The following is a 230,686-nucleotide window of genomic DNA, read 5'->3' as shown; positions in this document are numbered from 1 at the left end:
GAGGAGACGATCGCGTCGATCGAACAAGGGAGGCGACCACTGCTGCCGGACCTGGCGGAGACCTTGGACCAACTCCTCGACACGAAGGGGATGTTGCTCACGGGCGTGCGGAACATGCCGGAGATCGACCAGTTCCCGCTGTTCGCGGAGCAGTACATGGTGCACGAGCGTGAGGCGATCGCCTTGTCCTGGTACGACAACGCGGTCCTGCCGGGTCTGCTCCAGACCGAGGAATACGCGCGTGCGGTGCTCCGGGAGCGCGTTCCGGCGTTCGACGAGGACGAGATCGAGACAAAGACGGCGGCACGCGTCGAGCGTCAGGAGATCCTCCAGCGCAAGACCCCGCCGACGATGAGCTTCATCGTGTGGGAGTCGGTGCTCCATCTGGGCATCGGAGGGCCGAAGGTACGGCGAGAGCAGCTCCGGCGCCTGCACGAGTGCGCCGAACTTCCGGGCCTGGCACTCCAGTTCCTGCCGATGAACACCGCCGCGCACGCCGGTCTGGACGGCCCGTTCACCCTCCTGGAAACCCCCGATCACTTGCACCTCGCCTACACCGAGAGCCAGCGCGGCAGGCAGTGGGTCTCCGACCCGGAAGAGGTGTCCATCCTCGCGCGCAAGTATGCGATGCTGCGGTCTCAGGCCCTTTCTCCGCAGGAGTCCAAGGGGTTGCTCGACCGTCTGCTAGGAGAGAAATGAGCACCACGCTTAAGTGGTTCAAGTCGAGCTACAGCGGTAGCGAGGGCGGCCAGTGCCTTGAAGTCGCCCTCCAGTGGTTCAAGTCGAGCTACAGCGGTGACGAGGGCGGCGCCTGCCTGGAAGTCGCCCTCCACCCCCACACCATCCACGTCCGCGACTCCAAGAACCCGGAAGACGGCCCCACCCTCCAGCTCTCCCCCACCGCCTGGTCGGCCTTCACCACGCACGCGACGGAGCGCGGAGGCCCGCAGGGCCTGATCTTTTAGGGGCGCGAAGAACCGCGCGAGAAGCCCCACGCACCCGCACCCGCCCACGACCCCGCACCCCCGAGCCCGTAGGCACCAAACCACCCACCCCCACTGTCAGTGCCGCCCCCTACAGTCACCCCCATGGCGACACTTCCCAACCCGCTGCCCCGACTCGCGGCCGACCCGAGCGGGCGCGCGCTCGGGCTTGAACTCCCGCTTCCGCAGGGGAGGCTGATCGACACGACCGACGAGGGGCCGTGGCACGAACCACTGCTGTGGTACGCGGACGAACCGGCCGCACCCGGCGCCTGGGCGGCCGTAGAGCCCGCCCGCCGTACGGCCGGTCTCCTCCCGGTGCTGCTGGACGTCGGCGGCGGCCAGGGCGGCCCGGAGGGCTGGGAGCTGGCGCCCGGCGAGATGTCCTACCCCGGTGACCACGACGCCGAAGAGGTCCTCGCCGAGTCCTGGGACGCGTACGCCACCACCGAGGACGACGACTGGCCCGGCCTCACCGAAGCCCCCGCCCGAGCCCAGGCCCCTGATCCCGACACCCTCGCCGCCGACACCGCCGACGCCCTGGTGAAGGACCCCTCCCGGCTCAAGGACCCCCGCCTCGCCCTGGTCCCCGCCCGCCGCAGCGCGGACATCCCGGCGGCGATCGGCTGGACCGGCCCGGCCAACCACGAGAACGACGTGGCGAGGCTCTGCGCGGTCCTGCGCTCCTGGGAGGACCGCTTCGGCATACGCGTCGTCGCCCTGACCTTCGACCAGCTCGTCCTCTCGGTCGCCGCCCCGCCCACCACCGAGGCCGAGGCAGAGGCCGTGGCCGACGAACACTTCGCCTTCTGCCCCGACAACATCCGGCAGGGCACGGCCGACGGCACCCTGCCCTCCTACGCCCGCGCCCTCCTCAACGCACCCATCTGGTCCTTCTGGTGGGACTGAGACCCGGCCAGGAGCTGTAGGACCGTCCTCACCCCCGCAACCCCACCCCCAACCTCCGCAGCCCCTCCCCGATCTCCTCCGGTGTCTGGGTCACGAAGCACAGCCGCAGCGTCGACCGGTCGGGCTCCCCGGCGTAGAAGGGCGCCCCGGGGACGTACGCCACGTCCTGCTCGACGACGCGTGGGAGCAGGGCGGTGGTGTCGTAGGCGGAGGGGAGGCGGGCCCAGAGGAACATGCCGCCCTCGGGACGGTTCCAGGTCGAGCCCTCGGGGAGCGCGTCGGCGAGGCCGCCGAGCATGGCGTCCCGGCGCTCCCGGTACGCGGCGGCGACCCGGGCGACATGGGCGTCCAGGTCACGGTCGGCCAGATAGCGCGCGGCGGCGAGCTGGTTGACGGTCGGGGTGTGCAGATCCGCCGCCTGCTTGGCGACCGCGCACGCCCGGCGCAGCCCCGCCGGTCCACGCAGCCAGCCGAGCCGCATCCCGGGGGCCATCACCTTGGAGAGGGAACCCAGCAGCACCGTACGGTCCTCGGCGCCCGGGTGGGCGGCGATCCACGGCACGCGGTCGCCCTCGAAGCGGAGTTCGCCGTACGGGTCGCCCTCCACGATCCACAGTCCGCGCCGGGCGGCGACCGAGGCGACGGCCGCCCGCCGCCCGGCGGGGAGCGTGCGCCCGGTCGGGTTCGGGAAGGTGGGCACGGTGTAGAAGAGCTTGGGCCGGTGCCGTACCACCAGGCCCTCCAGCGCCGCCGGATCCACACCGTGCTCGTCGCCCGGCACGGCCACCACCCGCGCGCCCGCGAACCGGAACGCCTGGAGCGCCGCCAGATAGCAGGGGTCCTCGACCAGGACGACGTCCCCCGGCTCCAGCAGCGCGGTGGCGAGCAGCGACAGCGCCTGTTGCGACCCGGTGGTGACGAGCAGCTCGTCCGCGCCGGTCTCCAGCCCGCGCGCCCCGTACCGCGCCGCGAGCGCCACCCTGAGGACGGGCTCGCCCTCGGTCGTCGCGTACTGCAGGGCGCGCCCCGCGGACTCGGCGAGCACATCGCGGTAGGCGGCGGCTGTCCCTCCCCTCCGCGTCGAACAGCTCGGGAGCGGGCAATCCACCCGCGAAGTTGACGACTTCGGGACGTGAGGTGACGGCGAGGATGTCCCGTACGGGGGAACCTCCGACCGCCGCGACACGCGCGGCGAAACCGGGCACAGCCGCCCCGGCGCGCGCCCCGTCCGCGCGCCCCGAACCGCCCCCGTCCCCGGATTCCACGACAAACTGCACGTCATACGCGTCACGCACGGCGTCCACGGCACTCGTCCCACGGCTCCTTCGGCACTCCCGGACGGCACGGCCCCGCCCGCTGCCCGCACCCTGGCCAGGTACATGCCCCTTACATCCACCATTTCCGTCATGCGGACCGTGCCCCGCACCCCCTAGGCTGCGCCCCATGCTGCCCAGCGTGGACACGAACGACGAGTTGGAAGATGTCGTCAGTGACGAGGCGCTGCTGCGACCGGCTGCCCAGGATCTCTGTGGTCAACTCGGTCTCGCAGGTGCGCGAATCGTGCGATTTCCCGAGGGCTCGCTGCCGGTGTACGCCGTCGGCGACTCCCTCGTCCTCAAGCTCTATCCGGGTTTCGAAGCCGCGGAAGCCGTCCGCGAAGCCCGCCTGCTGTCGATCCTGTGGGGCAAGCTGCCCATCCCCACACCGAGGCTGCACTCCGCCGAGCAGTACAAGAACGGCTGGCGCTATGTGCTGATGTCCCGGCTGCCGGGCGAGGACCTCAGCGAGGTCTGGCCCCGGATCCCCCGGCCCGACCAGGAACGCATCGTCGCCGAGGCCGCCGAGGGCCTCGCCGCCCTGCACGCCCTGGACGCAACCCCGGTCATCCCCCTCACCGGGCCGCCGGACTGGGGCAGGTTCGTCGCCGCACAGCGCGTCGCGGCGGTCGAGCAACAGCAGCAGGGCGGTCTCACGGGCCCCTGGCTGGAACAGATCCCGGACTTCCTCCGCTCGGTCCCGCTGCCCGTCCCGCGCCGCCCGGTCCTGCTGCACACCGAGTTCATGCGCGAGCACCTCACGGTCGACCCGAGCGACGGCTGGCGCCTCACCGGCCTCTTCGACTTCGAGCCGGCCATGGTCGGCGACCCCGCCTACGACTTCGTCAGCGTCGGCCTCTTCCTCACCCGGGCCGACCCCACCCTCCTCAAACTCTTCTACGAGGCCTACGGCCACCCCCCGTTCGACCCCCGCGAACTCATGGCCTACACCCTTCTTCACGTCTACAGCGACCTGAACTGGTACCTACGCAGCCTCCCGACCCCACCCAGCCAGAACTTCGAGTCCCTGGCGGAGACATGGTTCGGAACGGGGGGATGACCGCGCCCCGCAGGGGCGCGGGGAACTGCGCGACCAGCCCCCACTCCCCCCGCACCCGACAACGAACCCCTACCGCTTACGCCCCACCGCCGCATACACATTGATGTCCTCGTCGGTCACATCATTGATGTCCCGATACCGCACCTTCTCGATGTCGTCCATCCCGGCCAACACATGCGGCTCGACCACCGGCGGCACCGGCGCACCACCCGAGAACCGCCAGTGGTGCGCCGGCACCACCCCGGGCTCGTCCACCACGAGCCCGCTCTGCTCGAAGAAGCGCGCGACCTCGTCCCTGGACCGCAGCACGAAGGTGAACCCCCGCTTGGTGTAGGTCTCCTGCACCGCGCGGATCTTCGCCGGATTGAGGTCCTCGGTCAGATGGCTGAGGACCAGCCGGCTCCCGGCGGGCAGCGCCTCCACCAGCTCCCGTACGACGGGGTAGGCCTCGTCGTCCTCCACGAAGTGCAGGATCGCCACCAGGCACAGCGCGATCGGCCGGTCGAAGTCGAGCGTCTTCGCGGCGGCTTCGAGGATCCGCTCCGGCGCCTTGAAGTCGGCGTCGACGTAGTCCGTGGCACCCTCGGGCCCGCTGGTGAGCAACGCGCGCGCGTGGGCGAGCACCACCGGGTCGTTGTCGACGTACACGACCCGTGAGTCGGGGACGATCCGCTGGGCGATCTGGTGGACGTTCTCGGCGGTCGGCAGCCCGGTGCCGATGTCGAGGAACTGGTGGATTCCCTCGTCCTCGGCGAGCGTGGTCACCGCGCGGCGCATGAAGTCCCGGTTGTGCCGGACGTCGAGATAGCCGCGCGGATTGGCCGCGAGCGCCGCGCCGGCCGCCTCCCGGTCCACGGGGTAGTTGTCCTTGCCGCCGAGGAAGACGTCGTAGACCCGTGCCGGGTGCGCCTTGGTGGTGTCGATCCTCTTCCGCAGTTCGGCGGGGTCCTGGCTGAGCGCGTCACCGGCCATAAAGCCTCTCCCTGGAGAGTCGCATCATTGAATGAACAACAACCTAACGCCCAGAGGGAGTTGATGGTGCCTCGGCGAGAACTCCGTACCGCGGCACCCGAAGTAACGGCAGGACCCGCAGGACCGACAGGACCGACAGGACCGAGGGGACCGTCAGGACCGGCCCGACCGACTACCCCTCGCCGCCGTCCCCCAGCGTCGTCCCCTCCGGGACCCACTTCGGCCCGCCGAGCGGATACTCGTACGCCGGACGCCCGTTGTTGCCACTGGTACGGAACGGCCGGCCGTCGTCGTTCACGATCAGCGTGCCGCCGCGATCGCCGCTGCTCCACTCCAGTTCCAGGTACCAACTGACGTAGTACGCCGAGGCGTCGGCGGTGATGTAGTAGACCTCCGGGTCGGACTCGCTGACGGAGTAGGGGAAGTCACGGCTGCCCGCCTTGGGCTGCACATCGGGGCGCGCGGCGTCGAGGGCGATGGTGAACGACCGGGTCGGGACACCGGCCCCGCAGCCGACCCCCGGGTACCCCATGGCGTAGTCGTTCCAGGCGAGCGGCGCCTGCCTGCCGGCCATGCGGACCTTGAGGCTCCGTACGACCACGGTCTCCTCCCCGGTGCCCTGCAAGGTGAGCGTCAGGAACTGCTTGCCCGACGACACGGCCCCCTCCGACGCCACCCAGCCCGCCGCGTCCTGCTCGGGCGGCGGGGGCGCGACCTCAGTCCGCGGCCGGTCGACCAGATACCGCTGGGAGCAGGGGCTCTCCCAGGTGTACGGGGACACCTTGACGGTCAGCGGCACCGGACGGGACGCGTCCGCACCGCCCCCGCCCGCCCCGCCGGGGCCGGTCGAGGTGGCCGAGGCCGAGGCCCCCACCCCCTTCTCGCCCTCGCCCTTGTCGTTGCCCTGCTCGTCACCCTTGCCCGCCGACTCGCTCGCGGAGACGGAGGCCGAGGCATCGGACGGCGACGGGGAGCCCTCGGCCGTCCCCTCCGCCCGGTCACCACCGGCGGACGCGGCCCCGGACGTACGCCCGGCCCCGTCCTCCGTCCCCCCGGACGGCAGACTCACGGCGAGCGTCACCGCGCCGAGTACGGCGGCCACGGCCACCCCGGCGACCAGCGCGACCCGCGTACGCCGCCGAGCGGGCACCCGCTCCCCCGCCCTACCGGAAGCCCCGCCCCCGATCACCGGCTCCGACTCCGACTCCGCCTGCGTCTCCGGAGCCGCGCTCTCCCCGGCCTCCGCGACCGAGCCCTCCTCCGGCATCCCGGCAGTGGCGCCCCCCTTGTCCGCGCTCCCCTTCCGCCGCCGCACCGCGTCCGCGAGCACCCACGTCCGGTGGAGCTCGACCAACTCCTCCGGGGTCGCCCCGCAGAGCCGGGCCAGCCGCTCGACGGGGGCGTAGTCCGTCGGTACGGCGTCCCCGTTGCAGTACCGGTGAAGCGTCGACGTACTCATATGGAGCCGCTTGGCGAGCACCCCGTAACTCAGCCCGGAGCGCTCCTTCAACTCCCGCAGCAGCTCGGCGAAATCGGCCCCCGGACCGTTCGCGGTACCGCTCCCCGACACGTCTTCCTCCGTCCCCTCAAGTCCCGCACGTCCCGTTCCGCGTTCCAGGGCAGGGATGTTCCCGCAGGTCAAAGCGGGTGTGGGCGTTCCAGCGTCCCTGATCGTCCCTCTGCTGTGGCGGCCGGGACGGATCACCCCACAAGCTTGGGTCATCCAAGCACGCCGCTCCCGGCAGACCGGTCGAGCGGCACGGCTTCGACCACTTGTTCTCAGCCTTCTCCACCGGCTTTGTCCGAAAGGGATTACTCATGCGCACGTTCCGTACCGCCCGCACCGCCCGCCCGGCCCGGCTGCTCGCGGCGACCGGAGTCGCCCTGGCCGCCCTCGCCCTCACCGCGTGCGCCAACGGGACGGGCACACGGGACGAGGGCGCGGCGGCGGGCAGCAGCACGACGACCGGCACCACCACGACGACCGGCGGCGGCGGCACCAGCGGCAGCACCGGTGGCGGGAGCACGACCGACCAGTCCTCCTCGAAGACGAGCGGTGGCGGCACGGGCGGCGGAACCGGCACCGGCACCGGCACCGGAACCGGCGGGGACGCCAACAAGACCTCCCCGAACGGCGGGACCAAGGACACCTCCGACCCCTGGGACCCCGCCAACCGCGTCACCTGCAAGGGCTCCAACACCACCGTCACCACGCAGTCGGTGTCCCGCCCGATCAACCACCTGCTGATCACCGTCAAGAACACCGGTTCGAAGTACTGCGACCTCTACTACAACCCCACGGTCCGCTTCGGCGAGGCGCAGTCGGCGCCGCGGGTGATCGAGGAGTCCCAGCCGCAGGCCGTGGTCACCCTGGCCCCCGGCGAGTCCGGCTACGCGGGTGTCCTGCTCTCCGCCGCCGACGGCAGCGGCGGCAAGGGCACCACGGAGCAGAAGGTCGTCGTCCACTTCCAGAACAGGCAGGGCGACGACACCGGCTCTCCCGCGTCCCCCGCCCTCCCGGCCAAGGGCGTCTACGTCGACAACTCCGTGGCCGTCACCTACTGGCAGTCGACCGCGGCGGACGCCCTCCAGTACTGAACCGGAACGTACTGAGCCGGACCGTACTGAACCGGAACGTACTGAACCGGAACGAGGACGTGCCGAGGGCCCCGGGGCACACACCCCGGGGCCCTCGGCACGGCATCATGCGGACCTCAGCGCAGCAGGCGGGCCGCCTCGACGGCCCAGTACGTGAGGATGTTCTGCGCGCCCGCCCGCTTGATCCCGGTCAGCGTCTCCAGGATGGCCCGCTCCCGGTCGATCCACCCCTTCTCGGCGGCGGCCTCGACCATCGAGTACTCCCCGGAGATCTGGTACGCGGCGACCGGCACGTCCACGGCGTCCGCGACCCGCGCGAGCACGTCCAGGTAGGGCCCGGCGGGCTTGACCATCACCATGTCGGCGCCCTCCTCCAGATCGAGGGCCAGCTCCCGCAGCGACTCCCGCACATTGGCGGGGTCCTGCTGGTACGTCTTCCGGTCCCCCTTCAGGGACGAGGCGACCGCCTCCCGGAAGGGCCCGTAGAAGGCGGACGCGTACTTGGCGGTGTACGCCAGCACGGCGACGTCCTCGCGCCCGATCTGGTCCAGGGCGTCCCGTACGACACCGATCTGGCCGTCCATCATCCCGCTGGGCCCGACCACGTGCGCACCGGCGTCGGCCTGCACCTGGGCCATCTCGGCGTACCGCTCAAGGGTCGCGTCGTTGTCGACGCGACCCTGATCGTCGAGCACCCCGCAATGCCCGTGATCGGTGGTCTCGTCGAGGCACAGATCGGACATCACGAGCAGTTCGTCGCCCACCTCGGCCCGCACATCCCGAAGGGCGACCTGAAGAATCCCGTCCGGATCGGTCCCCGGCGTCCCGAGCGCGTCCTTCTTCTCGTCCTCCGGCACCCCGAACAGCATGATCCCGGAGACCCCGGCCTCCACGGCCTCCACGGCGGCCTTCCTCAGACTGTCCCGGGTGTGCTGCACGACCCCCGGCATCGCCGCGATGGGCACCGGCGCGCTCACACCCTCCCGCACGAACGCGGGCAGAATGAAGTCGGCCGGATGCAGCCGCGTCTCGGCCACCATCCGCCGCATCACAGGCGTCGTACGAAGCCGGCGGGGCCGCGTACCGGGAAACGATCCGTACTTCGACATACACCTACGCTACGCCCGAGCCACGGCCCCCTTTGCCAACACCCCGTCGGCCATGGCCCCTCACCCACCTACTACCACTGACCACGGCTGACCACAGCTGACCACTACTGGCCATTGCCGACCACTGCTGAACCTTGCTCCGCCCAGGCCCCCCGGACAGCTTGTCGGCGCCCCGGCCCCCGCGCAGGGAGTCGTCGCCGGCGCCCCCGCGACACACGTAGGCACAGCCGCTGATCGTGTCGGCTCCGTCCCGGACGGTGACGTTGTGGATGGGCGAGTCGTCCGAGCCGAGCGGCGCCTCGACCGCGCACCGCACGACGGTCCGGTCCTTCGCCGAGGGATACCCGCACTCGTCCCACTCGGCGGCCCGCGCACGCGGCGCGGCCGACAACCCACCCCCCCAGAGCGAGTGCAGCGGCAACGCCGGCGCCCATCGCCCTCAACACGAACGTACGCATACGGAAGTAGTCCTCAGCTGCCCAAGTCCCCAGAGTCGCTTCGGTCACCCACCCAGACAGCACACCCGGCCCCGGGGCCGTACCCCCTCCCCCACCACCCCCGCCGGTCATCCAGGGGTGAGCTTTGGCCAGAAGTGCATGGGATCGCGATCGCAATTTTGGTACAAATGTTTGGTACAAATGATCGACAACGTATGCGCGAGGGCGTCCACGGGGGTAGACGTGAGCGAGGACAGGCCCGTTGTCTCGGCCGAGATACCGGAGTTCACGGGGAATCTGGAGCAACTGGAGACGGACGCCGGGGACATCGCGTTCGACGCGATGGCGGTCGGGGCAGCGGGTCTGCTGATCGACGCCAACTTCCAGCTGCTGGAACCTTTCTACAAGGCACCCGAGGCCGACCAGCTCTTCGCGACGACCGCCCCGGTAGCGGCGGCGGGCCAGGACCTGCAGACCGAACTGAACACCGTCTCCCGGGCCTTGCTCGACTACGCGGCCGAGATACGGCCCCTGGTCGACCGGCTCGACACGCTCCGCGCGGAGGCGGCGGCGTTCGAACGGCGCGTCGCGGACGACGAGGACTGGGTCGCGGACGGCGACCTCATCGAGGAGAACACAGCCCGCCGCAGCGCGGTGAACGCCGCCTGGACCGCCTTCCAGGCCGCCGAATCGGCCTGCCACAACAAGATCGTCGCACTGGTCGGCGGCGACCCGCTCGTCGTCAACGACGGCTCGAACAAAGACAACATGTACGGCTACCGCGCCGAGGACCTCGACGCGGCCGGCGGGCTGCCGTGGGGCGACCCGGTCGAGGAGTCCAACCCCTGGTACTACCTCCACGAACACGCCTGGGACTTCACGGTCGGCTTCGTCGTCGACGGCGTATGGGGCACCATCAAGGGCCTCGGCACCCTGGTCGGCTTCAACGGCTGGGACGCGGCCGGCCAGGCCTGGGTGGGCCTCGGCAAACTCGCGACCGGCATCCTCATCACCGCCGTCCCCGTCGTCGGCGCCGCCTACTGGCTGGCCCCCGACGACAAACTCCCCTCCTGGCTCCGCGACTCCCGCACCGCCGTCGTGGAAACCGGCAAGGCACTCATCGCCTACGACGAGTGGGGCAAGAACCCCTCCCGGGCGGCGGGGGCAGTGACGTTCAACGTCCTCACCACCATCTTCACCGGCGGCGCGGGCGGAGCGGTCGCGGCGACGGGCAAAGCCGGTGCGATCGCGAAGGCCCTCTCCTTCGCGGGCAAGGCGGGACGCATCGTCGACCCGATGACATACATCGCCAAGGGCATCGGCGGGACCGCCGTCAAGATCAGCGACGTCATGGCAAGCCTGCGCGGCATCACCGACGGCACCCACATCCGCCTCGGCGAGGGCACCTACCGCATAGCCGACGCACCCAGCCTCGCCGACGACCTCCCCACCGGCCTCACCCCCGACAACACCGTCCGCATGACCACCCCCGAGGGCGAGGTCGTCTACCTCGACACCAAGACCCTGATCATGCACAACGCCGACGGCACGGTCCGCGAGCCCCTCGACACCATCCGCCACGAGCCGACGGCCGAACAGCGGGCGGGGGAGACCGGGGCGCCCAGGGCTACTGGTGAGCGAGAGCTCGTGGGGGCCGGGGCCGGGGCCGGGACGCGGGTGGGGGACACCACGGCGGTGGGGGGCCGCGGGGGTGACAACCTCGGCGGATCCGGGGGCCGTACCGGCGGCGAGAGTCCGCCACCCGGGCACCGGGGCGACTCGGGTGGTTCTGAGAGGCCCGGTGGCGGAAGTACTGATGACTTCGGTCGCACCGGTGACGACGTGCCGGGTGCGGAGGGTCGGGCCGGGGAGGAGGCTGCCGGGGTCGGACACGCGGCGGACGGCGGGGCCGGGGCCGCGGACGAGGGTCCGCAGCCGCCGAAGCGGACCCCGGAAGAAGCGAAGAAGATCGTCGAGGAGCAGATCAGGAAGGCGAACGAACCCGACAAAGCCTGGTTCGACAAGTACTACCGCTCGGACGGCCACCGTTGGAGCACCAAGGCGACCGACGAGAACGGCGACCCGCTGCCCGTCCTGGCCAAGGACGAGCACGGCAACTGGATCGCAAAGGACTCCCTGCCGACCAGGACGGGCGCGACGGGTCGGCTCGACCCAGGCACCTTCGATCGTAAGTCGGTCCGGACCGAGCAGATCAATCACCTTGATGACGCTGCGATGGACCGGAAGGTGTCCAAGGACCTCACCAACGCGGAGCGTGCGTACGAGGCTGATCCCTCCGCCGAGAACCTGGCGAAGCTCAACAAAGCGCAGAAGGCGTTTGACCTGCAGCTCCCGGGGCGGCCCAACAACAGCTCGATTGCCGAGGCGCTCGGCGAGCAGGCCGCCATGCGGCATGTCATTCCGCAGAGATTCCCGGACGCCCAGTGGATCGACCTGCCGAAGACACCGAACGGCGCCAACATGTTCGATCAGCTCTATCGGCTCGACGACGGCACGCTCGTGATCGCGGAGGCGAAGGCGCCCCAGGCCAACCCGATGTGGCGCAAGGGCGCCGGAGAGGCCGAAGGCTGGATGGTGCAGCAGGGAACGCGGCCCTACATCGAGACGATCCTTTTCCAGATGGAGAAAAACTTCAAGCTCGAGGCGACGGACGGCACGGGCAACCGGGTGCTGGACGCCGAGGGGAAGCCGGTGACCAACGGCGACCTCGCTGAGCTGATATCCGACGCCCTGGAGAACGGCAAGCTGAAGTACGTCATGGTGAAGGCCGCCGAGAATCCGGGCACCTACGCTGGTGCGAAGCTGGAGCACTTCAATATTGACTGAATTGACCAATAGGAAGAGAGAACCCGTGGTCACGCGCATTCCTCGCCATGACAACCCGCCAAGTCTCGCTGCCCATGTCAACACGGCAGCCGGCCTCGAAGCGTTGGCGGGGTCCGTGGCGCGGGTGCTGGAGCGCCTCGAACAGTCGGACATGTCCCGGCGGCGTGCACTGGACACGGCACTGACCTATGCCATGGCCCGATGCGAGGTGGACCCGGGCGCCGAGGAGTTCGAGACCTGGGAGGCCTGGGTCACCGCGATGCAACTGGGCCACGCGCGGTTCGCTCTGGCCACCCGGCCCGAGGGACATACCCTGACCTGCCGGATCAAGGAGAAGGAGCGGAACCTTCCGACAACCGGGCCCCGGCCCAATGTGAACGCCGACAGCTGGGTCAAGGCCTTCTACCTCGCGCTGATCTGCCGCGAGAACGAGCGACTGGGCGGGCTGGCGCAGGTTCCCGTCTCGCTGCTGCGTGAATCGGGGGCGACGTTCGACGAGTACATCTACGCGTGGGTGGAGACCCTCCAACGCTTCTGGCTGGGCCAGGACGGTGTGGGCGATCCGCTGGTCGCCGCAGTCGACGGCACCGGGCCCGACTCGGCGCGTTGGGCGGATCAGGACTACATGTCCTCCATCCTTTATCCGCCGATCATGCTCTTCTACCGCTACCTGCGTGAGGACCACGAGAAGTTCAACGAGGCGTTGGCCGACGCGCTCCGCTGGCACAAGGAGTACTGGACCGCCGACGACGACCGGGCCATCAACAGCGACAGTCTCGTCGCTTTCGGCACGCTTGCCATCGCCTGCCTCGCCCACGACAAGGGTTTTCCCATCGAGGTCGAGTCGGAGTACCTGCCCAAGGCTCTGCTGACTTTCGCCTGGCGCGGCGAGATCGACACCTGAGCCGACCAGCTGACCCCCCGCTCCATCGGTTCGACATGCGTAAGGAGACTCGTCCGTGGCCGTGACTGTTGCCAGGCACGGTGCGCCCGGACCCGAAGGTGAGGCCTTCACACATGGGCTGGCAGAGGATGTCGCCAGGGGCGTCGCAAGGCTTGAGCGTTCGGTCGGAATGATCGACTTCACGTTCGGTACATTGCCCCTTCACCTTCAGGCACGCTGCGTGATCGATCCACAGGCCGCGGCGGTGGAGACCTGGGAGGCGGCTGTCTCCGCGATGCAGCTCGGCTCGGCGATGTTCGCCGTGACGGCGGCGACGGAAGGCCTGGTCGAATGCCGGATCGATCACGAGGTGCGGCATATCCCGGCGGCCGGACCGCAGGCGTACGCCGACGCGGGCAACTGGCTGACGGCGTTCTGGTCGGCCGTCGTCTGTCGCGAGCAGAAGCGGATGACTCAGCTGTGCGAGATTCCGCTCGACCGCCTGCGCTCTCCCGACGGGGCGTACGACGAGTATGTCTATTGCTGGGTCGACACTCTGCAGACGTACTGGCTACGGCGTCCGGGGCTGGTGGAGAAGTTGATCGCCACGCTCGAAGCCTCACACCCCGAAGCCATCTCGGTCGCTCCCCGGGATCTGGTGCAGCTCGTTCTCTATCCGCCGATCAACCTCCTCCACCGTTTCGTGCGACAGGACGAGGAAGGCTTCAACGAGGCCTTGGTGGAGGCCGTCGAACTACACAAGGAGTAATGGACGACAGATGAGGACCGCACCGATCGCACCGAGGGCTTTCTGGCCCTCGGCCCCCTCACCCTGGCCTGCCTCGCCCACGACGGCGGAATCCCCATCGACGTCGAGTCGGAATACCTTCCCAAGTTACTGCTGCAGCGGGGCTGGTTGGGGGAGTTCCCCACCTGAGGCGTTGTCGGCGGTAACGGCCGACAGCACCCTGATGTGCCACGCTCTACGGAACCCAAGCCCCCGGACGGGAATGGATCTCGTACGGGCAAGGGGACCCTTCCGACAACGCACCGCACCCACCCCCACCGCACCCACCCCCAACGCCAAGAGCGGTGGCCCCGCAGGACCACCGCTCCCGACGACAACCCTCGACATCCCTCAGGTCGTCACATCCCTCAGGTCGTCACAACCCTCAGGTCGTAGTCCGCCGCCTCCGCGCCCCCGGCCGTCGCTCGCTCGGTCGGGTGACGGGATCTCCCGCCTCCACGGCCGCGGCGCGCCGTCGCAGTCCGAACTCCGCCAGCGCCTCGGCCAGCTTGTGCACGGACGGCTCGGGGGCCATCACGTCCACGCGGAGCCCGTGCTCCTCGGCCGTCTTGGCCGTGGCGGGACCGATACAGGCGATCACGGTCACGTTGTGCGGCTTCCCGGCGATACCCACCAGGTTCCGCACGGTGGAGGACGAGGTGAAGAGAACGGCGTCGAACCCGCCCCCCTTGATCGCCTCCCGCGTCTCCGCCGGCGGCGGCGACGCCCGCACGGTCCGGTAGGCCGTGACGTCGTCGACCTCCCAGCCCAGCTCGATCAGCCCGGCGACCAGCGTCTCCGTGGCGATGTCGGCCCGCGGCAGGAACACCCGGTCGATCGGGTCGAAGACCGGGTCGTACGGCGGCCAGTCCTCCAGCAGCCCGGCGGCCGACTGCTCGCCGCTCGGCACCAGGTCCGGCTTCACACCGAACGCGATCAGCGCCCGAGCGGTCTGCTCGCCCACCGCCGCGACCTTGATCCCCGCGAAGGCGCGGGCATCGAGGCCGTACTCCTCGAACTTCTCCCGGACCGCCTTGACCGCGTTCACCGAGGTGAAGGCGATCCACTCGTAGCGGCCCGTCACGAGCCCCTTGACCGCCCGCTCCATCTGCTGCGGCGTCCGCGGCGGCTCCACCGCGATCGTCGGCACCTCGTGCGGTACGGCCCCGTACGAGCACAGTTGGTCGGAGAGCGACGCCGCCTGTTCCTTGGTGCGCGGCACGAGGACGCGCCACCCGAAGAGCGGCTTGTTCTCGAACCACGACAGCTGGTCGCGCTGGGCGGCGGCGGAACGCTCACCGACCACGGCTATCACCGGCCGGCCACCCTCGGGCGAGGGCAGCACCTTGGCCTGCTTCAGCGTCTGCGCGATCGTGCCGAGCGTCGCGGTCCAGGTCCGCTGCCGGGTCGTCGTACCGGCGACGGTCACGGTCATGGGTGTGTCCGGCTTGCGGCCGGAGGCGACCAGTTCGCCCGCCGCAGCGGCCACGGTCTCCAGCGTCGCCGAGACGACGACGGTCCCGTCGGACGCCCCGACCTCGGCCCAGCAGCGGTCGGACGCCGTGCGCGCGTCGACGAACCGTACGTCCGCGCCCTGCGCGTCCCGCAGCGGCACACCGGCGTACGCGGGCACGCCCACGGCCGCCGCCACACCGGGCACGACCTCGAAGGGCACCCCCGCGGCGGCGCACGCCAGCATCTCCTCGGTGGCGTAAGTGTCCAGGCCAGGGTCCCCGGACACCGCACGGACGACCCGCTTGCCGCCCCTCGCGGCCTCCATGACAAGATGTGCCGCATCCCGCACAGCGGGTGCACCAGCGGTTGTTGACGCGCCGTCAACAACCGTCAGCTGAGGCGTGCCTGTGCCCGAAAACGTATCCGCTGAAGTAGCCGCGGAAGAGGCAGAGGCAAGGGAAGCAGTCGGGGACGCCACGGTCGACGCAGTGGTCGACGCCGTCGGCGGGCTCGAATCGGTGTCCAGTAGGGCGACGCCGGCGCGGGCGTGCGTACGCACCACGTCGAGCACATCGTGCTCGGCGATGAGAACGTCCGCGTTCGCCAGCGCCTCGACGGCGCGCAATGTCAGCAGTCCCGGATCCCCGGGTCCGGCACCGAGGAAGGTGACGTGACCGTGGTCCGGACCGGCGGGAAGGGTGGTGGGGCTCAATGTGCTCGCTCCCCCATCAGACCGGCCGCGCCCTTAGCGAGCATCTCGGCGGCGAGTTCACGGCCGAGCGCCATTGCTTGGTCGTACGTCTCGGGCACGGGACCGGTGGTGGACAGCTGCACCAGCGTCGAGCCGTCGGTCGTGCCGACGACGCCGCGCAGGCGCATCTCCTTGACAATCTGCCCGTCGGCCAGAAGGTCGGCGAACGCACCCACAGGTGCGCTGCAACCGGCCTCCAGGGCGGCGAGCAGGGACCGCTCGGCGGTCACGGCGGCCCGAGTGCACGGGTCGTCGAGCCGGGCGAGCGAGGCGATCAGGTCCACCTTGTCGGCGGCGCATTCGATCGCCAGTGCCCCCTGGCCGGGGGCGGGCAAAACGGTGTCGACCGAAAGGAAATCGGTCACTTCATCACTACGTCCGATCCGGTTCAGTCCGGCGGCGGCCAGAACGACGGCGTCCAGCTCACCCTTCCGTACATATCCGATCCGGGTGTCTACGTTCCCGCGGATCGGCACCGTCTCGATCGTGAGCCCATGACCGCGCGCGTACGCGTTCAGCTGGGCCATCCGGCGCGGCGAACCGGTACCGACCCGGGCGCCCTCGGGCAGCCGCTCGAAGGTCAGTCCGTCCCGGGCGACCAGCACGTCCCGCGCGTCCTCGCGCACCGGTACGGCGGCCAGCGCCAGGCCGTCCGGGTGCGCGGTCGGCAGGTCCTTGAGCGAGTGCACCGCGAAGTCGACCTCGCCGCGCAGCAGCGCCTCGCGCAGCGCGGTGACGAACACGCCCGTGCCGCCGATCTGCGCCAGCTGCTCGCGGGAGACATCGCCGTACGTCGTGATCTCCACGAGTTCCACGGGCCGCCCGGTCAGCCGGCGGACCTGCTCCGCCACCTGCCCGGACTGGGCCATGGCGAGTCTGCTTCGCCTGGTCCCGAGCCTCAGGGCCCTGTCCGCCCTGTCCTGCGGGTCACTCATGATCGCCCTCGGTTCTCGGCGTTCGCCACGAAGTTCCTGTCGCCGCTCACGGACTCGGCGTCCATGTCGCCGCTCGCGGGTCGGTCGCGGTCCTCGGCCCGGGACACGGCGGCGACCGTCTCCTGGTCCAGGTCGAACAGGGTCCGCAGCGCGTCCGCGTACCCGGCGCCGCCGGGCTCGGCCGCGAGCTGCTTGACCCGTACGGTCGGCGCGTGCAGCAGCTTGTCGACGACGCGCCGCACGGTCTGGGTGATCTCGCCGCGGTGCTTGTCGTCGAGGCCCGGCAGTCGGCCCTCCAGGCGGGCGATCTCGCTCGCGACGACATCGGCGGCCATGGCGCGCAGCGCCACGACGGTGGGGGTGATGTGCGCGGCCCGCTGAGCGGCACCGAAGGCCGCCACCTCGTCCGAAACGATCCTCCGCACCATGTCGACGTCGGCGGCCATGGGCGCGTCGGCGGAGACCTCGGCGAGCGACTCGATGTCGACCAGCCGCACCCCGGCCAGCCGGTGCGCGGCGGCGTCGATGTCCCGGGGCATCGCCAGGTCCAGCAGCGCCAGCACCGGCGCGGGCCGGGGCACCTCGGCGACGGGTTCGGGCCGGCGCAGATCGGTGACGCGCCCGGTGACGGCGACGGTCGCGACGAGCGCGGCGATCAGCTCGGCGTCGGCGGCGGCCGTACGCGCGGTCTCACGCTCCGGCGCGCGCGAAGCCTCACGCAACCCCTCACGCTCCGGCGTACGACGACCCGTACGCCGGTCCACGGTCGCGTTGTCGACCCAGGCCGCGTGCTGCTCCAGCGTGGCCGCGTCCATCCCGGCGACCGCGGCCTCCCCGAGCACGGAGAAGCCGCCGCCCTGCACGGCGGGGAGGTCGAGGGGGCAGTCGTCGTCGCTGCCGATGGAGGTGGACGGCAGGACCGGCCGTACGTCCGTACGCGCCTCGGTGTCCGCCGCGAGGGCCACGTGAGCCGCGGGAGCCGTGGGGAGCGCGCCCTCGGGCACCCGTCCCTCGACCGCCGCCGCGACCGTCTCGGCGGTCAGGACCAGGCCCGTGGCGCCCGTACAGGAGACGGCGAGATCGGCACGTGTCAGCTCGGCCGGCACCGATTCCATCGGTACCACGCGGGCCAGCACGTCCGTTTCGCCCTGCTCCATCAGACTTTGTCCATACTGCTCTTCGAGCAGGTGGGCCAGCCGTTCGGCCCGGTCGGGCGTCCGGTTGGCGATCACGATCTCGCGTACGCCCGCGCGCGCGAGGGTCGCCGCGGCCAGCGAGGACATCGACCCGGCGCCGATCACGACGGCCCGCTTGCCCCGGGCCCAGTCCGTCACATCCTCACCGGCGGTGAACTGCTCCAGCCCGAAGGTCACCAGCGACTGCCCGGCCCGGTCGATCCCGGTCTCCGAGTGCGCCCGCTTGCCGACCCGCAGACTCTGCTGGAACAGGTCGTTCAACAGCCGCCCGGCGGTGTGCAGTTCCTGCGCGCGGGCCAGCGCGTCCTTGATCTGCCCGAGGATCTGCCCCTCGCCGACGACCATCGAGTCCAGCCCGCAGGCCACCGAGAACAGATGGTGGACGGCCCGGTCCTCGTAGTGCACGTACAGATAGGGGGTGATCTCGTCGAGCCCCACCCCGCTGTGCTGCGCGAGCAGCGTGGACAGCTCGGCGACGCCCGCGTGGAACTTGTCCACGTCCGCGTACAGCTCGATGCGGTTGCAGGTGGCGAGGACGGCGGCCTCGGCGGTCGGCTCGGCGGCGACCGTGTCCTGAAGCAACTTGATCTGCGCGTCCAGGGAGAGCGCGGCCCGCTCCAGCACGCTCACCGGAGCGCTGCGGTGGCTCAGTCCGACGACCAGAAGACTCATGCCGGCATCACGGCGGGGACATCCCCGTCGGGCCCTTTCCCGGACTCCTCGGGAGCCGGCGGTACGGCACCGGCCTCGGCCGCGGCCTCCTCGCCGGCCTTGCGCTGCTCGTGGAAGGCGAGGATCTGCAGCTCGATCGAGAGGTCCACCTTGCGGACGTCGACGCCGTCCGGCACGGTCAGCACGGTCGGCGCGAAGTTCAGGATCGAGGTGACCCCGGCGGCTACCAGCCGGTCGCACACGGGCTGGGCGGCACCGGCGGGAGTGGCGATCACCCCGATGGACACGCCGTTCTCCTCGATGATCTTTTCCAGCTCGTCCGAGTGCTGGACCGGAATACCCGCGACGGGCTTCCCGGCCATAGCCGGATCGGCGTCTATCAACGCGGCCACCCGGAATCCACGGGAGGCGAATCCACCGTAATTGGCCAGCGCGGCGCCGAGATTGCCGATTCCGACGATCACGACCGGCCAGTCCTGGGTGAGCCCCAGCTCACGCGAGATCTGGTAGACGAGATACTCGACGTCGTACCCCACACCCCGTGTTCCGTACGAGCCCAGGTAGGAGAAGTCCTTGCGCAGCTTCGCGGAGTTGACCCCCGCGGCGGCGGCCAGTTCCTCGGATGAAACGGTGGGTACCGAACGCTCGGACAGCGCGGTCAGGGCACGGAGGTACAGCGGAAGCCTGGCGACGGTGGCCTCGGGAATCCCTCGGCTACGGGTCGCCGGTCGGTGAGTTCGGCCAGTTGCCACGGTGCTCCTGCGGGTAGAGCGGGGCTGCGGGCGGTCATGCGTCCCCAGACCGCCCCGTCGACAGCAGGCTATGTCTTTGTGAACGCGTGCACAAAGATGGTGTCCGATTTGCCCGGCCAACGTGACCGGGGTCACGCACACACGACGCACATGTACGGAACCGGCACACGCGTGCCTTCGTTCCGCATCTGACGCCTTGCACAACGGGGGCAAAACCGCACACTCTCCTCACGAATCCCGCCCCCGAGACCAACCAGCCCATCGATCCTAAGCGACTTTTGGGACCACTTGGACTGGCCGGTCAGGTCACAACTCGGGTGACCACGACCCACCACTACGAGAGCGCTTTGCGAAGACGCTCCTCGTTCACCCGCCAGAACGTGTGCTGAGCGCCGTCCACCAGGACCACCGGAATCTGCTCCCAGTACCGCCGGTGCAGTTCCGCGTCCTCGGTGATGTCCTTCTTCTCCCAGGGAACGCCCAGCTCACCGCAGACCTTCCCGATCACCGCCTCCGCGTCGTCGCACAGATGGCACCCGGGTTTTCCGATCAGTGTGACGAGCCGCTCACCGGAATTCTTCGGCGTCCGCCGGAACATGGCACTCATGTCGGCCATTGTCGCTCCGCACCGGATCTCCACACCTCTTCCTCACCATGAAGCACACGACCTGCCCTTTTCCCCACCGGTTCGCCCCTCTTCGGCATCCGGACACGCCGCCCACATCGCTTCTTTAACGACACGGTCGCGGAGAGTTCACAGCCCGCAAACCTCTCGACTCCGGAACCACCGAACAGACTGGCTATGCTCACGACATGGCCGCTCTCGGATGGCTCACTCCCCGTAGGCGCTCCGCCACGGCGCGGAGCGTTTTGGCAGGCGAGGCCTCTGCGGAGGCAGCGCGCAAGTCCTCCCAGGAGTTGGAGGACATCTCCCCCGCGCCCGACACCGCCGCCCAGGAACCGGAATTCCCGGTCCTCGGCGACGACAGGGCCGCCGCGTTCTTCGATCTCGACAACACCGTCATGCAGGGCGCCTCGCTCTTCCACTTCGGCCGGGGCCTGTACAAGCGGAAGTTCTTCGAGACCCGCGACCTCGCCCGATTCGCCTGGCAGCAGGCCTGGTTCAGGCTGGCGGGGTCCGAGGACCCCGAGCACATGCAGGACGCCCAGAACTCCGCGCTCTCCATCGTCCAGGGCCATCGCGTCGCCGAACTGACGATCATCGGCGAGGAGATCTACGACGAGTACATGGCCGAGCGCATCTGGCCGGGCACCCGCGCCCTGGCCCAGGCCCACCTCGACGCCGGGCAGAAGGTCTGGCTGGTCACGGCCGCGCCCGTGGAGATCGCCCAGGTGATCGCCCGCCGCCTCGGCCTGACCGGCGCGCTCGGCACGGTCGCCGAGTCCGTCGACGGCGTCTACACCGGCAGGCTGGTCGGCGAGCCGCTGCACGGCCCCGCGAAGGCCGAGGCCGTCCGCGCCCTGGCCGCCGCCGAGGATCTCGACCTCTCCCGCTGCGCCGCGTACAGCGACTCCCACAACGACATCCCGATGCTGTCGCTGGTGGGCCATCCGTACGCCATCAACCCCGACAGCAAACTCCGCAGGCACGCCCGCGACATGGACTGGCGACTGCGCGACTACCGCACCGCCCGCAAGGCCGCGAAGGTCGGTCTGCCCGCCGCGGCGGGCGTCGGCGCGGTGGCCGGCGGCACGGCCGCCGCGATCGCGTTGCACCGTCGCCGCCGCTGAACGGCTGATCGTTTCTCGAACGCCGGAGGGGCCGGGTTTCCCGGCCCCTCCGGCGTTCCCGCGTCCGGCCCGCCACCCGGCATTCCAGCCGTCCTACCCCCACTCCACCCCTCTCAGTCCCGCCCTCCGCACCCGACCACAACACGCCCCGCACCCAGGCGGAAGACGAACCGGATCGATCAACAATCGATCACAGCACGGCACTTGAGCAGCCTCCAATACGTAACAGAAGCGACGTAATCGATGATTTGAGCAACTGGGTGTAGCAGTGCCTGCACGAAGCGTTATTCTCCTCAAACGCAAACCGGTACCCCTCCGTCGCTACGACGGGTGAAAGGTTCCGCACTGCACGTGATGGAAGCTCTGCCTCTGGGAGTCCCGTGTACCCACACGTCGGGGTTGACGCCTCGGGCCTGGCTACGCTGCGCGCGACGGTCAACCAACTGTTGCGCGGCTTCGTCCCCACCGCGTACGCCGTCCCCGCCCTCGCCACCTCCGCCGCGCCCGTCGGCCCGTGCTACGCACTGGCCGACGGCAGCGCGGCGGTGGGCAGACGAGGCCGTTCGGGATCCACCGCCACGACCACCCGCCGTCCCGCCGCGGACAGCGACAGCGCCCGCATGATGGACCTCGTCGAACGCGCCCAGTCCGGCGAGGCCGACGCCTTCGGTCGCCTGTACGACCAGTACAGCGACACCGTCTACCGCTACATCTACTACCGCGTCGGCGGCAAGGCGACCGCCGAGGACCTCACCAGCGAGACGTTCCTGCGCGCCCTGCGCCGCATCGGCACGTTCACCTGGCAGGGCCGTGACTTCGGCGCCTGGCTGGTGACGATCGCCCGCAACCTGGTGGCCGACCACTTCAAGTCCAGCCGTTTCCGTCTGGAGGTCACCACCGGCGAGATGCTCGACGCCAACGAGGTCGAGCGCTCTCCCGAGGACTCCGTCCTGGAGTCCCTCTCCAACGCCGCGCTCCTGGAGGCCGTACGCCGCCTCAATCCCCAGCAGCAGGAGTGCGTCACCCTCCGCTTCCTCCAGGGCCTCTCCGTCGCCGAGACCGCCCGTGTCATGGGGAAGAACGAGGGCGCGATCAAGACCCTCCAGTACCGCGCGGTCCGCACCCTCGCCCGTCTGCTCCCGGACGACGCCCGCTGAACCCCGCCGACCGGGACCACCACCGCTGAGCCGCCGGCCCGCCGAGCGCCTCGATCACCCATCGATCACCCATCGATCGCCCATCGATCGCCCATCGATCGCCCATCGATCGCCCATCGATCGCCCACGCTCCGCGATGCCCAACTCACCCTCTGTCGAAGTCCGTTGACTTCCTCGTCGGATCATCCGTCGTCCGTAACCCAAGTGCCGCGCCGCTCGTTGTGCGGGATACAGGCTCCCTGTGGTCGCGCCTGGCCGACACCGATCACTCGATCGTGTGACGGTCGGGGACGTGCAACCCTCAGGACCCCCTGGGGAGTCGACCGTCATGACGAGAGGAGGTGCCGCCAGTGATCGCGAACGTATCGGCGCACCGGCGGGCGAACGCCTTCGCCCAGGCCCTGGAGGAGCTGTCCGACCGGGGCACGGCGGCCGAGCAGCCCGAGGGATCGGCACCGGCTCCGGCAGCGCGAGGGACCGAGCAGGGCCGTCTGTTGGCCCTCACCACCGGTCTCGACGAGCTGCCCAAGCCAGTGCTCGACCCCGAGGTGAAGGTCGTCCATCGCGCCCAGTTGGTGGCCGCGATGGAGGCCATGCTGCGGGACGGCACACTGCCGGGGCGCGAGGCGTCGGACCCTTCGGTGCCCGAACAGCGTGCGGGCAGGGCGCGGGGCGCGCACCGGGCAAGCCCGCTGGGCAAATTGCGACCGCGGTCCCGGCTGACGAAGGGGCTCGCCGCGGGCGGGCTCAGCGTCGGGGTGGCCGCGAGCGCCTTCGGCGGGGTGGCCGCCGCCAGCTCGGACGCCCTGCCCGGTGACTCGCTCTACGGCCTCAAGCGCGGCATCGAGGACGTGAAGCTCACCCTGGCCGACGACAGCGACGACCGGGGCCGGCTCTATCTGGACCAGGCGTCCACCCGGCTCGGCGAGGCCCGCCGGCTCATGGAGCGCGGCCGGGGCGGACACCTCGACCACGAGTCCCTCGGCGAGATCCGCCGCGCCCTCAGCGGGATGCGGCACGACGCCTCCGAGGGCCACCGGCTGCTCCACGAGGCCTTCGAGCGAGATCCGGAGTCCCTGGGCCCCATCCAGGCCCTCTCGGCCTTCTCCCGGTCCCACCGCGAGACCTGGGGCGCGCTCCGCGACCGGCTGCCCGTGCAGCTCGGGGACGTGAGTCAGCAGGTCTCGTCGGTCTTCGACGCCATAGACGACGAGGTCGCCCCGCACTCGTCGCTCCTGCCGCAGCCCCCCGCCCAGGGCGGCGACGGCAAGCAGCGCTCCACGGGCTCCGGCACCCCCGGCACCACGGATCCCGGCCACCGCCCGGCCCCGAGCGCCACCGGCGGCTCCGCCACCGGCAGCCAGGACACCGGCGGCAAACCCAAGCCCTCCGCCTCGAACGCGGAGAGCGGCGGCGAGGGCCTCGTCGGCGGCACCGCCGGCGACCTCCTGAACCCGCCCCAGGACGACACCACCAGCTCCTCCCCGTCCACCGGCAAGTCCACCCCACCCGCGGACCCCGACGTCACCCTCCCACCCCTCCTCCCGGGCCTCCTCCCCGGCCTGGGCATCGACGGCGACACCGACAACTGACCTGATACGACGGTGGGGGCGCCCTTCTCGAAGAAGGGCGCCCCCACCGTCGTACGCGGTAACCGCTCGGCCGACCGCCAGCCGTCAGAAGAACACCGACCGCCGCTGCACCAACAACTTGTACAGCGTGTGCTGAATCTGCTCCCGTACCTGGTCCGTCAGGTTGAACATCAGCATCGGGTCCTCGGCGGCCTCGGGTGGATAGCCGTCGGTGGGAATCGGCTCACCGAACTGGATCGTCCACTTCGTCGGCAACGGCACCGCCCCGAGCGGCCCGAGCCACGGGAACGTCGGTGTGATCGGGAAGTACGGGAAGCCGAGGAGTCGGGCCAGCGTCTTGGAGTCGCCGATCATCGGATAGATCTCCTCCGCGCCCACGATCGAGCACGGAATGATCGGCGTACCGGCCCGCAGCGCGGTGGAGACGAAGCCTCCCCGCCCGAACCGCTGCAGCTTGTAGCGGTCCCCGAACGGCTTGCCGAGCCCCTTGAAGCCCTCCGGCATGACCCCGACCAGCTCACCCTGCTGCAACAGCCGAGAGGCGTCCTCCGCGCAGGCGAGGGTGTGACCGAGCTTGCGCGCCAGTTCGTTGACCACCGGCAGCATGAACACCAGGTCCGCCGCGAGCAGCCGCAGATGGCGCCCGGTGGGGTGGTTGTCGTGCACGGCGACCTGCATCATCAGGCCGTCCAACGGCAGTGTCCCCGAGTGGTTGGCGACGATCAGCGCGCCACCGTCCGTCGGGATGTTCTCGATGCCCTTCACCTCGACCCGGAAGTACTTCTCGTACACCGGCCGCAGCAGGGACATCAGCACCTGGTCGGTGAGTTCGGCGTCGTAGCCGAAGTCGTCGACCTCGTAGTCTCCGGTGAGCCGCTTGCGCAGGAACGCGAGCCCGCCCGCGATCCGTCGCTCCAGCGCGCCGCCGTCCTGTGCCTCGGCGGCCTCCTGGGGCGGCTCCGGCTTCTCCCGTGTCACAGGGACATCATCCGTGCTGGTCGGCAGTCCGGGGAGGGCCTGGACCTCACCGGCTTCCCGGACGACCGCGTTCTCGCCCTTGCGCCGGCTCCCCGTACTCCGGCGGCGCGGCGGGCGCTGCACGGCGCCCCCGCGCGTCCGGTCGTCGTCGAACGGAATGACCTTGGCATCCGCCATCGTCGATGCGCTCCTCGGTTAAAGCTGGTTGGCGCTCTGCGTCGGGGGGTGGCCGCCGCCCGGCGTCGGCACGGGCAGGGCGGCGATCCGGTCGATGGCCCCGGCGAGGGCCTCCGGGGGCAGGAGCCCGGGGCCCCTGCTGCGCGCGAAGTCCGCGAACGTCTCCGCGGTCGTGTACCGGGCCCGGTAGCCCAGGGTCTCGCGCATCTGGTTCGTCGACACGACCCGCCCGTGGGTCAGCAGCCGCAGCTGCTCCGGCGAGAAGTCGGTGACGCCGAGCGTGCGGACCATGGAGCCGACCCAGCTGACCGCGGGCATCAGCAGCGGCACCGTCGGCCGGCCGAGGCGCCGCGCGCACTGGGAGAGCAGCAGGACGCCGTCGCCCGCGATGTTGAACGTGCCGCTGTTGAGGGTGCCCCGCTCCGGATCGTGCGAGGCGATCCGCAGCACCTCGATCACATCGTCCTCGTGCACGAACTGCAGCCGCGGGTCGTAGCCCAGCACGGTCGGCAGCACCGGCAGCGAGAAGTACGAGGCGAGCGGTGAATCGGCGCTCGGCCCGAGGATGTTGGCGAACCGCAGCACGCACACGGCCACATCGGGCCGCCGCCGGGCGAAGCCGCGGACGTATCCCTCGACCTCGACGGTGTCCTTGGCGAAGCCGCCGCTGGGCAGCGACTTGGGCGGGGTGGTCTCGGTGAACACGGCCGGGTCGCGCGGCGCGGAGCCGTAGACGTTGGTGCTGGACTTGACCACGAGACGTTTGATCAGAGGTGACTTCTGACAGGCACCGAGCAGCTGCATGGTGCCGATGACATTGGTCTCCTTCAGCGTGGCCCGGCCCCCGCTGCCCAGCGGGGTGCCCGTGACATCCATGTGCACCACGGTGTCCACGTTGTACTCGGCCAGCAGTCGGGCTATGGCGGGCTGCCTGATGTCGGCCTGGACGAAGTCCGCGCCGCCCAGATGGTGTCCCGGCGGCACCGCGTCCACCGCGATGACCCGGTCGACCTGCGGGTCACGCTGGATCCGCCGCACGAACCGGCCTCCCAGCTGACGGGCCACACCGGTGACGAGCACGACCTTCCCCAAGATCAGCGCCTTCCTTCCAGACATCGGCTCACATAGGCGTAACTCTGCTCGTACCCTGCCGCGTCCCCCGTGTTCCCCGTGTGCGGCCACGTTAGCGGTTGGATGTTGCGCTGTGGTGACCGCGCCCCCGTGAATGACCGACGAATGCGCCGACCGGCGAAAACACCGCGACCCCCCACCGCATTCGGTGGGGGGTCGCAAAACGCGCTCTCAACAGCGCTCGCGCAAGAAAGCAAGGCGTTCGGCCCCCTTACGCGAGGGGGGCCGGCCAGGACCCCCGATTCGGGGGCCGGACCGCCTTACTTCTTGTTGCGACGCTGAACGCGGGTGCGCTTGAGCAGCTTGCGGTGCTTCTTCTTAGCCATCCGCTTGCGCCGCTTCTTGATAACAGAGCCCACGACTACCCTCGCTCACTTCTCATCACTCGGCGTTTGGGCGCCATGGGCCCATACGACCTACGAGGGGCTAGCCTACCCGTCCGAGCGCTGAGGTCGTAATCGAGGGGGAACCGGGGGTATCCCGGAAGTCCCGCAGGGCCTCCGGGAGCCCCTCGGCCCCGGTGGCCGTCAGGCCGTCTCCACCCCCACATAACTCTCGCGGAGGTACTCGTGTACCGCTTGCTCCGGCACCCGGAAGGACCTGCCCACCCGGATCGCCGGCAGATGACCGCTGTGCACCAAGCGGTACACGGTCATCTTGGACACTCGCATCACCGAGGCGACTTCCGCCACGGTCAGGAACTGAACCTCGTTCAGAGGCCTCTCGCCAGCTGCAGCCATGACACACCTGAACCTTCCGCACTCGACGGCCACCGGCTTCCCCTTCCGGTGACTCTTCGTCGTTGCGTGCTCACTCCCCAATGTAGGGGCGGGTGATGCGAGTGGGGAAGAGGGGATGCCATCGGCGGCCTACTGTGACAGACACGCCCGATTGAGTACGTAGCGGGTCAGCGGTCGGTAGTAATCAGACCGCACACCGTCATCAAGTGGAACGACGACGGACACCCGCCCCTCCGCCTCCCCCACGAAGAGCGCGGGATCGTCCGTATCGGCGAGCCCGATGGCCTCGAACCCCAGCTGACCTGCCCCGCAGACCCATCCGTGGTCTCCCACCACGAGTTCCGGGAGCGGCCCGCCGGCCTCCGCGGCAGCCGCCAGAACCGTCCGAACCGGCAGCGGTGAATGCGTGTGCACGCCGGTCGCACAACCGGAGCGCAGAGCGGTCGCCTCCCGGACGACGGCGACACCTCGTACGTAGTCGAGGTTGTACGTGCGTAGACCGAACCGGGTCGTTATGTCGACACGTCTACCCCTCGCGGGGGTGAGAACCTCACACCCCGCCGCCGACAAAGCGTCCGCCAACGCGCCGTAGAAGCCGATCAGACGATGCGGATGTCCGGTCCCGAGGAGCACCGGCCCGCCACGGTGAGCGACGGCCGCGACCCGATCCGCGAACCGGTCCAGCGCCCTCATCGTCAGCTCCGGATCAATCACATCCTGCCCTGACGCACAGAGCGGATCGGCCGAAACCCCACACTTCTCCGCCATCAATCCGAGCACATCGCGCTGCCGCCAAGTCATCTCCGGATCAATCCCGATCAAAAACCGAGGATCCCTAGCGGCGAACAACCGATAACTCCGCAGACTCGCTTCCCGGGCGGTGGCCACCCTCCCCGCCAACCCGAAAGCCACGAGCTGCTCCCGCAACACCCCACCACTCACCACCCCCCGATGCTGACGCAGCGCCTCTCCCACAACCCGCAGAACGCCGCCCCACCACACAGTTGGCCTAGTCATTCAGGGGCGCGGGGAACTGCGCGAACGGGGTCCGGGCCGGAGCACCGAATCCTTGACGGGAGTCGAGAACCCCCAGGGCCCCCTAGGCCAACAACCCCCGCAACGGAAACACGGCCTTCCGAGCAGCCAGCACCGCCTGATCCAACCGATCCGCGGGGTCGTACCCCGCGTCCCAGTCGGCCCAGGCCACGGGCCACCGCCCATCGGTCATCCGCGCCGGCCCCAACTGCCGCGTCAGAGCGAACACCCGCTGCCGCCACTCCTCGGGAATCACCGTCTCCGGCGCGATCTCCCGCCCCGCCGCGATCGCCACCAGATGCGTCCACGACCGGGGCACGACCTCGACCACCGCGTACCCGCCCCCACCGAGCGCGACCCACCGCCCGTCCGCGTGCTCATGGGCCAGCTCGTGCAGAGCCACCTGCACGGCCCGCTGCGCGTCCAGCGACACCGCGAGATGCGCCAACGGATCCTCGAAGTGCGTATCGGCCCCGTGCTGGGTCACCAGCACCTGCGGCCGGAAATCGGCGAGCAGTTCGGGCACCACCGCGTGGAACGCCCGCAGCCACCCGGCGTCCCCGGTGCCCGCCGGCAGCGCCACGTTCACGGCCGACCCCTCCGCACCGGACGGGGCTCCGGTCTCCTCCGGCCAACCGGTCTGCGGGAACAGGGTCCGGGGATGCTCGTGCAGCGAGATCGTCAGAACCCGCGGGTCCTCCCAGAACGCGGCCTGCACCCCGTCCCCGTGGTGCACGTCGACATCCACGTACGCGACCCGCTCGGCTCCCAGCTCCAGCAGCCGGGCGATGGCGATGGAGGCGTCGTTGTAGATGCAGAACCCCGAAGCGCCCCCGGGCATCGCGTGGTGCAGCCCGCCCGCGAAGTTCACCGCGTGCAGCGCGTCCCCCCGCCACACGGCCTCCGCCGCCGCCACCGACTGCCCCGCGATCAACGCGGACACCTCGTGCATCCCGGCGAACGCCGGATCGTCCACGGTCCCCAGCCCGTACGCCGTGTCCGCGCCCCGGGGGTCGGCCGAGGCGGCCTTGACCGCCGCCACATAGTCCTCGCGATGCACGAGCCGCAGGGTCGACTCCCCCGCGGGCTTGGCCGAGACGACGTCCATCTCCCGGTCGAGCCCGAAGGCACTCACGAGGCTCCGGGTCAGTGCCAGCCGGACCGGATCCATCGGATGGTCCGGCCCGAAGTCATAGCCCGTTACTGCCTCGTCCCACATCAGCTGTGCGCGGCCGCTCATGCCCGCCACCGTATCTGTCCGGTTGAGTCTCGAACGACCGGGCGTACACCAACGTCACCAGCACCAACACCATCGGTACGAGCATCGCCCCGCGGTAGCTCCACAGGTCCCCCAGCGCCCCGACCAACGGGGAACCGATCAAGAACCCGACATAGTTGAAGATGTTCAGCCGGGCGACGGCCGCGTCCGAAGCCCCCGGGAACAGCCTCCCGGCAGCCGCGAACGTCTGCGGCACCAGCACACACAGCCCGAGTCCCAGCAGCGTGAACCCGAGCATCCCGACCCAGGCCCCCGGCGCCCCCGCGACCACGGCGAACCCGACGGCCGCGACCACGGCACCGGCCCGTACGACGGCCACGGCCCCGAACCGCCGCACCCCGAAGTCCCCGAGGGACCGCCCGATCAACGTGGTGACCATATAGACGTTGTAGGGCACGGTCGCCAGCTGCTCACTGCTCCCGAGCACGTCCTGCAGATACTTGGCGCTCCAGTTGGAGACGGTCGAGTCCCCGATGTACGCGAAGCACATCACCAGACAGAGCGGCAGCAGCAACTTGAAGGCGACGGCTCCACCCGCGCCCGGCCCGGCCTGGAGGGTGTCCTCTTCCTTCCTCTCCTCGGTGGGCTCCGCGTCGACGTACCACCGGCTCCCGACCAGCACGGCCGGCAGGAGCACGACCACCACCGGTAGATACGACACCACCAGCGCCAGATCCCAGTGCGCCCCGACCCACGCCAGCGAGGCCCCGGCTATCCCGCCCAGGCTGTACACGGCGTGGAAGCCGAGCATGATGCTCCGCCCGTACGCCCGCTGCAGACTGACCCCGAGCATGTTCATCGACGCGTCGAGCGCCCCGACCGCCAGCCCGAAGGCGGCCAGCGCTGCCCCGAGCACGACCATCTGTTCACCGGCCCCCACCCCGAGCAGCGCCAGGAGCACCACGGGCTGGGACCACCGCAGCACCAGGCTCGGCGGCACCTTCTTCACGAGGTGCTCGGTGCAGACACTGCCGACCCCGGCGAGGATCGGCACGGCGGCGAGGAAGAGCGGGAGCAGCCCGTCGGAGACCCCGTACCGGTCCTGAATGGCCGGAATCCGCGTCACGAGCAGCGCGAAGGCGACGCCCTGAGCGAAGAAGCTGAACGCCAACGCGGCCCTACCGCGCCGCAGCACATCTGTCATGGCGGCACATTAGGGGGCACGACCTACCCATGGGTAGAGGAAGTTGAATACTGCTCAACTAAGCGGGTCGGGCAGCCTCAGGCGAGCAGGTCGAGCAGCTCCCCCATGTCCGAAAAGTACCCCCTGGCTCCGGACAGCTTCCCGGCGGGCGTCATCGCCGTGAACCCGTACACCTCCATCCCGGCGGCGAGCCCGGCCCGCACACCGAGGGGACTGTCCTCGACGACGACACACCTCTCCGGCGCGACCCCCATCCGCTCGGCCGCGTGCAGGAAGAGATCCGGCGCCGGCTTCCCCCGCCCCACATCCTGCGAACTGAACACGAGCCCGTCCCCGAACCACCGGTCGAGCCCGGTCTTCCGATGCCCCACCCGGATCCGCTCATGGCTCCCGGACGAGGCCACGCAGTACGGCACCTCGTCCGCGACGAGCTTCTCCAGCACCGGGACCACCCCCGGTACGGGCTCCAACTCCCGCTCGAACGCGGCGAAGACCCGCTGATGGAAGACCTCGTCGAAGTCCGCCGGCAGCGTCTCGCCGGTCCGCTCCAGGACGAGTTCGTGAATCCGGTGCATGGCCGACCCCATGTAGTCCCGGATGGATTCCTCGTACGAGGTCGGGTGACCGAGTTCGGTGAGGTACGCGGCGAGGTGGCGGTTGGATATCGGCTCGCTGTCGACGAGAACACCGTCATTGTCGAAGATCACGAGGTCATAGCGCATGACTCGACCCTAATCGACCCCGAAGGGCCTCAACGGCCCTCAACGGCCCTCAATCGGGTAGGAGGGACGGGTCGCCCGTCCCTCCTCCCACACCACCGGACATGCGGGTCACGCATCCGGCGGTTCACCAAGCTGGTCTCAACCGTTGCCAGGTCGGCTTGAGCATCTTCAGGCCCAGGTCGTCCCAGTAGGAGATGGGCAGTGCCCTGTCCAGAACAGGTGACTTCGCGACCCGCCAGTAGCCTTTGCTGCTGGCCGCCCATTCCCGAGCATCACGCTCACCGATCCCGAGCGCCCGCAGGTTACGACGTCTGGTCGCGTACCGTTTCCATTCCTTCCAGCGGATCTGCCGCATCCTGCGACGGAACCACTTGTCCAGCTCCTGGAACACCTTGGGAGTGTCCGCGAGCTGGAAGTAGCCCATCCAGCCTGTGGTGAAGCGGTTGATCTGCGCGATGCGGTCAGCCATCGCAACGCTCCACCGGCGCGAGGTCAGCTCCTTGAGCCGAACCTTCAGGCGTTCGACCGCCTTCGGGTCGACCCGGACCCTGACCTTCCCACCCCGGACAAAGTAGAAGCCGAACCCCAGCATCGTCATGACGGAAGCTGGGACCACCTTCGACTTCACCCGGTTGACCTTCAGTTTCAGCCGCTGCTCGACCACGGCCGTGACCGAGTCGAGCACCCTCTGAGCAGCCCGCCTGCTCCGCACGAAGATCCGCAGATCGTCGGCGTAACGTGCGAACCGGTGACCGCGCCTGAACAGTTCCCGGTCCAGGTCGTCGAGCATGATGTTCGACAGGACGGGCGAGAGCGGGGAGCCCTGCGGGGTCCCCTCCCTGCCCGGCGTCTTCACGCCGTCCACCATGACCCCGGCTTCCAGATACCTGCGAACCAGCTTCAGGACCCTGCGGTCAGTGACCTTGCGCGCGACCCGTGCCATCAGGACATCGTGCTGGACCCGGTCGAAGAACCGGTCCAGATCAAGGTCCACGACCCACCGGTTGCCGTCCTCGATGGCACGCCGCGCGACCCTGACCGCCTGATGGGCGGACCGGCCGGGACGGAACCCGAAGGACGACCCCGAAAAACCAGGGTCGAAAATGGGCACGAGCACCTGCGCGACGGCCTGCTGGATCAAGCGGTCCAGCACCCGCGGCACCCCCAGCATCCGCTCACCGCCGCCAGGCTTCGGGATGATCACCTGACGGACCGGCGCCGGCCGGTAGATGCCCGCATCGAGTTCGGCCCGGACCCCGGGCCAGTGCACCGCGATCCACGGCCTGAGTTCGGCCGTGGTCATACCGTCCACCCCGGGAGCACCCCGGTTCACCTCGACACGGTTGAGCGCCGCGAGCAGGTTCTCCTTCGAGAGCATCAACTCCCAAAGCGAGGAACGCTGTTCGCGGTGAACGTCCTCCGTGGAGTGCGCCGACCGGCCACTACGCTCCGCCGTGGGCTCCGCCGGATGCACCGGCTCCTCCCCCCGCGGCACCGCCGAAGCAGTGTTGCTGCGGTCCCTGTGACCAGCACGAGCAACCACCACATCACCCGTTCCACTCGATGTTCAGCCCTTCCCAGCCACCGTGCCCATCCCGGCTGGTACTACGGCCTCTGCTGACTTCTGCCCGGTCAGCCCGCACCTTCCAGCACGGACCGTCGGCGCGGCGACATCTTCAGCACAACCGACACCCGGACAGATCTCCCCAGGTAAGAACGATCACTGTCCCTGGATCCCCGCCGCGTCTACGCACTGGCCTTCTTGGCAGTGACGGGCTTCACCTTCGCGTGCAGGCTCACCCGACCAGTACGCCTCATACACGGTTCGTGTTCCTCGGTACCCAGGTCTCGCCTCGGGCTTCCTCCAGACCCCACCTCACGATGACGCCCTTGCCTCCGGCTCGGGGTTAGCACCACCTCTTCCCCCAGGGGACTTCCACCCCCAAGCAACCGCCCATGCTGGGCGCACACGCAAAAAAGGCCCACACCATAAGGTGTGGGCCTTTCGCAATATTTGTTCGGCGGCGTCCTACTCTCCCACAGGGTCCCCCCTGCAGTACCATCGGCGCTGTAAGGCTTAGCTTCCGGGTTCGGAATGTAACCGGGCGTTTCCCTCACGCTATGACCACCGAAACACTATGAAACACTCAACCGCACCACCCAGTGGCCCTGGGCGGGGTTGTTCGTGGTTTCAGAACCAACACAGTGGACGCGAGCAACTGAGGACAAGCCCTCGGCCTATTAGTACCAGTCAACTCCACCCGTTACCAGGCTTCCATATCTGGCCTATCAACCCAGTCGTCTACTGGGAGCCTTACCCCATCAAGTGGGTGGGAATACTCATCTCGAAGCAGGCTTCCCGCTTAGATGCTTTCAGCGGTTATCCCTCCCGAACGTAGCCAACCAGCCATGCCCTTGGCAGAACAACTGGCACACCAGAGGTTCGTCCGTCCCGGTCCTCTCGTACTAGGGACAGCCCTTCTCAATATTCCTGCGCGCGCAGCGGATAGGGACCGAACTGTCTCACGACGTTCTAAACCCAGCTCGCGTACCGCTTTAATGGGCGAACAGCCCAACCCTTGGGACCGACTCCAGCCCCAGGATGCGACGAGCCGACATCGAGGTGCCAAACCATCCCGTCGATATGGACTCTTGGGGAAGATCAGCCTGTTATCCCCGGGGTACCTTTTATCCGTTGAGCGACGGCGCTTCCACAAGCCACCGCCGGATCACTAGTCCCGACTTTCGTCCCTGCTCGACCCGTCGGTCTCACAGTCAAGCTCCCTTGTGCACTTACACTCACCACCTGATTGCCAACCAGGCTGAGGGAACCTTTGGGCGCCTCCGTTACCCTTTGGGAGGCAACCGCCCCAGTTAAACTACCCATCAGACACTGTCCCCGATCCGGATCACGGACCCGGGTTAGACATCCAGCACGACCAGACTGGTATTTCAACGACGACTCCACCCGAACTGGCGTCCGAGCTTCACAGTCTCCCAGCTATCCTACACAAGCCGAACCGAACACCAATATCAAACTGTAGTAAAGGTCCCGGGGTCTTTCCGTCCTGCTGCGCGAAACGAGCATCTTTACTCGTAGTGCAATTTCACCGGGCCTATGGTTGAGACAGTCGAGAAGTCGTTACGCCATTCGTGCAGGTCGGAACTTACCCGACAAGGAATTTCGCTACCTTAGGATGGTTATAGTTACCACCGCCGTTTACTGGCGCTTAAGTTCTCAGCTTCGCCAAGACGAATCCTGACTAACCGGTCCCCTTAACGTTCCAGCACCGGGCAGGCGTCAGTCCGTATACATCGCCTTACGGCTTCGCACGGACCTGTGTTTTTAGTAAACAGTCGCTTCTCGCTGGTCTCTGCGGCCACCCCCAGCTCAAGCAGAAAATGCTATCACCAGTGATGGCCCCCCTTCTCCCGAAGTTACGGGGGCATTTTGCCGAGTTCCTTAACCATAGTTCACCCGAACGCCTCGGTATTCTCTACCAGACCACCTGAGTCGGTTTAGGGTACGGGCCGCCATAAAACTCGCTAGAGGCTTTTCTCGACAGCATAGGATCATCCACTTCACCACAATCGGCTCGGCATCAGGTCTCAGCCTCCATGTACGACGGATTTACCTATCGCACGGCCTACACCCTTACCCCGGGACAACCACCGCCCGGGATGGACTACCTTCCTGCGTCACCCCATCACTCACCTACTGCAAGTCTGGTCCGTCGGCTCCACCACTCCCCTTTGCCCGAAGGCTCCGGGGCGGCTTCACGGACTTAGCATCGCCTGGTTCAGTGTTTGACGCTTCACAGCGGGTACCGGAATATCAACCGGTTATCCATCGACTACGCCTGTCGGCCTCGCCTTAGGTCCCGACTTACCCTGGGCAGATCAGCTTGACCCAGGAACCCTTGGTCAATCGGCGCAAACGTTTCTCACGTTTGTATCGCTACTCATGCCTGCATTCTCACTCGTGAACCGTCCACAACTCGCTTCCGCGGCTGCTTCACCCGGCACACGACGCTCCCCTACCCATCCCAGCCCCCGTTGGGGGTATCTGCTGGAATGACACGACTTCGGCGGTACGCTTGAGCCCCGCTACATTGTCGGCGCGGAATCACTAGACCAGTGAGCTATTACGCACTCTTTCAAGGGTGGCTGCTTCTAAGCCAACCTCCTGGTTGTCTCTGCGACTCCACATCCTTTCCCACTTAGCGTACGCTTAGGGGCCTTAGTCGATGCTCTGGGCTGTTTCCCTCTCGACCATGGAGCTTATCCCCCACAGTCTCACTGCCGCGCTCTCACTTACCGGCATTCGGAGTTTGGCTAAGGTCAGTAACCCGGTAGGGCCCATCGCCTATCCAGTGCTCTACCTCCGGCAAGAAACACACGACGCTGCACCTAAATGCATTTCGGGGAGAACCAGCTATCACGGAGTTTGATTGGCCTTTCACCCCTAACCACAGGTCATCCCCCAGGTTTTCAACCCTGGTGGGTTCGGTCCTCCACGAAGTCTTACCTCCGCTTCAACCTGCCCATGGCTAGATCACTCCGCTTCGGGTCTTGAGCGTGCTACTCAAACGCCCTGTTAGGACTCGCTTTCGCTACGGCTACCCCACCCGGGTTAACCTCGCAACACACCGCAAACTCGCAGGCTCATTCTTCAAAAGGCACGCAGTCACGACACAAGGACAAGTCCTTGTGCGACGCTCCCACGGCTTGTAGGCACACGGTTTCAGGTACTATTTCACTCCGCTCCCGCGGTACTTTTCACCATTCCCTCACGGTACTATCCGCTATCGGTCACCAGGGAATATTTAGGCTTAGCGGGTGGTCCCGCCAGATTCACACGGGATTTCTCGGGCCCCGTGCTACTTGGGTGTCTCTCAAACGAGCCGCTGATGTTTCAGCTACGGGGGTCTTACCCTCTACGCCGGACCTTTCGCATGTCCTTCGCCTACATCAACGGTTTCTGACTCGCCTCACAGCCGGCAGACTGTGAAAGAGAGATCCCACAACCCCGTATACGCAACCCCTGCCGGGTCTCACACGCATACGGTTTGGCCTCATCCGGTTTCGCTCGCCACTACTCCCGGAATCACGGTTGTTTTCTCTTCCTGCGGGTACTGAGATGTTTCACTTCCCCGCGTTCCCTCCACTTGCCCTATGTGTTCAGGCAAGGGTGACAGCCCATGACGACTGCCGGGTTTCCCCATTCGGACACCCCCGGATCAAAGCCTGGTTGACGACTCCCCGGGGCCTATCGTGGCCTCCCACGTCCTTCATCGGTTCCTGGTGCCAAGGCATCCACCGTGCGCCCTTAAAAACTTGGCCACAGATGCTCGCGTCCACTGTGCAGTTCTCAAACAACGACCAACCACCCACCACCCCGCCTTCACAGACGAGTTCACTGGGGTCGGCGTCGAGGGGATTCATTCCCTCAGACACCCAACAGCGTGCCCGGCACCCTCGCCACTCCGGTCAGCTTTCCACGCCCCGAAGGACAGTACTCACAGCCTGAGATGACTGACGATGCCGAATAATCAACGTTCCACCCATGAGCAACCAGCATCAGACGTTCGCTGATGAACTGGCCTCTGACCTCACCCCGGAGGGATCGGTGAGAAGTGCTCCTTAGAAAGGAGGTGATCCAGCCGCACCTTCCGGTACGGCTACCTTGTTACGACTTCGTCCCAATCGCCAGTCCCACCTTCGACAGCTCCCTCCCACAAGGGGTTGGGCCACCGGCTTCGGGTGTTACCGACTTTCGTGACGTGACGGGCGGTGTGTACAAGGCCCGGGAACGTATTCACCGCAGCAATGCTGATCTGCGATTACTAGCAACTCCGACTTCATGGGGTCGAGTTGCAGACCCCAATCCGAACTGAGACAGGCTTTTTGAGATTCGCTCCGCCTCACGGCTTCGCAGCTCATTGTACCTGCCATTGTAGCACGTGTGCAGCCCAAGACATAAGGGGCATGATGACTTGACGTCGTCCCCACCTTCCTCCGAGTTGACCCCGGCAGTCTCCTGTGAGTCCCCATCACCCCGAAGGGCATGCTGGCAACACAGAACAAGGGTTGCGCTCGTTGCGGGACTTAACCCAACATCTCACGACACGAGCTGACGACAGCCATGCACCACCTGTACACCGACCACAAGGGGGCGACCATCTCTGGCCGTTTCCGGTGTATGTCAAGCCTTGGTAAGGTTCTTCGCGTTGCGTCGAATTAAGCCACATGCTCCGCTGCTTGTGCGGGCCCCCGTCAATTCCTTTGAGTTTTAGCCTTGCGGCCGTACTCCCCAGGCGGGGAACTTAATGCGTTAGCTGCGGCACCGACGACGTGGAATGTCGCCAACACCTAGTTCCCACCGTTTACGGCGTGGACTACCAGGGTATCTAATCCTGTTCGCTCCCCACGCTTTCGCTCCTCAGCGTCAGTAATGGCCCAGAGATCCGCCTTCGCCACCGGTGTTCCTCCTGATATCTGCGCATTTCACCGCTACACCAGGAATTCCGATCTCCCCTACCACACTCTAGTCTGCCCGTATCGAATGCAGACCCGGGGTTAAGCCCCGGGCTTTCACATCCGACGCGACAGACCGCCTACGAGCTCTTTACGCCCAATAATTCCGGACAACGCTCGCGCCCTACGTATTACCGCGGCTGCTGGCACGTAGTTAGCCGGCGCTTCTTCTGCAGGTACCGTCACTTTCGCTTCTTCCCTGCTGAAAGAGGTTTACAACCCGAAGGCCGTCATCCCTCACGCGGCGTCGCTGCATCAGGCTTTCGCCCATTGTGCAATATTCCCCACTGCTGCCTCCCGTAGGAGTCTGGGCCGTGTCTCAGTCCCAGTGTGGCCGGTCGCCCTCTCAGGCCGGCTACCCGTCGTCGCCTTGGTGAGCCGTTACCTCACCAACAAGCTGATAGGCCGCGGGCTCATCCTTCACCGCCGGAGCTTTCAACTCCCTGCCAGGAGGCAGAAAGTATTATCCGGTATTAGACCCCGTTTCCAGGGCTTGTCCCAGAGTGAAGGGCAGATTGCCCACGTGTTACTCACCCGTTCGCCACTAATCCCCACCGAAGTGGTTCATCGTTCGACTTGCATGTGTTAAGCACGCCGCCAGCGTTCGTCCTGAGCCAGGATCAAACTCTCCGTGAATGTTTACCCGTAATCGGGTGCACACATACACGAGAGCGGAACCACCGGAGGAATGATCCGATGGTTCACAGCGTCCTCGCTGTGTTTTCTTCAAAGGAACCTCGTCCCAGCAGAAGCTGGAGACGGGGTATCAACATATCTGGCGTTGATTTTTGGCACGCTGTTGAGTTCTCAAGGAACGGACGCTTCCTTCGTACTCACCCAAGTTGCTACTCAGGCTTTCCTCCGGGCAGTTTCCCTTCGGTCCTGCTGTCTTGCCTGTCTTGCGTTTCCGACTCTATCAGATCGTTTTCCGGTCCGATTTCCTCGGTGCTTTCCAGGTTTCCGCTTCCGCGTTTCCCTTTCCGGCGGTTCCGACTCTATCAGATCCTTTCGGGCCTGATTCCCAGTCAGCGGGAGTTGCCTTCGCGGCTGTTGGGCCGTTCCGACGAGTGAGACTTTAGCGGATTCCCGGCTCCCGAGCTAATCGGGGGCCAGCGCCCTTTCGAACGCGGATTCCTCATTTCGCAAATACGCATGCCAATGACACGACGACGGGTCGTCGATTGTTGGTGGTTACCTGCGGAATGGCTGTCCGGGGACCGACCGAGGTCGGCGCTCACGTCGGACAACCCGGAGAACACTACGTATGGCCTCGGGGTGTGTCAACTCGCTGTCGGCCGGGCTCCCGGGGGCGTAGCCTGACGCCCATGACTACGCGTACGTGTCACCAGCAGTGGTGGGCCGCCTGACGGCGGCCGTGCTCACGTATGTACTCGACGGCCGCCGCCCTGGCGGCCGTTCTCGTTTCTCCCTTCTGAGGGGCGGCCGGCCGGTGGCGCGGCGGTCCTGATCAGGAGGTGGAGAGATGACACGGGTCTTCAGCGGGGTCAAACCGACGGGGCATCTGACGCTGGGGAACTACCTGGGGGCCGTACGGCGGTGGGCCGAGGTCGATCAGCACCGGACGGACGCCTTGTTCTGCGTCGTGGATCTGCACGCGCTGACCGTGGACCACGATCCGGCGCGGGTGCGCAGGCTCAGCAGGCAGGCGGCGACCCTGTTGCTGGCGTCGGGGCTGGATCCGGAGCTGTGCACCGTCTTCGTACAGAGTCATGTGGATGAGCACGCGCGGCTGTCGTATCTGCTGGAGTGCGTGGCCACGGACGGTGAGGCGCGGCGGATGATCCAGTACAAGGAGAAGGCGGCGCGGGAGCGGGAGCGCGGTGGGAGCGTTCGGCTGTCGCTGCTGACTTATCCGGTGCTCATGGCGGCGGACATCCTGGCGTACGGGGCCGACGAGGTGCCGGTCGGGGACGACCAGACGCAGCATGTGGAGCTGACGCGGGATCTGGCGGTGCGGTTCAACCAGCGGTACGGGCAGACGTTCGTGGTGCCGCGGGCCACTCCGCCGAAGGTCGGGGCGCGGGTGATGAATCTGCAGGACCCGACGTCGAAGATGGGGAAGACGGACGACGTCGGGCCGGGGATCGTCTATCTGCTGGACGAGCCGGATGTGGTGCGGAAGAAGGTCATGCGGGCCGTGACCGACAGCGGGCGGGACGTCGTCTACGACCGGGAGGAGCGGCCGGGGCTCGCGAATCTGCTGGAGATCCTCGCGGCCTGTACGGGTGGGGCCCCCGAGGACCTCAGCGGTGTGTACGAGTCGTACGGGGCGCTGAAGAAGGACACCGCCGAGGCCGTGGTCGAGGTGCTGAGGCCCGTGCAGGAGAAGCACAAGGAGTTGTGCGCGGATCCCTCGTATGTGGAGGGGGTGCTGCGGTTGGGTGCGGAGAAGGCCAGAGAGATGGCTCGGCCGAGGGTGGACGAGGCGTATCGGGCGATCGGTCTACTGGCCGGTTGACCGCGGGCGGCGTCAGCTGTTGCCGGAGGCCAGTTCGCGGCTGCGGTCGCGGGCGGCCTCCAGCGCGGCGATCAGTGCGGCGCGTACTCCGTGGTTCTCGAGTTCGCGGATGGCGCTGATCGTCGTGCCGGCGGGCGAGGTGACGTTCTCGCGGAGCTTGACGGGGTGTTCGCCGCTGTCGCGGAGCATCGTGGCCGCGCCGATGGCGGACTGGACGATGAGGTCGTGGGCCTTGTCGCGGGGCAGGCCGAGGAGGATGCCGGCGTCGGTCATGGCTTCGACCAGGTAGAAGAAGTACGCCGGGCCGGAGCCGGAGAGGGCGGTGCAGGCGTCCTGCTGGGACTCGGGGACGCGGAGCGTCTTGCCGACGGCGCCGAAGATCTCGTCGGCGTGCGCGAGATCGGCCTCGCTCGCGTGGCTGCCGGCGGAGATGACGGACATGGCCTCGTCGACGAGGGCGGGGGTGTTCGTCATGACCCGGACGACAGGGGTGCCCGCGGCGAGGCGCTCCTCGAAGAAGGAGGTGGGGATGCCCGCCGCGCCGCTGATGACCAGGCGGTCGGCGGGGGTGTGCGGGGCGAGTTCGTCGAGGAGGGTGCCCATGTCCTGGGGCTTGACCGTGAGGATCAGGGTGTCGGCGGTCTTCGCGGCCTCGGCGTTGGTGACCGGGGTGACGCCGTAGCGGGTGCGGAGCTCTTCGGCGCGTTCGGGGCGGCGGGCGGTGACCAGGAGGTCGGCGGGCGCCCAGCCGGCTCGGATCATGCCGCTGAGCAGGGCCTCGCCGATCTTGCCGGTGCCGAGAACTGCGACTTTCTGGCTCATGGTGCGGGTGCCCTCCGGGGGGGTGCGTCGTCCTGGGGCCATCCTCGCACCGGGGGCGGGCCTCCGGTCGGCGTGTCCGGTGGGCGGAACGCCGGTACGCGCGCGGTGGGCGCTATGTCGTCCGGCGCCTCAGGGTCGCCGCTCCCACGGTCAGGACCAGCAGGGCGCAGCCCGCGACGATCGCGATGTCGCGGACGAAGGTGGCGGTCATGTCGGTGTGGAGGAGGACCTCGTTCATGCCGTCGACGGCGTAGGACATGGGGAGGACGTTCGAGATCGCTTCCAGGGCGGGGTGCATCTCGGGGCGCGGGGTGAACAGGCCGCAGAGGAGGAGCTGAGGGAAGATCACGGCCGGCATGAACTGGACAGCCTGGTACTCGGAGGAGGCGAAGGCCGAGACGAACAGGCCGAGGGCGGTGCCCAGCAGGGCGTCCAGGAGGGCGACGATCAGCAGGAGCCAGGGGGAGCCGGTGACGTCCAGGTCAAGGAACCAGACGGCCAGCCCCGTGGCGAGGGCGGACTGGATGATCGCCAGGGTGCCGAAGGCCAGGGCGTAGCCGGCGATGAGGTCTCCCTTGCCGAGGGGCATGGAGAGGAGGCGTTCCAGGGTGCCCGAGGTGCGTTCGCGCAGGGTCGCGATCGAGGTGACCAAGAACATCGTGATCAGCGGGAAGATACCGAGGAGCGAGGCGCCGATGGAGTCGAAGACGCGTGGGTTTCCGTCGAAGACATAGCGCAGCAGGAACAGCATCACGCACGGGATGAGGATCAGCAGGGCGATCGTGCGGGGGTCGTGGCCGAGCTGGCGGAGGACCCGGGCGGCCGTGGCGGTCGTACGGGAGTGGCTGAGGGCCCTGGGGCGGGGGCCCGTGGGGCCGGTGGGGGCGGTGGGGGCGCTGGGCACGGTCGTATTCGTGCTCGTGCTCGTGCTCGTGCTCGTGCTCGTGCTCGTGCTCGGCTTCGCGTCGCTGTTCGTCGGGGTGGTCATCGCGCCGGCTCCTTGTGGTGTGCGTCGGTTCCCGTGGTGACCGTGGTCGTCGCCGTGGCCTCGTCGACCAGGCGGAGGAAGGCCTCTTCGACGGTGTCCGCATGGGTGCGGGTGCGGAGGGCCTCGGGGGTGTCGTCGGCGAGGATCTCGCCCTCGCGCATGAGGAGGAGGCGGTGGCAGCGTTCGGCCTCGTCCATGACATGGGAGGAGATGAGGAGGGTGGCCCGGCGCTCGGCGGCGATGGTGTGGAAGAGGGACCACAGTTCGCGGCGGAGGACGGGGTCGAGGCCGACGGTGGGTTCGTCGAGGACCAGGAGTTCGGGGGTGCCGAGGAGGGCCACGGCCAGGGAGACGCGGCTGCGCTGGCCGCCGGAGAGGTTGCCGGCGAGGGCGTCGGCGTGGGTGGTGAGGGCCACGTCGGTGATGGCCCGGGTGACGTTCGCCCGGCGGCGGTCGGCGGCGGCGCGGCCGGGGTCGAGGATCGCGGCGAAGTAGGCGAGGTTCTGGCGGACGGTCAGGTCGTCGTAGACCGACGGGGCCTGGGTGACGTAGCCGATGCGGGAGCGGAGGGTGGCGTCGCCCGCGGGGTGGCCGAGGACGTTCAGGGTGCCGGTGACCTTGGCCTGGGTTCCGACGATCGCTCGCATCAGGGTCGACTTGCCGCAGCCCGACGGGCCGAGCAGGCCGGTGATCTGGCCCTGGGGGACGGCGAAGTCGAGGGCGCGGAGGACCGTGCGGGGGCCTCGGGCGACGGAGAGGTCGTGGGCCTGGACGGCGGGGGGCGGAGGGGAGGCGGCCGGGGTGGCCGATGGGGGTGGAGGCTCACCGGGCGAGTAATTCATCATGTGATGAATATTGCGCAGGACGGGTGGGGCGTCAAGGGAGGGTGCGGGGCGGGGGCACGGACGGGGCGCGCAGGGGGCGCCGGCGCTCGGAGGGGTGATCGGAGGGTGGGGTTCCGGGGGGGGTGCGCTTCCGTTGCGGGGTGATGATCGCCGAGAGGGGGTGTGACGGTTGCTCGCTTTGGGTGACAATTGGTTGCGGAGCGTGGTCGGCCGTAGGGCTGGTCGTAGGGCTGGTCGTAAAGCTGTCGGTCGCGCGATGTCGCCCGGGTGATGTGTGTGCCGCTGTGTGGCGGTCTCCCGTTGCGAGTTCTCGTGATCACCGTCGGGTTCGTCCCCTGACTGGGGGCTGCGCATCTCGTGCCGGGCATTCCTGTCGAACGTCTCGGCTGCCGGAGGTGTGTCTCTCGTGCGTAACGCCCCAGACCGATGTCGATCGTGGGCCCGGTGGCGAAGGGAGTTGGCCGGCTCGGTCGGGGTGTTTCTCGTGGCGTTGCCGCTGTGCGTCGGGGTCGCGGTGGCCTCGGGGGTGCCGGCGGAGCTGGGGCTGGTCACCGGGATCGTCGGGGGGCTGGTGGCCGGGGCCCTGCCGGGGAGCGGCCTGCGGGTGAGCGGCCCGACGGCCGGGTTGATCGTGCTGGTGTACGAGGCCGTGCGGGCGTACGGGTTACCGGTGCTGGGGGTGGTGGTGCTCGGGGCCGGGGTGGTGCAGCTGGGGTTGGGGGCGTTGCGGCTGGGGCTGTGGTTCCGGGCCGTGTCGGTGGCCGTGGTGCAGGGGATGTTCGCCGGGATCGGGCTGCTGCTGGTGGCGGGGCAGTCGTACGCCCTGGGGGATGTGGGCGTGCCCGCTGGTGGGGGGATCGAGAGGTTCGCGGGGCTCGGTTCGCTGCCCGGTGCCGTCGATCCCGTGGCGCTCGCGATCGGGGGTGCCACCGTGGGCGTACTCGTGCTGTGGCCTCGGTGGCGGTGGGGGGCGTGTCGGGTTCCGGCGCCGTTGGTGGCCGTCGGGGGTGCGGCCCTGGTGACCGGGGTGTTCGATCTGGGGGTGCGGCGGGTCGAGGCGCGGGGGCTGTGGGAGGCGGTGCGGGTGCCGTCGGACGATGACCTGGGGCTACTGGTGGAGGTCGGGGTGGTCGGGACCGTGCTCGCCCTCGCGCTGATCGCTTCCGCCGAGTCGTTGTTCTGCGCGGCGGCCGTGGATCAGCGGCAGGACGGTCGGAAGACCGACTACGACCGGGAGTTGGTCGCCCAGGGCGCCGGGAACGTGGTGTGCGGGGCGCTCGGGGCGCTGCCCATGACGGCACTGATGGTGCGGAGCGCGGGCGGGGGCGCCCCCTCCGGGGACATGGGCGCTCCCTCCGGGGAGATTCGGGCAGGCGTGCGAGCCAAGGCCGCGCGGGTGTTGCCCGGCGTGTGGCTGTTGCTGTTCGCCGCCCTGCTGCCCGGGGCGGTCGGCGTGGTTCCGGTCGCGGCGTGGGCCGGGCTACTGGTGCACATGGGATGTCGGCTCGTGCCCGTACGGGAGGTGCGGGTGCTGTGGCGGGGGCGGGATCGCGGCGAGTTGGTGGTGCTGGGGGTGACCGCCCTGACGATCGTGGTGTGGAGCCTGTTCGCGGGGGTGCTGGTGGGGCTCGCGGTGGCGGTGGCCAAGACCGCGTGGGACATCAGCCAGGTGCGGGTGGAGGTCGAGGACCGGGGGGACGCGGGGGTGGTGGTGCGGGTGGCCGGGAACGCGACGTTCTTGCGGTTGCCGAAGCTGCTGGACGCGTTGGAGGGAGTGCCTCGGGGGCGGGGGGTGCGGCTGGAGCTGGGCGGGCTGTGGCATGTGGACCATGCGTGCGGGGCGGCTTTGGAGGCCTGGGGGGCGAGGTGGGCCGTGGGGCGGGAGGACGGGACGGAGGACGGGACGGAGGGCGAGGCGGAGGGGCGGGGGGACAGGGCTTCGATGGTGTCGAAGAGGGTGGGTGGGTAGGAGGGGCGGTTTGCCGCGTACTGGGCTGCGGCCGTGTTGAAGGAGTGGGCTCGGGTGGTGTGGGAGGGGTGAGCGTGGGGATGGGGGTGGGAGGGTGTCATGGGGGACATCGTGGCTTGGTTGAGGGGGAGTCGGGGAGGGGGTGTCGCCCCCGCCGCCCCTACCCGTCCCATCCTCAAGGGGCTGTGCCCCTTTGCCCCCCTTGGGCGCCTAAGGGGCAAGGCCGTGAAGTTATGGGCTGATCGTCGGCGTCAAGATGTTGATGCTGAGGGTGGCTGTGTAGGTGCGTCGGTCGATATTGAGGCTTTTGTAGGCGTATCGGGACAGGGGTCGTTTCACTGCGCGGGGGCTGATGCGGAGGCGGCGGGCGGGCATGAGGTGTTCCAGGACGGTTCGGCCGATCGTCCCGACGAGGTCGATCGTGGTGCCGGCGATGATGCCCGCGGCCTGGACGATCTGGTCGCGGGCGCATCGCAGGGCAACGCTGAAGCTGGCCCGGTCCGGGTCTGTTCCGGGTGTGGCCCCGGTGGCGTCGGCGATAGCGATCCGCAGGGCCTGGTAGGCGCTCAGCAGGGCGTAGACCTCCTGGGCGATGCCGGGCGGAGTGGTGGAGCGCAGGACCCGCCGGCCCAGCATCGTTTTCTTGATCGCGAAGTAGGCGGACTCCACTTCCCACCGCTCGTGATACAGACTGACCAGGTCGGATGCCGGGTAGCGGTGGTGGTCCAGGAGGTTGGTGGCCAGCCGGTAGAGCCCGGTGCGGCGGCCCTGGCTGGTGGTGACGGTGATCTCGCATTCGATGATGCGGACCTCGAGGGCGCCGAAGCGGGAGAGGTGGGAGCCGTCGCCGAAGCGGGCCAGGACGGGAGGTTTGCGGGTGGCAGTGATGCGTGCGAGGAAGGAGGCTTCGGTGGCGGCGACGGCTGTCAGGAACGCGTTGCCCGAAAAGCCCCGGTCCAGCAGGACGATCATTCCGGCGTGCAGGGAGCGCATGAGCCGCCTGCCGTGTCCGGTCTCTCCCTGGGAGCGCGGTCCGAAGGCGGCATCCAGGATCGCCCGGGTGCCACAGGCCACCAGCGCGGTCAGGCAGATCTGCGGGTAGCCGGCAGTTCCGAACCGGTTGGACCCCTTGCCCAGACGGGCCCGGTGCGGCGGGCTGTCGGGAACGTCGAGGTAGGTGCCGTCGATCGCAACGGCCAGCAGGCCCTTGAAGCGGGCGCCGCGGGTGCGGATCACCGTGGCCGGCCCGCGCAGCAGATCGAACAGGGCCCGCATGGGCCGCACGCCCAGACGCCTGCGGGCGTCCCAGAGCCCCGCGCCGGTGATCTTCACGACCGGTATCGTCTCCAGCGCGGCGGTGAGCCTGCGCCAGACGGCCAGGTAGCCGCAGTCCTCGAACAGGGCCGCGGCCAGCAGCAGGTAGACCACCACCCGGGCGGGAATCTTCCGCAGCCGTTGCTGGACAGCACCGGTCTCGGCAAGGACCGCATCGACCATCTCGAACGGGATGATCCGGGTGAGTTCCCCCAGATGCCCCGGGGCGAACACGCCCTTGGCTACCGTGATTTCCCGCGTGATGACACACTGATCGGACAGCGGAGCCTCCGGTCCTGTGAACGGCTGTCTTGGTCGACTGCCAGTTCTACCGGGGCTCCGCTTCCCACGTTCCAAGAAGCCATAGAACCAGAGCGCACTTGCCAACGCTCCCAAAGCCCTAACTTCACGGCCTTGGCCTAAGGGGTCGGGGGTAGGGATGGGGGGCGGGTGTGGGTTCGATTGGGCTGGTCGCGCAGTTCCCCGCGCCCCTGAAAAGCGCGCGGTTCCCCGGCGGCCCTGAAGGACGCGCGGTTCCCCGCGCCCCTGAAAAGCGCGCGGTTCCCCGGCGCCCCTGAAGGACGCGTGGTTCCCCTCACCCCTGAAAAGCGCGCGGTTCCCCGGCCGCCCTGAAGGACGCGCGGTTCCGAGGGTTCCTTACGGGGCGCTTCGGTGGCGTTTTGCCGGGTTTTTCGTGCGCTTGGCTGTGCGGCGGGCGTGCTGGTCTCGGGCCGTGGTGTATTCCGCGCGGTGGAGGGACTCGGCCGGGGCCTCCTTCAGGGAGCGGAGGAAGTAGGCGGTCAGGGAGCCGAGGAAGCCGATGGTGAGGAGGCCGCGCAGGGAGGACTGGCGGGCCGGATCCGGGCGCTTGGTGAAGGAGCCCCAGGTGTGGCCGAAGGCCAGGGCGCTGCAGGTGGCGAACATGATGACGACCAGGATGTTGACGAAGCCGCCGACCGCGGCCAGTTGCAGGCCCTCGTAGGCCAGGCGCAGCACCAGGCAGGAGACGACCAGCGCGGCGAGCGAGCCGACGGTGACGGCCGCGCGGCGCGGCGTGTAATTACCGTCGTGGTTGAGCCAGGTCGTCCCGAAGAAGCGGATGGGTTCGGGGCGGGGGCCCGTGGGGGTCGCCCGGGGTGCCGCCGGGACGGCGTCGGGTGCCTGCGGCTCCTGCGACTGGGGCTGGGGCTGGGGCTGGGGCTCCTGCGGCTGGATTTCCGGCTCCCGCTTGCGTTCCCGCTCTCGCTCCCGATCCCGCTCCGCCTGCGTGTTCCTCGGTTTCTTGCTCACGGGTCGATTATTACTCCGGCTGTTGCGCCGGGATCGCTCCGGTCGTCCGGTCGGTTCTGGTGCCGGGGTGGGCGCGGCCTCGGGTGATACCCGGTGGCCGCGCCCGGCGCGGGGTGCCGATCTTCGCCCCGCGCTCGCCCACGCTCCCCGTACCGGGTCAGCCGCAGCGGCCCGCCACATAGCCGTCGCTGCCGGTGTAGACGTACGCGTCGGAGATGTACTGGCCGTCGTCGATGTTGTCCCAGACGTTGGTGGTGCCGTAGGGGCCGGAGATGGTCTGGCCCGGGGTCTGGCAGTAGATCGGCACCCTGGCGCCCTCGGGGAGGACGCGGACGACGCCGTAGCTGGTGCTCGGGCCGCTGCGGACGTTGAGGCGGACGCCCGGCGCGACCGAGTAGTAGCGGACTGCTGCCGTGACCGCCGCCGCCGTGGCGGTCGGCTCCCCCTCGCCGTCTCCCGTGATCTCTTCGGCATGCTCGACAGACATGGCTGAACTCCCCCCGTTTGAAACCCCGTTTGGTCCCCATGCAAGCCATGGGGACCCTTTGATACCCCTGAATCAGGACACACACACCTGTGCGTTTTTCGCACGGGAAGGCTAGCAAGCCGCCTCTGGCCCGTACGTGTCATCGACTAGGCTCCGAACGTCGCGCGAGCGGCCGAAACAGCACGGGGGTGGACCCATGGCACCGCAGCGGGGCACCGGGTCGGGAGCGGAAGCGGAACTTCCCGAGTACTCCGGTCAGTACCGTCTGGAGTCGTGTCTGGGTTCCGGTGGCATGGGTGTCGTGCATCTGGCCACCTCGACCTCGGGGCTGCGGCTCGCGGTGAAGGTCGTGCACGCCGAGTTCGCGAAGGACCCCGAGTTCAGAGGCCGTTTCCGGCAGGAGGTGGCCGCCGCCCGGCGGGTCAGCGGTGCCTTCACCGCGCCCGTGGTCGACGCCGACACCGACAGCCCCCGGCCCTGGATGGCCACCCTCTTCATTCCCGGCCCGACCCTCGCCGAGCACGTCAAGCGGAACGGGCCGATGCCACCGGCGCAGTTGCGGCGGCTCATGGCCGGACTCGCGGAGGCCCTGCGGGACATCCATCGCGCCGGTGTGGTGCACCGGGATCTCAAGCCCAGCAACGTGCTCCTCGCCGAGGACGGGCCCAAGGTCATCGACTTCGGGATCTCCCGGCCCAAGGACAGTGAACTGCGCACCGAGACGGGGAAGTTGATCGGCACACCGCCGTTCATGGCCCCCGAGCAGTTCCGGCGGCCGAGGGAGGTCGGGCCCGCCGCCGACATCTTCGCCCTCGGCTCGGTGACCGTGCACGCGGCCACCGGGCGCGGGCCCTTCGACTCCGACAGCCCCTACGTCGTCGCCTACCAGGTCGTCCACGACGAGCCGGACCTCACCGACGTACCCGCGAACCTCGCGCCGCTCGTGCGCGCCTGCCTCGCCAAGGAGCCCGAGGACCGGCCCACGGCGGACGAGCTGATGCGCGAACTCCGGTCCGTGGCCGCCTCGTACGACACCCAGAGCTTCGTACCGTCCCAGCGGGAGCGGGAGAGAGCGCGGGAGAAGGAGAAGGAGCGGGAAGGCGCGGGCTGGACGGCTTCCCCGGGGCGGGGTCAGACCGGCGTCGCCTTTCCCTCCGCCCCTGCCGCCTCCGCCCGTTCCACTGCCGCCGCCTCCGACGCGGGTACGGACACCGGAGCCGGAGCCGGGGGCGGAAACGGAAACGGCAGCGGAGACGGGAGCGCACACGGCGAAGGCACCGGCAGTGGCTCGGGGGTCGGTGGCGGCCGGGGCGGTGGGTGGCGGCGCAAGCGGGTCGTTCTGGCCGCCGCCTCGCTGGTGCTCGTCGCGGGTGGGGGGTTCGCCTCGGTGCGGGTGCTGGGGGGTGACGGTGGACAGGCGGACGGTGCTACGGCCACCCCGCGGGCCAGTGGTGCCGCGGTCGCCGCGCCCGCGCTCAAGGCCTGGGCCACCAGACCGGCGGCGAAGAAGAAGGGCGCGCCGCAGTGTTCGTACGGGGCGGGGAAGCTGTTGTGCCGGCAGCCGGGGCTGGTGTCCGCGCTGGATCCGGCGGACGGCACGGTGCTGTGGCGGCACACGGTCGACGGGGCCGGCGCGGTGGGCACGGGTGCCCCGCCCGTCGAGTCGGGTGGGCTGGTGCATGTGCTGACCGACCAGGACCGCCGGGTGCAGGCGCTCGACCCCGACACCGGCGAGGTGCGGTGGGAGCGGGACATCTCGGCGTACGGCAGCAGACGGTTCGTGGGCGGCACGCTGCTGCTGACCGCCGCCGACGGGACGGTCACCGGGCTGGACAGCGCCACCGGCGACCCGAAGTGGAGCCGGCGGATCCCGGGGCAGCCGCAGGCGTACTTCACGTCGTTCGACGGGGACCGGTCGGCGTATCTGGCGAACGTCACCGGCGAGGGGGCCGCGGCGCGGACCCGGATCACCGCGGTGGACCCGGAGACGGGGGACGTGCGGTGGGACGCCCGGCTGGACGGTCGGCTGGAGCCGGTGGGCGCCCAGGACAGTGCCCTGTACTTCGCGGAGATCGGCGGCGCCTACTCCGACACGGTCGCCGTGGTCCGTTACGCCCCCGGTACGGGCGGCGGGACCGGGAAGACGGTCCGGGTCGCGCTGCCCGTGCGGCTCGAACACATCCGCGCGGTGGTGCGGGGTGACGTCGTGTATCTGCTGAGCGGCGCGGGAGGTTCGCTGGCGGCCGTCGACATGGCGGCGCGCAAGCAGCTGTGGCGGACCGAGACGGGGGTCGCGCGGAGTTCGGCGCCGGTCGCCGACGACCAGCAGGTGTACTTCACCTCGTCCGACGGACGGCTGCTCGCGGTGGACGTACGGAAGGGCCGGATCAGCGGGGACACCCCGTCGCGGCTCGGGGACTCGGACCGGATCACGGCCTCGCTGCCCGAGCCCGTCCTCATCGACGGCCGCGTCTGCGCGGGCGCACTCGACGGAAGCGTCCTCGGACTGGACGGAAACGATCCGGCGGGCTGGTGACCCGCCGGATCGGAAACGCGTACGACCGCAGCCACGTGTACGACCTCGGCCACGACCTCGGCCACGGTGCTGCTGTGAGTGCTGTGGTGCGGTGCGGTGCGGTGACCCTCAGCCCAGCTTGCTGACGTCCCGCACCGCGCCCTTGTCGGCGCTGGTGGCCATCGCGGCGTAGGCGCGCAGCGCGGCCGACACCTTGCGCTCGCGGTTCTTCGGGGCGTAGACGCCGTTCAGGGCGGCCTCGCGGCGGGCCAGTTCGGCGTCGTCGACCAGCAGCTCGATCGAACGGTTCGGGATGTCGATACGGATGCGGTCGCCGTCCTCGACGAGCGCGATCGTGCCGCCGCCGGCCGCCTCGGGCGAGGCGTGGCCGATGGAGAGGCCGGAGGTGCCGCCGGAGAAGCGGCCGTCGGTGATCAGCGCGCAGACCTTGCCCAGGCCGCGGCCCTTGAGGTACGAGGTCGGGTAGAGCATCTCCTGCATGCCGGGGCCGCCCTTGGGGCCCTCATAGCGGATGACGACGACATCGCCCGCCTTGACCTGCTGGGTGAGGATCTTCTGCACGGCCTCCTCCTGCGACTCGCAGACGACCGCCGGACCCTCGAACTGCCAGATCGACTCGTCGACGCCGGCCGTCTTCACCACACAGCCGTCGACGGCGAGGTTCCCCTTCAGTACGGCGAGGCCGCCGTCCTTGGAGTAGGCGTGCTCGGCGGAGCGGATGCAGCCGCCCTCGGCGTCCTCGTCCAGGGTGTCCCAGCGCTCGGAGGTGGAGAAGGCCTCGGCGGAGCGGACGCAGCCGGGGGCCGCGTGCCACAGCTCGACGGCCTTCGGGGACGGGGAGCCGCCGCGCACGTCCCAGGTCTTCAGCCAGTCGGCGAGGGAGGCGCTGTGGACGGAGTACACGTCCTCGTTGAGCAGGCCCGCGCGGTGCAGTTCGCCCAGCAGGGCGGGGATGCCGCCGGCGCGGTGCACGTCCTCCATGTAGTACGTGCGGTCCTTGGCGACGTTCGGCGCGACCTTCGCGAGGCACGGGACGCGGCGCGAGACCGCGTTGATCTCGTCGAGGCCGAAGGGGACGCCCGCCTCCTGGGCGGCGGCCAGCAGGTGCAGGATCGTGTTGGTGGAGCCGCCCATGGCGATGTCGAGGGCCATGGCGTTCTCGAAGGCCGCGATCGAGGCGATGGCGCGCGGCAGAACCGTCTCGTCGTCCTGCTCGTAGTAGCGGCGGGTGATGTCCATGACCGTGTGGGCCGCGTCGATGTACAGCTGCTTACGGGCCGTGTGCGTGGCCAGGACCGAGCCGTTGCCCGGGAGGGAGAGGCCGATGGCCTCGGTCAGGCAGTTCATCGAGTTGGCGGTGAACATGCCGGAGCAGGAGCCGCAGGTCGGACAGGCGTTCTCCTCGATACGGAGGATGTCCTCGTCCGAGATCTTGTCGTTCACCGCGTCGGAGATCGCGTCGACCAGGTCGAGGGTGCGGACCGTGCCGTCGACGAGGGTGGCGCGGCCGGACTCCATGGGGCCGCCGGAGACGAAGACGGTCGGGATGTTGAGGCGGAGAGCCGCGTTCAGCATGCCCGGGGTGATCTTGTCGCAGTTGGAGATGCAGATCAGGGCGTCGGCGCAGTGGGCCTCGACCATGTACTCGACCGAGTCCGCGATGAGGTCGCGGGAGGGGAGGCTGTACAGCATCCCCCCGTGTCCCATCGCGATGCCGTCGTCGACGGCGATCGTGTTGAACTCCCGGGGGATGCCGCCGGCCTCGCGGATCGCCTCGCTGACGATGCGGCCCACCGGCTGGAGGTGGGTGTGGCCGGGCACGAACTCGGTGAAGGAGTTCGCGACCGCGATGATCGGCTTGCGGCCGATGTCCGCGCCCGGTACACCGGAGGCGCGCATAAGGGCGCGTGCGCCCGCCATGTTGCGGCCGTGGGTGACTGTGCGGGACCTCAGCTCGGGCATCGCGGGCGCTCCTTCAGAGACTGCGATCAGAGACTTGTGACTGAGTCGAGCGTACGCCCGTTGCGCCAAGGGTTGGACAGGTTGTCCGGAATGCGGGATGACTGTCTCGGTTTCCGGCTGCGGGTCGGTGGGGCTTCTCGCGCCCACGCGGCGGAGCCGCACATCGGTACAGCCCCGCGCCCCTAAAGACCGGGCCCGGTGAGGTGGGCCTGTACTACAGGCGCCACCCTTTTGATGATCTGCTCCGGGTCCGCCGATGCCAAGGGCTCGACCTTGATGACGTAGCGCAGCATCGCGATGCCCACCAGTTGCGCGGCGGCCAGCTCGGCCCTCAGCTCCGCGTCGGGGACGTCCAGCCGGTCGGCGATACGGCGCAGCACCTGGGTGACGATGATGCGGCGGAAGACGGCGGCGGCGGCCTCGTTGTTCACGGCGGAGCGGACGATCGCGAGCAGGGGCTTACGGGTCGCCGGGTTCTCCCAGACGCCGAAGATGAACCGGGTGAGCCGCTCCCCGACGCCGTCGAGGGGGCCCTCCTCGACCGTCCGGGGGGCCTCCATCGCCGGGGCGAAGGAGAGCGTGATCGCCGCCTCGAACACCTGTTCCTTGGTGCCGAAGTAGTGGTGCACCAGCGCCGAGTCCACCCCGGCGGCCTTGGCGATGCCGCGTACGGACGTCTTGTCATAGCCCCGCTCGGAGAACTCCTCGCGGGCCGCGGCGAGGATGCGGTCACGCGCGGCCGGGGTGTCGGCCGATTCCGTCCGGGAGGGCCGGCCCCGGCGGCGGGGGGTGGCCGGGGTCACGGCCGGGGCACCCGCACGGCGGAGGCGAGGTGCAGCCGGGTGAAGGCGAGGGCCTCCGCCAGGTCGGCCTCGCGCTCGGCGGCGGACATGGCGCGGCGGGTGTTGACCTCGATCACGACGTGACCGTCGAAACCGGTCCGGGCGAGACGTTCCAGCAGCTCGGCGCAGGGCTGGCTGCCGCGGCCCGGCACGAGGTGCTCGTCCTTGGCCGACCCCTTGCCGTCGGCCATGTGCACATGGCCGAGCCGGTCGCCCATGCGGTCGACCATCTCCAGGGCGTCGGTGCGGGAGGTCGCGGAGTGGCTGAGGTCGATCGTGAAGTGCCGGTAGTCGTCCTTCGTCACGTCCCAGTCGGGAGCGTAGGCGAGCATCTCGCGGTCGCGGTAGCGCCAGGGGAACATGTTCTCCACGGCGAACCGGACGTCCGTCTCGTTCGCCATCCGCCAGATCCCGGTGACGAAGTCGCGCGCGTACTGGCGCTGCCAGCGGAACGGGGGGTGCACGACGACCGTGCTCGCGCCGAGCTTCTCGGCGGCGGCCTGGGCGCGCTGGAGCTTGACCCACGGGTCGGTGGACCACACCCGCTGGGTGATCAGCAGACAGGGGGCGTGTACGGCGAGGATGGGGATCTGGTGGTAGTCGGAGAGCCGGCGCAAGGCTTCCAGGTCCTGGCTGACCGGGTCGGTCCAGACCATGACCTCCACGCCGTCGTACCCCAGACGCGCGGCGATCTCGAAGGCCGTGGCCGTCGACTCCGGATACACCGAGGCCGTGGACAGGGCGACCTTCGCATCCGGGATCCGTACGGGTTCTGCCACGCGGGACAGCCTAACGGGGTGGGCCGGGTGAGGTGGGTCCCGGGGGCCGTTGGCACGGGCGCCGTGGGGGTGCGGGCGCGTCGGCGACCGCGGGCCCGGTGGGACTTCTCGCGCGGTTCCCCGCGCCCCTGAAAGAGGCCTACGGCCCTTTCGGGACGAAAAGCACGGGGCGCAGCCCTGCTTTTCAGGGGCGCGGGGAACCGCGCGACCAGCCCCCACCCCACCCCACCCCACCCACCCGCACCCGCACCCGCACCCGACAACGCACCCCACGAACCGCACCCCTACGCCGTCCCCATGTGATCCAACCGCCGCAGAATCACACCCTCCCGCAACGCCCACGGGCAGATCTCCAGCGTCTCCACCTGGAACAGATCCATCGCCGCCTCAGCCACCAACGCCCCGGCGAGAAGCTGGTTGGCGCGGCCCTCGGAGACGCCGGGGAGCGCGGCGCGCTGTGCCGTGGTCATGCCGGCGAGCTTGGGCACCCAGGTCTCCAGCGCGTCGCGCTTGAGGTCGCGCTGGACGTAGAGCCCCTCGGTGGAGCGGGCGGCACCACCGATCCGGGCGAGCTGCTTGAACGTCTTGGACGTGGCGACGACATGGTCGGGGGCGCCGAACCGGCTGAACTCGCCGACCGTACGGGCGATCTGGGCCCGCACATGACGGCGCAGCGCCCGGACGTCGTCGGGGGTGGCGGGGTCGCCGGGGAGCCAGCCCGCGGTGAGGCGGCCGGCACCGAGCGGCAGCGAGACCGCCGCGTCGGGCTCCTCGTCGATGCCGTAGGCGATCTCCAGGGAGCCGCCGCCGATGTCGAGGACGAGGAGCTTGCCGGCCGACCAGCCGAACCAGCGGCGGACGGCGAGGAAGGTCAGCCGGGCCTCCTCCGCGCCGGTGAGGACCTGCAGCTCGACGCCGGTCTCGTCCTTGACGCGGGCGAGGACGTCATCGGCGTTGCTGGCCTCGCGCACGGCGGAGGTGGCGAACGGGAGGAGTTCCTCGACGCCCTTGTCCTCGGCGGCCTGGAGCGCCTCGTGGACGACGCCTATGAGTTTGTCGACCCCTTCGGGGCCGATGGCCCCGGCCTCGTCGAGGAGTTGGGCAAGGCGTAGTTCCACCTTGTGCGAGTGCGCGGGCAGGGGGCGCGCGCCGGGATGTGCGTCCACCACCAGCAGATGCACCGTGTTCGATCCCACGTCGAGGACACCGAGTCTCATGGGCGGAACGCTACTGCCAGCGGAGCCGGGCACCGTCCTCGATGTGGTCTCGGGCGCCGTACCCTGGTCTGGTGCCAAAGACGAAAAAGGCAAAGGCCGACAAGTCGGCAGCGGGAGCGACCGCTGCCGGTGGCTCTTCGCGGGCGAGGGCGGCGACCAAACCGTCCAAGTCGAGGACGAAGGACTCGGCGGAGTCCGCCGTGCCGGACGAGAAGGGGCTCGATTTCGCGCGCGCGTGGGTGGAGTTCCCCGATCCCGCGGACGACGAGCAGATCTTCCGCTGCGATCTGACCTGGCTGACCTCCCGCTGGAACTGCGTCTTCGGCAGCGGCTGCCAGGGCATCCAGCCGGGCCGCGCGGCCGACGGGTGCTGCAGTCTGGGCGCCCACTTCTCCGACGAGGACGACGAGAAACGCGTCGCCGGGCATGTGGCGAGGCTCACGCCGGAGATCTGGCAGTTCCACGACGTGGGCACGGAGACCGGCTGGGTCTCCAAGGACGAGGACGGCGACCGCCAGACCCGGCCGTACAAGGGGTCGTGCATCTTCCAGAACCGGCCCGGTTTCGCGGGGGGCGCCGGCTGTTCGCTGCACATCCTGGCGCTGAAGGAGGGCCGCGAGCCGCTGGAGACCAAGCCGGACGTCTGCTGGCAGCTGCCGATCCGCCGTACGTACGACTGGATCGACCGGCCCGACGACACGCGCGTGCTCCAGGTGTCGATCGGCGAGTACGACCGCCGCGGCTGGGGTCCGGGCGGCCACGATCTGCACTGGTGGTGCACCTCGGCGACGTCGGCGCACGGCGCGGGCGACCCGGTGTACGTCTCCTACCGCCCGGAGCTGACCGAGCTGATGGGCAAGGCCGGCTACGACCGCCTGGTCGAACTCTGCGAACAGCGACTGGCGTCCCGCTTGCCGCTGGTGGCACCGCATCCGGCGGATCCGGCGGATCCGGCGGATCCGACGGAATCGACGGAATCGACGGAATCGACGGAATCGACGGAATCGACGGAACAGTAAACCGCCTGGGGTCACCGCCCGCCCGACGACGACCCGCCCGGTCACCGGTCAGCCGGTCAGCCGGTCAGCCGGTCAGGAAGGCACGGAATCCGATCGGGCGGACCGTCTGTCCCCCTTCCCCACTCCCTCCCTCCCCCTGACTCCCCACTCACGCCCCTACGGGGCCGGTGGCGGGTCCCCTCCCCCGTCGCTCGGTGGGGGTGTCGGGCCCTGTGGGTCCGTGGGGGGCGGGTCGGTGGGGGGTGGGGTCGGGTCGGGCTGGGGTGGGGTCGTGGGGGTGGGGTCGGGGGCCGGGGGTGGGGCGGTGGGGTCCGGGTCGGGGGCCGGGGCCGGTGGGGTCGGGTCGGTGCCGGGCGGAGGCTGCGGTACCGGACCGGTGCCCTCGATCGTCACCACCGCGCCCGACGGGGCCAGCGACACCTGCGCCGTCCAGTACCCGGAGGGCTCGCTCAGCTGGTCGACGTACACCTTGATCGTCACCGACTCGCCGGGTTCCAGCGTGCCCGAGGACCGGCTGAGGTAGAGCCAGCCGGCGCCGGTGCGGGCGGACCAGCTCACCGGTGAGTCGCCGGTCGCCTTCAGGGTGATGAGGGTGGTGTCGCCGTCGTTCGCGGCGGCGACGGCGAGCGCGCCCCGACCCTTGCCCTGGGTGACCTCCACGGACACGTCGTCCGCCGCGTGCCTGCCCTTGCGGTGGCGGGCGCCGGGTTTGGTGCGGGCGTTCCCGGCGTTCTCGTACGCGTCGCCGCCGCTGCCGTCGCCGACGGTCCCGTCGCCGTCGCCCTGCTCCTCGCCCGCGCTGACCGAACGGCCGTCGCCGCCCTCGCCGATGAGGGGAGCACCCCGGTAGGCGGCCCAGAGGGCGAAGACGGGTGCGGCGACGACGGTGGCGACGACGGTCGTGGTGACGGCACGCGCGCGCAGCCGGTCGCGGCGGGCCGCGCGGTCCCTCGGGTCCATGGGGAAGCCGCGCCGGTCGAAGCGCGGGGCGCCGCCACGCGCGCGTGTGAGACGCGCGCGTGTGAGGTGCGCCATCGCCGGACCCAGGGCCGCGCGCGGGGCTTCGAGCACGGGCAGCGCGGCGGGGGTGACGGTGGTGCCGGGCCAGCGGCCGGGGACGGCGCGCTCGGCGGCGCGGCGGCAGACGGGGCAGTCGTCGACGTGCCGGACGAGTTCGCGGCGGAGGGTGGCGCTCAGGACGAGCTGGTGATCACCGGTGAGGAGGGCGACGCTCGGGCAGGCGCCGCTCTCGACGACAGCGAGGGCCGCCCGGGTGCGCTCCACCTCGCAGGCGGCGGAGGCGAGCAGTTCCCGTGCGGCGGCCTGGTCCATCCCCAGGACGTCGGCGACCTCGTGGGCGCCGAGCTGATGCCGGACGGCCAGCTCCAGCGCCTCGCGCTGCTCGGGTGTGGTGCCGGCGGCCTCCGGCCAGGCCAGCAGCGCGAGTTCACCTCCGCGCCGCTGTTCCTCGTCCTCGGCAAGGGCGGGGGCCCTGACGGCGTGCGCCCCCGGGCGTTTCTGCCGCGCCTCGGCGAGCTTGCGCAGACAGGCCCACCGGGCCAGCGCGTACAGCCAGGCCCGGCCGTCGCCGGCGTCGTCCGGGCCCCGCCGGCGCTCGGCGAGCGCGAGCACGTCCGCGAGCGCGGCGACCGCCGTGTCGTGGTCGCAGAGCACGGACATGCAGTAGGTGAACAGGCCGTCCAGGTACGGCTCGTAGCGAGCCGGCGTGCGTTGTGCCACCGCGCGCGCCGCCGCCCGATCGCGCGCCTCGCGGTGCGCCCGGTGTGCGCCGGTGGTGCGGGTCGAGGTTTCCGGACTGATGCTCATCATTCATGGACGGTAGGCGCCCGGAAGCAGCGCCTTCTCGCCCCTTCAGCACATTTACTCCGTACGGGTGAAACGATCCCTCATAAGGGGACAGGAACCCCGTGTTCCGCCGCGACCGCATCCAATGTTGTGCACTTTATTGACCGCAGCCATGGATAAGCCTACATTCCCAGGGTCCAAGTTACCTCCAGGTACGCCGAGTCAGGAGCCCCCCTTCCATGACCGCACGCACCCGCCGCCCCTCCGCCGCCCGCGCCCTCGCCGCCCTGGCCACGGCCGTGGTCCTCTCGCTGACCGGCGCCTCGGTGTCGACCGCCACCCCACTGGCGACCGCGCCCACCGTCGAGCGGCTCGACGGCACCCTCCCCGACGGCGCCACATGGATAGCGGACGTCCCCGAGAACTGGAACGGCACCCTCGTCGTCTTCAGCCACGGATTCGGTGTCAGGACGCCCCAGAACGCCCCCCGGGAGGCCGTACGCCTGCGCCTCCTCGAAGAGGGCTACGCGCTCACCGGCTCCTCCTACGACGTCAGCGAGACCCTCTGGGGCCTGGAGAGCGCGGAGCGCGACCAGGTCGCCACCATCGCGGCGGTCACCGAGAAGATCGGCGAACCCACCCGCACCCTCGCCATCGGCCAGTCCATGGGCGGGCTGGTCAACGCGCAGCTCGCCCGGTCCGGGGCCGGCGGGATCGACGGCGCCCTGGGCCTGTGCGGCCTCGTCGCCGGCGCCAACGACCTGCACGCCTACCAGCTCGACGCCGAGTACACGATCGCCCGGCTCCTGCTCCCCGACACCCCCGTGAAACTGGTGGACTTCGACTCCGAGGCCGAGAGTCTCACCACGGGTCAGCAGCTCACCGACGCCGTGGTCGCCGCGCAGCGGACCCCCGAGGGCCGCGCCCGTGTCGCCCTCGCCGCCGCCTACCTCAATCTGCCCGCCTGGGCCGTCGGCAAGGAGCGCCCCGCCGCGGACGACTGGGCGGAGCAGCAGGCCCAGCAGGCCTCCTGGCTGGTCCAAGGCATGCTCAACCGTGTCGAGCCCGCCCGCTACCACGTCGAGAAGGCCCTGGGCGGCAACAACTCCGGGAACAAGGGCATCGACTACGCCCGCCTGCTGTCCACGTCCCAGCACGCGCCCCTGGTCAAGGCCCTGTACCGGGAGGCGGGCCTCGACCTCCGGGCCGACCTGGGGAACCTGACCGCCCACGCGAAGATCGAGGCTGACCCGGCCGCGGTCGCCGCCGGGGAACGCACGTCCTCCGCCGGCCAGGGCCTCGCCGTCCCCCTCCTCGACATCCACACCACCGCCGACGACCTCGTCCCCGTCGAACAGGAGAACCGCTTCGCCGACCGCGTCCGCGCCTCCGGCGACGGCCACCTGTTGCGCCAGGCGTACGTCGAGCGGCAGGGCCACTGCGCCTTCACCACCGCCGAGACTGTCGCCGCCCTGCACGCCCTGGAATCCCGCCTGGACACGGGCCGCTGGGGCGCCTCCGCGACCCCGGCCGCCCTCCAGTCCGCCGCCGTCGCCCTCGGCCTCGACGGCGCGGCGTACATCCCGTACCACCCGGCGGAACTGACGATCGGGCGCCGGAAGTAGGGGACGAGGCAAAGGCAGACAGCGACGCCCGCGCCCCGTCAGGGGCGCGGGGCCGTATCGATGTGCGGCTCCGCCGCGTGGGCGCGAGCAACCACGACGGGCAGCACCCCGCCCACGGCGCAACACCCCTACGGCGAACAGGCGCTCACCTCCGCTCACCTCCCCCGAAGCCCCCGGCCGAGCACACGAAACCGGCCGACCGCCGGAGGCTGTCGGTGCGCCGCGCTACGGTTCGTGCATGGCCACCCGTACGAAGACCGCGAAGGACCGCCCGTCCTACCGCTGCACAGAGTGCGGCTGGCAGACGGCGAAGTGGCTCGGCCGCTGCCCCGAATGCCAGGCGTGGGGCACGGTCGAGGAGTACGGCACGCCCGCCGTCCGTACGACGGCCCCCGGCCGGGTCACCACCTCCGCCGTCCCCATCGGCCAGGTCGACGGCCGCCAGGCCACCGCCCGCTCCACCGGCGTCCCCGAGCTGGACCGGGTCCTCGGCGGCGGCCTGGTCCCCGGCGCCGTCGTCCTCCTCGCGGGCGAGCCGGGCGTGGGCAAGTCCACGCTCCTCCTCGACGCCGCCGCCAAGTCCGCGAGCGCCGAGCACCCGACCCTCTATGTCACCGGCGAGGAGTCCGCGAGCCAGGTCCGGCTGCGCGCCGACCGCATCAACGCCCTGCACGACCACCTCTACCTGGCCGCCGAGACCGACCTCGCCGCCGTCCTCGGCCACTTGGACGCGGTCAAACCGGGCCTCCTGATCCTCGACTCGGTCCAGACCGTCGCCTCCCCGGAGATCGACGGCGCCCCCGGCGGCATGGCCCAGGTCCGCGAGGTCGCCGGCGCCCTGATCCGCGCCTCCAAGGAACGCGGCATGTCCACGCTGCTCGTGGGCCATGTCACCAAGGACGGCGCGATCGCGGGCCCCCGCCTCCTGGAACACCTCGTCGACGTCGTCCTGCACTTCGAGGGCGACCGGCACGCCCGGCTCCGCCTGGTCCGCGGCGTCAAGAACCGCTACGGCGCCACCGACGAGGTCGGCTGCTTCGAGCTGCACGACGAGGGCATCACCGGCCTCACCGACCCCAGCGGCCTCTTCCTCACCCGCCGCGACGAACCCGTCCCCGGCACCTGCCTCACCGTCACCCTGGAGGGCCGCCGCCCGCTGGTCGCGGAAGTGCAGTCGCTCACAGTCGACTCGCAGCTCCCCTCCCCCCGCCGCACCACGTCCGGCCTGGAGACCTCCCGCGTCTCGATGATGCTCGCCGTCCTGGAGCAGCGCGGCCGGATCAGCGCCCTCGGCAAGCGGGACATCTACTCGGCGACGGTCGGCGGCGTGAAGCTCTCGGAGCCCGCCGCGGACCTCGCGATCGCGCTGGCCCTGGCGTCCGCGGCGACCGACACCCCGCTGCCCAAGAACCTCGTGGCGATCGGTGAAGTGGGCCTCGCGGGCGAGGTCAGAAGGGTCACCGGGGTCCAGCGCCGCCTCTCCGAGGCACACCGTCTCGGCTTCACGCACGCCCTCGTCCCGACCGATCCCGGCAAGGTTCCGCCGGGCATGAAGGTCCTGGAAGTGGCCGACATGGGAGACGCTCTGCGGGTACTGCCCCGATCGCGTCGGCGAGAGGCCCCACGGGACGAGGAGGACCGCCGGTAGACTTTGCCCAGGTCTCGCCCGTCCGTACGAACCACGTGTGCGAAACGGGAGCGCCCACAGAACCTGCGACCGGAGGAGTGCAGTGGCAGCCAACGACCGGGCAGCAGCTCCCGGAAAGTCCGGTGGGAGCTCCGGTGCCGATGGCCTGATGCGCGCCTCACTGAGCGCCGTGGCCCCAGGCACGGCCCTGCGCGACGGGCTTGAACGAATTCTCCGCGGCAACACCGGCGGACTCATCGTGCTGGGCTCCGACAAGACCGTCGAAGCCATGTGTACGGGCGGTTTCGTCCTGGATGTCGAGTTCACGGACACGCGACTGCGTGAACTGTGCAAGCTGGACGGCGGCATCGTGCTGTCCTCGGACCTGTCCAAGATCCTCCGGGCGGGCGTCCAGCTGGTCCCCGACCCGACGATCCCCACCGAGGAGACCGGCACCCGGCACCGCACGGCCGACCGCGTCAGTAAACAGGTCGGCTTCCCGGTCGTCTCCGTCTCCCAGTCGATGCGCCTGATCGCGCTCTACGTCGACGGACACCGGCGCGTCCTGGAGGACTCGGCGGCGATCCTGTCCCGCGCGAACCAGGCCCTGGCGACCCTGGAGCGGTACAAGCTCCGTCTGGACGAGGTGGCGGGCACCCTGTCCGCGCTGGAGATCGAGGACCTGGTGACGGTCCGGGACGTCTCGGCGGTCGCCCAGCGACTGGAGATGGTCCGCCGCATCGCCACCGAAATCGCCGAATACGTGGTCGAACTGGGCACGGACGGCCGCCTGCTGGCCCTCCAGCTCGACGAGCTGATCGCGGGCGTCGAACCGGAACGCGAACTGGTGGTCCGCGACTACGTCCCGGAACCCACGGCCAAGCGCTCCCGCACGGTCGACGAGGCCCTCCACGAACTCGACGCCCTGACCCACGCGGAGCTCCTCGAACTCCCCACGGTCGCCCGCGCCCTCGGCTACACCGGTTCCCCCGAGGGCATGGACTCCGCGGTCTCCCCCCGGGGCTTCCGCCTCCTCGCCAAGGTCCCCCGCCTCCCGGGCGCCATCATCGACCGCCTCGTCGAACACTTCGGCGGCCTCCAGAAGCTCCTCGCCGCCAGCGTCGACGACCTCCAGACCGTCGACGGAGTGGGCGAGGCCCGCGCCCGCAGCGTCCGCGAGGGCCTGTCCCGCCTGGCGGAGTCGTCGATCCTGGAGAGGTACGTCTGAACCGCCACCCCTGCTGAAAGCCTGAAGGAGGGCCGCAGGCCCGTTCTTTCAGGCTTTCAGGGGCGCGGCCCTCCTCCGGCCTTCAGGGGCGCGGCCCTACCCCGTCAGTCCTTCTCCAGCACGAACGACGTCCGGGCCGTCGCCAGCCCCGGCGCCTTCGCCTCCACGAGATACGTCCCCGCGACGGCCGAACCCGCCGACGGAGTGGCACAGTTGGGCGCGCTCGCGTCCCGGTTCCACTCCACGGTGTAGGTGACCCGATCCCCGGCCGGCACCCTGAACAGCAGACTCCCCGCAGTCTCATGGCAGTCGTCCGACGCCCAGAACGCGTCGTCCCCGTCGGCCGCCGTGATCGTCACCACCGTGTTGTCCGGCCCGAGATCGAGCTTGCAGTCCCCGCCGGAGGAGTTCCGCGCGATGAGTTCGAACGTGGGGTTCACCCCGGGCTCATAGGCGTTCCGCACACTGCGCACGGTCAACTTCACAGCCCCGGCGGCGCAGTTGGGCAGACTGGACCCCGCCGGCACCTGCTCACCGGAACTGCTCCCGTTCTTGCCCCCGTCGTCCGACGTACCACCACCCGCGGCCCCGGGCGCACCACCGGCCCCCTCGGACCCGCCACCCGAACCCGAGCCGGAACCCGACCCCGAACCGGACCCGTCGCCGTCACCGCCCGCACTCGACTCGTCGCCCGACTCGTCCCGCCCGCCCGGCGCTTCACTGATCGCGGGCCCGGAACCGGACGGCCCGGGAGTGATCGAGGGCGCGGGATTCTTTCCGTCGGACCCGCCCGCGTTGTTGTCACCGTTCCCACCGCCGCCGGCGACGACCCACACGATCAGGATCGCGAGCAGACCGAGAACGGTCAGCAGAATGGCCCTCCGTCGCCAGTAGATGGTGGAGGGAAGCGGCCCGATCGGATTGCGCAGAGATCCCACGGCGCAAACTGTACGAGAGATCCGGCCCTTCCCAGGCCCCACCCGCCGCCCGAAACCCCAACTTTTCCGGATCATCATTCCGGTCGTTCCCGACACCGCCCCGACCGGGCGCCCCATGATCGCGGTACGTGATCGTAGCGGCCGTACGAGCACGTTCCGTGACCGGAACAGGACGACGCGGACAGCACCAACTCCCGGGCACCGCGCACCCGTTCAGAAAACACATTCACGGAACCCCCCTACAGGGACCCTCCACCCCTCCACGGTCGGCAGCCACCGACCACCCTCGTCGTCCCCCGGCCCCACCTGCCACAATCGTCCTCACCACCGAAGCGCGTCGGAGGACTTGGAGAAGACGATGGACGGATCCGTGGAGGCCGGCACCGCCGCACCCGCGTCGAGGCCCTTGCGGAGGCTGGGGTTTCTGACCATCGGGCTGTTCGACGAGGCCGACCCGCGCCGGGGCCACGAGTCGACGCTGGAGATCATCGAACTCGGCGAACGGCTCGGCTTCGACAGCGCGTGGCTGCGCCACCGTCATCTCCAGTACGGCATCTCCTCGCCCGTCGCGGTCCTGGCGGCGGCCTCGCAGCGCACCAGCCGTATCGAACTGGGCACCGCCGTCATCCCGTTGGGCTGGGAGAACCCGCTGCGGCTCGCCGAGGACCTGGCCACGGTCGACCTCCTGTCCGGAGGCCGGATCAACCCGGGGGTCAGCGTCGGACCACCGATGCACTACGACACCGTCAAGTCGGCGCTCTACCCGGACACCGCCGACGCGGAGGACTTCGGCTTCGCACGCGTCCGGCGGCTCCTCGGCTTCGTCCGGGGCGAGGCGGCCACCGACTTCAGCGGCACCGAGGGTTTCGAGGTGTTCTCCGACCGGGTCCAGCCGCACTCCCCCGGGCTGGGCGGCCGTATGTGGTACGGCGGCGGCAGCCTGCGCTCGGCGCGCTGGGCCGGGGAGAACGGTATGAACTTCCTGACCAGCAGCGTGGTGAAGGCGGAGGGACCGGAGGCGGTGGACGGCGCCGCCGAGGCCGTGGACTTCGCCGGGGTCCAGCTCGCCCACGTCCGGGAGTTCCGGGCGCACCACCCCGACGGGGAGCGGGCCCGGGTCTCGCAGGGGCTGGTCGTCATCCCCACGGACTCGGCGACGCCGGAGCAGCGCGCCAAGTACGAGGCGTACGCGGCGAAGCGGCTGCCGCGGACGGCCGCGCCGCAGGGGCCGGGGCGGCTTCTCTTCGCGCCCGATCTGGTGGGGACGTCCGCGGAGATCGCCGAGCGGTTGCGCGCGCATGTCGCGTTCCGCGAGATCGACGAGGTCGCGTTCGCGCTGCCGTTCACCTTCGAACACGAGGACTATGTCCAGATCCTGACGGACATCGCGACGAAGCTGGGGCCGGAGCTGGGGTGGTCCCCGGCCGGCGGTGGTTGAGCGCGGATGAACTCGGGGGTGCGGCTTTCGTCGGCGGGTGCGGGTGCGTGGGGCTTCTCGCGCAGTTCCCCGCGCCCCTAAAGGACCAGGCCCCTGCGGGCCTGAAAAGCCAGGGGCGCAGCCCCGGCTTTTCAGGGGCGCGGGGAACTGCGCGAGAAGCTTCACCGGACCCGCACCCGGCAGACGAACCCCAGACACCCCCCACCAGAAGCCGCCCCCACCAGAACCCGCATGGCAGGATCGACCGTGCCATGACTGCACCCACGAAACCCCAGAGCAGCCCAGCCACCGCAACCCCCACTCCCGCCCCCACGCCCACCGCCACCGCCCTGCACACCCCGGTGATCTCCTGGTTCGAGACGCACGCCCGTGATCTGCCCTGGCGGCGCCCGGAGGCCGGCCCCTGGGGGGTGATGGTCAGCGAGTTCATGCTCCAGCAGACCCCGGTCAACCGCGTACTCCCCGTCTACGAACAGTGGTTGGCGCGCTGGCCCCGCCCCGCGGACCTCGCGAAGGAACCACCGGGCGAGGCCGTCCGCGCCTGGGGCCGCCTCGGCTACCCGCGTCGCGCGCTACGGCTGCACGGCGCGGCGGTCGCCATAACGGAACGGCACGGCGGGGACGTACCCCGGGAGCACGCGCAGCTGCTCGCACTGCCGGGCATCGGCGAGTACACGGCCGCGGCGGTGGCGTCGTTCGCGTACGGGCAACGGCACGCCGTGCTCGACACGAACGTGCGCCGGGTGTTCGCCCGCGCGGTCAGCGGTACGCAGTACCCGCCGAACGCGACCACGGCCGCCGAGCGGAAGCTCGCCCGCGCCCTGCTGCCCGAGGACGAGGGGACGGCGTCCCGCTGGGCCGCCGCGTCGATGGAGCTGGGCGCACTGGTGTGCACGGCGAAGAACGAGACGTGCGGGCACTGTCCGATCGCCGGGCAGTGCGCGTGGCGGCTGGCCGGGAAGCCCGCGCACGAGGGTCCGGCGCGGCGCGCCCAGACGTACGCCGGTACCGACCGTCAGGTCCGCGGCAAGCTCCTCGCCGTCCTGCGGGAGGCGATCGCGCCCGTGCCGCAGGCGGTTCTGGACCGGGTGTGGGACGAGCCGGTGCAACGCGCCCGCGCCCTCGACGGGCTGGTCTCCGACGGGCTGGTGGAGCCCCTCCCGGGCGGTCTCTACCGCCTCCCTCTCACCTGACGGCAATCACGGCCCCCTCATCGCCGAGCCATCACCGCAACACAAGTCCCCGTGCCACCCGGCGGGGTAAATCGCCTCATACCCACCCCAAAGCAGGGCCTGCTTTACCCCGTCCCTACTTCCGTTACACAACCGACGGACAGCCGAGCGTTCTCCGCAGGCTGCCTCGGACGTCCCCGTGACAACCCCTCCGTAACTTCATGGACGTACCGCAGGAACCCGCGAAACGAACCAGCGGATCCGGCGGGACGAGCGACATGAAGCGATACGAAGCGGCGGACAACCGGCGGAGCGCGCGGGGAGCGCGGGCGCCGGAAACGGGGAACGGAGGCGGTTGATCATGGCGCACGGCGAGGTGCTCGAATTCGAGGAGTACGTCCGTACCCGGCAGGACGCGCTGCTGCGCAGCGCCCGCCGGCTCGTCCCGGATCCGGTGGACGCCCAGGATCTGCTGCAGACGGCGCTGGCCCGGACGTACGGCCGCTGGGACGGCATCGCGGACAAGCGGCTCGCGGACGCCTATCTGCGCCGGGTCATGATCAACACGCGTACGGAGTGGTGGCGGGCCCGGAAGCTGGAGGAGGTCCCGACCGAGCAGCTGCCGGACGCCTGCGTCGACGACTCCACCGAGCAGCACGCGGACCGCGCCCTCCTGATGGACATCATGAAGGTGCTGGCTCCCAAGCAGCGCAGTGTCGTGGTGCTGCGACACTGGGAGCAGATGTCCACGGAGGAGACGGCCGCCGCCCTCGGCATGTCGGCCGGCACGGTCAAGAGCACGCTGCACCGCGCGCTGGCCCGGCTCCGTGAGGAGCTGGAGTCACGGGACATCGATGAGCGCGCCGCCCGTGCGCTCGAAGCGAGCGAGGAGCAGGAGCGTTGCGCGGCCTGAGCACAGCGGCCGGTCCGGGCCCAGGGGCCGGGCAGGTCACGAAGGCGGTGATCACGGCGGTGGCCGTGCTCGCCGCCCTCGGTCTTTCCGTCTCCGCCTGCGGCACCGGCGGTACCGGCGCCCGCGACGAGGGGCCGGCCGACAGCGACTCCCTGGCGGCGGGCGCGGCCTCGCCGTCCGCCTCCGCGTCGGCCGACGGCGCCCGTGACGGCGATCACCCTAGCGTCGACGACATCGTCCGGATGGTCCGCGCGGACCCGGAGGTCAGCAAGACGGTCAAGAGCGACCTCAAGCCGTGTGTGGCCGACGAGTACCCGGTGGACGTGACGTACGGGGATCTGACCGGTGGTTCGTCCGACGACCTCGTGGTCAATGTGATGACCTGCGCGGACGCCGTCGGTGTGGCCTCGTACGTGTACCGCGCGGAGAAGGGCGGCTACCGGAGCGTGTTCCTGTCCGAACAGCCGCCGGTCTACGCGGAGATCGACCGGGGCGACCTCCTGGTCACCCGGCAGCTGTACGAGAATGGCGACCCGTCCTCGTATCCGTCCAGCGAGGAAGTCACCACCTACCGCTGGATCAAGGACGCCTTCGTCCAGCGGTCCAGCACCCGTACCGAGTACAGCACGGCCGCGGGCGGCGCGGAGTCGGCGACGCCCGAGCAGAGCTGACGCCCACGCGCACCACCCCCGTACCGGCCCCGTACCGGCCCACCCGACCGAGAGCGAGCGAGATCACCGGATGGCAGAGCAGACCCATGTCCTGTTCGTCGAGGACGACGACGTCATCCGCGAGGCCACCCAACTCGCCCTGGAGCGGGACGGTTTCGCGGTCACGGCGATGCCCGACGGACTCTCGGGGCTGGAGGCGTTCCGCGCGGACCGGCCCGACATCGCGCTCCTCGACGTCATGGTTCCGGGCCTGGACGGGGTCTCCCTGTGCCGCCGTATCCGTGACGAGTCGACCGTCCCCGTGATCATGCTCTCCGCGCGCGCCGACTCCATCGACGTGGTGCTGGGCCTGGAGGCGGGCGCCGACGACTACGTGACCAAGCCGTTCGACGGTGCCGTCCTGGTCGCCCGGATCCGCGCGGTGCTGCGCCGCTTCGGACACGCGAGCGGCGACACCAAGGCCGAGGAGGCCGGGGCCGCGAGCACCGGCGGGGTGCTCACCTTCGGCGAGTTCGGCGAACTGGTGATCGACACCGTGGGCATGGAGGTACGGAAGTCCGGGGAGCCGGTGGCGCTGACGCCGACCGAGATGCGGCTGCTGCTGGAGTTCTCCTCCGCGCCCGGTACGGTCCTCTCCCGCGACAAGCTGCTCGAACGCGTCTGGGACTACGGCTGGGGCGGCGACACCCGGGTCGTGGACGTCCATGTCCAGCGGCTGCGCGCGAAGATCGGCCAGGACCGGATCGAGACGGTCCGCGGCTTCGGCTACAAGCTCAAGGCCTGAGCGGGCGGGGCGACGACATGAACATGAGCATGAGGGGGATACGGGGGCGGCGGGAGCCGGAGCGTCCGGGCGCCGCGGGCGCCACGGGCCTCGGTGCGGCCACCGGCACCGGTACGACCACCGGCACCGGCCCAGGTACGGCCGACGGCACGGGAACCGCCGCCGGCCGGCGGTCCGGCGCGGGGCCCGCCTCGGGCATCCGTACCGGTCTGCGCTGGCAGTTGAGCGCGGCGATCGCCCTGGTCGGCGCGCTGGTGGCGCTCGCACTGAGCCTGGTCGTGCACAACGCGGCCCGTGTGTCGATGCTCGACAACTCGCGCGACCTCGCCGACGAGCGCATCCAGGTCGCCCAGCGCATGTACGAGTCGGGCCGCCCCCTGAAGTCCGGCGCCTTCGGGGTGAAGATCGACGACCCCGAGATCCCGAGCGACCTGCTGACCAAGGTCAGGGAGGGCCGCAGGGCCACCTATGTGTCCGAGGGCGAGAACGGGGTGCCCGACATCTGGGCGGCGGTCCCGCTGAAGGACAAGCGCGTCCTGTCCCTGCACACCGACTTCACCGACCACAGCTCCGCGGTGATGCGGGACCTCGACCAGGCCCTGCTGATCGGCTCGATCGCGGTGGTCTTCGGCGGCTCGGCCCTCGGGGTGCTCATCGGCGGCCAGATGTCCCGCCGGCTGCGCAAGGCGGCGGCTGCCGCGCACGAAGTGGCCAAGGGCGAGTCCGACGTACGGGTGCAGGACGCGATCGGCGGTGTCGTCCACGACGAGACGGCCGAACTGGCGCGGGCCGTGGACGCCATGGCCGACACCCTGCGGCAGCGCATCGAGGCGGAGCGCCGGGTGACGGCGGACATCGCGCACGAGCTGCGCACCCCGGTGACGGGCCTGCTGACGGCGGCGGAGCTGCTGCCGCCGGGCCGCCCCTCCGAACTGGTCCGCGACCGGGCCCAGGCGATGCGCACGCTCGTCGAGGACGTCCTGGAGGTGGCCCGGCTCGACGGGGCGTCCGAGCGGGCCGAGTTGCAGGACATCATGCTGGGCGAGTTCGTGGCCCGGCGGGTGGCGGCGAAGGACGCGGACGCGCGCGTGCAGATCGTGCACGAGTCGGCGGTCACCACGGACCCCCGCCGCCTCGAACGCGTCCTGCTGAACCTGCTGGCCAACGCGGCGAAGCACGGCAGACCGCCGATCGAGGTGTCCGTCGAGGGCCGGGTGATCCGGGTCCGCGACCATGGTCCCGGGTTCCCGGAGGATCTGCTCGCGGACGGGCCCCGCCGCTTCCGGACGGGCGCGTCCGACCGGGCCGGCCAGGGGCACGGCCTCGGGCTCACCATCGCCGCCGGGCAGGCGCGTGTCCTGGGCGCCCGCCTCACGTTCCGCAACGTCCGCCCGCCAGGCTCGCCGGACGACGTCCCCGCCGAGGGCGCGGTGGCCGTCCTCTGGCTCCCGGAACACGCCCCCACGAACACGGGCAGCTACCCGATGCTGCCGCTGACCAACGAGGCGTGAGGGTAGCCGGGGGGCCGGTTGTTCGGCTGCGGGTGCGTGGGACTTCTCGCGCAGTTCCCCGTGCCCCTGAAAGACCAGGCCCCGTGCCCCTGAAAGACCGAGCCCCGCAGGCCTGAAAGACCGAGCCCTGCGGGCCTGAAAGACGGCGGGGCCGCAGGCCTGGGGCCGACGGGGCTGCGGGCCTGAGAAGCGCGGGGCGCAGCCCGTGCTTTTCAGGGGCGCGGGGAACTGCGCGAGAAGCCCCACCGGACCCGCACCCGCCGACACCCCGACACCCCCACCCCCTCACGCACGCACCATCTCCTCCGCCGACGCCTTACCGGAGGCATCCCCCACAGAAGACCCCCCGGCCCCCCGCAACGGCACCTCCTTCACAAACACCGCAGCCACCAACGCCACCACGGAAACAACCGCCCCCAACAAGAACGCCGAGTGCGTCCCGGAAGCCACCGCGTACTGATACGCCTCCCGAGCCGCCGCAGGCAACTTCGCCAGACTCGCCGCGTCCAGCTGCGCCGACCGCTCGGTCACGGCGGAGCCCAACGCCCCGGCCCGCTCGGCCATCACATCCTGGACGCGGCTGTTGAACAGCGCCCCCATGATCGCGACCCCGAACGACGACCCCAGCGTCCGCGCCAGCGTGGTCGTGGACGACGCGACCCCCATGTCCTTCATCTCGACGCTGTTCTGCGCCACCAGCATGGTGATCTGCATCAGACACCCCATACCGGCACCCAGCACCGCCATGAACACCCCGGACGTCACCCGGCTCGTCCCGGTGTCCATCTGCGCCAGCAGGAACAGCCCCACGATCATCAGGACACTGCCGACGATCGGGAAGGCCTTGTAACGGCCGCTCCCCGTGGTCACCCGCCCGGCCACCATCGACACCGCGAGCATCGCCCCCAGCATCGGCAGCAGCAACAGCCCGGAGTTGGTCGCGGACGCGCCCTGCACGGACTGCTGGTACAGCGGCAGGAACAGCACCGCGCCGAACATCACGAACCCGGTGAAGAACCCGATCACGGACATCAGCGTGAAGTTCCGGCTGCGGAAGATGTGCAGCGGGATCACCGGCTCCGCCACCCGCTTCTGCACGAACAGGAATCCGACCAGCGAGGCCACCCCGAGCGCGATCAGCTCCATGACGACGGCCGACCCCCAGGCGTACTCGGTCCCGCCCCACGTCGTGACCAGCACGATCGCCGTGATGCCGACGGTGAGGAGCGCCGCGCCCAGATAGTCGATGTCCCGCGCCGACCGCCCGTCCCGCGACGGCTTCGGCAGATGCAGTACGGCACTGACTGCGAGCAGCGCCACGACCCCGAGCGGCAGGTTGATGTAGAAGGACCAGCGCCAGCCCCAGTGGTCGGTGATGGATCCGCCCACCAGCGGCCCGGCGATCATCGCGAGGGCCATCACACCGGCCATCAGCCCCTGGTACTTGCCGCGCTCGCGCGGCGGTATCAGGTCGCCGATGATCGCCATGACGCCGACCATCAGCCCGCCGGCGCCGAGCCCCTGCACCGCGCGGAACCCGATGAGCTGGCCCATGTCCTGGGCCATCCCGCTCAGCGCCGACCCGATCAGGAAGATCACGATCGAGGTCATGAAGACCCGCTTGCGGCCGTAGAGGTCGCCGAGCTTGCCCCAGATCGGAGTGGAGGCGGCGGTCGCGAGGGTGTACGCGGTGACGACCCACGACAGGTGTTCGAGCCCGCCCAGCTCGCCCACGATCGTCGGCATCGCGGTACCGATGATCATGTTGTCGAGCATCGCCAGCAGCATGGCGATCATGAGCGCGAGCAGCACCACCCGCACACTGCGCGGCTTCGGCCCGTCCGTCTCGGCCCCACCACTCACCGCTCCCGCTTCGCCCACTTCGCTCACTTCGTTCTTGTTCTCCGCATCCATCGCGGCCCTCCACTCCCCCCGGAGCTTCCGTGCACTTACTTGCCGACCGGCTAGTTGTCTACACTCAGGGAAGCTAGGTCCCTAACTAGCCGGGCGTCAAGTAGGTTCAACGGGCTTGGCCGAGCCTTGACCGACCCGGGCCATCCGTGACGGCGAGGAGTACGAGGATGAGCGGCACGACAGAGGGCACGACGCCGAAGCGGCGGCGCCGCGGCGACACCCGTCAGCGCATCCAGGACGTCGCCCTCGAACTCTTCGCCGAACAGGGATACGAGAAGACCTCACTGCGGGAGATCGCCGAACGCCTGGAAGTGACGAAGGCGGCGCTCTACTACCACTTCAAGACCAAGGAAGACATCCTCATCGGGCTCTTCCAGGACCTGCAGCGCCCGATCGACGAGCTGATCGAATGGGCCGGCGCCCAGCCCCGCACACTCGACACCAAGCGGGAGATCCTGCGTCGCTACAGCGTGGCCCTGGCGGACGTGGCCCCCCTCTTCCGCTTCATGCAGGAGAACCAGGCGACGGTCCGCGAGCTGAGCGTCGGCGAGACCTTCAAGGACCGCATGATCCGCATGATCGACACGATCAAGGAGCCGGAGGCCGCCCTGACCGACCAGGTCCGCTGCATGAGCGCGCTGTTCACCATGCACGCCGGGATGTTCGTCCTCAGGGACGTCGAAGGCGACCCCGAGGAGAAGCGCTTGGCCGTCCTGGAGGTCGCGATCGACCTGGTGACCCAGGCACACACAGGCGCCCAGAGCTCTTGAAAGCTGTCGTATCCGGGTAAAACCTCAAAGCTTTCGGGGACCTCCCGAGCACGCGCACGAGGAGGCCCGGACCGGATGAACGCCGACGACTACGCCCGGATGACCGACGAGGAACGCGCCGCGTTCCTCCGCAGACGCCATGTCGTCGCCCTCGCCGGCACCGCGGCGGTCGGGGTACTGATGATCATCTTGATGATCGTCCTCAACGACTACTACGCCGACACCCCGATGTGCGGCACGGGCCAGGACTACGGCCCGTGCTGACCTCGCAGGGTCCGACTCAGACCGTGATGCCCTTGGTCCGCAGGAAGGCGACCGGGTCGACGGCGGAGCCGTAGTTGGCGGTCGTACGGATCTCGAAGTGCAGGTGCGGCCCGCTGGAGTTACCGGTGTTGCCGGAGAAGGCTATGCGCTGCCCGGTCTTCACGACCTGCCCGGCCTTCACGTTCACCTTCGAGAGGTGGGCGTACTGCGAGAAGGTGCCGTTGCCGTGCTTGATGACGACCGCGTTGCCGTACGCGGGACCGTCACCAGCGCCGTTGCCGCCGGCCTTCACGACGGTGCCGCCGTGCGCGGCGACGACGGCCGTACCGCTCTTGACGGCGAAGTCCTGCCCGCTGTGCTTGGCGGACCACATGTTGCCGGCCTGCGCGAAGCTGGCGCTCAGCTTGTAGCCCTTCACCGGGCTGACCCAGGAGGTGGCCTTCTTGGCCTTCTTCTTGGCGGCGACGGTCTGGACGGAGGTGGCGGTATCGGCGCTCACGGCCTGAGGACCACCGGCGGCGGCCGCGACCCCGGCTCCCAGCACACCCGAGACCCCCACCCCGGCGGCCATCAGGGCGGCCCGGACACGGAGCTGGGACATACGGGTGCGGGGAGTGCGAACACGCTGCGACATGGAGAACCTCACGGGGAACGGAGACAAGGACTGTGCCTCGACGGACACGAATCCCACCCGGCGCACATCAGCTGCCGCCGAATGGGACAACCCTTGGTACCCCCCGGCCCCGAATCGCCTCAAATGTGTGACCTACGAAGAAACCTCGTATCTCATCCGAAACACATCCCTTCCTTGACACTCACCCCCAAACCTTCCCCCACCTGCACACCACCCCCCGAATCCCCCAACCCAAGCCCTAAAAGTCCGTTTTGCCCGCCACCCCTCACCCACTATTCCACCTAGTACCGGACAAATGACCTGTGCGGCACGTCACCGGCCCCCTGTAAAGAAGAACTCCGCATGTGACGCCGACAACGAGGCCCGCGTCACTCGGAACACACAGAAAAAAGAGAGCTGCCCCGGGACCGAAGTCCCGGGGCAGCCCCTTCGTGTGCTCAGGTCGAGCGCGGTGGTTACGCGTCCTTGCTCAGGTTCGGACCCGCGCCGCCGGCCGCCTGCTCGATCGGCGGGACGTCCGGCAGCGCCGACTTCTCCTCACCCCGGAAGGTGAAGATGGCCGCGTCGCCCTCGCCCTCGGTGTCCACGACCACGATGTGGCCGGGGCGCAGCTCGCCGAAGAGGATCTTCTCGGAGAGGGTGTCCTCCACCTCGCGCTGGATGGTCCGGCGCAGCGGCCGGGCGCCCAGGACGGGGTCGTAACCCTTCTTGGACAGCAGCTCCTTCGCGGACTGGGAGAGCTCGATGCCCATGTCCCGGTCCTTGAGGCGCTCGTCGACCTTGCCGATCATCAGGTCGACGATCCGCAGGATGTCCTCCTGCGTGAGCTGCGGGAAGACGACGACGTCGTCGACACGGTTGAGGAACTCGGGCCGGAAGTGCTGCTTGAGCTCGTCCGAGACCTTGTTCTTCATGCGCTCGTAGTTGGTCTTCTTGTCGCCCGAGGCCGCGAAGCCCAGGTTGAAGCCCTTGGAGATGTCCCGGGTGCCGAGGTTGGTCGTCATGATGATGACCGTGTTCTTGAAGTCCACGACCCGGCCCTGGGAGTCGGTCAGCCGACCGTCCTCCAGGATCTGCAGAAGGCTGTTGAAGATGTCCGGGTGGGCCTTCTCGACCTCGTCGAAGAGGACGACGGAGAACGGCTTGCGGCGGACCTTCTCGGTCAGCTGGCCGCCCTCTTCGTAGCCCACGTAACCGGGGGGCGAACCGAAGAGACGCGAGACCGTGTGCTTCTCGCTGAACTCCGACATGTCGAGGGAGATCAGCGCGTCCTCGTCACCGAAGAGGAACTCGGCGAGGGCCTTGGACAGCTCGGTCTTACCGACACCGGACGGGCCCGCGAAGATGAACGAACCACCGGGACGCTTCGGGTCCTTCAGACCGGCGCGCGTACGGCGGATCGCCTTCGACAGCGCCTTGACGGCGTCGACCTGGCCGATGACCCGCTTGTGGAGCTCGTCCTCCATGCGCAGCAGACGCGAGGACTCCTCCTCGGTCAGCTTGAAGACCGGGATGCCGGTGGCGGTCGCGAGGACCTCGGCGATCAGCTCGCCGTCCACCTCGGCGACGACGTCCATGTCGCCGGCCTTCCACTCCTTCTCCCGCTTGGCCTTCGCGGCGAGCAGCTGCTTCTCCTTGTCACGGAGGGAAGCCGCCTTCTCGAAGTCCTGGGAGTCGATGGCCGACTCCTTGTCCCTGCGCACGCCGGCGATCTTCTCGTCGAACTCGCGGAGGTCCGGCGGCGCGGTCATCCGGCGGATACGCATCCGGGAACCGGCCTCGTCGATCAGGTCGATCGCCTTGTCCGGCAGGAAGCGGTCCGAGATGTACCGGTCGGCGAGCGTCGCCGCCTGCACCAGGGCCTCGTCCGTGATCGAGACGCGGTGGTGCGCCTCGTACCGGTCACGCAGACCCTTGAGGATCTCGATGGTGTGCGGGAGCGAGGGCTCGGCGACCTGGATGGGCTGGAAGCGGCGCTCCAGCGCGGCGTCCTTCTCCAGGTGCTTGCGGTACTCGTCCAGCGTGGTGGCGCCGATGGTCTGCAGCTCACCGCGGGCCAGCATCGGCTTCAGGATCGAGGCGGCGTCGATGGCGCCCTCGGCGGCACCCGCACCGACCAGCGTGTGCAGCTCGTCGATGAACAGGATGATGTCGCCGCGGGTGCGGATCTCCTTGAGGACCTTCTTCAGGCGCTCCTCGAAGTCACCGCGGTAGCGGGAGCCGGCGACCAGCGCGCCGAGGTCGAGGGTGTAGAGGTGCTTGTCCTTGAGGGTCTCGGGCACCTCGCCCTTGACGATGGCCTGCGCGAGGCCTTCGACGACGGCCGTCTTGCCGACGCCGGGCTCACCGATCAGGACCGGGTTGTTCTTGGTACGGCGGGACAGCACCTGCATGACCCGCTCGATCTCCTTCTCGCGCCCGATGACCGGGTCGAGCTTGGACTCACGAGCGGCCTGGGTGAGGTTCCGGCCGAACTGGTCGAGGACCAGGGACGTCGAGGGGGTGCCCTCGGCGGGCCCGCCGGCGGTGGCGGTCTCCTTGCCCTGGTAACCGGAGAGCAGCTGGATGACCTGCTGCCGCACCCGGTTGAGATCTGCGCCCAGCTTGACCAGGACCTGGGCGGCGACGCCCTCGCCCTCACGGATCAGGCCGAGCAGGATGTGCTCCGTGCCGATGTAGTTGTGGCCCAGCTGAAGGGCCTCGCGGAGCGACAGCTCCAGGACCTTCTTGGCACGGGGGGTGAAGGGGATGTGCCCGGACGGGGCCTGCTGCCCCTGCCCGATGATCTCCTCCACCTGCTGACGGACCGCCTCGAGCGAAATCCCGAGGCTCTCCAGGGCCTTAGCGGCGACACCCTCACCCTCGTGGATCAGGCCCAGGAGGATGTGCTCGGTGCCGATGTAGTTGTGGTTGAGCATCCGGGCTTCTTCCTGAGCCAGGACGACAACCCGCCGCGCGCGGTCGGTGAACCTCTCGAACATCGTTAATCGCTCCTCAGAGCGGTCAGGCAGTGAGGGGACGCTCCCCTCGCTGTCCTTCCGCAGCTTAGTCCCGCAAGCGGGGACCGCTCATTCCAACTGCCGACACCGTCCTTGGCCTCCTGACCCCGAACGCCGACATCTGCTCCAACCCGATGGTGCGAGACGATGTTCCCGCAGGCCAGGCAGTTACCCCCACCATCAGTACGCCGATGGCGAACGCGAGACGGCCTTTTCTGCGTGTCGCCCCCTCCCACTAGGGATGTCTTACCCGTAGGCACTGACACTCCATGCCGGATGCACCGGTTCCCTCCGCTAAGGGCGAACATCCTTGCGTCGCCGCACATCGCCGAACGCCCCCTTTCCCGATACACCTCGCATCCGAGCCGATACCCAGCGTAACTCCGGGCTTCTTCGCACGGTTGCTCCTGACATGGCCATCGTCCCCCTTCCCCGCCGACCGCTCGACCCGAGCGGGACCCCGGGCGACTTCGCGTGTGACGCGGTGCGGCAGTGGTACGAGAACGATCTCGGCTGGGCGACCGTGCCCGGGACGCCCGTACATCTCCTTACGGGCCTGCGCTTCGATGTGCTCGACGTACCGGCGGAAGCGGGGGTCGCGGCGCTGCGGCATCTGGGCCCGGTACCCGGTCCGGGCTCACCGGTGGCGCTGCGCGGCGGGCGGATGCTGCTGCTGGTCGCGGCGGGGAGCGCGGAGGAGCTGCCGGGGCTGCTGGAGTGGCTGGACTGGGGCGGCCTCGCCCTGGACCTCACTGCCGTCGGAACGGGCGGTCACCTGGAGGCGCCGGCACCTCCGGGCGGGGCCGGAAGGCTCGGGGACGTGCGCGGGGAGGCCGGTTCACAGGGGGCCGCCGACTGGCTGCGGCCCCCCGAGCCGGGGTGCGAGGTGGAACCCTCGCTGCCGAGCATGTCGGCGTTGGGGGGCGGTGGGGGCGCCCCCGACCTCGTGCGAGTGGTGGACACGGTGGCGACGCACTGCCACCGCGTCCGGCTGCGGCGCGTGAGCACCGGGCCGTCGGAATCTCAGCCGTTGGCCTTCTCGTAGGCCTCGCGGATGGAGGCGGGGACGCGACCGCGGTCGTTGACCTCGTAGCCGTTCTCCTTCGCCCAGGCGCGGATGGCCGCGGTGTCCTGGCTGCCACCGGAAGCGGCACGGGCCTTGCCGCGCCCGCCCGCGGCACGGCCTCCGGTACGTCGACCACCCTTGACATAGGGGTCGAGAAGGCCGCGAAGCTTGTCGGCGTTGGCGGTCGTGAGGTCGATCTCGTACGTCTTGCCGTCCAGCGCGAACGTCACGGTCTCGTCCGCCTCGCCGCCGTCGAGGTCGTCGACAAGAAGGACCTGAACCTTCTGTGCCACCGGATTTCCTTTCATCGATAACTTCAGGGCCGAGGGCCTGCGGCGAGCGCCGCTGTTTCACGTCCCCTGTTATATGCAGTACTGCAGTACGTCGGAAAGCAAACCGCTTTTCCAGGAAAAACACAAACCCCTGGGAGAGACCGGGGAGAGGACGCGGAGAGAGCGAGGAGCCCGGGGAAGACCGGAAACATCGCGTTTCGGACAAAGGGTCTCCGGCGACGATCACAGATGCAGAAGCATCCGGCTGTTGCCCAAGGTGTTCGGTTTCACTCGTTCGAGACCGAGGAACTCCGCGACGCCCTCGTCATAGGAACGCAGCAGCTCCGCGTACACATCGGTGTCGACCGGAGTCTCACCGATCTCCACGAAGCCGTGCTTCGCGAAGAACTCGACTTCGAAGGTCAGGCAGAAAACCCGGCGAACACCGAGCCAGCGAGCGGTGTGGAGCAACTTCTCCAACAACTGGTGGCCGACGCCGAGACCCTTGGCGTCCGGGTTCACCGCGAGAGTGCGGACTTCCGCGAGGTCTTCCCACATGACGTGCAGTGCCCCGCAGCCGACGACCTCGGCGTTGTCGTCCCGTTCCGCCACCCAGAACTCCTGGATGTCCTCGTAAAGCGTGACCGTCGCTTTGTCGAGCAGGATGCGGCGCTGGACGAACGAGTCGAGGAGGCGGCGCACGTGCGGGACATCGCTGGTCCGAGCCCGCCTGACGGTGATGGCTTTTGCGGGTACTTCGGGACTCGTTGCTGGCATGAGCGGACGCTATCGCCCGGGGAGATCCGGTGATTCGCCGGGGGTCCCCTGTGTTTCGCCGGACGATTCGGCGGATTCGCCGGCGGTTTCGGCAGGGGTTTCGGCGACCGGGGCCGCGGGCGGTGCCGGTTCGGGTTTGACGGGGTCAGGGCCCTGCACCATGCGTACGGCGTCGGTGAGCGCCTGGCGTTGTTCCTCGCTCATCATCCCGAAGAAGGCGACGAGAGCGGCGGCGGGGTTGTCGCTCTGCGACCAGGCTTCGTTCATCAGTGCGGCCGAGTAGGCGGCGCGGGTGGAGACCGCCTCATATCGATAGGCCCGGCCTTCCGCCTCCCGGCGCACCCAGCCCTTCTGATGGAGATTGTCCAGAACGGTCATCACCGTGGTGTACGCGATGGACCGTTCCCGCTGAAGGTCTTCCAGGACTTCCCGAACGGTCACCGGGCGGTTCCACTTCCACACCCGCGTCATGACCGCGTCTTCGAGTTCTCCCAAGGGGCGAGGCACAGTTCCGCACGATATCCGAAGAAACCCCAAGAAACAGAACAAAAAGGGCGTACGACTCGAAGAACATACGAGTCGTACGCCGATGGGGCGGGGTGCGTCAGACGCCGGTGCCCCGGGAGTCGGCGCCGTCGGCCTGGCGGGCGTTCTCCGCGCGGGCGAGGGCCGCGTCGACGACCGCGTCCTCCTTGGCCTTGTTGGGGCCGCCCTGGGTCTTCACGATCACCCTGATGACGCCGATGAACAGCACGGCCATCACGAAGGGGGGCAGCAGCGCGGAGACGTAGTCCATGCGTCCAGGGTAGCCAGCGCTAGACGGCGGCCAGTTGTTGGGGCGGGTTCGCGGGCGGGGTGGCCGGTTTCCGCTTGGGCGGGAAGACCTCGCCTGGGGTGGGGATGGGGCGGCGGGCCGGGCTCGGGGCGGCTGGGCGCGGCACCGGGCCGGGCTTCTCGGCGGGCTCGGCGGGGCGGGACGGCCGGGCCGGCTTCGGCTCGTCGGCGGCACCGCGCGCGTGGACGTCGCGTTCCGCGAGGCCGCCGGGCAGGGCGGTGAGGCGGAGCCGGGCACGACCCGAGCCGGAGCGGGAGGCGGGAACGACCACGGCCGAGGTGGCCGCGCACCCCGCGAAGCGGGCGCGCACGTCCTGTTCGACGAGGGGGCGGCAGCGCTCCAGGAGGGTCGCGGCGGTGGGGTTGCCGCGCAGTGCGCGCAGGGCGGCGAGGTCGTCCGGGTGGGGGCGGTACCCGGCGTCCAGGGCCTGGGCGAGGAGCGCCGCGTAGCCCGTGACCGTGCCGGGGAGGGCGGCGCGGTAGCGGGCGAGGTCGGCCAGCAGGAAGGCCCTCAGACGGGCTTCCTCGCGGGTCGCCTCGTCGACGGACTCGGCGAGCCGAAGGCAGTCCTGCACCTCCTCCGCCGAGGCGGGACTGGGGTTGAGGGCGAGGGCGAGGGCACGACGGAGCACACGCAGCTCCTCGGCGCCGAACGCCATGCCGCCGCGGGTTCCGTGAGGCGTGGGCATGTCGCGACGATACGCGCTAATCAGACAAAAGAGATCACACGAAGAGGGCGTGGCGCGACGGGACCACCCACGTGGGGGGGGGCGACTGACCGTCCGGTAGGGCTTCTCGCGCCGTTCCCCGCGCCCCTGAAAAAGCAGGGGCTGCGCCCCTCGCTTTTCGCCCCTGAAGGGGCGCAGGCCCTTGAGGGGCGCAGGCCCTTGAGGGGCGCAGGCCCTTGAGGGGCGCAGGCCCTTGAGGGGCGCGGGGAACGGCGCGAGAAGCCCCACCGACCCGCAGACGGACGACGCAGACTCTGCTGCGCAATTCCAGGGAGCCTCCGCCGCCCGGACCGCGACCTGCGATGACGCGGTGGCCGGTGCGGCTTTCCCAGCGGGTCCCTGCTGCTCAGCCGAATTGCGCAGCAGAGTCGACACACCCCTCAAAGACGCGAGACGTTCCGCTCGTACACCAGCCGCAGTCCGATCAGCGTCAGCCACGGCTCGTGCTCGTCGATCACCGAGGACTCCCCGAGCACCATCGGCGCCAGCCCACCCGTGGCGATCACCGTCACCTCCTCGGGATCGTCGGCCAGCTCACGCACCATCCGCCCCACCACACCGTCCACCTGCCCGGCGAACCCGTACACGATGCCGGACTGCATGGCCTCGACGGTGTTCTTCCCGATCACACTCCGCGGCCGGGCCACCTCGATCTTCCGCAGCTGCGCGCCCTTGACCCCGAGCGCCTCGACGGAGATCTCGATCCCGGGGGCGATGACACCGCCGACGTACTCCCCGCGCGCGCTGACCGCGTCGAACGTCGTCGCCGTACCGAAGTCCACGACGACCGCGGGCCCGCCGTACAGCTCGACCGCCGCGACCGCGTTGATGATGCGGTCCGCGCCGACCTCCTTGGGGTTGTCGGTGAGGATCGGCACGCCCGTCTTCACCCCCGGCTCGACGAGGACCGCGGGCACGTCGCCGTAGTAGCGGCGGGTCACCTCGCGGAGTTCGTGCAGGACGGACGGCACGGTCGCGCAGATCGCGATGCCGTCGATGCCGTCGCCCAGTTCCTCGCCGAGCAGCGGGTGCATGCCCATGAGGCCCTGGAGGAGGACCGCCAGTTCGTCGGCGGTGCGGCGCGCGTCCGTGGAGATGCGCCAGTGTTCGACGATGTCCTCGCCGTCGAACAGACCGAGGACGGTGTGGGTGTTGCCCACGTCGATCGTCAGCAGCATGGCCCGTCCCCGTCCCTACTCGGCCGCGCGCAGGTCGAGGCCGATGTCGAGGATGGGAGACGAGTGCGTCAGGGCTCCCACCGCCAGGAAGTCGACGCCCGTGTCCGCGTACGCCTTCGCGTTGCCGAGGGTCAGCCGGCCCGAGGCCTCCAGCAGGGCGCGGCCGTCGACGATCGCCACGGCCTCCTCGCACTCGACCGGGGTGAAGTTGTCCAGGAGGATCAGGTCGGCGCCCGCGTCGATGACCTCGCGGAGCTGGTGGAGGGTGTCGACCTCGACCTCGATGGGCACCTCGGGGAACATCTCGCGCACCGCCTTGAAGGCCTGCGCGACACCGCCCGCCGCGACCACGTGGTTGTCCTTGACGAGGGCCGCGTCGGACAGCGACATCCGGTGGTTCAGGCCGCCACCGCAGCGGACCGCGAACTTCTCCAGGGACCGCAGCCCCGGCGTCGTCTTCCGGGTGTCGCGGACCTTCGCCTTCGTGCCCTCCAGGGCGTCCGCCCACGCGCGCGTGGCGGTCGCGATGCCGGAGAGGCGGCACAGCAGGTTCAGGGCGCTGCGCTCGGCGGTGAGGAGGTCACGGGTGGCTCCGGTGACGCTGAGGAGCTTCTGTCCCTCCACCACGCGGTCGCCGTCGTCGACGTGCCGCTCGACCTCGAACTCGTCGGAGCAGGCCACCGAGAGGACCGCCTCGGCGACCCTGAGGCCCGCCACGACGCCGTCCTCACGGGCGGTGAAGTCGGCGGTGGCGCGGGCGTCCTCGGGGATCGTGGCGACCGTGGTGACGTCCACGCCGTGGTCCAGGTCCTCCTGGATGGCGACGTTGGCGATGTCCTCGACCTCCACGGGGTCGAGTCCGGCATCGGCCAGGAGCTGGGCGAGCGCGGGGTCGAGCCCGCACTCCAGATACTCCTCGTCGGTCAGCCCGTCGTCGGCGCCGCAGGCGCAGCCGTCGCCGCAGCCGCCGCCGGAGGCGAGGGGAAGTTCGGGGGTGCTCACGTCTGTCACTGCTCCTGGTGATGCGGCCGGGTCGGGGGGAAGTCTGCGGTATCCGTGGTGTGTACGGCGAGCGTCCGGTCCGGATTCAGCCGTACGACGATGTGGCGGCGCCAGGCGGCGTCGTCGCGGTCGGGCTCGTCCTCGCGCCAGTGGCAGCCGCGGGTCTCCTCGCGCAGCCGGGCGGCGGCGACCAGGACCCGGGCCACACACAGGAGGTTGGTGGTCTCCCAGGTGTCCACGCCGGGCTCGGCGGTCTTGCCGTTCTCGGCAAGGGCGTCGCGGGCCGCCGCATGCAGCCGGTCCAGGGACCCGGCGGCGGTCGCCAGGGAGGCCTCGGAGCGCAGGACACCGGCGCCCTCGGTCATGGTCCGCTGGATCGCGAACCGTATCTCCGGCGCGAGCAGCGGGTGCGCGGGCTTCCCGTCGTACGGGACGGGCTGCGGCACGCGCGCGTGGAGGCCGTCGCCGGCGTGGGCCGCGGCGATGTCGGCGGCGATGCGCTCGGCGTAGACCAAACCCTCCAGGAGGGAGTTGGAGGCGAGCCGGTTGGCGCCGTGGACGCCGGTGCAGGCGACCTCGCCGCAGGCGTAGAGGCCGGGGACGGTGGTCCGGCCGTGGGAGTCGGTGCGGACGCCGCCGGAGGCGTAGTGGGCGGCCGGGGCGACCGGGATGGGCTCGGTGACCGGGTCGAGGCCGTGGGCGCGGCAGGCGGCGAGGATCGTCGGGAAGCGGTGCTCCCACATGGTGGCGCCGAAGTGCCGGGCGTCCAGGTACATGTGCTCGGCGCCCTGTTCCAGCATGCGGCGTGTGATGCCCTTGGCGACGATGTCGCGGGGTGCCAGCTCGGCGAGTTCGTGCTGTCCGAGCATGAAGCGGGTGCCGTCGGCGTCGACCAGGTGGGCGCCCTCGCCGCGCACGGCCTCGGAGACCAGGGGCTGCTGGCCCTCCGCGTCCGCGCCGAGGAACAGCACGGTCGGGTGGAACTGCACGAATTCGAGGTCGGAGACCTCCGCGCCCGCGCGCAGGGCGAGGGCCACGCCGTCGCCCGTCGACACCGACGGGTTGGTGGTCGCCGAGAAGACCTGGCCCATGCCGCCCGTCGCGAGGACGACGGCGGGCGCGTGGACGGCGCCCACGCCGTCGTGCTGGCCCTCGCCCATGACGTGCAGGGTGACACCGGCGGTGCGGCCGTCGGCGTCGGTCAGGAGGTCCAGGACGAGCGCGTTCTCGACCGTGCGCAGGCCCCGCGCGCGTACGGCCTCGACGAGGGCCCGGGAGATCTCGGCGCCGGTGGCGTCGCCGCCCGCGTGGGCGATCCGGCGGCGGTGGTGGCCGCCCTCGCGGGTCAGCTCCAGGCCGCCCTCCTCCGACTCGTCGAAGTGGGCGCCGGTCTCGATCAGCCGGCGCACCGCGTCGGGCCCCTCGGTGACGAGCAGCCGTACGGCCTCCTCGTCGCACAGGCCCGCGCCGGCCACCAGGGTGTCGTCCTGGTGCTGTTCGGGGGTGTCGCCCTCGCCGAGGGCGGCGGCGATGCCGCCCTGGGCCCAGCGGGTGGAGCCGTCGTCCAGTCGGGCCTTGGTGACGACGACCGTGCGCAGGCCGGCGGCCTCGCAGCGCAGCGCGGCGGTGAGACCGGCGACGCCGGAGCCGACGACCACGACGTCGGCGGAGACGGACCAGCCGGGAGCTGGGGCGTGCAGTCGTATGCCTGTGCTCGTCACGAGGCGGCTCCGAAGGTTCCGAAGGTGAGGGGGATGTTGTCGATCAGCCGGGTCGTCCCCACCCGGGCGGCGACGGCGAGGACGGCTTCGCCGGTGAAGCCGTCGGGGATGTCGGTGAAGTCGGACGGGTCGACCAGGGCCAGGTAGTCCAGGGCGAGCGGCGGCTTCATGCGCAGGGCCTCGTCGAGGACCAGCCGGGCGGCGGCGCGGACGGCGGCGGGACCGCCGGGGGTGGCCTTGGCCATGGCGTGCGCGTCGGCGGCGGCACGGGACTCGCCGATCGCACTCAGCGCCTCGGCACGCGCGCGCGTGGCGGGCACCTCGCGGGCACGCGCGCGCAGCGCCTCCTGCGCGGCGTGCCGGTCGCGGCCCGCGAACAGCGCCTGGGAGAGCGCCAGGGCCGTACGGCGCTCCTCGGCGGACAGATAGCGGTTGCGGCTGGACAGGGCCAGGCCGTCGGCCTCGCGGACGGTCGGGACGCCCACGATCTCCATGCCGAAGTTCAGGTCGCGGACCATGCGGCGGATCAGGGCGAGCTGCTGGGCGTCCTTCTGTCCGTAGAGCGCCACGTCGGGGCGGGTGAGGTGGAGGAGCTTGGCGACGACGGTGAGCATGCCGTCGAAGTGCCCGGGGCGGGCTGCGCCCTCCAGCCGCTCCCCCATGGGACCGGCGGTGATCCGGACCTGGGGTTCGCCGCCCGGGTAGACCTCGTCCACGGCCGGGGCGAACACCACGTCGGCGCCCGAGGCCTCGGCGAGCTTGACATCGGCGTCCAGGGTGCGCGGGTAGCGGTCGAGGTCCTCGCCCGCGCCGAACTGGAGGGGGTTCACGAAGACGGTGACGACGACCTCGCCGGCGGGGCCGGCGATCTCGCGCGCGGTGCGGATCAGGGTGGCGTGGCCCTCGTGCAGGGCGCCCATCGTCATCACGACGGCCCGGCGGCCCGTACGCGCGCGTGCGTGCAGTTCGTCGGCGGTGCGCAGCACGGTGGTGGTCATCGGGCGTTCCCTTCGGTGCCGTCGCTGCCGCCCGCTCCGGTGGCGCCGTCCGCGTGGCCCGCGAGGACGTCGAGGAGGTCCTCGGCCAGCTCCGGCTTGAGCAGGCCGTGGGCGAGGGCCCGGTCGGCGGTCGCGCGGGCCATCGCCAGATAGCCGGCGACGGTCGCCGGGGCGTGCGCGCGCAGCTCGGCGACGTGCGCGGCGACCGTGCCCGCGTCCCCGCGCGCGACGGGGCCGGTGAGGGCCGCGTCGCCCGACCTGAGGGCGTTGTCCAGGGCGGCGCCGAGCAGCGGGCCGAGCATGCGGTCGGGGGCGGTGACACCGGCCGTGCGCAGCAGCTCCATGGACTGGGCGACCAGGGTCACCAGGTGGTTGGCGCCCAGGGCGAGGGCCGCGTGGTAGAGCGGCCGGTTCTCCTCGGCGATCCACTCGGGCTCGCCGCCCATCTCGATGACGAGCGCCTCGGCGGCCATCCGCAGTTCGTCCGGGGCCGTGACGCCGAAGGAGCACCCGGCGAGCCGCTGCACGTCCACCGGGGTCCCGGTGAACGTCATCGCGGGGTGCAGTGCCAGCGGCAGCGCCCCGGCCCTGAGCGCGGGGTCCAGCACGCGCGCGCCGTACCGCCCGGAGGTGTGCACGAGGAGCTGTCCGGGCCGGACGGAACCGGTCTCGGCGAGGCCCTCGACCAGTCCCGGCAGGGCGTCGTCCGGGACGGTCAGCAGGACCAGGTCGGCGTGGCGCAGCACGTCGGCGGGGGGCATCAGCGGCACCTCGGGCAGCAGTTCGGCGGCGCGTCGCCGGGAGGCGTCGGAGACCCCCGAGACGGCCACCGGGCGGTGCCCGGCCAGTCGCAGTGACGCCGCCAGCGCGGGACCGACGCGGCCGGCGCCGACCACGCCGACGGTGAGCCGCGCGGGGCGGTCCTTCGGCTCCGGTTGCTGGAATGTACTCACTCGGTGGTGGCCTTCCCGTTCCAGTCCGCTCTGGGTACCGGACGATTTCTCGTCATGTTAACGCGATTGGTTCGAGGGGCGTCCGGTTGTCCACAGGCTGTGGGTGGCCGAGGGCCGTTTCCGCAGGTCGCCTACGTGAGTCCGGGCGCGACCGGTATCCGGCCGGAAATCCGGGTGCCGGGCGGCAGGGGGCCGGGGCATGATCCCGGGATGAGCGAAACGGCGGAGACGTCCGAGGAATCCCCGGTGGCGCTGCGGTACAGGCGGCGGCAGGCCGCCCACCGGGCGGCCGGGCGGGTGCTGGCGCGGCCGAGCGCGCTGGCGACGGTCCGGGAGCGGCTGGCGCTGCTGGAGACGGCCGGGGACGTCTACGACCTGGACCGGACGGCCGACATGTACGGCAACGGCGTCGTCGAGACCCTGGAGGAGCGGACCGCCGCGCTGCTCGGCACGGAGGCCGCCGCGTTCTTCCCCACCGGCACGATGGCCCAGCAGGTGGCCCTGCGCTGCTGGGCGGCCCGCACCGGGAACCCGGCCGTCGCCCTGCACCCGCTGGCCCACCCCGAGGTGCATGAGCGGCACGCGTTCAGCCAGGTCAGCGGGTTGCGTCCGGTCCGGCTGACGAGCGAGCCACGGCTGCCGACCGCCGCCGACGTACGCGGACTCGACGAGCCCTTCGGGGCGCTGATGCTCGAACTGCCGCTCAGGGAGACCGGTTTCGAGCTGCCCTCCTGGGAGGAGCTGACCGAGATCACCGAGGCGGCCCGCGAGCGGGACGCGGTGGTCCACTTCGACGGGGCCCGCCTGTGGGAGTCCGCCACCCACTTCGGCCGTCCCGTGCACGAGATCGCGGCGCTCGCCGACAGCGTCTATGTGTCGTTCTACAAGTCCCTCGGCGCCTACGGCGGTGCCGCGCTCGCCGGTCCCGGGACGCTGATCGAGGAGGCGAAGGCCTGGCGGCACCGGTACGGCGGGCAGCTCTTCCAGCAGTTCCCCACCGCGCTGTCGGCCCTCGTCGGCCTGGAGCGCGAGCTGCCCCGGCTGCCGGAGTACGTCCGCCACGCGCGCGTGGTGGCCGCCGGGCTGCGCGAGGGGTTCGCGGCGGCGGGGCTGCCGTGGGCGCGCGTGCACCCCGGCGAGCCGCACACCAACGAGTTCCAGGTCTGGCTGCCGTACGAGGTCGACGTCGTCGCGGAGGCCGCCGTCCGGCAGGGCGAGCGGACGGGCACGCTGCTCTTCGCCCGCCCCTGGGACCGCGGCGGGCCGGGCATGGCCGTCACGGAGATCGAGGTACGGTCCGCCGCGCTGGAGTGGACGGCGGACGACGTGCGGAAGGCGGCGGCGGACTTCGTGGCGCTGGCGGAGCGGGTGGCCGGGGAGTAGGCGACCCGGGAGCGGGTGGCCCGAGGAGCGGGCGGCCGGGGGCGTTGTCAGTGGTCGGGTGCACCATGTGGGCATGAGCGTGCGCATCGACATCGGCGGGCTGCGGCGGGAGCGGGTGGCCGTCGTGCCCTCGCCGCTGGCCGAGTTGGGCATGGCGCTGCATGTGCTGTCCGAGCCCGGCCATCATCCGGGGCTCCAGGGCTGGGTGACGGGGGTGACCGCCCGCCTCGACCCGCATCTCGCCGACCGGATGTGCGAGGCCGACTTCCTGTGGCGTTCGACGTTCTCGGACCTGTTCATGCCGTACGCCGGGATCCCGGGCCGGAGCACGCTCCCGGGCGGGACGCTCGCCGACGACCTGGATCTGCTGGACAAGCTGACGGACGACCAGTTCGTGGACGCCGGGCTGGAGTTCGTCTGCACCCCCGGGTACGACACACGCGAGCGGAACGCGCTGTCCGATCCGGAGACCCGCCGACTGGCCCTGGAGCCGGCCGCCGCGCGCGGGCCCCGGCAGGCGCGGTTCACCCGGCGGCTGCTGGAGGACCCGCCCGCGGTGCGGGCCTGGCTGCGGCAGTTCCTGGAGGACTGCGGCGAGGCCTTCTTCGCCGAGACCTGGTCCCGGCTCAGCCACCCGCTCGCGGCGGACGCCCGCCACAAGACCGAGGTGCTGCGGCACAAGGGCCTGGCCGGGGCGCTGACCGCGATGTCCCCCTCGATCGCCCTCGACGAGCGCGCGGCGCGGATCACCGTGGACAAGCTGCTCGAAAGCCGCACCGACACCGGCGACGGCGGCCTGCTGTTCGTGCCGACCAGCCTCGGCCGGCCCCATCTCACGGTCCTGCACCGGTTCGGCTGGCAGCCGGTGATCCAGTACCCGGTGAGCGCGGCCGAGCCCGCCGCCCCGCCCTCCGTCGAACAGCTCGCCCTGCGGATGACCGCGCCCTCCCACCCCGCCCGTATGCGCCTGTGCCGCAATCTCGCCCGCAGCGCGTACACCACGGGCGAGCTGGCCCAGACGCACGGGGTGACCCCGCCGGAGATATCCCGCCATCTGGCCGTCCTCAGGAAGGCGGGCCTCCTGAGGACCCGTCGGCGCGGGCGGTACGTACTGCACCAGCTGGACGTGACGGTCGTGGCCCGCCTGGGGAGCGACTTCCTGGAGGGGTTGCTGAGGTAGCGGCAGCGGTGGCGGGAAGGGCCGCCGAGGAGGCTGAACGGGCTGCCCAGCAGTGGGCGAGTCGCTCGGCGGCCCGACTCTCGCGGCTCGGCGGGGCGTTCCGCCAGGCGGTACGTCGCCGGATCTCCTGCGCGCCGACCACACCCGGGGCACGCGCTCCCGATGGCGTGGCTCAGCCGTGTCCGCCGGCCCGTACCAACCCCGTCTCGTAGGCCAGGACGACGACCTGGACGCGGTCGCGGAGGCCCAGCTTGGTGAGGATGCGGCCGACGTGGGTCTTGACCGTGGCCTCGGAGAGGACGAGACGGGCGGCGATCTCGCCGTTGGACAGGCCCTGGGCGACCAGGATCATGACCTCGCGCTCGCGTTCCGTGAGGCGCTCCAGCTCCTTGTGCTTGGGTTCCGTGCCGGTGCTCGGGAGCATCGGCGCGAACCGGTCGAGCAGCCGCCGCGTGGTGGAGGGCGCGACCACGGCGTCACCGCTGTGCACGGCACGGATCGCGGCCAGCAGCTCACCGGGCGGTACGTCCTTGAGCATGAAGCCGGAGGCACCCGCCTTCAGCCCGGAGAAGGCGTACTCGTCGAGGTCGAAGGTGGTCAGGATGAGGACCTTCGGCGGGTTCGGGTCGGCGCAGATGCGCCGGGTGGCCTCGACGCCGTCCAGCTTCGGCATCCGGACGTCCATGAGGACCACGTCCACCTCGGTCGCCCGGACGACCTGGAGCGCCTCGACGCCGTCGCCCGCCTCCGCCACGACCTCCATGTCCGGCTGGGCCGCCAGCACCATCCGGAACCCGGTGCGCAGCAGCACCTGGTCGTCGACGAGCATTACGCGGATCGCCATCGGGTCCTCTTCCGTCTACGGATACGTACGGATACAGATGTCGGCTGTCACGCCCGCTGCCGTCACGCCCTCGATGTCACGCCCGCGAGTGTCATGTCTGCGAGTGTCATGTCTGCGAGTGTCATGTCTGCGGGTGTCAGCGGGTGGCATGACCGTGTCAGTGCGCGGGCTTCAGGGGCAGCAGGGCGCTGATCCGGAAACCGCCGCCGGGGCGGGGGCCCGCGTCCAGCGTGCCGCCGACCATACCGACGCGCTCGCGCATCCCGATGAGCCCGTGCCCCTGACCGTCGATGCCGCCCTCCTCGTACAGCTCGTGGGGCGCGCCCTTGCCGTCGTCCTCGACGAGCAGACCGAGGCCGTCGTCGAAGTAGACCAGCCGGACGCTCGCACCGGTGTTCGGGCCGCCGTGCTTGCGGGTGTTGGTGAGGGCCTCCTGCACGATGCGGTACGCCGTCAGCTCCACCCCGCTGGGCAGCGGGCGCGGGGTGCCCTCGATCGTGAAGTCCACGGGCAGCCCGGCGACCCGGCACTGCTCGACGAGGTCGTCGATCTGCTCGACATCGGGCTGCGGGACGTACTCGCCGACCTCCTTGTGCTCCCCGGTGCGCAGCACGCCCAGCAGACGGCGCATCTCGGCGAGGGCCTGGCGGCCGGTGGAGGAGATCGTCTCCAGGGCCTTCTTCGCCTGGTCGGGGGCGGCGTCGAGGACGTACGCGGCACCGTCGGCCTGGACGACCATCACGGAGACGTTGTGCGCGACGACGTCGTGCAGCTCACGGGCGATGCGGGCGCGCTCGGCGGCGACGGCGACCTTGGCCTGCGCCTCGCGCTCCTTCTCCAGCCGGGCGGCGCGCTCCTCCAGCTGCGCGAAGTACGCGCGGCGGGTGCGCAGGGAGTCGCCGAGCACCCAGGCCAGAGCGAAGGGCACGGTCAGGAACAACGCGAGCACCGCGTTGCCCATCGAGCCGGTGTCGTCCTCGGTCCAGCGCAGCTGTCCCAGCGACGCCGCGCAGAGGCCGCCGCCGAGGGCGAACCAGGAGGCCCAGCGGGCGCCGTTCGCCGCGACCGTGTAGATGACCACGAACATCGCGAAGTCGGCAGGGATTCTCGGCACGTCGAGGATCAGTTGCGCGATGCCCGCAGCGGCGGCCAGCATCAGCATCTTCTCGGGCATGCGGCGCCGGAGGGCGATCGACAGGCAGAGGGCGAGCGTGATCACCACGAACGCGGTCTCGTTCATGTCGTTCGCGTAGTCGGGGTCGATCGCTCCGCCCGCCAGGGTCACCCCGAGCAGGACGACGGCCCAGAAGCTGTCGACCCATGTCGGATGCCGGCGGAGGAAGTCATAGAGGCGCTGCACGTAACCCAGCGTAGGGAAGGGGGCGGTGCGCCGGGGTCAACCGGAGGGTCGATCCATGACGGGGGCATGTACTCCCCAAGGTGGAGGCGGCGTTAGCCGTTCCGCTTAGCCTGACCCTGCTACGGATCGCCTACGAGCTCGGGAGGACGCGTTGGTCTGCGGCTGCGGGTCGTGTGGGGTTGATCCCGCCCACGCGGCGGAGACGCGTATGTCAGGGCCCCGCGCCCCTGACGGGGCGCGGCCCTGGCGGGTGGCGGCCGAGGAGGCGCTGTACGGGGCCGGGGGCTTCTACCTGCGGGCGGGCGGGCCCGCCGCGCACTTTCGGACGTCCGTGCACGCCTCTCCGCTCTTCGCCGCCGCCGTGGCCCGGCTGCTGTGCCGGGTCGACGAGGCGTTGGGGAGGCCCGGGGAGCTGGCCTTCGTGGACATGGGGGCCGGGCACGGGGAGCTGGTGGGCGGCGTGCTGGACGCGCTGCCCGCCGAGGTCGCGGCCCGCACGCGCGCGTACGCCGTCGAACTGGCCGCCCGGCCCTCCGGTCTCGATCACCGCATCGAGTGGCTCACCGAACCGCCGCGGGGGATCACGGGGCTGCTGTTCGCCAACGAGTGGCTGGACAACGTACCCGTGGAGGTCGTCGAGGTGGACGCGGCGGGCGTGGTCCGGCTGGTTCTCGTACGGGAGGACGGGAGCGAGCTGCTCGGGGCGGCCGTCGGCGGGGAGGAGGCGGAGTGGCTGGGCCGGTGGTGGCCGCTCGACCCGGAGGAGGGGCTGCGGGCCGAGATCGGGCTGCCGAGGGACCGCGCGTGGGCGGCGGCCGTGGCGGGGGTCGAGCGAGGGCTCGCCGTCGCGGTCGACTACGCGCACCTAGTCGGCTCCCGGCCGCCCTTCGGGACGCTCACGGGGTTCCGGGAGGGGCGGGAGGCCGCGCCGGTGCCGGACGGGTCGTGCGACATCACCGCGCATGTGGCGCTGGACGCGTGCGCGCTGCCGGGGGCCCGGCTGCTCACCCAGCGGGAGGCCCTGCGCGCCCTGGGGGTCACCGCCGGCCGTCCGCCGCTCTCCCTGGCGACCACCGACCCCGCCGCGTACGTACGGGCCCTGGCGGGCGCGGGCGAGGCCGCCGAACTGACCGCGCCGGGCGGACTGGGCGACTTCGGCTGGCTGCTCCAGCCGGTAGGAATTCCGGACCCGCTCCCGCACGACTCGGTTTGACTTCCGGACCTGCTCGCCCGCGACTGGGTTTGAATTCCGGACCTTCCCCGTGGGTTGGTTCGACTTCCGGACCTTCCCCGTGGGTTGGTTCGACTTCCGGACCCTCTCCCTCAGGATCAGTCTGAACTCCGAACCCTCCCCCTCCCCGCCCGCCTACTTGTCGATGTCCCCCACCACGAAGAACAGCGAGCCCAGGATCGCCACCATGTCGGCCACCAGGGTTCCCGGCAGCAGTTCGGCGAGGGCCTGGATGTTGTTGTACGAGGCGGAGCGGAGCTTCAGCCGGTACGGGGTCTTCTCGCCCTTGCTGACCAGGTAGTAGCCGTTGATGCCGAGGGGGTTCTCGGTCCAGGCGTAGGTGTGGCCCTCGGGGGCCTTGAGGACCTTCGGCAGGCGCTGGTTGATCGGGCCGGGCGGCAGGTCGGTGAGCCGGTCGAGGCAGGCGTCGGCGAGCGCGAGGGCGTTCTGGGTCTGTTCCAGGAGGCACTCGAAGCGGGCGAGGCAGTCGCCCTCCTCGCGCGTGACGACCTTCAGGACGTCCTGGAGTTCGCCGTAGGCGAGGTACGGCTCGTCGCGCCGCAGATCGAAGTCGACGCCGGAGGCGCGGGCGATGGGGCCGCTGACGCCGTACGCGTGCACGGCCTGCGGGGAGAGGACGCCCACGTCGCGGGTGCGGCCCCGGAAGATCTCGTTGCCGAGGACCAGGTCGTCGAAGACGCCCATACGGGAGCGGACGTCCGCGACAGCGGCACGCGCGCGTGCGGTCCAGCCCGCCGGAAGGTCCTCCTTGAGGCCGCCGACCCGGTTGAACATGTAGTGCATCCGCCCGCCGGAGACCTCCTCCATGACGTTCTGGAGCTCCTCGCGCTCCCGGAAGGCGTAGAAGACGGGGGTGATGCCGCCCAGCTCCAGCGGGTACGAGCCGAGGAACATCAGGTGGTTCAGGACCCGGTTCAGCTCGGCGAGGAGCGTACGCGTCCAGACGGCGCGCTCGGGGACCTCCATGCCGAGCATGCGTTCGACACCGAGGACGACGCCCAGCTCGTTGGAGAAGGCGGAGAGCCAGTCGTGGCGGTTGGCGAGCATGATGATCTGGCGGTAGTCGCGGGCCTCGAAGAGCTTCTCCGCGCCCCGGTGCATATAGCCGATGACCGGTTCCGCGTGCTGGATGCGCTCGCCGTCGAGGACGAGCCGCAGCCGCAGCACACCATGGGTGGACGGATGCTGCGGGCCGATGTTGAGCACCATGTCCGTGCTCTCGGCGGCACCGCCGATACCGACCGTCGTCTCGCGGGTCTGCCCGGTCTCCGTCGGGGGAGTCATGGACACAGTCTGTCGTACGTACGCTGGCGGAATGGAGACGGGGAGCTTGGGGAGCGTGGAGACCGTGGAAGACGGCGGCGGGCGCGCGGAGGGTGAGCCGGTCTGGACGGGGCTGCCACACGGGCTGTTGCGGATGAGGCGGCTGCTGCTGGTGGTGTGGCTGGGGCCGATCACGATCGCCACGGCCGTGCTGCCGGGCTGGCTCGCGGGCCCGCCGTGGGCGGCGTTCGCGCTGCTGCCGCTGGCTCTGCTGCTATGGGGTTGGCCGATGCTGGGCCGCAACTGGCGGTCGTGGCGGTACGCCGAACGGGCCGACGACCTGCTGATCAGCCGGGGTGTGCTCTGGCGCGAGGAGACCGTGGTGCCGTACGGGCGGATGCAGCTGGTGGAGGTGACCTCCGGGCCCGTCGAGCGGCACTTCGACCTGGCGAGCGTGCAGCTCCACACGGCAGCGGCGGCCACGGACGCCCGTATCCCGGGCCTCGACCCGGCCGAGGCCGAACGCCTGCGCGACCGCCTCACCCAGCTGGGCGAGGCCCGATCGGCGGGGCTGTGACGGTGCCGGCACGGGACGCGGACGACACGGTACGGGCGGAGCCGCCGGGCGGCGCGGCCGTCGACGCCGTCGATGCGGTTGATGCCGTCGATGTGGTTGATGCGGTTGATGCGGTTGATGCAGTCGATGCGGTTGATGCGGTTGAGCCAGGGGCCGAGGGCGAGGCCGGGGCGGGGGAGAGGCCGGTCGTCGAGCATCGGCTGCATCCGGTGACGCCGCTGCGGCGGGCCTGGGCGCCGGTGGCGGTGCTGATCGGCTGGGGCGTGCACGATCCGGACGGGGCGCAGCGGCAGCTGATGCGGCTCGACACGACGACCCTGCTGATCGCGCTCGCGGTGTTCGTCCCGGCCGCCGCCCTGTACGGCTTCCTGACCTGGTGGTTCACCCACTTCGCGGTGACCGACAGCGAACTGCGCATCCGTACCGGCCTGTTGTTCCGCCGCACCGCCCACATCCGCCTGGAACGCATTCAGGCCATCGACGTCACCCGCCCGCTGCTCGCCCGGATCGCGGGCGTCGCCAAACTCAAACTCGACGTCGTCGGCACCGACAAGAAGGACGAGCTGGCCTACCTGGGCGAGGCGCACGCCGGCGCGCTACGGGCCGAACTCCTGGCCCGCGCGGCCGGTTTCGCGCCGGAGACCGCGCACGAGGTCGGCGAGGCGCCCGTACGGCAGCTGCTGAAGGTCCCGGCGGGCGTGCTGGCCATGTCCCTCGTCCTGACCGGCGCGACCTGGGCGACCCTGGTCGGCGCGGTCGTGGTGCCGTCCGCGCTGTGGTTCGCCACGGAGAGCGTGTGGACCGTCCTCGCGACCGCGCTGCCGCTGCTCGGCGCGGCCGGGGCGAGCAGTGTGGGGCGGTTCGTCACGGAGTACGACTGGACCGTCGGCGACTCCCCCGACGGGCTCCGCATCGACCACGGGCTCCTCGACCGGGCCCACGAGACGGTCCCGCCCGGCCGGGTGCAGACCGTACGCGTCGTCGAACCGCTGCTGTGGCGGCGCCGGGGGTGGGTCCGGGTCGAGCTGGACGTGGCCGGCTCCTCGAACTCCGTCCTCGTACCGGTCGCGCCGCGCGAGGTGGCCGAGGCGGTGATCGCGCGGGTGCTGCCGGGGGTGACCGTGCCGGACGCGACGGCGCTCGTACGGCCGCCGGGGCGTGCGCGGTGGTGCGTGCCGGTGTGGTGGCGGGGGTACGGGCTGGCCGTCAGCGACCACGTGTTCGCGGCGCGGCACGGGCTGCTGCGGCGGCGGCTCGACCTCGTGCCGCACGCGAAGGTGCAGAGCGTACGGCTGTCCCAGGGGCCCTGGAAGCGGTACAAGGGGCTCGCCGATGTGCGTGTCGACACCGGGGCCAACAAGACGGTGACCGCGCGGTTGCGGGACGGCGGGGAGGCGGCGGAGCTGCTGCGGGCGCAGGCGGAGCGGTCGCGGACGGGGCGGCGGGAGGCTCTGCCGGATCGGTGGATGGTGTAGCGGGTAGCGGGTGGTGGTGGGTGGTGGGGGTGTGTCGGGGTCCGGTGGCTGTGGGGCGCCCGGCGACTTCGGCTCGGCTCGGCTCGGGCGGGGTTTCGCTCACCGGCGCTTGCCGGGTGCCGCTGCGCCCACCCGTGCCGCCCCTAGCGGCACGACTGCCCGCAGTAGGAGGCGGGGGTGGGGGCGGGGAAGCGGGGCAGGGGTGGCGGCCAGCCCCCGGTGGTGGTGGCCCAACGAGTCTCACGGTCGGGCCACTCCGTGCCGTGGGGTCAGGACGCCGCCGTGCGCAGGCCCTGTACGTCGATCTGTTCCGTTTCGTCGTGGACCGTGAGGTCGATGACCTGGCCGACGCCTCGGGAGGCCTCGTCGGCGTGCTTGAACCGGGCCTCGGACTCGGCCTTGTGGAGCGCGAGGGCCTCCTGGCCGACCACGTCGGCGAGGTCCTCGTTCTGCACGGCCTCCAGCGCCTCCGCGTCCTTCTGCGTACCGAAGAAGTCGAACCCGCCCTCGACGGCCGCCCGTCGCTGCGGCGCGGCCGGAACCACGGCCACGGCGGTGGGCACCGTGAAGTGACCGGCCGGCGGCAGCGCGGGCACCACGGGCGGCTCCACGCGCGTCAGTTCGGCCACGCCGTTCGACCGTGCCGGGGCGGACACCGCCGGTGCGGGCTCGGCGGCGGCGCGCTCATGCCCGCGTACCGCCACGGACTTCCCCGCCGCGTCGTCCTCCTCGGCGGTGAGCACCGGAACCGGCTCCTCCGCCGCCTCGGCGGAACGTCCCTGCCGGGTGCCGCCATCGGTCGGCCCGTCCGGATCACCCTTGGGAGAAGGCCCGCCCCCGCCGTCCTTCGGCGAATCCCCCTTCGGCGACTCCCCCTTCGGCGACTGCTCGTCGGCCTCCGCCTCGCCGGAGGTCGACTCGGCAGCGGGGTCTACGACCGGCTCGTCGTCCGGTACGTCAACGGCGTCGTCGGCATCGGCATCGACGTCGGCATCGACGTCGGCAGCGTCGTCGGCGCCTTCAGCGAACTCGGCCTCGTCCACAGCGGTCTCGGCGTCGCCGTGGGCGTCCGCCTCGACCTCGGTCTCCGCCGCCGCCTCGACCTCCGCTTCGATCTCAGCTTCCGCCTCGACCTCAGCCTCGGCCTCGTTCTCCTCCTTCGCCGCCCCCCGCTGCGTGATGATCCGGTCCAACGCCGAGTTCGCGCGCAGGAAGAGCGAGGAACCGGCCGGCGAGAACACGGAGATCGGGGCAGCCACAGCCCCGTCCTCCGAAGTCTGCGTGGCCTTCGATGCCTTCGCCGCGTTGGCCGCCGCTGCCTTGGACGCCGTCTCCCACGAAGCCCAGGGCGCCCCCGCCGCGGGAACCCCCTGCGGCGGCACCGGCGATGCCTGATCCGCGGCCGTGGTCGTGGTCGTGGTCGTGGTCGTAGCCGTGGCCTCCGCACCCTCGCTCGAACTCGAAGCGGCATCCGCATCCGTGTCCACATCCGCGTCGGCCGCCGGCAGCGCCCGCGCGTCCTCCGGAGCCGTCGCCTCGATCTCCAGCAGGCGGCGGCCCTCCAGGGCGCTGGCCCGCTCGGTCTCGGCGGTGGCGTACCGGCGCAGCAGCGCGGCGTGCTCGTTGCGGAGGCCCGCGAGTTCGGTGCGCTTGGCGCGGAGCTTGTGCTCCAGCTTGGTGCGCAGCTCGCGCGATTCGTCGAGGTCGGTCTCGAGTTCGGCGACCTTCTCCTCGTGCCGCCACTCGTCGCTCGCCCGCGCGCGCGTGAGGTCGGCGACGCGTTTGCCCGCCTCGACGTCCCAGCGGCGCATGACCGCCGCGCCCACGGCAGCGGTCGCCGCCGCGACGGCCGCGGTGACCCGTAGCACCGACGGTTCGGAGAACACCCAGGGCCCGAGGGCGCAGACGAGCGAGACGCCCGCGATAGCCGTGGGGGGCAGCAGCCTGTGCAGAGGAGGTGAATGGCGGTGACGTCCACGTGGCATGGCCAGAAACTTACCGCGCGTAGGCGAATGATGGTGCCCCGGGCCGCAAAAACTCAGCCGCCACCCAAGCCCTCACAAGCCCTCACAAGCTCCCTCACCGCCGGTGCACCAATGCGCCCACCGGCGACTCCTCTACTGGATCAACCCGGTTGAATCCAGAACGGCCTTGGCCACATCTGCTTCCTCCCCCGCTTCCTCCCCCGCTTCCTCCTCCGCCCCCTCTTCCGCTCGGCCCTCCGCTTCATCCCCACCCGGGGATTCCGGTGAATTACCGATCACTCAGCCGGCCGCTGATCCACTGCAGCGCCGCCGGGATCTCCCGTCGCCACGTGTTGAAGTTGTGCCCGCCGCTGTCGAGGATGATCGACGAGATCCGCGTCGGCTCTTTCTCCTTCACCCGCTCGATGAACTCCAGCGTGGCCCGGTAGTTGGTCTCCCCCTGTTTGCTGCTGGTGACCAGCAGAGAGGTGTCCGGCGCGGGGCGGTGTTCGAGATACCAGAACAGGTCCGCCTCGTTCCGCAAGGTCTTGTTCCCCTGGAAGAGATCTCCGGTCGTCGCGTCGATCGGCGCCTTGTAGTACGGCGAGAGGCCCGCCCCGGCGGCGTACACCCGGGGGTGGTGCATGGCGAGTTTCAGCGCGCGGTAGCCGCCGGTCGAGTCGCCGATGATCCCCCAACTCCCGGGCTTCTTGCCGACCCTGTAGTGGTGGCCCACGGCGTCCGGTAGATCCCGGGCGAAGAAGGTCTCGGTGCGCGGCCCGCCGGGGACGTCCACGCACTCGGTGTCGCGCGGCGGCGCCACGGTCGGCCGCAGCATCACCAGGATCATCGGCTGTGCCTCGCCGTTCCGGGCCAACTTGTGGGCCGTCCGCGGAAAGTGGAGGCCCTTGACGAGCGCCTCGGCGGTCCCGGGACAGCCGGTGAGGACGACGGCGGCCGGGAAGGTGCGGGTGCGGTACCGGGGCTGGAAGTACTCCGGCGGCAGATACACGTACGCCGGGCTCGCGATCCGGCTCGTACGGCCGACGATCTCGATCTTCTGGATCTGGCTGCCGGCCTCGGGCCGCGCGCCGCCGGCCACGTCGACCCGCTGGGTGTCGACGACCCGCAACGGCCCACCGGTGTCGGCCCCGTCGTGGTCGACGACCACGCCCTGGCCGGTCTCCCGGCCGAGGAGGTCGGCCCAGCTGGCGTAGAACCCGAAGGCCTGGTTGGCGGCGAGGCCGACCGACGCGAAGACGGCGACCTGGGTGGCCAGCAGGACGACGATCCGGCCGCCGACCGCCCGCCAGCCGCGACGGGCCAGCCGGGGCCACAGCCACACCGTGCCGATGAACAGCAGCACGGCCGACAACACCGCCAGCACCAGCACCTTGTCGCTCGTAAGACCCATCGGGTTGTCCCCCGCCGCCCTTCCATTCCTTGTCTTTCCTTGTCCTTTGGTTCAGCTTTCCGATGGAGAGTGAACCTCCCTCGCCAAGGCGCCGTCCTAGAGGGCGCAATGTCGCCGGATGCCGGAAAAGGCACCGGATCCAAGCTCACTCGCGGAACTACGGGATGCGATGTCTGTCAGGACAGATGGGGAAATGTCGGGTGGGGTTCCGGTCCGGTCGGACCGATCGAACCGCCTCCCGGCGAGCGCCGTCCGGCGCGGCTACGGCGCCGTGCGCGGCGCACTGAACGGCCCGCGCCCCGAGGCCGTGCCCGCCCTGGTCGCCAGGGCCTGCACGCTCGTCGGACTCGTGGACATCGCCGCGGGGGTGTTCCCCCGCTTCCGGAACAGCCGTATGCACACCCTGGCCGAGGTGCTCCCGGGGGCGCTCGGCCCGTTCGCCGCGGCCCTCTCGCTGAGCACGGGGGTTCTGCTGCTCCTGCTCGCGCACGGTCTGCGCCGACGCAAGCGGCGGGCCTGGCGCGCGGCCGTGATCCTGCTCCCGGCCGGGGCGATCGCCCAGTTCACCTACCGGCACTCGCTCGTCGGTGTCCTCGTCTCGCTCGCGCTGCTGATCCCGCTGGTGCGCCACCGCGACGAGTTCCGCGCCCTGCCCGACCCGACCAGCCGCTGGCGGGCGCTCGCCAACTTCGTGCTGATGGGCGCCGGTTCGATCGTGCTCGGTCTGCTGGTGGTCAGCGCGCATCCCGGCCGGATGGTCGGCGACCCGAGCCTCGCCGACCGGCTCGAACACGTCATCTACGGCCTGTTCGGCTTCGAGGGGCCGGTGGACTACGCCGGCACCACGTCCTGGACGGTCGCCTTCTCCCTCGGCGCCCTCGGTCTGCTGACCGCCCTCACGACCGTCTATCTGGCCTTCCGCCCCGAACACCCGGCGGCCCGGCTCACCGACGACGACGAGGTACGGCTGCGGGCCCTGCTCGACCGGCACGGCGGCCGGGACTCCCTCGGCCACTTCGCGCTCCGCCGCGACAAGGCGGTCGTCTTCTCCCCCAGCGGCAAGGCGGCGGTGACGTACCGGGTCGTCTCCGGTGTGATGCTGGCCAGCGGCGACCCGATCGGCGACGTCGAGGCCTGGCCCGGCGCGATCGAACGCTTCATGGACGAGGCGAAGGCGCACTCCTGGACCCCGGCCGTGATGGGCTGTTCGGAGACCGGTGCGGAGGTCTGGACCCGGGAGACCGGCCTGGACGCCCTCGAACTGGGGGACGAGGCGGTGGTGGACGTCGCGGATTTCTCCCTCGCCGGACGCGCGATGCGCAACGTGCGTCAAATGGTGAAGCGCATCGAGCGGCTCGGCTACGAGACCCGGGTCCGGCGCGTCCGTGACCTCGGCGAGGCGGAGCTGGAGCGGATCCGCCGCGCCGCCGAGGACTGGCGCGGCACCGACACCGAGCGCGGCTTCTCCATGGCGCTCGGCCGCATCGGCGACCCGGCCGACGGCGACTGCCTCATCGCCACGGCGCACAGAATCGAAGGGGTGGCGCGGAGCGCCTCAGGCAGGGTGGTGGTGGGAGACGGGTGGGCGGACGAGGTCCCGGGTGCGTACGGCGATCTGAAGGCCGTGCTCCACTTCGTGCCCTGGGGCCCGGACGGCGCCTCCCTGGACCTGATGCGCCGCGACCGCTCCGCCGACCCCGGGATGAACGAACTCCTCATCGTCGCGGCCCTCCAGGCGGCCCCCCGGCTGGGCGTCGCGCACGTCTCCCTGAACTTCGCGATGTTCCGCGCGGCCCTGGCGCGCGGCGAGAAGATCGGCGCGGGACCGGTCCTGCGCGCCTGGCGCGGGCTGCTGGTCTTCCTCTCCCGCTGGTTCCAGATCGAGTCGCTGTACAAGTTCAACGCGAAGTTCCGCCCGCGGTGGGAGCCCCGCTTCGTCGTCTACGCCACCTCACGCGACCTGCCCCGCATCAGCCTCGCGGCGATGCGGGCCGAGGGCTTCGTGAGCCTCGCCCTGCCCCGCGCACTGCGCCGCCGCGCGAAGCCCCCGGCGCCGTGCGCGCATACGGTGCGCTCCGCGAGCAACGCCGTTTGAGCGAGGAAACCGTGGGGGCGGTGCGGGCCCGACGTCACGTCGCCCGCGCCGCCCCGCCACCGCCCGTGTCGTCGTCCTCCGGGAGCTTGCACACCCGCTCCAGGAAGAAGGCGGCCACTATGACGCCGATGGCGGCGAGGACGGAGAACCCGGCGTAGATGGCCTGGTCGCGGCGGGCCGGGACGTCCAGGTACTCCAGGAGGAAGACACCGACGCCGCCGTACATCCCGGCGACGAGCGCGGCGACCAGGGCGCTGGCCTGGCCGAAGACGACCGCGCGGGCGGCCATCAGCGGCTCCACGCCCTTGGCGTCGGGCCGGCGCTCCCGCTGGGCCTTGAGCCGGTTCCGCAGGGACAGCGCGGTGGCCGTCAGGACGGCGGCGATCAGGGCGAGCACGATGGGGGCGGCCAGCGGGACGCTCGGCAGCGTGCCCACCGAGTTCCACAGCCTGGCCCCGGCCCAGGACAGCACCCCCGCCACGACGAACACCGCGGCCAGCGTCCTGATGCGCAGCTCTTTCACGATGCCCCTTCGACGAGCCCGATGGTCCACGGAAGCCGGGATCCCCGGGCGCCGGGTGGTCCGCCCGGCCGGTGATCCCGACGGCGTCGGGGATGATCCCGACCCGGTAGACCTTAACGACTACTCGGGCAGGTGGAGTTCCAGGTCGGCGCGGGGAGCCACACCCTCGCCGGTGACGTCGTCCAGCAGCGCGGCGACCGGGCCCCGGCCGGCGAGCTGGGCCGCCGGCTCGACGTCGTACCAGGGGGCGAGGACGAAGGCCCGCTCGTGCGCGCGCGGGTGCGGCAGGGTCAGCTCCGGATCGTCGGAGACGACGTCCGCGTACGCCACGATGTCGACGTCCAGCGTGCGCGGCCCCCAGCGCTCGTCCCGCACCCGGTGGAAGGCCTCCTCGACGGCCTGGGCCCGCTCCAGCAGCGAGGACGGCGGCAGGGTGGTCTTCAGGACGACCACCGCGTTGAAGTACGAGGGCTGGCTGCCCGGCGCCACCCCCCACGGCTCGGTCTCGTACACCGGCGACACGGCCTTGACGCGGACGCCGGGGGTGTCCTCCAGCGCGTCGATGGCGCCCTGGAGGTTCTCCAGCCGGTTGCCCAGGTTGGAGCCGAGGGAGAGCACGGCCCGGCGCGGGTTCTGCAGGGTCGTGTCCGCCTCGTCCACCTTCCGCACGACGGAGGCGGGCACCGGCTGTACGGTCGGGTCGCTCTGACCCTCGGTGAAGAACGCGGTCATACTCGGCTCCGGGTGATGGTGACGGTCACGTCGTCGAAGGGGACGGTGATCGGCGCGTTCGGCTTGTGGACGCCGACCTCGACCTCCTGGACCCCGTCGTACTTCAGGCAGGCCTGGGCGATGCGCTCGGCGAGCGTCTCGATGAGGTTCACCGGCTCGCCCTCGACGATGGCGACGACCTCCTCCGCCACGATCCCGTAGTGCACGGTCTTCGCCAGATCGTCGTCGGCCGCGGCCGGGCGCGTGTCCAGCCCGAGGGTGAGGTCCACGACGAACGTCTGGCCCTCCGCCCGCTCGTGCGGGAACACCCCGTGGTACCCGCGGGCCCTGAGGCCGCGCAGCGCGACACGATCCACGCGAATCACTCCTGCAATCGTCGACGACGGTTTCGAATCTACCTGCGAGCACCGACAGAGCTCACCCACGGCGGCTCGCGTCCCCCCACGTACCGGCAGGGTTCACCGGGCGTTTCCGTCGCCTACCCACTCAGGTGGGCGAGTCGTCCCCCTCGTCCTCGTCGGATTCGGTCAGCACCGGGGAACCGTGGTGCGACCAGAGCTTCCAGCCGTCGGATGTGCGGCGGAACACATTCGTGGCGACCACCAGCTGTCCCACGAGCGGCCCCAGCTCGTCGCCGTCCGGCGCGGGACCCCCGCTGAGGATGTTCTCGGTGCAGGTGACGAGCGCCGTGTCGCCGGTGACCGACACATGCACATCGGTGAGGAAGAACTGGATGTACTCCGTGTTCGCCATGATCAGCGCGTACGACCGCAGCACCTCGCCGCGCCCCGTGAGGACCGGCCAGCCGGGGTGGACGCAGGAGATCACACCGGTCTCGGCGGGGTCGTGGAACTCCTCGTCCACACCCACGTCGGCCGGGGTCAGCCAGAGCCCGGAGAGCGTCTCGAAGTCGCCCTGCTCCATGGCCTCGTAGAAGGCGCGGTTGGCGAGCTCGACCTGTTCGACGTCGAGGTGGGGAGCGCTCACCGCTCCCGGGCCCCTTCGATCGCGCGGGTCACCCGGACCGCGTCGGCGGTGGCGCGGACCTCGTGCACCCGGACCGCCCAGGCGCCCTGCTGGGCGGCGAGGGCCGACACGGCGGCCGTGGCGGCGTCCCGTTCCCGCGCGGGCGGCGGGGCGCCCTCCGGGCCCGCCAGCACCCGGCCGAGGAACCGTTTGCGGGAGGCTGCGACCAGCAGCGGGTGGCCGAGGCCGTGCAGCCGGTCGAGATGGGCGAGGAGGGTGAGGTCGTGCTCGGCGTTCTTGGAGAAGCCGAGGCCCGGGTCGACGATGACGCGGTCCGCCGCGACACCGCCCTCCAGAACGGCCGCCACGCGCGCGTGCAGCTCCTCCAGCACCTCGGTGACGACGTCCTCGTAGAGGCCCTCGACGTTGGCGCCGCCCTGCATGAAGCCCCGCCAGTGCATCACGACGAAGGGGGCGCCCGCGTCGGCGACCACCGGGATCATCGCGGGGTCGGCGAGGCCGCCGCTGACGTCGTTGACGAGGGTCGCGCCGGCCGCGAGCGCCCGCTCGGCGACGGCGGCGCGCACGGTGTCCACGGAGACGGTGACACCCTCGGAGGCCAGTCCTCGTACGACGGGGACGACCCGCCGGAGTTCCTCGGCCTCGTCGACACGGGTGGCACCGGGACGGGTCGACTCCCCGCCCACGTCCACCAGGTCCGCGCCCTCCGCGACCATGTCCAGGCCGTGCTTGACCGCGGCCGTGGTGTCGAACCAGCGGCCACCGTCGGAGAAGGAGTCCGGGGTGACATTGACGACACCCATCACCGCACAACGGTCCCACCGGGGCATTCCGGCCACCTGCCCACGCCGGTTCTGCTTACTCATGCGTCAAGCCTAGGCCCACGGCGGCGGGAGGGATGAGCCGCTCCCGGGCAACGGGTGGGGCAAGGGGGCGGTCAGCGGGCCATGATGAGGCTCATCGCCTCGTTGCGGGTGGCGGCGTCCCTCAGCTGGCCGCGGACCGCCGACGTGATGGTCTTCGCGCCGGGCTTGCGGATGCCCCGCATCGACATGCACATGTGCTCGCACTCCACGACCACGATCACCCCGCGCGGCTCCAGGATCTCCATCAGCGAGTCGGCTATCTGCGTCGTCATCCGCTCCTGCACCTGCGGGCGCCGGGCGTAGACGTCCACGAGCCGCGCCAGCTTCGACAGACCGGTGATCTTGCCGCTGGTCGACGGGATGTACCCGACATGGGCGACGCCCCGGAACGGCACCAGATGGTGTTCGCAGGTGCTGTACACCTCGATGTCCTTCACCAGCACCATCTCGTCGTGCCCGAGGTCGAACGTCGTGGTCAGCACGTCCTCCGGCCGCTGCCACAGCCCCGCGAAGATCTCCTTGTACGCCCGCGCCACCCGCGCCGGCGTCTCCTTGAGCCCCTCCCGGTCGGGATCCTCACCGACCGCGATCAACAGCTCCCGTACGGCGTTCTCGGCCCGCTTCTCGTCGAACTCGCCGATGCTGCCGTCGCCGTCCAGCGTCACGGGGTCGGTCATGTCGTGCCTCGCTCCTGAGCCTGCGACGCGTACGGACTACACGTCTCAACTTTCGGCCATGTTCCGGCCATATGAAAATGCCGCGCCCCCCAGGCTAAATCCAGGGGGGCGCGGCATCCATTCCGGGACCGATGAGGCAGCCGGGGCCGGGAGCCGGGGCTCCCGATGGCCGGTTCTCTGCGGTCTGGCGTCAGCTCTCCGGGCTTTCCTCCGGGGTCGCGTCGACGGGCGCCTTGGTGGTGATCGCCGGCGTCGCGCCGTTGGCGCCGTTCGTCAGTGCGAGCTCCCGGGGGGAGAGCACCGGCGGACGGGTGGAGGGGGTGCGGCGGGAGGAGCCGGTCCAGGCGGGCCGGGCCGGGCGCTTGACGATGGAGGCGAAGATCTCGGCGATCTGCTCCTTGCCCAGCGTCTCCTTCTCCAACAGCTGAAGCACCAGGTTGTCGAGGACGTCGCGGTTCTCGACCAGGATCTCCCAGGCCTCGTTGTGCGCGTTCTCGATGAGCTTCTTGACTTCCTCGTCCACCAGCGCGGCGACCTCTTCCGAGTAGTCGCGCTGGTGAGCCATCTCACGTCCGAGGAACGGCTCGGTGTTGTCGCCGCCGAACTTGATGGCGCCGAGACGCTCGGTCATGCCGTACTGCGTGACCATCGCGCGGGCCAGACCGGTGGCCTTCTCGATGTCGTTCGCGGCGCCGGTGGTCGGGTCGTGGAAGACCAGTTCCTCGGCGGCGCGGCCACCCATCATGTAGCCGAGCTGGTCGAGCATCTCGTTACGGGTGGTCGAGTACTTGTCCTCGTCCGGCAGGACCATCGTGTACCCGAGGGCACGGCCTCTCGACAGGATCGTGATCTTGTGGACCGGGTCGGAGTTCGGCGAGGCCGCCGCGACCAGGGCGTGTCCGCCCTCGTGGTACGCGGTGATCTTCTTCTCCTTGTCCGACATGATCCGGGTCCGCTTCTGCGGGCCCGCGATCACGCGGTCGATCGCCTCGTCCAGCATGTGGTTGTCGATCAGCTTCTTGTCGCTGCGGGCCGTCAGGAGCGCGGCCTCGTTCAGGACGTTGGAGAGATCGGCACCCGTCATACCGGGGGTGCGGCGGGCGACGGCGCCGAGGTCGACGTCGGGCGCGACCGGCTTGCCCTTCTGGTGGACCTTCAGGATCTCCAGACGGCCCTGCATGTCCGGGCGGTCGACGGCGATCTGACGGTCGAAACGGCCCGGACGCAGCAGCGCCGGGTCGAGGATGTCCGGCCGGTTCGTCGCGGCGATGAGGATCACGCCGCCCTTGACGTCGAAGCCGTCCATCTCGACGAGCAGCTGGTTCAGCGTCTGCTCGCGCTCGTCGTGACCACCGCCGAGGCCGGCGCCGCGGTGGCGGCCGACCGCGTCGATCTCGTCGACGAAGACGATCGCCGGGGCGTTCGCCTTGGCCTGCTCGAAGAGGTCACGGACCCGGGAGGCACCGACACCGACGAACATCTCGACGAAGTCGGAACCGGAGATCGAGTAGAAGGGGACGCCCGCCTCGCCGGCGACGGCGCGCGCCAGCAGCGTCTTGCCCGTACCGGGCGGGCCGTACAGCAGCACACCCTTCGGGATCTTGGCGCCGACGGCCTGGAACTTGGCGGGCTCCTGGAGGAACTCCTTGATCTCGTGGAGTTCCTCGACCGCCTCGTCCGCGCCGGCGACGTCCGAGAACGTCGTCTTCGGGGTGTCCTTGGTGATGAGCTTGGCCTTGGACTTCCCGAAGTTCATGACCCGGGAGCCGCCGCCCTGCATCTGGTTCATCAGGAACAGGAAGACGACCACGATCAGGACGAAGGGGAGCAGGGACAGCAGGATGCCGACGAAAGCGTTCTGCTTGGTCGGGGAGACCGTGTAGCCGTCGGGGATCTGCTTGTTCTGGAACTTGTCCTGAAGGGTGTTGGCGAGGGTGACGCCCTGGTCGCCGATGTAGCTCGCCTGGATCTTCGAGCTGTCCTCGATCTTCTGGCCGTCCTTGAGCTGCACCTTGAGGAGCTGCTCCTCGCCGGTGGTCAGCTTGGCCTCTTTGACCTTGTTGTCATTGATCGCCTGGACCACCTGGCCGGTGTCCACCGTCTTGTAGCCGCCGGACGAGCCGACGACCTGCATCAACACGACCACGGCAAGGACGGCCAGCACGATCCACATGACTGGCCCACGGAAGTATCGCTTCACGTCCATCCATACGGAGCGGTGCCGCCCCGTCCCTCCTGCCATAGTGAGTTTGATAAAGGACTGTTCTTCGGACGGTACCCCAGCTTTGTCACCCGAAGCCGCAGGGGACTGTCGGCAATCCCGTCCTCGCATGCTCCAACGGCGCGAAACCCGCTGGGGTTCCCGAGCGTCTTACGGGGGTCGGCCGGAACCGGTTCAACCGCCGTAGACGTGGGGCGCGAGCGTACCGACGAACGGGAGGTTGCGGTACTTCTCGGCGAAGTCGAGGCCGTAGCCCACGACGAACTCGTTGGGGATGTCGAAGCCGACCCACTCCACGTCGATGGCGACCTTGGCGGCGTCGGGCTTGCGCAGCAGGGTGCAGATCTTCAGGGACTCGGGCTCGCGGGAGCCGAGGTTGGAGATCAGCCACGACAGCGTCAGCCCCGAGTCGATGATGTCCTCGACGATCAGGACGTGCTTGCCCTTGATGTCGGTGTCGAGGTCCTTGAGGATCCGCACCACACCCGAGGACTGGGTGCCCGCGCCGTAGGAGGACACGGCCATCCAGTCCATGGTGACCGGGGTGGACAGCGCACGGGCGAGGTCCGCCATGACCATCACCGCGCCCTTGAGGACTCCGACGATCAGCAGGTCCTTGCCCGCGTACTCCGCGTCGATCTTCGCGGCCAGCTCGACCAGCTTCGCGTCGATCTCTTCCTTGGTGATGAGCACCTCTTTGAGGTCGGCACCCATGTCTTTCGCGTCCACCCGCATCACTTTCGGTCGGTCGTCCCAGGGCCGCTCCCGGACGCCCGCGTCCCGTGCGGGGGTTCGGGGCCCTTGTGAGGGCCCCTTTCGGCGTCCGGATTCAGCCTTGCCGAATCACCAGTCTGCCACCCTGGCGCTGGGCGACGACCCGGCCGGGGAGATTGATGGCCCCCTGGCCGCGCCAGCCGGTGATGAGGCGGTCGACCTCCTCGATGTGCCGGGCGAAGAGCGAACCGGCCGGGGCACCGGCCTCGATGGCGGCCCGGCGCAGGATCCGGCGGCGTACGGCGGGCGGCAGGGCGTAGAGCTTCGCGCACTCCAGCAGGCCCGCGGCGTCGCGCACGGACGCCTCGGCCTGGCGGGCCCAGGTGTCGAGGGCGTCGGCGTCGTCCCGGGAGAGCTGGGCCGTACGGGCGAGTGCCTCGACGACGCCCTTGCCGAGCGCCTTCTCCAGGGCGGGCAGGCCCTCGTGCCGGAGCCGGGACCGGGTGTAGGCGGGATCGGCGTTGTGCGGGTCGTCCCACACGGGCAGCGACTGGACCATGCAGGCCTTGCGGGCGGTCTGCCGGTCGAGCCCGAGGAAGGGGCGGCGGTAACGGCCGTCGGCCCCCGAGACCGCGGCCATACCGGACAGGGAGCGGATGCCGGAGCCGCGGGCGAGACCGAGCAGGACGGTTTCGGCTTGGTCGTCGCGGGTGTGGCCGAGCAGGACGGCGGTGCCGCCGTGGCGTTGCAGCGCGTCGTCCAGGGCGCCGTAGCGGGCGTCCCGGGCGGCGGCCTCGGGGCCGCCGTCGCGGCCGACGGTCACGGCGACGGACTCGACCGGGTCGAGGCCGAGTTCCCTCAGGCGCAGGGCGACTTCCTCGGCGCGCAGATCGGAGCCGGGCTGCAGTCCGTGGTCGACGGTGATGCCGCCGGCCCGGACGCCGAGCTTGGGCGCCTCGAAGGCGAGGGCGGAGGCGAGCGCCATGGAGTCGGCGCCGCCGGAGCACGCCACGAGCACGAGGGGCCGCTCGTGCGCGGCGGACCCGGGGTGCGCGACACCCGCGCGCGCGGACACGCCGAGCCTGACATCGACGGACACGGCCGCGGGGGGTACGGCCGTGGGGGGCGTGGGCACCAGTTGTGCGCCCGCGACCGAGGGCGCGCCGGACGGCGTGCCAGAGGTCGCGCGGGCGGGCGCGTGAGGGGTGGTGTTCGTGTGGTGTTCGGTGAGGAGGTCGTGGAGTACGCGGCGGACCGCCAGGCGTATCGCCGCGACCGCGGGGTGGGGACCCATGTCCGGTTCCCTTCATGAAATTGTCGGGGGGTGAGCCCGAGTTCGGTCACGCAGAGTGTGTAGATGGTGACAGAACCGGGCCGTTCCCCGAGCATTGCACGCCTACCCCTCGCTCACGGTCCCTCGGACGGGTGATTGGAGGAGCGTTTGCCTGCCGTCGGCCGGATTCGTTCACCACGCTCACGCGCGGCTCACGACTCCGCCTTGCGATGCACCCGCGCGACCCAGTCCGCCGGTTTGGCGATCTCCGCCTTGGTCGGCAGGGTGTTCGGGGAGGTCCACACCCGGTTGAAACCGTCCATGCCGACCTGTTCGACGACCGCCCGTACGAACCGCTCACCGTCCCTGTACTGCCTGAGCTTGGCGTCCAGGCCCAGCAGTTTGCGCAGCGCAAGGTCCAGCCTTGAGGCGCCCTTCGCCCGGCGCTGCTGGAACTTCTCCCGGATCTCGGCGACCGAGGGCACGACGGCCGGGCCGACGCCGTCCATCACGAAGTCGGCGTGACCCTCCAGGAGGGACATGACGGCGGTCAGCCGGCCGAGGATCTCGCGCTGGGCGGGGGTCTGCACCAACTCCACGATCGAGTGACCGTCGTCGCCCACCTCTCCCTCGGGCCTGCCACCCGCGAGTGACTGGGCGGCCTCCCGGATGCGCTCCAGGAAGGTCGTGGGGTCGACCTCGGTCTCCCCCAGGAACGACTGGATCTCGCCCTCCAGGTGGTCCCGCAGCCAGGGGACCGCCGTGAACTGCGTGCGGTGCGTCTCCTCGTGCAGACAGACCCAGAGGCGGAAGTCGTGGGGCTGTACGTCGAGTTCGCGCTCCACGTGCACGATGTTCGGCGCGACGAGGAGGAGTCGGCCGCCGCCGTTCTCGCCCGCCGGGAGTTCACGGGTCGCCGGGGCGAACGTCTCGTACTGGCCCAGCACCCGGGAGGACAGGAACGACAGGAGCATGCCCAGTTCGACGCCGGTGACCTTGCCGCCGACCGCGCCGAGGACGGCCCCGCCCGGGGTGTTGCCGCGACGTTCCTGCATCTTGTCCAGCAGCGGCTTCAGCAACTCCCGGAAACCGGCGACGTTGGCCCGGACCCAGCCGGGCCGGTCCACGACCAGCACGGGGGTGTCGTCACCGGTGTCGGGCAGCATCCGGGTGAAGGCGCGGACGTGTTCCTCCGACGCCTTCGCGTGCCGGCGGAGCTCGGCGACGATGGCCCTGGCCTCGTCGCGGCTCACCTCGGGGCCCGGCCGCACGAGCCGGGTCGCGGTCGCCACCGCGAGATTCCAGTCGACCATCTCGGCACCACCGATACGAGTCATGTTGTCAACCGTACGGGAGCGCTGCCGCTTGGGGCAGGCCGTGACAGGTGGGGGGCGCCTTGGGGCCGGTGGGTACGTGCGGGTGGGTGGGGCTTCTCGCGCAGTTCCCCGCGCCCCTGAAGGCTTGGGGCTGCGCCCCTGTCTTCCCCTCAGCGGCAGCCGCATGTAGCCAGGGTCGAGGTGGCGTCTGTCAGGGCCTTCTTTGCCGGGTCCGTGTTGGCGGTGTCCGTCTCCGTGGCGAGGAAGGCGAAGGCGAGGAGGCGGCCGTCGGCGTCTACGACCGTGCCGGCGAGGGTGTTCACGTTGCTCAGGGTGCCGGTCTTGGCGCGGACGAGGCCGGTGCCGGTGGCGTCGTCGGCGTAGCGGGTGCGGAGGGTGCCGGTGAAGCCGGCCACGGGGAGGCCGGTGAGGACGGGGCGGAGTTCGGGGTGGGAGGGGGCGGCGGACTTGGCCAGGAGGGTGGTGAGCAGGGCGGGGGTGAGGCGGTTGCCCCGGCTGAGGCCGCTGCCGTCCGCGAACTCGACGCCGTCGAGGGGGACTTCGAGCTTCCTGAGTTCTTTCCTGATGGCCGCCGCGCCGCCCTCGAAGCTCGGCGCCTCCCCCGTCGCGAGCGCGATCTGCCGGGCGAGGGCCTCGGCGATGTCGTTGTCGCTCTCGGTGAGCATGCGCTCCACCAGGGTGGAGAGGGGCGGGGAGGAGACGGCGGCGAGTTCCTTGGCGTTCTTGGCGGCCTCTGCGGAGCCCCCGGTCCTCGCCTTGATGCCCCGGTCCTCCAGGAGGTCCGCGAACTTCGCGGTCGCCGCCGCAGCCGGATCCGGGTCGCGGTCCGCGCTGCCGCTGGACGAGTCGTCGAGGCGGCCCTCGTCGGCCATGAGGGGGACGACCAGGGCGAGGTTGGGGTTCACGCCGATGGTGTGCTGCTCGGGGCCCTCGTACAGGGAGGTGTCGTAGGTGAGGGTGATCTCGTTCAGGTGACGCTTGTCGAGGGCGGCGGCCGTCCGGTCGGCGAGAGTGCGCAGGCTCGCGTACCCGCCGGTGTCCTTGTGGGCGGTGAGGGTCGGGTCGCCGCCGCCGACGAGGACGACCTCGGCGGAGTCGGGGTCCAGGACCGCGCGGGTCTCGACGCGGTGGTCGGGGCCGAGCGCCGAGAGCGCCGCGACGGCCGTGGCGATCTTGGTGGTGGAGGCGGGGGTCAGGGCCTCGTCCGCGTTCTGGGAGTACAGCCGCTCGCCGGTCTCGACGTCCACGACGGCGGCGGCGCGGCGGGGGCCCAGGACGGGTGAGTTCAGATACGGGTCGAGGGCCGCCGCGAGGGCGGCGGACTCGGGCGTGGTGTCCGCGCCCGCGGTTGCGCCGAGGCCGGCGAGCACCGAGGGGGCGCTCGGCGCGGGTTTGAGCGCCCCCGCCGTGCCGGACGACGTACCGGAATTACGTCCGTGATCTGCGCCACCTCGGCCGTCGCGCGATGCCGCCCAGTCGCGCTCGGCCGTACGCTGACCGGAGGAGTCCCAGGGTCCGGCGGCGGCCACCGCCCCGGCCGAGAACACCAGCCCCAGGGTGGCCGCGCCGGCGGTGAACTGGAGGGTCGTGAGCTTCTTCGTGCTCCTCGCGAGCTGCGAAGAGCGTGCCGTGACGGCGCTCGTGACGCGTACGACGCCGGGTTTCACGACCTGCGCGGCGCGCGCGGCACCGGGCTTCACGGCGCGCGTGACGCGCGCGATCCCCGGTTTCACGCCGTGCACCACCCGCGCCACACGCGGTCTCGCGGCCCGCCAGACCTTCGGCTCCCGCACGACCACCAGCCCCTTTCGCGATCACACACCTGCGTGAGGGACACTTAACCACCAGAACTATGTGTTGATCATGGAGGAGTCACCGGTGGAGTTCGACGTCACGATCGAGATTCCGAAGGGTTCACGGAACAAGTACGAGGTGGACCACGAGACCGGTCGGATCCGCCTGGACCGTCGCCTCTTCACCTCGACCGCCTACCCGACCGACTACGGCTTCGTCGAGAACACCCTCGGCGAGGACGGCGACCCGTTGGACGCGCTGGTCATCCTGGACGAGCCGACCTTCCCGGGCTGCCTCATCAAGTGCCGTGCGATCGGTATGTTCCGGATGACGGACGAGGCCGGCGGCGACGACAAGCTGCTCTGCGTGCCGGCGACGGATCCGCGCCAGGAGCACCTGCGTGACATCCACCACGTCTCGGAGTTCGACCGCCTGGAGATCCAGCACTTCTTCGAGGTCTACAAGGACCTGGAGCCCGGCAAGTCCGTCGAGGGCGCCGACTGGGTCGGCCGTTCCGAGGCGGAGGCCGAGGTCGAGAAGTCGTACAAGCGCTTCAAGGAGCAGGGCGGCCACTGAGCCGCGTCCGGCTCCGGCCGGGTCTGTCTCCGCCCACGGGCCGCGCGACCCCTTGAGGGTTGCGCGGCCCGTTCGCGTACCAGTGCGTGCCGGTGCGCATACTGAGGCGTACCGAGGTGTCGTACAGGGAGCGCGGCGGAGTGGGAGTGACGGAGTCCGAGAACGCCCTGGGCGTCGACGGTGACGGGTCGGTGACGTCGGAGTTCGCGATCCCGGCCGGGCTGGACATGCCCGCCGCGCCGACGGAGACCGAGGCGCAGACGACCTCCGAGTTCGCGCTGCCCGAGGGGCTGGCGCCGCCCGAGCCGGTGGTGACGGAGCAGGAGGGGTCCGCGTTCAGCGTGCCGCGGACCTACAGCGCGCGGCACGCGCCGGTGGCGTTCACGCCGCCCAGCGGGATCCCGGTCGTCAGTCTGACCAAGGACGTGCCCTGGCAGGACCGGATGCGCACGATGCTGCGGATGCCGGTGGCGGAGCGGCCCGCGCCGGAGCCGCCGGCGCGCGCGGAGGGCGATACGGGGCCCGCCGTGCCGCGTGTGCTCGACCTCACCCTGCGGATCGGCGAACTGCTGCTCGCGGGCGGCGAGGGCGCGGAGGACGTGGAGGCGGCGATGTTCGCCGTGTGCCGGTCCTACGGCCTCGACCGCTGCGAGCCGACGGTGACCTTCACCCAGTTGTCGGTCACCTATCAGCCCTCGCTGGTGGACGACCCGGTCACGGCGTCCCGGATCGTCCGGCGCCGGGTCACCGACTACACCCGGCTCGCGGCCGTCTTCCATCTGGTGGACGACCTCAGCGACCCGGAGAGCGCGATCTCGCTGGAGGAGGCCTATCGGCGGCTCGCGGAGATGCGGCGCAACCGGCACCCGTACCCCGGCTGGGCGCTGACCGTGGCCAGCGGGCTGCTGGCGGGCGCGGCGTCCGTGCTGGTCGGCGGTGGGGTCGTCGTCTTCGTCGCCGCCGCGCTGGGCGCGATGCTCGGCGACCGGCTGGCGTGGCTCTGCTCGGGGCGGGGGCTGCCGGAGTTCTACCAGTTCCTGGTGGCGGCGATGCCGCCGGCGGCGATCGGGGTGGCGCTGACCGTGACGCACGTGGACGTGGAGGCGTCCGCCGTGATCACCGGTGGGCTTTTCGCGCTGCTGCCGGGGCGGGCGCTGGTGGCCGGGGTGCAGGACGGGCTGACCGGCTTCTACATCACCGCCTCCGCCCGGCTCCTGGAGGTCATGTACCTCTTCGTGGGCATCGTGGTGGGGGTGCTGCTGGTCCTGTACTTCGGCGTGAAGCTGGGCGCCGAGCTGAACCCGGACGCGGCGCTCGGCAGCGCGGACCGGCCGCTGCTGCAGCTCGGGGCGTCGATGCTGCTGGCGCTGACCTTCGCGGTACTGCTTCAGCAGGAACGATCCACCGTGCTCGCGGTGACCCTCAACGGGGGTGTGGCGTGGGCCGTCTACGGGGCGATGCACGAGGTGGGCGAGATCTCGCCGGTGGCCTCCACGGCGGTGGCGGCGGGCCTGGTGGGGCTGTTCGGGCAGCTGCTGTCGCGGTACCGGTTCGCCTCCGCGCTGCCGTACACGACGGCGGCGATCGGTCCCCTGTTGCCGGGGTCGGCCACGTATTTCGGGCTGTTGGGGTTCGCGCAGAACGATGTGGACGCGGGGTTGGTGTCGCTGACGAAGGCGGCGGCGCTTGCGATGGCCATCGCGATCGGGGTGAACCTGGGGTCGGAGCTGTTCCGGTTGTTCCTGCCGGGGGCTGCGCGGGCGGGGCGTAAGTCGGCGAAGAGGACTCGGGGCTTCTGAGCGCCTGATAGCTCGGGGCTGCCGGCTTGTTGGCCGGTGCGGGCCCGGTGGGGCTTCTCGCGCAGTTCCCCGCGCCCCTCAAAAGCAAAAGCACCCGCGCCCCCGGTGACAGGAGCGCGGGTGAGTCGGGCTGGGCGGTCAGTACTGCGGGTAGTCCTGGCCCTGGTAGCCCTGTTGGTTGGTGTTCTGGGGGTACTGGTCGGGCTGGGGGTACTGCTGGGCGTACGGCTGCTGCTGTTGGTGGTGAGGCTGCTGGTAGCCGTAGGTGTCCTGGTAGCCCTGCTGCTGGTTGCCGTAACCCTGGTTGTCGTAGCCCTGGTTGTCGTAGCCCTGGTTGTCGTAGCCCTGGTTGTCGTAGCCCTGGTTGTCGTAGCCCTGGTTGTCGTAGCCCTGGTTCGGGTCGTACGGCTGCTGCTGGGGGTCGGTCGGGGGGATGCGGCGGAGCTGGGTGGTGGCGTCGTCCATGACCGGGGGGGTCGCGGCCGGGGTCTGCTGCTGGGGCTGGTTCTCCTTCGCCTTCCTCGCCTTGAGGAGTTCGACGATGATCGGCAGCACCGAGATGAAGACGATCAGGAGCAGCATCGCCTCGATGTTGGTCCTGACGAACTCGATCTGCCCGAGCCAGGAGCCGAGGAGGGTGACGCCCGCGCCCCAGAGGATGCCGCCGACGACGTTGAAGATGAGGAAGGTGCGGTACCGCATGCCGCTGACGCCCGCGATGATCGGCGTGAACGTCCGCACGATGGGCACGAAGCGGGCCAGGACCAGGGACTTCGGGCCGTGCTTCTCGAAGAACTCGTGGGCCTTGGTGACGTTCTCCTGCTTGAACAGGCGGGAGTCGGGCCGCTTGAAGAGCGAGGGGCCGACCTTCTTGCCGAACATGTAGCCCGCCTGGTCGCCCAGGATCGCGGAGACGCAGATCAGGACGATGGCCGCCCAGAGCGGGAAGTCCAGCACATCGGTGGCGATCAGCATGCCCGCCGTGAACAGCAGCGAGTCACCCGGCAGGAAGAAGCCGATGAGCAGGCCGGACTCGGCGAAAACGATCAGGAGCAGGCCCCAGATACCGAACGAGTTGAGCAGATAGTCCGGATCCAGCCAACTCGGTCCGAGGGCGATCGTCTGCACGGTTCCGGGCTCCTGGGGGGTGAGAGAAAGTGAGGGCCTGTGGGTGAGGACCCATAGGGGTGACCAAAGCTATCAACGCACGGTCACCCCACTAGGTTCCACCGGCTCCTCCAGAGTGCCCTGTGGCCGCACTGAGACCAAGCTGTGTGGTCAGCGGGGCCGTCGGCCGTGGGGCGGCGGTGGGGTCAGGGGCGCCGCCGGTCCGCGTTCGCGTTGATCGCGTCCCGCAGATGCTCGGCGAGTCCGGGGCGCGTGGCGTCGTAGAAAGCCTTGAAGCGCTCGTCGGAGACGTACATCTCGCCGAGGCCCTGGTGCATCTCGTACGGGCAGTCGTAGAACCAGGTGTTGATGTGCTGCCGGTGCTCCTCGGCCATGTTCATGGCCGCCTCGCCGGTCGGCTCCTCTCCGGCGGCCATCAGGGCGGCGTAGCGCGCGCCCCAGTCGGCCACCTCGTCCTGCATGCGCTTCCAGTCGTCCTTGGTGTACGTGGCGGTGCGGCGCCGCGACTCGGCGTACGCCTCCGTGCCGCCCCAGCGCTGTTCCGCCTCCTCCGCGTACTGCTCGGGGTCCTTGTCACCGAAGACCTCGAACCGTTCCTCGGGGGTGAGGTTGATGCCCATCTTCCTTGCCTCCATGGCGTGTTCCACGGCCGCGGCCATCTTCCGCAGCTTCTCGATCCGGGCGGTCAGCAGTTCGTGCTGGCGGCGCAGATGCGCCCGCGGGTCCGCTTCCGGGTCGTCGAGCAGGGTCGCGACCTCGTCGAGGGGAAAGCCGAGTTCCCGGTAGAACAGGACCTGCTGGAGCCGGTCGAGGTCGCCGTCGCCGTAGCGGCGGTGACCCGCGTGGGTGCGCTCGCTCGGTACGAGCAGGCCGATCTCGTCGTAGTGGTGCAGTGTGCGCACCGTGATGCCGGCGAAGCCCGCGACCTGTCCCACGGTGTGGCCCATGCTTCGGCTCCCTTTCCCTTGCGTGTCCCTTTCTCGGTACGTGTTCCAGGCTGGGGCCTCACGTGGCGTGAGGTGCAAGTCCTCGCCTCCGGCCGGTCGCACGCGTCCCACTGTGCACAACGCGAAGCCGTGGCGCGTGGACTGTGCATTTGTGCGATGGCCCGCCGCCGGGGATCTCCCTACGGTGGCTCCGTGGACGAGACGCTCGGCCCGGCACGGGGGTGCGGGCCAGGCGTTTTGTCGACGGTCCGGCGAGGGCGCTCAGCCCGTGCGGTGGCGGGGCGGCTGGGTCAGGGCCGGGCGGCCCAGCAGGACGTGCAGGGCGAGGGCGATGTCGGCGACGGTCACCACGTCGGTGTCGGTGATGCCGACCATCTTGGTGGAGAAGTCCATGCCGAGCAGGGCGGCGGCGTCCCGGGTGTGGTTGCGGACGGTGGCCTCGGACAGGCCCAGGGTGCGGGCGGTCTCCCTGGTGCTCAGGTCGTTCTCCAGCCAGACGCAGAGCGTCTCGACGAGGTCGCGTTGATCGGCCCGTACGGGGCGCAGCCGCTCCTCCGCCCAGGCCGTGGGGCCGCCGTCGGCGGCTCCGGCGGCGATCAGCGCGGCGAAGTCGGTGGGCGGGGAGGCCTCGGCGGGCTCAGCGGGCTCAGCGGGCTCAGCGGACCGTGCGGGCTCGGGGGCTTCGGTGGGTGGGTTCGGCAGGGCCAGGATGTCGAGGGCGAGGAGGGTCAGGACGCGGTCGTTGGCCGAGCCGCGCAGATCGAGGGTGAGGATCCGGCTCGCTCGGTCGAGGCGCTGGGTGATGGTGTTGCGATGGACGCCGAGGCCGCCGGCGGCTTCCGTGTGCTTGAAGCTGAGGGCGGTCGGGAGGGTCTCCAGCAGCAGTTTCCGCTCGTCGCCCCGGCCCGGGAAGTCGTCGAGGAGCGGGGACATCAGGGCGGCGGCCCAGGCCTTCGCCTGCCGTCTGGGGAGCAGGGGCGCGAACTTGGCCCTGGCGCCGCCCAGCCCGATGCGGTGCGGGGTCCCGGCCGCGTCGCCCACCGCCGTCAGCGCCTCCAGATAGCCGACGGCCGTCTCGGCGAGCGGGTGCGGGCGGCTCTGGCCCAGCAGATGACCCCGGCGGGCGGCGATCATCTCCTTGAGGACCGCCTCCACCCGGTCGCTCTCCCGGGCGGGGTCGAGGATCAGGATGTGCTTCGGCTTGCCCGGACAGGCGGACACGATGGCCCGGTCGGCCAGGGCCCGCTCGCACCAGCCGAGGGTGGCCTCGCGCTCCTCGGGGCCCGTGTCGACGACGTAGACCCGGGCCGTGTCGGTGTCCAGCAGGGCCTGGGCGGCGCCCGTGTAGACCACCTGCGCCAGCACCGTCTCGCCCCGCATGAGCAACTGGAACGCGGCGTGCCGGACCGCCCGCGGTGTCTCCGTCCGCACCTGGTGCTCCCGGCGGGCCTGGTCGCACAGCCCGAGAAGCTTCGCCGCGTGCTGGATCAGGGTCGCGCCGGCGCTGTCGAAGGGCGCACGGGAGACGACGGCGAGCCGGGCCTCGGCGCCCGCGCCCGGGTGCCCCCGGCCGCCCGGGGCCTCCGGTGCTCCCGAGGCGATGGCGACGATCCGGGTGTGCGCGGGGGCGTCCGGGCGGGTGGTGCGGGACGGGTCCGTGGGGGTGTTGTCGGGGGCGGTGGCGAGAGTGCCGTGGTGCGGGGAGGTGACGGTGACCTCGGCGTCCAGGGCCCTGGAGAGCCAGTCGGCGATGCGGTGGGCCGCCGTGGGGTCGGCGAGGCGGGTCGGGAGGCGGTTGAGGAGGCCTTCGAGGTGTTCGACCTGGCGTTCGGCGTACTGGGCGCGGCGCAGGCGGAGGTCCTCGTTGACGTCGTCCCAGGCGGTGGGCTCGGCGGAGGTCGTCAGGAGGGGGAGTTCCAGGCGGTTCGCGGTGGTGAGGGGGCCGTCGGGGAGGGTGTGGAGGTCGTGGCCGGGGGTGGCGAGGACCAGGCCGGCCGCCTTGTGCCTGGCCAGGAGGCGGATCAGGTGGTCGAGGGCCCGGATGTCGAGGGCCCGGATGTCGGGGGCCCGGATGTCGGGGGGTGACGGAAGGGGCGCGTCCGGGGTGGGCAGGACGGCCAGGTACAGCGTCCCGTTTTCGAACGGGGTGTCGAGCGTGGGGGGCGGCTCGGCCAGGGGCCGGGTGACGACCTCGGTGACCCGGGTCGCGCCGTGCCGGGAGACATGGCCCGGCTGCAGGAATCGCAGGCCCAGCGCCGGCCGGTCGTTGATCAGGTAGTCAAGGGTGGGCACTTTCGCCATCCCTCCCCGGTCACCGCGCGCGGGTCCACCGGTCGCTCAACTCCACCTGCCGTGTTCGCTCTTGTCGCACCTGGTGCGCCTTCGGCAGGGTAGTGGACCGATGACGTGAACAGCACATCATCCTCATGAGCCCCTCGCGCTCCTCGCGCACACGTGCGAGGTGCGAGTCCCCGGCGGCGGACCTACCGTCGAAGACATGCCACTGCACCGATGGGACAGCGACGCCCCGCAGGACGCCGGGCGTGACCGGAACGGCGGGCACCGGCTCGCCGTGAACCCCTTCTACGGCCAGGCCAACCCGGTCGGCGACATGACCGAGGCCCCGCCCAAGCACCGGCTCCCGAACGCGCCGCTGGCCCCTTCCACGGCGTACCAGGTCGTGCACGACGAACTGATGCTGGACGGCAACTCGCGGCTGAACCTGGCCACCTTCGTCACCACCTGGATGGAGCCCGAGGCCGGGGTCCTGATGGGCGAGTGCCGTGACAAGAACATGATCGACAAGGACGAGTACCCGCGGACCGCCGAGTTGGAGCGGCGCTGTGTGGCGATCCTCGCCGATCTGTGGAACGCCCCGGACCCGGCCGCCGCCGTCGGCTGCTCGACCACCGGGTCCAGCGAGGCCTGCATGCTCGCCGGGATGGCCCTCAAGCGGCGGTGGGCGAAGCGGAACGCCGACCGGTATCCCTCGCCGGGCGCCCGGCCCAATCTGGTCATGGGGGTCAACGTCCAGGTCTGCTGGGAGAAGTTCTGCAACTTCTGGGAGGTGGAGGCCCGGCAGGTGCCCATGGAGGGCGACCGGTTCCATCTCGACCCGGCGGCGGCAGCGGCGCTGTGCGACGAGAACACCATCGGGGTCGTGGGGGTGCTCGGGTCGACCTTCGACGGGTCGTACGAGCCGATCGCGGAGTTGTGCGCGGCGCTCGACGAGCTTCAGGGGCGTACGGGTCTCGATGTGCCCGTGCACGTGGACGGCGCGTCCGGCGCCATGGTCGCGCCGTTCCTCGACGAGGAGCTGGTGTGGGACTTCCGGCTGCCCCGGGTGGCGTCCATCAACACCTCCGGGCACAAGTACGGGCTGGTGTATCCGGGGGTGGGCTGGGCGCTGTGGCGGTCCGCCGCGGAGCTGCCGGAGGAGCTGGTGTTCCGGGTGAACTATCTGGGCGGGGACATGCCCACCTTCGCGCTGAACTTCTCCCGGCCCGGGGCGCAGGTCGTGGCGCAGTACTACACGTTCCTGCGGCTCGGGCGGGAGGGGTATCGGGCGGTGCAGCAGTCGACGCGGGACGTGGCGATCGGGCTCGCGGAGGAGGTCGGGAAGTTCGGGGACTTCCGGATGCTCACGCGCGGGGACGAGTTGCCGGTGTTCGCGTTCACCACGGAGGAGGGGGTGACCGCGTACGACGTGTTCGATGTGGCGCGGCGGATGCGGGAGAAGGGGTGGCTGGTGCCCGCGTACACCTTCCCGGAGAACCGGGAGGACCTGTCCGTGATCCGGGTGGTGTGCCGGAACGGGTTCACGTCCGATCTCGCGGAACTCTTCCTGGAGGATCTCGGGCTGCTGCTGCCCGAACTCCGGCGGCAGTCGGGGCCGGCGGTTCGGGACAAAGGGGCGGCCACCGGGTTTCATCACTAGGGTCCTTCTGATGGACCCTAGGCGGCCGGGGGTCACTTGCTCAGGCGGGCGAATCTGCGGATCGCCAGTGGGAAGAAGACCGCCAGCAGGGCCAGGGGCCAGGCGATCGCCGTCCAGAGGTGGTCCGTTTCGGCGCCCGGGGTGCCGAAGAGGTCGCGTACGGCCGTGGCCGTGTGGGACATCGGGTTCCATTCGACGACCGTGCCGAGCCAGGCCGGCATGGAGTCGGGGGTGGCCAGGGCGTTGGAGAGGAAACCGACCGGCCAGACCAGGATCTGTACGGCGGTGAGGAGTTCGGGTCTGCCCGCCACCATCGCGAGGTGGATGCCGATCCACAGCATGGCGAAGCGGAAGAGGAGCAGCAGGCCGACCGCGCCCAGGAAGGCGGCCGGGCCGTCGTGCGCGCGCCAGCCGAGCGCGAACGCGACGGCGAGGAGGACCGCCAGGCCCACCGCCGACTGGAGCATGTCCGCGACCGAACGGCCCACCAGGACCGCCCCGTTGGTCATCGGCATCGAGCGATGGGGGTCCCCCCGGTCGAGCGAAGTCGAGAGTGGGGGAGGTCGATCACCCCTTTGTTGAGGTCCTGGGTGACGGCGAGCATCGTGCCCTCCAGGCCGAAGGCCATGGTGAGCGCGAGCATGCCGGGGACCAGGTAGTCGAGATAGTCGCCGGTCACCCCGCGACCGCCGCCGATCAGATAGCCGAACATCAGCAGCAGCATCACGGGGAAGACCAGCCCCACGAGCAGTTGCACCGGTTGCCTTGCCCAGTGGGCGAGTTCGCGGCGGGTCATGGTCCAGGAGTCGGTGAGGGCGTGCGCGCCCGCGGCGGTGCGCGGGGGCGTCGTCGAGGTCGTGGACGAGGTCGCGGTCGTGGTCGTGGTCGTCATGCTCGTACGGCCTCCTTCGTACGGTCGTCCCCGGGTGTCCTGTCGTCGCCGGTGAGGTGCAGGAACACCTCGTCCAGGGTCGGGCGGCGCAGGGCTATGTCCTCGGCCTCGATGCCGGCGTCCGCGAGGGTGCGGACGACCGCGGTGAGGGCCGTCATGCGGTCGGTGACCGGGGCGCTGAGGCGGCGGCGGTCCGTGTCGACCGTGATGTCGTCCTTGGGGACGGGCAACAGGGCCACGGCCGAGCCCAGTTGGCCCGCGTCGCGCAGGACGACGTCGATACGGTCGCCGCCGGTCCGCCGCTTCAGCTCGTCCGCCGTGCCGTCGGCGACGACCCGGCCGCCGTCGACGACCGAGATACGGTCGGCGAGTTGGTCGGCCTCCTCCAGGTACTGGGTGGTGAGCAGGACCGTCGTACCGCCGCCGACCAGGGAGCGGACGGAGTCCCAGACCTCGGTGCGGCCACGGGGGTCGAGGCCGGTCGTCGGCTCGTCCAGGAACAGCACCTCAGGTTCGGTGATGAGCGACGCGGCGAGGTCCAGGCGGCGCCGCATACCGCCGCTGTACTGCTTGACGGCCTTGCGGCCGGTGTCGGCGAGGCCGAACCGGGCCAGGAGTTCGCCGGCCCGCACGCGCGCGGGGCGGGCGCCCAGGTGGTAGAGGCGGCCGAACATCTCCAGGTTCTGCCGGCCGCCGAGCTCCTCGTCGAGCGCGGCGTGCTGGCCGAGGAGGCCGATCCGGAACCGCACCTCACGCGCGCGTGCCACCACGTCGTGCCCCGCCACCTCGACCCGGCCCGCGTCCGGCCGCAGCAGCGTGGCCAGAATCCTGACCAGGGTCGTCTTGCCCGCGCCGTTGGGCCCGAGCACCCCGTGCACGGTGCCGCGCGCCACCTGGAGGTCGAGCCCGTCGAGGGCTACTTTGCCGCCCTTCCCGCCCTTCCCGACCTTGCCGCCCTTCCCGACCTTGCCGCCGTATTTCTTGCGGACCCCTTCGACAGTGATCGCCTGATCGGCCATGGAGATCTCCCTCGCCAGCACATCACATTAGTCAAACTTGACTACCTTGCCTCGAATGAAAGTAACCCCTCCCAGCCGGATGGTCAAACTTGATTAGCGGCTAGCGGTCGTCTCCCGGGTGCCGCTCCCCCGTCGCGTACGGGTTCTTCTGGCCCTGCCCGAGGACGCCGACGAAGGGTTCGCCCTCCCCCGCGAAGGTGTAGGCGCCGCCGCGGATGCGCTCGACGAGGCCGCGGGTCCACTCGGCGCCGGAGTCCGCGGAGTGGACCCAGAAGTTCATGATCTCGCCGATGTGACCGAGTTGGCCGGGGCCGTCCTCGGGGATGTAGTAGTCGGTGACGGCCCTGCGCCACTGCTCGATGGACCGCACGCGCTCCTCCAGCAGCCCGAGGACCTCCTCCCGGCCGAGGTCGACCATGCAGCCGAGCCCGGCGGAGAGGATGTCCGGCTTCTGGTCGTAGTCCGTGAGGGACTCGCGCACCAGCCTGAGGTACTCCTCGGTGCCCTTCTCCGTGATCTCGTACTCCGTGCGGGGCGGCCCGCCGGCCGTGGAGGGGGCGATCTCGTGCGCGAGCAGCAGCCCCTGTTTCGCCATCTGCTTCAGGGCGTGGTAGATCGAGCCGGGCTTGGCGTTGGACCACTCGTGCGCGCCCCAGTACTCCAGGTCGTTGCGCACCTGGTAGCCGTGGGCCCGCCCGTGCTGGCGCACCGCGCCCAGCACGAGAAGACGGATCGCTGACATGGGGCCAGCGTAGGACCCTTGACGTCAGCCCCCGCTCGTGCCCTGCTCCTTGGCCACCAGTTCGAAGGCGGTGGCGCCGTCCAGGGACTCGCGGATGACGTCGGCGTGGCCCGCGTGCCGGGCGGTCTCGCGGATGAGGTGGAGGCCCAGCCAGCGCAGGGAGACCCGCTCGTTCGGGGGGAACCACGGCATGTCCGGCAGCCCGAAGGTGTCGTCGAGGCTGGGCGCCGTGCGGAGGAAGGCCTCCGTCTCGGCGGCGACCTTCTCCCAGTACGCGAGCTGGGACTCCACGGTCTCGTCGCCGACCAGGACGAAACACTCGTGCCAGTTCGACGGGTCCCGGCGTACGGCCGGTTCCTCGCCCTTGGCCATGGCCACCCACCACTGCTCGGTCTCGGCCACGTGCTTGACGAGTCCGGCGAGGGAGAGGTCACTGGCGCTGGGCTTGCCCGACGCCTGCTCGTCGGTGAGGCCGAGCACCGAACGGCGCAGACCGCCGCGCTGCTCCGCCAGGAAGGCGAGGAGCGCTCCGCGCTCGTCGACGGTGTCCTCCGCGCGCACGTGCATGACCATGGCCGGCTGCCTCTCGTCGGGTCGGGGGCTCCGGGCGAGTCCCTCTGACACCGACGAAGCTACTGGCCCTTGCGGTCAGGTTCTGTCCGCAAGAGTGCCTCGTGGCTCGGGGGTGGGGGTTCGTTGGCGGGTGCGGGTCCGGTGGGGCTTCTCGCGCAGTTCCCCGCGCCCCTTAAGGGCCTACGGCCCTTTCGGGCCGAAAGAGCAGGGGCGCAGCCCCGCTTTTTCAGGGGCGCGGGGAACTGCGCGAGCAACCACGACGCACCCGCACCCGCACCCGCACCCGCACCCGCACCCGCCAAATAACCCCCACCCCCGAGCTACGACGCGCCCGGCGGCCCTAGAACGGGAAGAAGCTCCGCCCGTGCTGGACCGAGATCCACTTCTGGGTGGTGAAGGCGTCCACCGTGGTCTCGCCGTTGAGGCGGCCGATGCCGGAGTGCTTCTCGCCGCCGAAGGGGACGAGCGGCTCGTCGTGGACCGTGCCGTCGTTGACGTGGAACATGCCGGTGTCGATCTGCTTGGCGAACGCGACGCCCCGCTCGATGTCGCCCGTGTGCACGGCGCCGCTGAGGCCGTACGGGGTGTCGTTGACGAGGCGGACGGCCTCCTCCTCGCCGTCGAAGGGGATGAGGAAGGCGACGGGACCGAAGACCTCCTGCCGGAGGAGGGCGGAGCCGGCGGGGACGTCGGTGAGGACGGACGGCGAGACCAGGTTGTCGGTCGTGGTGCCGTGCACGAGCGCGGTGGCGCCCTCGGCGAGGGCCTGCTCGACGACGGCCTTGAGGGAGTCCGCCTGGGAGGAGTTGATGACCGGACCGATGACCGTCTGCGGGTCGCTCGGGTCGCCGACCTTCAGGGACTTCACCTTGGCGACGAACTTCTCGGTGAACTCGGCCTGGATCGAGCGGTCCACCAGCACACGGTTGGCGGCCATGCAGACCTGGCCCTGGTGGACGTAGCGGGAGAAGACGGCCGCGTCGACGGCGTAGTCGATGTCCGCGTCGTCCAGGACCACGAGGGCGCTGTTGCCGCCCAGTTCGAGGATGGTGCGCTTGAAGGTCGAGGCGGCGACGGTGGCGACATGGCGGCCGACCTTGTCGGAGCCGGTGAAGGAGATCAGCTTGGGGATGGGGTGCGCGATGAAGGCGTCGCCGATCTCGGCGATGTCGGTGACGACGACGTTCAGCAGCCCGCCGGGCAGGCCGGCCTCCTCGAAGATCTTCGCGACCAGGGTGCCACCGGCGATCGGGGTGTTCTGGTGCGGCTTCAGCACCACGCCGTTGCCGAGGGCGAGGGCCGGGGCGACCGACTTGAGGGAGAGCAGGAAGGGGAAGTTGAAGGGGCTGATGACGCCCACGACACCGACCGGTACGCGGTAGAGGCGGTTCTCCTTGCCGTCGGTCGGCGACGGGAGGATCCGGCCCTCGGGGCGCAGCGCGAGCTGAATCGATTCGCGCAGGAACTCCTTGGCGAGGTGCAGTTCGAACCCGGCCTTCAGGTGCGTGCCGCCCAGCTCGGCGATGATCACCTCGGTGATCTCCTGCTCGCGCTCCTCGATGACCTTGAGGGCCTTCTCGAAGACCGCGCGCCGCGCGTAGGCGTTGACCTCGGCCCATGCCTTCTGGGCCGTCTGCGCGGCCTTGTAGGCCTCGTCCACCTCATCGACCGTGGCGATGGTGATCGACGCGAGCTTCGCGTCGTCGTACGGGTTGAAGTCGATGATGTCCCAGGAGCCCGAGCCCGGGCGCCACTCGCCGCCGATGTACTGCTGGGCCAGGTCGGTGAAGTAGGACGAGTTGGACGACATGTGATCCTCAATCAGTCGGCGTCGATCAAGATTGATCACTCGTCATCGTACTGGTGGGTAAAGGGAGTTGGAGAGCGACTCGGGAGACTCTGTGAAGACTCTCAGGGAAGCCGGTGAGCGTCAGGAGAGCTGGAGCAGGCCCCGCAACAGGTCGCGGCTCTCGGACGGGGACGGGCTGTCGTCCTGGAGCTGCCGGATCGCCCGCTCGTACTGGGCGATGTCCTCGCGCTTGTCCAGATAGAGCGCGCTGGTGAGCTGTTCGAGATAGACGACGTCGGTGAGGTCGGACTCGGCGAAGCTCAGCACCGTGAAGGCGCCGCTCTCGCCGGAGTGGCCGCCGAAGCTGAACGGCATGACCTGGAGCCGGACGTTCGGGCGCTCCGAGATCTCGATCAGATGCTGGAGCTGACCGCGCATCACCTCACGGTCGCCGTACGGCCGGCGCAGCGCGGCCTCGTCGAGGACGCAGTGGAACTCCGGGGCGCTCTCGGCCACCAGATACTTCTGGCGCTCCATGCGCAGCGCCACCCGCTTGTCGATCTCGGCCTCGCTCGCGCCCTTCATGCCCCGGGAGACCACCGCGTGGGCGTACGCCTCGGTCTGCAACAGGCCGTGCACGAACTGGACTTCGTAGCTGCGGATGAGATGGGCCGCCGCTTCGAGGCCGACATAGGTGGGGAACCAGCTCGGCAGCACGTCCGAGTAGCTGTGCCACCAGCCGGCGACATTGGCCTCCTTGGCCAGGGAGAGCAGCGAGGTGCGCTCGGTGTCGCCGGTGACGCCGTAGAGGGTCAACAGGTCCTCCACGTCACGGGTCTTGAAGCTGACCCGGCCGAGTTCCATCCGACTGATCTTCGACTCCGAGGAGCGGATCGAGTACCCGGCCTTCTCACGGGTGATCCCCTGCGACTCGCGCAGCCGCCTGAGATGCGAGCCCAGCAGCATCCGCCTCACCACCGACCCACTCGATTCACCGGCGCCCACGTTCGTCCAGCCTCCCCGACTTCTTCAAGGGCCGCAGTCTGCCACTAAACCACTCCGATCCGCACTCGCCCGGTTACAGAAATGGAAAGTCTTCAACATCTGAGACGTATGAGGCGAGGGAGTACCCGGTGCGGGGCGAGAGAAGAAATGTTGAGCAAGCGGTATGGGGAGGTCCATTTCGGGCGCGTGCACGTGCATCTGCCCTTGCATCTGCTGTACGCATCAGAAACCATGGTCCCGCGCCACCGCTGCATCGCAACGACCGCGAACTCTCGGGAGTGCCTCGCATGGGGACGAATGGATCGACCATGCTCGAACCCTTACGGCAGGGACTTCCGCCACTTGATCCCGCGACCGTGTCCGACTCCGCGTCCTGCGCGCTGCCACCCCGCTACGAAGCGGTGCGCGAGGCGCGGCAGTTCACCCGAGGCACGCTCGACCAGTGGCAGCTGGCGGACCGCTTCGACGACGTCTGTCTCGTGGTCTCGGAACTCGTCACCAACGCCCTGCGGCACGGCCTGCCCACCTCGAACGGGCTCCGCCCGGCCCAGGACCCGCCGGTACGGCTGCACTTGATGCGCTGGACCGAGCGGCTGGTGTGCGCGGTGCGCGACCCCAGTCACGACAGTCCGGTCGCCGGCGGCTCCGAGGACTTCTCGGCGGAGTCCGGGCGCGGGCTGTTCCTGGTCGACTCGTTCACGGACAGCTGGGGCTGGCATCCGCTGGGCGGCTCGCTCAGCGGCAAGGTGGTGTGGGCACTGTTCCAGGTGCCCGCGGGACCGGGCCTGTCGTCCGCCCACTGATGAACCGCGGCGCTTTTCGGCGCCGCGGTTCTACGCGTGTCACATCATCAGGCCCACCGACTCCCCGCCGCCGGGCGGGGGTTGGCGGGTGTCATCCGACCAGATGGTCGAACTCGCCGTCCTTGACGCCCAGGAGCATCGCCTCGATCTCGGCGCGGGTGTAGACGAGCGCCGGACCGTCCGGGAAGCGGGAGTTGCGCACCGCCACCTCACCGCCGGGCAGCCGGGCGAACTCCACGCAGTTGCCCTGCGAGTTGCTGTGCCGGCTCTTCTGCCAGGCCACCGCGTGGAGCCGGGTCAGCTCCGTCGCGGCCATGCCGTTGTACACGTCATCCACGCCGTACACGTCGTGGTCCACAGGTCGCTCCCCGGGGTGGTGCAGTGATGCGCTTGGTGCGCATGGGCACTGGTGTGGCCAGTGATGCCAGTGATGCCAGTGATGCCAGTGATGCCAGTGATGCCAGTGATGCCAGTGATGCAGTAGTCAACTGCCCCGGATCATAGCTTTGTTCATGTGCTGATGCATGAGCGGATGCACGTGCACGCGGGGTATCGCCGTGGTTACAGCACCGGTGAGACGTACGACAGGCCGATCCTGTTCCGTCCGGGGCCCCTGTCTCTCCGTACGGGGTGGGGATCCGGGTGGTTCAGGGCCGGGAGTCCGGTGTGCGCGGAATGGCGGAAAACGACCGGCCCCGGGGGGCGGTGGAGCCTCCCCGGGGCCGGGTGGGGGGTGTCAGCGGGTGGCGTAGGGCAGGAGGGCCATCTCGCGGGCGTTCTTGACGGCGCGGGCGAGCTGCCGCTGCTGCCGGGCGGTGACCCGGGTGACGCGGCGGCTGCGGATCTTGCCCCGGTCGGAGATGAACCGGCGCAGCAGGTCGGTGTCCTTGTAGTCGATGTAGGTGATCTTCGCCTGGTCCAGCGGGTTGGGGCGGGACTTGGCGGGCTTGCGCTCCGGCTTGCGGGGCATGGCGGTTCAGACCTCCAGGAAGGTGTCGAAGGGGCGCGGCAGCCGTTCCCAGGCGGCGCGTCCGGCGGCGTACTCGGCGTCGGTGAGCAGGCAGGACTCCAGGAGCCGTTCGAGTCCGTCGCGGTCCAGGCCCGGGGAGGTGAAGACGAGGTGCTGGCAGCGGTCGCCGTGCTCCGGGTGCCAGTCGAGGGCGGCGGCGGCCCGGCGGACCGGGGGGACCAGGTCCCAGGCGGCGTCCGGGAGCGAGGCGAGCCAGGGGCCGACCGACTCCACGCACAGGGCGCCGCCGGCCGCGTCCCAGTGCAGCAGGGTGTCGGGACGCTCGGCCAGCCAGAACCTGCCGCGGCTGCGGGCCGCCGCACAGCAGAGGTCTTCGAGGGCGGCGTAGAGGCGTTCCGGGTGGAAGGGGCGGTGGCGGTGCCAGACGAGGGTGGTGACGCCGTGTTCGTCGGCGTCGGTGGGGAGGAGGGCGGACGCCGGGTGCTGGGCTGCCGCGGCGGCTTCCACGTCGAAGCCGGCGAACGCTGCCGTGAGCAGAGAACCGGGATGCGCCATGGAGGTGGTGGTGCGTTGCGGAGTGCGGGTGCGTCGTGGCTGGTCGCGCAGTTCCCCGCGCCCCTCAGGAACTGGGGGCGCCCCCTGGCTCTCGATGGGCACCCGCTGGGCCGTCGGGTGGAGTTGGGCCAACAGGGCTCGGTCCTCGTCGTCCGCCTCCGCCGAGTCGAGTACGGCCAGGATCGGGGCGTATTCGAGTTGGCGGGCGAAGGTGTCGGCGACCGTGCGCTGGTCGGTGGAGGCGGCGGCGAGGCCGCGGTCGGCGAGGTCGTCGCCGTTGCCGAGGCAGGGCAGGAGGAGGGCCGGGTCGACGGCCGTGATCACCGAGGTGAGGCGGAGGCCGCTCGCGGCGACCACCTCGGCCATCGCCTTCGGTTCGACCGAGTCCCAGAGTTCGACGACGGCGAGGCGGGTCAGGCCCGCGTCGGCGAAGCGCTCCAGTTCGGGGACGAGGTCCTCGCGCAGGGCGCAGCAGGCGCAGTCGTTGACGAGCGGGGTCTCACCGGTGGAGATGAGCCCCGCGGCGTCCCGGACGGTCCGGACGACCTTGGCGTCCGGACCGTCGACGGCGGTGGAGAGGTCGTGGTGCAGCGCGACGCTGCCCGGGACCCCGGCGAGCAGCGCCTCGACGGCGGCCCGCCGGGCGTCGGCGTGCAGCCCGCCGACGATCGCGACAGACAGCTGGGTCACGTCGGTCAGCCCCGCTTCTTTCCGGTCGATGCGGTCGCTTCGGTCGGCCGGGCCGCTCCGGCCGCTCCGGCGCTCTTGGCGCCGTACCGCTTCTCGAACTTCTCGACGCGGCCCGCCGTGTCCAGGACGCGGGCGGTGCCGGTGTAGAAGGGGTGGCTGACGTTCGAGATCTCGACGTCGACCACGGGGTAGGTGTTGCCGTCCTCCCACTCGATCGTCTTCCCGTTCGCCATCTCGCTCGTCATCGTCGAGCGGGTGAGGAAGGTGTGGTTCGCGGCGCGGTCCCGGAAGACGACGGGGCCGTACGACGGGTGGATGTCCTTCTTCATCGCGGTCAGCGCTCCTCTCGGAAGTCGACGTGGCGGCCGACCCTCGGGTCGAACTTGCGCAGCGTCAGCCGGTCCGGGTCGTTCCGGCGGTTCTTGCGGGTGACGTAGGTGTAACCGGTGCCGGCCGTGGACCGGAGTTTGACGACCGGGCGGAGTTCGTTGCGTGCCATGCTGATACCTTACTGAAAACGACTTCCATTTGCATCACCAGATCGAGAGAGGTGCATCACCTTGTCCGCCCACTGCATGCTGACCGGCGCCCGGCCCGGCTTCGGCAACCGCATCTCGCACTCCCACCGGCGCACGTCCCGGCGCTTCGACCCGAACATCCAGTCCAAGCGCTACTGGCTGGCCGCCGAGAACCGCCATGTGCGGCTCCGGCTGAGCACGAAGGGGATCAAGACCGTGGACGTCATCGGCGTCGAGGCCGCGGTCGCGCGGATCCGCGCCCGGGGGGTGCGGGTCTGATGGCGAAGAAGAGCAAGATCGCGAAGAACGAGAGGCGGCGGGTGATCGTCGCGCGGTACGCCGAGCGGCGGGCCGAGCTGAAGGAGATCATCCGGCGGCCGTCCGCGACGGAGGCCGAACGCGAGGCCGCCGAGCGGGAGTTGCGCGCCCAGCCGCGCGACGCCAGCGCGACCCGGGTCCGCAACCGGGACCAGGTGGACGGGCGGCCCCGGGGGTACTTCCGGACGTTCGGGCTGTCCCGGGTGAGTCTGCGGGAGCAGGCGCACGCGGGGTTCCTGCCGGGGGTGCGCAAGTCGTCCTGGTAGGGGGTGGACCGGGGTGGGGCTTCCCCGTCGTCCCCCCTCGTCCCCCCCTCGTCCCCCCCTCGTCCCCGTTGTCCTCGGGGTTCTCACAGTTCCCGGCCGTCTTCCGCAGGGCCGTGGCTGGTAGCTTGCCGCTGTCGCCGCGGCGACCTGATCCGGCCACAGCTTTGGGAGACCTCCAGTGACTACGGCGACTACGGCGACTACGGCGAGCACGTCGATGACGGAGACTGCGGCGGTGCCGACGAAGGCCGTGGGCGGGGCGTTCTCCGTGCGCCGGCGCATACGCGTCGCGGCCGGGGTGGCCGGGCTCACGGCCGCGCTCATGCTGACCGGGTGCAGCGGTGACGGCGGAGACGGCGACTCCGCGACGAAGGACTCGTCGGCCGCGCCGTCGGACAGCGCGGACGGCGGCGGCTCCGGGGACTCCTCCGGCGCCGAGACCGAACTGCAGGGCAACTGGCTGGCCACGACCGGTGGCAAGCCGGTCGCCCTGTTCGTCAACGGGGCCGAGGTCGCCGTCTTCGTGGGCACCTCGGTGTGCAGCGGCAAGGTCTCCGACGCGGCGAACATGCAGATGATCGCCCTCAAGTGCCAGGACGGCAGCGACGACCGCACCGAGGGCATGGTGGACAAGGTCAGCGCCAAGTCCCTCACGATCACCTGGGAGGGCGGCGTCGGCGAGGAGACGTTCCAGAAGGCCGAGGGATCGCTGCCGTCCGGGCTCCCGACGGACCTGCCGACGGCCGGCGCCGGGTCGTAGGCGCCCGTGTTCGAGTCGTAGGCCCGTGTGTGCGGGGTCGTGGGCCCGTGTGTGCCGGGTCGTAGGCCCGTGTGTGCGGGGTCGTAGGCCCGTGTGTGCGGGGTCGTGGACCCGTGTTCGGGTGGTGGGCGGGGAACCGGTCCCGCTCGGGGCCCGGGTCGTGGATCATGTGTGGGGCGGGTCGCGGAACCTCCGGGTTTCGTGGCCCGTTCGTACTTCACACCGCCCTCGGCTGTGCTCTGGCAGCCACGAAATCCACCGGGAACTCCATGCGCACCGCTCCGACCGCCATCGCCGCCGCCCTCCTCGCGGCCCTCACCCTGACCGCCTGTGGCGGGAGCGACGGGGGTGACGGGGGTGACGACGGCAAGACCGGCGCGGCCACCGCCGACAGCGGGAAGGGCGGCGCCTGTACGGCCGCGCAGGCCGGCTTCGAGGTGGGGCCCAGCAGCGCCGCGCCGGCCGCCGGTGACGAGGGGGCCGTACCGGTCACCGTCGTCAACAAGGGCGACACCGCCTGCGCGCTGAAGGGACTCGCCGGGGTCGATCTGTTCGCGGGCGACAAGTCCTGGGCGCTGCGGCCCCAGGAGGGCGCGTCCCAGGACACCGAGGTGACGCTGGCGGGCGGTCAGTCGGTGACCTTCACCATCGCGTATGTGCGCGGGGCCGAGGGCGACACGGAGAAGAGCGCCGCGGTGGACGAGCTGAAGTTCACCCTGCCCGGAGACAGCGAGGTCAACAGCTTCAAGTGGCCGGACCCCGAGGTCGCGGTCAAGTCCGAGAGCACGCTGGACGCGACGGTGGGGCCGTTCCTGCCCGCGGGCGACTGAGCCACGGCGGCACGACGGGGTCGCGCCCGCGTCAGGACAGCGGACCGGTGCCGGGCCCCGTTCAGGACGGCAGTCGGGGCCGGGCCCGGACCTGGGCGCGGTCCGCGGCCTCGGCTCCCTGCTGCCAGCCCGCCAGGTCGCTGACGCCCCGGACGCGGGTGGTGACCGTGTCCGGGAACATCCGGGTGAACTGCTCACGGACGGCGACACCGCGGGCGGCGAGAACCGGCAGCAGATCCGGCTCCGGGGCGCCCGCCCCGCGCGTACCCGTGCCTCTCGCCTCCGCCTCCGCCTCGGCGATCTGGGCCTCCGCGACCTCGGCCAGCCGATCCCCTATGCGATGGGCGTAGGCGGCCAGGAAGGACTGCCGGAAGGTCTTGGTCCGCTTGCGGCCGCCCTTGCGCTGGGCCGCCTCCGCCTTGGTCATGGCGGTGGTGGCCTGCACGAGCAGCGAGGTGTACAGCAGCTCGACCACCTCCAGATCGGCCTCGAAACCGACGACCGTCGAGAAGCCGAGGGCCTCGCTCCAGACGGCCTCGCACCGGTTGGCCCGTGCCACGGCGTCCAGGAGCACCGCCTTGGCCGTCTCGTACGGCGCGTCCACGCCGATCCGGCACGCGCCGGGCGTGTGCGCGTCGTGCGTACGGGCCGCGAGCAGCGCCTCGTCGATGCTGTACCGCGCCATCAGCTCCTGCGCCTTCGCGCTGAGCGCCTCCGCCTCCTCCGGGAACCCGGTCGCCTCCGCCTTGGCGAGGAGCCCGCGGATCCGGCCGAGCATGCGGGACTCGGGGTGGGGCGCGTTCTTCGCGCCGCCGGGCGTCTGTGGGCGGTCCAGGGGTTCGAGGCTCGGCAGGCTCAGGAGGAGGCGGTACAGCTCCAGGGCGGTGGTGGCGTGCGTGAAACGGTCCGCGCGGGTGGGGTGTGCGGCGAGTTCCGCGATCTCGTCGAGCTGGGCGGCCCAGCGGGGGCCGGGGGCCGCCTGCCGACGGGCATCCGCCCGCTCGTCCTCGTGCTCCTCGACGACGAGCCGGGCGAGGAGGCGTACGTGCTCGTCCGCCAGCTCGCGCCGCGTGAACCGTACGACGTCGGCGGGCTGCCAGTGCCGCCGCCAGGCCCCGGCGACGAACTCCCGCCCGCGCCGGGCGAGTTCCGCGTCGGCCGCCGGGTCGGCGGCGAGCAGGGAGGCGCCGGTGTCGAGGGCGGCGTCGGTGTCGGCGTAGAGGGCGGCCTCGAAGGCGCGGTCCACCGTGCTGGTCGTACTCACGTGTTCGATCGTGTCATGGGGCGGCGGGGGGTAGGGCCGGCCCTACCCCCGGGACGCCCTCCAGTGGTCGTGTGCGGGCGGGGCGCGGACGGTTCGCTTGGGGCATGACCAGGACAGCGGTGACAGAGGCACAGGGGACGGGGCTCGCGGCCGTACGCGTACGGGGCCTGCGGCGGTCGTACGGGGAGGTCGTCGCCCTCGACGGGGTGGATCTCGACTTCGGGGCGGGGACCTTCACGGCGGTGATGGGGCCGTCGGGATCGGGGAAGTCGACGCTGCTGCAGTGCGCGGCGGGGCTGGACCGGCCGTCGGGCGGGGCGGTGCGGGTCGACGGGGTGGAGCTGGCGGGGCTGAGCGAGCGGCGGCTGACACTGCTGCGGCGGGAGCGGATCGGGTTCGTGTTCCAGGCGTTCAATCTGCTCCCCTCCCTCACCGCCGCGCAGAACGTCGCCCTGCCGCTGCGGCTCGCCGGGCGGCGGCCCTCGCACCGGGCGGTGCGCGAGGCCCTGGCCCGGGTGGGGCTGGCCGAGCGGACCGGACACCGGCCGGCCCAGCTGTCCGGCGGACAGCAGCAGCGGGTCGCGCTCGCACGGGCGCTGTTCACCCGCCCGGCGGTCCTCTTCGGCGACGAGCCGACCGGGGCGCTGGACACCACGACCAGCCGTGAAGTGCTGTGCCTGCTCCGGGAGTTGGTGGACCGGGAGGGCCAGACCACGGTAATGGTCACGCACGATCCGGTGGCCGCGTCGTACGCGGACCGGGTGGTGTTCCTGGTCGACGGACGGGTGAGCGGGGAGCTGGTCCGGCCCTCGGTGGAGGGGGTGGCGGCACGGATGGCGGGGCTGGAGCGGGATGCCGGGGCGGACGGCAGAGCCGAGGGAACAGCCGAGGGAACAGCCGAGGGAACAGCCGACGAGGCCGGTGCGGTCGGCGCGGCCGGTGTGGCTGGTGTGGCCGGTGTGGCGGGGAGCGGGATCGTCGGGGGTGTGACGTGCTGACGCTGTCGTCGTTGCGTACGCGGTGGGCCGCGTTGCTCGGGTCGTTCGTCGCGGTGGCGTTGGGGGTCGGGGTGATGACGGCCATGGGGCTCGGGCTCGCGGCGACGCTCGACCCGCCCGCGCGTGCGCCGGAGCGTTTCGGCTCCTCCCCCGTCGTGGTGGCGGGCCAGGACCGGCTGACGGTGGAGGTGCGCCGGGGGCCGAGGACGGCCCGGGTGTCACAGCGGCTGGCGTATCCACACCCTGTGGACGAAGAACTGCCGGCCGAGCTGCGGAAGCTGGGACCGGTGACGACGGACGGGACGGGCGGAGCGGGAAGTGCCGGCGGGGCGGGCGGTGCGGGGGGCCCGGACGCGGTCGGGGTGGACGCTTCCGTCGCCGATGTCCGCGCGGTGGTCGGGGACCGGGCGCGGGTGCTGACCGGTGACGCGCGTCGGCGGGTGGACCCGGCGTACGAGCGGGACGCGGAGGCGCTGGTCGCCGTGAACTCGCTGCTGGGGACGGCGGGCGGGGTCACCACGTTCGTGTCGGTGTTCGTGACGGCGTCGACGTTCGCCTTCGTGGTGGCGCTGCGCAGGCGGGAGTTCGGGCTGCTGCGGATGGCGGGCGCGACTCCGGGCCAGGTGCGGCGGATGCTGCTCGGGGAGGCCCTGGCGGTCGGGGTCGTGGCGTCCGCCGCCGGGTGTGCGCTGGGGGCGTGGGGGGCGCCTCTGCTCGTACGGGAGTTGGTGGACGGCGGGGTCGCGCCGACGTGGTTCGCGGTGCCGGACACGGTGAAGTGGCCGTATCACGTGGCCTGTTGGACGGGTGTGTCGGTGGCGCTCGCGGGGGCGTGGGCCGCCGCCCGGCGGGCCGGGCGGATCGGGCCCGTGGCGGCGTTGCGCGAGGCGTCCGTGGACACGGGGGTGCTGCCACGGTCGCGCCGGGTGATCGGCTTCGCCCTGCTGGCGGGCGGACTCGGGCTGCTGGCCTGGAAGTTGGGGACCGGACCCGCCGAACTGCTGAAGCGGAAGACGTACACCACCCAGCCCATGGTCCTGATCACGGCGGTGGCCGCGCTGGCACCGCTGCTCGTGCGTCCCCTCGTACGGCTGGTGGGCGCGGTGCTGCCCGGGGCCACCGGACTGCTGATCCGGGAGAACGCGGCCACGTCCGTACGCCGTACCGCCGCCGTCGCCGCGCCGGTGCTGGTGACCGTCGCGCTGGCCGGGTCGCTGCTGGGGGCCTCGGGGACGATCGCGGCGGCGAAGGGCGCCGAGGCGGAGGCGCGGACCCGGGCGGACTTCGTGGTCACGGGTGAGGTGGGGGAAGGGTTCCGGTCGACCGCGCCGGCTGCGGCCGGGGCGACGGTGGCCCGGTCCGCCGCCACCGCCGTGTACACCGTGGAGGAGGAGAGCGCGCTGGTGCGGTCCGAGGCGCGGGCGGTGACGGATGTGGCGGCCTTCGCGGCGGTGTCGCGGCTGCCGGTGGTCGCCGGTGACGTGCGGGATCTCGACGACCGGTCGATCGTCGTGAACGAGGAGTGGGAGCGGCACGAGGTCGGGCGGAGCGTGCGGGTGTGGCTCGGGGACGGGCGGTCGGTACGGCTGCGGATCGTGGCGGTGCTCGCGCGGGGGACCGGGGACAACGGGGCGTATGTGACGGCCGCGAACGCCGGGGGCGCGGCCGTGGACCGGGTCGACGTGCGGGTCGGGCGCGGGGTGGACCGGGCGGGGGTCGCGGCGGCGCTGGAGCGGGCGGCGGGGCGCGGGGGGACGGTGCGGTCGGTGGAGGAGTGGCTCGCGGCGAACCGGCCCGGCACCAAGGCGCACACCCGGCTCGGGTTCCTCGTGGTGCTGGGGATCGCCCTCGTGTACGCGGGGATCTCGCTGGCCGGGACGCTGTTGATGGCCACGTCGGCGCGGGGCGCGGAGCTGCGGGCGTTGCGGCTGGCCGGGGCTACGCGGGGGCAGGTGCGGGGGGTTCTGGTGGGGGAGGCCGTGGTCGCGGGTGTGGTGGGGGTGCTGTTGGGGGTGGGGGTCGCTGTGGTGAACCTCGCGGGGGTGGTGGGGGCGTTGGAGGTGTTGGGCGGGTGGGGGTGAGGTGGGGGCGCCTTTCCCGGCGCCCCCGACGGGGGCCCGAGCACCCGGAGTGTCAACTTCGGGTTGACACTCTCCCACTGTCAACCTAAGGTTGACACATGACGACGAATCCGCGAGTCAGTGCCTCCATCCGTCTCGACGAGCTGATCGAGGCCATCAAGAAGGTTCATCCGGAACCGCTCGACCAGTTGCAGGACGCGGTGATCGCCGCGGATCATCTCGGCGAGGTGGCCGATCATCTGATCGGACACTTCGTGGACCAGGCACGGCGTTCGGGCGCGTCCTGGACGGAGATCGGGAAGAGCATGGGGGTGACACGGCAGGCCGCGCAGAAGCGGTTCGTGCCGAAGGGCGAGAACGATCTCGACGCCAGCCAGGGGTTCAGCCGGTTCACCCCCCGCGCCCGGAACGTGGTCGCCGCCGCCCACAACGAGGGCAAGGCGGCCGGCGCCGTCGAGGGCGTCCCCGCCCACCTCGTCCTCGGTCTCCTCGCCGAGCCGGAGGGCCTCGCGGCCAAGGCGCTCGCGGCCCAGGGCGTCTCCCCCGAGGCCGTACGGGAGGCCGCCACCGCCGTGCTGCCCCCGGCCGCCGCCGAGGTCCCCGAGCTGATCCCCTACAACCCCGAGGCCAAGAAGGTCCTCGAACTCACCTTCCGCGAGGCCCTCCGCCTCGGCCACAACCACATCGGCACGGAACACATCCTGCTCGCCCTGCTGGAGTTCGAGAACGGGGAGGGCGTGCTGTCGGGCCTCGGTGTCGGCAAGTCCGCGGTGGAGGAGAACATCACCACGATGCTCGCCGAGATCGCAGTGACAAAAGAGTGAACCGCCCTTTTCCCCAAAGGAGTTGAGGCATTTCGGCAGCCGGGAACGGCAGGTCCGGAACGCTCGCCTCCCCGGTGCCCGCCTCCTACCCTGGAAGGGCCGAGAGGGGGACGTCTTCGGCGGCTGACCGTGGTGTGCCGCAGTTGCGTTGGCGATCTCCGGACCTGTCCATCCGAGAGGACGCCATGGCCTGGATCGACAATCCGCACTCGGAACCCCCGCCGACCCACTTCGTCGGCCTCGGCGTCATCTTCGTCCAGGCCCGGCTCACGGCGGGCGCCATGGCTTCCGTGACGGCCCTCTACTTCCTGGGATCGATCTGGATCGACCAGCCGTTCGGGTTCTGGGAGGTGTGGCGGATACCCAACGACGTCCTGGGTGGGATCGCCGGCACGTGGTACCTCCTCGTCTGGGGCTTGGCTGTCACGTTGCTGTTCAGCGTCATCGCGATCGTGCAGGGCATACCCCGCCTCCTCCCACCCGGCACCGCCGTGGGCCTGGGACTCTGGGACAGCGTGAACGCGGGATTCTTCGAGGAACTCCGGTTCCGGTGGCTCTTCCTGCTGAGCGCGCCACCGGGTCTCGCGCTCCTGAACCTGATCACGTTCGGGCTGGTGGAGTGGTTGTACACGGTCGTGCTCGTGCCACTGGCCGACACGGTCACGCTCGGAATCCTCGCCCCCCAGCTCACCGGCAGCGAGTGGCTGGTCGGCGCGGCGATCGTCTCGGTGAACGGCGGCTTCCGCGCCTCGCACAACGACCAGAGAGGCCTTGCGGGCATCTTTCGCCTGGTGAACTCATGGTTCATCGGGATGCTGCTTTTCTACCTGTTGTTCAACTACGGGCTGTGGGCGGCGATCACCGTTCACATCCTCTACGACATCGTCGTCTTCACCACCGCCGCCCTGATGTCCGTGTTCCGCCACCCCTTGTACGGAATGGTGGGGTCATGGTGACCGATCCGGCCCTCGCCGTCGGGCGGCCGGTTCGACGCGGCCCCGCCGGCGCCCTCAATGTCAGACCCCCCTGCCACACTCGCACCCATGGTCGACCGGTGGGCGCTCGCGATGGCCGAGGACGGGGGTGTGGAGGTTGCCCCGCTCGGGGGTGACGGGCTGCTCGCGGGGCAGGTGGTGCGGGAGCCGGATGTCGCGGAAGCCGTGCGGCGGCGGCCCGAGGTGGGGCGTTGGGTGTGGCGGGCCACCGGGGAGGTGTATCCGCGGCTGCTCGCCTCGGGGGTGCGGGTCGAGCGGTGCTACGACATCGAGGACGCCGAGAGTCTGCTGCTGGGGTACGAGGGGCGCCTCGGGGAACCCCGCTCCGCCGCCGCGGCCCTCGCCCGGCTCCGCCGCGCCCCCGTGCCGCCGGACCCGCCCCTCCGCGCGGCCGACCCCGGCGCCCAGCCGTCCCTGTTCGAGCCCCGCCCCATGCACGTACCGCTCACCGACCTCGTCGAGGTGTACGCGGACCAGCGGCGGCGGCACGACAGCACCGCCCACCCGGACCGGATGCGGCTGCTCACCGCCGCCGAGTCGGCCGGGATGCTCGTCGCCGCCGAGATGAACCGGGCGGGGCTGCCCTGGCGGGCCGACACCCACCGGGAGGTACTGCGCGAACTGCTCGGCGAGAGATACGCGGGCGGGGGCGAGCCGCGCCGGCTCGCCGAACTCGCCGACGACGTGTCGCGGGCCTTCGGGCGGCGCGTGCGGCCCGATCTGCCCGCCGATGTCGTCAAGGCCTTCGCGCAGGCGGGGGTGCGGGTGCGCTCCACCCGCCGGTGGGAGATCGAGAGTGTCGACCATCCCGCCGTGAAGCCCCTCCTCGAATACAAGCGGCTGTACCGCATCTGGGTCGCCCACGGCTGGTCCTGGCTGCAGGACTGGGTCCGGGACGGCCGCTTCCGGCCCGAGTTCCTCGCGCACGGCACCGTCACCGGGCGCTGGGTCACCAACGGCGGGGGCGCGCTCCAGATCCCCAAGGTGATCCGCCGCGCCTGTGTCGCCGACCCGGGCTGGCGGCTCGTCGTCGCCGACGCCGACCAGATGGAACCGAGGGTGCTGGCCGCCGTCTCCCGCGATCCCGGGCTCATGGAGGTCGCGGGACGCCCCGGCGACCTCTACCAGTCCGTCTCCGACCGCGCCTTCGCCGGAAACCGCGAGCACGCCAAACTCGCCGTGCTGGGCGCGGTGTACGGACAGACCTCCGGGGACGGCCTCAAGAACCTCGCCGCGCTGCGCCGACGCTTCCCGCGTGCCGTCCAGTACGTCGACGACGCGGCCCGCGCGGGCGAGGAGGGCCGGCTCGTACGGACCTGGCTCGGGCGTACGTGCCCACCGGCGGCCGGGGCGTCGGAAGCGGCGGGCGAGGAGGCGGGCATCCCCCAGGGCGACGCCGACCTCGACCCCCGGAGGCGGGGGTCTGGGCAGAGACAGGGACAGGGACAGGGACAGGGACAGGAGCAGGGTGACGAGTGGGTGCCTGGGTACGCCTCCACCGACTCCCGGGCCCGGGGCCGGTTCGCCCGTAACTTCGTCGTCCAGGGCAGCGCCGCCGACTGGACGCTGCTGCTGCTCGCCGCGCTCCGCCGTGCGCTCGACGGGATGGCCGCGGAGCTGGTCTTCTTCCAGCACGACGAGGTGATCGTGCACTGTCCGGAGGCGGAGGCGGAGGCGGTGGTGGCGGCGATCCGGGAGGCGTCCGAGCTGTCGGGGCGGCTGACGTTCGGGGAGACGCCGGTGCGGTTTCCTTTTACTACGGCGGTGGTGGAGTGCTACGGCGATGCGAAGTAAAGGGGGCGGGGGGGGCGCCTTCTGGGTTGGGGGGTTCTGTGAGCTTGCGACCGCGGGATCGTCCTGGCTGGTCGCGCAGTTCCCCGCGCCCCTAGGGGGCGGCTGCGCCGCCATTCGGGGCGCGGTCCTTCAGTAGTTCTCTCAGGTCTATCGCCACCGTCGAGTCCGTGTCGTCCAGGATTTCCTGGGCGCGTTGCCATTCGCGGTGGGCCTCCTCCTCGTGGCCGTCGGCGCGCAGGAGCAGGCCCCGTTGGTGGCGGGCGAGGCCGATGGCGTACTGGTCGGCGCGGCGTTCGGCGAGGTCGAGGAGGACGGCGCACTCGTCGGAGGCCCGGTCCGTGCGGCCCAGTTCGCGCAGCGCCCGCACCAGGCCGAGCCGGGACTTGGACTCGCCCTGCCAGTCCTCGTCGGCGCCGAGTATCCGCAGGCTCTGCTCGAAGTGGCGTACGGCGGCGGCCGGTTCACCGAGGCGGAGGCGGGCGTAGCCGATGTTGCAGTGCGCGGTGTGGCGTACGACGAGGCTGTCGGCGATCTCGCCCAGCGCCAGGCTCCGTTCGTGGTGGGCGATGGCGGCCCGCGCGTCGGTGTGCTTGTACAGGTTGCCGAGGTGGCTGAAGGTCACCGCCTCGCCGTACGGGTCGCCGAGCTGCCGGGACAGTTCCAGGCTCTGCCGGAGTGTCTCCTCGCTCTCCTCGTAGCGGCCGAGGCTCTCCAGCACGAGCCCCCTGTTGTTCAGGCACCGCCGTACGCACGACACGACCCCGAGGCGCCGCCACAGGGTCAGGCCCTCGTCGTTGAGGGCGAGCGCCTCCGAGGCCCGGCCGGACATGAAGTGCAGCCCGGCCCGGTCGGTGAGCGCGAACGCCTCGGCCTCGTCGTCGCCGAGCGACCTCGCCACGTCCAGGGCGAGCCGCCCGAGCACGTCCAGCTCGGCGAGCCGGCCGCCCCGGTGGAGGTAGGGGAAGAGGTGGCGGACGAGGGTGGGGACGAGTGCGACCGCCGCCGGGCCGCCGCCACCGCCACCGTTCACACCGCCGGGGCCGCTCCCCGCGCCGCCCGTGTCTCCGTCGCCGTGTTCCCGGACGCAGCGTTCCACCAGGGCGACGATGTTGGGGAGTTCGCGGTCGCCCCAGGCGAAGGCCTTCTCGGCGGTGGTGAGTTCCGGGGGGTGTGGATCCGGGGTGAGCGCCGTCGTCCGCAGGCGTTCGTCGCGCTCGTAGCCGGGCGGGAGTATCACCAGCAGGCTCTGGCGGGCGCGTCCGGCGTACCAGCGCAGGGCCTGTCCGACTGCCTCGGTGGTGTCGGCCGGGCTCGCGAGTTCGCGGGCGAAGTGGCGTACCAGGTCGTGCGGGACGTATCGGCCGTACGTCGTCTCCTCCAGCAGGGCGACGTCGACGAGGCGGTCGAGGGCGGCCTCGGCGCGGAACTCGTCGGTGCCGGTGAGGCGGGCGAGGAGGGGGGCGCCGTACCCGGGCAGGTCCAGGGCGCCGATGCGGCGGAGGGTGTCGGCGGCGTCGCGGTCGGCGTCGCGGTCGGAGGCGCGCAGGGCCTCGTGGGCGACGCCGAGGGAGCGGCGGACACTCAGGTCGTCGTATTCGAGGTGGTGCAACCGCCCTTCCGTGGCGGCCAGTTGACCGGCCAGCGCGTCCGGGGTGAGTGCCCGGCGGGCGGCCAGGCGGGCCGCGACGACACGGAGGGCGAGCGGGAGGCGGCCGGTGAGCGCGACGAGGGGGTGCGCGGCGTCCAGGCCCGCCGCCCGGCCCGACGCGGCCCGCAGCAGCGCCGCGCTCTCGTCGTCCGAGAGGGGCGCGAGCGGGAAGCGGTGGGCGCCGTCCAGGGCGGTGAGCGGGGAACGGCTCGTCACGATGACCGCGCAGCCGGGGCCGGCCGGGAGCAGGGGGCGCACCTGGGCGGCGTTGGCGGCGTCGTCCAGGACCATCAGGGTGCGGGTCGGGGCGAGGGTCGAGCGGAGAAACGCGGCGGCGGCGTCGGGGTGTTCGGGGATGCGGCGGGGGGCGGTGCCGAGATCTCGCAGGAGCGAGGCCAGTGCCTGGGCGGGGGTGAGGGGGGTCATGCCCGGGGTGGCGCCGTGGAGGTTGATGTACAGCTGGCCGTCGGGGAAGTGGTCGGCGAGGTCGTGGGCGAGGTGGAGGGCCAGGGCGCTTTTGCCCACGCCGGCCATGCCGCTGATGACTGCGACGGCGGTCCCCTTTGGTGGCAGGGGGCGCCTAGTAGCTCGGGAGTTCGGGTGCGTGGGCGGGTGAGGGCTCGTCGTGGCCTGTCGCGCAGTTCCCCGCGCCCCTGGGTGGGTGGGGGTACGGGTTGCTTCGTACGTTCCCGCGTTCAGCGCTTGCCGCAGCTCCGCCAGTGCCTCTGCCCTGCCCGTGAAATGGGCCGGTGGTGGCGGAAGTTGGGCCGGGCGGAGGGGAGGGTCGGCGGGGGTGGCCTCGGGTGAGGTCCCCTGGGGGTGTTCGTCAGGCTCCCGCAGGATCTGTACGTGGGCCTCGCGTACCGCCGGGCCCGGTTCCACGCCGAGTTCGTCGAGGAGGCGGGCGCGGAGGTCGCGGTGGACGGCGAGGGCCTCTGCCTGGCGGCCGGTGCGGTGGAGGACGAGCATCAGGAGGCGGTGGAAGGCCTCGCGGAGCGGGTGTTCGGCGACCAGGGCCGCGAGTTCGGGGGCGAGTGCGCCCAGCGCGTGCGAGCCCATGGCATGCGGGCCCAGCGCGTGCGGGCCGTCGGTCTCGCCGCCCGCGCCGCCGGTCCCCTCCTCCTCCACCAGGCCCGCCGCGAGGTGGAGTTCGGCGTCGTACCGTCGCTCCAGGAGCAACAGCCGGGCCTCCTGCAGGCGTTGGACGAAGGCCTGGGCGCGGAACCCCTCGACCGCCAGGCCACCGAGCGGTGCCCCCCGCCACAGGGCGAGCGCGGCGGCGGACTCGCGCAGTGTGCGGGCCCAGTCCCGCGCGGCGTGCGCGGTGCGGGCGGCGCGGGCGTGCGCCTCGAAGACACGGACGTCCAACTCGCCCTCGTCGACCCGCAGCAGATAGCCCGGCGGGATCGCGCGCAGCCGCTCCGGGTCGTCCAGCAGCCTGCGCAGCCGGGTCACGTGGTTCTGCAGGGAGGCCTGTGCGGAGGGTGGTGGCGCCGCGTCCCACAGGACGTCCTTGAGGGTGTCGACGGAGACGACCCGCCCGGGTTCGAGCAGCAGTGCGACGAACAGGGCGCGCATCTTGCCGCTGCCGACGGACCGTGCGCCGCCGACAGAACTCACGATGTCGCCGGCCCCGTACAGAACCGGCGGACCGAGCAGTCCGAACCGCAGCCCGTCCCGCATAGAACCCGTCCGTTGCCTTCCCGCACCGTCGTTCCGGGCCCGCCCCGCGGCGACCTGACGCCGCCTCCCGTACGGCTCCCCGTGGAACCGTTGGGCTCATGTTAGCGATCCGTTGGCGGGACCTGATGTGATCACTTCATCGGATCCGGCGACGACGGCGCACGCGTGGTACGCGTAGCTCGGGGGAGTGACGCCGCCGCCGCCGGATCCGAGAACCGCGCAACGCGCTGTGCCCCGGTCCACGGGGGTGAACGACCGGGGCGCTCGCGTTGCGCGACTCCCGCCGGTGGGACGGACTCTCCCACCTGATTCCGACCGCCCGGCCACAGGATCGGCGCCCTGCCACAGGATCGGCGGCCGGCCACAGCATCGGCGGCCGACTACAGGATCGGCGGTCGTCCCAGGCGCGTCAGGCGCCACACCGTCCGCCAGCTCATGGGCCGACGCTCGCCGCCCGACTCGCGCCAGCCTTCCACGAAGCCGCTGAACCACGCCTTCAGGCCGCCCGCCGAGCGCGTTCGCAGCAGGGTGATGAGGACCCACACCCCCAGGTGGACGGGGACGAGCGCGAGCGGGAGGCGGCGGCGGGCGAGCCAGACGCGGTTGCGGGCGTTGACGCGGTAGTAGATCGCGTGCCGGGCGGGTGAGGTCTTCGGGTGCTGGAGGAGCAGTTCGGGGGCGTACAGCACGGTCCAGCCCGCGTCGAGCGCCCGCCAGGCGAGGTCCGTCTCCTCGTGCGCGAAGAAGAACTCGGCGGCCCAGTCGCCCGTCTCGCCGAGCATGGCCATGGAGAGGGCGTGTCCGCCGCCGAGGAACCCGGTGACCGGGCCGCCGCGCATCGGGTCCTTGGCCCCGACCCTCGGCACATGCCGCCGCTGGGTCTCGCCGTGCTCGTCGGCGATCCGGAAGCCGACGATGCCGAGGCGGGGGTCGGCGGCGTACAAGTCCCGTACGCGGCGCAGCACATCGGCGTCGACGAGCAGACCGTCGTCGTCCAACTCGACGACGACATCCACGTCCCCGAACTCCCGCAGCCGATCGATGGCCACGTTCCGGCCGCCGGGGCAGCCCAGGTTCTCGTCCACTTCGACGAGGGTGACCTCGCCGGGCAGACCGAGCCGTTCGGCGAACTCGGGGAGGGGGCAGCCGTTCCCGACGACGACGATCCGCTCGGGCGCGAGGTCCTGCTTGGCCACGGAGGCGAGCAGCGCGTCCACCTCGGTGGGCCGATTGCCCATCGTCACCACGGCGACAGCCACCCGAGGCCCGGCCTCCACCACGACACCAACCCCATCCCGTCCACGGACCGCCGACGACGTACGAGCGCCGTACCACCCAGGTACGGACGGTGTACGGACGACGTCCAGCAGAGCCGACGGCCGCCGGCCCTCATCCCATTTTCCACCGACTGTTTACGGCCGGGATGCTAGTCGTTCATTTCGGAGACTTCGCACCGCCTCCTCATGTACGCCGCCCAACCCCCCTTCCGTACGCCCTTGGATACGCACCCGGGCCCCCGCCCGGACCGGTCGTTCCCGGCCTTTCCCTCTACTCCCTCTGCTCGTACGGCGCAGGTCGTGGGAGTTGCGCGTGCCGGACATGACGCCGGAGGAGGTCGTCCGGTGGAACGCCGTCAAGCGGTACGTCCAGCCGCGCGCCTACCGGCGGGGCATCGGCCGGTACGGCAGTTGCGCAGCGGCCGGTTCCTGCGGTTCGAGGGAGCCACCCTCAGGCGCTTCCTGAACCCGCTCCTCGTCGACGCCGCGTCGATCACGGACGCCGAGCTCGACGCCCTGCTCTTCGAAGGCTGGCGCCAACGTCTCACGGCCTCATGGCTGATCGGCGTGTCCCGGCGGACCTCGTACCGGGCCCGCCTCGGCGCCCTGCCGCTGGAGAGCCGGACGATGTACGCGGGCATCGGCCACAGCTTCGCCCTGGCCCGCTTCGGCACCGACGAGGACGCCGCGATCCTCACCGCCCACCTCGACCGCTGTCTGCCCCGCACGGACCTCCGCCACGACCAACCCGTCGTCCTGGGCGCCCTCCTGTTACGTCGACAGCCGCCTCGGCTCGGCCCACGCGGCGCCGTACACCGCGCCCGGCGGCCCCTACCGGCGCTGGGTGGACGCCGTCATCCACGAGTCGGACCGCGACGCGTACGCCCCCGACCAGCGACTCGCCCTCATGAGCCGGCTCTGCGACTTCGCCGACGGCTGGTCGACCCCGGCCTGATCCGGACCGGGGTGCGCCCCGGCCTGATCCGGACCGGGGTGCGCTCTTCGGGTGCGGGTCCGGTGGGGGCTGGTCGCGCAGTTCCCCGCACCCCTAGGGCCTACGGCCCTTTCGGGCCGAAAGGCGAAGCGGGGCGCAGCCCCTGCTTCGCTTTTCAGGAGCGCGGGGAACTGCGCGAGAAGCCCCACCGGACCCGCACGGGGGACCTGGCCGGCCCTCGGCGTCAGGCCCGGAGCGGGTTCGCGCGCACCGCCGCCATCAGGTACCAGGCCGTGGCGCCCGTGTGGCGGTACGGGTAGTAGCCGAAGCCGAAGCCCGTGTCGAGGGGGCTGCTGGCCGAGACGACGCCGGAGCGGGCGGGGAGGGCCCGGCCGCCGACAGTCTGGTCGGCGCCGAGGAGGTCCTGGGCGCGTTCGAGGGAGGCGAGGAGCCGCCCGGCGCGCTTCTCATCGCCGCGTGCGCCCCGGTCGCGCAGGGCGAGCGCGAGGTGGGCGGTGCCCTCGAACCAGACGCCGTTGCGGTTCGGCTTCGGCTGGAACTCGGCGATGGGGGCGTCCTCGTTCGCCAGCAGACTGGCGGAGCTGAAGGTGACTCCCTCGTACGACTGCCCGGCGGGGACCGTGCTGTTGCGGCGCTCGGCGTGGTCGAGGACGGCCAGCTCCCGGGCCGCCCAGTCCAGGGAGCGGGAGTCGCGCGCGGAGTCGAGCGCGAGGTGGGTCCAGGTCTGGGTGTCCTCGGGGATGGGCGACTTGTTGACGGTCACACCGTCGTTGGTGCCGGTGTAGAAAAAGCCGCCGGACAGGCTCTGTCCCTGCCCCTGGGTCGGGGCCCACATCCGCTTCACGAAGGCCTCGGCCCGTGCCCGCCGCTCCGCCCACACCCGGTCGCCGGTGAGCCGGGCGAGGCGCCCGAACAGACAGATCAGGTCGGTGTTGTGCTCGGTCGAGGTGAACGGCAACCTCTCGTTCGCCCCGTTCACCCCGAACTTGTAGCCGCCGAGGGGCTCGTCCGTACGGCCGGTCCGCTCGATCCACTCCCCGATCCGCACGGCGGCGGCGAGGAACCGCCGGGCCCCGGTCCGCCGGGCCAGCGCGCTCAGCGCGATCCCCGCCCAGGCCATGTCGCCGACAGCCGTCCCCGTGAAGCCGAACTGGGTGCCGACGTTGGCCGTCCCGTCCGCCCGCACGAACCCGTCGGGCTGCGGTACGCCGTCGTAGTAGACGTACGGCCCGACGTTGTACGCCTGGCGCAGTCGGCCGTCGTCGTACGCCGGGTCGTGCTCCTGGGCGTAGATCAGCGCGTCCCCGAGCGCCACCGCCCTGGCCCGGCCGTCCGCCGTTCCCACGGCGAGGTGGGCGAGGACGGCGAGGGCGTTGTCGTAGGTGAAGGCCGTGCTGAACAGGCCCGCCTGGTCGGTGTAGCTCTGGGTCAGCCGGACGGCGCCATGGTCGGGGTAGGCGTCCATGGCGGCGGCGAGGAAGGCCTGTCCGCGCCGCCGGGCGGGGGTGCCGGAGGTCCGGGCCGCCGTCTCGGCCGCCGCGTGCGCCGGGCTCGCGCCGGCGACGGCGAGCGCCGCCGCGGCCCCGAGGCCGGTGCCGAGGAGGGTACGGCGGCCGAACGCCGGGCTGCTGCCTTGTCTGCCGGTCATGGGTCTCCTTGGGAGGTGCGGTGCGCGTACGGGACTGCCGGAGTGCCGGAATACCGGGGGCGCGCGCCGGAGCGGCGTTCTGAGAGCGCTCTCAAGCGCGATGCGCGCTCATTCTGCTGGTGCGCCCGGGGCGGGTCAACGCCCTTGCCGCCGCTGCCGATCGAAGAGTGAGGAGAGCGCCGGGGCGGGCGGAGAGCGTGGGCGTCCCGCGCGCCTCGTGGGTGCGCGGGACGCCGTGCGGGACCCGGGCCCCGGTACGCGGACTCCGCGACGCGGACCCCGGCCGGCCGGGCCGACCGGTGGTGGGGGTTCGGCGGTACCGCACCCCCACTGTTCGATCCGGTCGAACAACGCGGGGACAGGGGAGGGACAGCGGAGGGACAGCCTCGGTAAGAGCGCGTACAACTTTCGGTCCGCGTGCCCCCACCGAGCGGGGATCGGTCCGAGTTGTCCGTTTTTGACGCAGCGCGCAGGCTGAGGTCTATGAGTGACACGGCCGGCGCGCGGTGAGCGGGGACGGATCGGGGACGGACAGGGCCGGTCCGGCTTCCGTCCAGTCGTCCGCGCGGACATCGGCTCGGGCATCCGCCCAGACATCGGCCCAGACATCGGCCCGGACATCGGCCCGGACATCGGCTCGGACATCTGCTCGGACATCCGGTCGCTCCGCGGACACGGACGAGCCCGTCACGGCGACCGTCGACGCCGAGGGCCTCGTCACGGGCTGGAGCGAGGGCGCCCGGCGGCTGCTGGGCCACCGTGCCGCCGAGGTGGTGGGGCGGGCCGCGGCCGAGCTGGTGGCCGGGTACGACGGACCGGGGCTTCGCGCGGAGCGGGGCGGCGGCGGTACGGCGGTGCTCCGCCACCGGGACGGCCACCCCGTACGGCTCGCCCTGAGCTGGTCGCCCTCGCTGGGCGCCGACGGGAAGGCGCGGGGGTACGTCGTCACGGCGACCGCCCCGGACTCGCTGAGCGCCGCGACCGGGTCCACCGGGGCGGTTCGCCGCCGTCGAACGCTCGCGTGGTCGCAGACCCAGTCGCCGTTGCGCATGGCGATGTTCACCGAGGGGCCGGAGGGGTGGCGGAGGGACCCCGGGCTGTCCGGGGGACCCCCGGGCGACGCGGCCGAGGCGGGGTTCGCGGAGCTTGTGCGGCGGGTGGCCGAAGAGGCGCGGCCGATGCGTCATGAACACACCGCGCCCGGCCCGTTCTCCTCGCGTCAGCAGGCCTGGATCACCGAGATGTGGCCGGTCAGGGACCCCGTCACCGGCCAGGTGTGCGGGGTCGGCACGGCGACCTTCGACAACAGCGAGGAGCACTGGGCGAGACAGCGGCTGGCCCTGCTGAACGAGGCCGGCAGCCGGGTCGGCAGCACCCTGGACGTGATGCGCACGGCCCAGGAACTGGCGGATCTGGCGGTCCCCCGGCTCGCCGACTTCGTCAGTGTGGACCTCCTCGACTCGGTGCTGCGCGGCCGGGAACCGACGCCGGGCCCGCTCGACACCGCCGTCGCGCTGCGGCGGGCCGCCCACCAGTCGACGTACGAGAGCGTCCCGGAGGCCGCCGTACCGCTCGGCGGGCTCGACGCCTATCCGCCGTTCTCCCCGCCCGCCCGCGCCCTCATCACCGGGGAACCGCTGATCAGCGGCGTCGACGACCCCGACTACCAGCGGTGGGTCACCGAGGACGGGACGCGCCGGGACCATGTCCGGCGGTTCGGCTTCCACTCGGTCATGGCCACCCCGCTGCGGGCCCGGGGGATCACGCTCGGGGTGGCGTTCTTCGCCCGGCGCAGCGGCTCGAAGCCCTTCGAGCGGGACGATCTGGTGCTCGCCGAGGAACTCGCGGGCCGGGCTGCCGTGGGCGTGGACAACGCACGCCGGTACACCCGGGAACGCACCAACGCGCTCACCCTGCAACGCAGTCTGCTCCCCCGCGAGCTGCCGAAGCAGGCGGCGGTCGAGGTGGCGTACCGCTATCTGCCGGCCGGTTCGGGGGCGGGGGTCGGCGGCGACTGGTTCGACGTGGTGCCGCTCTCCGGCACCCGGGTCGCCCTGGTCGTCGGCGATGTCGTCGGACACGGTCTGCACGCCTCCGCGACCATGGGGCGGCTGCGTACGGCGGTCCGTACGCTCGCCGATGTCGACCTCCCGCCGGACGAGCTGCTCACCCACCTCGACGACCTGGTCACCCACCTCACCTACGACGACGAGAGCGTCCCCGAGGACCTGGAGATGCCGTCCGCCGCCGAGATCGGCGCGACCTGTCTGTACGCCGTCTACGACCCGGTCTCACGGATCTGCACCCTGGCCGGCGCGGGCCATCCGCCTCCGGCGGTGCTGTACCCGGACGGCACGGTCGAGGTGGTGAAGCTGTCGCCGGGGCCGCTGCTGGGGGTCGGTGGTCTGCCGTTCGAGTCGACCGAGGTGGAACTGCCCGAGGGCAGCCTGCTCGCGTTCTACACCGACGGGCTGGTCGGGGCCCGCGACCACGACATCGGGCTGGGCCAGCGGCGGCTGTGCGAGGCCCTCGCCTCCCCCGTGCCCTCCCTGGAGGCCGCCTGCGACACGGTGCTCGAAGCGCTGCTGCCCGACAGCCCGGCGGCCGACGACGTGGCGCTGCTGCTCGCCCGCACCCGCGCGCTGCACACGGACCAGGTCGCCGCGTGGTCGCTGCCGTCCGATCCGGCGATCGTCGCGGACGCCCGCGCGCAGGCCTCCCGCCAACTGGCCCTCTGGGGGCTGCAGGAGGCGGCGTTCGTCACGGAGTTGGTGGTGAGCGAGCTGGTCACCAACGCCATCCGGTACGGCGCCGTCCCCATCGGGCTCCGGCTGATCCGTGACCGCACCCTCATCTGCGAGGTGTCCGACGCCAGTTCCACCGCGCCCCATCTGCGCCGCGCCCGTGCCTACGACGAGGGCGGCCGGGGGCTGCACATGGTGGCCCGGCTCACCCAGGGCTGGGGCACCCGGCAGACGTCCACCGGCAAGACCATCTGGGCCGAACAGCCGCTTCCGGCGACCGCCCGATGACCGGCCGCACGCTCGGTCTCGTCTGCGCCCCGGCGGGCCGGAACCGCGTCTACACCGATACGCAACTGGCGTTCATCGGTGGGGTGGTGGAGGCGGCGACGGCGTACGACTGCGATGTGCGGGTGTCGCCGGCCGACCGGGCGGGCGACGGCTCGTTCCGGCGGATGGTGGAAGGAGGCGGACGTGGACGTGGACGTGGGGGTGGGAGTGGGGGTGGGGGCGGCAGCGGGGGGCGGCGGGTCGACGGGGTGATCGTGATGGAGGTCAGGCTGGAGGACGACCGGGTGGAGCGCCTCGCCGGGGCCGGGTTCCCGTTCGTGACGATCGGGCGGAACAGCAGGGCGGAGGAGACGAGCTGGGTCGACCTGGACTTCGCGGGGCTGGCCCGGGGGTGTGTGTACCACCTGGCCGACCTCGGCCATCGCAGGATCGCCTTCGTGAACAGGTCCGAGCAGCTCTTCCGGAGCGGGTACGGCTCCACCCATCTCGGGCTGGAGGGCTACACCAAGGCCATGGCGGAACAGACGCTCACCCCGCACGCGTACCTCTGCGACGACGAGGTGACCGCGGGCGAGGAGATCCTGGAGGGGATCCTCCGGGACGACCCGGCGACCACGTCCCTGGTCACCATGAACGAGGCCGCTCTGGAGGGCCTCTACCGCGGCCTCCTGCGGCGCGGTCTGAACGTCCCGCGCGACTTCTCGGTGGTCGGTGTCGCCGCCGGCCGCTGGGCGGAACACCTGACGCCACGGCTCACCGCCGCCGAGATCCCCGCCAAGGAGATGAGCCGGGTCGCCGTCGACCTCCTCCTCCGCCGCCTCACCGCACCGGCCGCCCCGCCCCGCCACATCCTTCTCAAACCCCTGATCGCCCTCCACGCCAGCACCGGCCCCCACCACCCACCCCCCGGCACCCTCCCCGAACGGGACTTCCCGGACCTGGACCACTTCCCGGACCTGCTGGAGCCCGACACGGCACGGCAGCACCCGGACCGGCCGCGTGCCGGAGGCTGAGCCCCGGGCGGCCCGGGGTTGGGGGGCGGGGCTTCCTCTTCTTCCTCATTCTTCTTGGCTACTCCGTCCTCAGGGCCGTCGTCGTGGTCGTGCGGGCCGCCCAGAGGGCGGGGAGGAGGGCGCCCGTGGTCGCGATGAGGAGGCCGCCGAGGGTGAGGGCGGTGAGTACGGGGACGTCGTACACGGCGAGGTCGGTGGTCGGGAGGGTCATGCCGAGCCCACGACGGTCGTCGCACCCGTGACCCCGGCCTGAGCAACACCGAACTGGCCGCCCACTTCCGCCTCAGCGAGGCCACGGTCAAGACCCATGTCGCCCGCATCCTCGCCAAACTCCGCCTCCGCGACCTTGCCCAGGCCGTCGTGGTCGCCTACGAGACGGGCCTGATCATCCCGGGGACCCCGGCCGGGCCCCCGGCACCGACACCGGCACCGGCACCGGCACCGGCACCGGAGAAGTAGTCCCCGCCTACGCGCTGCACACCGTCCGCAAGGCCGGCCCCCGGTCCGGCTGTGCCGCGGCCACGTTCTGTACGTCCGTCAGCAGTGCCGCCACGTCGAGGTCCTCCCCGGCCGCCGCGCGGGCGATGGTGAGGAGGACGGCCTCGTAGAAGGCGTCGCGGACGGCGGGGGGCATGACGTCGGAGGCGTCGAGGCAGCGGCGCCCCGTGCCGGTGAGTCGTCGGGCGATCTCCTGTTCGAGGGGGCTGTCCCCCGGTCGTACCCGGCGGTTCGCCGAGAAGACGTCCGCCGCGTCGGCCCACTTCTGCTGGCCCGCCCTGGAGGCCAGCCGTTCGATGAGGTCGCGGGCCCGGGGGCGGTCGCCGAACAGCGCGGCGAAGTCGCCGGTCACCTCGTGGGCCCGGACCCGGTAGCCGCCGCCCGGCAGCAGCGGGGCGGAGTCCATCAGGCCCGCCTGCCGCCGTTGTGTGCCGTAGAAGGAGCGGGCGAAGGAACCCTGGTGTTCCAGGGCGCAGCCGTCCGGCGCGTCGAAGAGGAGGCCGTGTCCGTCGGGTTCGCCGCGGTGGTCGGTGAGCAGGGCGCGCCGGGCCGACTTCCGGTCCTGCCTGAGCAGCCCGGCCCACGCCTCCCAGGCGCCGCGCACGGAGTCGCCGGTCCAGGGCACCTCGGCGTCGCCGCGTGCCCACCCCTCGTAGACGTCCGGGCCCTCCCGCTGCAGGACGAGGTCCTCGATCCAGTCGCTGCCGGGCCAGCCGGAGGCGCCGTCGTCCCCCATCCCGATGCACCAACTCTCCAACGGGGCAGGCGAGTTCGCCGGGCGCTCGCCCTCGCGATACCAGACGATGCTTTTCAGGTCCGCCTTGACCGGGACCCAGTACGCGTCCTCGTCGGCATTCCCGTCGGCGTTCCCGTCGGCGTTCCCGTCCGCGTCCTCGGAGGACTCGCTCACCGGGTTCCAGGGGGCGCCGTACTCCTCCCGCGCGTAGAGGTCGTTGAGCGGCTTGAGGCGGTTCTGGCCGGCGTACTCGGCGAGTTCGCCGACGCCCGGCATGATCGCGATGTCCGGGGGTTCCCCCGACTGCACCTTGGACAGCAGCACCTCGCGCTGGGCCGCGGTGCCCTGGTACTCGAAGGGGATGCCGAAGCCCCGCAGCACCTCCTCGAACTGCTCGCCCTGCTCGTCGGTCCACGGCCCGAGAATGGTCACCGGCGCGTCGTCCCGCTCCGACCAGACCGCCACCATGCTGCCGGCCGAGACCAGCACCAACGCCACCAGCAGCACCAGCACCTTGAACCGCCGGGTCATCGCCGCCTCCAGTAGTCGCTGTCGAGCCGGAGGCCGAGCCCCAGCGCGGGCAGGACGACGATCAGCAGGCCGCCGGTCAGGGTGCCCTGGTAGACCCGGTCGGTCCAGGTGTCGTCGGCCAGGACGCGCCGCACGTCCTCGGACCGCTCCGTGACGCTCTGCTGCGCGGCGGCCAGCCCCTCGTCGCAGCAGCGCTGCCGGGACGCCTCGGTGATCTCCCCCAGATCCGCGACCACCCTGTCCAGGTCGTCCTGCGCCGACGCCATCGTCAGCAGCGGGACGACGGCGAGCAGCACGGTCAGGGCGAAGGCCGCGAGCAGATACGGGTTCCAGTCGCGGCCACAGCGGTCGCGCAGCACGAACAGCGCGGAGAGCAGGGTCAACGCCAGCGCGGCCAGGGCGAGTTCCGCGAGCCACCAGCCGCTCCGCTGCAACCACCCCTCGGTGGCGGTGGCCTCGGCGTGCCTCAGCTGGACCCGCTGCATGTCGTGCAGCCGGGGCACCAGTCCCACACCCGGCCGGACGAGCAGCGAGCGCGCCTCGGCGAGCTTCTGCTTCCGCATGAGGGGCTGGTCCCGGTACATCGCCGTGCCGAGGTTGAGGGAGTTGCTGTAGGTGGCGAGCAGCCCGTTGACGGTGCCGAGGTCCTGGTCCGTACGGTCCGCGATCCTGGACAGCCCCTGGTCGGCCGCGGAGAGCTGGGCCCGGTAGGTCTCGCCGGAGCCCGCCACGTCGACCAGCTCCAACTTGCCGAGGACACGGGCCTCGTGGTCGGCGCGCAGCACCGCGAGCCGGGTGGCGGCGAGCCCCTGCACGGCCGGGGCCTCCTCGTCGGCGAGCGCCCCGGCGCCGCCCTGGATCTGCCGGCACGACACGAACAGGGCGCCGGCCGCCACGAGCGCGCACACCGTCAGGATCAGCAGATGCGCCTCCAGCAGCCGCCGGGTCCGCCACCCGCTCAGCCGCGCCCGCCAGAACGCGCCGAGACCGAGGGAGCGCGCGAGCCCGAGCCCACGCCCACGCCCGGGGGAGCGCGGGAGTCGGCGGCGTGACGTCGCACGTGGGGCCTCGCGTGGGGCCGGACGTGGGGCCGGACGTGGGGCCGTCACAGCAGCTTCTCCCCGCAGGCGATGCAGTAGCGCGCCTCGCCCCCGGCCGGGGTGGCGCAGCGGACGCAGCGCGGGCCCGGTCGCGGACCGCCGGTGTCGGTCAGGGGCACGGGCCGGGAGCCGGCCCGCAGGATCATCGGCCCGAGCGTGTCGGCGGCGACGGCGGACCGCAGCCGGACCCGCCCCGCGGGCGCGTCCTCGATGTCGGCGACCGCGCGGATCTCGTCCAGCACCCAGTCCGTGCCGAACCGGTCCGCCAGGCGCGCGGCGCGCCCCAAGTGCCCCTGGGCGGCGTCCCGTCGCTCCTCCCCGAGCGCCACGAGCCCCCGGCGCAGGGCCTCCCGCATCACGGTGGTGGACTTCTGGTCGCGCACGCTGGCGGCGCCCGCCGGCAGGTCGGGCGGCGGCAGCTCGGGGCGGTGCCAGCGGGCGGTGACGGCCGCGTGGACATCGCCGACGGAGACCATGGCGAACTGCAGATACGTCTCCAGCGGATCGTGGTCGGCGTCGGCGACGAGCGTGAGCAGATAGTCGCGCCCGCCCTCCTCCCACTGGTACGTCGGAAAGCTCCAGCGGTGCGGCCGGCCCGGCTGGGGCAGCCCGCCGAGCCGGTGCGGCCGGGGCGCCTTCTCGTTCAGCGCGACCTGCCGCACCGAGGGCCGGACGGTCACCTCGATCGGCAGCTGCGGGGCGTGCACGCGGCGCAGCCGCCGGATCGCGGCGGTGATCGCGGCGCCGAGGCCGTCGTCCACGAACTCGGCGGTGCCGTGCAGCCGTTCCGCGAGCGTCAGCAGCGGCTCCGGGGTCCAGTCCGCGCCCACGGCGAGCACATCGCAGGTGAAGTGCCCGGCGCAGAGGTCGAGTTCCTCGTCGAGCCGGGTCTCGCCGGGCGCGCTGCTGCCGTCGGTGATCAGCAGCAGATGCCGTACGGACAACGGGCGCGCGGCGAGCAGGGCGCGCGCTCCGGCGGCCCAGACGGCGTATCCGGCGGGGCGCGGACCGTCCCGGTGCAGCGGGAGCGCCCCGGCGGCGAAGGCGGCCCGCCGCTTCTCGCGCCCGTCGGCGACGGCCCACTCGGCGTCGTCCCCCGGATGGCAGCGGACGGGCTCGGGCCCGGCGCCGAGCACGGTGAAGGAGATGCCGTCGGGCAGCGCCCGCAACGCGGCCGGCAGCGCGTGCCGGACGGCCGCCCGCAGGGGCTCCGCCACATCGACCGCGATGATCACCGCGAGTTCGATCGCGGGCAGCTCGGCGGGCGCGCCCCCGGCGGTGACGTCCACCCGCAGATGCGCCTCGATCTTCGCACTGCGATGCGGCCGCAGATCACCCCCGAGATCGACCCGCAACCGAATCTCGGGCAGCACCGCCCGGCCCCGACCGCGCGCCCGGCTACCGACACGCCCACCCCCGTCCGCACCGAGCTGCCCACCGTCATGCCCGCTCATGTCGTCGGTCACGGTTCCTCCCGCGTCGGCTGAGAGGGCCGCAGGCCCTCAAGGGGCGCGGGGCTGTACCGATATGCGGCTCCGCCGCGTGGGCGCGAGAAGCCCCACCGAACCCGCACCCGACCCCCACCCACTCCCATCCGCACTCCCATCCGCACTCCCCCCCTCACACCACCGTCTGCGGACGCACCGCCAGCGAAAGATCCACGAGATGCTCATGCGCGGCGGCCGACTCCCCGTGCCGGGCGGCCAGTTGCCGGTAGTAGGACTCGATACGGGCACGCAGCCGCCGCTCCTGCGCACCGAGGCCACGCAGCGCACGGACATCGAGCCGCCCGGCACCGCCCCCGCCCCGGGGGCCGGGCCGGTCGTCGCGGCTGTACAGCGCGTCGAGCTTCCATTCGTGCAGCTCGGTACCGAGGCGCAGCGCCTCGTCCTCCGACAGGCTCGGCCCACCCGCCCCCGGCTCCCGGCGGACGAGGCCGCGCAGTTCGGCGAGGGCCGCGTCGACCTCGGCGGGCTCGGGCAGCGGATCGCCGTTCCGGGGCAGCCGGGCCGCGCGGATGCGCAGGGAGGCGATACGGGTGACGGTGTGGTCCAGGGTGCCGGGGCGCACCCGGCCGAGGACGTCGAGCGCGGCGCGCCGGTCGCCCGCGCGGAGCGCGAGCCGTGCGAGCCCGAGGGCGGCGCCGCCATGCGCGGGGTTGCGGGCGAACACGGCCTCGTACAGCTCCTTCGCGGTGGGCCCGGCACTGTCGTCGCCGAGCCGCTCCCCGCAGTAGGCGAGGGCCAGCTTGGGCGCGTACTCACCGGGCAGTTCGAGGCGGACCCGGGCGAAGTGGCCCCTGGCCTCGGCGACCCGCCGGGGGTCGTCGTCCAGGTCGGCCCGGCGCAGCGCGACCAGCGCGCGATGCCACTCCAGCCGCCATCGGCGCACGGCGGAGGGCCCGGGGATGGAGTCGGCGGTGTCGAGTTCCTCCTGCGCCCGCTCCAGGTCGTCCCGGATGTCCCGGGTGTCCCGTCCCAGCAGGACCCGTACGTTGTGCAGCCGGATCTCCACCGAGGGCGGTCTGCCGTCCTCCTGGTCGAGGAGCCGGTCCGGGTCGTAACCGCTGCTGACCTCGAACCGGGCGGTCTGCGGATCGCCCGGGTAGCGCCGGGGCACCGGCAGCCGACGGGCTATCTCGGTGAGGGTGGGGGCGCCGAGGTCGAGGGCGGGGGCGAGGGGCGGGTCGTAGCGGTCGCGGCGCGGGCGGTCGAGCCAGTGCTCGATGCCGGGGACCGTGCCGAGCCGGGCGCCGAGCAGTTGCGGGGACGGCCAGAAGTAGTCGGAGGGTTCGGGCGGGTCGCTCTTGCCGCGCAGGGCGCGGATCTCCCGCAGCGCGCCGCGCAGTTGGCCCGCCATCTCGCGGGCGTCGGCGAACCGCAGACCGGGATCGCCGCGCGTGGCCCGGTCGACGACGCCCCGGAAGGAGGCGGTGCCGAGGCCGGGGACCTCGTCGACGGCCCAGCCGGCGAGTTCCCGCAGGGTGACACCGACCGTGTGGAGGTCGTGGGCGGTGGTGGGCATGGCGGCGGACGCCGTCTCGGGCGCCATGTAGTCGGGCGTGACATGGGCGGGCGGCCGGCTCTGGCCCCGCTCCCGCATCCCGCCGAGATCGATGACCTTGACGCCGTCCCCGTGGTGCACGACGTTCGAGGGCTTCATGTCCCCGTACACGAAGCCCTTCTCGCCGCCCGCGTGCAGATGGACGAGCGCTTCGAGGATCTGGCAGCCGTACGCGGCCACGTGCTCGATGTCGAGGACGGACTCCCCGCGCCGGGTCTCCTTGACGACCTTCTCGAGGGTGCCGTCACCGACGTCGTCCATGACGATGTAGCCGCCGGTGACCTGCCCGTTTCCGTCGCGCCGGGCGACGAAGTCGCGGATCTGGACGATACGGGGGTGGCGGATGGCGACGAGGTTGCGGCGCTCGACGTCGGCGAGCCGGGCCCCGTCCCGCTCGTAGCGGTTGAGCATGCCCTTGACGGCGACCACGTCACCGAGATGCGTGTCCTCGGCGAGATAGACCCAGCCCTGCCCGCCGTGCGCGATGGGCCCCATGATCCGGTACTGGTCGCGCAGCACATCGCCCTCGGCGAGTTCGGGCCGGTACGAGTACGGCTCGCCGCAGGCCGGACAGTACCCCTCGACCGGCACCGGCCCCACGGTGTACGGCGGCGCGAAGGTGATCCCGCAGTCCGGGGACGAGCAGACCATGCGGACGCGCAGCGGGGCCTCGGGGTGGATGAGCCGCTCCTGCGCGGGACGCGGCGCCCGCTCGGGCAGCGCGAGCAGCACGGCGGGACCGAACTCACGGGCCTCCCGGGGCAGCGCGGGCAACCGGGGCCCGTCCTCCGCGCGACCGCACTCGGCACAGTGACCGGTGGGCAGCAGGACACCACCGCAGGGGGCACCGCTGAACCGCCGATGCGGACAGACGGCCGCCCGCCCGCCCTCCACCCGCTGCCGGTCCGCGTGCCCCTGCCCGTGGCGCCCGGCGGTGGAGTTCATCCCCGGTCCCCGGAGCGCCGCAGGTCGGCGCGCAGGGTTCTGATCAACTCACGTGAACGGGCGAGCCGTTGCTGCGGATCGATGGTCTCGTCGATGCGTCGGCGCTCGCTCCTGCGCCGGTCGGCGGTCTCGGTCAGCGAGCCGAGGGAGGCGCTGTCGACGACACCGTGCCGCACCGCGCGGCTGAACTCCGCCCGCTCCAGCCGTACCAGCAGCGCGTCGGCGTGGGCGAGGAGGGCGGGCCCGAGGAGTACGTCCCGGGCGGCGGTCCAGCCCGTACCGCCCTCGTGCCGGAAGACCAGCAGCGCCCGGAAGCCGAACGACCTCAATCGGGCGAGGAGTTCGATCAGCGGGCCGGGCTCGGGCTCTTCGTCGAGACCGTCGACGACGACCGTGACGCCGCGGCCGGAGACGGGGGCCGCGAAGGGGATGTGGTCGGCGGCGGAGGCGGGCGGGGGGCCGGGCGTCAGTTCGGGCCGGCCGGGCGTCCGATCGGGCCGGGGCCCGGTGCCGAGCAGCCAGTCCCAGTACGCCAGATACCGACCCGGCGGGAACGCGATATGCCCCAGGGCGTGGTCGGCGAGGTCCGGTCTGCTGGAGCCGCCGCCCCGGTAGACGAGGTCGGCGCGATGCAGCAGATGCCGCAGGGAGCGGCGCTTCCCGCTCCCGGGCGGCACCACGGTGATCTTCACCGGCTCCTCGTCAGGATCCCCGAACCACCGGCTCAACCGCTCCTCGAATCCATGGTCCCAGGCATCCGGCCCGCTCAACTCCTCAACCACCGGCGAGAGTTCGGCGATCCGCGCGACGGGAATCAGATAGGAGAAGGCCAGCCGGTTGTTCTCGGGCAGCAGTTCACCCATGTCACCGCGCCAGCTGACGACGAGCCCGACCACCCGGGCGGGCCGCCCCTCCCCCGGCCGGGTGCACACGGCGGCCCCGCTGAACCCCCGGCGCACCACCTCGGCCTTGGTGACGGCGTCGAGCTGCACCCGCTCACCGCTGACCCCGCCGATCCGCCCCCACAGGCTCATCCCGTCGTCGAAGCCCTCCGCGTACCCGGTGGCGGACACCTCCATCCCGCCCCACAGCGCGGTCTCCAGCCGGGCGGGACGCGCCTGGGGCCGAGGACTGTCGAGCCGCAGCACGGCGACGTCCTCACCACCCTCGCCCTCGCCATGGCCCTCGACGAGCCATCCGCCGGGCGGAACGCGCGCGGAGACCGCCTCGATCTCACTGTTCTCGGCGAACTCCACCCACATCACGGCGTCCGGGACGCGCACCACATGCGCACAGGTCAGTGCCGTGTCCTGATCGACGAGCACCCCGGCACCGCAGACGGGTCCCCGCGCGCCCCCGCGTCTCAGCCGGAGCCTCCAGTCCGCACGCAATTCCCCCATGCCACCTCACACTACGCGCGGGGCATGGTGGGTCCCTAGACTCGTGAACCAACTCGACTCGGCCGATCCACTCGATCCGAAGAGGTGTTGACATGGGCGATACCGAACCGGTGGGTCTCGCGGAGGCCATCGCCACGGTCCGGGCGGAACTGGCCCGAGCGCAGGCCGAGGGCGCCGCGAGCGACTGGCGTTTCACCGTGGAGCAGGTCAGCCTGGAGTTCGCGGTCCAGTTCCACCGCACCGGCGAGGCCGGAGCGGGCCTCCGCCTGGGCGTGGTCGAGGCACGCCTGGGCGGCTCGGTGAGCCACGACTCCACCCACCGCATCCAGGTAGACCTCAAACCCCTCCCGGGCCCGACCGGCCACCACCACGAGGTGAGCCGCGAAACCCCCGCCCCCACGCCGCCACCCCCACCCCGACCCGACGACCGCACAGCGCGTTGAGGGGGACCGGCACCACCTCGACCGACACCGGGACCGGGACCGCCTCGCCCGACACCTCGCCCGGAAATTTCCGCGACCGGTCCGGTGGGGCCCCGTACGATCAGCCGCGATCCCCCACCGGATACGGGTGATCCCCACCGACAACGGGTGCGTCAGCGCGGCCGTGACGACGACGCCAGGGAGCGAACCGGCATGACCCACCCCCCTGAGCAGCGCGTCGATCACCCCCAACGGCTCGACAAGGGCCACCCGTTCCGCCAGTGGAAGACCTGGCGGATACCCGGGACCGGCCTGACCCTGACCGGTTACTCCCGCGCGAACGACAAGACCTTCTTCCACATCCCCGAACTGCGATGCGCCCTCGACGCCGGCCTGCCCGAGGGACGGCAGCCGGAATCGGTGCTCCTGACCCACACCCACCTCGACCACTCCAAGGACCTCGACCATCTGGCCGCCAGGGACGCGGGAGTGGACATCTACCTACCGGCCGACGCGCGACCGTACGCCGAGGCCTATCTGCGGGCCACGAGCGAACTGAACCACGGCGCGGGGTTCGACCCGACCCTCTCCCCGGACTGCCGTCTGCACGGCGTACGCGCGGGGGCGGAATTCTCCGTGGGCCGCCGGGGCGAGTACGCGGTCCGAGTCGTCGAGTGCCTCCACAAGGTGCCGTGCGTGGGCTACTGCTTCGCGGAGAAGAAGACGGTCCTGAAGCCGGAGTACGAAGAACTGAAGGCATCGATGGTCGCGGCCGGCCGGGCCGGTGAGTTCGGCCGGATCATCGCCGAGCGGCGCAAGGACGGCCCCGGCACGGTCGACCAGGAGATCCACCGCCCCGCCTTCGCCTTCCTGGGCGACACCCACCCCGACGTGTTCACACGGAACCCATGGCTGTTCGACCACCCGGTCATCATCACCGAGTGCACCTACCTCGACGACGCCCGACTCCCCCGCGCACGGCAGGTCGGCCACACGGTATGGAGCGAACTCCGCCCGATCGTCGCGGCCCATCCGGAGACCCTGTTCGTCCTGACCCACTTCAGCCTGCGCCACTCCGACCGGGACGTCATCGACTTCTTCCGGCACGAGTTGGCGAGCGGAGCGGTCGAACACCTGGACAACGTCGTCCTGTGGGCCCACCCCGACAGCCACCTGCCCGAGCAACACCAGTAAAGGGATTGGCCGGTACGACGGAGACCCGCCCGAGATCTCCGACGTACCGGCCAATCCCCTTCCCGCAGACCGCAGACCGCAGACCGCAGGCCACGAGCCACAGACCTCCGGACCGCGGACCTCGGCTAGCGGCGGCGCCGCCCCCGGCCGTCCGCGAGCCGGTGGACCGCCGCGACCAGCGCGTCCACCTCCTCATGCGTGTTGTAGAAGGCGAACGACGGCCGAACGGTCGCCTCCAGCCCGTACCGCCGCAGGATCGGCTGCGCACAGTGGTGGCCCGAACGCACCGCGATCCCCTCCTCGTTGAGCGCGGTGCCCACCTCGCTCGGCTCATGGCCGTCCAGCACGAACGACACGATGCTCGCCTTGTGCGGAGCCGTGCCGACGAGCCGCAGCCCCGGCACCCCGCGCAGCCCTTCCGTGGCGTGCTCGACGAGCGTGTGCTCGTACGCACCGATGTTCGGCAGGCCGATGCGCTCGACGTAGTCGATGGCCGCGGCCAGCCCCACCGCGTCGGCGATGTTCCCGGTGCCGGCCTCGAAACGCCCCGGCGGCGGCTGATAGCTGGACTTCTCGAAGGTGACGTCGGTGATCATGTTGCCGCCGCCCTCCCACGGAGGCATGTCCTCCAGCACCTCCCGCTTGCCGTAGAGCACCCCGATCCCGGTGGGCCCGAACAGCTTGTGCCCGGAGAAGACCAGGAAGTCCGCGTCCAACGCCCGGACGTCGACCGGCAGATGCGGCACCGACTGCGCCGCGTCGACCAGGACACGCGCCCCGGCCCGGTGCCCGATCTCGATGACCTTCTCGACCGGTACGACGGTGCCGAGCGCGTTGGACATCTGGGTGACCGCGACCAGCTTGGTCCGGTCGGACAGCAGCGAGGTGTATCTGTCGAGCAGCAACTCCCCGTCGTCGTCGACCGGGATCACCTTGATCACCGCACCGGTCTGCTCCGCCAGCATCTGCCAGGGCACGATGTTGGCGTGGTGCTCCAGATGCGAGAGGACGATCTCGTCGCCCGCACCGATGTTCCGCGGCCCCCATGCCTTGGCCACCAGGTTGATCGCCTCGGTGGTCCCCCGGACGAACACGATCTCCTCGGCGGAGCCCGCCCCCACGAACCGGGCGACGGTCCTCCTGGCACCCTCGTACGCGTCCGTCGCCCGCGCGGCCAACTCGTGCGCCGCCCGGTGGATGTTGGAGTTCTCCCGCGAGTAGAACTCGACCAGCCGGTCGATCACCGCCCGCGGCTTCTGCGTGGTCGCCGCGTTGTCCAGCCAGATCAGCGGACGCCCGTTGACCAGCTCCGACAGAATCGGGAAGTCCCGCCGGACCGCGCGCGCGTCGAACGCCGGACGCGGGTCGAGCGGCAGCCCCGGGGAGGCCTCGGGTGCGGCCGGTACGCCGGGTTCCTCGACGAAGTAGTACGGCGAGGCCGTCGCCGTCGGCCCTTCGACCCCCGGAAGGGGCGGCAGCCCCAGATACCCGAACCCGGGAAGCTCCGGCACCGCGGCGGGATACCCGGGCGCCTCGTCGAGGAAGTAGTACGGCCCGGAACCGGCCGGCTGAGCCGCTACGGCCGTCGGTACGGCCGCCGGTGCAGCCGCCGGTACGGCCGCCGGCGCGGAGGCAGGTACCGGCGTCGCGGGCATGCCCGGCGGCTCCGGCGTCACCGGCAGGCTCGCCGACTCCGAGGTCGGGGTCACCCCGCCGACTCCGGGCGCACTCACCGCGTACGCGGCCGGAGCACTGGTCGGAGGCGGCCCGGCCGGCGTACCACCGGACCCCCCGCCGAGGCCCCGGGGCGGACCCGCGACCGACTCCCCCTGTCCCGGAAGCGCGCGAAAGAACTCCCCGGCGAGCCGATTCAACGTCTCCTCGTCCGGCAGCCACGCCGGACCGGCGTCGCTACCTGTAACTGGGGGCGTAGTCATGGAACTTGTCCACGTCGACGTCGTCGAGCACGGCGAGCGCGTCCTCGGTGAGCACCGCGAGCGAGCAGTACAGGGAGACCAGATAGGAGGCGATGGCGCTGCGGTCGATCTGCATGAAGCGCACCGACAGCCCCATCCCCTGCTCCCCGGCGAGCCCCGGCTGGAACAGTCCGACCACGCCCTGCCGCGACTCGCCCGTGCGCAGCAGCAGGAACTTGGTCTTCCCGTTCTCCAGCGGCACCTTGTCCGACGGAATGATCGGCAGACCGCGCCAGGTCAGGAACTGCGAGCCGAACATGCTCACCGTGGCCGGCGGAACCCCGCGCCGGGTGCACTCCCGGCCGAACGCGGCGATCCCTTCCGGGTGGGTGAGGAAGAAGGCGGGCTGCTTCCACACCTTGGTGATGAGGGCGTCCAGGTCGTCGGGTGTCGGCGGCCCCGTCATCGTGGAGATCCGCTGCGCGGGCACCGCGCTGCTCAGCATCCCGTACTCCGGACTGTTGATCAGCTCACCCTCCTGGTGCTCCTTCACCGCCTCGATGGTGAGCCGCAGCTGCTGCGCGGTCTGGTCGTGCGGGCTGGAGTACAGGTCGGCGATCCGGGTGTGCAGGTCCAGGACGGTCTGGACCGCCTTGAGCCGGTACTCCCGAGGCTCCTGCGAGTAGTCGACGAAGGTGTCGGGCAGCGGCGACTCGTCGTAGTTGTCGCACTCGATGTGCACGGACTCGGGGTGAACGACCTTGTTCACCCGGTAGATACCGGCCTCGACGGGCACCCAGGAGAGCAGATGCACCAGCCAGCGAGGCGTGATCGAGGCCATCTGCGGAACGGTCTTGGTGGCGTTCGCCAGGGTCCGCGCCGCGTTGTCGCTCACCGACATCGGTCGCGACGGTGGATGCACAACCGTGGTCATTCGACGTCTCCTTCCGCGCCCGGGGGACAGGCACGTATGAATCACGAATGGGAGGGGACCGAGATCATCGACGCGGGCGGCGCGAGATCTCTCACTCGCACGAACTTTCCCACTCACACTCCCAGCGGCCCCGGTAGCGGTCCAATGCGTGTTTTCGAGGCTGTCATCGAAGCTGGCTATGATTCACAAATGATCGACTTGAGTCGGTTGCGTGTATTGGTGGCCGTTGCCCGTGAAGGTTCGATCACGGCGGCGGCCGAGGCGCTGCACTACGCCCAGCCGTCGGTGAGCCATCACCTCGCCAAGCTCGAAACCGAGGTCGGCGTACCGCTGTTGCAGCGGATGGGGCGCGGTATCCGGCTCACCGAGGCCGGCCGACTGCTGGTGGACCGCGCCGAGTCGATCCTCGCGCAGGTCGAATCGGTGCACGCGGAGCTGGACGAGCTGGCCGGGCTGCGCACCGGCCGGGTCCGCCTGGCCGCGTTCCCGTCGGCGCTGGCCACGCTGGTGCCGCTGGCCGCCGCTCGTATCGCCGCCGAGCACCCCGGTATCGAACTCATCCTGCGCGAGGCCGAACCGCCGGACGCGCTGAGCGCCCTGCGCAACAACGACGTGGACGTGGCCCTGATCTTCGAACACGGCGACCCGCCCCAGGGCGACCGCCGCGACACCACGATGACCGCGCTCCTGGACGAACCGCTGTACGTGGTCACCCCGGTGGACCGCACCTGGGACGGCCCCCGCGAGGAACTGGCCACGTACGCCGGGACCCGCTGGATCGCGGGCTGCGAACGCTGCCGCGAACACCTCATCGCGGCCTGCGGCCGGTCGGGCTTCGCCCCGATCGTCGAGTTCGAGACCGACGACTACGTCGCCGTGCAAGCTCTCGTGGCCGCCGGCCTCGGCGTCAGCCTGCTCCCCGGCCTCACCCTCCTCGCCAACCGCCACCCCGGCGTCACCCTCACCCGCGTCCCCGGCATGCGCAGACAGGTAGTGGCCGCGGTCCACGGCAAACCCCCCGCCTCCCGCCCCGCCCAGGTACTCCTGGAAGCCCTCCACACCACCCACACCACCCCGGAATGGCCCCTCTGACCCGAACGCGGAGAGGCCCCCCGCCCCTTGGGACCTGGACCGCCCGGTCCCGTCAGGCCGCCTCCCGGCGACCGTCTCCCTCGACCACGTTGGTGCCCTCGGGGATCGGTACGCGGTACACGCCGGTGATCTCGTCCTGGTAGTCCCACTTGCTGAAGGACACCGTCTTGCCCGGACGCGGCGCATGGATGATCTGGTGTCCCTTCGGGTCCCAGACCAGGCCCACGTGTCCGGACGTCCCGTCGCCATTGGGCCGGAAGAAGATCACGTCTCCGGGCTGCGCCTTCGACAACGGCACCTCGTACGCCTTGAGATAGGGCTGCTGATCACGCGTCGTGCTCCCGATGTTGATCTTCCCGTCGCTGGCCATGTAGTACGCCCACTGCGTGAGGCTGGAGCAGTCGAAGCTCTTGGGATTCTCGCCCTGCAGACGCGGCGCGCCGTAGACGTACGGGGTCCCGAGGCCGCGCTGGGCCCAGCCCAGCACCGCCCGGATCACGGGGTCGTCGGAGTCGGGCAGCACCCCGGTGGCGCCCGCGCCGTCGGGAGCGACGGCCGCGCTGCCGTTCTCCTCCGCGCAGTCGGCGTACTGGGCGTCCTTCGCCGGCTCGTTGGAGCCGGGCACCGTCCCGTAGTCCGGGTTGGCGCTGAGCCGGCCCTCCACCCAGGCCTCGGGGTCCACCATGCCGGGTCCCGAGTCATGGCCGCCGACGAAGGGGTTGTCCACCCCCGGTACACGGACCTCCCAGTGCAGGTGCGGGCCGGTGACATTGCCTGTCGCACCGACCAGGCCGATCCGGTCGCCACGCTTGACCTTCTGGCCGCGCGTCACGTCGATACGGACCTGGTGCGCGTAGAGCGTGATCACACCGTCCTTGTGCTCGATCATCGTCATGTTGCCGTACGAGCCGCCGGGGCCGGCTGAAACGACGGTGCCGTCCGCCGGGGCGTAGATCGGGGTGCCGGTGGGGGCCACGAGGTCGAGTCCCGTGTGGTAGCCGAGGCTCCACATGCTGCCGGACTTGTGGTACGGCGTCCCCGCTATGTACGTGCCCTGCTTCATCGGCCACTGCCAGCCGTCGCGCCGCTCCTCGGGAGCGGCGAGGACGGTGGTGTCGTCCGCGGCGACCGTGTACCCGATCGGGCTCATCGCGGTGGTCACGGCATCGGTGGCGCTGCCCGCGTTGGCGGTGCCGTTCAGCGGCGGGGTCGACCAGTCCCGGGGGGACGAGGCGGCGATGCTGAGGGCCTTGCCCACCTGCGCGTCGTTGCCCACCGGCTCGGGAATGTCCGACTGCCGGCCCAGCGTGGGGAAGTCGGGGTTCTTCTCGACGGTCTCCTTCAGATGCGCGTACCAGCGCTCGATCAGGTCCTTGTCACCGGTGAGCTCGCCGCGGTAGCGGGCCGCCTGGGTCAGGACGACGCGCGGGTAGATCGTGTTGGAGGCGTTGGAGCCCGAGTAGCTCAGCAGGGCCTGCCAGGGGGCGCTCTCGACCTTCTTGGCGTGCAGGAAGTTGGCGGCGGCCCAGGAGGCGTCGTCGATGTTGTAGAGGTCCTTCCTGCCGTCGTCGTTGCCGTCGGCGCCGTAGTCCTGCCAGGCCGGGTTGCCGAACTGGAGGATGCCCATGTACCCGGCGGAGTTCTTGCCGCCGGGCGCCGCGGACTTGTCCTGGCCGAACTTGGTCTCCTGGTACATCTGCCCGGCGATGATCGTCCAGTCGAGGCCCTCGTAGTTGGCCGCGGCACGCATGGCCGCGAGGATCATCTTCGGGGGTATCTCGTTGCGCGCGGTCTCGCTCGGCATGTACATCTTGCCGGCCGGCATGATCGGGTTGGTGGCCGCCGCGGCGCCCGTGTTGCCCGCGTTCGCGTTGTCGGCGTAGTCGGCGCAGGAGGCGTTGCTGCTCCCCGCCCCCAGTCCGCCAACCATGTTCATGACCATGATGGCGGCGACGAAACACGCGCCGCCGCTCAGCAGGATGCCGACCGCCGCGCCCTTGGTCTTGCGGCTGGGCTTCTTCTTGCCCTTCTTGCCGCGCTGACCGTCCAGCAGTTGCTTGGCCTTCTGCGCGGTCTTGGCCGCCTTGGCCGCCTTCGCGGCGGCCGCCAGTACGGCGGGAGCCACCATCGCTACATCACTCCCCGGCCTGGTCGGAGGCGCCGACGTCCCCGAGGCCGAAGACATCGAACCCGGACACGACCCACTGGCCGCTCTTCTCCTCGACGCTCACCAGCCAGCGGTTGGTCTGGGTGGTGGTGTCGCCGGTCGCCGTGACCTCGGCCGTCACCTTCACCAGGCTGGAAACGCTCCGGCCGCTGTTCCGTGTCACGTCGGCGGAGATCACCGCGTCCCGTACGACTTCGGCATCGCCCTTCGAGGAGCACTTCTCGACGACGCAGGTGTCCCACGCCTTGCCGGTCGGCAGGGCGGTCACCTGCTTCATCCGTGTGTCGTCCGTGGTGAGTTCGAGCAGCGGGTCGCTCCAGACACGGCTGTCGCTGCGGTGGTCGTACGTGTTGATCCCGGCCATGTACCGGGCCATCACGGCGTGGGCCCGGGACAGTTCGGCGTCCGTGACGATCGGGGCGGGTCCGCCGCCGGACGGTTCGTCCGTGTCCGAGGAGTTCTGGCCCCCCGTGGCGGAGTCGGCCTGCCCGGTCGCCACGGCTGCCGAACCGTCCTCCTCGCCGCCTTCGTCGTCCCCGTCGAAGACGGTGAACATCACGAGCACAAGGACGAAGAGGATGCCGAGCACCCCCAGGGCCAGAAGCCCGGTGCGCTTGTCGTCCGCAGGCAGCTCCACGTTCCCGTGTCTCCTTCGTGTACTGGGCCGTGCGGCGGCATGGCCAGAGTGCTCGCCGACACGGTAGGGGGAGGCGCGCGAGAAGAGCCGGGTGTTTTCCTCGGCGGGAAAGGGGCGGGAGAGGAGAGGGAATGCGGCGCCTCCACCCGTGCCCCGTGATCGCCCCGATTCGCCGCGGCAGCCCTCCCGGGGCCCGGGTTCAGGAGACGAGAACGCCGATCAGCAGCACCACGACGACGATCGCTCCCATGACGATCCGTGCCGTCGGGTCCTCGCGCTGCCAGAGGTTGTGGACCGCGGACCAGCCGCTCAGCCGGGCGGCCCGACCACCCTGAACGCGCTGGCTCCAGCGCTCTTCGTCGGCCACGTCGTCGATGTCCTCGTCGACCGGCCCGGGGTCCTCATCGGTCTCGAAGCCCACAGGCATGCCCTGCTGTTCCTGCGCCACCAGCACCAGGGGCTCCAGCAGGTCGGGAATGGTGTTCGGGGTGAGCGGATGGACGAAGGTGCCGTACGGGGTCTCCATGCACAGCCTGGCCTGCCAGGGGTTTCCCGGCTCGTAGCCGTCGATCCAGGTCCGGGCGGCCTGGAACATCTGCGGAACCGGGGTGGGTTGCGCAACGTGCGAAGGAGCCGACGGGACCTGGGCAGGGACCGACGGAGCCGGCGAGGGAACCGAAGGGGCCGGCGAGGGGACCGACGGAGCCTGCCGCGCGGCCGTGTCCCAGACGCGCGGGTCGGGTATCTGCGGTTGCCCGTTCTGGTCGCTCAACTCTCGTCCTTCGCCTAAGGGGTGTTGCGAAAGTCCAGTGCGGTGCCCGCGGTGTCCGGTGCGTGCCCTCGGCGTGCCGGACGAAGGCCCTCGCAGCGGAGCTACTTGGGTCTTCGGCCGGTGCGGCGAGAGTGCGTGCCGGACACCGTGGGTGCTGTGCGGGACCTTCACAACACCCCCTGGGGCCTGTCGTTCGGGTGCGCCGAAACCGACATGATCCGCACGGCGGTCCCGGTCTGTCGGATCCGGGGGCACATGCGGGTACGCCGGACGGACGTGCCCCGCGCATTGTGATCCAGGACGGGCCGACCGCACAGGGCGTCTCCCCCACGGATTCCCGCCCCGATTCCTCAACTCCGCCCCCGGGGAATCCCTTCGGGAATCCGGCAAGTCCCACAGGGGCCCCGGCGGGAAAAGGAAAGCGGTTCGGCGACCGGTCTTTGTCACACTGCCAGCGCACCTGGCCGGACCAGGGCCCGTCGTACAGCCCGGTGATGCGGGCGCGACCGCTGACAGGGAATCAACTGGCTGGAGTTACCGACTCGATGACAGACCACAACAGCTCTGCTGGCGCGGTCGGCGGAGGCCAGCCCGCCGGGCAGCCCGGGTCCTTCGGTCCTTCCCAGCAGCCCTGGCAGGGACAGGAGCCCGCGCAGGGGCAGGGGCAGGGGCAGGGGCAGGGGTCCAACGACCAGCACACCGCCTACGCCCAGCAGGGCGGTCAGCCCCAGCAGCCGCAGCAGCCGCAGCAGTCGTGGCAACTGTCGCCCGAGGCGGCCCGCGCACAGGTCGCCGCGGCCTGGGTCCGGGGCGCGCCCCAGGCGGGTCAGGCCGCCGTGCCGGCGCTGCCGCCGCGCGAGGCCCGCCCGACGACGGAGTCCAAGAAGGAGAAGCGCGAACAGGCCCGCGCCGCCCGCAAGGCCGAGTACGAGGCCAAGAAAGCGGCGAAGGAACAGCGCCGGAAGGGCGTGACGGCCGCCGGGAACAGCGGCCGGGCCGGAAGGTCCGCGCAGACGGCGGCACCGGCGCACAGCCCCCTCCCCGCTCCCGCCCCGGCGTCCGTGACCACGGCCGCGGGACCTGCGACCAGCGCCTCGGGCCAGGGCGGGAAGACCGCCGCGCACAAGCCCTCGGGCGTCTTCGACGTGCCCAGGCCGGGCGGTCGGCTGCCGTCCCCCGGGTCCGGCGGGCGCCGCACCCACGTCGGCCTGCGCGCGACCCTGCTGATCACCACGGGCCTGATCGCACTGGGCTCGTGCGGTGTGACGGGACTTCTCGTCGGGAAGTCCTCGGGGGCGGGCACCGCCGGTCTGGACGCGGACGACGTGGCCCGTTACGGGCTCACCGAGTTCCCGACGCAGCAGGCGGCCGCGTTCGCCGAGCAGTACGCGACCATCTGCCTCACCTACTCCCCGGAAACCGCGTCCGACCGCCGTGCGGCGCTCGCCCGGTACACCTCCGCGGGCGTCGATCCCGAATGCGGCTGGAGCGGCGAGGGCACCCGCAAGGCCCTCACGGCGACCTGGGACGGCACCAGCGAGAACCTTCCCGAGTACGGCACCCACGGACGCTACCTGGGCATCCAGGTGCGTACGGACGACGGTGGGCTCACCACGCTGACCGTCCCCGTCTACGTGAAGAACCTGACGACCGGCGAAGGCATACGCGTCGCCGGCGACGTCGGTGAGATGCCCATGCCACCTCGCTCGGACGTACCGGAGGTCGACCGGGACAACGAGGCCGTCGACACCGCCCTCGGCCAGCAGCTGCAACAGACAGTGCTGCCGGGCTACTTCGAGGCGTGGGCCAAATCGGACCGGACCACCCTGGCCCGCTTCACCGCGCAGGGTGCCACGCTCACCGCGACCACGGGGCTGTCCGGCCGCCTGTCCGAACCACAGGTCAACGACGTGGTGGCGCTGGTGCCGAAGGGCGTCCAGGGCTCCGCTCCATACTCCTACAAGACCGGGCAGGCCGTACAGCTGCGGGTGGTCGTCGACTGGGCCGACCCGGAGGGCGACACCGCGCGGCGCGCGTACCGGATCACCGTGGTGAACACGGCCCAGGGCTGGTTCATCAAGGACATCCGGGGTGGCGTGCTCGACTCCCAGGGCGGCAGGGGCGACGACGAGCAGACCGAGGCGTCCGAGGACGAGGCGGACACCGGCGAGGCCACTCCCTCCACTCCGGCCGCCTCCACTTCGCCGAGCGACCGGTCCTCGCAGGACGAGCAGTCCGGCACGAACTGAGGCCAGGAGCCCCTCCTGTCCCCATCCACCCGTAAGACGACAGACGACATTCGAGCAATTCAGTGAGAGGAACCACCATGCAGCTGGCCGCCACCACCTTGGACGGCATGTTCACGGAGATCCAGGACATCCTCCGGACCGCGGGGGCGACGGTCGCCATCATCGCGCTCCTCATCCTCGGCATCCGGATGCTCATCTCCATGAAGCAGGGCGAGGGTCTGCGCGAGGCCTTCCAGGGCTTCGGCATGATCGCCCTGGCGGCGCTGATCATCGGCAGCGCGAGCGGTCTCGCCGGTGTGCTCATCTCCCTGGGCACCCAGATCGGTGGCGAAGGCTGATCCGGCTCAACCACCACTACTAGGGGAGTTCGGAGCGATGACGCAGGAAGCTCCCGCGCCACTGGTCGCATACGACCACACCGACCTGGTGAACCGCCCGAAGCGGATCTGGAACTGGGGCAACATCCCGCTTCCGGGTCTGCTGCTGCCCGCGCTGGGCGCGGCCTTCGGCTTCGGGCTGTTCTGGCTCGTGTTGTTGTTCACCACGTCCACCTTCCTCCCCTTCCTCAGGCTGTCGATGCTGACGGCGGTCTTCTACTTCGGGCCGCCGCTGGCCGTCTACTTCGTCTGGGGCAGACCGCTGCCCTCGGCACTCACGCTGAGCCACCAACTGGTCGTGTGGGCCGACTGGTGGTTGCAGCCCAAACGACTCCAGGGGCTCGCCGCGGACCAGGAGCCGGAGGAACTGCACTGGCAGGTCATTCTCTGGAAGCCCGGCGCACCGCGCTGGCACGCGCGGTACGACGCGGCGCGCCAGGCCGCCGCCGCACGTGGCTCGGCCTTCACCGCGAGGGACCGATGACCACCATCCGACGCCAACTACCGCCGACCGCAAGGTGACTTATCCATGTTCCTGTTGATCCTCCTCGGCGCGGCGGTCGCCTTCTTCGTGATCGCCCTGATCATGGCGGCCGGTTCGGGCAAGAAGGGCCAGGAGCAGGGCCGGGCCCCGAAGCGGCAGGGCACGTCCTCGTCCGGCGGCTCGGCCGCCGGACGCCGTGAGGACCTGCGCCTTCCCTACCGTTACGCCGACGACACGCTGTTCGTGCACGGCGACTCGGTGTGGACCGGCCTGGTGCTGCCCACCGCCATCGACGAGTATCTGAACGCCACCGAGCTGCAGGCCATGGCAGAGGCACCGGCACGCGGTCTGCTCAACCTCGCCCGCGGCGACCGCAACGTCGAGTGCCATTACCGCAAGGTCTACCAGCCGATCACGGCGGTGGGCTGGGCGGAGGACCTGAACGCGGTCGCCTGGGATCCGACGGAGAACTACAAGGCGTACAACCTGCGCAAGGCCGAGTACCAGGAGCGCATCGGCGCCCTGCGCGAGCGCAACATCCTGCTGGTGAAGCTGGGTTCGCTCAAGCGCAACGGCAAGAGCGGTGTGATGGCGGGCGACGACGAGCCGTACGACGAGCCGTCCCTGCTCCAGAGTGTGCACAACTCGGCGGACCGGGCGGCGGCGTCGGCCACCGGCGTCTCGGACGAGTATCTGTCCCCCTTCCTCCTCGCCGAGTGGACGCAGGTCGCCACTGAGGTGCACGAGAGCCTGGAGGGGCTCGGCGGCACCCCGCTGACCCGTCAGGAGCTCGTCTGGCTGATCCGCAAGCCCCTGCACGGCGACCTGCCGGTGCCGCCCGAGCCGGTGCTCGGCTCGCGCTCCTGGGGGCCGAACCAGTTCGACCTGGTCGTCGACTTCTCCGGCGAGAACCGCAAGACGCACATCGTCCTGCACCAGTACGACGAGATCTCCGGCGAACGGCAGACCAGTTACACGACGACGCTGGTCGCCGCCAACTGGCCCGCCGAGACCCGCTTCCGTCAGTCGACGGCATGGGCCCGTTACACCTCGCAGAACGTGGAGTTCCCGGTCGAGATCGACATGCGGTTCACGCTCATCCCGTATCTGAGGTTCAAGGACCGGGCCGACAAGATCCGGGGCAACCTCATGGACGAGATGAAGGACATGGCCACCTCGGGCCGCAGCCCGGACACCAAACTGGCCAGCCAGGTCGCCCGTTCCAAGGATCTCGTCGACGACATCGAAGAGCACAAGATGCCCGGTATGGAGGCGCAGATCCGGTTCACGATCTCCGCTCCCGACCTCAAGGAGCTGGAACGCCGGCGCCGGGTGCTGGAGATGCAGTTCAAGCAGGACCTGAAGGTCACCCTGCTGCGCCCGACGCGCCAGCAGTGGCGGCTGCTGCAGTCACAGCTTCCGGGGGACGCGCCCAAGCTGCCGATCGCCCCGTATCTCCGCCTGCAGGAGGTGGAGCAGCTGGGCGCCGGACTGCCCACCGCGGGAACGGAGTTGGGCGACAACCCCGAGACGCGTTCCGGACGGCGTCTGGGCTGGGTCGGCAGCCTGGTCGGCTGGGCCGGCAAGATGCCCGTGCACTACTCGCTCCACGTGGGTCCCGCCCGCAACGACGGCGGTGGCCTCGCCATCGTCGGCGCGTCCGGTGGTGGCAAGTCCTCCCTGGCGCTGCAGAAGTTCTACGAGGAGTCGGAGTCGGGCGTGCGCTGCCTGGTCATCGACCCCAAGACCGACTTCGCACAGTTGTGCTACTACCTGGGCTTCGGTTCCCAGGTCAACGACCCGGAGTTCGCCTCGGACGCCGAAGCAGGCATCCTCGGCACCTCCGGCAGCCGGTTCCAACCGATCAACCCGGAGTTCTGGGACGAGACCGAGGTGGTCGACCTTCTCAAGGGCCAGGCAGGCGTGCTCGACCCCTGGGTGATCGCCCGCGACGTACCGGCCGGCCGGCTGCTCGCCGAATCGATGCTCCGCGGCTTCCTCGGCGACGAGGACTACCAGCGCGTACGGCTGCCCGTCATCGAGGCGATGGCCACGGTCGTCAGCCGCTACAACTCCGCCATCCGTCAGGCCGTCGAGCACGGTATGGACGCACGGGACGCCGAACACCGCATCCTGCGCCCGACGTTGTGGCAAGTCGTCGACGAGGTCGTCGCGGCGTACGACGCGGCGGTGGCGGAGGGGGACCGTGAGGCCCAGAAGGAGCTGAAGCTGGCGCAGATGCTCCTCACCGAGCTGCGGACGCTGCCCTACGCGCGGCTCGCCTTCTCGGACCGGCCCAAGCCCCTGTCCAGCATGCGCAAGCGGCGCACGGTCATCACCCTGCGCGGCTTCCAGTCCCCCGCGGCCTCGGACCCGCGCAGCTGGAACCCGGCGGAGCGCCTGGCGGCGACGGCTCTGATGGCGGTCGTGGAACTGGGCAGCCAGATGCTCGACGTCGGTTACGAGAAGAACCCGGTGACAGGTGAGGTCGGTCTGCGGCCCAAGGCTCTCTTCGTCGACGAGGCCTATGTCGTCACGGCCACGGAGAGCGGCCGGGATCTGATGCGCCGCGCGCTGAAGCAGGGCCGCTCCTACATGGCGGTCACCGTCCTGATCACCCAGCAGGCGATCGACCTGGTCCAGATCGAGGACTCCGAGGCGCGCAGCGGTGGCGCCAACCAGATCCACACCGTCTTCGCCTTCAAGCAGAAGTCCGCCCAGGAGGCGTCACTGGTGGCCCCGCTGCTCGGGCGACCGGAGAACGACCCCAAGGTCATCGCGGCGCTCCAGGAGCTGCGCACCGGTGTGTGTCTGCAGCGCGACGCCGACAAGCGGGTCGGCACGGTCGCCGTCGACCTCGTCTTCCGGGAGATCCTCGCGGCCACGGACACCAACGGCACGAGCCGTCCGGCCCGGCAGGCGATCGACCCGCCGACGAGCGTCTGGGACTGGAAGTTCATGCAGGAGGCGGAGCACGCACCGGCGCGGCCGTCCGAGCAGGCCGAGGCCCAGCCGGCGTGATCCGCCGGGGCACCACCACCACTCATCAGCACGGAGAACGGAACGGACAGCATGCGAATCAAGCGAACGCTGGCGCTCGGCGCCGCCCTCGTCTCTCTGGCCGCGGTCGGAGCGTGCGGGAGCGACGAGGGGGCGTCGGACAGTGATCTGCCGAGCGCGTCGGACATGGCGTCCGTGGAGGACTACCTCGACACGTTCGTCCCCTGTGAGAACCTCACCACGGGCGACGAGTACGACGACTCCGAGCGCAGCACGGCGTGGGGCGAGGAGGAGGCCGCGGACGCCTCGTGGGCCATCGGGGAACGCGCCGTCTGCCAGGACGACAACGGCGCCCCCATCGCCCTGCTCACCATCAAGGACATGAAGAAGTTCCAGACCGCCGCCGACCGGGACGGTCACGCGAGCTTCCTGGTGGGACAGGACTTCGCGGTCGTTCCGGTGGGCGCCGACACGGTCGAGGGTCTCAAGGCCTCCCGCCTGAAGTATCTGACCTGTGATCCGGACTTCACTGTTCCGAGCGGCTTCGAGAAGGAGCAGGGGCTCGTCTCCGGCTGCCTGCTCACCGATCACTTCCCGACCGACTGACCGCCTCGTGCGCCGCCGGCTCTCGTCGTCCGCATTCGTCCAAGGAATCCAGATGTCCTCGCGCCACACGCTGCGCCGCGCGCTCGGCAGGACGGGCTCGGCCGTCCGCGCCGTCCTGTTCGTGGCGCTGACCCTGATATCCCTGACCCTCGCCGCGCCGTCCTCGGCCTACGCGGACTTCTCCTGCAACTTCACCGGCGACGACCAGTACCAGATGGACACGGCGGGCGACGCCGAGAGCGTGTTCCCCGCCTACAACCAGTGGGACAAGGGGGCGACGGACGAGAAGGAGAACCAGCAGGGTCTCAACATCAGGGGCAGCGTCACCGGGGCCGTGGAGATGTCCCGCTCCCCCGAGATGTACACGATGTACGAGCTGAACGGCTTGCGCGGGCTGAACTTCTCCCAGACCTTCAAGGGCAGGGGCGACGCCTCCGAGGACAACGGCGACATCGGGAGCGGAGCCGACAGCTGCGCCGTGATGGACCTGGTCTACAACGGCGCGGCCGACACCATCTTCACGTTCACGAAGTTCTTCACTCGGATGTCGATCTCCATCAAGGAGACCGCTTCCAACCCGAGCCCGATGGCGGGCCTGTACGAGGGCCGCGACAGCGTCGTGACGACGCTCAAGGACAACGTGCTGCAACCGGCCGTGGTCATCATGATCCTGCTCGTCGGCCTGTGGGTGTTCACCAAGTGGCGCGCCGGCGACACCCGTGAGGTGTGGGCCGGTGTCTCCTGGGCCGCGCTCAGCATCATCGGCGTCATGGCCTTCCTCACCGGCGGCAACTACGACAGGTTCGTGACGTGGTCCGACACCCATATCGGAGACGCCAACACGGCCTTGATGTCGACCGCCCTGGCCGGTGTGTCGGGCGAGATGCAGCCGCCCTGCGATCTGAAGGACGATTACAACAAGGGTCTGCGGCAGTCGAGTTGTGCCATGTACGACACGCTCATCTTCCGTCCCTGGGCCCTGGGGCAGTTCGGTGCGCCGGGCAAGAACTGCATCTTCAAGAAGGAGGGTGACGGGAAGGTCAGCGGGGGTGTGTGCGTCCCGGACGACAAGAACAGGACCTGCGACTACGGCAAGGGCGCCCGTTGCGAGGATCTCCGCGTCCGTCAGCTCGTGGCCCAGTCCGAGACCAACAAGGACCTCGGCAAGAATCTGAACAAGGAGGAGGACGAGTGGGTGCCCATCCGCAAGGACATCGCGGGTGGTGAGGACATCGACCCCGACGACACCGAGGACCAGAAGATCTACCCGGTGGCGTTCGACACCTGGGCGGGCAAGAACGCCGGGGCCCGGGTGGGTGTGGCGTTCTACTCCCTCCTCGCCTCCTTCGTCGTGGGCACGATGGTCATCATCCTCAGCGGACTCACCCTCCTCTGGCACGCCGTCACTCTGATCCTCATCGTGATGCTCCCCCTGGTCGCCGCCATCGGTATGCATCCCTCACAGCAGAAGCTGCTCAGGGGGTGGTTGGAGGCCTTCGTGCACAGTTTCGTGCTGCGGGCGGGCTTCAGCGTGGTCCTGACCCTGCTGCTGGTCCTGTATCAGATGATCTTCCCGGCGGACATCGCGCTGGGCAGCCAGCTGCTGCTGCTCATGCTGGTCAGCATCGCCGTGGTGATGATGATCCGGAAGCTCATCGAGAAGCTGACGAGCGGGGAGTTCTCCCCGGCGTTCGGGGGCGGTCAGATCGATCCGACTCCCAGGCCCATCGCCAGGGGAGGCCCGGACTGGCGGGTCGGCAGGCGAGACGGCGCCATGCAGCGTCCGGGCCAGGCGGCGGTGGGCGCCGCGGTGGGTACGGGCCGGGTGGCGGCCACCGGAGCGAAGAAGACAGCGGCCTGGACCGGGGAGCAGACGGTCGGACGCGCCTGGCGTGCGGGACGGAACGCCGTTCAACGCAGGCGCAACAGCGGCAACCCACCGCAGAACCCGAACCAGGGAGCGAACCAGGGCGCCAACCAACCCGGTTCGGGCGGCAGCGGCACCCCGGGCACGTCCGGCGGCTCCGGGTCCAACGGTGGCTCCGGCTCCAACGGTGGCTCCGGGTCCAACGGCGGATCGGGTTCCACCGGCACAGGGCGCGGCGGTCGTGTCAGCGGTTCGGGCAGCGGCGGCACCGGCTCCGGCGGAAGCGGGGGCTCCGGGGGCGCGTCCGGCAACACAGGCGGCTCCGGCGGGGGCACGGGTGGCTCCGGCGGAGGCACGGGTGGCTCCGGCGGAGGCACGGGTGGCTCCGGCGGAGGCACGGGTGGCTCCGGCGGCAACAGCGGCGGCGGCTCCGGCGGGAGTTCCGGGGGCTCCGGGGGCTCCGGGGGCAACAGCGGCGGCTCGGGCGGCGGCACCGGGTCCGGCGCCAACGGCGGAGGCTCCGGCGGCCGTGTGAGCAACTCGGGCAATCCGTAGCGGACGCGGGGGCGCCGCCGCCACCGCGGCGCCCCCGCCCCTTCCCCCACCGTCCGTCCCTCTCCACATCGAGGAGGCACCCGTGCCCGCACTGAACACCGGCCGTACATACAGCCGTCGGGCCGAGGCGACCGTGCGTATCGGCACGGGACGCCCGGCCACCGGTGAAATCTCATGAGAACGGGGACGCGGGAACCCCGCGCCGGAGAGAAGCCGACGACGAAACCGGGCCCGGCGGGACGGCAGCGCGGGGAGAGGGGGAGTGCCTCGGCCCTGCTCCGGCGCTTCGTCCGCCAGGACCGCAACGACGCGTGGGCCGTCAGACTCCTCCCCCGTATCGCCTTCGGGTTCGCCGCCGCCTACACCCTGTTCGCGCTCGCGTCGTCGAGCGGCTCGTCCTTCGTCGCGGTCTGCGGGCTGCTCACGCTGGGACTGGCCGTCTGGTCGCTGCGGCGGCGGCGACAACTGCTGCTGGCTCTCACGTCCACGCTGCTCACCGCCGGGATGACCAGCTACTTCGCCGCGGCCGGCGAAGCGGCTCGCTGGGGCACCTCGGCGATCGTCAGCGGAGAGGCGGTGTTCGGGTACTGGGCGCTCGCCGGCATGGCGCTCCTCGGCGCCTGGATCCCGAAGAACCACCCCGGAGGACGCGGCGTCACGGTCGTGGGCGCCGATCTGATCATCGCTGTCGCGTCGGGTGTGGGGATGGTCTGGCCGGAGGCCGGCGTCCCCATCGGATTCGTCGGGGTCAGCGTGGTCCTGACTTTGCGCGGCGGCGGCGCACAGGCCGTGCGCAACGGGACGCGGAAGGCTTCCGGCAGCTGGTCCGGCCGCAAGGGCCGTACAGGCAAGGACAGTTGACGCGGCCATGAATGTCTCGATTCGCCTATGCGTGAACGAACCGGATCATTTGCATGTGCGTTGCGCACGGTTGACAGATTGCTCTAGAGTTCCTTGTGATCATAGATCATCACGGGGGATTACACACATGCGTATGGCAAGCCATACGGCACTGTTCGCACCACCTGTACCGTCCTCGCGCAAGCCCATACGGTCTCGCGTCCCCGATGCCGCGGTGTCCTGCCAGCGGCGCCCTGACGTGTTCCAGCACCCACTGCTGGAGAACGCCCGGCCCATGCCCGAGGAATCAGCGAGTCAGCGCCGTCACCACCTGGTACTTCTGCACACCGCACGCGACTTGTGCGCGTCCTGTCCACTGTGGGCCGAGTGCCTCCAGGACGCGATCGCGCACGCCGAGCCGTACGGCTACACGGCCGCGACCACCGCCGAGGACCGTCGCTGGATCCGCCGCCGACTCGGCATCGGCGACGAGAACGGGGATCTTCCCCACCGTGACACGACCCGCTCCGGCTGCACGTCCGCACCCTGGCGGCTCGCTCGCCTGCGATCACGTGTCGGCGGTTCGGTTCCGTTTCGACCTCCCGGCGATCAAGGCATTCCCGAACTGGAACAGATCCTGGACGCTTTTGACATGCTTCAGGAGCAACAGGACCGACAGCAGGACCTGTTGAAGGAGGCACAGGCGGAGGCACAGGCAGAGGCATACGCGCCGGCACCGGCGCGACCGGACATCCCGTCGAGGACGGAAGCACCGTTGGAAGGCAGGGACGAAGATCCGATGGCAGGGGTCGACTCCGGACAACGGATCGCCTTCTCGCTGGAGGACCCGGCCGAGGCCGTGCGACAGGCCGTACTGGGCCCTCTGGTGCGGTCCGCGCTGCCCGCGGTGCTCAGCGTCGAGCAGGTCGCCGCCATGCTGACAAGGGTGCCCGGCGGCGATGTCGCGCCCGAGACGCTGAACAGCATCCGCGAGCTGCGGGCGGTCATGGTGTCCATGCTGCCGGCGGACGACGGTTCCTCGGTCGGCTCGGGCGAGACCGACGAGGCGAGCGCTCCGTCCGTCCTCACCGGTTCCGTGGGCGTCAAGCTCGCGATGACCGACCCCGTGGCCGCGCTGCGACGCGACTTCCTGCGACCGCTGCTGCGTGATCTGATCCTTCCCCTCTCCAACATAGAGAAGGTGGCCACCATGCTGACGGCCACGACCGACGGGGACCGCGATCCCCGGTTGGAGACGGTCCGGACGGCGCTGCACGAGCTTCGGGCCTTCCTGCCCCGCATCGACACGAACTGCGCGCCGGTCGGCAACGGTTCCCAGTCGCTCAGCTCGCGCGGTGACGGTTCCGCGGACGCCGGGCCGCGCGATCATCCGGCGGTCACATCCAGCGTCCGTGCCGCCGTGGTGCGGACCGTGGCGACCTTCCCCGGCGCGTTCTCGGCCGGCGACGTGCTGCACCTGATGCCGCCCAGCCGGTACGGTGCCACCTCGAAGACCATCAGCAACATACTGTCCACTCTGGTCAAGTCCGGTCAGCTGGAACGTGTCTCACGGGGCACGTACGTCCGTCTCCACAACCTGGTCGACGGAAAAGAGACCACGAGCGGCTGACCCGTGCCGGAGCGGCCCCGGCCGGGAGACCGGCCGAAAGGAAGAAACGATGACTGAAGCGCCCCACCCCTCAGGCACGCCCGATGTGCAGGGCGCCCAGATACGGGTCTTCTCGCCCAACGCCGGTCTGGTCGACGGCGTTCCGGTGACCGCCCCGCCCTACGGCGACATCCAGGACGTCGTCCTCTCGATCCTCCAGCAGCGCGCCCAGCAGCTGGGGGGTCCCGCTCTGGCGGCCATCACGGACGACCGCTTCGGCAGCACGATCCATCTTCTCGTCCACCCGGACGGATCGACGGAACAGCTCGCCTGACCCGGTTCGGCCGGGTCGGGCGGCACGCCGTTCAGGGGGCGATCGCGCTGTCGTGCAGCTCCCGGTACGCGGCCGAGACGTCCGCGAGGCGTACGGTGACGATCTCCTCCCGGGTGGGTGTGTCGGAACCCCCATAGAGGTCGTACAGGCGCAGATCGCGAAGTGCCGCGGACTTCCGGCACAGTTCACGAGCGAAACGGCCGTTGCCCAGCCGATCGACGAGACCGTCGTCCACGGCCCGCTCGCAGTGGCCCCGGAGTGCCATGGCGGCATCCTCGTCGAGGACATCGCCTTGGGAGTCGAAGAAACCGTGGGAGATCCGCACGAGCTCATCGGCGGAGTACGAGGGAAAGTTCACGCGGGTCGTGAACCGTGAGGCCAGTCCGGGATTGGTGGCCAGCAGCGCGTTGATCTCGTCCGGGTAGCCGGCCAGGATGACGACCAGTCGGTCCCGGTCGTCCTCGGCACGCTTGAGCAGAACCTGCAGCGCTTCGTCACCGAAGGCGTCGCCGCCGGAATAGCCACTGTTCGACAACGCGTATGCCTCGTCGATGAACAGCAGGCCGCCCAGCGCGGAATCGATCACTTTGCTCGTCTTGATGGCCGTCTCGCCGAGATGCCGGCCGACAAGGTCGACACGTTGTGTCTCCACCACGTGTCCGCGCTCCAGCAGTCCGAGGCCGGCGAACACCTTGCCGAGCACCCGGGCCACAGTGGTCTTGCCCGTGCCCGGCGGCCCGGCGAACACGAAGTGCTGCGGCCCCGAACTGGAGGGCAGACCCTGCTCCCGTCGTACGGCGGTCATGCGCAACTGAGCGACGAGTGTGCGCAGTTGACGCTTGACCGGCTCCAGGCCGACCATGCCGTCCAGCAGCTCCATCGCCTCGCTGAGCCACAACTCCCGGGTGACGACATCGGGGGTGGCCGAAGCGCCCTTCGTGGACACCGCCTTGGGCGGCGCCTCCTGGTCCGGGGTGTCGGTGGCCGGGACGGTGACGGCCTTGGCTCGGGTGGCGACATCGGCGAGGGTGGGAAAACAGCGGAACGCGTACTGGAAATGCCGCAGTGCCTCCTCCGGCCTGTCCAGCCCGTCGAGCGCGAGGCCCCGCACATAGGCGACCTCTCCCTCGAAACGGCTCTCCTTCTCCAGGGCCTGCGGAAGCGGAGCGAGGGTGCTGATCGCCTCATGGAAGACGTGCTGCTCCACCAGGGCTCTGGCCACATAGAGTTGAGCCTCGTCCCGGAGGAACGCGTCGGTGATGTTCCGCGAGAAATGCAGGACCAGCGGCCAGTCCTGCTTCAGGAAGGCGTATCTCGTACACACGAATCGCGTCTCGTCGCAGTCCAGTTGCGCCTCCGCGATGGACTGCCACGCCTCGCCCAGCCGCCGTTCGCCCAGAAGCCCCGCCATGGTGGCGAGCCAGAGGTCACGCGCGGTCTCCAGCCGGAACGTCACATAGAAACCGAGGTCGAATTGGGACTTCAACTGCATGCTGTGCTTGGTGCGCAGAGCACCGAAGGAACCCCTGTGCTGTGACATCGCCTCTACGGCCTCCGCCTGACGATGCCCGGCGGCATGCAGTCCCAGCCAGGCGTCGGCGGCGAACGGATCGTGCTGCAGCGCCAGTTCGAAGCGCTGCACGGCCAAGTCCGTCCGACCCTGCCGCAAGAACCCGACACCTTCGATCCAGGCCCGCTCGGACTTCCTCGTGGCATACCACGACGCCCCCAACTTCGCTTCCTTTCCTTGTGGAGCACTGATTCCGGCCCTCAGGGAGCGAGTATTCCACCTCACCGGATCACCGGCATATCCATCGATTCGAGCGCCCTTCCCCACCGCCCCAGCGCGGCGTGCTGAACGCCCCGCAACTGGACAAAAACGCGGAGTCCTGGTCGTACCGGGATGACCGCCTGGTGCGAAGCCCGCGTGAAGCCCTGTCTGGCGCTCACCCGGGGACCATGGGCATGGCCTTGGTGCCACTCCTCACGCCCAGAGTGATTACCCGTGCCCAACCGCGGAATCGGCCTCTGGCAGGGGTGACCGTACCGCCCGCGTTCGCCGTCCCTCTCCTCGCCGCAGACGCCTCACCACTCGTCCGGGCCCTGCAACACCGTCCACGGCGTCGGGCATCACGCTCCGGAGCCTGCCCACCGGCCCCCTTCTCGGCACCGTCCGTGGGGAGGGCGCTCTGGGGCTGTGCACGCTCGGCCCCGCTGGTACCGGGCCTGTACGCCCCGGCCTGCACCGTACCGACCGGCCGGCGCCGCCACCCGTAGTGCACAAGTCGGCCGGCACCCGCGACGACGGTCGCACGGCCCACGCAGAGCCCCTTCGCTGTGTCCCGGTTGCGGCAGGCGCGACAATGGCCCACATGCCCATACCCAGTGCCGTGCCCAGCCGTGCCGAGCTCATCGACCACCTCGTCCGAACCCGCACCGCGGGCAACGTCGCCACTCCTCGGGAGATCAACCTTTCCCACTACCGCAAACTCGCAAGCGGCGACCGGCACATGTGGCTCGGCCTGGACCTGGGCAACCGCTGGACCGACGAACGTGACGTGCTGGCCGTCATGGTGGAGCGGTGCGGGGTGAACAGCGATCCGCAGCACCGCTCGGGGCAGGACACCATCGCACCTGAGCTGACAGTCGATGGGTTGGAGCGGATGGCGGCGGTGCTGCGGACGGCGGCCGAAGCAAGGGCACGGGTGCTGTTCGCAACGGGCCACCCGGGCGCGCTGCTGGAGGTGCACAGCGCCACGGCTTCAGCGCTGCACGCGGCAGGGTGCGAGATCGTCGAGATTCCGGACGGTCTGCACGTGGACGACCAGACCGTCGTCCAGCTCTGCGATGTAGCCATGCTGGAGCGTGCCGCCAGGCTGCGGCACACCCACTCCCCCGCCCCCATGGCGGCGATCCTGGACGGCATGGTCCGGGAAGGGCGGCCACTACCGGACCTGGTGGTCGCCGATCACGGATGGACGGGGCACGCGGGGCAATGCGGCATCGAGACGGTGGGCTACGCGGACTGCAACGATCCGGCGCTGTTTCTGGGAGAGGTGGAGGGCACGATCAAGGCGGTGGTTCCGCTGGACGACCACATCACCAACCCGAGGTTCTACGCGCCGATGACAGCTTATCTACTGGCCGCGGCGGGGCTGACGGCACAGTTCTGACGCGGGAGAGCCTCACTTCGATCCGCCGAATGCGCGGTCGTACTTCTCACACATCTCGGGGCCGATACGCGCACGCATCTCCGGGTCTTTGAACCATGGTGTCGCCGTGACCCTGAGAGGCGGGAGATTGCCGGAGAGGACGATCGCGACGTCCTGCGGCAGAGTGCGCAGGTAGTCGATCGGAGCCAGCCTGATGTCCTCGGAACCCTCGTTGATCGATATGTTGTGCTGCTCTTGATGGTGCGTAAGCCTGTACTGCGTGACCGATTGGTCTCCGATGAGCCGGGAGAGCCGGTCCAGTGTCGTGTCGTCCGAGGAGCCGGGCAGGTAGAGCCGGGTCGTGTGGTTCCCCAGGACCGTGGGGGCGCGACTGCCATAGAGCGTCCCGACCTGCGCCTCGTCCTGCCAGATCGACATGATGACGATGCCGAATCCACGGTAGGTCGCAGCCATCTTGTCGAGGGCAGGCAGCGGGGCGACGTTGGCCGCCTCTTCCAACAGGAGCAGCGGGGGGTTCACCAGGGGCCCCGCGCCCTGTCGCTGCTGCCGCTTCCGGCAGGACCGAAGGTACGACTGCGCGACCGACTGGAAGACGGGGCGGAGCATCTCCTGCTCTTCCTCGTCGCTGATGGCGTAGATGGTGCCGCCCATGTCCAGGACGTGCTCGATGTCCAGAACCCGGAGCCCGTAAGGGCTGTAGGGCTTGCCGTCGTCGTCGAACCTGATGTCCGTTGTCGGCGCCATCTGCGCCGACATGAACGGCTTCAGGATGAAGTCCGCGTTGGCGAAGATACCGGCGCGGGTCATCTTGTCGCGCCGCTGCGTTGCCGACAGCCCGCGTCGGGCCATCGCCAGGTCTTCCTTCGCGGCGGCGTCTGAGACGTTGAGCTCATACTCGTCAAAAAGACGCTCGACTTCTTCGAATTTCTGGTAGCCGATCCAGTCGGCAATATCCTGCATCGTCTTGTTGGACTTTCTGGCAATCCACAGCATGGGCCCCAGGGCTATCTGCGTGAGATTGATCCAGAAGCGCGCTTTCGCATCCGCGCTGGCGTTCTCGACCGCCGCCTCGGCCAACCACTGAGCGACTTTGTCGGCGTCGGAGTAGGTGTGAATGGCCATGAGCGGTGACCATGCGCTGAGATACTTGCGCTGGTGCTCAGGCCACTCCCCGGTGGGATCGAAGATGTAGATCGGTCGACCGAGCGTCTCGCCACGGTAGTTCAGGGTCAAGTCCGCTATGTCGCTCTTCGTCGAAGTGACGAAGATGGCGTCGGGCCAGGTCAGTATGGTCGGCACGACGTACTTCACCGTCTTCGACGAACCTGTTGGCGCGATGACCGCGACCGAGGTGTACCGCGAAGTCGCGAGCCCGACCGACGAGTTGCCCGTCATCTCGCCCAGGTAGACGCGCCCGGAGAGAGTATCCCTGTCGGGGACCACCAGCGAGGCGACTTCTGCGGGCTGCGCCCAGATCACCGATTTATCCCGTTGCTCCTTACGGACCTTGACGTGTCGTGCACGACGGCTATGAGCCAGCAAGCGAGAAATCCAGGAGACCACGAACTTCACCGCGACCCCTACCGCGATGACCAGGACACAGAAAGTCGACCAGAAGAACCAGTCGGGTCCCAGCACCGGCCGATCCTCGGCCGGCCACGCGAGCGTGCGCTCGTCCCAGTGCATGGCCAGCTGAACGGACAGCGAGAAGGACGCGGAGAACGGCTGCTCGGGCCAGGAGCCATGAGTGACCAGCGCGACAAGTCCTCCCGACACCCACGCCAGTACGCCAAGCCCCCAGGTCAGGCCCAGTAGGCAGACCACGAGCGCGCCGATCACTTCTTCCGTCGACCACGCGCGACGGGGCCCGTCGGTAAAGGACTTGCTCGTCGACCACACATAACGGGGCCTGCCAGCAGAGGGCTCACTCTTCATACTCTTGGACACTCCATCGGTACCTCTCCGTTCCAGGTGAGATGTCCCCTTGGCAGCCGTGGACCGTTCACCGCGAGTCTAGTCGCGAAGCACGCCAACGCGCCCATTCCCAGGCTCCGTTGGCCGTCCGGATCTGGTTCGGCCACGGCCACTGCGCCGCCAGTTTCTGCCGCTTGTGGGCCTCGGCATCGGCAAAGACGTCCAGTGCCTCGGCCGTCGCGTGCCTCCAGGGGCGAAACCGCGCGGCCCATTCCTCCGCCTCGTGCGGACTGTGCCCCTGCCCTATCAACCGGGGTACGAGAAGGGCGAGTTCCACCCAGTCGGCTCCCCGGCACGGCGTTGCCCAGTCGACGACATAGGCCTGGCCCTCGCTGATGATGACATTACGAGGGTTCAAATCCTTATGGACCAACGCGCGGCCGGCCATGACCTGCGGCTGCTCCGTGAGCCCTGCCCAGCGCCGCTCGACCGGCCAGGAGACATGTTCCGGGCAGGTCAGGTCCTGGAGCGCCGCCACTGCCTCCGCCAGCATGCCCAGGTCCGGCGAGCCGGGCGAGTAGTCCGCATGCCTGCCCTGCACGTACGCGAACCCAAGCACGAGCCACCCTCCGGCCCGCACCTGCCACAGCAGCCGGGGGGCGAGCCGCGTCACATAGGGATTGATCCTGGCCTCGGCGTACAGTCGCGGGGCGAACCAGCCGTCGATCAGTGTGGCCTTGGCGAAGACCCTGCCGGTCGGGGTGTCCAGGACGGCCTTGAACTCGGACCCCTCCCCGAAGTCGAGGTTCTCCACCTCCGTAACCCGTCCGGCTCTGGCTTCGACCGCTTCACGCACCTCGCCGGGCAGATCGGCCCAGCCCACACGCGCCATGGACGACGTCACGATCCATCACCCGACGTCCCGTCAAGGGAAGACGGCAGCCGACGGAACACGTCCAGCACGAACTCCTCGTCCTCGTGGTGTACGAGTCTCTCCAACTCCACTCGCGCCTCGATCGAAGAGTGCACATTGAAACCGTCGTAACCATGGCGGCGATCGGTGGCTCGGCAGTGGACCGCCACCAGATCGCCCCCGGTTTCCATCCGGTCGACCAGGGCGTCCAGCATCCGATCGAGGTCTTCGCTGGACAGGTAGTACAGAAATTCGCTCACGAGGATGAGGTCGTAAGTGTCCCCGGGAAGTTGTTCGGGCAATGTCGCCTGTCTGACTTCGACATGCGCGAACTCGCGGACAGCCGCACGGGCCTGTTCCAGAGCGCTGTCCGCGAAGTCGACGGCCAGCAGACGCGTGCAACGTGGGGCGAGCAAGCGGGTGAGTTCGCCTATCGAGCAGCCAGGCTCGAAGCAATTCCTGTAGTGCGCTTTCGGCAGTGACGCGACGGTCAACGCGTACTTCCGGCGTTCATACCACTTGGTCGCCAGACCCCAGGGATCGGAGTCCCGGGTATAGCGGCGGTCGAAGTACTCCCTGGAGAACGTCACCGATGGAGCCTCGGCGTCATCGGGTGTGCGCGTTACCACTGAGGGACCTCCACAGGTCTACAAGAGAACGATGTCGTATATCTCAGGGCCGAATTCCTTCAGTGGGATGCGGGTGACAACGGCGCCCGAGTTCACATCCACGATCCACACGGCGCAGTCATCGGCCTCGTAGTGCCCCCTCCTGTCTGCGGCACGCCCGGCGCTGGTGCCGATGCATACCAGATCGTCCGAAAGCCAGCAGACTCCACGGACATAACCATCGAGGTTGATGATGCTGCCCTTCTCAGAGCAGAATCTGCCGCTTCCGGACTCGCAGTAGTACAGGAGGCCGCCTCGTTCCGTGACGGAATGAGGATGATGAATGCCGGTGGCCAAGGGACGGTTGCCGGTCACATCGAAGATGTAGCCGTCGTGGGCATCGGCCCTGGCCCCCGTAGGTGTTTCCCCGAAGGCGGACACCACCATGTGCCCGTTGTCCAACCGGAGAAGACTGTTCATGTGGTGTGTGTCGCGCCCCACGTCGCTCGCGCGCCATGCTGTCTGCCGCCCCGGTTGCGCGCGTCCGTCGGAGAGTGGGAACCGCACCAGTTCGTCCGTCCCCGATGAGACGGCGTAGAGCTCACCGTCGACGGCAAGCACGCTGTGTCCGTCCATGACCCCTGGCAGGGGCGAGAGTTCCACCTCGTCACTGGCCCTGTCGACGGTGACCAGCGAGGTCCGGTCGTCGAAAGTCACCGCGAGGATGTGTATCCGCCCACCGCTGGTACCCAGCCCCATGTATCGCTGGAATCCGGGCGGCAGCCAAAACGGGGCCTCACGGGCGGTGGCCGTGACCGTGTCGACGACCACCAGCCTGGGAGCGACGTCGAGGCTGTTGCCATGGACGGAGACGAGGATCTCCCTCATTCGCTGACTCTCCTGTTCCTGTGCATCGTCAAGTTCGTGGTGACAGTGGCGCTGCGGGATCGTCAGTTCCATCCCGTACGGGAGCGGATCCACGCGAGAGTGGCGTCTCTTTCAAGACGCTGGAAGTCACGCAAGGCGGGGAGTCCGGGCGGTGGGGGTGCGGCGACGGCTTCGGTCCACATCCCGCACAATCCGATGAGGAAGGCGGTGACGTGGTCCGAGGGCACGGACGCGAGGAACTGGTCGCCGCGGAGAAAGCGCTCGGCGTCGCCCCCGTATGTTGCGACATTCACGAGGAAGCAGACCTTGTCCAGCCATGACGCGCCGGATGAGGCCCAGGACCAGTCGACTATGTACGTGCCCCCGTCGTGGGCCAGAACGATGTTGTCCGCACGCAGATCGAGATGCACGAGGGAGTCGCCGGCCATGGGCTCCAGCGCCGACTCGGCCGCCGCGGCCAATCGGTCGATGTTCCCTCGTTCCCAGACGGTGAGGTTCTGCGGTGTGTTCGCCAGCCGGCGATAGGCGCCGAAGCTGTGTTGAAGACGATCCGGAACGGAGGGCAAACCGGTCAGCTCACCGGCGAGTGGAGTGGTGCTCAGGCTCTGAATCGTCTCCATGAGGCGCTGAACCTCCGCAGGTCTCCAAGGAAGTTCGGGCATCCTTCCGTTGATCGCGTCGAAGACGAGGGCGATCCAGTCGCCGTCGTCATAGACATGCCTCAGACGCGGTACGGGCATTCCGTTCGGCAGTGCGGCCGAAAACAGGGCCTCGTCCCGGTACAGCCGCGGCGATACGGGATTGAGGTCGGGGTTCACTGCTTTGATGAAGTACCGGGAACCGTCGGCACAGCGCACGATGGCGGCCATACCGGGCGAGAAACCGCCGCGCTGAGTCTCCGCGGCGACAACCGGTGATCCGAGTTGGTCCTCAATGGCGAGACGAGACTTGTGCGGCAGTGCCGTCCATTCCACCCGGTTGATTGCCATGGGCGCCTGCCGCGGTGGCGGTGGCGCACTCGGCACATTCATCGCTTCGCTACCTCCGACGCTTGCGCGCGCTACTCAGCGGACGGTGAGACGCCAGAGCGACGTCACTTCGACGGCGCGTGCCTCATGGAAGGGATCGGTGCTGTCGAAGGCACGGGGAATCTTCGGCCTGGCGTCCGTCCGCGCTACGACCTTCAACCCTGCGGCATCGAAGTTCGCCAGCAGTTCGGAGCGCGGTCGCAGCCCAACGTGCTCGGCGAAGTCCGAAATGACCAGCCAGCCCTCACCGCCCGGCTCCAGGTGCGCCGCCAGACCGCTGAGGAAGCCGCTTAGCATGCGGCCTTCGGGGTCATATGTCGCGCACTCTTCGGGAGAGCCGGGCTGCCCCGGAACCCATGGCGGATTACACACCACGAGCGCCGCTCGGCCAGGGGGAAAGAGGTCCGCTCGCAGGAGTTCGACCCGGTCGGCCAGCCCCAGTCGATCCAGGTTCTCCCTCGCACAAGCCAAGGCGCGCGGCTCCTGATCTGTGGCCACGATGCGCTTGACGCCCCGGCGGGCCAGGAGCGCGGAGAGCACGCCGGTTCCCGTGCCGATGTCGAACGCCGTCGTCCGTGAGGGCAACGGTGCCTCGGCCACCAAGTCCAGGTACTCGTCCCGCCGCACTGGAGTGAACACCCCGAAATGCGGATGTATGCGGTCTCCGAGCGACGGAACCTCGAAGCCTTTACGGCGTTGATCGTGCGCCCAGAGCGCCTGCAGCACATCGCGGAGTGAGGCCACGAACGGTTCGTCTCCCGGGCCGTACGCCTCCGTGCAGGCTTGCCGCACATCGGGCGCCCCTGGCAGGGGTATGACGCTGTTCCGCTCGAACGGGATCAGCAACATGCCGAGCACATGCGCGCGTTCGGACTTCGCCTGGCGATACTGGCGGAACGCCTCGGTCGACGACCTGCTCAGGCTCACGCGCCCCAACGCATGGTCCGCCCGCAGCTTCAACTCCCCAAACAACTGGCGAGCGTTCCGGAAATCTCCTCGCCACAGCATCGCGGTGCCCTCGTGGGCCAAACGGTAGGCGTTGTCAGGTGTCATGCGGTCATCCGCGATGACCACCCGCTGGGGTGGTTCTCCGCTCTCGGAAAACCACCGAGCGGAACACTCTTCACCGGCCTCGGTCCAGCGAACGACGTGCCGCGTTGTCACCAGGGTCACTCCCTCTGACGAAGGGTGGGCGGGCTAAGGAAGAAACATGCCATACCGCGCCGGACGATACTCATGGCGTTGGTACAGGCGATATGTCGTGCGCCAGTTCATCAACCGGCCAGCGCACCGAGCGCCTCGGCCGAGGCCGACACCGCGTCATCGATCTGAGCCGAAGTATGGGTGGCGGAGATGAAGTTGACGTCACGTCGCAGCAGGAAGCCCCGACGCGCCATCTCCGCCAGGAACTGCCGGGCGATTCGATTGTGTACCGCGGAGTCGTTGTCGAAGCGCAAGCACGGCATCGGGTCGTAGCCGGTCATGATGTCGCCGAATCCCAGCCGCACCGCATGCCCGTTGACGCCCTCCCGCAACTGTCGCCCGAGCGCCGCGATGTGCCGGTAGTAGTCGGTCCGCGCATACTCCCGCAGTGCCACCTTCATGACTTCCAGGGAAAGAAGTTCACCGCCGAAGGTCGTGGAGACCCTGAGCTCGGCGAACTTGTCCATGAGATGCCGTGGACCGGCAACCGCCGCCAAGGGCATCCCGCCCGCGATCCCCTTGGAAAAGCAGAGAATATCTGCGCGTACGCCGCGGAACTGGCCGAACCCCCCAGGAGCGAGTCGAAATCCGGTGACGATCTCGTCAAGCACCAGCAGGCAACCCAACTCATCGCAGGCTGCGCGGAGTTCATCGAGGAACTCCGCACTGAGCACACGGTGGTACGGCGTGCTCAGCACAATGGCCGCGAGCTGCTCACCACGCTCACGTACCGCCGCGAGGAAGCGCACGTCGTCGTCAGGGCTGTCCAGAGTGAAGCGCTCACCGAGTCGGGCAGCGCTGACCGGGACGCCCGCGCTGGGCCCACCCAGTTGATCGTGCCAGCCATGGTACCCGGCCAAAAGGACATGATCCCGTCCGGTGAAATGCCGGGCAAGGCGCAAGGAAGCCGCGCATGCCTCCGCGCCGGTCTTGAGAAATCGGACCATCTCGGCTCCGGGCACCGCGCGTACCAGCTCTTCAGCCGCGGTGATTTCGGTTTGCGCCGGAAGCGACAGCAGCACCCCGCGGCCGAGCCGCTCCCGGATGACATTGCTCATCGCTGGATGGTCATAGCCCAGTGAGGCCGCGCCGAGCGCCATGACGAAGTCCACGTAGGCATTTCCGTCGACGTCCCACAGAATGGATCCCCGGCCGCGCTCCGCGTACACGGGGTACTCGCCGTCGGCGAAGTTCTCAGGGCGCTTCTGGAATGTCTGTGTCATGCCGGGGATCAGCCCCTCGGCCCGGGATCTCAGGCCGGCCGAACGCTTCAGCTCCAGAGGCTCGTCGCCGGATTTCCGCGTCACGCTCCCGGTCTCGGCCTCCCCCGCATGCTCCGCGGTGATGGCCTTGTAGCGGGCACGCCTGACCAGCCACTCGCGGCCCAGATCCTCGGCAACGACGTCACGCGTCCACAGCACGTTGTGCCGGTCTCTCGCCTGCTCGGCAAGGACCCTCTCGCGCACCCGCTCGTCCGGACACTGCAGGCCGTCGGTGAGCGCCAGAGCCTTCGCGACGGTCGGTGCCCACCGGTCCGTTCGATGGAGATGCGGGCACAGCGGCAGATAGTGCGCCGCCCAGCTCGACCTGTTCAGCCGGAGCAGACGGCCCGAAGTCCCGGCGACCTCCTGCACCTCGTCGGGGCGCTCGAAGGTTCCGCCTCTTGCCACATGCGAGTTCGTCAGCACGATCTGGGTACTGTCCTGCGCGTACAGATCGGAGATCAGCGCGTCCAGATCCACGGGCGCGGTGAACCTCCAGTCGTCTTCCACATGCACTCCGACCGGAGTCTTGGCATGCGCGAAAAGAAGGGACAGCGCGCCCTGCAGACCGATCTGCTTCGGTAGCCGCTCTACCACGACCTCGCGGACCTGGGGATACCGCTTCGGCAGATCATCGAGGAACCGCAAGACCTCCCCGACTTCATCCTCCTCGACTCCGTATGCGGGGTCGACGGTCACCACAACGCGGTATGAACCGCTGTACGAGACATTTTCGAAGAAGCTGCCGTACGTGGTGAGCAACGTGTCGCGGCCTACCGAAGTGGTGGTTATGTCCACCAGATCCGACATAACTGTCAGGCCACCACGTCGAGTCGGGGGAAGATCGGCAGGGGCCGCTCCATCGGCCTGCCCGCGAGGCCGTCGAGCCAGGCCGACGGCTCGACGAGGCGGTGGCTCTCCTCACCCAGCACCTTGAGGATCTTTTCGGCGGACGTCGGCAGGAAGGGCAACATCAGCAGGCCCACCTGGCGGATGGCCCCCGCGAGATACAGGAACACGGTGTCCATACGGGCGGACGCCGTCTCGTCTCCCGCGGCCACGGCCTTGGCAAGGTGCCAGGGCGCGTTGTTGTCCACATAGGCGTTCGAAGCACGAATCAGATTGCCCACGTGCGTCAGCGCGTCACGGTGGTCGTAACGGCTCATCGCCGCCTGCACCCCTTCGACACTGTCCTTGGCCTGTCGGGCAAGCCGCTTGTCATCGTCCGTCAGCTCGCCCGCGGCCTGCGGAATCACACCGTCCCGGTAACGCCCGACCATGCTGGCCACACGACTCACCAGATTTCCGAGGCCATTGGCCAGATCGGTGGTGTACCGCATGACGAGCCGCTCCTCGTTGAAATCTCCGTCCTCGATCGGCGAGAGATCCGCGAGCAACGCGTACCGCACCGCGTCGATGCCGTACTTGTCGATCACCGTCATGGGATCGATGGCGTTCCCCAGCGACTTGCTGAGCTTCTGCCCGTTGGCCGTGATGTAACCGTGCACGAACGTGTCCGTGGGCAGCGGGAGACCGGCCGACATCAGCATCGCCGGCCAGTAGACGGAGTGGAAGCGCGTGACGCCCTTGCCGAGGACGTGCGTGCGGGAGTCCGCGTCCTCCCAGTAACGCTTGTACAGGTCGTCCCCCTCGGCCCATCCCAGCGCGGTGATGTAGTTGGTGAGGGCGTCGATCCAGACGTAGATCACCTGGCTCGGATCGCCCGGTACCGGGATGCCCCAGCCCCGCGCACGATCAGTGGAACGGGAAATACTGATGTCCGCGAGGCCGGATTCGACGAAGCTCACGACTTCGTTGTAACGGCTCTTGGGAACCACCTGAAGCTCGCCGCTCCTGAGGACGTCCAGAAGCTGATCCTGATAGCGGGAGAGCCGGAAGAAGTAGTTCTCCTCACTGACCCGCTCCGGCGCAACGTGGTGCTCCGGGCACTTACCGTCCACCAGCTCGGAAGGCACGTAGAACTGCTCGCAGCCGACGCAGTACAGCCCCTCGTAGGACTTCTTGTAGATGTCCCCGCTGGCGGCGATCAATTCCCAGATCCGAGTTGCGCCCGCGATATGGCGCGGGTCGACGCTCGTCCGGATGAATTGATCCTGACTCAGCTCCAACCGTTCGATCATCTCCTGGAAGAAAACGACGTTCCGGTCGACGAGCTCCTGCGTAGGAATTCCTTCCTGCTCAGCCGCGAGAACGTTCTTCAGGCTGTTCTCGTCCGAGCCCGTGAGAAAGTAGACATCACGTCCCTGTAGGCGTTGCAAGCGCGCAAAGCAGTCTGCCTGAACGTACTCCAGCGCATGCCCGAGGTGGGGCCGGGAATTCACGTATGGAATCGTGGCCGAGATGAAACTGCTGGTGCTCACTTTGCCCTCACAACTGTCCGCAGTTCGCCGGTCGCCCGACGCTTCCCTACTGGTAGACTATCTCGCCGCTCCGCACGCCGGAGACAGGATATCCGCGCACGCGCCCTACCATCCCAGGGCGTGCAGGTCGCTCAGCAGGGGCCGTGCGAGGTCACTGAACAGGCAGTCATTACGGTGGATCCACGCTTCGTCCATCGTACGCGTGTACCGGTGACTGAAGTGGCCGTAGTGGTGCAAGATGCGGATGCCGTCCACCGGAAGGCGCTCGGTGAATACACGCTCCCAGCTCTTCCAGTGCACGGGGATGTAAGCGCCAAGATCGCCGAAGGTCACTTTTGGTGAGTGATCGCGCACGATATGTGTCCAAGTGTAGATGATGCTCTGGTGGACATCCAGATCGGCCTCCGGCATGGCCTCCAGCGCCGTCAGCATGGTGGCCAGGACGGGGTGTCCCGCCGGGAGGGCGAAGCAGCCCAAGTAGACGATCTTGCCGTCCTCGAGCAGGAGGACCTCGGGCGTTCCGCTGAGGTCACGAACAGTCAGGGTGTCGGTGTCGAGATACAACCCCCCGTACTTCTCCAGCAGGGCAAGCCGCACGAGGTCCGAGCGGTGCGCCACGAACCGCAGGCGCGGGTAGAGGCGTCGCAACTCCGGCGACACCAGCGAGCCGAGGCTCAACGGCTCCACCGTCACGCCGGGGAGTCGCTGGACTCGTTCGAAATGAACGTTGTCCACCGGCCGCTCGTCCACCACCACGACGACGTCCGCGCCCGGCGCGTGACGCGCGGCAGACGCGACGGCGAGAAAATGACTGAAGTCGAATTCCTGACCGGACCAGTAGAAGAAGATGTTCACGCCCTGCCTTCTCTTTCCGCTTCGCCGGGGGACGAGGGCGTAGGCCGCAGTCCCACCCGCCAGATCATTTCTGTTCGCAAGGGCCCGTCTAAGGCGAGGAAATGGCCGGCGTACGTGGCGAGCGGACCCAACTGTGACGCGTACGCCAGGATCGCTCGGTGCTTCACCGCCCAAGCCTCCGCCGTGAGGCGCAGAGTCCTGGCTTCTGGAAGGCCGAAATTCTCGACGACCCAGGCCATGCGTTCCCTCCACACCTCATCGGCCAGCGTTTCCGCGCCGGGCCCGCCCCAGTGGCCCGACCTGCTCGCGTAGGGCTGGTCGGCGTAGAGCCACACCTGGCCCACGCCCATCTCCGCCAGCGTCTTCAGAGCCGTGTCCCTGGTGCGGTGGTGGTCCGCGTGGCGGCAGACGCCGGCCGGGACGAGCACCAGGGTGTCCTCGGTGACATGCGCCCGCAACGCGTCCGTCAGCGCGTCGACGGACGCGGGTGCGCCATAGGCGCCGTCCGGGAGAGGCAGATGCGCGCACTCCGCACCGATGACGCCGCAGGCGACCCGGTCCTCCCGCCCTCTGGCCGACGACGCAGCGGTGGCGGATGCGAACCCGCACAGCCGATCCCAGTCGGACGGGGCGTCGTCCGAGGGAGAGCCGCCGTGCACGGTGACGACGAGGGTCCGGCCGGCCAGGTCCCCGAGCAAGCCGCCGACGGACAGCACCGCGTCGTCGAAATGCGGCGACAGGGCCACCACTCGCTCGTACGAAACGCCGGAGATCATGTGATCCGGCCGTGGCCACAGGTGGCGCATTGATCCAACGTGAAGTCGCCACGGACATTGCCCCGGTGCACCCGCAGACGCTCCTCCGAGGACCAGGCCTCCTCGATCGTCATGTCCCTCATATTCCCGAAGACCTTCTGGGCAAGGAAGTCCTCACAGCACAGGATGAGTTGGCCGTGGGCATTGATGTGCAACTCGTTCATCACCACGCCGCATGCCTCGCGGCGCTTGATCTGCATGGGGATGAGCCCGGCCCGGTTGGAGGCGTTCGCCTTGATCATCTGCGCGGTCTTGTAGCGGATCTTCGGATGGGAACCCCCGGACTCGTCGAATATCTCCTTGACACCGGGTGGCATCTTCTCGCCGTGTTGGGTGATGACGAAGGCGTCGACGGAGGGGGTGAGCTTCTCGAAGAGCTGAGGTGTGAGGAAGTCGCCGTTGGTGTAAAGGGCGATACGGGCCTTCGGCATCTCGTGCCTGGCCATCTCGAGAAGGTGCGGCATACGCGGGTCGGCCAGTGGTTCGCCGTAGTTGTGCGGGCTGAACTGCATGCAGAAGTGGTTGCGTCCCAGGTCCTGCACGATTTTGTGGAACAGGTCCTCGGGCATCTGCACCTCGTTCTTCCGCAGCCCGCGGTCGAACATGCTGTTGGGACAGTAGGTGCACCGTCGGTTGCAGTACGTGGTCGTCTCAACCTCGACGAACATGGGCTGATGGTCGGAGAAGAGTCCCATCCATGATCACCTCATTTCGCGGTATCGAGCTTGCGGGCATAGATCAGCAGGAAGTACCGGAAGTCGGCGGTGAGCCTCAGTGGAGGCACACAGGCATGGTTCCGCTCGTCGAAATGACTGACGATGTAGGTGAATCCGTACTCGTCGAGGCGACCGAGAATGCGGTGGAGCGTCTGCGGCAGTTCGTTGAATCCGTGGTACTCGATGAGGACTTGGTCCACGAGAGCGAGGCGGTCACCAAGCTCGTCGATGACGTCCCACTCGGACCCCTCGACATTGAGCTTGAGCAGCGAGACGGGTGACGACACAAAATCGCTCAGCACACGGGTCGGCACTCTCGTGAGGTGGCCTTCACGCGCCCGGACACACAGGCTTCCGGCGTCGGTTCCGGTGGCGAGGAACTCCAGTTCGTCCTCACGGTCGGCGAGGGCCACATTGTGCGCCTCCACGTTCCGTATTCCGTTGCGCTCCAAGTTCCTCGTCAATACCTCGAACAGCGCCGGATCGGGCTCGAAGGCATGGATCAGCACATCAGGGAACAGGGAGCGGAAGCGCAGCACGCTGAGCCCGAGCCAGGCGCCGCCGTCAAGGATGACGCCAGACCGCGCCAGGCCGTCGAGATCGTAGATACCGTCTCGGAACAGTAGTTCAACGGTGTACGCGAACGCCCTGGCGTGCCGGTATTCCAGCTCCCATTCGCCGAGCTGGACGATGCCCTGCGGCGGGCAGTCCGGTGCGCGAAGGCGCGTACACAGTTCTGCAATGGCCTCCGGCTCGATCGTGGTGCCGACCGCGGGTTGAAGGTACAGGTCTGACACGGACCTTCCCGTCTTGATCAGGTGGCCCTTCATGAGCCGGAAAGAATGCGCGACGGTGGAGGCTCGATCTGCTGCAGCATCTCCAGGTAGTCGAGACCGGGCGGCGTAGGTATCTGCGGAACATCTGCGGGAGTTGATATCCACCGCTGCGACGTCCACCCCTGTGTCAGCTCCGGCCAGTCGGGAGTGCGCGGCCATCCATGTGGGTGAAGGAACTCCGGACGTATCGGATCTGTGGGCAGCTGGTACCGAATGTCGGCCGACAGACGGACAGCGTCGCTGAGGTTGGCCATCGATCCATGCACCGTGAGGCTGTGGAAGACGACGATGTCACCGAGCTGGTAGTCGGCCGTGGCCCACCGCGGATCCTGGGGTTCTTCGCGCATATACAGGGGACGCGCGCCGCCCATCGTGGGGTCCGGGACCCGGAACCCCTCCCGGTGCGAGCCGGGAAGGATGCACAGTCCCTGGTGGTCGCCCGAGCAGGGCGTGAACGGGATCCAGATCGTGAGCACGTCCGTGGTGACATGAAGGACCGAGAAGTCCTGGTGCGGCCTGGTGAAGAAGCCCGCCGGACCGTCAACGGGAAACGCGACCCTGCCGACATGCGCCGGATGGCAAAAGACAGGACCGCCGATGAGCCCGGAGGTGATGTCAAGAAGAACCTGGTCATGCGCCAGCGCATGGAACGACTCGACGCTCTGCAGCGCAGCGTATCCCCCGCTCAGTGACTCGCCGGTGAACTTGCGATCGCGGGCACGCACCCGCGTCGTACCGGGTTCGTCCAGCCAGCCGACCCTGTGCAGCGCGGCCCGAAGGTCAGCGGAAACGGCTTCCACACGGGCCCGGTCGAGAGCGCCGGGCAGATAGACATAACCCTCCTCACGAAGCCGTTCCGCCAATGCATCCGGGTCGTCGCGCACTTCATTCGAATCGCGCAGCGATCTCATGTCGCTCTCCTTCCCATCACACTTGCATTCAGTAGAAGCGTCCGCCCAGAAGGACTTCGCTCCCCGGTGCTCCACATGCGTCGCAGGGCGCCCCCGTCTCGGGAACGGCCCAGCCGAAGATCTCTTCTCCGTTCGCCTCGGCGCATCTGTCACAGCGCGCGACCAGACGCCCTGCCTCCCTCAGCCCAGCCGAGAAGCGGGCGGCGGAGATCCGTCTGAGCCGGTCATCGTGTGCGGTGAGTTCGCCGTGCAGCACCCGTGACTCCGGAAGGGCGGGGAGATCTGACCGGCACAGCGGGTACCTGCGGGCCATGCGGAGAGCTTCATTTCGTACGCCGACTATGAGCGGGACACCTTGCCGGAGCAGACGTCGCTCCGCCCGCCGGCGGGCGTACGGCGGTGGTGCGGAGTGCATCGGGCGGACCCGGACCCCGGCTTGGGTTTGGGCCGTCAGCCACTTCTGGCTCTGTCGGTCCTCCTCCTCGACGAGAAGACCGACCTGCGTCTCAGCAAGGACCGAGGGGAGGACAAGCCCGAAGGCGTCCCGGTGGTGCAGGGCCACGAGAGCCAAGAGTTTTCCGGTGAACCCGACATCGATCACCTCGGAGTCAGTGGGCAGTCTGTCTCGGTAGCGGCCCGACATCACGTAGAGCGTGGCCGTGACCGTGGGCCGCCCGTCAGGCAGGCAACTGACCGTCAGATAGGTCGTCCTGCCGTAGGAGGCAAGGCTCCCGGTGCGCACCGTCATCACGGGGAGGCAGAGCATCTCGTGCAGCTGTGCGACCGCGAGCCGATGCCGCTCCAGCTCCGCAACAGCGCTCTGTTCGCTGACAAGATGCGTCACCTGGACGGCGGGCCAGATGTGCCGGTCGCGAAAGAGCGGCTGAGCCCCGCCCGGCAGCACGCGCAACAGCCCTCCGACAGCCACCAAAGGCTCGTCACCCCCGTGCTTGCGCAACAGTCCGACACTGGCCGGCATGTTGTCGGGGGCGAGCACATATGACCCGCCTGCTTCGGGGACCGTTGTCTCGTAGACATTGGTGTAGTCGCCGAAGACCTCTTTGTACTCGGCGGCGGGCATGAGGAAGGGGTGCTCAACGACGCGGGGTGTCCACCATTGTCCGAGAGCCGACTCAAAAGCCGACACCAGGCGGCGAGCAGCCCGGAGACCGGCGTCCTGCCACACCGGGATCCCCCGGCCGTAGGAGCCGGGCATCACGAACCGGGCAGCTTCCAGCGTACGAAGGTAGGCGTCACTGATCACCAAGAGCACTCCCGTCCGGGCTGTGAATTGGGTCCGAGCGCAGCAGCGCCGCGATGCGCAGCCTCACGTGATCCCACTGCTCGCTCTCCGCGACGGCTGACCGGCACGTATAGGGCTCGACTAGGCCCAGGGCCCGCTTCTGGAGGCTGTCCGCCGCGGAAGCGTCCGTGCCGAAGGCTTCGATCATGAGCAGCCGGTCGGTCTGCCCTTCCGGCAGGACCGCCCAGCCGAGCGAGAAGGCAGCGGTGAGGCCCCCGCGAAGCCATGCCCTGCTCACGGTCCGGAAGTCGGTGCCCCAGGAGCGCAGATACCACTCGCTGCCGTCCGACATCTCGGTCCGGAGCGGATAGTGAAAGCCCTGCGGGCTGCCGACCGGGAAGGACGGCACCGCGAGCAGTCGTGTGAACCCGTTCTCGCCGAGAAGCCGCGCCACGCACGCGCTGACCTCGTCATCCAACAGCGGCATCGATCACCTCGATCACGCGGCGCCCCGAGTCCAGGGCGACTCGGCACCCCAGTGGCAGGGTCGGCATGGGGTCGCAGTGGCCGGCCAGCACACCCGCGACGACGGGGAACCCGCGATCGGCGTATCGCTCGGCCAAATGCGTGTGCAGCTCACCCTCGAACTCCGGGGAAGCCCGGAACCCATGGCCCACGACCATCCCCGCCAGATCGTCCATGACGCCCAGCATCTCCAGGTGTGTCAGAAGCTGGTCGATCCTGGCGAGGGAGGTGGCGCAGGTCTCCCACAGCAGGACCGCACCGCGGAAGTCGGGCAGGTACTCGGTGCCACCCAGGATGGACAAAGTGTCGAGATTGCCGCCGAGCAGCGGTCCGGCGCCGCTTCCCCCTACGAGCCATGCCGGGGGCCGACAGGTGTTGAGCGACCGTGCTCGGCCGTCCTCGGAGTCCCAGAGCAGGAATTCGTCACTCCACTCCGTGGGCTGCCGGAACAGGCCAGCGGCGACGGGCCGGGTCAAGGTGGTGAGGAAAGAGTCCCGGGTGTACGAGAGAGGGGCCGGGAACTCTCCGAACTCCGCCATCACCGTCGGTCCGTGGAAGGTCACGACATTCGACTTGGCGACGCAGGCGAGCAACAGCGCCGTGATGTCGCTGTAGCCGACGAGGATCGTGGGCTGCTCACGGAGCGCGGTGTAGTCGACCAGTGGCAGGATCGCGTTGCACGTGTGCCCCCCGATAGTCGCGATGACCGCCCGTACATCGGGATCGCGGAGGAACTCGTTGATCTCGGCTGCACGCTCCTGCGGCGTGCCCGCGCTGTCACCGGTGCTCCAGGTCCGCGAGCCCGCTCTGACCTCGAACCCCATGTCCTTCAGGGCGTGGACCGCGCGGCCGAACCGCCCCGGCGCTACAGGGGCGCCGGGACCGGACGGGCTGACGACCCCGATGACGTCCCCCGGCCGAAGGGCCGGCGGCCGGGCAGGACGACCTGCTGCGCTCGAAGTGCCGGCCACCCCTCACCCTCCCAAGGTCTTGGTGAGGACCCACGTCTCTCTCGCCGTTTCCGGACCCGCTTGCCGCCGGCTGTAGTCGTCATAGACCTCTACGCCGGAGAACCCCGCGCTCTTCGCGAGCGACGCCATGTGGGACCGCTCGTAGGCACGTTGCCGGTGGTGCTCCTCGTACCGGGCATAGGTGCCGTCCGGCGAGCGGACGAACAACGTGATCAGGAAGTCGCAGCAGGACGTGTCCGGTTCGAACCTGTTCCGCCAGACGTACGCAAAGTCGTCCAGATCATCGCCGTAGTGCGAGGAACCGAACAGCTCGCTCAGCTTGCGGTACGAGTTGACGTCGAAGATGAAGCTGCCGCCCGGTCTCAGCACCCCATGCACCGAACGCAGGGTCTCCTGCACAGCGGCCTCGTCGCACAGGTAGTTCACGCTGTCGAAGACACAGAGAACTGCGTCGAAGGAGTTTTCGACGGGCACTTCGGGAAGTTCGGCCCGGACGAGCGGAACCGACGGGCCGAGCTTCTCCTTCGCGCGCTCCAGCATGTTCGCAGAGCGGTCCAGACCGGTGACGGCATATCCGCGCCCAGCCAGGTGCTGCAGGACGGTGCCGGTCCCGCAGCACAGCTCGAGAACGTCACGGACCTCCAACGGGCCGGAGCGCCACTCTTCTTCGACGAAGTCGCACCACTCCTCGTACTGGTTCTCCGCAGTCCACCCGTCGTAGACCTGCGCCAGGTATGTGTACGGCTCCGTCACGGCTTGTACACATGAACCATCAGGTTCACCCCGCGGTCGGCCCATCCGGGCTGCCCGTTCCTGGCAAGTTCCTGCTCCAGAGCGGCCTCGAAGCCAGCAGGGTCGTCCAACAAGCGGGAGATGTCGCTCATCTTGTCGTAGGGGTAGGTGAAGTCCTCGGGCCCGGGCTGCACGAGGCTGGTGACCCCGAAGACACCACGTACCTCGAAGCCCGCCTTCGTCGCCAGCTCCGTGAGATCGGCGGCGGAGAAAACCCGGAGCGGGGGAACGTGCGGTGCCCACTGAACGATCGAAGTCTCACCGAGCTTGCGAATCTCGTCCGGGGACGCGAGGTCCCGATTGAACTTCGAAGCAAGGGCGTTGGCCAAACCCTGGCCCATGATCAGGCCGTGCTTCCCCCGCTTGAGAGCCCGGTGCATCGTGGCGAATGCCCGGCCGGGATCGGTGTTGAAGCTGAGCATGTTGTAGATGCTGATGACACCATCGAAGGTGTCGTCGTGAATTTCCGGGGCGTCCTCGATGTCGCAGCCCAGCAGCTCGACCTTCTCGGCGAGCGCCGCGTCCTGCGCCTCTGCGAGGCTCCTCGCGGCCTGGTCCAGCATGTTGCGTGACCTGTCGGCGACGGTGACCCGCGTACCGAGCTCGCGCACACACCACTTGGCCCAGCGTCCGGTGCCACCGCCGGCGTCCAGGATGTGATCGCCCGGCTGTACGTCAAGGTGACGCCGTATCAGCTCACGTATGATCTCGTCGCAGAGCCGCCAGTACGAAGCCTTGTAGAAGTTGTCCACATTCTTGGCGTACGGCTCGAAGAACTCCTCGAACCTGTCATCGTCAATAAGAGCCATGAGCGGCGATCCTCCCGTTAAATTCTTGCTTCTTGATGAACGATCAGGGCTTGAGAGTCGAATGCGTTCGCGGGAAGTGGCACACGTCCCAGATCGCCGGCATCTCCAACACGCCCTGGACAAATCGTTCCCAGCCGAGGCCGAATCCTGAACTGCGACGCCAGTCGTCGAGCTCCCGGGTCTCCAAATACGGCGCGTAGTCCTGGGGCGGAAGCTGGAAGGTCTCTGCCTTGGCGGCGAGTTCATCACTCCCGCCGATACGTTCACCGCTGCCGAGTATCTCCCGGTAGCCCGGCCAGATGATGTCCGCGTTGTTGGCGGTCCTGGGATTCGAGTCCCGGTTCTCCGCATGGTAGAACGGCACCTCAAGCAACGGGTACTGACTCACCGTCACAGGGCCACCGCAGATCCAGGTCAGCCGGATCTCTTCCCAGCTGCCGAACGTACCGTCCGTGGTGAAGTTACGGAACCGGTTGTCGCCCGTGTCCTCGTGAAGAAGGTCAAGTGCTTCGCGGAGGGTCAGGTGGGTGTAAGCCGAAGGAGACGTCAGTGACGCCAACTCGGTCAGCCTGTCGGCGGGCAGGAAGTACGCAAGAGCCTCCTCCTCGTTCTCGAGGAGCTCGTTCAGAAGATGCGATATCAGCCCGATTGCGCAGGACAGATTGGATTCCTGCGATACTCTTCCCTCGAACTCGATGTGGTGAAACTCCGAGAGATGGGAGAAATCACTTTCCTCCAGCCGGAAGGAGTTGTAAACGCTGTACACTTCCTCCACCCCCGGCTGAGCCAGCGCCAATTCAAGGTAAATCTGCGAAGACTCGGAGAGAAACGCCGAATCCGGCAGATCGAACCATGAAAGAGTGACAGGAGAAGTGTCCGACGTATAGCTGATCGCTTCTTTCCCGTACACCGCGCCCGGCGACGAGATCATGCGCGTGACGAGAGGCAGGAGGGTGAACAGCGCACCGCGTCCCGAAAAATATGAATGCGCGGCCGAGAAAACACGGTGATTAATCCTCGAGATGCTCGCAAACGCCTTGTCACTTGCGAGATCCTGTACTCGTCTCTGAAACTTCGAGACCGGCACCTCGAGCTTTCTCACATCGTCGATACAGTCATGAACTCGGTTACCTCTGAACCGAATACGGCCATCTTTCAGCGCTTCATACGGGCCCAGCAATTAGCATCCTTTCCTGCCGACCAGCCGATGTCCATCAGCACTGCACACGTGAATCGGCACGCTGAGGCGACATCGGCGCAGCATGGATTCACAGCGAACCAGTTCGCGCCAGTTCGAGGTTCCTTGATAATGGCCAACAAGAGCCTAGCTCCGCAGCTTGATCGCTGTCCAGAGCCACAATCCCTCACTTTTCACTAGAGTTTACGCAGGGGCTTGAGGCAAACATTCCGCTAGTAATCGCAGAGTGAAGGTGGTAAGGCCGATGTGACGGCGCGTGATGCTCCTGGCGCGTTGCCACGCCGCTCGATACGGTCGGATCAGGATGTGCCGGGAGCCGGATTCGCTGTCGCACGAGGAGCCGATCGCGCCTACTCGGCACCAGGCTGAGGTGATCGCCCGTCAGGATGCCCAGATGAACGCGCTGGCGGCCCAACTCAGCCCATTCACGCGGGCGTTGGCGTTGTTCGAGTACCTCGTCCCGCGCAACAGCTTCAACTCCCCGCTTCCTCGGAGGACAAGCGGCCCCGGCGCCCCAGGCACCGCGCCGGCTTGGAGACGCGGCCCGGATCGGGTGGACCGCTTCCCGCAAGCTTCCCCGTGATGTTGGACCATCTGGAGCCTGGAACGTGAGGTTCCAGAAGAAGCGGTGTCGGCTGGGAAGCATGAGTAACCGCAGTAGCCCGTATGCGAGTTCAAACGTGATGGAGTCGCGCTGGCCCGGTCCTCCGGCAACACCGTCACCGAGGTCAGCGCGCCGAGGGTCTGCGGAACTGAGTCAGGCAGGACACGATCGACTGCGGTCAGGGACGCCGGGCGAGCGCGGAGCGGGAAGAGCTGCGGCGGCGGCTACGGCAGAACCGACCACTCCTCCTCTTCGTGGTTGTTCGGCGAACAGGCCCGCGCCGCCCACCGACGACGCCCTGGCCCGCTGGATCACCGTGCTGCGCACCAGCGGGTCAACCACATACGTATCGAGCGGATCATGCACAAGCGCGACACCGCTGGGGTTACCCGGCGCGGGCGCCGGTCGCTGACCAGTCCGGCGAAGAGGTCAGCTCGCCGCTGATGAAAAAGACCCAGGTCAAAGCAGAGCAGACCCGGGTCTTCATAGAGCCGCCTTCGGGATTCGAACCCGAGACCTACGCATTACGAGGACACTAGTGATCGTGATGCCGGGTTCCGTCCTGTGGTGCCATTTCCAGTTTTGGCTGATCAGAACACACGCGGCGTTCTGGCCCATGTTGTCGTGTCCATCTGATCCAAAGGCGTCCGGCCTCCCCGTGGCCTCCCATCGCCGTCACCTGCGCGATCCAGGGGCCGTCCCGGTGGAGCGGGGGCGCAATTGTCCGCTGACCAGGTTGGCCGCGACCATCGCGGCGCCCGGGCCAGCGCCCACGCTCTCTGCCTCACACTGTACGGATTCAGCGAGCCTTCGGCTGCGGTACAAAGGCCAGTTCGTCCCGCTCCTGCGCGGGTCAGGATCGCACCGTCCGCCGCGGTACGGGGAGACTCGGGCAGTAGCCCTCCTCGGCCAGCCAGGCGCGGGCCCGGCCACGCTGTCGCTCATCGCAGAACCGGTGGTACCGGCGCCAAGCCCGCTCGTCACCGGCGAGGACATTCTTGAAGCGCCGAAAGGCGCCCCTTCCGCCGATGACGATCCGCAACCGGTCCACGAGGTCTGCGTCGCCGAGCCCTTCGATGAACAGCTCCATATCCCGGTAGCCGGCCCGGGCAGCCAGAGCTGGCACGTACAACCACCGATCGGGATCGTCCGCCTCCTCGGCCTCAACCCCGGTCCCCAACTCGTCGGTGAACGACGGCCAGCACTCCCCGGTGGACAGATCGATCCGGCCACCCGACTCAGCCGGATCGCCCTCCAGCAGCATGGCGAGCATCTCCAGATCGACCGCGAGCGGGCGCAGGAGGGGGATCGCCGCGTCGCCCATGACCGCGTGCAACCGGTCCGCCAACTCCTCGTCGCCCCGGAAGCCACGCTCCCGGAGCGCGCCGAGAAACGAGGCCGCCATCTCCGCGGCTGTCGGCAGGCCCAGCGCCGCGGCCCCGGCCACACCATCGCCGGCCAACTGCAGGACCTCACGCGCGGGACCACGACGCAACGCGCCAAGCAGCGCCACCCCGTCCTGAGCGTGGACCGCGCCACGCACGGCCCGCAGCCCGTCCTCGTCCCACCCTTCGGCCACGACTGTGACGGTAGCGCGCCTCCGGGGACGTACGACGCCGGGTCCACCGGTTTCCCACCGCCCGACGCCGTGCCGTGCCGGTGCCGGTTCTCACCCGGCGCCTTCATGAGCAGGCGGTCATGCCCTGGTCAGCGGTGCCCCTTGCGGCCGCTCTTGCCGGCTGTGCTCCGACGCTTCCGGGCACGGCCGAGTCGGGCGGCGGGAGTACGCAGTGCCCGGGCCGCGAGCTGCCCGAGCTCTTCGAGGCCGGCCCGGTCCGGGTGCGCGGAGTTCAGTGCGGCGGCAACCGCGTCCCTGGCCTCGGGGCCCTGGTCACGCAGCACCTCCTCAACGCCTTCCCCGCCGCCCGCCAGTTCCACGAGCTGGAGCAGGTTCTCGGCCAGCACCAGCAGACGCTCGGCATCGGTCATGTCCTCGGGCGACAGCAGCTCATGGTGCGCCAGGGCGGTCAGCACGAGCGGCGCCAGCGCTGCGTCGCCCCGCAGCCCCCGCAGCAGCCGCTCGCCCTCGCCGTCCGGCAACGCCGTCAGCAGTACGGCGAGCATCGCCTGCGCACGCACCCGGAAAGGCATGGACCGTACGGCTTCGGTCAGTTGCCGCAGCGCGGCATCCCGCTCGCCGCGGGCCGCGATCCAGCCGGCCAGCTCCACGCCTGCGGCATCCGGGTCGTAGTCGTCGGCCAACACACCCAGCAGGCCCGCCGCCGGGGCATGGGCAAGCTCACCGACCAGCGGTGCGTCCCGGCCGACCGCCAACAGCCGCTGCCGTAGCGCCAGGGTGCCCAGCTTGGTGAGACGGAGGAGCTCCACCGGTCCGGCAGTCAGCTCTTCACGCAGGCGGCGGTCACGCTCCTGTGCCGCCGGGTCAGGCGTCACCCCTGCGGCACCCAGCAGCTCCGCGAGCTCCGGCGGCATGCCCTCGGGCAACTCGGGTTCAGCGGCGAGGTCGACATCGAGGAACACTGGATCGGCCATCCCCCGATCACGTTTGATCGCGCCCAGTTCCGCCAGCGTGTCGAGCACCGTGCGCAGGTCCCGGTCGGCGTGCTCGAACCACATCCGGTGCTGGATGTCCAACCCGCCGTCCAGTTGGAAGCGGGCCCGGTAGGCCAAGTGGACGGAGTCCCGCAGCCGCGGCCAGGGCATCGGGTACGGCAGGCTGTAGAGCGTGTTCAGCACGTCCTCCAGCACGTCCTCGTACGCATCGAAGAACATCGACTCGACGTGCCAGCCACTGCGCGCGCCGATCAGGGCCTGCCGCATCTCGAAACAGGCCTCGAAAGCACGGAGCCACAGGTGAAGCGGATCGGCCAGCACCAGCCGGGCCCTGGCCACCGCACACAACCGCCCCTTGGCCACCCGGACCAGCCGCGCTTTGGCCGGCTGTCCCGTCGGCCGGCGTTCGAGGCGGGCCTTTCTCCAGGCCGTCAACGTCGACTCAATCAGGGCCCATCGGGCGTCGGACAGGTCACTGGGGTACGGCTTGCGCTCGCTCACGGCGCAGCGTGATCACGAGTGCGACGGAGGGGCGGGTTCCGCTGGAACTCGGGCGATTCTATGGTGCTTTCAAATCAGACGGGTTTTCGGGTCCGAAGTAGCACAAGACGGACAGTCGAGTGCTCGTCCCCGCATAGTACGAATAACCCCTAACGAGTGAAGGCGCCCAAAGCAGGACATGGGCAAAATTCGCATACCGAAAAAAGACTATGTGAACGCCCACTGAGACAAGACCACGCCTCCCATGTGCGCGCATACGCGCAACGGTTCAATGTGAAGTAGTCGGCCCCCGAGAGCATGTTCATTTTTGCAGCCGCGAGGCTTCAAGAGAAGAGGAAATATTGAAAGTTCACTTACTGCGGTGGCGGACGAAGAGCGGTGTCGATGAACTACTCGGGCCTGCTGAATTCGATCGGGAACTCACGGTCGGAGCCCGCCTGCGGGCTGGCGCCCGCAGTGAGCCGGAAGCCGTCGTAGAAGGTGCTCCGGAAGATGACGTGCGGCATGATCGACACGCTCTCGTGCCCTGCCGCGTCAGCGCCTACCCCTGCCGGTCTCGTCCGTCCCTGGCGAGGAGTACAACAGGGATCCGCGTCACCTTCACCGATCTCGGGCCGCTTCGTCCGAGATACCGGTCGTCTCGCATGTCGTGCGAGGGAGGGCACAAGGGATCCCGTACCGGCCGCACCTGATCGCCGGCTGCTACCGAACCACCGGTCCGGTCTCGACGGGTTGATCGACGAACCGGACATCGCTGATTCAACCTGAGTACAGGGAGGTTTCCGCCGCGGAAGCTCCCCGTAAGCCGAAAGCCGGGCCCTGCCCCCGAAGGGACGGAGCCCGGCCCTGTCGCACCGTCAGGAGATGTTCGAACCCTCGATCGGCAGCCCCGCCAGCAGCGCGCGCCGGCTGGCCCTGACGTGCTCGCGCATCACCTGCTCGGCGCTGTCGCCGTCCTTCTCCAGGATCAGTTCGAGGACGACATGGTGTTCGCGGTCCGACTGCAGGGCCCGGCCCGGCCGGCTCAGCGAGGTGTGCACCAGGCGGGAGTAGTAGGCCAGTTGATTCATCAGGATCCGGTAGTGGGCCTCCAGCTTGCTGTTGTCGGCGCCGGTGATGAGCAGGTCGTGGAACTCCTGGACCAACTCGGCGTACCGGTCCCGGTCGTCCCGCGCCACCGCTTCGTCGGCTGCCAGCAGATTGCGTTCGAGCAGGTCGATCTCCGGAACGCGCCCGCGCTGGGCGAGAAGACGGGCGGCGGCGCCCTCGATGAGTTCCTTCATCTCGAAGAGTTCGGTGATCTCGCGACGGGAGGGGGTGCTGACGAACGTCCCGACCCGGGGCCGGATCTCGACGAGCCCCTCGGTCTGCAACTGCTTGAGGGCTTCGCGCACCGGCGTACGGCTGACGCCGAACTCCTCCGCGAGGGCGAGTTCCGAGAGCGGGGCGCCCGGCTCGATGTCGCCCGTGATGATCCGCCGACGCATGTCGGCGATCACCCTGGCCTGCATCGAGCCGTTCTTCGGCTCCCTCTTCGGCTCGTCCTTCGGTTCGCTCTTCGCGCGATTCACCGAACCCTCCTCATCCAAGCGGCGCCAGCGCGCCGCCGTCGAAGAACTTACCCGCGCTGTAGACCATCGGGGGGTGCTCGGTGACCACCGCGTGCACCACACGGCAGATGAACACGGTGTGGGTGCTGGCCTGCAGCCGCTCGCGGATCTCGACCTCCATCCGCGCGCTGCTGCGGGCGATCAGCGGGCTGCCGAACGGGCCGCTCTCCCATTCGACGTCCCTGAACTTGTCGTCGGCCTTGCTCGCGAACGTACCGACGACGTCGAGCTGGTCCGTGGACAGGATGTTGATCGCGAGGTGGTCCGCCTGGAAGAGACAGTCGTGGGTGGTCGAGGTCCGCTGGACGCACACCATCACGGTGGCCGGGTCGAGCGAGATGCTCGAGAACGCGTTGACGGCCAGCCCTCTGGGGGTCTCACCGTCCATCGCGGTCACCACCGTGACACCGGTGACGAACTGCCGGTTGACCTGCTTCATCACGTCGAGGTCGGGCTTCGCGGCGAGCGGGGTCATCAAAGAACTCCTAGTCATCGTGATCGTCGGTTCTGTCCCGGGTCCCGTCAGTCCTGTCCGACCCGGATGACTCCCAGCGCCGAGAGCAGCGCCCGGGGGTCCCAGGTCACGTGCTCCTCGACGATGCGGTCCCCTTCGAAGCGGGCGAAGGTGGCGCCGCTGACGTCGACCTGGCGCCTGGTGGGCGGGACACCGAGGAAGGAGTGGGTCTGGGTGCCGCTGCTGTGCCAGCGGATCGCGGCCCGGTCGCCCTCGATCACAAGGTCGTCGATGGTGGTGACGAGGTCCGGGAAGGCGGCCCGGGTCGAGACGATCGCGGCCTTGAACGCGGTCAGGTCCTGCGGCTGCGGGTCGCCGCCGTAGCGGAGGTAGGCCGGGCTCAGCAGCGCGTCGAGGGCATCGACGTCTCCCTGGCCCCAGACCGCTGCCCACGTCCTCTCGATCAGCGCACGACGGGTGTCGGAAAGCGGATCAGAGTGCGGCACCGGTCGTCTCCTTCTCGTCCGTGCTCGGTTCGCTCGGCTCGCGCGCTTCCCTGCCGTCCCTCCGATCCGCTCTCAGTTCCGTCCAGAAGGACACCGCCAGTCCGGCGATGATCACGAGGAAGGGCAGGGATGTCACGATGACGGTGTTCTGCAGGGCGTTCAGTCCGCCGGCGAGCATGAGGACCACGGCGGTGACACCGGTGAGCACACCCCAGAGGATGAGCACCGGGCGACGCGGGGTGAGCGAGCCGTTCGACGTCATCATGGACAGCACGTAGGTGTTGGCGTCGGCGCCGGAGACGAAGAACATCACGACCAGGATGATCGCGACCACCGAGGTGACCCCGGAGAGCGGGAAGTGGTCGAGGGTCGCGAAGAACGCGCTGTTGATGTCGGCGGCGGTCTGCTTGGCGATGTCGCCGCCCTCGAACATGTCGACGTGGATCGCCGTACCGCCGAAGACCGTGAACCAGGTGAAGAAGACCACGCTGGGGACGACCAGGACGCCCATGATGAAGCCGCGGATGGTCCGGCCCCGCGAGATCCGGGCCAGGAAGACACCGACGAAGGCGCCCCACGACACCCACCAGGCCATCATGAAGTAGGTCCACCACTGCATCCATTCGAGCCCGCCGAAGGCGGTGCCCTGGAGGCTCATCCGGAAGAAGTCGGTGGCCCACTGGCCGACGGACTCGATGTACAGGTTCGCGAGGAAGACCGCCGGGCCGACGACCAGCATGAAGACGAAGAGCCCGATCGCCAGCAGGGTGCTGCCCTGGCTCAGGAACTTGATGCCCTTGCTGACGCCGGTCACCGCCGAGAGCGTGAAGATCGAGGTGACGGCGGCGATGATCAGCACCTGGCTGACGTTGTTGACCGGCATCCCCCACAGCCGGCCGAGTCCGTTGTTGACCTGGAGTGCGCCGAGGCCGAGGGAGGTCGTGGTGCCGAAGAGGGTCGCGAACACGGCGAGGACGTCGATGGTCTTGCCGATCGGCCCGTTCGCGCGGTCGCCGAGCAGCGGCACGAACAGCTGGCTGACCAGGGTGCGCCGGCCCTTGCGGTGGGTCGAGTAGGCGATGGCCAGCCCGAAGACGGCGAAGATCGCCCAGGCCTGGAGGCCCCAGTCGAAGTAGGAGTACTGGAGGGCGCGGACGGCCGCCGCCGGGGTGTTCGGCTCGGCGAGTCCGTGCGGGGGCGTCGCCAGATGGGAGATCGGTTCGGCGACACCGTACGAGACCAGGCCGATGCCCATGACCGCGCTGAGGATCATGGCGAACCAGGTGAGCGTCGAGAACTCGGGGCGGTCGGTGTCCTTGCCCAGGCGGATGTCGCCGGCGGGGCTGAAGGCCAGGAACACCAGGAAGATCAGGATGGCGAGCGTGATCACCAGGTAGGACCAGCCGAACGTGGACGTCACCCAGTTCAGCGAGGTGTTGGTGACCTTGTTGAGGTTGTCCGTGAAAAGCACCGCCCAGGCCACGAAGATCGTAGAGATCCCGATCGAGGTCCAGAAGACGGAACCGAGTCTGCCGCCGCCGTCCTGATCGGCTCCGGCTCCGGTGCGGTCCGTGGCGATATCCCCGCTGCTCCCCGACGGTGTCGCGGGCGGTGTCTCCGCGTCCGCTCCAAGGTGACTGGACATGGAACTCCTTGGGTTCGGGGGCTCGATGGCCACCGGTTCTGGCATACAAGCAGCAGTAAGGCACGCCACCGATGGAGCGTCAAGGGGGCGGGATGCGGAATCACATACCGCCTCTGAAGATCGTCAATAAATGCAGGTTAAAAGCCTGTAACCAGCATCGAACAGAAGGTGGACAGACCACGGGGGAGCCTGCCCATCCACCCCCTTGACCGACCCAAGAGACGACACCTATCGTCCTGTGCCATGCAAGAGCGCATGGATCACCTCGACGAGAGCATCGGTCTCCGCAAACTCGTGCTGTACCGGGATGCCGTTCTGACCGAGGCGGGCGAGGCGCCCGCGCGGCCCACGCGAAGAGCCAGCGTCGCCGCGGTCATACGGAACCCGTGGCTGGGCACCGGCCCCTCGGCCGACCTCTCCGTGGAGCAGGCCCGTGTCGGTCCGGTGCTCGCCAGAGTGCTGACCGACCGGCTCATCGCCTCCCTGGGCGGCGTGGACGAGATCGAGGCGTTCGGCAAGGCCGCCGTCGTCGGCGCGGCGGGCGAGATCGAGCACGCCGGGGCCCTCATCCACACGCCGTACTTCGGCAATCTGGTACGGGAGTTCCTGCACGGCGAGTCGATCATCTGCTTCGCCGACACCCGGGCCGAGGCGGGCGAGACTCTGATCGTCCCGCTCTGGCACAAGACACATGCCTCGACGCGCAGCCACTACCAGACCATCAGTGCCCGTGTGTCCGACGCCCCGCGCGCGGACGAGATCGTCGTCATCGCGGCGGCGTCGACGGGGCCGCGCCCGCACCCCCGTATCGGGGACCGCACGACCGACCCCGTCGTCACCACCGAAACCCTGGAGGTTGTCCCCTCATGAGCGTCCGCAAGATCGTGACCATCGTCGAGGAGATCCGCACCGAGGGCGGTCGCGCGCTCGCCCGCCCCGCCCGGATCGCCGTCGTCGCCGCGGTGATCGACAACCCGTGGGCCGGTCAGGGCTTCGTCGAGGACCTCGCTCCCGGTATCGACGCGCACGCCTCCGACCTGGGCGCGCTGCTGGCCCCGGCGGTGCTCGACGCGCTGGAGGCCCCGGCGGAGGCCTACGGCAAGGCGGCGATCGTGGGTCTGGACGGCGAGATCGAGCACGGCTCGGGGCTGATCCACACGCTGAAGTTCGGCGACCACTTCCGCAAGGCGGCCAACGCCACCACCCTGCTGCCGGCGGTCGAGAAGCGCGGGCCCGCCGGGGTGGTCTTCGACATCCCGCTGAAGCACATCACCGACGCCACGATCCGCTCGCACCACCAGAGCGTCGAGGTCAGGCTCGCCGACGCCCCCCACCCGGGCGAGATCGTCATCGCGCTGGCCGCCGCCGCCCAGGGTCGCCCCCAGCAGCGTCTGGCCCCCCTCTCCACCGAGCAGTAGGCCAGGCATACATGAGCAGGCCCACCGTGGTGCTGCTGCACGGCGTCGGGCTCGACCACACCATGTGGGAGCCCGTCGCCGCGCTGCTGGCCGACCGCTTCACCGTGCTCGCCCCCGATCTGCCGGGCCACGGCACCCGCCCGCCGGTGCGTGACGGGGTGACCCTCGCCGAGCTGGCCGCCGGAGTGGTCGACGAGATCCCGGCCGGCTCCCATCTGGTCGGTTTCTCGCTGGGCGCCCTGGTCGCCCAGCATGTGGCGCTGCACCGCCCGGACCTGGTGGCCACGCTGATCTCGGTGAGTTCGGTGTGCGCGCGTACGGCCGAGGAGCGGGCGTCCGTCCTCGACCGGCTGCGCACCGCCGAGGCCGACTTCACGGCGAGCGCGGCGGCGTCCCTGAAGCGCTGGTACGACGGCACCGATGTGGCGCCCGAGGTGGTGGCCCGCACCGAGGCCACCCTCCTCGCCAACGATGTCGGGTCCTTCCTCGACTGCTACCGCGTGTTCGCCACGGCGGACGCCGACCTCGCACCGGACCTGGCCGCCATCGCCGTACCCGCCCTGGCGGTGACCGGTGCGGAGGACCCCGGGTCCACCCCCGAGATGACCCACCGGCTGGCCGCGGCGTTGCCGGACTGCCGGGCGGAGATCGTCCCCCGGGCGCGTCACATGCTGCCCGTCGAGCGCCCGCAGGCGTTCGTCGACTGCCTCACCACCTTCATCGGAGCGTGCGCGGATGCCTGAACCCACCACCACCTGGCGGCACTTCATCGGCGGGGCCTGGACCGAGCCCGCGTCGGGCGAGTACTTCGAGAGCGTCAACCCGGCCACCCGCGAGGTCCTCTACCGGGCCGCGCGCGGCAACGCCGCCGACATCGACAAGGCGGTGACCGCCGCGCGGAAGGCGTTCGAGGACCCGCGCTGGCGCGACCTCAGCCAGACGAAGCGCGGCCATCTGCTGCGGCGCCTGGGCGACCTGATCGCGGAGAACGCCGAGGACCTGGCCCGGATGGAAACGCAGGACAACGGCAAGCTGCTGCGCGAGATGCGAGGCCAGCTGGCCACCCTGCCCGAGTACTACTACTACTACGCCGGACTGGCCGACAAGATCCACGGCGACTTCATCCCGACCTCCGACCGCCAGGTCCTCAACTACACGGCCCGCGAGCCCCTGGGCGTCGTCGGCGCCATCACGCCCTGGAACTCCCCGCTGACGCTGACCAGCAGCAAGCTGGCGCCCGCGCTCTGCGCCGGGAACACGGTCGTGATCAAGCCCTCGGAGTACACCTCGGCAACCGTGCTCAGGCTCGCCGAACTGGCCATCGAAGCGGGCTTCCCGCCGGGCGCGGTGAACGTCGTCACCGGGTTCGGCGCCGAGGCCGGACAGGCCCTCGTCGACCACCGCGACCTGGCGAAGATCTCCTTCACCGGCAGCACGGCGACCGGGGCGCGCATCGCCGCGGCCACCGCGAGCCGTTTCATCGGCTCCACGCTCGAACTCGGCGGCAAGTCGCCCAACATCGTCTTCGAGGACGCGAACGTCCCGAACGCGGCGATGGGCGTGGTCGCCGGCATCTTCGCCGCCGCCGGGCAGACCTGCATCGCCGGCAGCCGGGTGTTCGCCCACCGGTCCGTCTACGACGAGCTGCTCGAACGGGTCTCGGAACGCGCCCGGACCATCGTCATCGGCGACCCCCTGGACGAGAAGACCGAGCTGGGCCCGCTGGCCTTCGAGGACCAGCGCGACAAGGTCGCCGGATACGTCGACCTCGGCCGCGGCGAAGGCGCCCGGGTGCTGACCGGCGGCCGGGCCACCGACGGCGGCCTCGGCGGCTGGTTCTACGAGCCGACCGTCCTCGTGGACGTCGACAACGGCATGCGCGTCGTACGGGAGGAGATCTTCGGCCCCGTGCTCGCGGTCATGCCGTTCGACACGGAGGAGGAGGTCGTCCGGCTGGCCAACGACACCGAGTACGGGCTCGCGGCCGGGGTGTGGACGACCAACCTCTCCCGCGCGCACCGGATGGCGGCGCGTCTGGACGCCGGGACCATCTGGGTCAACACCTACCGGGCCATGTCCCCGATGTCCCCGCGCCAGGGCTTCAAGACCAGCGGGGTCGGCGTCGAGCACGGCACCGAGACGATTCTGGAGTACACGCGGCTCAAGAGCGTCTGGATCAACACGAGCGAGGAGCCCGTGGCCGACCCGTTCACGATGCGGAGCTGAGCCGGCATGCCACAGGTCGCCATCACCCTCGCCGAGGGCCGCAGCCCGGCGCAGATCCGGGAGTTGATCCACGAGGTCCACGAAGCGGTCCTGCGCACCGTGAACACCCGGCCCGAGTACATCCGGGTCGTCGTCCACGAGGTCCCCCGGAGCCACTGGGCGACCGGTGACATCACCCTCACCGAGATGGACGCAGCGACAACAGCAGCCGCCGGAACGGCAGCGGAGGAGCAGTCATGAGGTTTTCGTTGTTCGTGCACATGGAGCGCTGGGACGAGGAGGTCAGTCACCGGCAGCTCTTCGAGAACCTCTCCGAGCTGACGCTGATGGCCGAGGCCGGCGGGTTCGGCACGGTGTGGATCGGCGAGCACCACTCGATGGAGTACACGATCTCCCCGAGCCCGATGCCCCTGCTCGCCCACCTCGCCGCGAAGACCTCGACGATCCGGCTGGGCGCCGGGACCGTCATCGCCCCGTTCTGGCACCCGATCCGGGTCGCCGGCGAGTGCGCGCTGCTCGACGTCATCAGCGACGGCCGGATGGAGGTCGGACTCGCCCGGGGCGCCTACCAGTTCGAGTTCGACCGGCTGGCGGGCGGCCTCCCGGCGGCGGACGGCGGCAAGCACCTGCGCGAACTCGTCCCGGCCGTACGGGCGTTGTGGCAGGGCGACTACGCCCACGACGGCGAGATCTGGCAGTTCCCGACCTCGACCAGCGTCCCCAAGCCGGTGCAGCGGCCCACCCCGCCCATGTGGATCGCCGCGCGCGACCCCGCCTCGCACGACTTCGCGGTGGAGCAGGGCTGCAACGTCATGGTCACCCCGCTGATGAAGGGCGACGAGGAAGTCGTCGCCCTCAAGGGGAAGTTCGACACCGCCGTGGCCAACCACCCCGAGGTGCCGCGCCCCGAGCTGATGGTGCTGCGGCACACGCACGTCCACTCCCCCGACGACCCGGAAGGCTGGCGCCCGGCCGCCGAGGCCGTCAACCGCTTCTACCGCACCTTCGACGCCTGGTTCGGCAACAAGACCACCCCGGTCAACGGCTTCCTGCCGCCCAGCCCCGAGTCGAAGTTCGAGGAACGGCCCGAGTTCCGCCCGGAGTCGCTCCACAAGACAGCGATGATCGGCACCCCGGCCGAGGTCATCGAACGCCTGCGCGCCTACGAGGAGCTCGGCGTCGACGAGTACAGCTTCTGGATCGACAACAGCCTGCCGCACGAGGAGAAGCGCAAGTCCCTGGAGCTGTTCATCAAGGAGGTCGTGCCGGCCTTCCAGTGAGCGCCGGACTGTCAGGGGCCGCCTGGACACGGACATGCCCGAGCAGGTGATCGAGGATCTCCTGGCCGGCTCGGTGCGCCTCCTGGAACCCGCACCGAGCCGGGCGACCCGCGTGTGGCGTCGCACGCCGAAACGGCGTACGGCCGCCGTCCCGTGGGCGCTGTCGCGGTAACCGGACCGGTGCGCCTGCCGCCCTGGCGGCGTCCTCGCCCGCGGCAAGCCGCGTGGGCGGGGACATCTCCCCGGTGTGAACCTCGCGACCCTGGCTCGGCGCGAGCCGCGTTCGACGACGGCGACTCGTCGCACGGCCGCCGCGACGCGCGTCGACCGTGCGACCCGTAAGGCCGGATCCGAGGCTCACGAGATACAGACCTCATCAATCCGAAACGAGAGCGAAATATTCACTATGTCTACTCAGCGGAGACGCTGATTCACTTCAGTTAACCTGACTTCAGGAGTCATCATGCCCGACAACCTCGACCTGGCCGCCCTCTGTGAGGCCAGCGGCACCAAGTTCCTCCTGGCGCTCTTCGTCGACCTCAACGGCAAGCCGTGTGCCAAGCTCGTGCCTGTCGAGGCTGTCGACGAGCTGGCGACGGCGGGCGTCGGCTTCGCCGGGTACGCCGTGGGCGCGATCGGGCAGGAGCCCAAGGACCCCGACCTGATGGCGATTCCGGACGTCTCCTCCTTCACGCCCGTCCCGTTCGTCAAGGAAGGCCTGGCGATCGTCCACTGCGACCCCCACGTGGAGGGCGAGCCGTGGCCCTTCGCTCCCCGCGTGATCCTCAAACAGGTCGTCGCCAAGGCCGCCGCCGCCGGCTTCGCGCCCTACGCCGGCGCCGAGGTGGAGTACTTCCTCCTCAAGCGCGACGCGGCGGGTGCCCTGGTCCCGGCGGACAGCGCCGACATCGCGGCCCAGCCGTGCTACGACGCGCGTGGCGTCACCCGGATGTACGACCACCTGACCTCGATCAGCACCGCGATGAACCAGCTCGGCTGGGGCAACTACGCCAACGACCACGAGGACGGCAACGGCCAGTTCGAGCAGAACTTCCAGTACGCCGACGCCCTGACGACGGCCGACCGGGTCATCACCCTCCGCTACCTGCTGAGCGTGCTCGCCCAGGAGCGGGGCATGATCGCGACCTTCATGCCGAAGCCGTTCGCCGACCGCACCGGCTCCGGCCTCCACCTCCACCTCTCCCTGCGCGACACCGCGACCGACACCCCGGTCTTCCCGGCGAGCGGCGAGGGCGACGAGGACCCGGTCGGACTGGGGCTGTCGAAGACGGCGTACTCCTTCGTCGCCGGCATCCTGGAGCACGCGACCGCGCTGCAGGCGGTCATCGCACCGACGGTCAACTCCTACAAGCGCACCGGCGCGGTCGCCTCCAGCGCGAGCGGTGCGACCTGGGCCCCCAAACTGCCGACGTACGGCGGCAACGACCGGACCCAGTACGTGCGCATCCCGGACAACCAGCGCATCGAGCTGCGCGGCGGCGACGGCGCGGCCAATCCTTATCTCGCCATCGCCGCGGCCGTGGACGCCGGCCTCGACGGCATCGCCGGCGGCCTCTCCCTCGGCGAGGTCGGCACCGGTCCCGAGACCCCCTTCCCGCTGACGCTGCTGAACGCCGTCGAGGCCTTCGAGGCCGACGACATCGTCAGGGGAACCCTCGACGTCGCCGGCCCGGGGGTCGCCGACTACTTCGCGAACCTGAAGAAGGACGAGTTCTTCGCCTACCACGCCGCCGTCTCCGACTGGGAGCACGACCGCTACCTCACCGCCTTCTGAGGCGCCGTCACCCCCGAGAAAGGGACTCAACACATGTGTGGAATCGTCGGGTTGCACCTGCGCAGCCCCGAGCTCTACTCCCGGCTCGGTGAGCTCCTCACCGGGATGCTGTGCGAGATGGAGGACCGCGGCGCGGACTCGGCGGGCATCGCCGTCTACGGCAACGACGACTGGTCGCCGCGCGGCAGGGGCTCGGTCTCACTGATCGACGTCGAGGTGTCCGGCGAGACGGTCGCGGCGGCGCTCGGCGCCGAGACCGGCGCCGAGGTGACGGCCGTCACCGTCGACAACGTGGTGCTCGCCAGCGCCGACGTCGACTCGGAGGTGCTGCTGTCCGCCGCGAGGAAGGCCTTCCCGCACGTCCTCGTCGGCGGCTTCGGCGAGGACCTCGCCGTCCTCAAGGGCGTCGGCGCCCCCCGGGCGCTGGCCGAGAGGTGGGGCCTCGCGAAGGCGCAGGGGTGGCAGGGCGTGGGCCACACCCGGATGGCGACCGAGTCGGCGGTCACGTCGTCGGGCGCGCACCCCTACGCCGTGGGCCCGGGCGAGTGCCTGGTGCACAACGGCTCCTTCTCCAACCACGCCACGATCCGCCGCGACCTGCGGGCGGCCGGGATCGAGTTCGACTCCGAGAACGACACCGAGGTCGGCGCCCGCTTCGTCGCGCGGCAACTCGCGGACGGCAAGGGCGTCGACGAGGCGCTCACCGACCTGACCCGGACCTTCGACGGTTTCTACACCCTGCTGGTCTCCAACCGCGACAGCTTCGCGGTCGTCCGCGACGCCATCGCCTGCAAGCCGGCCGTCATCGCCGAGACCGACGACTGGGTGGCGATGGCGTCGGAGTACCGGGCCCTCGCCCACCTGCCCGGCGTCGAGAACGCCCGGATCTGGGAGCCCGAGCCCGAGGTCATCTACCACTGGAACCGTCAGGAGGTGTCGGCATGAGCTCCGCCGACGAGGCAGTGCCCGCGTTCGACCTGAGCACCACGCCCCTGCGCGAGGTCAACCAGGCGCTCCACGCCTCGGGACTCGAAGGTGAGTACGTGATCGAGAACCCGCGCGGCGCCCACAACGTCGCCGTCGGTCTCGACGCGCCGGTCAAGGTCACCGTCAACGGTCACCTCGGCTACTACGCCGCCGGCATGAACCAGCAGGCCGAGGTCGTCGTCAACGGCAACGCCGGCCAGGGCCTGGCCGAGAACATGATGAGCGGCACCGTCCATGTCACGGGCTCGGCCTCACAGTCGGCCGGGGCCACCGGCCGCGGCGGTCTGCTGGTCATCGACGGCGACGCCGGCGCCCGCTGCGGCATCTCGATGAAGGGCATCGACATCGTCGTCGGCGGCGACGTCGGGCACATGAGCGCCTTCATGGCCCAGAAGGGCCGCCTGGTGGTCCGCGGGGACGCGGGGGACGCGCTCGGCGACTCGCTCTACGAGGCCCGCATCTACCTGCGCGGCGCCGCCAAGTCGCTCGGAGCCGACTGCGTCGAGAAGGAGATGCGGCCCGAGCACCTGGAGGAGCTGGCAGGCCTGCTCAAGGCGGCCGGCTTCGTGGACGACGACCCGGCGTCGTACAAGCGCTACGGCTCGGCCCGCACTCTCTACCACTTCACCCACGAGAACGAGTACTGAGGCAGGATCCGATGACCCTCACCTCCGACGACCGGGCCCGGCTGGGCCTGCGCGAGTCCGCGACCTTCGACCGGGCCACCATCGCCGCGATCCAGCGTGCCGCCGAGACCGGTATCTACGACATCCGCGGCTGGGGCGCCAAACGCGCCCTGCCCCACTTCGACGACCTGCTCTTTCTCGGCGCCTCGGTGTCGCGCTACCCGCTGGAGGGCTACCGCGAGCGGTGCGGCACCGATGTGGTGCTGGGCGGGCGCAACGCCAGGTACCCCGTCCGGCTCGACATCCCGGTGACGATCGCCGGCATGAGTTTCGGGGCCCTCGGAGCCCACGCCAAGGAGGCCCTCGGCCGCGCGGCCTCGGCCACCGGCACCTCCACCACCACCGGCGACGGCGGCATGACCCCGGAGGAGCGCGGCCACTCCAAGACGCTGGTCTACCAGTACCTGCCCAACCGCTACGGCATGAACCCGGACGACCTGCGCCGTGCCGACGCCATCGAGATCGTCCTCGGCCAGGGCGCCAAGCCGGGCGGCGGCGGCATGCTGCTCGGCCAGAAGGTCTCCGAGCGGGTCGCGGGCATGCGGGACCTGCCCGCCGGCATCGACCAGCGCTCGGCCTCGCGCCACCCCGACTGGACCGGCCCGGACGACCTCACCATCAAGATCAACGAGATCCGCGAGATCACCGACTGGGAGAAGCCGGTCTACGTCAAGGTCGGCGCCTCGCGCACCTACTACGACGTCAAGCTCGCCGTGCACGCCGGCGCGGACGTCGTGGTGGTGGACGGCATGCAGGGCGGCACCGCCGCCACCCAGGACGTCTTCATCGAGCACGTCGGCATCCCGACCCTCGCCGCCGTTCCGCAGGCGGTGCAGGCGCTCCGGGAACTCGGCGTCCACAAGAAGCCGGACGGCGTCCAGCTCATCGTCTCCGGCGGGATCCGCTCCGGCGCCGACGTCGCCAAGGCGCTCGCCCTCGGTGCCGACGCCGTCGCCATCGGCACCGCCGCCCTCATCGCGCTGGGCGACAACGACCCGAAGTACGCCGCGGAGTACGAGAAGCTCGGCTCGGCGGCCGGGTTCTACGACCAGTTCCAGGCGGGCCAGGACCCCGCGGGCATCACCACCCAGGACCCGGAGCTGCAACAGCGGCTCGACCCGGTCGAGGGCGGCCGGCGCGTCGCCAACTACCTGCGGGTCCTCACCATGGAGGCCCAGACGATCGCCCGCGCCTGCGGCAAGGCCCACGTCACCCACCTCGAACCCGAGGACATGGTCGCCACCTCCATCGAGGCGGCCGCCATGGCCCGCGTCCCGCTCGCGGGCACCTCCTGGATCCCGGGACAGGGGTTCTGATGGCGACGAAGGCAGTGGTCGTCGGAGGCGGCCTGATCGGACTCTCGATCGCCCGCGCACTGACCCAGCGCGGACTCACCGACGTGCTCGTCCTGGAGCGGCACCAGCTCGCCGGCGGCGGCACCGGCAAGTCCAGCGGGATCGTCCGCGCGCACTACGGCGTGCCCTCGATCGCCGCGATGGCGTGGCGGAGCGTGCCGGTCTTCGAGGAACTCGGCGACCGGGTCGGCTTCCGCCAGGTCGGCTACACCGTCATCGTCGGCGAGGAGAACGCCGAGCCGCTCAGCGCCAACACTGCCATGCACCAGGGCCTCGGCATCGACGTCGACCTGATCGACGCCGACCGGCTGGCCGGGCTGTGGCCGATGATGGAGACCGGCGACGTCGCGCTGGCGTCGTACGAACCGCGTGGCGGGTTCGCGGACGCCACCCAACTCGCCCTGCACTACGGGCAGGTGGCCCGTGACCACGGCGCGCGCATCCGGCAGAACACCCCCGTCGCCCGCATCCTCACCGCGGGCGACAAGGTGACCGGCGTCCAGCTCGACGGCGGTGAGGTGGTCGACGCCGATCTCGTCGTCGTCGCCTCGGGCTGGTGGTCGGCGAAGCTGCTCGCCGACCTCGGGATCGACTTCCCCGTCGAGGCCTACCGCTCGGAACTCCTCATCGTCGACGCCGGCGAGCCGCTGCCGGACCTCCCGGTCGTCTCCGACCTGGTGAGCCTGCAGTACTGCCGGCTGGAGGGCGCGGGCCAGTTCCTCGTCGGCAACAGCGACCACGCCGACTTCCAGAAGAAGTTCGTCGACCCCGACAACTACTCCAACATCGCCGGCGAGGCCAGTATCGAGAGGTACGCGGAGAAGCTGATGCACCGCTTCCCGGGCTTCCCCGACCCGTCGGTCACCCACACCTACGCCGGCGTGTACGACGTCCCGCCGGACTGGAACCCCGTGATCGCCCCGGTCGGGGGCGTCGACGGCCTGATCCTCTCGGCCGGCTTCGCCGGCCACGGCTTCAAGATCAGCCCGGCCGTGGGCGACCTCGTCGCCGACCTGGTGTTCGAGGGCGACAGCACCGACCCCGACGTCCCCGCCGCGGACTTCCGCCTCGAACGGTTCGCCGAGGGCCGACCGCTGAACAGCCTGCACCCCTATGTCGGTGCCGGCGAGATGCGGTGACGTGACCGGGATGCTCGACCCCACCCGGGTGGCCCCGACCCCCTGGCGCAACGGTGCCGGAGCCACCCGGGAGCTCGCGACCGGGACAGACGCGTCCGGCCTGGTCCTGTGGCGCGTCAGCGTGGCCGATCTCGACCGCGACGCGCCGTTCTCGACGTTCCCGGGGCTCGATCGCCTCTTCGTCGCGCTCGGCCCCCTGCGGCTGACGGTCGACGGGCGACAGCGGCGGCTCGCGGCCGGCGACCGGGCGCGGTTCGCCGGAGAGGCACCGGTCGCGGTGGCCCTCGACACGCCCACCCGGGCACTCAACGTGATGACGCGACGGGGCGCGTGCCGGGCGGAGGTGATCCTCCGGCCGGCGACCGCCCCTCGCCTCCCGGCCGACGCCACCGTCCTGCTGGACGAGCTGGCCGCCGACATACGACTCTTCAAGGAACCCGATGACTGACACCGTCTCCTCCCTGCTCGCCGAGATCGCCGACGTCGGCACGGACCCCCAGCGCGGCGGCTACACCCGGCCTGTCTACTCCGGTGCCGAACTCGACCTGCGCTCGTGGTTCGTCGCCCACGCGCAGAAGCGCGGGCTCGACGTCGAGACCGACCGCAACGGCATCATCTGGGCCTGGCACGGCGGCGTCGGGGACGGGGCCGTCGTGACCGGCAGCCACCTCGACTCCGTCCCGGGCGGCGGCGCGTACGACGGTCCCCTCGGCGTGGCCTCGGCGCTGGTCGCCTTCGACCAGCTGGGCGTTCGCGGTGTCGCCGGGCGGCGCGCGATCGCCGTCTTCCCCGAGGAGGAGGGCGCCCGCTTCGGCGTGGCCTGCCTCGGGTCACGGCTCCTGACGGGCGCGATCGACCCCGACCGGGCCCGGTCGCTGACCGACACCGACGGCGTCACCTTCGCGGAGGCGGCCCGGCGCAATGGCCTCGACCCCGCGCACCTGGGCCCCGACGCCGAGACGCTGGCGCGGATCGGCACCTTCGTCGAGCTGCACGTCGAGCAGGGGCGCGGCCTCGTCGACCTGGAACGGCCGGTGGCGGTCGCCTCCTCGATCCTCGGGCACGGCCGCTGGCGCATCGCCGTGTCCGGCGAGGGCAACCACGCCGGCACCACCCTCATGGCCGACCGGCGTGACCCCATGGTGGCGGCGGCACTGCTGGTGGCCGAGGTGCGGCGCCTCGCCCGCGCCGTCCCGGACGCGCGGGCCACCGTCGGCCGGCTCGTGCCCGTGCCCGGCGGCACCAACGTCATCGCCTCCCGGGTGGACCTCTGGCTCGATGTACGCCATCCCGACGACGCCGTCACCCGCCGTCTCGTCGACGAGGTCGGGCGGGCCGCGCGCGGGCTCGCCACGGAGGAGGGCTGCACCGCGGAGATGACCGAGGAGTCCTTCAGCTCCACCGTCGACTTCGACCCACGGCTGCGCGACCGGCTCGCCGACGTGCTCGACGCGGCGCCGCGGCTGGGCACCGGCGCCGGCCACGACGCCGGCGTCCTCAAGGACCACGTGCCGACCGCGATGCTCTTCGTACGCAACCCCACGGGCGTCTCGCACGCCCCCGCCGAGCAGGTGGAGGACGCCGACGCCGAGATCGGCGCCGCGGCGCTCGCCGACAGCCTGGAGACACTGCTCCGCCGGTGAGGCGGAGGCGCGGCCCGAGGGTGGGCGGGGAGGGCCGGGCGGGCCGGGCGGGCCGCCGCGGCGAGCCCAAGTACTGCTTCGACACCCGCGATGCGACGCGGAAGACGACGCCGGCCGACGGGCCGGACGCCGACACCGAGCTGTGACCGGCGCTGGGCATCAGGGCGTTCGCGGAGAAGACCCTGGTGGTGGCCGAGCGGTTCACCAAGGTCGACGCCATCCTGAAGGTGGTCGGTGCCCGCATGGTCACGGCGATCGTGTGCACGCACGCCCACGACGACCACGTACGCGTCGCGTCGGCACTGCGGGAGCGGACCAAGGCTCGCGTCCTGCCGCACCCCGGCGACCGGCCGCTGTGGGAGCTCACGCACGGCACGGGTGAGCAGGGCGAGCTCCGGGACGGGGACCTGACCGACGGGCAGCTCCATCGAGGTCGCCGGGACGACACCGCGGATCCCGCACCCACCCGGGCGCGCCCGCAGCGTGATCTGCCGCCTCCACGCCCCCGACTTGGGCTGCGTGTTCACCGGAGACCTCTGTTCAACGGTGGGTCCGGCGCGACCGGCCAGTCCTACTCCGACCGGCCGGTCCTACTCCGACCGGCCCGGCATCGAGGACTCCGTCCGCACGGCCCTCTTCACCCTCCCCGAGGAGACCGTCGTCTCTGCCGGGCTGAGGTTCCTGACTTCCGCAGCGACCTGGATGGCGACCTCAGTTGGTGCCGTCGGGGAAAGCGATCACGGAAAGGAAGCGGATCGGCAGATCCACCAGGTCGACGGGGCCGTGGGCTCCCTCGCCGTCGAGGATCAGGGCGTCGCCCGGCTTGAGGCGGTGGACACTGCGTCCGTGGCCATAGTCCATCGCGCCTTCCAGCAGGTAGATGAACTCGGTGCCGGGGTGCTGGAAGAGTGGATAGGTCTGGCTCTTCGCGGTGAGCGTCACGAGCAGGCACTCAAGGCGCTTGTGCTCACCGCGAAGAGATCCGAGGAGCTTGTAGTCATGCCCCACCTGGCTGCCGCTGCGAACGATCGGTGTGCCTCGCCCGGCCTTCACATAGGAGGCCGGGCGCTCGGCGTCAGCTCCGCGGAACAGTGAGGTCACTGGAATGTCGAGGCCTTTGGCCAGCAGGGAGAGCGTGCTGAGGCTGCACGAGGTCTGGGCATTCTCGACCTTGGAAAGCATCGCTTTGGAGATACCGACCTGGGCCGCCAGGTCGGTGACCGAAAGCCCGCGCTGATGGCGCAGTTCACGCACGTTGCGGGCGATCGCCGCCTCGAGTTCGAGCGTCTCGATCGGCTCGTCGGCATGGCGGTCGCGTGCCGTGCCGACGTTGCGCAGCAGCGCGTTCGAATCTTCTCCCATAAGTACACCCTAACGTCACAGCGTCCACTGCCAGTGTCCGCTGCGCAGCCGGCCCGTACCGGAACGGGAGCCGCGCCCACCGCGGTTGTCAGGCCGACGAGGCCGATGAAGACGCGGACACGGCGGCCGTCGCCCCGAAGAGCGCCCGCCGGAACAACCGCGCGGCCGGGGTGAGCGTCCGTGGTTCGGCGACGTACATCACGGTGGTCGAGCAGGAGTCGATCCGGGCCACTCGGACCGACGAGGGCACACATGACGTGACCGCCTCCGGCAACAGCGTGAATGCCACGCCCGCGGCGACGAAGCCGAGCGCCGTCTCCTGGTGAACGACGCGGGTCCGCACGCGCGGGAACGGCATTCCGTGGAAGATCGGCCTGATCTCCGCCACAAAGCCGGGCATGTCTCTGGCAGGGAAGAAGATCAACGGTTCGCGTGCCGGATCCTCGGCGCTGACGAGCTCGTTCGCGGCCGGTGGATGGTCCTTCGGCAGGTGGGCGACGATCTGACTGGCAGGCCGGCAACTCGTCCGGGCCCCAGGGAAACCGATTGACCGTCCTTCCCGATCGCCACCAGATCCCCACCGTCACCACAACGGTGCGGGCAGCAGCCGCCGTCCAAGCCGCGGCGGAAAGCATGCTGACGCATCGGGCGGGGACCTACGCAGGGCGCCACCTACTCGCAGCTGCGCGCGGAAACATGCGCAGCCCCTCGGAGCCTGGTATGGCGCAGGGGCGACTCGGATCTGCACCTGGCTCCACGCCTTCGACTGCCCGCACATCGACGACAACGTCTGCGCCCGCGCGCTGGAGATCCAGGACCACGCACACAGTGCGGGTTTCCACCGCGCCCTGTCGCCCCCCGACCTCCTCGTCGCCGCCACCACAGAACTGCACCGGCGAACCGTCCTCGATACGGCGACTTCGGCATGTTCACCACCCTCACCGGCCAGCCCATGAAATGGGTCGTCCCGCCCGCGCAGCGCCGACGGGGCTTGATCCGCTTTGCTGGACGACCGAGATCAGCAGCCCAGCCCAAAGGATCCTCACTTGGAGAGCATGGGGAAGAAGAAGCCACGCCCGCTCGTTCCCACCGGAGTTCAAGGCCGAGATCGTCGAGCTGCGCGGGGTGACCGCCGGCCCCAGATGGCGGTCACGGTCGCTGGGCAGAGCAACGTTGTATCCGATGGCATCGCCGGATGGGTGACGCGCTCGTTTACCCCGATGCTCCAACGCTGCCGCATCGACGGCTTCTTCCCCACGCAGCCACCTATTGACGCGGGTAGGCCACCGCGACCAGCAGCACGGACGTGACCGGCCCCAGCAAGACGACAACCTGCCCGGGCCCGGTGACCGCCCTAACACGGATGCAGGTTGAACGCCCGATTGTCGGGACGCCATAACTTTGGCCCCTCTGTGGACCACCAATCTCGCGGTTCGCCGGGAGCAGGTCTGCACGCTCGGCCACCACACGGCCACCACACCAATCCGACCGGCCCGCAGAAGAGCGACCGCAAGAGACAAAAGACCAGTTCACAGCCCTGCGAAGCAAAACCGCCACCGACTTCAAACCTCAGACCCACGCAGTGCGATGCACAGACCACGCGTGCCCGATCAACCCGAATTCCAAGGTCAACCAAAGCAAGAAACCCCAGGTCCGAGCACCGCCAGGTCCTCACGACCGCCCTCCGAACCGAGCGGCACCCCCATTCACCGGCGCCGCTTGCGCCCGCCCCTGCCCGTGGAACGCCCACGCCCGCGGACGCCGCCATGACGAACGGCGGACGTACCCCAGGCCCTGGCCGCGAGGTGCCGGAGTTCCTCAAGTCCGGCCCGGTCCGGATGCGCGGAGTCCAGCGCGGCGGCGACCGCGTCCCTGGCCTCGGGCCCCTGGGCGCGCAGCGCTTCCCCAGCCCCGCCCGGGCCACCGGCCAGCTCCACAAGCTGGAGCAGGCTCTCGGCGAGCACCAGCAGATGCTCGGCGTCGGTCATGTCCTCGGGGGACAACAGGTCACGTTGCGCCAGCGCGCTCAGAGCGAGCGGTGCCAGTACGGCGTCATCGCGCAGCGCACGCAGCAGCCGCTCGCCCTCGCCGTCGGGCCACGCCACCGCCAGCACGTCCAGCATCGCCTGGGCACGCGTGCGGAACGCCGCACCCGCCATGGTCCGTACGGCGTCGGTAAGTTGCCGCAGTGCGGCAGCCCGGTCCCTGCGGGCCGAAATCCATCCGGCCAGTTCCGTACGGGCGGTATCCGGGTCGTACTCCTCGGCCAGTGCCCCCAGCAAGCCGGCCGGCGCTGCCTGGACCAGCTCACCGACCAGGGGTGCGTCCCGGCCGACCGCCAGTAGCCGCTGCCGTACGGCCCGGGTTCCCAGTTCGGTGAGGCGAATGAGTTCGACGGGCCCGGCGGTCAGCTCCTCACGCAAGCGGCGGTCACGCTCCCGTGCCTCCGCCGGATCCGCTGCCGCTCCCATGACACCCAGCAGCTCTGTGAGTTCCTGCGGCAGGCCCGCGGGCAGTTCAGGTCCGAAATCCTCCGCGTCGGAGAGATCGGTTTCCAGGAACGCCGGATCGGCCATCCCCTGCTCACGCTCGACCGCGCCCATGTCCACCAGCACGTCGAACATGGCGCGCAGGTCCCGGTCGGCGTGCTCGAACCACATCCGCTGCCGGAGGTCCGAGCCGGCGTCCAGCTGGAAGTGTGCCCGGTAGCTCAGATGCACGGAGTCACGCAGCCGCGGCCAGGGCATCGGGCACGGCAGGCTGTAAAGCGTGTTCAGCACGTCCTCCAGCATCTCGTCGTAGACGTCGAAGAGCATCGACTCGACGTGCCAACCGCTGCGCGCACCGATCAGGGCCTGCCGCAGTTCGAAGAGAGCGTCGAAGGCGCGCGACCAGAGCTGAAGCGGGTCGGCCAGCACCGGCCGGGCCTTGGCCACCGCGTACAGACGGCCCTTGGCGACCCGGACCAGCCGCGCCTTCTTCGCCCACTCCACCAACAGCCCCAGCCGCGGCAGGTCGTTCGAAGAGCGCACCCCCTCGGTCCTGTCCCCGGTGCCCAGCACGTCCACCAGCTCGCGGGCATCGGCCATCCGCAGCCGCCCCGCTGCCGTCACCAGCCGTCCCTCCCGCCCCGCCCACTCCGCAAGGCTCCGCAACTGCGCCACAGTCGTCGACGCCTCGGCCGGTCGTCGCAGTTCACTGTCCGAAGGCAGCACCACCGGCAGCTGCGGCTCAGCCCGGGCCCCGTCGACCGGTACGCGGCCCTTCAGCCGCCGGTCCATGATCTCGTCAAGGGCCCGCTGGTCGTAGGCGACCTCCCCGCGCTGAGCACGCTCCGCGAACCGCTGCAACGCCGCCCCGTCCATGACGTCCACGCCCTGCTCGGCAGCGGTCACCGCCCAGAACTTCGCCAGGCCCCACCGGTCACGGTCCGCCATCGCCTCCGGATACCATTCCTCGGCCGCGTCCACCGCGCCGAGTGAGCCATCGAGCGCGGGGCCGCGTGGGTCCGCCAACCGCACGGCGTGCAGAAAGCGCAGGAGGGTGCGCAACGTGCCCGGACCGTCGCCGGGCTCCTCCCCGGGAAACTCGGTGACCTGCTGGGGGAACCAGTGCAGCAGCAACTCCTCCACATGCCGCGGCTCCCACAACCCCAACCGACCGTCGACGGTCGCCCGGTGCCGGTAGTCCAACGCCGCCTCCGCCATGAACGCGTCCACCGGCGTCCCCTGCCCCCCGGCCCACCGCACCAGCCGGTCGACCAGCAGCCCACACGCCGCCTCAAACTCCTCCTCGGCCCCGGCTTCGTACCGCATCCGCATGAAATCCGCCCCGCCTGTCCGCAGCCTTGCTCGCCTCGCCACGCTACCGCCGAATCGCGACGTACCACTCTCGGCCGAGGATCTGCGGCCCACCACCGACATGTCGTGGTGGCTGCCCGCGCTCGCCCTGACCGTCCGACGACGGATCGCGCACGGTCGTACGAGCCCGCGCCCTCCTCTCCGAAGAGCCCGAACTCCTCATACAGGTCCACCGGTCGGTGCGGCCGACCGACCCCCGGTACCGCAGTTCGGGAGTCACTCTCCGTGGTAAAGGCGGGTCAGGTCGATCAGTTGGATCGCGGGATCGTCCTCCGCGAGGTGATGCAGTTCATCGGTGAAGCCGGTGCCGCTGAAGCAGTACAGCCGTGTCGCTGCGGTGGCCATGCCGTTCCTGGTCAGGAGGGAGCGGATGTGCCGCAGGCGTTCCAGGTGGCCGAGTCCCATCACATCGCTCCACTTCGCTTCGCCGATGGCCAGCAGCGCCTGGCCGCCGCCGTGGGTCTCACCGTGGACGGCGACGTCGACTTCGTGGCTGGTCCGGGCGGCGGGGTCGTTGACGGTCCCGCCGGCGACCCGCGTGACATGTCCGCCGTGAGTATCGGGGGCCGCGTGCCAGCGGGCCCATTCCCGGCAGACCTGCTCGAAGTGCGGGCCGACGACCTTGCCGCGGAACGTGGACTGGGCGCGGCGCCACACGTCGGGCGCCCGCCCGGGGCGTTCCAGATCGCCCCAGGCCGGGCGCATGACCGCGTGGTAGAAGGTGACGAGCGGTTCGGCGATGCGGTAGGCGGAGCGGTTACGGCGGAAGGCGTCGGCCTCGTGGGTGATCATGCCCACGTCCTGGAGGACGCTCAGCGGGTGGGCAAGGTCGGTGGACTTGCGCCCCAGGTAGTCGGCGATGCCACCACGAGCGGCGTTACCGGCGGCAATGGCTGCCAGCACCGAGTGGTACAGCGCGGTGTCGTGGAGTTCAGGTTCCTCGGCGAGAAGGTAGCGGGCTTCCCGGAAGAGCGGACGCGCCGGGTTGAGGACGGCACGGACGACCCAGTCGTCGAAGTCGTCCGGCCCGGCAGGGGTGTCCCCCTGGGTGAACTCACGGCGGTAGGCGGGCGTACCCCCGACGACGGCATGGGTCAGGAGCGCGGTGCGCGGGTCGTCGATCTGCCAGAACTC

192 protein-coding genes, 3 rRNA genes and 7 pseudogenes (2 of these 202 cut by a window edge) are annotated in these 230,686 nt (G+C 70.1%); 80 read left to right on the top strand and 122 right to left on the bottom strand.

From position 1 onward, the window contains the following. The 3 genes from F9278_RS29505 to F9278_RS29495 all read left to right on the top strand — a co-directional run. On the top strand, positions 1 to 699 hold the 3' portion of the coding sequence (locus tag F9278_RS29505; protein WP_152171026.1) for a helix-turn-helix domain-containing protein. 132 nt of this gene lie to the left of the window's left edge; 699 of the gene's 831 nt are visible here — the last part of the coding sequence; the start codon falls outside the window, past its left edge; the stop codon is at positions 697 to 699. Continuing rightward, complete coding sequence (locus tag F9278_RS29500) at positions 696 to 965, top strand: DUF397 domain-containing protein (protein WP_152171025.1); 270 nt, start codon at positions 696 to 698, stop codon at positions 963 to 965. The genes F9278_RS29505 and F9278_RS29500 overlap by 4 nt, the downstream gene beginning before the upstream one ends. Before the next feature lie 123 nt (positions 966 to 1,088). Further along, positions 1,089 to 1,892 (top strand): DUF4253 domain-containing protein, encoded by an 804-nt coding sequence (locus F9278_RS29495; RefSeq protein ID WP_152171024.1) that lies wholly within the window; start codon positions 1,089 to 1,091, stop codon positions 1,890 to 1,892. Positions 1,893 to 1,920: 28 nt separating this feature from the next. Here the strand turns inward: F9278_RS29495 and F9278_RS29490 are convergent. Then, positions 1,921 to 3,097: pseudogene (locus F9278_RS29490) on the bottom strand (aminotransferase-like domain-containing protein). Positions 3,098 to 3,335: 238 nt separating this feature from the next. Between F9278_RS29490 and F9278_RS29485 the strand changes: the two are divergent. Beyond that, positions 3,336 to 4,268 (top strand): phosphotransferase family protein, encoded by a 933-nt coding sequence (locus F9278_RS29485; protein ID WP_152171023.1) that lies wholly within the window; start codon positions 3,336 to 3,338, stop codon positions 4,266 to 4,268. 69 nt (positions 4,269 to 4,337) lie between these two features. Here F9278_RS29485 and F9278_RS29480 read toward each other — a convergent pair whose 3' ends face one another. Together F9278_RS29480 and F9278_RS29475 are read right to left on the bottom strand one after the other, a co-directional pair. After that, on the bottom strand, positions 4,338 to 5,240 hold the full coding sequence (locus F9278_RS29480; protein WP_152171022.1) for an SAM-dependent methyltransferase: 903 nt from the start codon (positions 5,238 to 5,240) through the stop codon (positions 4,338 to 4,340). Between the two features lie 172 nt (positions 5,241 to 5,412). After that, positions 5,413 to 6,810: a helix-turn-helix domain-containing protein gene (locus tag F9278_RS29475; protein ID WP_226967014.1), complete on the bottom strand. Its 1,398-nt coding sequence runs from the start codon at positions 6,808 to 6,810 to the stop codon at positions 5,413 to 5,415. Positions 6,811 to 7,058: 248 nt separating this feature from the next. Between F9278_RS29475 and F9278_RS29470 the strand changes: the two genes are divergently transcribed. Beyond that, positions 7,059 to 7,838 (top strand): DUF4232 domain-containing protein, encoded by a 780-nt coding sequence (locus F9278_RS29470; protein WP_152171020.1) that lies wholly within the window; start codon positions 7,059 to 7,061, stop codon positions 7,836 to 7,838. Positions 7,839 to 7,954: 116 nt separating this feature from the next. On the opposite strand, the gene hemB is transcribed toward F9278_RS29470, so the two are convergent. Beyond that, on the bottom strand, positions 7,955 to 8,947 hold the full coding sequence (gene hemB, locus F9278_RS29465; RefSeq protein WP_152171019.1) for a porphobilinogen synthase: 993 nt from the start codon (positions 8,945 to 8,947) through the stop codon (positions 7,955 to 7,957). Between the two features lie 4 nt (positions 8,948 to 8,951). Then, on the bottom strand, positions 8,952 to 9,164 hold the full coding sequence (locus F9278_RS48845) for a hypothetical protein (RefSeq protein ID WP_226967342.1): 213 nt from the start codon (positions 9,162 to 9,164) through the stop codon (positions 8,952 to 8,954). A 463-nt stretch (positions 9,165 to 9,627) separates the two neighbouring features. Between F9278_RS48845 and F9278_RS29460 the strand changes: the two genes are divergently transcribed. The 3 genes and pseudogenes from F9278_RS29460 to F9278_RS29450 all read left to right on the top strand — a co-directional run bounded on the left by F9278_RS29460 (position 9,628) and on the right by F9278_RS29450 (position 14,051). Next, entirely contained in the window at positions 9,628 to 12,231 is a 2,604-nt protein-coding gene (locus tag F9278_RS29460; RefSeq protein WP_152171018.1) for a hypothetical protein, read from the top strand. A gap of 25 nt (positions 12,232 to 12,256) precedes the next feature. Continuing rightward, the gene (locus F9278_RS29455) at positions 12,257 to 13,135 is read left to right on the top strand and encodes an immunity 49 family protein (RefSeq protein WP_226967013.1); all 879 of its coding nucleotides are present in this window, start codon (positions 12,257 to 12,259) and stop codon (positions 13,133 to 13,135) included. A gap of 169 nt (positions 13,136 to 13,304) precedes the next feature. Continuing rightward, positions 13,305 to 14,051 (top strand): annotated as a pseudogene (locus tag F9278_RS29450) (immunity 49 family protein). 235 nt (positions 14,052 to 14,286) lie between these two features. Here the strand turns inward: F9278_RS29450 and F9278_RS29445 are convergent. The 5 genes from F9278_RS29445 to F9278_RS29425 all read right to left on the bottom strand — a co-directional run bounded on the left by F9278_RS29445 (position 14,287) and on the right by F9278_RS29425 (position 20,278). Continuing rightward, on the bottom strand, positions 14,287 to 16,068 hold the full coding sequence (locus tag F9278_RS29445) for a bifunctional uroporphyrinogen-III C-methyltransferase/uroporphyrinogen-III synthase (RefSeq protein WP_152171017.1): 1,782 nt from the start codon (positions 16,066 to 16,068) through the stop codon (positions 14,287 to 14,289). Further along, complete coding sequence (gene hemC / locus F9278_RS29440) at positions 16,065 to 17,042, bottom strand: hydroxymethylbilane synthase (protein WP_152171016.1); 978 nt, start codon at positions 17,040 to 17,042, stop codon at positions 16,065 to 16,067. Before hemC ends, F9278_RS29445 begins: the two co-directional genes overlap by 4 nt. Further along, entirely contained in the window at positions 17,039 to 18,910 is a 1,872-nt protein-coding gene (locus F9278_RS29435; RefSeq protein WP_226967012.1) for a glutamyl-tRNA reductase, read from the bottom strand. The genes hemC and F9278_RS29435 overlap by 4 nt, the downstream gene beginning before the upstream one ends. Beyond that, entirely contained in the window at positions 18,907 to 19,662 is a 756-nt protein-coding gene (locus F9278_RS29430) for a redox-sensing transcriptional repressor Rex (RefSeq protein WP_152171015.1), read from the bottom strand. The genes F9278_RS29435 and F9278_RS29430 overlap by 4 nt, the downstream gene beginning before the upstream one ends. Before the next feature lie 334 nt (positions 19,663 to 19,996). Further along, positions 19,997 to 20,278 carry a glutaredoxin family protein gene (locus F9278_RS29425; RefSeq protein ID WP_152171014.1) on the bottom strand — a complete coding sequence of 94 codons (282 nt, stop codon included), beginning with the start codon at positions 20,276 to 20,278 and terminating at the stop codon, positions 19,997 to 19,999. Between the two features lie 197 nt (positions 20,279 to 20,475). On the opposite strand from F9278_RS29425, the gene F9278_RS29420 reads away from it, so the two are divergent. The 3 genes from F9278_RS29420 (at position 20,476) to F9278_RS29410 (ending at position 24,163) form a co-directional block, all read left to right on the top strand. After that, the gene (locus tag F9278_RS29420; RefSeq protein ID WP_152171013.1) at positions 20,476 to 21,414 is read left to right on the top strand and encodes an HAD family hydrolase; all 939 of its coding nucleotides are present in this window, start codon (positions 20,476 to 20,478) and stop codon (positions 21,412 to 21,414) included. Between the two features lie 380 nt (positions 21,415 to 21,794). Then, the gene (locus F9278_RS29415) at positions 21,795 to 22,571 is read left to right on the top strand and encodes an ECF subfamily RNA polymerase sigma factor, BldN family (RefSeq protein ID WP_020113793.1); all 777 of its coding nucleotides are present in this window, start codon (positions 21,795 to 21,797) and stop codon (positions 22,569 to 22,571) included. Positions 22,572 to 22,921: 350 nt separating this feature from the next. After that, the gene (locus tag F9278_RS29410; RefSeq protein ID WP_152171012.1) at positions 22,922 to 24,163 is read left to right on the top strand and encodes a DUF5667 domain-containing protein; all 1,242 of its coding nucleotides are present in this window, start codon (positions 22,922 to 22,924) and stop codon (positions 24,161 to 24,163) included. An 84-nt stretch (positions 24,164 to 24,247) separates the two neighbouring features. Here F9278_RS29410 and F9278_RS29405 read toward each other — a convergent pair whose 3' ends face one another. The 12 genes from F9278_RS29405 to F9278_RS29350 form a co-directional block, all read right to left on the bottom strand. Next, complete coding sequence (locus F9278_RS29405) at positions 24,248 to 25,318, bottom strand: lysophospholipid acyltransferase family protein (RefSeq protein ID WP_152171011.1); 1,071 nt, start codon at positions 25,316 to 25,318, stop codon at positions 24,248 to 24,250. 18 nt (positions 25,319 to 25,336) lie between these two features. Continuing rightward, positions 25,337 to 26,410 (bottom strand): NAD-dependent epimerase/dehydratase family protein, encoded by a 1,074-nt coding sequence (locus F9278_RS29400; RefSeq protein ID WP_152171010.1) that lies wholly within the window; start codon positions 26,408 to 26,410, stop codon positions 25,337 to 25,339. Positions 26,411 to 26,709: 299 nt separating this feature from the next. Further along, complete coding sequence (locus F9278_RS29395) at positions 26,710 to 26,808, bottom strand: 30S ribosomal protein bS22 (protein WP_003948845.1); 99 nt, start codon at positions 26,806 to 26,808, stop codon at positions 26,710 to 26,712. A 168-nt stretch (positions 26,809 to 26,976) separates the two neighbouring features. Then, on the bottom strand, positions 26,977 to 27,189 hold the full coding sequence (locus F9278_RS29390) for a helix-turn-helix domain-containing protein (protein WP_004984898.1): 213 nt from the start codon (positions 27,187 to 27,189) through the stop codon (positions 26,977 to 26,979). 129 nt (positions 27,190 to 27,318) lie between these two features. After that, on the bottom strand, positions 27,319 to 28,134 hold the full coding sequence (locus F9278_RS29385) for a phosphatase (RefSeq protein WP_152171009.1): 816 nt from the start codon (positions 28,132 to 28,134) through the stop codon (positions 27,319 to 27,321). 154 nt (positions 28,135 to 28,288) lie between these two features. Continuing rightward, positions 28,289 to 29,464, bottom strand: coding sequence for an acetoin utilization protein AcuC (locus F9278_RS29380; RefSeq protein WP_152171008.1), 1,176 nt, complete (start codon positions 29,462 to 29,464; stop codon positions 28,289 to 28,291). Continuing rightward, positions 29,415 to 30,647, bottom strand: coding sequence for an MFS transporter (locus tag F9278_RS29375; protein ID WP_152171007.1), 1,233 nt, complete (start codon positions 30,645 to 30,647; stop codon positions 29,415 to 29,417). The genes F9278_RS29380 and F9278_RS29375 overlap by 50 nt, the downstream gene beginning before the upstream one ends. Positions 30,648 to 30,724: 77 nt before the next feature. After that, a complete protein-coding gene (locus F9278_RS29370) occupies positions 30,725 to 31,369 on the bottom strand; it encodes an HAD family hydrolase (protein WP_152171006.1) in 645 nt (214 codons plus the stop codon). Positions 31,370 to 31,493: 124 nt separating this feature from the next. Then, positions 31,494 to 32,747, bottom strand: a complete 1,254-nt coding sequence (gene ltrA / locus F9278_RS29365; protein WP_152169518.1) for a group II intron reverse transcriptase/maturase — start codon at positions 32,745 to 32,747, stop codon at positions 31,494 to 31,496. A gap of 638 nt (positions 32,748 to 33,385) precedes the next feature. Next, positions 33,386 to 33,502, bottom strand: a 5S ribosomal RNA gene (gene rrf / locus F9278_RS29360). 88 nt (positions 33,503 to 33,590) lie between these two features. Beyond that, positions 33,591 to 36,712 (bottom strand): 23S ribosomal RNA (locus F9278_RS29355). 304 nt (positions 36,713 to 37,016) lie between these two features. Continuing rightward, a 16S ribosomal RNA gene (locus F9278_RS29350) occupies positions 37,017 to 38,542 on the bottom strand. Together the 16S, 23S and 5S rRNA genes form the textbook arrangement of a ribosomal RNA operon. Positions 38,543 to 39,389: 847 nt before the next feature. Here F9278_RS29350 and trpS point away from each other — a divergent pair. Then, positions 39,390 to 40,385, top strand: a complete 996-nt coding sequence (gene trpS / locus F9278_RS29340) for a tryptophan--tRNA ligase (RefSeq protein WP_152171005.1) — start codon at positions 39,390 to 39,392, stop codon at positions 40,383 to 40,385. Between the two features lie 12 nt (positions 40,386 to 40,397). Here trpS and proC read toward each other — a convergent pair whose 3' ends face one another. The 3 genes from proC to F9278_RS29325 all read right to left on the bottom strand — a co-directional run bounded on the left by proC (position 40,398) and on the right by F9278_RS29325 (position 43,040). Continuing rightward, positions 40,398 to 41,207, bottom strand: coding sequence for a pyrroline-5-carboxylate reductase (gene proC / locus F9278_RS29335; protein WP_152171004.1), 810 nt, complete (start codon positions 41,205 to 41,207; stop codon positions 40,398 to 40,400). A 112-nt stretch (positions 41,208 to 41,319) separates the two neighbouring features. Further along, positions 41,320 to 42,195, bottom strand: a complete 876-nt coding sequence (locus F9278_RS29330) for an ABC transporter permease (RefSeq protein ID WP_226967011.1) — start codon at positions 42,193 to 42,195, stop codon at positions 41,320 to 41,322. Further along, a complete protein-coding gene (locus tag F9278_RS29325) occupies positions 42,192 to 43,040 on the bottom strand; it encodes an ABC transporter ATP-binding protein (RefSeq protein ID WP_152171003.1) in 849 nt (282 codons plus the stop codon). The genes F9278_RS29330 and F9278_RS29325 overlap by 4 nt, the downstream gene beginning before the upstream one ends. A 406-nt stretch (positions 43,041 to 43,446) precedes the next feature. On the opposite strand from F9278_RS29325, the gene F9278_RS29320 reads away from it, so the two are divergent. Further along, a complete protein-coding gene (locus tag F9278_RS29320) occupies positions 43,447 to 45,009 on the top strand; it encodes a SulP family inorganic anion transporter (protein WP_193241692.1) in 1,563 nt (520 codons plus the stop codon). 231 nt (positions 45,010 to 45,240) lie between these two features. On the opposite strand, the gene F9278_RS29310 is transcribed toward F9278_RS29320, so the two are convergent. From F9278_RS29310 to F9278_RS29300, 3 genes are all read right to left on the bottom strand, one after another. Then, positions 45,241 to 46,557, bottom strand: a complete 1,317-nt coding sequence (locus F9278_RS29310; RefSeq protein ID WP_193241414.1) for an IS4 family transposase — start codon at positions 46,555 to 46,557, stop codon at positions 45,241 to 45,243. Positions 46,558 to 46,980: 423 nt separating this feature from the next. Beyond that, positions 46,981 to 47,538 (bottom strand): EamA/RhaT family transporter, encoded by a 558-nt coding sequence (locus tag F9278_RS29305; protein ID WP_152174202.1) that lies wholly within the window; start codon positions 47,536 to 47,538, stop codon positions 46,981 to 46,983. A gap of 232 nt (positions 47,539 to 47,770) precedes the next feature. Next, complete coding sequence (locus F9278_RS29300) at positions 47,771 to 48,100, bottom strand: SH3 domain-containing protein (RefSeq protein WP_152171001.1); 330 nt, start codon at positions 48,098 to 48,100, stop codon at positions 47,771 to 47,773. 196 nt (positions 48,101 to 48,296) lie between these two features. On the opposite strand from F9278_RS29300, the gene F9278_RS29295 reads away from it, so the two are divergent. After that, positions 48,297 to 50,636 carry a serine/threonine-protein kinase gene (locus F9278_RS29295; protein WP_152171000.1) on the top strand — a complete coding sequence of 780 codons (2,340 nt, stop codon included), beginning with the start codon at positions 48,297 to 48,299 and terminating at the stop codon, positions 50,634 to 50,636. A 108-nt stretch (positions 50,637 to 50,744) separates the two neighbouring features. Here the strand turns inward: F9278_RS29295 and ilvD are convergent, their stop codons facing one another. The 4 genes from ilvD to F9278_RS29275 all read right to left on the bottom strand — a co-directional run bounded on the left by ilvD (position 50,745) and on the right by F9278_RS29275 (position 55,436). Further along, complete coding sequence (gene ilvD / locus F9278_RS29290; RefSeq protein WP_152170999.1) at positions 50,745 to 52,598, bottom strand: dihydroxy-acid dehydratase; 1,854 nt, start codon at positions 52,596 to 52,598, stop codon at positions 50,745 to 50,747. Positions 52,599 to 52,780: 182 nt separating this feature from the next. Further along, a complete protein-coding gene (locus tag F9278_RS29285; RefSeq protein ID WP_152170998.1) occupies positions 52,781 to 53,401 on the bottom strand; it encodes a TetR/AcrR family transcriptional regulator in 621 nt (206 codons plus the stop codon). Then, positions 53,398 to 54,219: a sugar phosphate isomerase/epimerase family protein gene (locus F9278_RS29280; protein WP_152170997.1), complete on the bottom strand. Its 822-nt coding sequence runs from the start codon at positions 54,217 to 54,219 to the stop codon at positions 53,398 to 53,400. The genes F9278_RS29285 and F9278_RS29280 overlap by 4 nt, the downstream gene beginning before the upstream one ends. Before the next feature lie 284 nt (positions 54,220 to 54,503). Next, complete coding sequence (locus tag F9278_RS29275; RefSeq protein ID WP_152170996.1) at positions 54,504 to 55,436, bottom strand: Ppx/GppA phosphatase family protein; 933 nt, start codon at positions 55,434 to 55,436, stop codon at positions 54,504 to 54,506. Positions 55,437 to 55,507: 71 nt separating this feature from the next. Between F9278_RS29275 and F9278_RS29270 the strand changes: the two genes are divergently transcribed. Continuing rightward, positions 55,508 to 56,455: a hypothetical protein gene (locus F9278_RS29270; protein ID WP_152170995.1), complete on the top strand. Its 948-nt coding sequence runs from the start codon at positions 55,508 to 55,510 to the stop codon at positions 56,453 to 56,455. A 156-nt stretch (positions 56,456 to 56,611) separates the two neighbouring features. Here the strand turns inward: F9278_RS29270 and F9278_RS29265 are convergent, their stop codons facing one another. Further along, a complete protein-coding gene (locus tag F9278_RS29265) occupies positions 56,612 to 58,285 on the bottom strand; it encodes a BACON domain-containing protein (RefSeq protein WP_152170994.1) in 1,674 nt (557 codons plus the stop codon). Between the two features lie 215 nt (positions 58,286 to 58,500). On the opposite strand from F9278_RS29265, the gene F9278_RS29260 reads away from it, so the two are divergent. From F9278_RS29260 to disA, 3 genes are all read left to right on the top strand, one after another. Next, on the top strand, positions 58,501 to 59,886 hold the full coding sequence (locus F9278_RS29260) for an alpha/beta hydrolase (RefSeq protein ID WP_152170993.1): 1,386 nt from the start codon (positions 58,501 to 58,503) through the stop codon (positions 59,884 to 59,886). Positions 59,887 to 60,124: 238 nt separating this feature from the next. Next, complete coding sequence (radA, locus tag F9278_RS29255; RefSeq protein ID WP_152170992.1) at positions 60,125 to 61,534, top strand: DNA repair protein RadA; 1,410 nt, start codon at positions 60,125 to 60,127, stop codon at positions 61,532 to 61,534. Positions 61,535 to 61,616: 82 nt separating this feature from the next. Further along, the gene (disA, locus tag F9278_RS29250) at positions 61,617 to 62,741 is read left to right on the top strand and encodes a DNA integrity scanning diadenylate cyclase DisA (RefSeq protein ID WP_152170991.1); all 1,125 of its coding nucleotides are present in this window, start codon (positions 61,617 to 61,619) and stop codon (positions 62,739 to 62,741) included. Positions 62,742 to 62,845: 104 nt separating this feature from the next. Here disA and F9278_RS29245 read toward each other — a convergent pair whose 3' ends face one another. Then, positions 62,846 to 63,679, bottom strand: a complete 834-nt coding sequence (locus F9278_RS29245; protein ID WP_152170990.1) for a hypothetical protein — start codon at positions 63,677 to 63,679, stop codon at positions 62,846 to 62,848. A gap of 358 nt (positions 63,680 to 64,037) precedes the next feature. Between F9278_RS29245 and F9278_RS29240 the strand changes: the two genes are divergently transcribed. From F9278_RS29240 to cseC, 6 genes are all read left to right on the top strand, one after another. Continuing rightward, entirely contained in the window at positions 64,038 to 65,117 is a 1,080-nt protein-coding gene (locus F9278_RS29240; protein WP_152170989.1) for an LLM class flavin-dependent oxidoreductase, read from the top strand. 251 nt (positions 65,118 to 65,368) lie between these two features. Continuing rightward, positions 65,369 to 66,310, top strand: a complete 942-nt coding sequence (locus F9278_RS29235; protein ID WP_152170988.1) for an HhH-GPD family protein — start codon at positions 65,369 to 65,371, stop codon at positions 66,308 to 66,310. A gap of 340 nt (positions 66,311 to 66,650) precedes the next feature. After that, complete coding sequence (locus F9278_RS29230; RefSeq protein WP_152170987.1) at positions 66,651 to 67,202, top strand: SigE family RNA polymerase sigma factor; 552 nt, start codon at positions 66,651 to 66,653, stop codon at positions 67,200 to 67,202. Continuing rightward, entirely contained in the window at positions 67,190 to 67,873 is a 684-nt protein-coding gene (locus F9278_RS29225) for a hypothetical protein (protein ID WP_152170986.1), read from the top strand. Before F9278_RS29230 ends, F9278_RS29225 begins: the two co-directional genes overlap by 13 nt. Positions 67,874 to 67,943: 70 nt before the next feature. Continuing rightward, positions 67,944 to 68,657, top strand: a complete 714-nt coding sequence (gene cseB / locus F9278_RS29220) for a two-component system response regulator CseB (protein WP_152170985.1) — start codon at positions 67,944 to 67,946, stop codon at positions 68,655 to 68,657. A gap of 29 nt (positions 68,658 to 68,686) precedes the next feature. After that, positions 68,687 to 70,168, top strand: a complete 1,482-nt coding sequence (gene cseC / locus F9278_RS29215) for a two-component system sensor histidine kinase CseC (protein WP_404818955.1) — start codon at positions 68,687 to 68,689, stop codon at positions 70,166 to 70,168. Positions 70,169 to 70,453: 285 nt separating this feature from the next. Here the strand turns inward: cseC and F9278_RS29210 are convergent, their stop codons facing one another. After that, positions 70,454 to 72,082 carry an MDR family MFS transporter gene (locus F9278_RS29210; protein ID WP_152170983.1) on the bottom strand — a complete coding sequence of 543 codons (1,629 nt, stop codon included), beginning with the start codon at positions 72,080 to 72,082 and terminating at the stop codon, positions 70,454 to 70,456. Between the two features lie 167 nt (positions 72,083 to 72,249). Here F9278_RS29210 and F9278_RS29205 point away from each other — a divergent pair, with 167 nt between their 5' ends. Together F9278_RS29205 and F9278_RS29200 are read left to right on the top strand one after the other, a co-directional pair. Beyond that, a complete protein-coding gene (locus tag F9278_RS29205; protein WP_152170982.1) occupies positions 72,250 to 72,852 on the top strand; it encodes a TetR/AcrR family transcriptional regulator in 603 nt (200 codons plus the stop codon). 75 nt (positions 72,853 to 72,927) lie between these two features. Next, on the top strand, positions 72,928 to 73,116 hold the full coding sequence (locus F9278_RS29200) for a hypothetical protein (RefSeq protein ID WP_152170981.1): 189 nt from the start codon (positions 72,928 to 72,930) through the stop codon (positions 73,114 to 73,116). 16 nt (positions 73,117 to 73,132) lie between these two features. Here the strand turns inward: F9278_RS29200 and F9278_RS29195 are convergent, their stop codons facing one another. Both F9278_RS29195 and F9278_RS29190 read right to left on the bottom strand, forming a co-directional pair. Beyond that, positions 73,133 to 73,750, bottom strand: coding sequence for a M23 family metallopeptidase (locus tag F9278_RS29195; protein WP_193241690.1), 618 nt, complete (start codon positions 73,748 to 73,750; stop codon positions 73,133 to 73,135). A gap of 455 nt (positions 73,751 to 74,205) precedes the next feature. Continuing rightward, positions 74,206 to 76,731, bottom strand: coding sequence for an ATP-dependent Clp protease ATP-binding subunit (locus tag F9278_RS29190; RefSeq protein WP_152170979.1), 2,526 nt, complete (start codon positions 76,729 to 76,731; stop codon positions 74,206 to 74,208). A gap of 430 nt (positions 76,732 to 77,161) precedes the next feature. Between F9278_RS29190 and F9278_RS29180 the strand changes: the two genes are divergently transcribed. Further along, positions 77,162 to 77,794, top strand: a complete 633-nt coding sequence (locus F9278_RS29180; protein ID WP_152170978.1) for an SCO3374 family protein — start codon at positions 77,162 to 77,164, stop codon at positions 77,792 to 77,794. On the opposite strand, the gene F9278_RS29175 is transcribed toward F9278_RS29180, so the two are convergent. The 10 genes from F9278_RS29175 to F9278_RS29130 form a co-directional block, all read right to left on the bottom strand. Continuing rightward, entirely contained in the window at positions 77,773 to 78,108 is a 336-nt protein-coding gene (locus F9278_RS29175; protein WP_033524724.1) for a histone-like nucleoid-structuring protein Lsr2, read from the bottom strand. The two genes, F9278_RS29180 and F9278_RS29175, sit on opposite strands and share 22 nt — an antisense overlap. 222 nt (positions 78,109 to 78,330) lie before the next feature. Continuing rightward, positions 78,331 to 78,864, bottom strand: coding sequence for an amino-acid N-acetyltransferase (locus tag F9278_RS29170; protein ID WP_152170977.1), 534 nt, complete (start codon positions 78,862 to 78,864; stop codon positions 78,331 to 78,333). Between the two features lie 9 nt (positions 78,865 to 78,873). Then, positions 78,874 to 79,335, bottom strand: a complete 462-nt coding sequence (locus F9278_RS29165; RefSeq protein ID WP_404818954.1) for a BlaI/MecI/CopY family transcriptional regulator — start codon at positions 79,333 to 79,335, stop codon at positions 78,874 to 78,876. A 133-nt stretch (positions 79,336 to 79,468) separates the two neighbouring features. After that, positions 79,469 to 79,660 (bottom strand): hypothetical protein, encoded by a 192-nt coding sequence (locus F9278_RS29160; protein ID WP_152170976.1) that lies wholly within the window; start codon positions 79,658 to 79,660, stop codon positions 79,469 to 79,471. Positions 79,661 to 79,679: 19 nt separating this feature from the next. After that, positions 79,680 to 80,357, bottom strand: a complete 678-nt coding sequence (locus F9278_RS29155; protein ID WP_152174199.1) for a hypothetical protein — start codon at positions 80,355 to 80,357, stop codon at positions 79,680 to 79,682. Between the two features lie 449 nt (positions 80,358 to 80,806). After that, positions 80,807 to 81,604, bottom strand: coding sequence for a type III pantothenate kinase (locus F9278_RS29150; RefSeq protein ID WP_152170975.1), 798 nt, complete (start codon positions 81,602 to 81,604; stop codon positions 80,807 to 80,809). Between the two features lie 15 nt (positions 81,605 to 81,619). Then, complete coding sequence (gene nadC / locus F9278_RS29145; RefSeq protein WP_152170974.1) at positions 81,620 to 82,606, bottom strand: carboxylating nicotinate-nucleotide diphosphorylase; 987 nt, start codon at positions 82,604 to 82,606, stop codon at positions 81,620 to 81,622. A gap of 5 nt (positions 82,607 to 82,611) precedes the next feature. Then, complete coding sequence (locus F9278_RS29140) at positions 82,612 to 84,327, bottom strand: L-aspartate oxidase (RefSeq protein WP_152170973.1); 1,716 nt, start codon at positions 84,325 to 84,327, stop codon at positions 82,612 to 82,614. Then, complete coding sequence (gene panC / locus F9278_RS29135; protein ID WP_152170972.1) at positions 84,324 to 85,325, bottom strand: pantoate--beta-alanine ligase; 1,002 nt, start codon at positions 85,323 to 85,325, stop codon at positions 84,324 to 84,326. Before panC ends, F9278_RS29140 begins: the two co-directional genes overlap by 4 nt. Continuing rightward, complete coding sequence (locus F9278_RS29130) at positions 85,322 to 86,278, bottom strand: Rossmann-like and DUF2520 domain-containing protein (RefSeq protein ID WP_152170971.1); 957 nt, start codon at positions 86,276 to 86,278, stop codon at positions 85,322 to 85,324. The genes panC and F9278_RS29130 overlap by 4 nt, the downstream gene beginning before the upstream one ends. 210 nt (positions 86,279 to 86,488) lie before the next feature. Between F9278_RS29130 and F9278_RS29125 the strand changes: the two genes are divergently transcribed. After that, positions 86,489 to 87,661, top strand: a complete 1,173-nt coding sequence (locus tag F9278_RS29125; protein WP_152170970.1) for a threonine aldolase family protein — start codon at positions 86,489 to 86,491, stop codon at positions 87,659 to 87,661. A gap of 73 nt (positions 87,662 to 87,734) precedes the next feature. Continuing rightward, positions 87,735 to 88,841 (top strand): DUF5937 family protein, encoded by a 1,107-nt coding sequence (locus F9278_RS29120; RefSeq protein ID WP_152170969.1) that lies wholly within the window; start codon positions 87,735 to 87,737, stop codon positions 88,839 to 88,841. 172 nt (positions 88,842 to 89,013) lie between these two features. On the opposite strand, the gene F9278_RS29115 is transcribed toward F9278_RS29120, so the two are convergent. Together F9278_RS29115 and F9278_RS29110 are read right to left on the bottom strand one after the other, a co-directional pair. Continuing rightward, positions 89,014 to 89,685, bottom strand: coding sequence for a response regulator transcription factor (locus tag F9278_RS29115; RefSeq protein ID WP_086759975.1), 672 nt, complete (start codon positions 89,683 to 89,685; stop codon positions 89,014 to 89,016). Between the two features lie 157 nt (positions 89,686 to 89,842). Next, positions 89,843 to 91,045, bottom strand: coding sequence for a sensor histidine kinase (locus tag F9278_RS29110; protein WP_152170968.1), 1,203 nt, complete (start codon positions 91,043 to 91,045; stop codon positions 89,843 to 89,845). A gap of 208 nt (positions 91,046 to 91,253) precedes the next feature. On the opposite strand from F9278_RS29110, the gene F9278_RS29105 reads away from it, so the two are divergent. Continuing rightward, the gene (locus F9278_RS29105; protein WP_152170967.1) at positions 91,254 to 92,258 is read left to right on the top strand and encodes an SAM-dependent methyltransferase; all 1,005 of its coding nucleotides are present in this window, start codon (positions 91,254 to 91,256) and stop codon (positions 92,256 to 92,258) included. Between the two features lie 153 nt (positions 92,259 to 92,411). Here the strand turns inward: F9278_RS29105 and F9278_RS29100 are convergent, their stop codons facing one another. Next, the gene (locus tag F9278_RS29100; RefSeq protein WP_152170966.1) at positions 92,412 to 93,581 is read right to left on the bottom strand and encodes an NADH-quinone oxidoreductase subunit D; all 1,170 of its coding nucleotides are present in this window, start codon (positions 93,579 to 93,581) and stop codon (positions 92,412 to 92,414) included. Between the two features lie 31 nt (positions 93,582 to 93,612). Between F9278_RS29100 and F9278_RS29095 the strand changes: the two genes are divergently transcribed. Both F9278_RS29095 and F9278_RS29090 read left to right on the top strand, forming a co-directional pair. Further along, the gene (locus tag F9278_RS29095; protein WP_226967010.1) at positions 93,613 to 94,137 is read left to right on the top strand and encodes a PH domain-containing protein; all 525 of its coding nucleotides are present in this window, start codon (positions 93,613 to 93,615) and stop codon (positions 94,135 to 94,137) included. A gap of 200 nt (positions 94,138 to 94,337) precedes the next feature. After that, a complete protein-coding gene (locus F9278_RS29090; protein ID WP_226967339.1) occupies positions 94,338 to 95,612 on the top strand; it encodes a PH domain-containing protein in 1,275 nt (424 codons plus the stop codon). A 269-nt stretch (positions 95,613 to 95,881) separates the two neighbouring features. On the opposite strand, the gene F9278_RS29085 is transcribed toward F9278_RS29090, so the two are convergent. Then, a complete protein-coding gene (locus tag F9278_RS29085) occupies positions 95,882 to 97,597 on the bottom strand; it encodes a hypothetical protein (protein ID WP_226967009.1) in 1,716 nt (571 codons plus the stop codon). 268 nt (positions 97,598 to 97,865) lie between these two features. Continuing rightward, positions 97,866 to 98,990, bottom strand: a complete 1,125-nt coding sequence (locus F9278_RS29080) for an alpha/beta hydrolase (protein WP_152170965.1) — start codon at positions 98,988 to 98,990, stop codon at positions 97,866 to 97,868. A gap of 193 nt (positions 98,991 to 99,183) precedes the next feature. Between F9278_RS29080 and F9278_RS29075 the strand changes: the two genes are divergently transcribed. Further along, complete coding sequence (locus F9278_RS29075; RefSeq protein ID WP_193241689.1) at positions 99,184 to 101,085, top strand: phosphatidylglycerol lysyltransferase domain-containing protein; 1,902 nt, start codon at positions 99,184 to 99,186, stop codon at positions 101,083 to 101,085. Between the two features lie 34 nt (positions 101,086 to 101,119). Here F9278_RS29075 and F9278_RS29070 read toward each other — a convergent pair whose 3' ends face one another. From F9278_RS29070 to dacB, 11 genes are all read right to left on the bottom strand, one after another. Beyond that, entirely contained in the window at positions 101,120 to 101,608 is a 489-nt protein-coding gene (locus tag F9278_RS29070) for a DUF3180 domain-containing protein (protein WP_152170963.1), read from the bottom strand. 120 nt (positions 101,609 to 101,728) lie between these two features. Further along, a complete protein-coding gene (gene folK / locus F9278_RS29065; RefSeq protein ID WP_152170962.1) occupies positions 101,729 to 102,340 on the bottom strand; it encodes a 2-amino-4-hydroxy-6-hydroxymethyldihydropteridine diphosphokinase in 612 nt (203 codons plus the stop codon). Next, positions 102,337 to 102,696 (bottom strand): dihydroneopterin aldolase, encoded by a 360-nt coding sequence (gene folB, locus F9278_RS29060; protein WP_152170961.1) that lies wholly within the window; start codon positions 102,694 to 102,696, stop codon positions 102,337 to 102,339. Before folB ends, folK begins: the two co-directional genes overlap by 4 nt. Before the next feature lie 130 nt (positions 102,697 to 102,826). Continuing rightward, the gene (locus tag F9278_RS29055) at positions 102,827 to 103,327 is read right to left on the bottom strand and encodes a nuclear transport factor 2 family protein (protein WP_152170960.1); all 501 of its coding nucleotides are present in this window, start codon (positions 103,325 to 103,327) and stop codon (positions 102,827 to 102,829) included. Continuing rightward, on the bottom strand, positions 103,324 to 104,193 hold the full coding sequence (folP, locus tag F9278_RS29050; protein ID WP_152170959.1) for a dihydropteroate synthase: 870 nt from the start codon (positions 104,191 to 104,193) through the stop codon (positions 103,324 to 103,326). The genes F9278_RS29055 and folP overlap by 4 nt, the downstream gene beginning before the upstream one ends. Positions 104,194 to 104,264: 71 nt before the next feature. Then, the gene (gene folE, locus F9278_RS29045; protein ID WP_152170958.1) at positions 104,265 to 104,870 is read right to left on the bottom strand and encodes a GTP cyclohydrolase I FolE; all 606 of its coding nucleotides are present in this window, start codon (positions 104,868 to 104,870) and stop codon (positions 104,265 to 104,267) included. A gap of 190 nt (positions 104,871 to 105,060) precedes the next feature. Continuing rightward, positions 105,061 to 107,076: an ATP-dependent zinc metalloprotease FtsH gene (ftsH, locus tag F9278_RS29040; RefSeq protein ID WP_152174195.1), complete on the bottom strand. Its 2,016-nt coding sequence runs from the start codon at positions 107,074 to 107,076 to the stop codon at positions 105,061 to 105,063. 189 nt (positions 107,077 to 107,265) lie between these two features. Continuing rightward, positions 107,266 to 107,826: a hypoxanthine phosphoribosyltransferase gene (gene hpt, locus F9278_RS29035; RefSeq protein ID WP_046919677.1), complete on the bottom strand. Its 561-nt coding sequence runs from the start codon at positions 107,824 to 107,826 to the stop codon at positions 107,266 to 107,268. Positions 107,827 to 107,920: 94 nt separating this feature from the next. Then, entirely contained in the window at positions 107,921 to 109,099 is a 1,179-nt protein-coding gene (gene tilS, locus F9278_RS29030) for a tRNA lysidine(34) synthetase TilS (protein WP_152170957.1), read from the bottom strand. Between the two features lie 191 nt (positions 109,100 to 109,290). Further along, on the bottom strand, positions 109,291 to 110,415 hold the full coding sequence (locus F9278_RS29025) for a zinc-dependent metalloprotease (protein WP_152170956.1): 1,125 nt from the start codon (positions 110,413 to 110,415) through the stop codon (positions 109,291 to 109,293). Positions 110,416 to 110,564: 149 nt separating this feature from the next. After that, the gene (gene dacB, locus F9278_RS29020; RefSeq protein WP_152170955.1) at positions 110,565 to 112,214 is read right to left on the bottom strand and encodes a D-alanyl-D-alanine carboxypeptidase/D-alanyl-D-alanine endopeptidase; all 1,650 of its coding nucleotides are present in this window, start codon (positions 112,212 to 112,214) and stop codon (positions 110,565 to 110,567) included. Positions 112,215 to 112,293: 79 nt separating this feature from the next. Here dacB and F9278_RS29015 point away from each other — a divergent pair, with 79 nt between their 5' ends. Together F9278_RS29015 and F9278_RS29010 are read left to right on the top strand one after the other, a co-directional pair. Beyond that, positions 112,294 to 112,785, top strand: coding sequence for an inorganic diphosphatase (locus tag F9278_RS29015; RefSeq protein ID WP_152170954.1), 492 nt, complete (start codon positions 112,294 to 112,296; stop codon positions 112,783 to 112,785). Between the two features lie 146 nt (positions 112,786 to 112,931). Next, positions 112,932 to 114,584 (top strand): threonine/serine exporter family protein, encoded by a 1,653-nt coding sequence (locus F9278_RS29010; protein ID WP_226967008.1) that lies wholly within the window; start codon positions 112,932 to 112,934, stop codon positions 114,582 to 114,584. 138 nt (positions 114,585 to 114,722) lie between these two features. Here the strand turns inward: F9278_RS29010 and F9278_RS29005 are convergent, their stop codons facing one another. From F9278_RS29005 to F9278_RS28990, 3 genes are all read right to left on the bottom strand, one after another. Then, positions 114,723 to 115,712, bottom strand: a complete 990-nt coding sequence (locus F9278_RS29005; protein ID WP_152170952.1) for a DedA family protein — start codon at positions 115,710 to 115,712, stop codon at positions 114,723 to 114,725. A gap of 185 nt (positions 115,713 to 115,897) precedes the next feature. After that, complete coding sequence (locus F9278_RS29000) at positions 115,898 to 116,659, bottom strand: MerR family transcriptional regulator (protein WP_152170951.1); 762 nt, start codon at positions 116,657 to 116,659, stop codon at positions 115,898 to 115,900. Positions 116,660 to 116,920: 261 nt separating this feature from the next. Next, the gene (locus F9278_RS28990) at positions 116,921 to 118,951 is read right to left on the bottom strand and encodes a helix-turn-helix domain-containing protein (RefSeq protein ID WP_152170949.1); all 2,031 of its coding nucleotides are present in this window, start codon (positions 118,949 to 118,951) and stop codon (positions 116,921 to 116,923) included. 205 nt (positions 118,952 to 119,156) lie between these two features. Here F9278_RS28990 and F9278_RS28985 point away from each other — a divergent pair, with 205 nt between their 5' ends. Next, entirely contained in the window at positions 119,157 to 120,596 is a 1,440-nt protein-coding gene (locus F9278_RS28985) for a glutamate decarboxylase (RefSeq protein ID WP_152170948.1), read from the top strand. A 32-nt stretch (positions 120,597 to 120,628) separates the two neighbouring features. On the opposite strand, the pseudogene F9278_RS28980 reads toward F9278_RS28985, so the two are convergent. From F9278_RS28980 to F9278_RS28950, 6 genes and pseudogenes are all read right to left on the bottom strand, one after another. Next, positions 120,629 to 121,392, bottom strand: a pseudogene (locus tag F9278_RS28980) (ABC transporter permease). 92 nt (positions 121,393 to 121,484) lie between these two features. Further along, on the bottom strand, positions 121,485 to 122,507 hold the full coding sequence (locus F9278_RS28970) for an ATP-binding cassette domain-containing protein (RefSeq protein WP_152170947.1): 1,023 nt from the start codon (positions 122,505 to 122,507) through the stop codon (positions 121,485 to 121,487). A 100-nt stretch (positions 122,508 to 122,607) separates the two neighbouring features. Continuing rightward, on the bottom strand, positions 122,608 to 123,249 hold the full coding sequence (locus tag F9278_RS28965) for a PadR family transcriptional regulator (RefSeq protein ID WP_152170946.1): 642 nt from the start codon (positions 123,247 to 123,249) through the stop codon (positions 122,608 to 122,610). Positions 123,250 to 123,273: 24 nt separating this feature from the next. Continuing rightward, entirely contained in the window at positions 123,274 to 123,822 is a 549-nt protein-coding gene (locus F9278_RS28960) for a DinB family protein (RefSeq protein WP_152170945.1), read from the bottom strand. Positions 123,823 to 124,162: 340 nt separating this feature from the next. Next, positions 124,163 to 125,632, bottom strand: coding sequence for an aldehyde dehydrogenase family protein (locus F9278_RS28955; RefSeq protein ID WP_152170944.1), 1,470 nt, complete (start codon positions 125,630 to 125,632; stop codon positions 124,163 to 124,165). Between the two features lie 120 nt (positions 125,633 to 125,752). Continuing rightward, the gene (locus F9278_RS28950) at positions 125,753 to 126,577 is read right to left on the bottom strand and encodes a helix-turn-helix domain-containing protein (protein ID WP_152170943.1); all 825 of its coding nucleotides are present in this window, start codon (positions 126,575 to 126,577) and stop codon (positions 125,753 to 125,755) included. Positions 126,578 to 126,903: 326 nt separating this feature from the next. Here F9278_RS28950 and F9278_RS28945 point away from each other — a divergent pair, with 326 nt between their 5' ends. Beyond that, positions 126,904 to 127,419, top strand: a complete 516-nt coding sequence (locus F9278_RS28945) for an ATP-binding protein (protein ID WP_152170942.1) — start codon at positions 126,904 to 126,906, stop codon at positions 127,417 to 127,419. A gap of 91 nt (positions 127,420 to 127,510) precedes the next feature. On the opposite strand, the gene F9278_RS28940 is transcribed toward F9278_RS28945, so the two are convergent. The 5 genes from F9278_RS28940 to rpmG all read right to left on the bottom strand — a co-directional run bounded on the left by F9278_RS28940 (position 127,511) and on the right by rpmG (position 130,133). Further along, positions 127,511 to 127,777, bottom strand: coding sequence for a DUF397 domain-containing protein (locus F9278_RS28940; RefSeq protein ID WP_152170941.1), 267 nt, complete (start codon positions 127,775 to 127,777; stop codon positions 127,511 to 127,513). Between the two features lie 378 nt (positions 127,778 to 128,155). After that, a complete protein-coding gene (gene rpsR, locus F9278_RS28935) occupies positions 128,156 to 128,389 on the bottom strand; it encodes a 30S ribosomal protein S18 (RefSeq protein ID WP_152170940.1) in 234 nt (77 codons plus the stop codon). Positions 128,390 to 128,395: 6 nt separating this feature from the next. Further along, positions 128,396 to 129,634, bottom strand: coding sequence for a CobW family GTP-binding protein (locus tag F9278_RS28930; RefSeq protein WP_152170939.1), 1,239 nt, complete (start codon positions 129,632 to 129,634; stop codon positions 128,396 to 128,398). Positions 129,635 to 129,639: 5 nt separating this feature from the next. Then, positions 129,640 to 129,963, bottom strand: a complete 324-nt coding sequence (locus F9278_RS28925; RefSeq protein ID WP_152170938.1) for a type B 50S ribosomal protein L31 — start codon at positions 129,961 to 129,963, stop codon at positions 129,640 to 129,642. A 5-nt stretch (positions 129,964 to 129,968) separates the two neighbouring features. Beyond that, entirely contained in the window at positions 129,969 to 130,133 is a 165-nt protein-coding gene (gene rpmG, locus F9278_RS28920) for a 50S ribosomal protein L33 (protein ID WP_037702495.1), read from the bottom strand. A 61-nt stretch (positions 130,134 to 130,194) separates the two neighbouring features. On the opposite strand from rpmG, the gene rpmB reads away from it, so the two are divergent. From rpmB to F9278_RS28900, 4 genes are all read left to right on the top strand, one after another. Further along, positions 130,195 to 130,431: a 50S ribosomal protein L28 gene (gene rpmB, locus F9278_RS28915; protein WP_152170937.1), complete on the top strand. Its 237-nt coding sequence runs from the start codon at positions 130,195 to 130,197 to the stop codon at positions 130,429 to 130,431. Further along, positions 130,431 to 130,736, top strand: a complete 306-nt coding sequence (gene rpsN / locus F9278_RS28910) for a 30S ribosomal protein S14 (RefSeq protein ID WP_152170936.1) — start codon at positions 130,431 to 130,433, stop codon at positions 130,734 to 130,736. The genes rpmB and rpsN overlap by 1 nt, the downstream gene beginning before the upstream one ends. A gap of 217 nt (positions 130,737 to 130,953) precedes the next feature. Beyond that, positions 130,954 to 131,496 (top strand): hypothetical protein, encoded by a 543-nt coding sequence (locus F9278_RS28905; RefSeq protein WP_152170935.1) that lies wholly within the window; start codon positions 130,954 to 130,956, stop codon positions 131,494 to 131,496. A 269-nt stretch (positions 131,497 to 131,765) separates the two neighbouring features. Then, complete coding sequence (locus F9278_RS28900) at positions 131,766 to 132,326, top strand: DUF4232 domain-containing protein (RefSeq protein ID WP_152170934.1); 561 nt, start codon at positions 131,766 to 131,768, stop codon at positions 132,324 to 132,326. 61 nt (positions 132,327 to 132,387) lie between these two features. Here the strand turns inward: F9278_RS28900 and F9278_RS28895 are convergent, their stop codons facing one another. Next, positions 132,388 to 133,590 (bottom strand): DUF2786 domain-containing protein, encoded by a 1,203-nt coding sequence (locus tag F9278_RS28895; protein ID WP_152170933.1) that lies wholly within the window; start codon positions 133,588 to 133,590, stop codon positions 132,388 to 132,390. Positions 133,591 to 133,694: 104 nt separating this feature from the next. Here F9278_RS28895 and F9278_RS28890 point away from each other — a divergent pair, with 104 nt between their 5' ends. The 5 genes from F9278_RS28890 to F9278_RS28870 all read left to right on the top strand — a co-directional run bounded on the left by F9278_RS28890 (position 133,695) and on the right by F9278_RS28870 (position 140,282). Then, positions 133,695 to 134,588 carry an ABC transporter ATP-binding protein gene (locus F9278_RS28890; RefSeq protein ID WP_152170932.1) on the top strand — a complete coding sequence of 298 codons (894 nt, stop codon included), beginning with the start codon at positions 133,695 to 133,697 and terminating at the stop codon, positions 134,586 to 134,588. Further along, positions 134,582 to 136,669 carry an ABC transporter permease gene (locus F9278_RS28885; RefSeq protein ID WP_152170931.1) on the top strand — a complete coding sequence of 696 codons (2,088 nt, stop codon included), beginning with the start codon at positions 134,582 to 134,584 and terminating at the stop codon, positions 136,667 to 136,669. Before F9278_RS28890 ends, F9278_RS28885 begins: the two co-directional genes overlap by 7 nt. 98 nt (positions 136,670 to 136,767) lie before the next feature. Beyond that, entirely contained in the window at positions 136,768 to 137,493 is a 726-nt protein-coding gene (locus tag F9278_RS28880; protein ID WP_152170930.1) for a Clp protease N-terminal domain-containing protein, read from the top strand. 185 nt (positions 137,494 to 137,678) lie between these two features. Next, a complete protein-coding gene (locus tag F9278_RS28875; protein ID WP_152170929.1) occupies positions 137,679 to 138,449 on the top strand; it encodes a hypothetical protein in 771 nt (256 codons plus the stop codon). Between the two features lie 87 nt (positions 138,450 to 138,536). After that, positions 138,537 to 140,282, top strand: coding sequence for a bifunctional 3'-5' exonuclease/DNA polymerase (locus F9278_RS28870; RefSeq protein ID WP_152170928.1), 1,746 nt, complete (start codon positions 138,537 to 138,539; stop codon positions 140,280 to 140,282). 91 nt (positions 140,283 to 140,373) lie between these two features. Here F9278_RS28870 and F9278_RS28865 read toward each other — a convergent pair whose 3' ends face one another. Further along, on the bottom strand, positions 140,374 to 143,613 hold the full coding sequence (locus F9278_RS28865) for an AfsR/SARP family transcriptional regulator (protein ID WP_152170927.1): 3,240 nt from the start codon (positions 143,611 to 143,613) through the stop codon (positions 140,374 to 140,376). A 380-nt stretch (positions 143,614 to 143,993) separates the two neighbouring features. After that, entirely contained in the window at positions 143,994 to 144,893 is a 900-nt protein-coding gene (locus F9278_RS28860) for a glycosyltransferase family 2 protein (RefSeq protein ID WP_152170926.1), read from the bottom strand. 183 nt (positions 144,894 to 145,076) lie between these two features. Here F9278_RS28860 and F9278_RS48840 point away from each other — a divergent pair. Further along, positions 145,077 to 145,601 (top strand): annotated as a pseudogene (locus tag F9278_RS48840) (DUF6000 family protein); the annotation flags it as partial. A gap of 121 nt (positions 145,602 to 145,722) precedes the next feature. Beyond that, a pseudogene (locus F9278_RS48265) lies at positions 145,723 to 145,845 on the top strand (hypothetical protein); the annotation flags it as partial. A gap of 223 nt (positions 145,846 to 146,068) precedes the next feature. Here the strand turns inward: F9278_RS48265 and F9278_RS28855 are convergent. Then, a complete protein-coding gene (locus F9278_RS28855; protein WP_152170925.1) occupies positions 146,069 to 147,493 on the bottom strand; it encodes a Tat pathway signal sequence domain protein in 1,425 nt (474 codons plus the stop codon). Between the two features lie 506 nt (positions 147,494 to 147,999). On the opposite strand from F9278_RS28855, the gene F9278_RS28850 reads away from it, so the two are divergent. After that, positions 148,000 to 150,525 (top strand): SpoIIE family protein phosphatase, encoded by a 2,526-nt coding sequence (locus F9278_RS28850; RefSeq protein WP_152170924.1) that lies wholly within the window; start codon positions 148,000 to 148,002, stop codon positions 150,523 to 150,525. Next, entirely contained in the window at positions 150,522 to 151,538 is a 1,017-nt protein-coding gene (locus tag F9278_RS28845) for a LacI family DNA-binding transcriptional regulator (RefSeq protein ID WP_152170923.1), read from the top strand. The genes F9278_RS28850 and F9278_RS28845 overlap by 4 nt, the downstream gene beginning before the upstream one ends. 58 nt (positions 151,539 to 151,596) lie before the next feature. Here the strand turns inward: F9278_RS28845 and F9278_RS28840 are convergent, their stop codons facing one another. Beyond that, positions 151,597 to 151,749 carry a hypothetical protein gene (locus tag F9278_RS28840; RefSeq protein ID WP_193241688.1) on the bottom strand — a complete coding sequence of 51 codons (153 nt, stop codon included), beginning with the start codon at positions 151,747 to 151,749 and terminating at the stop codon, positions 151,597 to 151,599. A gap of 35 nt (positions 151,750 to 151,784) precedes the next feature. Here F9278_RS28840 and F9278_RS28835 point away from each other — a divergent pair. Next, a pseudogene (locus F9278_RS28835) lies at positions 151,785 to 151,997 on the top strand (response regulator transcription factor); the annotation flags it as partial. A gap of 7 nt (positions 151,998 to 152,004) precedes the next feature. Here the strand turns inward: F9278_RS28835 and F9278_RS28830 are convergent. The 5 genes from F9278_RS28830 to F9278_RS28810 form a co-directional block, all read right to left on the bottom strand. Continuing rightward, the gene (locus F9278_RS28830) at positions 152,005 to 153,303 is read right to left on the bottom strand and encodes an extracellular solute-binding protein (RefSeq protein WP_152170922.1); all 1,299 of its coding nucleotides are present in this window, start codon (positions 153,301 to 153,303) and stop codon (positions 152,005 to 152,007) included. Then, entirely contained in the window at positions 153,300 to 154,412 is a 1,113-nt protein-coding gene (locus F9278_RS28825) for a hypothetical protein (protein ID WP_226967007.1), read from the bottom strand. The genes F9278_RS28830 and F9278_RS28825 overlap by 4 nt, the downstream gene beginning before the upstream one ends. After that, the gene (locus tag F9278_RS28820) at positions 154,409 to 155,869 is read right to left on the bottom strand and encodes a hypothetical protein (protein ID WP_226967006.1); all 1,461 of its coding nucleotides are present in this window, start codon (positions 155,867 to 155,869) and stop codon (positions 154,409 to 154,411) included. Before F9278_RS28820 ends, F9278_RS28825 begins: the two co-directional genes overlap by 4 nt. Before the next feature lie 154 nt (positions 155,870 to 156,023). Continuing rightward, a complete protein-coding gene (locus F9278_RS28815) occupies positions 156,024 to 158,117 on the bottom strand; it encodes a tetratricopeptide repeat protein (protein WP_264300220.1) in 2,094 nt (697 codons plus the stop codon). 290 nt (positions 158,118 to 158,407) lie between these two features. Further along, complete coding sequence (locus tag F9278_RS28810; RefSeq protein WP_193241687.1) at positions 158,408 to 159,811, bottom strand: S1 family peptidase; 1,404 nt, start codon at positions 159,809 to 159,811, stop codon at positions 158,408 to 158,410. Between the two features lie 92 nt (positions 159,812 to 159,903). Here F9278_RS28810 and F9278_RS28805 point away from each other — a divergent pair, with 92 nt between their 5' ends. Both F9278_RS28805 and F9278_RS28800 read left to right on the top strand, forming a co-directional pair. Continuing rightward, entirely contained in the window at positions 159,904 to 160,254 is a 351-nt protein-coding gene (locus F9278_RS28805; protein ID WP_152170920.1) for a trypco2 family protein, read from the top strand. Between the two features lie 192 nt (positions 160,255 to 160,446). Further along, complete coding sequence (locus F9278_RS28800; protein WP_152170919.1) at positions 160,447 to 161,427, top strand: MBL fold metallo-hydrolase; 981 nt, start codon at positions 160,447 to 160,449, stop codon at positions 161,425 to 161,427. Positions 161,428 to 161,552: 125 nt separating this feature from the next. On the opposite strand, the gene F9278_RS28795 is transcribed toward F9278_RS28800, so the two are convergent. After that, the gene (locus F9278_RS28795) at positions 161,553 to 163,136 is read right to left on the bottom strand and encodes a family 2A encapsulin nanocompartment cargo protein cysteine desulfurase (RefSeq protein WP_226967004.1); all 1,584 of its coding nucleotides are present in this window, start codon (positions 163,134 to 163,136) and stop codon (positions 161,553 to 161,555) included. 202 nt (positions 163,137 to 163,338) lie between these two features. Next, on the bottom strand, positions 163,339 to 164,277 hold the full coding sequence (locus F9278_RS28790; RefSeq protein ID WP_152170917.1) for a family 2A encapsulin nanocompartment shell protein: 939 nt from the start codon (positions 164,275 to 164,277) through the stop codon (positions 163,339 to 163,341). A gap of 189 nt (positions 164,278 to 164,466) precedes the next feature. On the opposite strand from F9278_RS28790, the gene F9278_RS28785 reads away from it, so the two are divergent. Continuing rightward, positions 164,467 to 165,369 (top strand): LysR family transcriptional regulator, encoded by a 903-nt coding sequence (locus F9278_RS28785; protein WP_152170916.1) that lies wholly within the window; start codon positions 164,467 to 164,469, stop codon positions 165,367 to 165,369. 52 nt (positions 165,370 to 165,421) lie between these two features. On the opposite strand, the gene F9278_RS28780 is transcribed toward F9278_RS28785, so the two are convergent. From F9278_RS28780 to F9278_RS28770, 3 genes are all read right to left on the bottom strand, one after another. Then, positions 165,422 to 167,497, bottom strand: a complete 2,076-nt coding sequence (locus F9278_RS28780) for a peptidoglycan DD-metalloendopeptidase family protein (protein WP_152170915.1) — start codon at positions 167,495 to 167,497, stop codon at positions 165,422 to 165,424. Positions 167,498 to 167,504: 7 nt separating this feature from the next. Beyond that, positions 167,505 to 168,173 (bottom strand): hypothetical protein, encoded by a 669-nt coding sequence (locus F9278_RS28775; protein WP_152170914.1) that lies wholly within the window; start codon positions 168,171 to 168,173, stop codon positions 167,505 to 167,507. Between the two features lie 199 nt (positions 168,174 to 168,372). Then, a complete protein-coding gene (locus tag F9278_RS28770; RefSeq protein ID WP_226967003.1) occupies positions 168,373 to 168,768 on the bottom strand; it encodes a hypothetical protein in 396 nt (131 codons plus the stop codon). Positions 168,769 to 169,490: 722 nt separating this feature from the next. Between F9278_RS28770 and F9278_RS28760 the strand changes: the two genes are divergently transcribed. The 9 genes from F9278_RS28760 to F9278_RS28720 all read left to right on the top strand — a co-directional run bounded on the left by F9278_RS28760 (position 169,491) and on the right by F9278_RS28720 (position 180,866). Further along, a complete protein-coding gene (locus tag F9278_RS28760; RefSeq protein ID WP_226967002.1) occupies positions 169,491 to 171,194 on the top strand; it encodes a conjugal transfer protein in 1,704 nt (567 codons plus the stop codon). Positions 171,195 to 171,271: 77 nt separating this feature from the next. After that, complete coding sequence (locus F9278_RS28755; protein ID WP_152170912.1) at positions 171,272 to 171,532, top strand: hypothetical protein; 261 nt, start codon at positions 171,272 to 171,274, stop codon at positions 171,530 to 171,532. A gap of 37 nt (positions 171,533 to 171,569) precedes the next feature. After that, on the top strand, positions 171,570 to 172,055 hold the full coding sequence (locus F9278_RS28750; RefSeq protein WP_152170911.1) for a hypothetical protein: 486 nt from the start codon (positions 171,570 to 171,572) through the stop codon (positions 172,053 to 172,055). Between the two features lie 45 nt (positions 172,056 to 172,100). After that, complete coding sequence (locus F9278_RS28745) at positions 172,101 to 175,076, top strand: ATP-binding protein (protein ID WP_152170910.1); 2,976 nt, start codon at positions 172,101 to 172,103, stop codon at positions 175,074 to 175,076. Positions 175,077 to 175,127: 51 nt separating this feature from the next. Continuing rightward, on the top strand, positions 175,128 to 175,661 hold the full coding sequence (locus F9278_RS28740; RefSeq protein ID WP_152170909.1) for a hypothetical protein: 534 nt from the start codon (positions 175,128 to 175,130) through the stop codon (positions 175,659 to 175,661). A 52-nt stretch (positions 175,662 to 175,713) separates the two neighbouring features. Next, positions 175,714 to 178,083 (top strand): hypothetical protein, encoded by a 2,370-nt coding sequence (locus F9278_RS28735; RefSeq protein ID WP_152170908.1) that lies wholly within the window; start codon positions 175,714 to 175,716, stop codon positions 178,081 to 178,083. Between the two features lie 174 nt (positions 178,084 to 178,257). Next, the gene (locus F9278_RS28730) at positions 178,258 to 178,944 is read left to right on the top strand and encodes a hypothetical protein (protein ID WP_226967001.1); all 687 of its coding nucleotides are present in this window, start codon (positions 178,258 to 178,260) and stop codon (positions 178,942 to 178,944) included. A 238-nt stretch (positions 178,945 to 179,182) separates the two neighbouring features. Next, positions 179,183 to 180,553: a WhiB family transcriptional regulator gene (locus F9278_RS28725; RefSeq protein WP_226967000.1), complete on the top strand. Its 1,371-nt coding sequence runs from the start codon at positions 179,183 to 179,185 to the stop codon at positions 180,551 to 180,553. Positions 180,554 to 180,602: 49 nt separating this feature from the next. Then, complete coding sequence (locus F9278_RS28720) at positions 180,603 to 180,866, top strand: hypothetical protein (RefSeq protein ID WP_152170906.1); 264 nt, start codon at positions 180,603 to 180,605, stop codon at positions 180,864 to 180,866. Positions 180,867 to 180,897: 31 nt separating this feature from the next. Here the strand turns inward: F9278_RS28720 and F9278_RS28715 are convergent, their stop codons facing one another. Next, entirely contained in the window at positions 180,898 to 182,508 is a 1,611-nt protein-coding gene (locus F9278_RS28715) for an AAA family ATPase (protein WP_226966999.1), read from the bottom strand. A gap of 721 nt (positions 182,509 to 183,229) precedes the next feature. Between F9278_RS28715 and F9278_RS28710 the strand changes: the two genes are divergently transcribed. After that, on the top strand, positions 183,230 to 184,039 hold the full coding sequence (locus F9278_RS28710) for a phosphatase (RefSeq protein ID WP_404818953.1): 810 nt from the start codon (positions 183,230 to 183,232) through the stop codon (positions 184,037 to 184,039). Between the two features lie 12 nt (positions 184,040 to 184,051). On the opposite strand, the gene F9278_RS28705 is transcribed toward F9278_RS28710, so the two are convergent. The 25 genes and pseudogenes from F9278_RS28705 to F9278_RS28585 all read right to left on the bottom strand — a co-directional run bounded on the left by F9278_RS28705 (position 184,052) and on the right by F9278_RS28585 (position 211,801). Then, complete coding sequence (locus tag F9278_RS28705; RefSeq protein ID WP_226966998.1) at positions 184,052 to 185,938, bottom strand: type IV secretory system conjugative DNA transfer family protein; 1,887 nt, start codon at positions 185,936 to 185,938, stop codon at positions 184,052 to 184,054. Positions 185,939 to 186,041: 103 nt separating this feature from the next. Further along, positions 186,042 to 186,857, bottom strand: coding sequence for a phosphotransferase (locus F9278_RS28700; RefSeq protein WP_152170902.1), 816 nt, complete (start codon positions 186,855 to 186,857; stop codon positions 186,042 to 186,044). Continuing rightward, positions 186,854 to 187,456 (bottom strand): class I SAM-dependent DNA methyltransferase, encoded by a 603-nt coding sequence (locus F9278_RS28695; RefSeq protein ID WP_226966997.1) that lies wholly within the window; start codon positions 187,454 to 187,456, stop codon positions 186,854 to 186,856. Before F9278_RS28695 ends, F9278_RS28700 begins: the two co-directional genes overlap by 4 nt. Before the next feature lie 57 nt (positions 187,457 to 187,513). Continuing rightward, on the bottom strand, positions 187,514 to 188,434 hold the full coding sequence (locus tag F9278_RS28690; protein WP_152170900.1) for a DUF4915 domain-containing protein: 921 nt from the start codon (positions 188,432 to 188,434) through the stop codon (positions 187,514 to 187,516). Beyond that, positions 188,425 to 189,351 (bottom strand): phosphotransferase, encoded by a 927-nt coding sequence (locus F9278_RS28685; RefSeq protein WP_193241685.1) that lies wholly within the window; start codon positions 189,349 to 189,351, stop codon positions 188,425 to 188,427. The genes F9278_RS28690 and F9278_RS28685 overlap by 10 nt, the downstream gene beginning before the upstream one ends. Positions 189,352 to 189,426: 75 nt before the next feature. Further along, positions 189,427 to 190,443, bottom strand: coding sequence for a methyltransferase (locus F9278_RS28680; protein WP_226966996.1), 1,017 nt, complete (start codon positions 190,441 to 190,443; stop codon positions 189,427 to 189,429). Between the two features lie 221 nt (positions 190,444 to 190,664). Further along, positions 190,665 to 192,653, bottom strand: a complete 1,989-nt coding sequence (locus F9278_RS28675; RefSeq protein WP_193241684.1) for an aminotransferase class III-fold pyridoxal phosphate-dependent enzyme — start codon at positions 192,651 to 192,653, stop codon at positions 190,665 to 190,667. A gap of 17 nt (positions 192,654 to 192,670) precedes the next feature. Continuing rightward, the gene (gene metG, locus F9278_RS28670) at positions 192,671 to 194,236 is read right to left on the bottom strand and encodes a methionine--tRNA ligase (RefSeq protein WP_152170896.1); all 1,566 of its coding nucleotides are present in this window, start codon (positions 194,234 to 194,236) and stop codon (positions 192,671 to 192,673) included. A 105-nt stretch (positions 194,237 to 194,341) separates the two neighbouring features. After that, a complete protein-coding gene (locus tag F9278_RS28665; protein ID WP_193241683.1) occupies positions 194,342 to 195,091 on the bottom strand; it encodes a glycosyltransferase in 750 nt (249 codons plus the stop codon). Continuing rightward, positions 195,088 to 195,867: a PIG-L deacetylase family protein gene (locus tag F9278_RS28660; protein WP_193241682.1), complete on the bottom strand. Its 780-nt coding sequence runs from the start codon at positions 195,865 to 195,867 to the stop codon at positions 195,088 to 195,090. Before F9278_RS28660 ends, F9278_RS28665 begins: the two co-directional genes overlap by 4 nt. Next, a complete protein-coding gene (locus F9278_RS28655; RefSeq protein ID WP_152170893.1) occupies positions 195,864 to 196,601 on the bottom strand; it encodes a radical SAM/SPASM domain-containing protein in 738 nt (245 codons plus the stop codon). Before F9278_RS28655 ends, F9278_RS28660 begins: the two co-directional genes overlap by 4 nt. An 11-nt stretch (positions 196,602 to 196,612) precedes the next feature. Then, the gene (locus F9278_RS28650) at positions 196,613 to 197,419 is read right to left on the bottom strand and encodes an FkbM family methyltransferase (protein WP_193241681.1); all 807 of its coding nucleotides are present in this window, start codon (positions 197,417 to 197,419) and stop codon (positions 196,613 to 196,615) included. 29 nt (positions 197,420 to 197,448) lie between these two features. After that, a complete protein-coding gene (locus F9278_RS28645; protein WP_152170891.1) occupies positions 197,449 to 198,369 on the bottom strand; it encodes a phytanoyl-CoA dioxygenase family protein in 921 nt (306 codons plus the stop codon). Positions 198,370 to 198,397: 28 nt separating this feature from the next. Further along, positions 198,398 to 199,555, bottom strand: a complete 1,158-nt coding sequence (locus F9278_RS28640; RefSeq protein WP_152170890.1) for a hypothetical protein — start codon at positions 199,553 to 199,555, stop codon at positions 198,398 to 198,400. Between the two features lie 67 nt (positions 199,556 to 199,622). Continuing rightward, the gene (locus F9278_RS28635; RefSeq protein WP_152170889.1) at positions 199,623 to 200,099 is read right to left on the bottom strand and encodes a hypothetical protein; all 477 of its coding nucleotides are present in this window, start codon (positions 200,097 to 200,099) and stop codon (positions 199,623 to 199,625) included. After that, a complete protein-coding gene (locus F9278_RS28630) occupies positions 200,083 to 201,108 on the bottom strand; it encodes a S66 peptidase family protein (RefSeq protein ID WP_152170888.1) in 1,026 nt (341 codons plus the stop codon). The genes F9278_RS28635 and F9278_RS28630 overlap by 17 nt, the downstream gene beginning before the upstream one ends. A 3-nt stretch (positions 201,109 to 201,111) precedes the next feature. Continuing rightward, positions 201,112 to 201,861, bottom strand: coding sequence for a class I SAM-dependent DNA methyltransferase (locus F9278_RS28625; protein ID WP_193241680.1), 750 nt, complete (start codon positions 201,859 to 201,861; stop codon positions 201,112 to 201,114). Next, complete coding sequence (locus F9278_RS28620) at positions 201,858 to 202,709, bottom strand: SAM-dependent methyltransferase (protein WP_152170886.1); 852 nt, start codon at positions 202,707 to 202,709, stop codon at positions 201,858 to 201,860. Before F9278_RS28620 ends, F9278_RS28625 begins: the two co-directional genes overlap by 4 nt. A gap of 43 nt (positions 202,710 to 202,752) precedes the next feature. Continuing rightward, positions 202,753 to 203,811, bottom strand: a complete 1,059-nt coding sequence (locus F9278_RS28615) for an amino acid--tRNA ligase-related protein (protein WP_226966995.1) — start codon at positions 203,809 to 203,811, stop codon at positions 202,753 to 202,755. A gap of 1,553 nt (positions 203,812 to 205,364) precedes the next feature. After that, a complete protein-coding gene (locus F9278_RS28610) occupies positions 205,365 to 206,090 on the bottom strand; it encodes a UPF0158 family protein (RefSeq protein WP_226966994.1) in 726 nt (241 codons plus the stop codon). A gap of 1,364 nt (positions 206,091 to 207,454) precedes the next feature. Beyond that, positions 207,455 to 207,586 (bottom strand): annotated as a pseudogene (locus F9278_RS46390) (IS5/IS1182 family transposase); the annotation flags it as partial. 857 nt (positions 207,587 to 208,443) lie between these two features. Further along, positions 208,444 to 209,157: a GntR family transcriptional regulator gene (locus F9278_RS28600; protein ID WP_226966993.1), complete on the bottom strand. Its 714-nt coding sequence runs from the start codon at positions 209,155 to 209,157 to the stop codon at positions 208,444 to 208,446. 10 nt (positions 209,158 to 209,167) lie between these two features. Beyond that, complete coding sequence (locus tag F9278_RS28595) at positions 209,168 to 209,671, bottom strand: flavin reductase family protein (protein WP_152170884.1); 504 nt, start codon at positions 209,669 to 209,671, stop codon at positions 209,168 to 209,170. A gap of 47 nt (positions 209,672 to 209,718) precedes the next feature. Continuing rightward, the gene (locus F9278_RS28590; RefSeq protein ID WP_152170883.1) at positions 209,719 to 210,156 is read right to left on the bottom strand and encodes an ester cyclase; all 438 of its coding nucleotides are present in this window, start codon (positions 210,154 to 210,156) and stop codon (positions 209,719 to 209,721) included. After that, on the bottom strand, positions 210,143 to 211,801 hold the full coding sequence (locus F9278_RS28585) for a BCCT family transporter (RefSeq protein WP_226966992.1): 1,659 nt from the start codon (positions 211,799 to 211,801) through the stop codon (positions 210,143 to 210,145). The genes F9278_RS28590 and F9278_RS28585 overlap by 14 nt, the downstream gene beginning before the upstream one ends. 243 nt (positions 211,802 to 212,044) lie before the next feature. Between F9278_RS28585 and F9278_RS28580 the strand changes: the two genes are divergently transcribed. From F9278_RS28580 to F9278_RS48835, 16 genes are all read left to right on the top strand, one after another. Continuing rightward, positions 212,045 to 212,671 carry an amino acid synthesis family protein gene (locus F9278_RS28580; RefSeq protein WP_152170882.1) on the top strand — a complete coding sequence of 209 codons (627 nt, stop codon included), beginning with the start codon at positions 212,045 to 212,047 and terminating at the stop codon, positions 212,669 to 212,671. Next, positions 212,668 to 213,219, top strand: coding sequence for an amino acid synthesis family protein (locus F9278_RS28575; protein WP_152170881.1), 552 nt, complete (start codon positions 212,668 to 212,670; stop codon positions 213,217 to 213,219). Before F9278_RS28580 ends, F9278_RS28575 begins: the two co-directional genes overlap by 4 nt. Before the next feature lie 11 nt (positions 213,220 to 213,230). Further along, positions 213,231 to 213,962 (top strand): alpha/beta fold hydrolase, encoded by a 732-nt coding sequence (locus tag F9278_RS28570; protein WP_152170880.1) that lies wholly within the window; start codon positions 213,231 to 213,233, stop codon positions 213,960 to 213,962. Next, a complete protein-coding gene (locus tag F9278_RS28565; protein WP_152170879.1) occupies positions 213,955 to 215,445 on the top strand; it encodes an aldehyde dehydrogenase in 1,491 nt (496 codons plus the stop codon). The genes F9278_RS28570 and F9278_RS28565 overlap by 8 nt, the downstream gene beginning before the upstream one ends. 6 nt (positions 215,446 to 215,451) lie before the next feature. After that, positions 215,452 to 215,685, top strand: coding sequence for a tautomerase family protein (locus F9278_RS28560; protein WP_152170878.1), 234 nt, complete (start codon positions 215,452 to 215,454; stop codon positions 215,683 to 215,685). Then, the gene (locus tag F9278_RS28555) at positions 215,682 to 216,725 is read left to right on the top strand and encodes an LLM class flavin-dependent oxidoreductase (RefSeq protein ID WP_152170877.1); all 1,044 of its coding nucleotides are present in this window, start codon (positions 215,682 to 215,684) and stop codon (positions 216,723 to 216,725) included. Before F9278_RS28560 ends, F9278_RS28555 begins: the two co-directional genes overlap by 4 nt. 34 nt (positions 216,726 to 216,759) lie before the next feature. Further along, positions 216,760 to 216,897 (top strand): hypothetical protein, encoded by a 138-nt coding sequence (locus F9278_RS46385; RefSeq protein WP_193241679.1) that lies wholly within the window; start codon positions 216,760 to 216,762, stop codon positions 216,895 to 216,897. Between the two features lie 291 nt (positions 216,898 to 217,188). Beyond that, complete coding sequence (gene glnT, locus F9278_RS28550; protein ID WP_152170876.1) at positions 217,189 to 218,520, top strand: type III glutamate--ammonia ligase; 1,332 nt, start codon at positions 217,189 to 217,191, stop codon at positions 218,518 to 218,520. A 33-nt stretch (positions 218,521 to 218,553) separates the two neighbouring features. Then, positions 218,554 to 219,465, top strand: a complete 912-nt coding sequence (locus F9278_RS28545) for a class II glutamine amidotransferase domain-containing protein (RefSeq protein WP_152170875.1) — start codon at positions 218,554 to 218,556, stop codon at positions 219,463 to 219,465. Further along, the gene (locus tag F9278_RS28540; protein WP_152170874.1) at positions 219,462 to 220,154 is read left to right on the top strand and encodes a GltB/FmdC/FwdC-like GXGXG domain-containing protein; all 693 of its coding nucleotides are present in this window, start codon (positions 219,462 to 219,464) and stop codon (positions 220,152 to 220,154) included. The genes F9278_RS28545 and F9278_RS28540 overlap by 4 nt, the downstream gene beginning before the upstream one ends. 11 nt (positions 220,155 to 220,165) lie before the next feature. After that, complete coding sequence (locus tag F9278_RS28535; RefSeq protein WP_152170873.1) at positions 220,166 to 221,509, top strand: FMN-binding glutamate synthase family protein; 1,344 nt, start codon at positions 220,166 to 220,168, stop codon at positions 221,507 to 221,509. Then, a complete protein-coding gene (locus tag F9278_RS28530) occupies positions 221,509 to 222,687 on the top strand; it encodes an NAD(P)/FAD-dependent oxidoreductase (protein ID WP_152170872.1) in 1,179 nt (392 codons plus the stop codon). Before F9278_RS28535 ends, F9278_RS28530 begins: the two co-directional genes overlap by 1 nt. 10 nt (positions 222,688 to 222,697) lie before the next feature. Then, on the top strand, positions 222,698 to 223,135 hold the full coding sequence (locus F9278_RS28525) for a HutD/Ves family protein (protein ID WP_152174185.1): 438 nt from the start codon (positions 222,698 to 222,700) through the stop codon (positions 223,133 to 223,135). Continuing rightward, positions 223,128 to 224,330, top strand: coding sequence for an allantoate amidohydrolase (locus tag F9278_RS28520; protein ID WP_152170871.1), 1,203 nt, complete (start codon positions 223,128 to 223,130; stop codon positions 224,328 to 224,330). The genes F9278_RS28525 and F9278_RS28520 overlap by 8 nt, the downstream gene beginning before the upstream one ends. 20 nt (positions 224,331 to 224,350) lie before the next feature. Beyond that, complete coding sequence (locus F9278_RS48260; protein ID WP_264300185.1) at positions 224,351 to 224,476, top strand: hypothetical protein; 126 nt, start codon at positions 224,351 to 224,353, stop codon at positions 224,474 to 224,476. A gap of 39 nt (positions 224,477 to 224,515) precedes the next feature. Continuing rightward, positions 224,516 to 225,157 carry an MBL fold metallo-hydrolase gene (locus F9278_RS48835; RefSeq protein ID WP_404818952.1) on the top strand — a complete coding sequence of 214 codons (642 nt, stop codon included), beginning with the start codon at positions 224,516 to 224,518 and terminating at the stop codon, positions 225,155 to 225,157. Here the strand turns inward: F9278_RS48835 and F9278_RS28510 are convergent. From F9278_RS28510 to F9278_RS28495, 4 genes are all read right to left on the bottom strand, one after another. Beyond that, positions 225,042 to 225,692, bottom strand: a complete 651-nt coding sequence (locus F9278_RS28510) for a helix-turn-helix domain-containing protein (protein ID WP_152170870.1) — start codon at positions 225,690 to 225,692, stop codon at positions 225,042 to 225,044. The genes F9278_RS48835 and F9278_RS28510 overlap by 116 nt on opposite strands. An 88-nt stretch (positions 225,693 to 225,780) precedes the next feature. Continuing rightward, positions 225,781 to 226,194 carry a LysR substrate-binding domain-containing protein gene (locus tag F9278_RS28505; RefSeq protein WP_264300219.1) on the bottom strand — a complete coding sequence of 138 codons (414 nt, stop codon included), beginning with the start codon at positions 226,192 to 226,194 and terminating at the stop codon, positions 225,781 to 225,783. A gap of 1,204 nt (positions 226,195 to 227,398) precedes the next feature. Continuing rightward, a complete protein-coding gene (locus F9278_RS28500) occupies positions 227,399 to 229,507 on the bottom strand; it encodes a hypothetical protein (protein ID WP_152170868.1) in 2,109 nt (702 codons plus the stop codon). A gap of 261 nt (positions 229,508 to 229,768) precedes the next feature. Continuing rightward, positions 229,769 to 230,686 carry the 3' portion of an AAA family ATPase gene (locus F9278_RS28495; protein ID WP_226966991.1) on the bottom strand. Its footprint extends 567 nt past the window's final position, so 918 of the gene's 1,485 nt are visible here — the last part of the coding sequence; its start codon lies off the right edge, out of view; its stop codon occupies positions 229,769 to 229,771.

It is taken from the genome of Streptomyces phaeolivaceus (assembly GCF_009184865.1).
Taxonomy (GTDB): Bacteria; Actinomycetota; Actinomycetes; order Streptomycetales; family Streptomycetaceae; genus Streptomyces; species Streptomyces phaeolivaceus.
This window is presented reverse-complemented; position numbering and strand designations above follow the sequence as displayed.

What these genes read in the sequence shown, in the direction of transcription:
- F9278_RS28875 (WP_152170929.1), top strand. Translation starts at nt 137,679, where the DNA reads ATGGCCTGGATCGACAATCCGCACTCGGAACCCCCGCCGACCCACTTC.
- F9278_RS29170 (WP_152170977.1), bottom strand. Translation starts at nt 78,864, where the DNA reads ATGCCAGCAACGAGTCCCGAAGTACCCGCAAAAGCCATCACCGTCAGG.
- hemC (WP_152171016.1), bottom strand. Translation starts at nt 17,042, where the DNA reads ATGAGTGACCCGCAGGACAGGGCGGACAGGGCCCTGAGGCTCGGGACC.
- F9278_RS28660 (WP_193241682.1), bottom strand. Translation starts at nt 195,867, where the DNA reads ATGATCTCCGGCGTTTCGTACGAGCGAGTGGTGGCCCTGTCGCCGCAT.
- hemB (WP_152171019.1), bottom strand. Translation starts at nt 8,947, where the DNA reads ATGTCGAAGTACGGATCGTTTCCCGGTACGCGGCCCCGCCGGCTTCGT.
- F9278_RS28595 (WP_152170884.1), bottom strand. Translation starts at nt 209,671, where the DNA reads ATGACCCCGCTCGCCGCGAAGCCCGACCTCGACGTGATGAAGCAGGTC.
- F9278_RS28690 (WP_152170900.1), bottom strand. Translation starts at nt 188,434, where the DNA reads ATGGAACTGACGATCCCGCAGCGCCACTGTCACCACGAACTTGACGAT.
- F9278_RS28890 (WP_152170932.1), top strand. Translation starts at nt 133,695, where the DNA reads ATGACCAGGACAGCGGTGACAGAGGCACAGGGGACGGGGCTCGCGGCC.
- F9278_RS29495 (WP_152171024.1), top strand. Translation starts at nt 1,089, where the DNA reads ATGGCGACACTTCCCAACCCGCTGCCCCGACTCGCGGCCGACCCGAGC.
- F9278_RS29480 (WP_152171022.1), bottom strand. Translation starts at nt 5,240, where the DNA reads ATGGCCGGTGACGCGCTCAGCCAGGACCCCGCCGAACTGCGGAAGAGG.
- panC (WP_152170972.1), bottom strand. Translation starts at nt 85,325, where the DNA reads ATGACCACCACCGTGCTGCGCACCGCCGACGAACTGCACGCACGCGCG.
- ftsH (WP_152174195.1), bottom strand. Translation starts at nt 107,076, where the DNA reads ATGGACGTGAAGCGATACTTCCGTGGGCCAGTCATGTGGATCGTGCTG.
- F9278_RS29485 (WP_152171023.1), top strand. Translation starts at nt 3,336, where the DNA reads ATGCTGCCCAGCGTGGACACGAACGACGAGTTGGAAGATGTCGTCAGT.
- F9278_RS29235 (WP_152170988.1), top strand. Translation starts at nt 65,369, where the DNA reads ATGACTGCACCCACGAAACCCCAGAGCAGCCCAGCCACCGCAACCCCC.
- F9278_RS28565 (WP_152170879.1), top strand. Translation starts at nt 213,955, where the DNA reads ATGCCTGAACCCACCACCACCTGGCGGCACTTCATCGGCGGGGCCTGG.
- F9278_RS28845 (WP_152170923.1), top strand. Translation starts at nt 150,522, where the DNA reads ATGACCGGCCGCACGCTCGGTCTCGTCTGCGCCCCGGCGGGCCGGAAC.
- F9278_RS28965 (WP_152170946.1), bottom strand. Translation starts at nt 123,249, where the DNA reads ATGTCAGCGATCCGTCTTCTCGTGCTGGGCGCGGTGCGCCAGCACGGG.
- F9278_RS28555 (WP_152170877.1), top strand. Translation starts at nt 215,682, where the DNA reads ATGAGGTTTTCGTTGTTCGTGCACATGGAGCGCTGGGACGAGGAGGTC.
- F9278_RS29390 (WP_004984898.1), bottom strand. Translation starts at nt 27,189, where the DNA reads ATGGCTGCAGCTGGCGAGAGGCCTCTGAACGAGGTTCAGTTCCTGACC.
- F9278_RS28790 (WP_152170917.1), bottom strand. Translation starts at nt 164,277, where the DNA reads ATGACCACGGTTGTGCATCCACCGTCGCGACCGATGTCGGTGAGCGAC.
- F9278_RS28530 (WP_152170872.1), top strand. Translation starts at nt 221,509, where the DNA reads ATGGCGACGAAGGCAGTGGTCGTCGGAGGCGGCCTGATCGGACTCTCG.
- F9278_RS29405 (WP_152171011.1), bottom strand. Translation starts at nt 25,318, where the DNA reads ATGGCGGATGCCAAGGTCATTCCGTTCGACGACGACCGGACGCGCGGG.
- folP (WP_152170959.1), bottom strand. Translation starts at nt 104,193, where the DNA reads ATGAGTAAGCAGAACCGGCGTGGGCAGGTGGCCGGAATGCCCCGGTGG.
- F9278_RS28870 (WP_152170928.1), top strand. Translation starts at nt 138,537, where the DNA reads ATGGTCGACCGGTGGGCGCTCGCGATGGCCGAGGACGGGGGTGTGGAG.
- F9278_RS28535 (WP_152170873.1), top strand. Translation starts at nt 220,166, where the DNA reads ATGACCCTCACCTCCGACGACCGGGCCCGGCTGGGCCTGCGCGAGTCC.
- F9278_RS28740 (WP_152170909.1), top strand. Translation starts at nt 175,128, where the DNA reads ATGCGAATCAAGCGAACGCTGGCGCTCGGCGCCGCCCTCGTCTCTCTG.
- F9278_RS29300 (WP_152171001.1), bottom strand. Translation starts at nt 48,100, where the DNA reads ATGTCTGTCGAGCATGCCGAAGAGATCACGGGAGACGGCGAGGGGGAG.
- F9278_RS28865 (WP_152170927.1), bottom strand. Translation starts at nt 143,613, where the DNA reads ATGCGGGACGGGCTGCGGTTCGGACTGCTCGGTCCGCCGGTTCTGTAC.
- F9278_RS28710 (WP_404818953.1), top strand. Translation starts at nt 183,230, where the DNA reads ATGGCCCACATGCCCATACCCAGTGCCGTGCCCAGCCGTGCCGAGCTC.
- F9278_RS29210 (WP_152170983.1), bottom strand. Translation starts at nt 72,082, where the DNA reads ATGGATGCGGAGAACAAGAACGAAGTGAGCGAAGTGGGCGAAGCGGGA.
- F9278_RS29325 (WP_152171003.1), bottom strand. Translation starts at nt 43,040, where the DNA reads ATGATGAATTACTCGCCCGGTGAGCCTCCACCCCCATCGGCCACCCCG.
- F9278_RS29230 (WP_152170987.1), top strand. Translation starts at nt 66,651, where the DNA reads ATGGCGCACGGCGAGGTGCTCGAATTCGAGGAGTACGTCCGTACCCGG.
- F9278_RS29205 (WP_152170982.1), top strand. Translation starts at nt 72,250, where the DNA reads ATGAGCGGCACGACAGAGGGCACGACGCCGAAGCGGCGGCGCCGCGGC.
- rpsR (WP_152170940.1), bottom strand. Translation starts at nt 128,389, where the DNA reads ATGCCCCGCAAGCCGGAGCGCAAGCCCGCCAAGTCCCGCCCCAACCCG.
- F9278_RS28985 (WP_152170948.1), top strand. Translation starts at nt 119,157, where the DNA reads ATGCCACTGCACCGATGGGACAGCGACGCCCCGCAGGACGCCGGGCGT.
- F9278_RS28950 (WP_152170943.1), bottom strand. Translation starts at nt 126,577, where the DNA reads ATGCTGCTGGGCTCGCATCTCAGGCGGCTGCGCGAGTCGCAGGGGATC.
- hpt (WP_046919677.1), bottom strand. Translation starts at nt 107,826, where the DNA reads ATGCGGGTGGACGCGAAAGACATGGGTGCCGACCTCAAAGAGGTGCTC.
- F9278_RS29095 (WP_226967010.1), top strand. Translation starts at nt 93,613, where the DNA reads ATGGAGACGGGGAGCTTGGGGAGCGTGGAGACCGTGGAAGACGGCGGC.
- F9278_RS29165 (WP_404818954.1), bottom strand. Translation starts at nt 79,335, where the DNA reads ATGACGCGGGTGTGGAAGTGGAACCGCCCGGTGACCGTTCGGGAAGTC.
- F9278_RS29120 (WP_152170969.1), top strand. Translation starts at nt 87,735, where the DNA reads ATGAGCGTGCGCATCGACATCGGCGGGCTGCGGCGGGAGCGGGTGGCC.
- F9278_RS28755 (WP_152170912.1), top strand. Translation starts at nt 171,272, where the DNA reads ATGCAGCTGGCCGCCACCACCTTGGACGGCATGTTCACGGAGATCCAG.
- F9278_RS28880 (WP_152170930.1), top strand. Translation starts at nt 136,768, where the DNA reads ATGACGACGAATCCGCGAGTCAGTGCCTCCATCCGTCTCGACGAGCTG.
- F9278_RS28780 (WP_152170915.1), bottom strand. Translation starts at nt 167,497, where the DNA reads ATGGTGGCTCCCGCCGTACTGGCGGCCGCCGCGAAGGCGGCCAAGGCG.
- proC (WP_152171004.1), bottom strand. Translation starts at nt 41,207, where the DNA reads ATGAGCCAGAAAGTCGCAGTTCTCGGCACCGGCAAGATCGGCGAGGCC.
- F9278_RS28760 (WP_226967002.1), top strand. Translation starts at nt 169,491, where the DNA reads ATGACAGACCACAACAGCTCTGCTGGCGCGGTCGGCGGAGGCCAGCCC.
- F9278_RS29000 (WP_152170951.1), bottom strand. Translation starts at nt 116,659, where the DNA reads ATGGGCCACACCGTGGGACAGGTCGCGGGCTTCGCCGGCATCACGGTG.
- F9278_RS28585 (WP_226966992.1), bottom strand. Translation starts at nt 211,801, where the DNA reads ATGTCCAGTCACCTTGGAGCGGACGCGGAGACACCGCCCGCGACACCG.
- F9278_RS29470 (WP_152171020.1), top strand. Translation starts at nt 7,059, where the DNA reads ATGCGCACGTTCCGTACCGCCCGCACCGCCCGCCCGGCCCGGCTGCTC.
- F9278_RS28720 (WP_152170906.1), top strand. Translation starts at nt 180,603, where the DNA reads ATGACTGAAGCGCCCCACCCCTCAGGCACGCCCGATGTGCAGGGCGCC.
- F9278_RS28770 (WP_226967003.1), bottom strand. Translation starts at nt 168,768, where the DNA reads ATGTTCCAGGCCGCCCGGACCTGGATCGACGGCTACGAGCCGGGAAAC.
- tilS (WP_152170957.1), bottom strand. Translation starts at nt 109,099, where the DNA reads ATGGGTCCCCACCCCGCGGTCGCGGCGATACGCCTGGCGGTCCGCCGC.
- F9278_RS29105 (WP_152170967.1), top strand. Translation starts at nt 91,254, where the DNA reads ATGTCAGGGCCCCGCGCCCCTGACGGGGCGCGGCCCTGGCGGGTGGCG.
- F9278_RS28750 (WP_152170911.1), top strand. Translation starts at nt 171,570, where the DNA reads ATGACGCAGGAAGCTCCCGCGCCACTGGTCGCATACGACCACACCGAC.
- F9278_RS29380 (WP_152171008.1), bottom strand. Translation starts at nt 29,464, where the DNA reads ATGAGCGGCCGCGCACAGCTGATGTGGGACGAGGCAGTAACGGGCTAT.
- F9278_RS28745 (WP_152170910.1), top strand. Translation starts at nt 172,101, where the DNA reads ATGTTCCTGTTGATCCTCCTCGGCGCGGCGGTCGCCTTCTTCGTGATC.
- F9278_RS29265 (WP_152170994.1), bottom strand. Translation starts at nt 58,285, where the DNA reads ATGATGAGCATCAGTCCGGAAACCTCGACCCGCACCACCGGCGCACAC.
- F9278_RS28685 (WP_193241685.1), bottom strand. Translation starts at nt 189,351, where the DNA reads ATGGCAATCAACCGGGTGGAATGGACGGCACTGCCGCACAAGTCTCGT.
- F9278_RS28805 (WP_152170920.1), top strand. Translation starts at nt 159,904, where the DNA reads ATGGGCGATACCGAACCGGTGGGTCTCGCGGAGGCCATCGCCACGGTC.
- F9278_RS46385 (WP_193241679.1), top strand. Translation starts at nt 216,760, where the DNA reads ATGCCCGAGCAGGTGATCGAGGATCTCCTGGCCGGCTCGGTGCGCCTC.
- ilvD (WP_152170999.1), bottom strand. Translation starts at nt 52,598, where the DNA reads ATGCCCGAGCTGAGGTCCCGCACAGTCACCCACGGCCGCAACATGGCG.
- F9278_RS28925 (WP_152170938.1), bottom strand. Translation starts at nt 129,963, where the DNA reads ATGAAGAAGGACATCCACCCGTCGTACGGCCCCGTCGTCTTCCGGGAC.
- F9278_RS28560 (WP_152170878.1), top strand. Translation starts at nt 215,452, where the DNA reads ATGCCACAGGTCGCCATCACCCTCGCCGAGGGCCGCAGCCCGGCGCAG.
- F9278_RS29180 (WP_152170978.1), top strand. Translation starts at nt 77,162, where the DNA reads ATGGCCATCGTCCCCCTTCCCCGCCGACCGCTCGACCCGAGCGGGACC.
- F9278_RS28855 (WP_152170925.1), bottom strand. Translation starts at nt 147,493, where the DNA reads ATGACCGGCAGACAAGGCAGCAGCCCGGCGTTCGGCCGCCGTACCCTC.
- F9278_RS29240 (WP_152170989.1), top strand. Translation starts at nt 64,038, where the DNA reads ATGGACGGATCCGTGGAGGCCGGCACCGCCGCACCCGCGTCGAGGCCC.
- F9278_RS29420 (WP_152171013.1), top strand. Translation starts at nt 20,476, where the DNA reads ATGGCCGCTCTCGGATGGCTCACTCCCCGTAGGCGCTCCGCCACGGCG.
- F9278_RS28735 (WP_152170908.1), top strand. Translation starts at nt 175,714, where the DNA reads ATGTCCTCGCGCCACACGCTGCGCCGCGCGCTCGGCAGGACGGGCTCG.
- F9278_RS29330 (WP_226967011.1), bottom strand. Translation starts at nt 42,195, where the DNA reads ATGACCACCCCGACGAACAGCGACGCGAAGCCGAGCACGAGCACGAGC.
- F9278_RS28645 (WP_152170891.1), bottom strand. Translation starts at nt 198,369, where the DNA reads ATGAGATCGCTGCGCGATTCGAATGAAGTGCGCGACGACCCGGATGCA.
- F9278_RS29425 (WP_152171014.1), bottom strand. Translation starts at nt 20,278, where the DNA reads ATGGCCGACATGAGTGCCATGTTCCGGCGGACGCCGAAGAATTCCGGT.
- folE (WP_152170958.1), bottom strand. Translation starts at nt 104,870, where the DNA reads ATGACCGACCCCGTGACGCTGGACGGCGACGGCAGCATCGGCGAGTTC.
- F9278_RS29160 (WP_152170976.1), bottom strand. Translation starts at nt 79,660, where the DNA reads ATGGACTACGTCTCCGCGCTGCTGCCCCCCTTCGTGATGGCCGTGCTG.
- F9278_RS28730 (WP_226967001.1), top strand. Translation starts at nt 178,258, where the DNA reads ATGAGAACGGGGACGCGGGAACCCCGCGCCGGAGAGAAGCCGACGACG.
- F9278_RS28905 (WP_152170935.1), top strand. Translation starts at nt 130,954, where the DNA reads ATGACGGAGACTGCGGCGGTGCCGACGAAGGCCGTGGGCGGGGCGTTC.
- F9278_RS28810 (WP_193241687.1), bottom strand. Translation starts at nt 159,811, where the DNA reads ATGGGGGAATTGCGTGCGGACTGGAGGCTCCGGCTGAGACGCGGGGGC.
- F9278_RS29115 (WP_086759975.1), bottom strand. Translation starts at nt 89,685, where the DNA reads ATGGCGATCCGCGTAATGCTCGTCGACGACCAGGTGCTGCTGCGCACC.
- F9278_RS28945 (WP_152170942.1), top strand. Translation starts at nt 126,904, where the DNA reads ATGGGGACGAATGGATCGACCATGCTCGAACCCTTACGGCAGGGACTT.
- F9278_RS29500 (WP_152171025.1), top strand. Translation starts at nt 696, where the DNA reads ATGAGCACCACGCTTAAGTGGTTCAAGTCGAGCTACAGCGGTAGCGAG.
- F9278_RS29275 (WP_152170996.1), bottom strand. Translation starts at nt 55,436, where the DNA reads ATGAGACTCGGTGTCCTCGACGTGGGATCGAACACGGTGCATCTGCTG.
- F9278_RS29025 (WP_152170956.1), bottom strand. Translation starts at nt 110,415, where the DNA reads ATGACTCGTATCGGTGGTGCCGAGATGGTCGACTGGAATCTCGCGGTG.
- folK (WP_152170962.1), bottom strand. Translation starts at nt 102,340, where the DNA reads ATGACCGCGTTCTTCACCGAGGGTCAGAGCGACCCGACCGTACAGCCG.
- F9278_RS29100 (WP_152170966.1), bottom strand. Translation starts at nt 93,581, where the DNA reads ATGACTCCCCCGACGGAGACCGGGCAGACCCGCGAGACGACGGTCGGT.
- F9278_RS28575 (WP_152170881.1), top strand. Translation starts at nt 212,668, where the DNA reads ATGAGCGTCCGCAAGATCGTGACCATCGTCGAGGAGATCCGCACCGAG.
- F9278_RS28680 (WP_226966996.1), bottom strand. Translation starts at nt 190,443, where the DNA reads ATGACACCTGACAACGCCTACCGTTTGGCCCACGAGGGCACCGCGATG.
- trpS (WP_152171005.1), top strand. Translation starts at nt 39,390, where the DNA reads ATGACACGGGTCTTCAGCGGGGTCAAACCGACGGGGCATCTGACGCTG.
- F9278_RS28540 (WP_152170874.1), top strand. Translation starts at nt 219,462, where the DNA reads ATGAGCTCCGCCGACGAGGCAGTGCCCGCGTTCGACCTGAGCACCACG.
- F9278_RS29195 (WP_193241690.1), bottom strand. Translation starts at nt 73,750, where the DNA reads ATGTCGCAGCGTGTTCGCACTCCCCGCACCCGTATGTCCCAGCTCCGT.
- F9278_RS29085 (WP_226967009.1), bottom strand. Translation starts at nt 97,597, where the DNA reads ATGCCACGTGGACGTCACCGCCATTCACCTCCTCTGCACAGGCTGCTG.
- F9278_RS29435 (WP_226967012.1), bottom strand. Translation starts at nt 18,910, where the DNA reads ATGAGTCTTCTGGTCGTCGGACTGAGCCACCGCAGCGCTCCGGTGAGC.
- F9278_RS28635 (WP_152170889.1), bottom strand. Translation starts at nt 200,099, where the DNA reads ATGCCGCTGTTGGATGACGAGGTCAGCGCGTGCGTGGCGCGGCTTCTC.
- F9278_RS28620 (WP_152170886.1), bottom strand. Translation starts at nt 202,709, where the DNA reads ATGGCTCTTATTGACGATGACAGGTTCGAGGAGTTCTTCGAGCCGTAC.
- rpmG (WP_037702495.1), bottom strand. Translation starts at nt 130,133, where the DNA reads ATGGCACGCAACGAACTCCGCCCGGTCGTCAAACTCCGGTCCACGGCC.
- F9278_RS28520 (WP_152170871.1), top strand. Translation starts at nt 223,128, where the DNA reads ATGACTGACACCGTCTCCTCCCTGCTCGCCGAGATCGCCGACGTCGGC.
- F9278_RS28655 (WP_152170893.1), bottom strand. Translation starts at nt 196,601, where the DNA reads ATGGGACTCTTCTCCGACCATCAGCCCATGTTCGTCGAGGTTGAGACG.
- F9278_RS29150 (WP_152170975.1), bottom strand. Translation starts at nt 81,604, where the DNA reads ATGCTGCTGACGATCGACGTGGGCAACACCCACACCGTCCTCGGTCTG.
- F9278_RS29155 (WP_152174199.1), bottom strand. Translation starts at nt 80,357, where the DNA reads ATGGCGTTCGGCGCCGAGGAGCTGCGTGTGCTCCGTCGTGCCCTCGCC.
- F9278_RS28900 (WP_152170934.1), top strand. Translation starts at nt 131,766, where the DNA reads ATGCGCACCGCTCCGACCGCCATCGCCGCCGCCCTCCTCGCGGCCCTC.
- F9278_RS29370 (WP_152171006.1), bottom strand. Translation starts at nt 31,369, where the DNA reads ATGCGCTATGACCTCGTGATCTTCGACAATGACGGTGTTCTCGTCGAC.
- F9278_RS28830 (WP_152170922.1), bottom strand. Translation starts at nt 153,303, where the DNA reads ATGACCCGGCGGTTCAAGGTGCTGGTGCTGCTGGTGGCGTTGGTGCTG.
- F9278_RS29200 (WP_152170981.1), top strand. Translation starts at nt 72,928, where the DNA reads ATGAACGCCGACGACTACGCCCGGATGACCGACGAGGAACGCGCCGCG.
- glnT (WP_152170876.1), top strand. Translation starts at nt 217,189, where the DNA reads ATGCCCGACAACCTCGACCTGGCCGCCCTCTGTGAGGCCAGCGGCACC.
- F9278_RS28960 (WP_152170945.1), bottom strand. Translation starts at nt 123,822, where the DNA reads ATGGTCATGCACGTGCGCGCGGAGGACACCGTCGACGAGCGCGGAGCG.
- cseC (WP_404818955.1), top strand. Translation starts at nt 68,687, where the DNA reads ATGAGGGGGATACGGGGGCGGCGGGAGCCGGAGCGTCCGGGCGCCGCG.
- cseB (WP_152170985.1), top strand. Translation starts at nt 67,944, where the DNA reads ATGGCAGAGCAGACCCATGTCCTGTTCGTCGAGGACGACGACGTCATC.
- F9278_RS28525 (WP_152174185.1), top strand. Translation starts at nt 222,698, where the DNA reads ATGCTCGACCCCACCCGGGTGGCCCCGACCCCCTGGCGCAACGGTGCC.
- F9278_RS28570 (WP_152170880.1), top strand. Translation starts at nt 213,231, where the DNA reads ATGAGCAGGCCCACCGTGGTGCTGCTGCACGGCGTCGGGCTCGACCAC.
- radA (WP_152170992.1), top strand. Translation starts at nt 60,125, where the DNA reads ATGGCCACCCGTACGAAGACCGCGAAGGACCGCCCGTCCTACCGCTGC.
- F9278_RS28580 (WP_152170882.1), top strand. Translation starts at nt 212,045, where the DNA reads ATGCAAGAGCGCATGGATCACCTCGACGAGAGCATCGGTCTCCGCAAA.
- F9278_RS28510 (WP_152170870.1), bottom strand. Translation starts at nt 225,692, where the DNA reads ATGGGAGAAGATTCGAACGCGCTGCTGCGCAACGTCGGCACGGCACGC.
- F9278_RS29190 (WP_152170979.1), bottom strand. Translation starts at nt 76,731, where the DNA reads ATGTTCGAGAGGTTCACCGACCGCGCGCGGCGGGTTGTCGTCCTGGCT.
- ltrA (WP_152169518.1), bottom strand. Translation starts at nt 32,747, where the DNA reads ATGCTCTCGAAGGAGAACCTGCTCGCGGCGCTCAACCGTGTCGAGGTG.
- F9278_RS28500 (WP_152170868.1), bottom strand. Translation starts at nt 229,507, where the DNA reads ATGCGGTACGAAGCCGGGGCCGAGGAGGAGTTTGAGGCGGCGTGTGGG.
- F9278_RS29375 (WP_152171007.1), bottom strand. Translation starts at nt 30,647, where the DNA reads ATGACAGATGTGCTGCGGCGCGGTAGGGCCGCGTTGGCGTTCAGCTTC.
- F9278_RS28545 (WP_152170875.1), top strand. Translation starts at nt 218,554, where the DNA reads ATGTGTGGAATCGTCGGGTTGCACCTGCGCAGCCCCGAGCTCTACTCC.
- F9278_RS28815 (WP_264300220.1), bottom strand. Translation starts at nt 158,117, where the DNA reads ATGGTCTGCTCGTCCCCGGACTGCGGGATCACCTTCGCGCCGCCGTAC.
- F9278_RS29295 (WP_152171000.1), top strand. Translation starts at nt 48,297, where the DNA reads ATGGCACCGCAGCGGGGCACCGGGTCGGGAGCGGAAGCGGAACTTCCC.
- F9278_RS28800 (WP_152170919.1), top strand. Translation starts at nt 160,447, where the DNA reads ATGACCCACCCCCCTGAGCAGCGCGTCGATCACCCCCAACGGCTCGAC.
- F9278_RS28955 (WP_152170944.1), bottom strand. Translation starts at nt 125,632, where the DNA reads ATGTCGTCCAACTCGTCCTACTTCACCGACCTGGCCCAGCAGTACATC.
- F9278_RS29125 (WP_152170970.1), top strand. Translation starts at nt 86,489, where the DNA reads ATGAGCGAAACGGCGGAGACGTCCGAGGAATCCCCGGTGGCGCTGCGG.
- F9278_RS28970 (WP_152170947.1), bottom strand. Translation starts at nt 122,507, where the DNA reads ATGGCCGATCAGGCGATCACTGTCGAAGGGGTCCGCAAGAAATACGGC.
- F9278_RS29075 (WP_193241689.1), top strand. Translation starts at nt 99,184, where the DNA reads ATGTCGGGTGGGGTTCCGGTCCGGTCGGACCGATCGAACCGCCTCCCG.
- F9278_RS29080 (WP_152170965.1), bottom strand. Translation starts at nt 98,990, where the DNA reads ATGGGTCTTACGAGCGACAAGGTGCTGGTGCTGGCGGTGTTGTCGGCC.
- F9278_RS28785 (WP_152170916.1), top strand. Translation starts at nt 164,467, where the DNA reads ATGATCGACTTGAGTCGGTTGCGTGTATTGGTGGCCGTTGCCCGTGAA.
- rpsN (WP_152170936.1), top strand. Translation starts at nt 130,431, where the DNA reads ATGGCGAAGAAGAGCAAGATCGCGAAGAACGAGAGGCGGCGGGTGATC.
- F9278_RS29260 (WP_152170993.1), top strand. Translation starts at nt 58,501, where the DNA reads ATGACCGCACGCACCCGCCGCCCCTCCGCCGCCCGCGCCCTCGCCGCC.
- F9278_RS28840 (WP_193241688.1), bottom strand. Translation starts at nt 151,749, where the DNA reads ATGACCCTCCCGACCACCGACCTCGCCGTGTACGACGTCCCCGTACTC.